The 230,686-nt window shown below is 68.4% G+C and carries 206 protein-coding genes and 2 tRNA genes (1 of these 208 cut by a window edge); 76 read left to right on the forward strand and 132 right to left on the reverse strand.

Annotated features, from left to right (window positions below; genetic code table 11):
* Positions 1 to 80: 80 nt before the first annotated feature.
* The 3 genes from AMS67_RS09395 to AMS67_RS09405 form a co-directional block, all read right to left on the reverse strand.
* A complete protein-coding gene (locus tag AMS67_RS09395) occupies positions 81 to 560 on the reverse strand; it encodes a hypothetical protein (RefSeq protein WP_156316604.1) in 480 nt (159 codons plus the stop codon).
* A gap of 66 nt (positions 561 to 626) precedes the next feature.
* Positions 627 to 1,958 (reverse strand): FHA domain-containing protein, encoded by a 1,332-nt coding sequence (locus tag AMS67_RS09400; RefSeq protein WP_162230843.1) that lies wholly within the window; start codon positions 1,956 to 1,958, stop codon positions 627 to 629.
* Positions 1,959 to 2,041: 83 nt separating this feature from the next.
* The gene (locus AMS67_RS09405) at positions 2,042 to 3,373 is read right to left on the reverse strand and encodes a hypothetical protein (protein ID WP_053387157.1); all 1,332 of its coding nucleotides are present in this window, start codon (positions 3,371 to 3,373) and stop codon (positions 2,042 to 2,044) included.
* 118 nt (positions 3,374 to 3,491) lie between these two features.
* Between AMS67_RS09405 and eccD the strand changes: the two genes are divergently transcribed.
* From eccD to AMS67_RS09420, 3 genes are read left to right on the forward strand one after another with little or no spacing between them, the layout of a single operon-like run.
* Entirely contained in the window at positions 3,492 to 4,829 is a 1,338-nt protein-coding gene (eccD, locus tag AMS67_RS09410; RefSeq protein ID WP_053387158.1) for a type VII secretion integral membrane protein EccD, read from the forward strand.
* A 3-nt stretch (positions 4,830 to 4,832) separates the two neighbouring features.
* Entirely contained in the window at positions 4,833 to 6,182 is a 1,350-nt protein-coding gene (gene eccB, locus AMS67_RS09415; RefSeq protein WP_053387159.1) for a type VII secretion protein EccB, read from the forward strand.
* Positions 6,179 to 7,453 (forward strand): S8 family serine peptidase, encoded by a 1,275-nt coding sequence (locus AMS67_RS09420; RefSeq protein WP_053387160.1) that lies wholly within the window; start codon positions 6,179 to 6,181, stop codon positions 7,451 to 7,453. The genes eccB and AMS67_RS09420 overlap by 4 nt, the downstream gene beginning before the upstream one ends.
* 119 nt (positions 7,454 to 7,572) lie before the next feature.
* Here the strand turns inward: AMS67_RS09420 and AMS67_RS09425 are convergent, their stop codons facing one another.
* The 9 genes from AMS67_RS09425 to rplK all read right to left on the reverse strand — a co-directional run bounded on the left by AMS67_RS09425 (position 7,573) and on the right by rplK (position 22,849).
* The gene (locus tag AMS67_RS09425; RefSeq protein WP_053387161.1) at positions 7,573 to 8,430 is read right to left on the reverse strand and encodes a hypothetical protein; all 858 of its coding nucleotides are present in this window, start codon (positions 8,428 to 8,430) and stop codon (positions 7,573 to 7,575) included.
* Positions 8,427 to 9,248 (reverse strand): PP2C family protein-serine/threonine phosphatase, encoded by an 822-nt coding sequence (locus tag AMS67_RS09430; protein ID WP_241488036.1) that lies wholly within the window; start codon positions 9,246 to 9,248, stop codon positions 8,427 to 8,429. The genes AMS67_RS09425 and AMS67_RS09430 overlap by 4 nt, the downstream gene beginning before the upstream one ends.
* Complete coding sequence (locus AMS67_RS09435; protein WP_075201308.1) at positions 9,245 to 11,755, reverse strand: transglutaminase domain-containing protein; 2,511 nt, start codon at positions 11,753 to 11,755, stop codon at positions 9,245 to 9,247. The genes AMS67_RS09430 and AMS67_RS09435 overlap by 4 nt, the downstream gene beginning before the upstream one ends.
* A complete protein-coding gene (locus AMS67_RS09440) occupies positions 11,752 to 13,119 on the reverse strand; it encodes a DUF58 domain-containing protein (RefSeq protein ID WP_053387162.1) in 1,368 nt (455 codons plus the stop codon). Before AMS67_RS09440 ends, AMS67_RS09435 begins: the two co-directional genes overlap by 4 nt.
* A complete protein-coding gene (locus AMS67_RS09445; protein ID WP_053387163.1) occupies positions 13,116 to 14,108 on the reverse strand; it encodes an AAA family ATPase in 993 nt (330 codons plus the stop codon). The genes AMS67_RS09440 and AMS67_RS09445 overlap by 4 nt, the downstream gene beginning before the upstream one ends.
* A gap of 47 nt (positions 14,109 to 14,155) precedes the next feature.
* The gene (locus AMS67_RS09450) at positions 14,156 to 20,293 is read right to left on the reverse strand and encodes an Ig-like domain-containing protein (RefSeq protein WP_053387164.1); all 6,138 of its coding nucleotides are present in this window, start codon (positions 20,291 to 20,293) and stop codon (positions 14,156 to 14,158) included.
* Positions 20,290 to 21,426, reverse strand: a complete 1,137-nt coding sequence (locus AMS67_RS09455) for a serine/threonine-protein kinase (protein WP_053352668.1) — start codon at positions 21,424 to 21,426, stop codon at positions 20,290 to 20,292. Before AMS67_RS09455 ends, AMS67_RS09450 begins: the two co-directional genes overlap by 4 nt.
* Before the next feature lie 293 nt (positions 21,427 to 21,719).
* Positions 21,720 to 22,409, reverse strand: a complete 690-nt coding sequence (gene rplA / locus AMS67_RS09460; RefSeq protein WP_053352669.1) for a 50S ribosomal protein L1 — start codon at positions 22,407 to 22,409, stop codon at positions 21,720 to 21,722.
* A gap of 11 nt (positions 22,410 to 22,420) precedes the next feature.
* Entirely contained in the window at positions 22,421 to 22,849 is a 429-nt protein-coding gene (gene rplK / locus AMS67_RS09465) for a 50S ribosomal protein L11 (RefSeq protein WP_053352670.1), read from the reverse strand.
* Positions 22,850 to 23,502: 653 nt separating this feature from the next.
* Between rplK and AMS67_RS17340 the strand changes: the two genes are divergently transcribed.
* A complete protein-coding gene (locus AMS67_RS17340; RefSeq protein ID WP_241488057.1) occupies positions 23,503 to 24,231 on the forward strand; it encodes a DUF559 domain-containing protein in 729 nt (242 codons plus the stop codon).
* Positions 24,232 to 24,625: 394 nt separating this feature from the next.
* On the opposite strand, the gene nusG is transcribed toward AMS67_RS17340, so the two are convergent.
* From nusG to AMS67_RS09485, 3 genes are all read right to left on the reverse strand, one after another.
* The gene (gene nusG / locus AMS67_RS09475; protein ID WP_053387166.1) at positions 24,626 to 25,432 is read right to left on the reverse strand and encodes a transcription termination/antitermination protein NusG; all 807 of its coding nucleotides are present in this window, start codon (positions 25,430 to 25,432) and stop codon (positions 24,626 to 24,628) included.
* A 41-nt stretch (positions 25,433 to 25,473) separates the two neighbouring features.
* Entirely contained in the window at positions 25,474 to 25,746 is a 273-nt protein-coding gene (secE, locus tag AMS67_RS09480; RefSeq protein ID WP_053352673.1) for a preprotein translocase subunit SecE, read from the reverse strand.
* A gap of 52 nt (positions 25,747 to 25,798) precedes the next feature.
* Positions 25,799 to 25,874: transfer RNA gene (locus AMS67_RS09485), tRNA-Trp, on the reverse strand.
* Between the two features lie 226 nt (positions 25,875 to 26,100).
* On the opposite strand from AMS67_RS09485, the gene AMS67_RS09490 reads away from it, so the two are divergent.
* Entirely contained in the window at positions 26,101 to 26,874 is a 774-nt protein-coding gene (locus tag AMS67_RS09490; RefSeq protein ID WP_053387167.1) for an L-threonylcarbamoyladenylate synthase, read from the forward strand.
* A gap of 70 nt (positions 26,875 to 26,944) precedes the next feature.
* A complete protein-coding gene (locus AMS67_RS09495) occupies positions 26,945 to 28,150 on the forward strand; it encodes a pyridoxal phosphate-dependent aminotransferase (RefSeq protein WP_053387168.1) in 1,206 nt (401 codons plus the stop codon).
* 140 nt (positions 28,151 to 28,290) lie between these two features.
* Here the strand turns inward: AMS67_RS09495 and AMS67_RS09500 are convergent, their stop codons facing one another.
* Positions 28,291 to 29,115 (reverse strand): lytic transglycosylase domain-containing protein, encoded by an 825-nt coding sequence (locus AMS67_RS09500; RefSeq protein ID WP_241488037.1) that lies wholly within the window; start codon positions 29,113 to 29,115, stop codon positions 28,291 to 28,293.
* 124 nt (positions 29,116 to 29,239) lie between these two features.
* On the opposite strand from AMS67_RS09500, the gene AMS67_RS09505 reads away from it, so the two are divergent.
* The 3 genes from AMS67_RS09505 (at position 29,240) to AMS67_RS09515 (ending at position 31,703) form a co-directional block, all read left to right on the forward strand.
* Complete coding sequence (locus tag AMS67_RS09505) at positions 29,240 to 30,427, forward strand: CE1758 family FMN-dependent luciferase-like monooxygenase (protein ID WP_053387169.1); 1,188 nt, start codon at positions 29,240 to 29,242, stop codon at positions 30,425 to 30,427.
* Positions 30,428 to 30,497: 70 nt separating this feature from the next.
* Positions 30,498 to 30,953, forward strand: coding sequence for a MarR family winged helix-turn-helix transcriptional regulator (locus AMS67_RS09510; RefSeq protein ID WP_053387170.1), 456 nt, complete (start codon positions 30,498 to 30,500; stop codon positions 30,951 to 30,953).
* Between the two features lie 48 nt (positions 30,954 to 31,001).
* On the forward strand, positions 31,002 to 31,703 hold the full coding sequence (locus AMS67_RS09515; RefSeq protein WP_053387171.1) for a CE1759 family FMN reductase: 702 nt from the start codon (positions 31,002 to 31,004) through the stop codon (positions 31,701 to 31,703).
* Positions 31,704 to 31,756: 53 nt separating this feature from the next.
* Here the strand turns inward: AMS67_RS09515 and AMS67_RS09520 are convergent, their stop codons facing one another.
* From AMS67_RS09520 to AMS67_RS09555, 8 genes are all read right to left on the reverse strand, one after another.
* Positions 31,757 to 32,875 (reverse strand): magnesium and cobalt transport protein CorA, encoded by a 1,119-nt coding sequence (locus tag AMS67_RS09520; protein WP_082305473.1) that lies wholly within the window; start codon positions 32,873 to 32,875, stop codon positions 31,757 to 31,759.
* Between the two features lie 83 nt (positions 32,876 to 32,958).
* Complete coding sequence (locus AMS67_RS09525; protein WP_053387438.1) at positions 32,959 to 33,732, reverse strand: dienelactone hydrolase family protein; 774 nt, start codon at positions 33,730 to 33,732, stop codon at positions 32,959 to 32,961.
* Positions 33,733 to 33,857: 125 nt separating this feature from the next.
* Positions 33,858 to 35,327: an ATP-binding cassette domain-containing protein gene (locus tag AMS67_RS09530; RefSeq protein ID WP_156316605.1), complete on the reverse strand. Its 1,470-nt coding sequence runs from the start codon at positions 35,325 to 35,327 to the stop codon at positions 33,858 to 33,860.
* Between the two features lie 46 nt (positions 35,328 to 35,373).
* The gene (locus AMS67_RS09535) at positions 35,374 to 36,324 is read right to left on the reverse strand and encodes an energy-coupling factor transporter transmembrane component T family protein (protein WP_241488039.1); all 951 of its coding nucleotides are present in this window, start codon (positions 36,322 to 36,324) and stop codon (positions 35,374 to 35,376) included.
* Positions 36,325 to 36,332: 8 nt separating this feature from the next.
* A complete protein-coding gene (locus tag AMS67_RS09540; RefSeq protein ID WP_053387173.1) occupies positions 36,333 to 37,211 on the reverse strand; it encodes a hypothetical protein in 879 nt (292 codons plus the stop codon).
* Positions 37,195 to 38,358 carry a nucleoside hydrolase gene (locus tag AMS67_RS09545; protein WP_053387174.1) on the reverse strand — a complete coding sequence of 388 codons (1,164 nt, stop codon included), beginning with the start codon at positions 38,356 to 38,358 and terminating at the stop codon, positions 37,195 to 37,197. The genes AMS67_RS09540 and AMS67_RS09545 overlap by 17 nt, the downstream gene beginning before the upstream one ends.
* Before the next feature lie 170 nt (positions 38,359 to 38,528).
* Complete coding sequence (locus AMS67_RS09550) at positions 38,529 to 39,881, reverse strand: MFS transporter (protein WP_082305424.1); 1,353 nt, start codon at positions 39,879 to 39,881, stop codon at positions 38,529 to 38,531.
* 33 nt (positions 39,882 to 39,914) lie between these two features.
* Positions 39,915 to 40,376: a MarR family winged helix-turn-helix transcriptional regulator gene (locus AMS67_RS09555; RefSeq protein ID WP_053387175.1), complete on the reverse strand. Its 462-nt coding sequence runs from the start codon at positions 40,374 to 40,376 to the stop codon at positions 39,915 to 39,917.
* A gap of 161 nt (positions 40,377 to 40,537) precedes the next feature.
* Between AMS67_RS09555 and AMS67_RS09560 the strand changes: the two genes are divergently transcribed.
* Positions 40,538 to 41,206 carry a dihydrofolate reductase family protein gene (locus AMS67_RS09560; RefSeq protein ID WP_053387176.1) on the forward strand — a complete coding sequence of 223 codons (669 nt, stop codon included), beginning with the start codon at positions 40,538 to 40,540 and terminating at the stop codon, positions 41,204 to 41,206.
* Between the two features lie 80 nt (positions 41,207 to 41,286).
* Here AMS67_RS09560 and AMS67_RS09565 read toward each other — a convergent pair whose 3' ends face one another.
* The gene (locus tag AMS67_RS09565; RefSeq protein ID WP_053352686.1) at positions 41,287 to 42,675 is read right to left on the reverse strand and encodes an aspartate aminotransferase family protein; all 1,389 of its coding nucleotides are present in this window, start codon (positions 42,673 to 42,675) and stop codon (positions 41,287 to 41,289) included.
* Positions 42,676 to 42,687: 12 nt separating this feature from the next.
* A complete protein-coding gene (locus AMS67_RS09570; RefSeq protein ID WP_053387177.1) occupies positions 42,688 to 44,172 on the reverse strand; it encodes a CoA-acylating methylmalonate-semialdehyde dehydrogenase in 1,485 nt (494 codons plus the stop codon).
* 160 nt (positions 44,173 to 44,332) lie between these two features.
* Here AMS67_RS09570 and AMS67_RS09575 point away from each other — a divergent pair, with 160 nt between their 5' ends.
* Positions 44,333 to 46,021: a PucR family transcriptional regulator gene (locus AMS67_RS09575; RefSeq protein WP_053387441.1), complete on the forward strand. Its 1,689-nt coding sequence runs from the start codon at positions 44,333 to 44,335 to the stop codon at positions 46,019 to 46,021.
* 120 nt (positions 46,022 to 46,141) lie between these two features.
* On the opposite strand, the gene AMS67_RS09580 is transcribed toward AMS67_RS09575, so the two are convergent.
* The gene (locus tag AMS67_RS09580) at positions 46,142 to 46,789 is read right to left on the reverse strand and encodes a Maf family protein (protein WP_053387178.1); all 648 of its coding nucleotides are present in this window, start codon (positions 46,787 to 46,789) and stop codon (positions 46,142 to 46,144) included.
* Between the two features lie 153 nt (positions 46,790 to 46,942).
* Here AMS67_RS09580 and AMS67_RS09585 point away from each other — a divergent pair, with 153 nt between their 5' ends.
* From AMS67_RS09585 to AMS67_RS09610, 6 genes are all read left to right on the forward strand, one after another.
* Positions 46,943 to 47,215, forward strand: coding sequence for a GlsB/YeaQ/YmgE family stress response membrane protein (locus AMS67_RS09585; RefSeq protein ID WP_053387179.1), 273 nt, complete (start codon positions 46,943 to 46,945; stop codon positions 47,213 to 47,215).
* Between the two features lie 52 nt (positions 47,216 to 47,267).
* Positions 47,268 to 48,617 carry a class I SAM-dependent RNA methyltransferase gene (locus AMS67_RS09590; RefSeq protein ID WP_053387180.1) on the forward strand — a complete coding sequence of 450 codons (1,350 nt, stop codon included), beginning with the start codon at positions 47,268 to 47,270 and terminating at the stop codon, positions 48,615 to 48,617.
* Between the two features lie 20 nt (positions 48,618 to 48,637).
* Positions 48,638 to 49,594, forward strand: coding sequence for a LysR family transcriptional regulator (locus AMS67_RS09595; protein ID WP_053352171.1), 957 nt, complete (start codon positions 48,638 to 48,640; stop codon positions 49,592 to 49,594).
* 95 nt (positions 49,595 to 49,689) lie between these two features.
* Positions 49,690 to 51,132 (forward strand): MFS transporter, encoded by a 1,443-nt coding sequence (locus AMS67_RS09600; protein WP_082305425.1) that lies wholly within the window; start codon positions 49,690 to 49,692, stop codon positions 51,130 to 51,132.
* Positions 51,129 to 52,415 (forward strand): M20 family metallo-hydrolase, encoded by a 1,287-nt coding sequence (locus AMS67_RS09605; RefSeq protein WP_053387181.1) that lies wholly within the window; start codon positions 51,129 to 51,131, stop codon positions 52,413 to 52,415. The genes AMS67_RS09600 and AMS67_RS09605 overlap by 4 nt, the downstream gene beginning before the upstream one ends.
* A gap of 10 nt (positions 52,416 to 52,425) precedes the next feature.
* Positions 52,426 to 53,979 (forward strand): amidase, encoded by a 1,554-nt coding sequence (locus AMS67_RS09610; RefSeq protein WP_082305426.1) that lies wholly within the window; start codon positions 52,426 to 52,428, stop codon positions 53,977 to 53,979.
* Here the strand turns inward: AMS67_RS09610 and AMS67_RS09615 are convergent.
* From AMS67_RS09615 to AMS67_RS09625, 3 genes are all read right to left on the reverse strand, one after another.
* A complete protein-coding gene (locus AMS67_RS09615) occupies positions 53,937 to 54,320 on the reverse strand; it encodes a cupredoxin domain-containing protein (RefSeq protein ID WP_082305475.1) in 384 nt (127 codons plus the stop codon). The genes AMS67_RS09610 and AMS67_RS09615 overlap by 43 nt on opposite strands.
* A 13-nt stretch (positions 54,321 to 54,333) precedes the next feature.
* Positions 54,334 to 55,767, reverse strand: coding sequence for an NAD(P)H-quinone dehydrogenase (locus AMS67_RS09620; RefSeq protein ID WP_053352167.1), 1,434 nt, complete (start codon positions 55,765 to 55,767; stop codon positions 54,334 to 54,336).
* 367 nt (positions 55,768 to 56,134) lie between these two features.
* Positions 56,135 to 56,620 (reverse strand): SIP domain-containing protein, encoded by a 486-nt coding sequence (locus tag AMS67_RS09625; protein WP_053387183.1) that lies wholly within the window; start codon positions 56,618 to 56,620, stop codon positions 56,135 to 56,137.
* 314 nt (positions 56,621 to 56,934) lie between these two features.
* Here AMS67_RS09625 and AMS67_RS09630 point away from each other — a divergent pair, with 314 nt between their 5' ends.
* The 4 genes from AMS67_RS09630 (at position 56,935) to AMS67_RS09645 (ending at position 63,658) form a co-directional block, all read left to right on the forward strand.
* Positions 56,935 to 59,655, forward strand: coding sequence for an aminotransferase class I/II-fold pyridoxal phosphate-dependent enzyme (locus AMS67_RS09630; protein WP_075201334.1), 2,721 nt, complete (start codon positions 56,935 to 56,937; stop codon positions 59,653 to 59,655).
* A 31-nt stretch (positions 59,656 to 59,686) separates the two neighbouring features.
* Positions 59,687 to 60,511 carry a purine-nucleoside phosphorylase gene (locus AMS67_RS09635; protein ID WP_053387445.1) on the forward strand — a complete coding sequence of 275 codons (825 nt, stop codon included), beginning with the start codon at positions 59,687 to 59,689 and terminating at the stop codon, positions 60,509 to 60,511.
* Between the two features lie 56 nt (positions 60,512 to 60,567).
* Entirely contained in the window at positions 60,568 to 61,875 is a 1,308-nt protein-coding gene (locus AMS67_RS09640; protein ID WP_053387184.1) for a flavin monoamine oxidase family protein, read from the forward strand.
* Positions 61,876 to 62,095: 220 nt separating this feature from the next.
* Positions 62,096 to 63,658, forward strand: coding sequence for a S8/S53 family peptidase (locus tag AMS67_RS09645; protein ID WP_241488040.1), 1,563 nt, complete (start codon positions 62,096 to 62,098; stop codon positions 63,656 to 63,658).
* A gap of 103 nt (positions 63,659 to 63,761) precedes the next feature.
* Here the strand turns inward: AMS67_RS09645 and AMS67_RS09650 are convergent, their stop codons facing one another.
* The 9 genes from AMS67_RS09650 to AMS67_RS09690 all read right to left on the reverse strand — a co-directional run bounded on the left by AMS67_RS09650 (position 63,762) and on the right by AMS67_RS09690 (position 73,016).
* Positions 63,762 to 65,390 carry an amidohydrolase gene (locus tag AMS67_RS09650; RefSeq protein WP_053387186.1) on the reverse strand — a complete coding sequence of 543 codons (1,629 nt, stop codon included), beginning with the start codon at positions 65,388 to 65,390 and terminating at the stop codon, positions 63,762 to 63,764.
* An 89-nt stretch (positions 65,391 to 65,479) separates the two neighbouring features.
* Complete coding sequence (locus AMS67_RS09655; protein WP_075201310.1) at positions 65,480 to 66,703, reverse strand: NAD(P)/FAD-dependent oxidoreductase; 1,224 nt, start codon at positions 66,701 to 66,703, stop codon at positions 65,480 to 65,482.
* Between the two features lie 4 nt (positions 66,704 to 66,707).
* Complete coding sequence (locus AMS67_RS09660; RefSeq protein WP_053387187.1) at positions 66,708 to 67,070, reverse strand: cupin domain-containing protein; 363 nt, start codon at positions 67,068 to 67,070, stop codon at positions 66,708 to 66,710.
* A 37-nt stretch (positions 67,071 to 67,107) separates the two neighbouring features.
* Positions 67,108 to 68,478, reverse strand: coding sequence for an NAD(P)/FAD-dependent oxidoreductase (locus AMS67_RS09665; RefSeq protein WP_053387188.1), 1,371 nt, complete (start codon positions 68,476 to 68,478; stop codon positions 67,108 to 67,110).
* Between the two features lie 78 nt (positions 68,479 to 68,556).
* Entirely contained in the window at positions 68,557 to 69,579 is a 1,023-nt protein-coding gene (locus AMS67_RS09670; RefSeq protein ID WP_156316606.1) for an ABC transporter ATP-binding protein, read from the reverse strand.
* Positions 69,563 to 70,369 (reverse strand): ABC transporter permease, encoded by an 807-nt coding sequence (locus AMS67_RS09675; protein WP_082305428.1) that lies wholly within the window; start codon positions 70,367 to 70,369, stop codon positions 69,563 to 69,565. The genes AMS67_RS09670 and AMS67_RS09675 overlap by 17 nt, the downstream gene beginning before the upstream one ends.
* Positions 70,369 to 71,250, reverse strand: a complete 882-nt coding sequence (locus AMS67_RS09680) for an ABC transporter permease (RefSeq protein WP_053387189.1) — start codon at positions 71,248 to 71,250, stop codon at positions 70,369 to 70,371. Before AMS67_RS09680 ends, AMS67_RS09675 begins: the two co-directional genes overlap by 1 nt.
* Before the next feature lie 11 nt (positions 71,251 to 71,261).
* Positions 71,262 to 72,380, reverse strand: coding sequence for an ABC transporter substrate-binding protein (locus AMS67_RS09685; RefSeq protein WP_053387190.1), 1,119 nt, complete (start codon positions 72,378 to 72,380; stop codon positions 71,262 to 71,264).
* Between the two features lie 57 nt (positions 72,381 to 72,437).
* Entirely contained in the window at positions 72,438 to 73,016 is a 579-nt protein-coding gene (locus AMS67_RS09690) for a helix-turn-helix domain-containing protein (protein WP_053387448.1), read from the reverse strand.
* A 265-nt stretch (positions 73,017 to 73,281) separates the two neighbouring features.
* On the opposite strand from AMS67_RS09690, the gene AMS67_RS09695 reads away from it, so the two are divergent.
* The 8 genes from AMS67_RS09695 to AMS67_RS09730 all read left to right on the forward strand — a co-directional run bounded on the left by AMS67_RS09695 (position 73,282) and on the right by AMS67_RS09730 (position 82,576).
* On the forward strand, positions 73,282 to 74,685 hold the full coding sequence (locus tag AMS67_RS09695) for an MFS transporter (RefSeq protein ID WP_053387191.1): 1,404 nt from the start codon (positions 73,282 to 73,284) through the stop codon (positions 74,683 to 74,685).
* Positions 74,686 to 74,846: 161 nt separating this feature from the next.
* Positions 74,847 to 76,076, forward strand: coding sequence for a flavin monoamine oxidase family protein (locus tag AMS67_RS09700; RefSeq protein ID WP_053387192.1), 1,230 nt, complete (start codon positions 74,847 to 74,849; stop codon positions 76,074 to 76,076).
* A gap of 353 nt (positions 76,077 to 76,429) precedes the next feature.
* Entirely contained in the window at positions 76,430 to 77,800 is a 1,371-nt protein-coding gene (locus AMS67_RS09705) for an NAD(P)H-dependent oxidoreductase (protein ID WP_053387193.1), read from the forward strand.
* A 78-nt stretch (positions 77,801 to 77,878) separates the two neighbouring features.
* A complete protein-coding gene (locus AMS67_RS09710) occupies positions 77,879 to 78,622 on the forward strand; it encodes a FadR/GntR family transcriptional regulator (protein WP_204374525.1) in 744 nt (247 codons plus the stop codon).
* Positions 78,623 to 78,685: 63 nt separating this feature from the next.
* Positions 78,686 to 80,020, forward strand: coding sequence for an MFS transporter (locus tag AMS67_RS09715; RefSeq protein WP_053387194.1), 1,335 nt, complete (start codon positions 78,686 to 78,688; stop codon positions 80,018 to 80,020).
* 57 nt (positions 80,021 to 80,077) lie between these two features.
* Positions 80,078 to 81,397 carry a four-carbon acid sugar kinase family protein gene (locus AMS67_RS09720; RefSeq protein ID WP_206541759.1) on the forward strand — a complete coding sequence of 440 codons (1,320 nt, stop codon included), beginning with the start codon at positions 80,078 to 80,080 and terminating at the stop codon, positions 81,395 to 81,397.
* On the forward strand, positions 81,394 to 82,266 hold the full coding sequence (locus AMS67_RS09725; protein ID WP_053387195.1) for a class II fructose-bisphosphate aldolase: 873 nt from the start codon (positions 81,394 to 81,396) through the stop codon (positions 82,264 to 82,266). The genes AMS67_RS09720 and AMS67_RS09725 overlap by 4 nt, the downstream gene beginning before the upstream one ends.
* Before the next feature lies 1 nt (position 82,267).
* Positions 82,268 to 82,576, forward strand: a complete 309-nt coding sequence (locus AMS67_RS09730) for a putative quinol monooxygenase (protein ID WP_053387196.1) — start codon at positions 82,268 to 82,270, stop codon at positions 82,574 to 82,576.
* A 12-nt stretch (positions 82,577 to 82,588) separates the two neighbouring features.
* On the opposite strand, the gene AMS67_RS18425 is transcribed toward AMS67_RS09730, so the two are convergent.
* Positions 82,589 to 82,708, reverse strand: a complete 120-nt coding sequence (locus AMS67_RS18425; protein ID WP_503100489.1) for a DUF8730 family Cys-rich protein — start codon at positions 82,706 to 82,708, stop codon at positions 82,589 to 82,591.
* Between the two features lie 112 nt (positions 82,709 to 82,820).
* On the opposite strand from AMS67_RS18425, the gene AMS67_RS09735 reads away from it, so the two are divergent.
* Positions 82,821 to 84,677 carry a phospho-sugar mutase gene (locus tag AMS67_RS09735; RefSeq protein WP_082305429.1) on the forward strand — a complete coding sequence of 619 codons (1,857 nt, stop codon included), beginning with the start codon at positions 82,821 to 82,823 and terminating at the stop codon, positions 84,675 to 84,677.
* A complete protein-coding gene (locus AMS67_RS09740) occupies positions 84,674 to 85,654 on the forward strand; it encodes an ADP-dependent NAD(P)H-hydrate dehydratase (RefSeq protein WP_053387197.1) in 981 nt (326 codons plus the stop codon). The genes AMS67_RS09735 and AMS67_RS09740 overlap by 4 nt, the downstream gene beginning before the upstream one ends.
* Before the next feature lie 32 nt (positions 85,655 to 85,686).
* On the opposite strand, the gene AMS67_RS09745 is transcribed toward AMS67_RS09740, so the two are convergent.
* On the reverse strand, positions 85,687 to 87,006 hold the full coding sequence (locus tag AMS67_RS09745) for a thymidine phosphorylase (protein WP_053387198.1): 1,320 nt from the start codon (positions 87,004 to 87,006) through the stop codon (positions 85,687 to 85,689).
* Between the two features lie 336 nt (positions 87,007 to 87,342).
* Between AMS67_RS09745 and AMS67_RS09750 the strand changes: the two genes are divergently transcribed.
* Complete coding sequence (locus tag AMS67_RS09750; RefSeq protein ID WP_053387199.1) at positions 87,343 to 89,667, forward strand: sigma-70 family RNA polymerase sigma factor; 2,325 nt, start codon at positions 87,343 to 87,345, stop codon at positions 89,665 to 89,667.
* 21 nt (positions 89,668 to 89,688) lie between these two features.
* Here the strand turns inward: AMS67_RS09750 and AMS67_RS09755 are convergent, their stop codons facing one another.
* The 6 genes from AMS67_RS09755 to kdgD form a co-directional block, all read right to left on the reverse strand.
* Positions 89,689 to 90,681 (reverse strand): YihY/virulence factor BrkB family protein, encoded by a 993-nt coding sequence (locus AMS67_RS09755; protein WP_053387200.1) that lies wholly within the window; start codon positions 90,679 to 90,681, stop codon positions 89,689 to 89,691.
* Between the two features lie 37 nt (positions 90,682 to 90,718).
* Positions 90,719 to 91,492 (reverse strand): succinate dehydrogenase iron-sulfur subunit, encoded by a 774-nt coding sequence (locus tag AMS67_RS09760; protein WP_053352147.1) that lies wholly within the window; start codon positions 91,490 to 91,492, stop codon positions 90,719 to 90,721.
* Positions 91,493 to 91,495: 3 nt separating this feature from the next.
* Positions 91,496 to 93,328, reverse strand: a complete 1,833-nt coding sequence (gene sdhA / locus AMS67_RS09765; protein ID WP_053387201.1) for a succinate dehydrogenase flavoprotein subunit — start codon at positions 93,326 to 93,328, stop codon at positions 91,496 to 91,498.
* 43 nt (positions 93,329 to 93,371) lie between these two features.
* Positions 93,372 to 93,815: a succinate dehydrogenase hydrophobic membrane anchor subunit gene (locus AMS67_RS09770; protein ID WP_053352145.1), complete on the reverse strand. Its 444-nt coding sequence runs from the start codon at positions 93,813 to 93,815 to the stop codon at positions 93,372 to 93,374.
* Positions 93,816 to 93,832: 17 nt separating this feature from the next.
* Positions 93,833 to 94,249 carry a succinate dehydrogenase, cytochrome b556 subunit gene (gene sdhC / locus AMS67_RS09775; RefSeq protein ID WP_075201311.1) on the reverse strand — a complete coding sequence of 139 codons (417 nt, stop codon included), beginning with the start codon at positions 94,247 to 94,249 and terminating at the stop codon, positions 93,833 to 93,835.
* 274 nt (positions 94,250 to 94,523) lie between these two features.
* Positions 94,524 to 95,453 carry a 5-dehydro-4-deoxyglucarate dehydratase gene (gene kdgD, locus AMS67_RS09780; RefSeq protein ID WP_053387202.1) on the reverse strand — a complete coding sequence of 310 codons (930 nt, stop codon included), beginning with the start codon at positions 95,451 to 95,453 and terminating at the stop codon, positions 94,524 to 94,526.
* Between the two features lie 189 nt (positions 95,454 to 95,642).
* Between kdgD and AMS67_RS09785 the strand changes: the two genes are divergently transcribed.
* Positions 95,643 to 96,536, forward strand: coding sequence for a LysR family transcriptional regulator (locus AMS67_RS09785; protein WP_053387203.1), 894 nt, complete (start codon positions 95,643 to 95,645; stop codon positions 96,534 to 96,536).
* A gap of 34 nt (positions 96,537 to 96,570) precedes the next feature.
* Here AMS67_RS09785 and AMS67_RS09790 read toward each other — a convergent pair whose 3' ends face one another.
* The 4 genes from AMS67_RS09790 to AMS67_RS09805 form a co-directional block, all read right to left on the reverse strand.
* Entirely contained in the window at positions 96,571 to 98,223 is a 1,653-nt protein-coding gene (locus tag AMS67_RS09790; protein WP_053387204.1) for a M24 family metallopeptidase, read from the reverse strand.
* Positions 98,224 to 98,297: 74 nt separating this feature from the next.
* Complete coding sequence (locus AMS67_RS09795; RefSeq protein WP_206541760.1) at positions 98,298 to 99,080, reverse strand: ABC transporter ATP-binding protein; 783 nt, start codon at positions 99,078 to 99,080, stop codon at positions 98,298 to 98,300.
* Between the two features lie 26 nt (positions 99,081 to 99,106).
* A complete protein-coding gene (locus AMS67_RS09800; protein WP_053387205.1) occupies positions 99,107 to 100,156 on the reverse strand; it encodes an ABC transporter substrate-binding protein in 1,050 nt (349 codons plus the stop codon).
* Positions 100,157 to 100,211: 55 nt separating this feature from the next.
* On the reverse strand, positions 100,212 to 101,081 hold the full coding sequence (locus AMS67_RS09805; protein WP_206541761.1) for an ABC transporter permease: 870 nt from the start codon (positions 101,079 to 101,081) through the stop codon (positions 100,212 to 100,214).
* Between the two features lie 331 nt (positions 101,082 to 101,412).
* On the opposite strand from AMS67_RS09805, the gene AMS67_RS09810 reads away from it, so the two are divergent.
* Both AMS67_RS09810 and AMS67_RS09815 read left to right on the forward strand, forming a co-directional pair.
* Positions 101,413 to 103,452 (forward strand): aldehyde dehydrogenase family protein, encoded by a 2,040-nt coding sequence (locus tag AMS67_RS09810; protein ID WP_162230844.1) that lies wholly within the window; start codon positions 101,413 to 101,415, stop codon positions 103,450 to 103,452.
* 5 nt (positions 103,453 to 103,457) lie between these two features.
* Complete coding sequence (locus AMS67_RS09815; RefSeq protein ID WP_053387206.1) at positions 103,458 to 104,588, forward strand: mannose-1-phosphate guanylyltransferase; 1,131 nt, start codon at positions 103,458 to 103,460, stop codon at positions 104,586 to 104,588.
* 61 nt (positions 104,589 to 104,649) lie between these two features.
* Here the strand turns inward: AMS67_RS09815 and AMS67_RS09820 are convergent, their stop codons facing one another.
* The 7 genes from AMS67_RS09820 to AMS67_RS09850 all read right to left on the reverse strand — a co-directional run bounded on the left by AMS67_RS09820 (position 104,650) and on the right by AMS67_RS09850 (position 109,272).
* Positions 104,650 to 104,937, reverse strand: coding sequence for a WXG100 family type VII secretion target (locus AMS67_RS09820; RefSeq protein ID WP_053387207.1), 288 nt, complete (start codon positions 104,935 to 104,937; stop codon positions 104,650 to 104,652).
* Positions 104,938 to 104,949: 12 nt separating this feature from the next.
* Positions 104,950 to 105,354: a hypothetical protein gene (locus AMS67_RS09825; RefSeq protein WP_053387208.1), complete on the reverse strand. Its 405-nt coding sequence runs from the start codon at positions 105,352 to 105,354 to the stop codon at positions 104,950 to 104,952.
* A 3-nt stretch (positions 105,355 to 105,357) separates the two neighbouring features.
* The gene (locus AMS67_RS09830) at positions 105,358 to 105,993 is read right to left on the reverse strand and encodes a hypothetical protein (protein ID WP_053387209.1); all 636 of its coding nucleotides are present in this window, start codon (positions 105,991 to 105,993) and stop codon (positions 105,358 to 105,360) included.
* A gap of 6 nt (positions 105,994 to 105,999) precedes the next feature.
* Positions 106,000 to 107,298 carry a hypothetical protein gene (locus AMS67_RS09835; protein WP_053387210.1) on the reverse strand — a complete coding sequence of 433 codons (1,299 nt, stop codon included), beginning with the start codon at positions 107,296 to 107,298 and terminating at the stop codon, positions 106,000 to 106,002.
* Positions 107,288 to 107,602: a hypothetical protein gene (locus AMS67_RS09840; RefSeq protein ID WP_053387211.1), complete on the reverse strand. Its 315-nt coding sequence runs from the start codon at positions 107,600 to 107,602 to the stop codon at positions 107,288 to 107,290. Before AMS67_RS09840 ends, AMS67_RS09835 begins: the two co-directional genes overlap by 11 nt.
* A gap of 86 nt (positions 107,603 to 107,688) precedes the next feature.
* Positions 107,689 to 108,429 (reverse strand): PDC sensor domain-containing protein, encoded by a 741-nt coding sequence (locus AMS67_RS09845; protein ID WP_053387212.1) that lies wholly within the window; start codon positions 108,427 to 108,429, stop codon positions 107,689 to 107,691.
* A 36-nt stretch (positions 108,430 to 108,465) separates the two neighbouring features.
* A complete protein-coding gene (locus AMS67_RS09850) occupies positions 108,466 to 109,272 on the reverse strand; it encodes a FadR/GntR family transcriptional regulator (RefSeq protein WP_053387213.1) in 807 nt (268 codons plus the stop codon).
* Between the two features lie 439 nt (positions 109,273 to 109,711).
* Between AMS67_RS09850 and AMS67_RS09855 the strand changes: the two genes are divergently transcribed.
* The 4 genes from AMS67_RS09855 to AMS67_RS09870 all read left to right on the forward strand — a co-directional run bounded on the left by AMS67_RS09855 (position 109,712) and on the right by AMS67_RS09870 (position 113,836).
* Entirely contained in the window at positions 109,712 to 110,830 is a 1,119-nt protein-coding gene (locus AMS67_RS09855; RefSeq protein ID WP_082305432.1) for an ABC transporter ATP-binding protein, read from the forward strand.
* 33 nt (positions 110,831 to 110,863) lie between these two features.
* A complete protein-coding gene (locus AMS67_RS09860; protein WP_053387214.1) occupies positions 110,864 to 112,042 on the forward strand; it encodes an extracellular solute-binding protein in 1,179 nt (392 codons plus the stop codon).
* Between the two features lie 84 nt (positions 112,043 to 112,126).
* Positions 112,127 to 113,011: an ABC transporter permease gene (locus AMS67_RS09865; RefSeq protein ID WP_053387455.1), complete on the forward strand. Its 885-nt coding sequence runs from the start codon at positions 112,127 to 112,129 to the stop codon at positions 113,009 to 113,011.
* 15 nt (positions 113,012 to 113,026) lie between these two features.
* Positions 113,027 to 113,836, forward strand: a complete 810-nt coding sequence (locus tag AMS67_RS09870) for an ABC transporter permease (RefSeq protein WP_053387215.1) — start codon at positions 113,027 to 113,029, stop codon at positions 113,834 to 113,836.
* A gap of 51 nt (positions 113,837 to 113,887) precedes the next feature.
* Here the strand turns inward: AMS67_RS09870 and AMS67_RS09875 are convergent, their stop codons facing one another.
* The 7 genes from AMS67_RS09875 to AMS67_RS09905 all read right to left on the reverse strand — a co-directional run bounded on the left by AMS67_RS09875 (position 113,888) and on the right by AMS67_RS09905 (position 121,266).
* The gene (locus AMS67_RS09875) at positions 113,888 to 115,126 is read right to left on the reverse strand and encodes an iron-containing alcohol dehydrogenase family protein (RefSeq protein ID WP_241488041.1); all 1,239 of its coding nucleotides are present in this window, start codon (positions 115,124 to 115,126) and stop codon (positions 113,888 to 113,890) included.
* On the reverse strand, positions 115,123 to 116,616 hold the full coding sequence (locus tag AMS67_RS09880) for an aldehyde dehydrogenase family protein (protein WP_053387216.1): 1,494 nt from the start codon (positions 116,614 to 116,616) through the stop codon (positions 115,123 to 115,125). The genes AMS67_RS09875 and AMS67_RS09880 overlap by 4 nt, the downstream gene beginning before the upstream one ends.
* 26 nt (positions 116,617 to 116,642) lie before the next feature.
* A complete protein-coding gene (locus tag AMS67_RS09885) occupies positions 116,643 to 117,749 on the reverse strand; it encodes a mandelate racemase/muconate lactonizing enzyme family protein (protein WP_053387217.1) in 1,107 nt (368 codons plus the stop codon).
* Positions 117,750 to 117,758: 9 nt separating this feature from the next.
* Positions 117,759 to 118,700, reverse strand: coding sequence for a glycine betaine ABC transporter substrate-binding protein (locus tag AMS67_RS09890; RefSeq protein WP_053387218.1), 942 nt, complete (start codon positions 118,698 to 118,700; stop codon positions 117,759 to 117,761).
* A gap of 94 nt (positions 118,701 to 118,794) precedes the next feature.
* Complete coding sequence (locus tag AMS67_RS09895) at positions 118,795 to 119,571, reverse strand: ABC transporter permease (RefSeq protein WP_053387219.1); 777 nt, start codon at positions 119,569 to 119,571, stop codon at positions 118,795 to 118,797.
* Positions 119,568 to 120,608, reverse strand: a complete 1,041-nt coding sequence (locus AMS67_RS09900) for an ABC transporter ATP-binding protein (protein ID WP_241488042.1) — start codon at positions 120,606 to 120,608, stop codon at positions 119,568 to 119,570. Before AMS67_RS09900 ends, AMS67_RS09895 begins: the two co-directional genes overlap by 4 nt.
* Positions 120,601 to 121,266, reverse strand: coding sequence for an ABC transporter permease (locus AMS67_RS09905; RefSeq protein WP_239683950.1), 666 nt, complete (start codon positions 121,264 to 121,266; stop codon positions 120,601 to 120,603). Before AMS67_RS09905 ends, AMS67_RS09900 begins: the two co-directional genes overlap by 8 nt.
* 140 nt (positions 121,267 to 121,406) lie before the next feature.
* On the opposite strand from AMS67_RS09905, the gene AMS67_RS09910 reads away from it, so the two are divergent.
* Positions 121,407 to 122,297, forward strand: a complete 891-nt coding sequence (locus tag AMS67_RS09910; protein ID WP_053387220.1) for an IclR family transcriptional regulator — start codon at positions 121,407 to 121,409, stop codon at positions 122,295 to 122,297.
* Between the two features lie 319 nt (positions 122,298 to 122,616).
* Here AMS67_RS09910 and resB read toward each other — a convergent pair whose 3' ends face one another.
* The 6 genes from resB to AMS67_RS09940 form a co-directional block, all read right to left on the reverse strand.
* Positions 122,617 to 124,281: a cytochrome c biogenesis protein ResB gene (resB, locus tag AMS67_RS09915; protein WP_053387221.1), complete on the reverse strand. Its 1,665-nt coding sequence runs from the start codon at positions 124,279 to 124,281 to the stop codon at positions 122,617 to 122,619.
* The gene (locus tag AMS67_RS09920) at positions 124,265 to 125,002 is read right to left on the reverse strand and encodes a cytochrome c biogenesis CcdA family protein (RefSeq protein ID WP_370726591.1); all 738 of its coding nucleotides are present in this window, start codon (positions 125,000 to 125,002) and stop codon (positions 124,265 to 124,267) included. Before AMS67_RS09920 ends, resB begins: the two co-directional genes overlap by 17 nt.
* A gap of 9 nt (positions 125,003 to 125,011) precedes the next feature.
* Positions 125,012 to 125,659 (reverse strand): TlpA family protein disulfide reductase, encoded by a 648-nt coding sequence (locus AMS67_RS09925; protein WP_053352122.1) that lies wholly within the window; start codon positions 125,657 to 125,659, stop codon positions 125,012 to 125,014.
* Positions 125,656 to 126,300, reverse strand: a complete 645-nt coding sequence (locus AMS67_RS09930) for a histidine phosphatase family protein (RefSeq protein WP_053352121.1) — start codon at positions 126,298 to 126,300, stop codon at positions 125,656 to 125,658. The genes AMS67_RS09925 and AMS67_RS09930 overlap by 4 nt, the downstream gene beginning before the upstream one ends.
* A gap of 80 nt (positions 126,301 to 126,380) precedes the next feature.
* Positions 126,381 to 127,727, reverse strand: coding sequence for an LLM class flavin-dependent oxidoreductase (locus AMS67_RS09935; protein WP_053387223.1), 1,347 nt, complete (start codon positions 127,725 to 127,727; stop codon positions 126,381 to 126,383).
* Positions 127,728 to 127,729: 2 nt separating this feature from the next.
* Complete coding sequence (locus AMS67_RS09940) at positions 127,730 to 128,806, reverse strand: LLM class flavin-dependent oxidoreductase (protein WP_053387224.1); 1,077 nt, start codon at positions 128,804 to 128,806, stop codon at positions 127,730 to 127,732.
* A gap of 190 nt (positions 128,807 to 128,996) precedes the next feature.
* On the opposite strand from AMS67_RS09940, the gene aspS reads away from it, so the two are divergent.
* Positions 128,997 to 130,340 carry an aspartate--tRNA(Asn) ligase gene (gene aspS, locus AMS67_RS09945; RefSeq protein ID WP_075201312.1) on the forward strand — a complete coding sequence of 448 codons (1,344 nt, stop codon included), beginning with the start codon at positions 128,997 to 128,999 and terminating at the stop codon, positions 130,338 to 130,340.
* A gap of 57 nt (positions 130,341 to 130,397) precedes the next feature.
* Here aspS and AMS67_RS09950 read toward each other — a convergent pair whose 3' ends face one another.
* The 7 genes from AMS67_RS09950 to AMS67_RS09980 form a co-directional block, all read right to left on the reverse strand.
* A complete protein-coding gene (locus AMS67_RS09950; RefSeq protein WP_053387226.1) occupies positions 130,398 to 130,946 on the reverse strand; it encodes a hypothetical protein in 549 nt (182 codons plus the stop codon).
* Entirely contained in the window at positions 130,943 to 132,211 is a 1,269-nt protein-coding gene (locus tag AMS67_RS17345; protein WP_075201313.1) for a signal peptidase I, read from the reverse strand. The genes AMS67_RS09950 and AMS67_RS17345 overlap by 4 nt, the downstream gene beginning before the upstream one ends.
* A 54-nt stretch (positions 132,212 to 132,265) precedes the next feature.
* Entirely contained in the window at positions 132,266 to 132,919 is a 654-nt protein-coding gene (locus AMS67_RS09960) for a SipW-dependent-type signal peptide-containing protein (RefSeq protein WP_053387227.1), read from the reverse strand.
* A gap of 6 nt (positions 132,920 to 132,925) precedes the next feature.
* A complete protein-coding gene (locus AMS67_RS09965) occupies positions 132,926 to 133,507 on the reverse strand; it encodes a SipW-dependent-type signal peptide-containing protein (protein WP_075201314.1) in 582 nt (193 codons plus the stop codon).
* A gap of 176 nt (positions 133,508 to 133,683) precedes the next feature.
* The gene (locus tag AMS67_RS09970; protein WP_053387228.1) at positions 133,684 to 134,682 is read right to left on the reverse strand and encodes an NADP-dependent oxidoreductase; all 999 of its coding nucleotides are present in this window, start codon (positions 134,680 to 134,682) and stop codon (positions 133,684 to 133,686) included.
* 51 nt (positions 134,683 to 134,733) lie between these two features.
* Positions 134,734 to 135,480 (reverse strand): class I SAM-dependent methyltransferase, encoded by a 747-nt coding sequence (locus tag AMS67_RS09975; RefSeq protein WP_241488044.1) that lies wholly within the window; start codon positions 135,478 to 135,480, stop codon positions 134,734 to 134,736.
* Positions 135,477 to 136,487: an NAD(P)/FAD-dependent oxidoreductase gene (locus tag AMS67_RS09980; protein ID WP_053387460.1), complete on the reverse strand. Its 1,011-nt coding sequence runs from the start codon at positions 136,485 to 136,487 to the stop codon at positions 135,477 to 135,479. The genes AMS67_RS09975 and AMS67_RS09980 overlap by 4 nt, the downstream gene beginning before the upstream one ends.
* A 66-nt stretch (positions 136,488 to 136,553) precedes the next feature.
* Here AMS67_RS09980 and AMS67_RS09985 point away from each other — a divergent pair, with 66 nt between their 5' ends.
* Positions 136,554 to 137,102, forward strand: coding sequence for a helix-turn-helix domain-containing protein (locus AMS67_RS09985; protein WP_053352112.1), 549 nt, complete (start codon positions 136,554 to 136,556; stop codon positions 137,100 to 137,102).
* A gap of 6 nt (positions 137,103 to 137,108) precedes the next feature.
* Here the strand turns inward: AMS67_RS09985 and AMS67_RS09990 are convergent, their stop codons facing one another.
* Entirely contained in the window at positions 137,109 to 138,104 is a 996-nt protein-coding gene (locus AMS67_RS09990) for a helix-turn-helix transcriptional regulator (protein WP_053387229.1), read from the reverse strand.
* Between the two features lie 99 nt (positions 138,105 to 138,203).
* Between AMS67_RS09990 and AMS67_RS09995 the strand changes: the two genes are divergently transcribed.
* A complete protein-coding gene (locus tag AMS67_RS09995) occupies positions 138,204 to 138,665 on the forward strand; it encodes a VOC family protein (protein ID WP_053387230.1) in 462 nt (153 codons plus the stop codon).
* A gap of 205 nt (positions 138,666 to 138,870) precedes the next feature.
* On the opposite strand, the gene AMS67_RS10000 is transcribed toward AMS67_RS09995, so the two are convergent.
* The gene (locus AMS67_RS10000; protein ID WP_053387231.1) at positions 138,871 to 139,392 is read right to left on the reverse strand and encodes a VOC family protein; all 522 of its coding nucleotides are present in this window, start codon (positions 139,390 to 139,392) and stop codon (positions 138,871 to 138,873) included.
* Between the two features lie 71 nt (positions 139,393 to 139,463).
* On the opposite strand from AMS67_RS10000, the gene AMS67_RS10005 reads away from it, so the two are divergent.
* Positions 139,464 to 140,273 carry a helix-turn-helix transcriptional regulator gene (locus AMS67_RS10005; RefSeq protein WP_075201315.1) on the forward strand — a complete coding sequence of 270 codons (810 nt, stop codon included), beginning with the start codon at positions 139,464 to 139,466 and terminating at the stop codon, positions 140,271 to 140,273.
* Positions 140,274 to 140,471: 198 nt separating this feature from the next.
* Here AMS67_RS10005 and AMS67_RS18140 read toward each other — a convergent pair whose 3' ends face one another.
* From AMS67_RS18140 to AMS67_RS10030, 5 genes are read right to left on the reverse strand one after another with little or no spacing between them, the layout of a single operon-like run.
* Complete coding sequence (locus AMS67_RS18140) at positions 140,472 to 141,782, reverse strand: alkylhydroperoxidase domain protein (RefSeq protein WP_053387233.1); 1,311 nt, start codon at positions 141,780 to 141,782, stop codon at positions 140,472 to 140,474.
* Between the two features lie 17 nt (positions 141,783 to 141,799).
* Entirely contained in the window at positions 141,800 to 143,512 is a 1,713-nt protein-coding gene (locus AMS67_RS10015) for a dipeptide ABC transporter ATP-binding protein (protein ID WP_053387234.1), read from the reverse strand.
* Positions 143,509 to 144,369 carry an ABC transporter permease gene (locus AMS67_RS10020; protein ID WP_053387235.1) on the reverse strand — a complete coding sequence of 287 codons (861 nt, stop codon included), beginning with the start codon at positions 144,367 to 144,369 and terminating at the stop codon, positions 143,509 to 143,511. Before AMS67_RS10020 ends, AMS67_RS10015 begins: the two co-directional genes overlap by 4 nt.
* On the reverse strand, positions 144,366 to 145,328 hold the full coding sequence (locus AMS67_RS10025) for an ABC transporter permease (protein WP_053352104.1): 963 nt from the start codon (positions 145,326 to 145,328) through the stop codon (positions 144,366 to 144,368). Before AMS67_RS10025 ends, AMS67_RS10020 begins: the two co-directional genes overlap by 4 nt.
* Positions 145,325 to 146,968, reverse strand: coding sequence for a TIGR04028 family ABC transporter substrate-binding protein (locus AMS67_RS10030; RefSeq protein WP_053387236.1), 1,644 nt, complete (start codon positions 146,966 to 146,968; stop codon positions 145,325 to 145,327). Before AMS67_RS10030 ends, AMS67_RS10025 begins: the two co-directional genes overlap by 4 nt.
* Before the next feature lie 112 nt (positions 146,969 to 147,080).
* Between AMS67_RS10030 and AMS67_RS10035 the strand changes: the two genes are divergently transcribed.
* Genes AMS67_RS10035 through AMS67_RS10045 form a run of 3 tightly spaced genes read left to right on the forward strand, consistent with a single transcriptional unit; the run spans position 147,081 to position 151,055 of the window.
* On the forward strand, positions 147,081 to 149,237 hold the full coding sequence (locus AMS67_RS10035; RefSeq protein ID WP_053387461.1) for an FAD/NAD(P)-binding protein: 2,157 nt from the start codon (positions 147,081 to 147,083) through the stop codon (positions 149,235 to 149,237).
* Complete coding sequence (locus tag AMS67_RS10040) at positions 149,230 to 149,925, forward strand: SDR family oxidoreductase (RefSeq protein ID WP_053387237.1); 696 nt, start codon at positions 149,230 to 149,232, stop codon at positions 149,923 to 149,925. Before AMS67_RS10035 ends, AMS67_RS10040 begins: the two co-directional genes overlap by 8 nt.
* Positions 149,922 to 151,055 carry an FAD-dependent oxidoreductase gene (locus tag AMS67_RS10045; protein ID WP_241488045.1) on the forward strand — a complete coding sequence of 378 codons (1,134 nt, stop codon included), beginning with the start codon at positions 149,922 to 149,924 and terminating at the stop codon, positions 151,053 to 151,055. Before AMS67_RS10040 ends, AMS67_RS10045 begins: the two co-directional genes overlap by 4 nt.
* A 26-nt stretch (positions 151,056 to 151,081) precedes the next feature.
* On the opposite strand, the gene AMS67_RS10050 is transcribed toward AMS67_RS10045, so the two are convergent.
* The 4 genes from AMS67_RS10050 to AMS67_RS10060 all read right to left on the reverse strand — a co-directional run bounded on the left by AMS67_RS10050 (position 151,082) and on the right by AMS67_RS10060 (position 152,500).
* The gene (locus tag AMS67_RS10050) at positions 151,082 to 151,384 is read right to left on the reverse strand and encodes a Dabb family protein (protein ID WP_053387238.1); all 303 of its coding nucleotides are present in this window, start codon (positions 151,382 to 151,384) and stop codon (positions 151,082 to 151,084) included.
* Positions 151,385 to 151,437: 53 nt separating this feature from the next.
* Positions 151,438 to 151,731, reverse strand: coding sequence for a glutaredoxin family protein (locus AMS67_RS10055; RefSeq protein WP_053387239.1), 294 nt, complete (start codon positions 151,729 to 151,731; stop codon positions 151,438 to 151,440).
* 100 nt (positions 151,732 to 151,831) lie between these two features.
* Positions 151,832 to 151,930 carry a 30S ribosomal protein bS22 gene (locus AMS67_RS16885; RefSeq protein ID WP_005504750.1) on the reverse strand — a complete coding sequence of 33 codons (99 nt, stop codon included), beginning with the start codon at positions 151,928 to 151,930 and terminating at the stop codon, positions 151,832 to 151,834.
* A 105-nt stretch (positions 151,931 to 152,035) separates the two neighbouring features.
* Positions 152,036 to 152,500 (reverse strand): ArsR/SmtB family transcription factor, encoded by a 465-nt coding sequence (locus AMS67_RS10060; protein WP_053387240.1) that lies wholly within the window; start codon positions 152,498 to 152,500, stop codon positions 152,036 to 152,038.
* Between the two features lie 247 nt (positions 152,501 to 152,747).
* Here AMS67_RS10060 and AMS67_RS10065 point away from each other — a divergent pair, with 247 nt between their 5' ends.
* Together AMS67_RS10065 and AMS67_RS10070 are read left to right on the forward strand one after the other, a co-directional pair.
* Positions 152,748 to 154,121 (forward strand): TrkH family potassium uptake protein, encoded by a 1,374-nt coding sequence (locus AMS67_RS10065; protein ID WP_053387463.1) that lies wholly within the window; start codon positions 152,748 to 152,750, stop codon positions 154,119 to 154,121.
* On the forward strand, positions 154,114 to 154,779 hold the full coding sequence (locus AMS67_RS10070) for a potassium channel family protein (protein ID WP_053352098.1): 666 nt from the start codon (positions 154,114 to 154,116) through the stop codon (positions 154,777 to 154,779). The genes AMS67_RS10065 and AMS67_RS10070 overlap by 8 nt, the downstream gene beginning before the upstream one ends.
* A gap of 49 nt (positions 154,780 to 154,828) precedes the next feature.
* Here AMS67_RS10070 and proC read toward each other — a convergent pair whose 3' ends face one another.
* A complete protein-coding gene (gene proC, locus AMS67_RS10075) occupies positions 154,829 to 155,692 on the reverse strand; it encodes a pyrroline-5-carboxylate reductase (protein WP_053387241.1) in 864 nt (287 codons plus the stop codon).
* 138 nt (positions 155,693 to 155,830) lie between these two features.
* Here proC and AMS67_RS10080 point away from each other — a divergent pair, with 138 nt between their 5' ends.
* The 5 genes from AMS67_RS10080 (at position 155,831) to AMS67_RS10100 (ending at position 161,018) form a co-directional block, all read left to right on the forward strand.
* A complete protein-coding gene (locus AMS67_RS10080; protein ID WP_053352096.1) occupies positions 155,831 to 156,793 on the forward strand; it encodes a cation diffusion facilitator family transporter in 963 nt (320 codons plus the stop codon).
* 199 nt (positions 156,794 to 156,992) lie between these two features.
* Positions 156,993 to 158,129 carry an ABC transporter substrate-binding protein gene (locus AMS67_RS10085; protein ID WP_193787077.1) on the forward strand — a complete coding sequence of 379 codons (1,137 nt, stop codon included), beginning with the start codon at positions 156,993 to 156,995 and terminating at the stop codon, positions 158,127 to 158,129.
* A 107-nt stretch (positions 158,130 to 158,236) separates the two neighbouring features.
* Positions 158,237 to 159,082, forward strand: coding sequence for an ABC transporter permease (locus AMS67_RS10090; RefSeq protein ID WP_053387242.1), 846 nt, complete (start codon positions 158,237 to 158,239; stop codon positions 159,080 to 159,082).
* Positions 159,079 to 159,918, forward strand: a complete 840-nt coding sequence (locus tag AMS67_RS10095) for an ABC transporter permease (protein WP_053387243.1) — start codon at positions 159,079 to 159,081, stop codon at positions 159,916 to 159,918. The genes AMS67_RS10090 and AMS67_RS10095 overlap by 4 nt, the downstream gene beginning before the upstream one ends.
* 2 nt (positions 159,919 to 159,920) lie before the next feature.
* Positions 159,921 to 161,018 carry an ABC transporter ATP-binding protein gene (locus AMS67_RS10100; RefSeq protein ID WP_053387244.1) on the forward strand — a complete coding sequence of 366 codons (1,098 nt, stop codon included), beginning with the start codon at positions 159,921 to 159,923 and terminating at the stop codon, positions 161,016 to 161,018.
* Between the two features lie 210 nt (positions 161,019 to 161,228).
* On the opposite strand, the gene AMS67_RS10105 is transcribed toward AMS67_RS10100, so the two are convergent.
* Positions 161,229 to 161,663: a nucleoside deaminase gene (locus tag AMS67_RS10105; protein ID WP_053387465.1), complete on the reverse strand. Its 435-nt coding sequence runs from the start codon at positions 161,661 to 161,663 to the stop codon at positions 161,229 to 161,231.
* 56 nt (positions 161,664 to 161,719) lie between these two features.
* Here AMS67_RS10105 and upp point away from each other — a divergent pair, with 56 nt between their 5' ends.
* The 3 genes from upp (at position 161,720) to AMS67_RS17135 (ending at position 164,359) form a co-directional block, all read left to right on the forward strand.
* A complete protein-coding gene (gene upp / locus AMS67_RS10110; protein WP_053352093.1) occupies positions 161,720 to 162,358 on the forward strand; it encodes a uracil phosphoribosyltransferase in 639 nt (212 codons plus the stop codon).
* 444 nt (positions 162,359 to 162,802) lie between these two features.
* Complete coding sequence (locus tag AMS67_RS10115) at positions 162,803 to 163,498, forward strand: winged helix-turn-helix domain-containing protein (RefSeq protein ID WP_053387245.1); 696 nt, start codon at positions 162,803 to 162,805, stop codon at positions 163,496 to 163,498.
* Between the two features lie 174 nt (positions 163,499 to 163,672).
* Entirely contained in the window at positions 163,673 to 164,359 is a 687-nt protein-coding gene (locus AMS67_RS17135) for a DUF4870 domain-containing protein (protein WP_053387246.1), read from the forward strand.
* A gap of 85 nt (positions 164,360 to 164,444) precedes the next feature.
* On the opposite strand, the gene AMS67_RS10125 is transcribed toward AMS67_RS17135, so the two are convergent.
* From AMS67_RS10125 to AMS67_RS10140, 4 genes are all read right to left on the reverse strand, one after another.
* Entirely contained in the window at positions 164,445 to 165,029 is a 585-nt protein-coding gene (locus AMS67_RS10125; RefSeq protein ID WP_053387247.1) for a 1,2-dihydroxy-3-keto-5-methylthiopentene dioxygenase, read from the reverse strand.
* A 65-nt stretch (positions 165,030 to 165,094) separates the two neighbouring features.
* The gene (mtnB, locus tag AMS67_RS10130) at positions 165,095 to 165,748 is read right to left on the reverse strand and encodes a methylthioribulose 1-phosphate dehydratase (protein WP_053387248.1); all 654 of its coding nucleotides are present in this window, start codon (positions 165,746 to 165,748) and stop codon (positions 165,095 to 165,097) included.
* Positions 165,745 to 166,455: an acireductone synthase gene (gene mtnC / locus AMS67_RS10135; protein ID WP_053387466.1), complete on the reverse strand. Its 711-nt coding sequence runs from the start codon at positions 166,453 to 166,455 to the stop codon at positions 165,745 to 165,747. Before mtnC ends, mtnB begins: the two co-directional genes overlap by 4 nt.
* Positions 166,456 to 166,579: 124 nt before the next feature.
* Entirely contained in the window at positions 166,580 to 166,921 is a 342-nt protein-coding gene (locus tag AMS67_RS10140; RefSeq protein ID WP_053387249.1) for a TIGR02611 family protein, read from the reverse strand.
* Positions 166,922 to 166,990: 69 nt separating this feature from the next.
* On the opposite strand from AMS67_RS10140, the gene AMS67_RS10145 reads away from it, so the two are divergent.
* Together AMS67_RS10145 and AMS67_RS10150 are read left to right on the forward strand one after the other, a co-directional pair.
* Positions 166,991 to 168,262, forward strand: coding sequence for an aminotransferase class I/II-fold pyridoxal phosphate-dependent enzyme (locus tag AMS67_RS10145; RefSeq protein WP_082305437.1), 1,272 nt, complete (start codon positions 166,991 to 166,993; stop codon positions 168,260 to 168,262).
* Between the two features lie 224 nt (positions 168,263 to 168,486).
* A complete protein-coding gene (locus AMS67_RS10150) occupies positions 168,487 to 169,926 on the forward strand; it encodes an APC family permease (protein WP_053387250.1) in 1,440 nt (479 codons plus the stop codon).
* Positions 169,927 to 169,952: 26 nt separating this feature from the next.
* On the opposite strand, the gene AMS67_RS10155 is transcribed toward AMS67_RS10150, so the two are convergent.
* Positions 169,953 to 170,579, reverse strand: coding sequence for a TetR/AcrR family transcriptional regulator (locus tag AMS67_RS10155; RefSeq protein WP_053387251.1), 627 nt, complete (start codon positions 170,577 to 170,579; stop codon positions 169,953 to 169,955).
* Between the two features lie 125 nt (positions 170,580 to 170,704).
* On the opposite strand from AMS67_RS10155, the gene hisD reads away from it, so the two are divergent.
* Positions 170,705 to 172,015 (forward strand): histidinol dehydrogenase, encoded by a 1,311-nt coding sequence (gene hisD, locus AMS67_RS10160; protein WP_156316609.1) that lies wholly within the window; start codon positions 170,705 to 170,707, stop codon positions 172,013 to 172,015.
* Positions 172,016 to 172,036: 21 nt separating this feature from the next.
* On the opposite strand, the gene aceB is transcribed toward hisD, so the two are convergent.
* Positions 172,037 to 173,659 (reverse strand): malate synthase A, encoded by a 1,623-nt coding sequence (gene aceB, locus AMS67_RS10165; protein ID WP_053387253.1) that lies wholly within the window; start codon positions 173,657 to 173,659, stop codon positions 172,037 to 172,039.
* 325 nt (positions 173,660 to 173,984) lie between these two features.
* On the opposite strand from aceB, the gene AMS67_RS10170 reads away from it, so the two are divergent.
* Positions 173,985 to 175,580: an isocitrate lyase gene (locus AMS67_RS10170; protein ID WP_053387254.1), complete on the forward strand. Its 1,596-nt coding sequence runs from the start codon at positions 173,985 to 173,987 to the stop codon at positions 175,578 to 175,580.
* A gap of 343 nt (positions 175,581 to 175,923) precedes the next feature.
* Here AMS67_RS10170 and AMS67_RS10175 read toward each other — a convergent pair.
* The 8 genes from AMS67_RS10175 to AMS67_RS10210 all read right to left on the reverse strand — a co-directional run bounded on the left by AMS67_RS10175 (position 175,924) and on the right by AMS67_RS10210 (position 184,982).
* Positions 175,924 to 176,014 (reverse strand) — tRNA-Ser (locus tag AMS67_RS10175).
* A 58-nt stretch (positions 176,015 to 176,072) separates the two neighbouring features.
* Positions 176,073 to 177,026 (reverse strand): cysteine synthase A, encoded by a 954-nt coding sequence (gene cysK / locus AMS67_RS10180; RefSeq protein WP_053387255.1) that lies wholly within the window; start codon positions 177,024 to 177,026, stop codon positions 176,073 to 176,075.
* 50 nt (positions 177,027 to 177,076) lie between these two features.
* Positions 177,077 to 178,597 carry an NtaA/DmoA family FMN-dependent monooxygenase gene (locus tag AMS67_RS10185; RefSeq protein ID WP_053387256.1) on the reverse strand — a complete coding sequence of 507 codons (1,521 nt, stop codon included), beginning with the start codon at positions 178,595 to 178,597 and terminating at the stop codon, positions 177,077 to 177,079.
* Between the two features lie 64 nt (positions 178,598 to 178,661).
* Positions 178,662 to 180,341 carry a dipeptide ABC transporter ATP-binding protein gene (locus tag AMS67_RS10190; RefSeq protein ID WP_053387257.1) on the reverse strand — a complete coding sequence of 560 codons (1,680 nt, stop codon included), beginning with the start codon at positions 180,339 to 180,341 and terminating at the stop codon, positions 178,662 to 178,664.
* On the reverse strand, positions 180,331 to 181,299 hold the full coding sequence (locus tag AMS67_RS10195) for an ABC transporter permease (protein WP_053387258.1): 969 nt from the start codon (positions 181,297 to 181,299) through the stop codon (positions 180,331 to 180,333). The genes AMS67_RS10190 and AMS67_RS10195 overlap by 11 nt, the downstream gene beginning before the upstream one ends.
* Positions 181,296 to 182,309, reverse strand: coding sequence for an ABC transporter permease (locus AMS67_RS10200; RefSeq protein WP_053387259.1), 1,014 nt, complete (start codon positions 182,307 to 182,309; stop codon positions 181,296 to 181,298). The genes AMS67_RS10195 and AMS67_RS10200 overlap by 4 nt, the downstream gene beginning before the upstream one ends.
* An 18-nt stretch (positions 182,310 to 182,327) precedes the next feature.
* The gene (locus AMS67_RS10205; RefSeq protein ID WP_053387260.1) at positions 182,328 to 183,965 is read right to left on the reverse strand and encodes an ABC transporter substrate-binding protein; all 1,638 of its coding nucleotides are present in this window, start codon (positions 183,963 to 183,965) and stop codon (positions 182,328 to 182,330) included.
* Between the two features lie 12 nt (positions 183,966 to 183,977).
* Positions 183,978 to 184,982, reverse strand: coding sequence for an aldo/keto reductase (locus AMS67_RS10210; protein WP_206541762.1), 1,005 nt, complete (start codon positions 184,980 to 184,982; stop codon positions 183,978 to 183,980).
* 218 nt (positions 184,983 to 185,200) lie between these two features.
* Between AMS67_RS10210 and AMS67_RS10215 the strand changes: the two genes are divergently transcribed.
* The 5 genes from AMS67_RS10215 (at position 185,201) to AMS67_RS10235 (ending at position 188,970) form a co-directional block, all read left to right on the forward strand.
* The gene (locus AMS67_RS10215; RefSeq protein ID WP_241488046.1) at positions 185,201 to 186,220 is read left to right on the forward strand and encodes an aldo/keto reductase; all 1,020 of its coding nucleotides are present in this window, start codon (positions 185,201 to 185,203) and stop codon (positions 186,218 to 186,220) included.
* Positions 186,221 to 186,246: 26 nt separating this feature from the next.
* Positions 186,247 to 187,071: a sulfurtransferase gene (locus AMS67_RS10220; RefSeq protein ID WP_053387263.1), complete on the forward strand. Its 825-nt coding sequence runs from the start codon at positions 186,247 to 186,249 to the stop codon at positions 187,069 to 187,071.
* Positions 187,072 to 187,117: 46 nt separating this feature from the next.
* Positions 187,118 to 187,474 (forward strand): transposase, encoded by a 357-nt coding sequence (locus tag AMS67_RS10225; RefSeq protein ID WP_053387264.1) that lies wholly within the window; start codon positions 187,118 to 187,120, stop codon positions 187,472 to 187,474.
* Between the two features lie 129 nt (positions 187,475 to 187,603).
* A complete protein-coding gene (locus tag AMS67_RS10230) occupies positions 187,604 to 188,050 on the forward strand; it encodes an OsmC family protein (protein ID WP_053387265.1) in 447 nt (148 codons plus the stop codon).
* Between the two features lie 44 nt (positions 188,051 to 188,094).
* Complete coding sequence (locus AMS67_RS10235) at positions 188,095 to 188,970, forward strand: sulfurtransferase (protein ID WP_162230845.1); 876 nt, start codon at positions 188,095 to 188,097, stop codon at positions 188,968 to 188,970.
* A 62-nt stretch (positions 188,971 to 189,032) separates the two neighbouring features.
* On the opposite strand, the gene AMS67_RS10240 is transcribed toward AMS67_RS10235, so the two are convergent.
* Positions 189,033 to 189,836 (reverse strand): DUF1684 domain-containing protein, encoded by an 804-nt coding sequence (locus tag AMS67_RS10240; protein WP_053387267.1) that lies wholly within the window; start codon positions 189,834 to 189,836, stop codon positions 189,033 to 189,035.
* Positions 189,836 to 191,287, reverse strand: a complete 1,452-nt coding sequence (locus tag AMS67_RS10245; RefSeq protein ID WP_082305441.1) for an FAD-binding oxidoreductase — start codon at positions 191,285 to 191,287, stop codon at positions 189,836 to 189,838. Before AMS67_RS10245 ends, AMS67_RS10240 begins: the two co-directional genes overlap by 1 nt.
* Before the next feature lie 169 nt (positions 191,288 to 191,456).
* Here AMS67_RS10245 and AMS67_RS10250 point away from each other — a divergent pair, with 169 nt between their 5' ends.
* The gene (locus tag AMS67_RS10250; protein WP_053387268.1) at positions 191,457 to 192,362 is read left to right on the forward strand and encodes a sulfurtransferase; all 906 of its coding nucleotides are present in this window, start codon (positions 191,457 to 191,459) and stop codon (positions 192,360 to 192,362) included.
* A gap of 184 nt (positions 192,363 to 192,546) precedes the next feature.
* Here the strand turns inward: AMS67_RS10250 and AMS67_RS10255 are convergent, their stop codons facing one another.
* The 11 genes from AMS67_RS10255 to serS all read right to left on the reverse strand — a co-directional run bounded on the left by AMS67_RS10255 (position 192,547) and on the right by serS (position 205,118).
* Positions 192,547 to 193,830 (reverse strand): acyl-CoA dehydrogenase family protein, encoded by a 1,284-nt coding sequence (locus tag AMS67_RS10255; RefSeq protein ID WP_082305442.1) that lies wholly within the window; start codon positions 193,828 to 193,830, stop codon positions 192,547 to 192,549.
* Complete coding sequence (locus tag AMS67_RS10260) at positions 193,827 to 195,035, reverse strand: LLM class flavin-dependent oxidoreductase (protein WP_053387270.1); 1,209 nt, start codon at positions 195,033 to 195,035, stop codon at positions 193,827 to 193,829. Before AMS67_RS10260 ends, AMS67_RS10255 begins: the two co-directional genes overlap by 4 nt.
* Entirely contained in the window at positions 195,032 to 196,117 is a 1,086-nt protein-coding gene (locus AMS67_RS10265; RefSeq protein ID WP_053387271.1) for a ketopantoate reductase family protein, read from the reverse strand. The genes AMS67_RS10260 and AMS67_RS10265 overlap by 4 nt, the downstream gene beginning before the upstream one ends.
* The gene (locus AMS67_RS10270; RefSeq protein ID WP_053387272.1) at positions 196,114 to 196,851 is read right to left on the reverse strand and encodes a class II aldolase/adducin family protein; all 738 of its coding nucleotides are present in this window, start codon (positions 196,849 to 196,851) and stop codon (positions 196,114 to 196,116) included. Before AMS67_RS10270 ends, AMS67_RS10265 begins: the two co-directional genes overlap by 4 nt.
* Complete coding sequence (locus AMS67_RS10275) at positions 196,848 to 198,182, reverse strand: NtaA/DmoA family FMN-dependent monooxygenase (RefSeq protein WP_053387273.1); 1,335 nt, start codon at positions 198,180 to 198,182, stop codon at positions 196,848 to 196,850. The genes AMS67_RS10270 and AMS67_RS10275 overlap by 4 nt, the downstream gene beginning before the upstream one ends.
* Positions 198,183 to 198,213: 31 nt before the next feature.
* Positions 198,214 to 199,116: an ABC transporter ATP-binding protein gene (locus AMS67_RS10280; protein ID WP_075201316.1), complete on the reverse strand. Its 903-nt coding sequence runs from the start codon at positions 199,114 to 199,116 to the stop codon at positions 198,214 to 198,216.
* Positions 199,113 to 200,243, reverse strand: coding sequence for a FecCD family ABC transporter permease (locus AMS67_RS10285; protein WP_053387274.1), 1,131 nt, complete (start codon positions 200,241 to 200,243; stop codon positions 199,113 to 199,115). Before AMS67_RS10285 ends, AMS67_RS10280 begins: the two co-directional genes overlap by 4 nt.
* Before the next feature lie 30 nt (positions 200,244 to 200,273).
* Complete coding sequence (locus AMS67_RS10290) at positions 200,274 to 201,422, reverse strand: ABC transporter substrate-binding protein (protein WP_075201341.1); 1,149 nt, start codon at positions 201,420 to 201,422, stop codon at positions 200,274 to 200,276.
* Between the two features lie 607 nt (positions 201,423 to 202,029).
* Complete coding sequence (locus tag AMS67_RS10295; protein ID WP_053387276.1) at positions 202,030 to 202,914, reverse strand: LysR family transcriptional regulator; 885 nt, start codon at positions 202,912 to 202,914, stop codon at positions 202,030 to 202,032.
* A 46-nt stretch (positions 202,915 to 202,960) separates the two neighbouring features.
* Complete coding sequence (locus tag AMS67_RS10300; RefSeq protein ID WP_053387277.1) at positions 202,961 to 203,842, reverse strand: HAD family hydrolase; 882 nt, start codon at positions 203,840 to 203,842, stop codon at positions 202,961 to 202,963.
* A 4-nt stretch (positions 203,843 to 203,846) separates the two neighbouring features.
* Positions 203,847 to 205,118 (reverse strand): serine--tRNA ligase, encoded by a 1,272-nt coding sequence (serS, locus tag AMS67_RS10305; protein ID WP_053387278.1) that lies wholly within the window; start codon positions 205,116 to 205,118, stop codon positions 203,847 to 203,849.
* Positions 205,119 to 205,176: 58 nt separating this feature from the next.
* On the opposite strand from serS, the gene AMS67_RS10310 reads away from it, so the two are divergent.
* A complete protein-coding gene (locus tag AMS67_RS10310; protein WP_053387279.1) occupies positions 205,177 to 206,175 on the forward strand; it encodes a diacylglycerol/lipid kinase family protein in 999 nt (332 codons plus the stop codon).
* Between the two features lie 32 nt (positions 206,176 to 206,207).
* Here the strand turns inward: AMS67_RS10310 and pheA are convergent, their stop codons facing one another.
* The 7 genes from pheA to AMS67_RS10345 are packed head-to-tail and all read right to left on the reverse strand — an operon-like array spanning position 206,208 to position 213,557.
* Complete coding sequence (pheA, locus tag AMS67_RS10315; RefSeq protein ID WP_053387280.1) at positions 206,208 to 207,167, reverse strand: prephenate dehydratase; 960 nt, start codon at positions 207,165 to 207,167, stop codon at positions 206,208 to 206,210.
* A gap of 44 nt (positions 207,168 to 207,211) precedes the next feature.
* Entirely contained in the window at positions 207,212 to 208,867 is a 1,656-nt protein-coding gene (gene pgm, locus AMS67_RS10320) for a phosphoglucomutase (alpha-D-glucose-1,6-bisphosphate-dependent) (RefSeq protein WP_053387281.1), read from the reverse strand.
* 53 nt (positions 208,868 to 208,920) lie between these two features.
* Positions 208,921 to 209,304, reverse strand: coding sequence for a RidA family protein (locus tag AMS67_RS10325; RefSeq protein ID WP_053387282.1), 384 nt, complete (start codon positions 209,302 to 209,304; stop codon positions 208,921 to 208,923).
* Positions 209,301 to 210,305: a membrane dipeptidase gene (locus AMS67_RS10330; protein WP_053387283.1), complete on the reverse strand. Its 1,005-nt coding sequence runs from the start codon at positions 210,303 to 210,305 to the stop codon at positions 209,301 to 209,303. Before AMS67_RS10330 ends, AMS67_RS10325 begins: the two co-directional genes overlap by 4 nt.
* Positions 210,302 to 211,030, reverse strand: a complete 729-nt coding sequence (locus AMS67_RS10335; protein WP_053387284.1) for a hypothetical protein — start codon at positions 211,028 to 211,030, stop codon at positions 210,302 to 210,304. Before AMS67_RS10335 ends, AMS67_RS10330 begins: the two co-directional genes overlap by 4 nt.
* Complete coding sequence (locus AMS67_RS10340) at positions 211,027 to 212,772, reverse strand: hypothetical protein (RefSeq protein WP_053387285.1); 1,746 nt, start codon at positions 212,770 to 212,772, stop codon at positions 211,027 to 211,029. The genes AMS67_RS10335 and AMS67_RS10340 overlap by 4 nt, the downstream gene beginning before the upstream one ends.
* Before the next feature lie 26 nt (positions 212,773 to 212,798).
* Positions 212,799 to 213,557, reverse strand: a complete 759-nt coding sequence (locus AMS67_RS10345) for an IclR family transcriptional regulator (RefSeq protein ID WP_162230846.1) — start codon at positions 213,555 to 213,557, stop codon at positions 212,799 to 212,801.
* 339 nt (positions 213,558 to 213,896) lie between these two features.
* On the opposite strand from AMS67_RS10345, the gene AMS67_RS10350 reads away from it, so the two are divergent.
* The 7 genes from AMS67_RS10350 (at position 213,897) to AMS67_RS10380 (ending at position 222,822) form a co-directional block, all read left to right on the forward strand.
* Positions 213,897 to 215,471 carry an ABC transporter substrate-binding protein gene (locus AMS67_RS10350; protein ID WP_053387287.1) on the forward strand — a complete coding sequence of 525 codons (1,575 nt, stop codon included), beginning with the start codon at positions 213,897 to 213,899 and terminating at the stop codon, positions 215,469 to 215,471.
* 17 nt (positions 215,472 to 215,488) lie between these two features.
* Entirely contained in the window at positions 215,489 to 216,574 is a 1,086-nt protein-coding gene (locus AMS67_RS10355) for an ABC transporter permease (protein WP_241488047.1), read from the forward strand.
* The gene (locus AMS67_RS10360) at positions 216,571 to 217,449 is read left to right on the forward strand and encodes an ABC transporter permease (RefSeq protein WP_053387288.1); all 879 of its coding nucleotides are present in this window, start codon (positions 216,571 to 216,573) and stop codon (positions 217,447 to 217,449) included. The genes AMS67_RS10355 and AMS67_RS10360 overlap by 4 nt, the downstream gene beginning before the upstream one ends.
* Entirely contained in the window at positions 217,446 to 218,252 is an 807-nt protein-coding gene (locus tag AMS67_RS10365; protein WP_053387289.1) for an ABC transporter ATP-binding protein, read from the forward strand. Before AMS67_RS10360 ends, AMS67_RS10365 begins: the two co-directional genes overlap by 4 nt.
* The gene (locus tag AMS67_RS10370) at positions 218,249 to 219,058 is read left to right on the forward strand and encodes an ABC transporter ATP-binding protein (RefSeq protein ID WP_053387290.1); all 810 of its coding nucleotides are present in this window, start codon (positions 218,249 to 218,251) and stop codon (positions 219,056 to 219,058) included. Before AMS67_RS10365 ends, AMS67_RS10370 begins: the two co-directional genes overlap by 4 nt.
* A gap of 116 nt (positions 219,059 to 219,174) precedes the next feature.
* Entirely contained in the window at positions 219,175 to 219,963 is a 789-nt protein-coding gene (locus AMS67_RS10375) for an HAD-IIA family hydrolase (RefSeq protein WP_053352656.1), read from the forward strand.
* A gap of 354 nt (positions 219,964 to 220,317) precedes the next feature.
* Positions 220,318 to 222,822 (forward strand): VaFE repeat-containing surface-anchored protein, encoded by a 2,505-nt coding sequence (locus AMS67_RS10380; RefSeq protein WP_162230847.1) that lies wholly within the window; start codon positions 220,318 to 220,320, stop codon positions 222,820 to 222,822.
* Between the two features lie 213 nt (positions 222,823 to 223,035).
* On the opposite strand, the gene AMS67_RS10385 is transcribed toward AMS67_RS10380, so the two are convergent.
* From AMS67_RS10385 to AMS67_RS10415, 7 genes are all read right to left on the reverse strand, one after another.
* Positions 223,036 to 223,800, reverse strand: a complete 765-nt coding sequence (locus AMS67_RS10385) for a FadR/GntR family transcriptional regulator (protein WP_053387292.1) — start codon at positions 223,798 to 223,800, stop codon at positions 223,036 to 223,038.
* A gap of 31 nt (positions 223,801 to 223,831) precedes the next feature.
* Positions 223,832 to 225,292, reverse strand: a complete 1,461-nt coding sequence (locus AMS67_RS10390; protein ID WP_053387293.1) for an APC family permease — start codon at positions 225,290 to 225,292, stop codon at positions 223,832 to 223,834.
* Positions 225,293 to 225,437: 145 nt separating this feature from the next.
* Positions 225,438 to 226,262, reverse strand: coding sequence for a carbon-nitrogen hydrolase family protein (locus AMS67_RS10395; RefSeq protein WP_053387294.1), 825 nt, complete (start codon positions 226,260 to 226,262; stop codon positions 225,438 to 225,440).
* Between the two features lie 270 nt (positions 226,263 to 226,532).
* On the reverse strand, positions 226,533 to 226,781 hold the full coding sequence (locus tag AMS67_RS10400; RefSeq protein WP_053387295.1) for a hypothetical protein: 249 nt from the start codon (positions 226,779 to 226,781) through the stop codon (positions 226,533 to 226,535).
* Positions 226,782 to 226,827: 46 nt separating this feature from the next.
* On the reverse strand, positions 226,828 to 227,604 hold the full coding sequence (locus AMS67_RS10405; protein WP_053387296.1) for a sulfite exporter TauE/SafE family protein: 777 nt from the start codon (positions 227,602 to 227,604) through the stop codon (positions 226,828 to 226,830).
* Positions 227,605 to 227,714: 110 nt separating this feature from the next.
* The gene (locus tag AMS67_RS10410; protein WP_082305444.1) at positions 227,715 to 229,313 is read right to left on the reverse strand and encodes a gamma-glutamyltransferase family protein; all 1,599 of its coding nucleotides are present in this window, start codon (positions 229,311 to 229,313) and stop codon (positions 227,715 to 227,717) included.
* Complete coding sequence (locus AMS67_RS10415; RefSeq protein ID WP_053387297.1) at positions 229,310 to 230,035, reverse strand: FadR/GntR family transcriptional regulator; 726 nt, start codon at positions 230,033 to 230,035, stop codon at positions 229,310 to 229,312. The genes AMS67_RS10410 and AMS67_RS10415 overlap by 4 nt, the downstream gene beginning before the upstream one ends.
* Before the next feature lie 237 nt (positions 230,036 to 230,272).
* On the opposite strand from AMS67_RS10415, the gene AMS67_RS10420 reads away from it, so the two are divergent.
* On the forward strand, positions 230,273 to 230,686 hold the start of the coding sequence (locus AMS67_RS10420; RefSeq protein WP_053387298.1) for an ABC transporter substrate-binding protein. Its footprint extends 489 nt past the window's final position; only the first 414 of its 903 coding nucleotides appear in the window; it begins with the start codon at positions 230,273 to 230,275; its stop codon lies beyond the right edge, outside the window.

A 230,686-nucleotide genomic window follows, 5' to 3' on the forward strand; every position in this document is an offset into this window, starting at 1 on the left:
GGCAAATAGTTACACCAACCAGTTTTTCAGGTGAACAACGATGAGACATTCGCAGTGTGCCTCATTCAATATCGTCCGCTTCACTCACTCTCACCAGGCTTTATGTGTTCGCGAAAGAGGTCTTGCAGGTTCGCTGAGCAGTCAACGTAGCGCTGATCGCCCTGTCGTTTGAGCACGATCTGGTCATTGATCTTGATCTGGCAGATGATCTGCTGCGGCCCAATATTGCTCTGCGCGATGCTCGCTTCAAATTGGATTTCACTATTCTGACCAGTGAATTCAAAGTCGAAGGTATCCGTCGCGTTGACCTGAGCCATTGAAGCCTTCACGTCACCTTGTTCGAAGGGCTCGGTAAAGTTCACCGAGAACGCGCCTTCCGCTCTCGCGGTGAGCTCGACCTTCAATTTCTCGGGTCCATCGACCGCTGCATTGCGAATACTCCAGACGCCCAGACTCACCGCCGCAACCGAGAGCACGACGACGATCAGGGCACCCATCACGACAGATCGCGTCCGGGGCCTGCGCCGCGCGCTCTTCGCCGCCGAGGAGGAGTGAGTCATGCATTACCACCGTTCTGAGCGCACTGATCGAGCCTGCTCGCGATCTATTTCCGAGCCCTCGAGTGGTTACAACTCCCCCGTGATCGTCGCCACGGTGAAGCTTCGCTCCCCGATGCGCACGCTCGCACCGTCGTCGAGTCGCGTGCGCGCACCAGGGGCCAGCGGGCTTGATGCCCCGGTGTCGTCGATCATCTGCGATCCGTTCGTCGAACCGAGATCGGTGACCCACACGCTGTCGCCGCGATACTCGAGTCGCAGATGGGTCTTCGAGACGGAACCGGCAGGGTCGTCGACGGCCACGAGCTGATCTTCCGCCGACGCTGCGTCGGGTCGACGCCCCAGGTTCGCCTCGGCGGGGATGCGCAGCTGGGCACGCTGCCCGGTGTCGAACGTGAGCAGCAGCAGCGCTCCGATCTCGCGTGGCGGAGGCGCGGCGGCGATCGGAGCATCGACCGTGACGACGCCCGGAGGCAGTGCGGGTGCCGGAGCCTGCGCTGCCGAGGCGGCGACTGGCGCGGCGGCCACGCGCGGCGCCGTCGTGGGCTGGTGCACGACCTGCGGCGCTCCGCCAACTCCCCGAACAGCTCCTGCAGGCGCGACCGATGCACTCGCGATGAGTGGCGGTGCGGGCGTGGTCGTCAGCGCACCCGGTACCGGCGCGCCCGCACCCGTGTTCGTGGGCACTGCTTCGACCGGCGTCTGCTGCGCCCACGCGGCCGCACTGTTCGACCAGGCCTGGCGCTCGGCGGGTGTGGGCACCTTCACGACGAGCGTGCGACCGGCGCGATCCGCCCAGCTGCGCCCCATGCGCGCGGGATCAGCAGCACTGGTGGCGACCACACCCCATCCCCCGATGAGCGCGATCAGACTTCCCGCGCCCTGCACGACTCCGCGCACGAAGCCGCGACCGACGCCTGGGGAGAATGGCGCATCGTCACGCGCGGTGCGCTGACGCAGGAGCAGGTTGCCGACGGTCGCACCGGTACGCGCTTCGATAATGAGCAGGATCACTGCGAGTTCGATGACGACGATCACGCCGATGAGCACGCTGCGCGTCGCGATCCCGACGCCTGCCGCGACGGCCAGGCACACGAAGGCATCGATCGAGTAGGCCGCCAGACGCGCACCCACTCCAGAGGGCCGTGCCCAGGCTCGCGAGCGCGCGAGGGCAACGGCGAGGCGAGCATCTGCGGCGGTGCGAGCCGGTGGGCGCGTCGGCTTCGGTGGCCGCACCGGTCCACCCGAGGGCTGCGGTCGCTGTCCCGCACGCTGACCTGCCGGAGCAGCAGCTCCCTGGGGTACCGGGGCTCCCGGTCGCATGCGCACCGCCGGAGCGGTGCCGAGCGGCGGCTGCGTCGATTGGGGAGCCGATTGAGCCTGGTGCGGTTGCTGCGGCACGCCTCGTGCGTACTGCGGTGCGACTGGGGCGGGGGGTGATCCGGCACCGCGTGCTCGGCGCGCACGCCCGCGTGCGTCTGCGCTCATGCGGCAAGCACCCCCTGCAGTAGATTCAGCGTTCCGGCCGCGAGCACTCCTGCGGGCAGCACGAGGGCGACGGCGATGCTGTCCACGATATCGCCCGTGCGCGACCATCCGAGTGACCGGTCCCCGCGGGCCAGTGGCAGGATCGCGGCGGCCGCGACCAACCCCGCCAGCAGTGCGCCGCCGGCGATCAGCAGGCTGACCGAGAGTGTGAGGTGCGGTGCACTGAGCAGTACGAGCATGACGAGTCCGGCGATCACCGCGACCCGAGGCGGCGTGCGCAGGCTTCGCGCCGCCGTGCGCCGCGAAGTGAGCAGCAGCCCCAGCACCGCCCAGGCGACGAACGCCGAGCCGGCGATGATCTGCACGAGATCACCGCTCGTCAGTGGCACGATGGCGGCAGGAATACCGAGGGCGGCAACCACCGAGAGCATGAGCACGGTGGCGTCGAGCCGCGCCTCGGCGAGCGCCACGACTCCGGTGACGCGATCCCGATCGACACTCTCGATGAACTCGGGCACGCGCCCCCGCACCGTCCATCGCAGCGACATGAATCGGCCGTAGTCGATGTGGTGGCCGGGGTCGACACCGACGAGCAGACTCGGCGCGGCACGCACTCCGACCGTTGCCAGTGCGGCGCACATGATCAACAGTTGCGCCGGCGACCAGCCCAGCGCCGGGCTCACCAGCGCGAGCACCGCGACCGTCGCACTGATCACGACGAGCGGGGTCGCAGCAGCCTGCAAGCGAGGCGACACCGCCATGAACCCCAGCAGCGACGCCAGCACCGAGATCGCCGCCGCGGCCACAGCAATCGCCAGGCCCGGTGACGCCCCGACCGCCGGCAGCACGGCTGATGCGGCGGCGGCGCCGCCGAGCCCGACGGCCGCAGCGACGAGGCTTCCCCGTGCGCGGCGCCGGCTTGCCGCAGCGACAGCGGTCACCACCGCGGCGAGCGCGAGCACAGCGACGGTCACCCAGCGCCACTCGGGCACGACGGCTGCCAGCACCGCGGCCGTCGCACCGAATCCGAGGAGCGCCCAGGGCGCCGCGCTCGCGCGTCGGAGCGCATCCGCTTCGGCGCGGTCAGACGTCGACACGTGCAACGGGCCTGCCACGGCGTACAGCCCGCCTTCGCGCAGCTCAGCAGCGGACGTCGCCGCATCGACGGCTGCGCCGTCGGGTCCGAGCACGCGATCTGTCGCAGAGAGATGCACCCCCACTGCGGCGAGCGCGCCGGCGAGTGCCTCGTTCTGAGGCACGACAAGGTCGTGCCGGTTCCCCGCCGCTTCGAGCGCGATCCGGCGCAGACGCGGCGCAGGCTGACTCACGCCACACAGTGTAGCGTCGCGCTCGCACCCGGGGCGGGGGCGGACGCGGCGCCGCGATCCGCACTAGGATGCTGCTGGTACCTGGGGAACATCCGTTGATCGCACGGGGAGGCAGTGCGTGAGTGCAGAAACGACCGACGCGAGCGTCGTCGTACGCGTGTCGGTGGTGCACGGCGAGCGTCGTGTCGACCTGGTCATTCCGGGGCGCCTACCGCTGCTCGAAGTGCTTCCGGGCATCGCGCGCGGCCTCGGTGTGCTCGATGCCACGCTGCTGCACGGCGGCTACCGGTTGACGCGCGCCGATGGCGCCGAGCTCGACCCGACGCGCGGGGCCGTGGCCCAGGGCATCGACCAGGGCGAGATTCTGACGCTGTCGCGCGGCCAGCTCATCGCCGTCCCCCGCCGCTACGACGATGTAGTCGAGGCCGTCATCGATGCGACGTCCGCGCACCACACCGCGTGGCGCCCGGAAGATGCCGCGCGCACCGCCACCGCCGTGAGCCTCACGCTCATCGCACTGAGCGCGATCCTGCTCGCACTGCAGCCGGCATCGTCGTACCTTCCCGCCGTCATCGCCGGCGTCGGCACACTGGTGCTGCTCGCCCTGACGGCGACGCTCTGCCGCATCGCCCAGCACGAGGCAGGTCTCGGATTCGGCCTCGCAGCCGCAACGTTCGGCGGGCTCACGGGCTACCTCATTGCGCATCAGCACCCCCTCTGGGGCTTCGCCCTCGCTGCCGCGGGGCTCGGGTTGATCGTGGCCGGCGGCGCAGCCCTGCTCGTCGCCACCCGACCGGCTGAGCTTCTGCTGCTCCCGGTCGCGCTCGGCACGGCGATCGCACTGCCGGCCGCGGTGGTCGGCATCACCGGAGTCGACCCCGCAGGGCCCTACGCGGTCATGATCGCGTGTGCGGGCCTGCTCGCCGGCGCGCTCCCCTGGCTCACGCTCAGCAGCACCCGCATCCGGGTCATCTCGCCGATGACCGAGGCCGAGATGTTCGATCCGCCTCCACCCGTCGACCCCGAGCGCGTCGCCGCACGCATTGATTCCGGCCACCGGCTGCTGGTTGCCCTGCGCATAGCCTTCGCTCTCGCCGTGCTCGTGGCGACGCCCGTGGTCGCCGCCACGAGCTGGATCGGCACGGCGCTCGCGCTGATCTGCGGCGCCGTGCTCATGTTCCAGTCGCGGCAATCAGCCCGACGCGCCTCGGTGATCGTTCTACTCGCGAGCGGCACCGCAATTCTCGCGGTCGCCGGGCTCGTGGCGATCCTGACGCATCGCGACCATGCGCCGCTGCTGCTCGCCGTACTGCTCATCGCCACCGGCCTCGTTTCGGGTCTGACCCTGCTCAGCGCCCGCGCGCGCATGCGTGTGGCGACACTCGGAGACACGATCGAGGTCATTCTGCTGGCGCTGCTGCTGCCGCTCGGGGCCATCACCGCGGGGCTCGCGTAGGCCGTGGCGAGCAAGAAGGATCTGCTCGAGGCGCAGAATTTCAGCAAGGCGCGATTGCTCTCCGCGTTCGTCGGCGGCGCCCCCGGAGGCAAAGAGCTGGAACCCGCGAAGCCGTTGCGCGCGGTATTCGCGGGCATCGCCCTCACCGCAATGGTGGTGCTCGCCGGAGTGTTCATCGGGCTGATCCAACCCAAGCTGCCGGGCGGGTGGGAGAACAACCGCCTCATCGTCGCGAGCGATACCGGCGCCCGCTACATCAGCGTCGACGGCACGCTGCACCCGGTGATCAACACGGTGAGCGCCCGCATGGCCATCCCTGCCGGAGAGTTCAAGGTCGTGACGGTCAAGCAGGGCGCACTCGAAGGGATTCCGATCGGCGGAACCCTCGGCATCCTCGGCGCACCAGACACGCTGCCCGAGGCGGAGCACCTCGACGGCAGCGGATGGGCCGCCTGCGCGACCCCTGATTCGACTCGGGTGCAGCTCGGCGGGGATCGGCCCGATGCCGCCCCCACCGACTCGGGCGTCGTCGTCACGAGCGAGGGCGGCACGTACGTCATCACGGGCGGCACGAGCTACGCCGTCGCCGAGAGCGATCGCACCGCCGTGCTCCGCGCGATCGGCCTCGACGGTGCTGCGCCCGCAGAGGTCGGGAGCGAATGGCTCGCGCTGTTCACCCAGGGCGCTGATCTGCGACCGATCGGCGCGGTCGATGGCGGCACCGTTCGCGGGGTCGATCTGCCTGCCGGGTCCGTCATTCGACCGACCGGCGGCGGAGACGACGAGCGATACCTGCTCACGGGTGACGGATCCCTCGCGCGACTCAGCGACCTGGCATATCGCCTCTATCTGCTCGGCGGCGGGTCTGGCGCCCTCGGCGACGAGGTCGAAGTTAGCCCCGCGCAGATCGCTGCACTCGCGACCGCAGACCCGGCGGGCCCCGCTGATTGGCCGCAGCGTCCGCTCACATCCGCTGCATCGGCGGCTGGGCCGTGCGCAACACTCACGGGTGCTCCGAGCGACCAGCAGACGGTGCTTGCGGCTCCGGGGAGTGCGGTGACGTCGGCGACCGACGAGACCACAGAATCCGACGCAGCCGGCAGCGGCACCGTGCGCGTGAGTGTCGCCGCCGACGGCGGGGCGTTGGTGCGTGGAGGATCAGCCGGCCCCCTCACCCTCATCGACGCAAGCGGCACCGCCTACGCCGTGCCCGGCGATGTGGCGACGGGCGTCACCCGACTCGGCTACGCCGACACCGATGTCGCCGTCGTGCCGGCCACGTGGATCCAGCTGCTCACTGCCGGCCCCGCGCTCACCGCAGAAGCGGCATCTGCGAGCCCCGAGGCCTCATGACGCGGCGGTTCGGGCGCACGGCATCACTCGTGCTCGCGGCGACCTGCGCAGCTGGTGCCTTGTCGGCACTGCCCATGTCCGTTGCGGCACCCGCGGCATTCGCGGAGACCTCGCAGGCCGCCGAGGGCGATGGGTGCCCCGTCGGGGTGCTCAATCGGATCGCTGGCCCTCCCCCGGCGTTCACCGAGATCGGGTGGTCTCCCAGCACGCTCATCGACGCACCAACGGGTGCCGGTGTCACCGTCGCAGTCATCGATTCGGGCATCGACGTGACCAGACCCCAACTCGCCGATGCGTTCGCCTCCGGCAGCGCCTCGCTCATCGCTGATGGCGAGCGCTCCGACGGGCTCGGTGATCCGCAGGGCCACGGCACCGCGCTCGCCGGCATCATCGCCGCCCGCCCGTCCGACGCCTCCGGGGTCGTTGGCATCGCGCCCGGGGCGAAGCTGATCTCGCTGCGCGTGTTCCGCGATGACGATCAGGCCAGTCAAGATCAGGGGTTCGACGCCACTCCTGAGCGCGTCGCCCAGGCCATCCGCACGGCCACCGACCTCGGTGCCCAAATCATCTCGGTGTCGCTCAGCGACGATGTCGACGAATCCGCGGTGCGCGAAGCGACGACATATGCGTCGGATCGCGGGTCGCTCGTCGTCGGCAGCGCCGGAAACCGAGGCACCACGCAGAACACCGAAGATTCACCGCGCTACCCGGGGGCATACCCGGAAGCAATCGCGGTGACGGCGGTGAACGCGGCCGGGTTGCCGACGAGCGACTCTATTCACGGCGATCACGTCGACGTCGCGGCGCCCGGCCAGAACGTGCTCACGCTCGCGACCGGCGGCGGCGATTGCATCTACGGCGAAGCACCGCAGTCTAGCTACTCGACCGCCTACGTCGCGGGCGCAGCCGCACTGCTCGCCGAGCGATACCCCGATGAGGGGCCCGCGGGGTGGAAGTACCGACTCGAAGCGACCGCTGCCCGGTCGAACCCGGATGCGCGAGACGACCAGGTCGGGTGGGGCGTGATTCGCCCTGCTGCCGCGCTCGACCTGCGTCCCAGCGCGACCACGCGCGGACCGGTGAGCCCATTTGCCGACACGAGCGATGCCGCGTTCTCGTCGTCGCCCACGCGCGTCACCACGCATCCGGCGGAGGCGGGCAACGAGGCGTTCGTCACAGCGATTGCCGTGGTCGCCGCCGGGCTCGTCGCGCTGTTCGGGCTCGGTGCGCTGCTGCGGCGACGTAGGCAATCAGAGTCTGCGGGCGACTGAATCTCGGGCAGGCTCGCTGCGGTCCAGCCGGCTGATCGATCAACCGGTCGCTGATGCAGCCGGCCGCTCACTTAGCCGGTCGTCGACCTGCTCGGCAGCCAACTCAGCCGGCCCCCGACTCAGCCGAACGCGAGCATCGCGACGATCCACAAGCCGCCGACTGCGACGACGAGGCTCGCGCCGAAGCCGATCACGGTTCCCGTACCGAAGCGGCGGTTCGCCCGTTCGGTGGATCGCAGGCCCTGGCGTTCGGCTTCCGGGGGTGCAGCGCGCGACTCCGGCGGCGCACCGATGCGCGCGTCGGTCGCGGACGTCGCGACGTTGCGCCTGCCGGCGCGGCTCGAGGTGATGACGGGGAGCGCCGGCGACACACCACGGCGAGGCAACGCATGCGACGGTGCTTCGGTCGGGGCATCGGGGATGCGGTACTTCGCGTCGAGCGGAGACTTGAACATGCGCGCGGCGATTTCGGGCGGCAATTCGGCCGGCGCCGGGTCGGCGACAGGCGGTGCCGGGTTGAACGATGCGCCACGCGGCCGTTCAGGAAGCACCGCGGCAGTGGGGTCGAGTGGCGGCGCAGCCGTGGGGGTCTGCTGATCACGTTGCGCGGCGCGGCGCGGCGTCACGACCGTCTCATCGATCGGCGCCGGCGCTGCGGGCGCTGCTGCTGGCGCTGCCGGCGATTCGACCCGGCGAGGCGTGACGACGGTGTGATCGAACGGCGCCGGCGCCTCTGGGGTGTTGGGGCGAGGCGTCACCACGGTGCGATCGAGCGGGGTGGAGGTCTCACTCGGCTTCGGGGTCACCACCGTCTCGTCGAGCGGCGCAGATGGGCGGCGCGGGCCGGCTGGTCGTCGGGGCGTCACCACCGTAGCCTCCGTGTCATCGGTGCTCGGCACGATCACGGTGCGGTCTGGTTCTTCGGGTGACGGCGTTGGCTCGGAGTCGGGCGCAGACGCGTCGCGATCCCCCGTCATCGAGCTCGCCTCGGCACGGTCGCGGTGAGCGTGAGGTCATCGTCGGCGGTGGCGCTCTCGGTGCCCGTCGAGCCGACGTGCCAGGCCGAGCCACCCGCGACCACATCGACGACGATCACGGTGATGTTGTCGCGCCCGCCCGCAGCGTTGGCGCGGCGCACGAGCTCTTCGGCAACCGTCTCAGCTGGCCCGCCCATGGTGAGGGCGGCGCGCAATTGCTGATCGTCGACCTCCGTGGTGAGGCCGTCGGAGCAGATGAGCAGGCGTGCGCCGTCTTCGACCGGAAGCAGCCAGCTGTCGGCGGTCGTGTCGGCCGAGCCGAGCGCGCGCGTGATGACGTTGCGGCCGGGAAGCGTTGCCGGATCGTGTGCACCGCCCGCGATCATCTCGTCGCGCAGCGAGTGATCGATGGTCACCTGGTGCAGCTCGGCTCCGCGGTGCAGGTAGACACGGGAGTCGCCGATGTTGAGCACCAGCCAGCAGATACGGCCCTCGTGTTCGACGAGCACGGCGCCCGTGAAGGTGCAGCCGGCCCCGCGCGCGCGATCCGCCGCCACCCGGGCTACGGCTTCGCGGGCGGCTTCGAGCGCCGCACCGACCTCGCGCACCGTGGACGGGTCGCCGGCGTGGATGTGTTCGGCGAAGGCTTCGATCGCAGACCGGCTGGCCTCGTCACCGGCTTCGTGTCCACCCATGCCGTCGGCAACGATGAAGCTCGGAAACTCGGCGAGCGCCGCGTCTTCGTTGATCGATCGCAGCATGCCGACGTCGGTGCGCACCGCCGCTGAGACTTCGGGTCGGGTGTCGGTGTGCATCATCGTCCTCCTGCGGCGAAGCGTCGAGGAAGACGCAGTCGCTGTCGTATGCGTGTCTTGGGCAGCAGTGAACGCAGCGAATAGCGCGCGCTGAGTCTGCGCCAGAATCCGAGGCTCGCGCGGCGCGCGGCCAGTTCGTCGTCTACGAGCGCCCAGAGCTGATCGGCGTCGAGGTCGCTGATGCCTTCGCGGGCGTACACCGCACGATCAACCGTCCACGAGATCCATTGGGCCGATGGCACCTGCAGCACTTCGAGGGTGTCGCGGCGCCCCAGGTTGGCGGGGGCCGTACGCCCGGTATCTGCGTACCCGTCGATCAGTTCGTCCCAGGCGCCGAGTGCCCGCTCTTCGGCCGTGCCCGCGCGCCGGCGTCGCTGCGCGCGGATGCGCTTGGCGACCGGCAGGAACAGCACCGGCAGGGCGAGCAGCACGAGCGCGAGTATCGAGAGGCCGATCGCTTTCAAGATCGGCCACAGCGCTGCGAACGAATCGCGCTCGGGCGTCTCGGAGGGATCGCCCGAGTCTCCGCTCGTGCCCGTCGGTGGGTCGGCCTGGCTGGCGTCTCGTTCCTCGGGCACGGTCGGGAATTCGGGCAGCTGCTCACCGCGTTCGAGCGTGCTCGGCGGCACCTGCAGCTGCGGGCTCGCGTCGATGGGCGCCCAATCGCCGGTGTCGCCGCGCACCTCGACCCAGGCGGCGAGGTTTTCGCCGGTGCAGGTCTCGCTGCAGGCCGGAACGCCGGGAACGCCCGCCTGCTCGTCCCCGAGTCGCACCCCGAGCACCACGCGCGAGTCGAATCCCATCGCGCGGGCGATGAGCGCAGCCGCGGCCGCGAACTGCTCGTCGTCGCCGATGCCCGATACGAGTGCTCGGTCGTCGGCTCCGCTGCCCGCCGCACGCTCTTGTTCGTTGAGCTGGGTGAAAAGCGCCTCGATGCGCGCGACGGAGTGACCGCCGGCGCTGGCGATGAACTTCGTGCCGTACTCGTCTGCAGCGCGCTCGAGCCAAGCGCGTTCGCCCTCACCGTCGGTGAGCGAGTGACTCAGGTACCCCCGGTCACGCAGGCGCTGGATCGCCTCGAGCAGCCCCGCACTCGTCGATGGCAGATCCTGCGTGTTCAGCCAGAGCGCCAGCTGCGGCATCGTGTCGAGGTCGACGAGCGGCGAATCCTGCGCGGGGTCGGCGTTGAGCTCCGCGTCTGAGACACGACTCATGGGCGCGGAATACGCATCGCCCGAACGCACGCCTCGACCGCTCGGCACCGCGATCGCCGCCCAGCTCGAGCGGTTCACATAGAAGGCATCTCCGAGGGCTGCGGCCCGAGAGCCGTCGAACGTCGGCGGTGCCGCGAGCGGCGGGGCGATCGGCAGCCAGATACCGGTGTACCCGTCGGCGATCTCGATGGTGACGTCGACGGGATCCTGCACCGCTTCACCGCTCGGAAAGCGCGTGAAACGCCCGTCGGCACCGTCTGCGACGAAGAAGTCGACACCGTCATAGCCGTCGAGCACGGCCATGCGGAGACGGTGCGGGGCCTCACCGTCGGATTGCACGGAGAACATCGCCTGGTCGAAGGCATCGTCGCGCTTCGCTGCCCGATATCCGGCGAGGGGGCTCGTCTGCTCGCGCACGACGAGCTGCGGGTCGACACGATCACGGGGCACTTGCCGGTCACTTGAGACGAGCGGTGCCGCGGCAGCGCCGATTCCGAGCGCAACCACCGCGGTGAGCACCGCGCTCAGACCGCGCACTGCGGCGTTGCGGCGCACGCCCGCGGCCCCTTCGGCTGCCTGTGCCCGACGGCCGAGGCGCAGCGCGGCTCGGCGGCCGATGCCTGACGACCAGGCCACCCACGATGCGCCTGCGACGCAGACGATTCCCCAGAGCGCGAGTTCACGAGGCGCCGCGATGCTGAGTGGGCCGATGGCGATCGGGGCGCTGACGGCGGATGCTCCGAAGATCACGCCGAACGCGACGGGGAGGAGCGCCGGCACCGCCGCCCAGGGTGCGAGTCTGCCTCCGCGAAGCGCGAGTGCGGCGATGAGCGCCGTTGCGAGCATGGCGACCAGCAGCCAGGGCACCATGATGGCCTGATAGGTGCCGACCGGGAGCGTGAGCGTGAGCAGCTGCTTCCACCCGAGCGAGACGGTCGCGAGCCCGTCGACGAGTCCGTCGACAAGACCCAACGGGCCGTTTCCGAGCGCGCTCGGCACACCGAGCGGCACGACCGCGATGATGAAGACGATCACGAGCAGTGCGACGGTTGCGACGCCCCAGCGCATGCGTTGACCGAGCCACACGATGCCGAGCGCGAGCGCCCAGGCGACACCGGCGACCAGCCACACCCAGGGCGTGCGATAGATCGGCATCGCCGAGAACGCGCCCGCGGAGACCGCGATCGCGCTGAGCAATGCTGCTCCGACGAGCAGAGACGGGTTGACTCGATTGCGTTGCCGTCGCGCGCGGCGACGAGCGGCGGAGCGTTCGGCTTCCGACTGCGGAACACTCATACGAGGCCCCCGCGCACCATCAGCTGCGGCAGGTCGCCGATCGCACCGACGGTGAACATCGTGCACGAATCGACGAGGCGGGCGGCCGGGTCGGCGAGCACCTCGGCGCGCACCACGATGACCCGCACGTCTTCGGTGAACGCGGCGGCGGCCCGGCGCAGCCGGGCCGGATCCGGCACCGACCCGGTGACTACGGCCACGATCGACAGGGGGCGCCGCGACTCGGCGAGGTTGCGGGTGAGGCGCTCGATCGGCAGCGCGTCTTCAGCTGCTTCGAGTTCTGCCCAGGCGTCGAGCAACTGCGCGGGAGTCTCTGCGGGCAGCTCCTCGAGACCATCGATGCTCGGCCGCACGCGACCCGGAGCCCACTGCGAAGCAATGAATCGTTCACGGCCCTCGCGCACGGCTTGCAGCCCGAGCGAGGCCGCAATGCTCACGCCAAGTTCGAACTCGTCATCGCTCGCGTACTCCGAACGCACGGCGTCGAAGAGGATCGCGGCGCGCGCCGTCTGCGATTCCTCGTACTGACGCACCATGAGCGTGCCGGTCTTCGCCGTCGATTTCCAGTGGACGTGACGCATCGCATCGCCGCGCACGTATTCGCGCACCGCGTGGAACGACAGATCGGAGTCGGTGAGGCGTCGACTCGCAGCGCCTTCGAGATCGCGCACCAGGCCCGCGGACCCGGGAGGCAGCATTGCCGTCACCGGGTGTACGTGCACCAGGTGTCGGTCGCGCCAGGTGATTTCGCGGCGCACCAGACCGAGCGGGTCGCGGCGCGCGAGCGTGAGCGGGCCGACTTCGATGACACCTCGGGAGACGGCTGGAATGCCGACCGGCACGACCGCGGTGCCTCGGGGTCCGATGAACGGGATCGGGATCTCGCGGAGTGCTTCGCCCACCGGAAGTTCGGCGGTCGCCGGGAGTGCGGGGCGCGCACTTGAGTTCTCGACCTCGACGTGCAGAGCGACTTCGCCGCCCGCCATCACTCGGAGCCGGTCGACGGCGATGCGAATGAGGTAGGTGCGCGATCCGATGAGGAACGGCAGGCCGATGAGCAGCAGCACCGCGAATCCGATGGCGACGAACCAGGCTTCGACCCATCCGAGTGTGGCGCCGAGGATTGCCGATACGACGGCGACTGCGATGACGAAGTAGCCGGTCGGCGTGATGGTTTCACGAACGCGGCGCCACTGACGACGCAGGCGACGTCGGTTGCGGCGCCACCAGCGTCGCGCAGCACGACGACGGCGCGTGCTGACACGCCCCGTGCCCTGTACAGTTTCGCCGAACCGCGTGGTGGTGCTGCCACGCGTTCCCGTCCCAGTATTCGATACCGGGGCGCGCGAGGTATCGAGACTCACGCGGTGCCGTTCTCCTGCGGTGCCGAGATGTCGAGCAGGATCTGGCCGAGGATCTGGGCCGCGGTGACTCCATCGAACTCGGCCTCGGGCTCGAGCACGAGACGGTGGGTGAGCACGGGCATCGCGAGGTCGCGAATGTCGTCGGGAGTGACATAGTGTCGGCCGTTCGCGGCGGCCCATGCCGATGCGAGGCGCACGAGCGCGAGGGCTCCGCGCACGCTGGCGCCGAGCCGCACTTCGCTTGCGCGACGAGTGGCTTCGACGAGGCGCACTGCGTAGTCGGCGACCAGGGGGCTGACGTGCACGCGACTGATCAGCTCTTGCGCCTGCGTCACCATGCCGGTGCTGACGACGGGCGACAGTGGCGCGTGCGCCGAGCGGTCGCCCTGCAAGATGCGCGTCATCGCGGCCTGGTCGGGGTAGCCGATGGAGGTCTTCACCATGAAGCGGTCGAGCTGGGCTTCGGGGAGCCGGTAGGTGCCGGCCTGCTCGACGGGGTTCTGCGTCGCAATCACCATGAACGGGCTGCCGACCTCGTGCGAGGTGCCGTCGACCGTCACGCGCCCCTCCTCCATGACTTCGAGGAGCGCCGACTGGGTCTTCGGGCTGGCGCGGTTGATCTCGTCGGCGAGCACGACGTTCGCGAAGATCGGGCCCGGGTGGAATTCGAACGCGCCGACGCGCTGATCGAACACGGTGATGCCGGTGATGTCGCCCGGCAGCAGGTCGGGGGTGAACTGCACGCGCGATGACGACCCCTGAATGACCTGGCCGAGCGCGCGCGCGAGTGCCGTCTTGCCGGTGCCGGGCACGTCTTCGAGCAGCACGTGACCACCGGCGAGAGCGCACGCGATCACCAGTTCGACGACGCGACGCTTGCCGTGGATCGCCTGTTCCACGGCGTCGGCCGTCGTGGAGAAAAGCTGAGCCACCCACTGCGCCTGATCGGGGCTGATGGCGTGCGGTGCGGTCTGCGGCTGGGAGGTCATGCGGCTCCTTGTGCGGTGGTGGTCATCGTCGGTGTGCTGCGTGCGGGCTACGGGGTTCCGGTACCCGGATCGGTGCCGCCCGTTCCGGGGTCAGGGTTAGATGCTGCCGGTGTGTAGCACAGTGTCAATGTGACCGGCTGCAGCGCAGCAAACTTGCCCTTCCACGTGACGGTCACTGGGATCGTCGTCGGAGCAGCTGTTGGGGCAGGCGCTCCCTCTACAATGCCCGAAACCGAGCCCTGCGCCGATCCAGAGATGTTGAGGAGCGCGAGCTTCGCTTCCAGATTTCCTGGCGGGTTGGCTGCAATCCAACATGCGCCTTCGGCAGAGATAGTTACAGGCGCAGGAGCAGTGACGGCATTCGAATCCCGCCAAGGCGAGCAAGTGCTCTCATTGCTGACATCAACACATTGGCGGGCTGAAACTGGAAGAGTTGCATCAGGGGCGAGAGCGCTTCCCAGTGCGTTCGCATCCACGACTGTGCCATTTACATTCCACTGACCGGTCATTTCAGGCGCCGATGCAATGCTTGCCTCTTGAAGGGAGTAGGCAAATCCATCCGCCGTCGCTTCCGCTTGCGTCTTAATCGTGTAGGACGATTCCGGCGCAGGCAGAGATCCGCCGATCACCTGCGGGTTCGTAGTGAGCTCCTGACGGCCAAATTCATTGCTCAAGCAAACCCGGGCCGTGTAGATACGGTACTTCTTGAGACCGTTAAAGGTCGAGCTCTCCACGTTACATCCGCCGGGGGTCCCGTACGGGCTACTAATGGAGTATCGCTTCGTTACCCCGTCTTGCGTGCCCTCGTAACTGACGGAAGCCGAGTTGTCGCTCAGGCTCGTAAGCGTCGCGCTACTGAGGGTGGGGGCGCCGATCACGTTCCCATCGGCCTGGGCAGAGGCTCCGGTATTGCTGCCACCACCGATTTCTGGGACTTCGAACTTCGTCACCGGAGTGACGATGAACGAGATCTGACCGACGGGGAGATTGTCGTAGTCTTTCTCGAGACTTGATCCGTCGATCGTCTCCTGCTGATCCCGATATGACACCGTGAACTGCTTGGTGTCTGCCGACCCAGCGACACGCAAACTGACACCGCCCAGACTCGGGTTGGTATTGTCCGGCGCCTTCTTCGACTCCACCGTCACCGTCGGCGCCGTCGGCGCGGCATACGCCCAGGCGGTCACGGCGGTCGACGATGCCGAAGTACCCACGGCGTTGACCGCTTGCGCGGTGAACTGGTGTTTTTCGCCATTGGCGAGGCCGCTGGCAACGCACTGGAAGGTCGAGGTACCGACCGCGGCACAGCTCGATGAGCCACCGCCCGACAGTGTCACGCCCGACACATCGGGGTGCGCGGCGCGACCGCCGAGCGTCACCGTGAAGCTCGCGCTGTCGGCGGTGTACCCGGTCTGCTGAATGTTCGGCGTACTCGGAATGCCCTGCGCATCGAACTCGATGGTTCCGGCTCCCGTGCGCCCCTGAGCATCGATCACGGTGAAGCCGACCCGGCAGGTGCCGCCGACCTCGGGTCCTCCCGGCCAGCTCACTGACACCCCGCTGTCACCGACGCGCGTGAACGATCCGTAAGAGCAGCCGGCGCCACTGACGTCGAGAAGTTTCAGACCGCCGCCACTCTTTCCGGCGAACGGGTCGTGCTCCCCTGCGACGCCGACGAGCTGCGTCTGGCACTGGCTTCCGACCGTGCACTGCAGTGCGACGGTCGCTCCCTGTGGCAGGTCGCGTGGCGCTTGCCCGACTCGCAGCGTCAGCGGAGCACGTGAATCGCCGGCACCCGTGATGGAGACAGAGACCGACTCCTGGCTTCCGGGCACTGCGTCAGCACGCGCTGCAACGCTCAGCGCAGCGCCGTCTTTCGTAACTTCGAAGAGCGACGTCGCACCCGACACGTCGAACGAAAGCTTCGACAGATCGCCTTCACGACCGCCCTGCCACGTCACCATGTCGGCGAGCTCAACCTCGGAGGTCGTGCCCGGATCGATTGTGCGCGTCAGCGCAGCAGCCTGCGCAGATGGCTGCTTGGGAACGATGACGACGCTCACGGGCAGCGTGGTCCACGCCTTCTGCCCGACCAGCCGCGCCTGCATCAGGCACGTGTCGTTCCACGGGGCTTCCTTGCCCGCGGTGTAGCGCAGCGTCTCACCAGATACAGCTTCGCAGACAGCCTGTGCGCGGCCTGTGGTGAACGATTCTCGGCGCAGCTCGACGCTGTCCCCGGAACCCACATCGACGAGATCGGTGACCGCGATCTCCTCCTGCGCATCTTCATCCACCGTGATGGGCGGCGCGTTGGGCTTTAGTGTCAGGCGCAGCTCGTCAAGGGGTGGCACGATGAGTAGCCCATACGACGTCACCTGTTCACCGGAGATGTCTGTGCCCGTGAGTTTGAACACCACTGTGTCACCACTCGGCTGGTACGCGCCCGTGATCTTGGAGCCAGACACCCGGTAGTCATCGCCCGATCCCGACCACAACGAGAGCTTGAGCGACGAAACGTCACCGGTCGTCCAGCGCACCTTGTCTGTGACGACATCGACACCATCACCGGCGAGCTCGGCGCGATCGCGCACGTTCAGCACCGTATCGGTCACGGTCGGCGCCTGGGCGCCGACGCGCTCCGACGTCTGCACGACGATGAGCCCGTCAGCCGTGCTCTTCGTCGCCGCCGAACGAATGGTATACCGGTACGACACGGTGCCGAGATCCTCACCCGGCTTCACCGTAATGCGCCCCTGCTTCAACTTCGACACATCGAGTCTGGCCGCGAGCTTCTTGGCTTCGCTGCTGTTCGCTCCCCCGACGACGTTCGGCACGATCGATTCGATCGAGAGCGCCCCGCCGGCAGGGTCAATGTCGTTGTCGAGCGGCTGCACAGTGGCGGGTTCGCTCTTCGGTGTGAGTCGCACATAATCGGTCGATGCGATGATCGCACTGGATTCGGACGCCGGCACAACGATGACGTTCAGTGTTCCGGTGCCGGTGCCGCCTGCGGGATCGCGAACCGTGTACTCGAGCTGCACCGTGCCGGCAGCGGCAGCGGCCGTCGCCGACACTTGGAAGCCGTTGCCCGCGGCATTGATCGTCGCCGAGATACCGGCATCGGGGTTGCCCTCAACGCTGACGAGCCGCACCCGGTCGCCGTCTGGGTCGACTCCGGAGAGCGGCACACGCACCTGTGCAGAGACACCGGGGCTGACACGGGCGGTCACTGCGGTCGGCTGGGGATCGCGGTTGGCCCCCTCGGGCAGCACGGTGACGATGACCGAACCCACGTCGCCGGCGGCGGGGTCACTGGCGCCAAACGCGGTGTAGCTCAATCGGTACGTGCCCGCTTGCTGTGGCGCCAGGTACCGCAAGACATTGCCCGAGGCGAAAGCGAGCTCGCCCTTCGTACCCGAACCCACGATGTCGGGGTCGAGCATGAGACGTTCGCCGGGTGCCGCGACGTCATTGTCGAGCACACGGATGTCGACGACCGAACCGGCCCGCACGGTGGCGGTATCGGCGACGGCGATCGCCCCGGTCGACCCGGTCTCAGGTACCTGGAAGACGGTGAGCTTGCCGGTCGCGCGCGCCTCGCCTTCCGCGACGGTGACGTCGGCAGACCCGATGCGCCCGGCGGCACCGTCGGCAGTGCTGCCCGCGACCCGCACCTGGGCATGGTCGATGACGTCCGCCTGCAGCTCCCCGTCGGCGACCTGCGCGTCAGCGACCGACAGCGATCGCGAGGCTGCTCCGGGAATCGCGTCGAGAATCTCCACCGTCGTGTCCGTCAGCGGCCGCACGAACGCTCGCAGTGCAGGCAGCGCGAGCGGTGGGCCCGCGGGTGTCGCAGTTACGCGCAACTGACCCGTGACTTCTCCTCCAGTGACCGTGTCGCGCACGGTGACCGTCGCCGTGGCGGTGCCCGGCTGGTCGGCCTCGACCTCCACCGCCCCGCTCGCCGTTTTCGGCGTCACGCGTACGGTTCCGCTCGGTTCGGTGGCATCGAGCAGCGCATACGATCCGGAGCCCCCGGCAACCCGCTCGAGCGGGTACACCGTCGCCGTACGCCCGGCTTGCACCGTCGTCGCGGTCGCGGTGAACTCGGGAGTTGCGCCAGGGTCGACGACGAGCGTCAGTTCGCGCTCGGCCGTTTCGCCGCGGCCGTCGCGTACCGAGACGCGTAGCGCAATGTCTGATGTCCCGGAGTTCGGGTCCGTGTGGCGCACCGCGAGGCGCCCGTCGGCAGTGACGATGGCGCGCACCGGGTCTTCTGAGCGTGCCGGCTCGACCCCGGCAAGGGTCATGACATCGCCCTCAGGATCGACCCAGCCCTCAAGAATCGGGTACACGAGCGTGCCGCCGGGGGCGATCGACGGCACTCGCCACTCGCGCTGGCAGCCCTCGACCGGGCACCAGGCCGGCGCCGTATTGATCTCATCGCCGACCACGGTCAGCGTCACGGTAGCCGGCTCAGAGACGAGCGCACCGTCGGTGATGCGATAGGTAAAGGTCGCCGATCCGGTCGCGCCCGACGCCGGCTGCACCGTCAGCGACTGGCCGTCAGGCATGAGCTGCAGCGTGCCGAATGATTCGGGGATGCCACTGTCGCTCAACGACTCCGGCACGATCGTCAACACATCGCGTTTGTTCGCGTCGTAGTCGTTGAGCATCACGGGCAGCGGAGCGGCTTCGCCCGCCCGCACACCAAACGCGTCGTCGATCGCCGTCGGCGCTACCTGCTCCGTCACGTCTTCGACGACGACGGTGCCGCGATCTTCTTTCGGCGGGTCCGAGATCGTCCACTGCGACAGCGGAATCAAGTCGCCGCTCGGCAGCGTCCACAGCATGCCCGTGCGCATCTCATTGAGCACGCCTCGAGTGCCATTCGAACGGATCACCGGCAGCAGATCGCCCGATTCGCGCGCCGCGTCATCGATCGCGAGCGGCTTCTCACCCTCGGCCGACGTCCACATGGCGCCGGAGTTCTGACCCAGCCAGGCCGCATATGCGACATTGCCGATATACGCGGGCTGCGCGGGGGTTCCTGTCGTCTCGACCTCGCGCTGCACCGTGCCATCGGCATCGACCGTGAGCAGACCGCTGGTGTCAGCAATGAGCACCCGACGTCCGTCGCGTGTTCCGTCACCACCGCTCGCCTGGAGTGTGGCTGAACCGTCGAGTTCGAGCGATGCCGTCGTGCCGTCCTCACGCCACAGATCACCGTTCTCGGCGTCGAGCAACACCCAGTCGCCTGCGACGAGTGCGAGCTGCGGGGTCGCGGCGTCGCCGGCCGCTGCCGGAGTCTCGGCTGCTCCACCCACGAACTCGTGTCGCGCCGCGTCATACTCGCGAACGGCGTCTTCCGCGCTCGAGAAGATCGCCAGGCGACCGGCGGTGGTCAGCGCGATTGCCGCTGCACGGTATCCCGATCCGCCATCGTTCTCGCCGGATCCGCCGCCCGCTGCAGCGCCGTCCGTCGATCCGTTCTCAGCGCCTTCCGCGTCGGCCGCATCACCCGCGAGCGGGTCGACGCGCTGCAGCGAGCCCAGGCGCGATTCGAGATCGGCAATCGCCGCATCGTCGTCGCCGCCGGCGGTCAACTGCGTCGCCGCTGCATCGGCGGCGAGTTCACCGGCATACACCGCGCCCGATTCGGTGCGCACGGCAACGAATCGGCCGGCGCTCACGACATCGCGGGTGCCATCGGGCAGGCGCACCGCCGCTGCGGCATCGTCATCGGTCGCCGTTGCGTCATCGCTCTGAGCGTCAGCGCTGTCGGTCTGCGCTACCGTGTCAGCGGCGGCAGGATCGGAGGCCTCGCCGTCACCGGCCGCGGCCTCAGATCGGTCGCCGAGATCGATCGGATCAGCTGCATCGAGCGGCCACGCCCGACCGTTGCCGTTCGACAGCACTGCCGCGCGATCACCCGCCTGCAGCACGCCGCTCGGGTCGGAGACCTTGCGCACGAGGTCAAGCTCACCGGTGTCGGTGTTGACTCGCGCGTATTGCCCGGCCTCGCGGGCGACCCAGACCCCGGGCTCTTGACGCAGAGTCTCGCGTGCGTCGTATCCGTTCGCAATCACCGCGACCGTGGCGATCAGCGCGCACGACACTGCACCGGCGATCCACCACTGCAGCCGTCGAATGCCGGTGCGCTCCGACCCGGTGTTCGCGCTCACCCGCCGGCTCCGCTGAAGGCCCAGATAAGGCTCGCCGCACCGGCAATCACCGCGAGGGTGATCGCTGCGCCGATGAGTCCGGCACGCCACGGCGACGCCGGCCGATCAAGGATGAGCCCGTCGGTGTCGGTGCCCCGGCGCTGCGCCAGCATCTCAGCGCGAGCCTCGGCGCGGGTCACTCGCCCGACGGTGCTGACTACCGGACCTCGGGTGCCGGCGGGAACCGACTCGGCACGCGGCAGCCAGGCCTCGGCGACGATCTCAAGCGGAGTGACGTCGAACCCGTACGCGCGCTGCAACCCTTGCAGCGCCTCGCCGAACTGCGCCATCGACTGGTAGCGCTCATGAGGCTGCTTCCGCAGAGCCGTCGAGACGACCTCGTCAAAGTGCTCGTACCCCTGCGCACCCGGGATCGCCTGATAGATCGCCTTCGAGATTCGCTCCGTCAGCTTCGCGCGCGAGTTCTGCGCGCGATCGGCGAGCTCGAACGGCGACCGTCCTGCCGCGAACGAGTACAGCGTCGCCCCCAGCGACCAGACTTCGGTCGCGACGCTCCCCGTGCTCTGCAGCCCGACCACCTCGGGAGCCGACCAGGGAATCGACATCGCCATCTCGCCGTCGAGCTCGCGTCGCCCGAGCACTTGAGCGATACCGAAATCAGAGAGCGCCGGCTTGCCCAATGTCGTGAGCAGCACATTCGACGGCTTGATATCGCGATGCAGCACCCCCGCGCGGTGCGCCGTCTCGAGTGCGCCGGCAATACGCACACCGGCGTCGAGCACGTCTTGCAGCCGCGCAGGCTGACCCTTCGTCAGCGCGCCCATCGATGCCGGGCAGAATTCCATCGCCAGATACGGATGCCCCTCAAGCGAGATACTCGCCTGGTAAATCGAGACGACCGACGGGTGACTGCTGAGGCGAGCCATCACATCGGCTTCGCTCTCGAAGACCTCCCGCAGCTCCTCAACCGCTGCCGGCCCCTTCGCCGCACCGTTGAGCACCTTCACCGCGACCAGACGCCGCGGCATATCTTGTTCGTACAGAAACACCTGAGCGAAACCACCCGAACCGAGCGGTCGCACATAACTGAAGCCCGGGATCGCCGGCGCGCCAACGGGAGCACGGTTAGGCATCGTTCCCCCTTGCAGACTTCGGCATCATGCGCATCACCGTTTCGCTCGACGTGCCCCAGCGCACAGGCACGCCGAAGGTTGCGAATCGAGAAGGGTGTGTCACGTGATTATCCTAATCGAGGCATGGCATCGGGGCGGACGTTATCCACAGGGCCTTGCGCGAAGTGCAACGATCAGTGCGCAAGTTGCGGCATCGACGCACGCCGGGACGTGCAGGCTCGATGATCCCGCACCCATATACGCAACAACCCCCGACCGCAGGTGCGATCGGGGGTTGTTGTTGTTCGAGCTGTTTACAGACCCGAGACGTCGAGCGGGATGCCCGGGCCGAAGGTCGTCGAAACGGCGCCCTTCTGCACGTACTTGCCCTTTGCCGACGACGGCTTCAGACGCGAGATCTCGTCGAGCACCGAGTTGATGTTGTCGGTGAGCTGATCAGCCGAGAACGAGGCCTTGCCAACGATGAAGTGCACGTTGGCGTGCTTGTCGACGCGGAACTCGATCTTGCCGCCCTTGATCTCAGAAACAGCCTTGGCTGCATCCGGGGTCACGGTGCCGGTCTTGGGGTTCGGCATCAGACCGCGGGGGCCGAGCACCTTACCCAGACGACCGACCTTGCCCATGAGCTCGGGGGTCGAAACAGCCGAATCGAAATCGGTGTAGCCAGCGGCCACCTTCTCGATCAGCTCGTCGCCACCGACCTCGTCGGCACCGGCTGCGATGGCGGCCTCAGCGGCAGCACCCGTCGCGAACACGATGACGCGAGCGGTCTTACCGGTGCCGTGAGGCAGGCTCACGGTGCCGCGGACCATCTGGTCAGCCTTGCGGGGATCCACACCGAGCTTGACAGCGACCTCAACGGTTGCGTCGGTCTTGGTGGAACCGGTCTCCTTCGCCAGGGCGACTGCCTCGGCGGGAGTGTAGAACTTGTCTGCCTGAATCTTCTCGGCAGCGGCGCGGTACGCCTTCGACTTCTGTGCCATATCCGTTGCCCTTACTCGACCGTGATGCCCATGGAGCGAGCGGTGCCCGCGATGATCTTCGCTGCAGCGTCGATGTCGTTCGCATTGAGATCAGCCTGCTTCTGCTCGGCGATCTGGCGAACCTGCTCAGCGGTGACCTTGGCGACCTTGACGGTGTGCGGAGTGCCGGAGCCCTTCTGCACGCCAGCCGCCTTCTTCAGCAGCTCAGCTGCCGGCGGGGTCTTGAGCACGAACGTGAACGAGCGATCCTCGTACACCGTGATCTCAACCGGAATGATGTTGCCACGCTGGGATTCCGTCGCAGCGTTGTACGCCTTGCAGAATTCCATGATGTTGACGCCGTGCTGACCCAGCGCAGGACCCACGGGGGGTGCGGGGTTGGCGGCGCCGGCTGCGATCTGAAGCTTGATCAGACCGGTAACCTTCTTGGCCTTTGCCATGATTGTTTCCTTTCCGTCGAACTCGCGCTGATGCGCGTGCTCTCCCGCGATTCCGGCCGATCCGGATGCGGTACTTGTCTCCCCCCGCACACGCCAGAGGCGTTCGCGGACGCAAACCATGTAAGTCTACCCCGGAATCGCGCACTGCGCGACCACTCGTGGTGTGCGGGGCTCGCGGCCCTCACCGCGCCTGCCGCTGCGGCGTCGCGCCGCCCCTGCTCCAGGTCACTCCCCTTCCTCGGGCCCGTCCCATCCCACCCCATCCCATCCCACCCCATCCCGGCGGCGCCTCCTCTCGCCCCCAACCGCGGAGATTTGGGAATTCGCGGACCTTTACGTCTAATTTGGCCCGCGATATCTCAGATCTCCGCAGTGTGGGGTGAAACAGGTCGGCGCATCGACGCGAACTCGCGACGCAAAGCCGAGCCAGACGCGCCCATTCTCCACAGCGCATGAATGAAGCGTGGTGACGCCTCAGTTATCCACATTCGCAGGAGTTCGGCGCCCAGCCCGCTCATGCCGCCACCAAGCTTCCTGTCGTGAGCATCAGTAGCGTTATTCATCGACTCGGAGGCGTCGCCCGAACCTCTCGCTTAGAGCACCTCGGAATTTCGCAGTACCGCGTTCGACTTGCAGCCCGCAGCGGCGACATCGTGCGCTTGGGACGCGGCTGGGTCGCGCTGCCCGATGCAGACGCCGACCTCGCTTTTGCGGCCGAACACGGGGTGGTCCTCAGCTGCATCACCGAGGCCAAGCGGTTGGGATTGTGGGTGCTGAATCACGGTCAGCTCCATGTCTCCGCACGCACTCCGGGGCACCATGCCGATCACAGCGCAGCCGTGGTCCACTGGCGACGTCCCATCGTTCCCCGACACCCAGATCAACTGACCGACCACCTCATGAACACGCTGGACTGCGTAGCGGCATGCCAACCGGTTGGTCCTGCGCTTGCGGTGTGGGATTCGGCACTGCAGCAGCGTAAGACCGACTACCCAGCTCTCGCCGAAATCCCCTGGCGAGGGCGCGCGAAGACGCTGCTGACACTGTGCACCCCGTTCTCAGATTCGGGCATCGAGACGCTGTTGCGCGACGGCCTGCGATGGCTCCGTGTGCCGATACGCAGCCAAATCACGCTTCACGGACACCGCATCGACTTCTTGATCGGTGACCGTCTCATTATTCAGGTCGACGGAGCGAGTCACACCGGCGCGCAGCGCACTGAAGACATTAGGTTCGATGCGTTCATGGCCGCGCGGGGATACACCACTATTCGCATTTCATACGAGCAGATCGTCTACCGCTTTCACGAAGTGCAGGGATTGATTCTCGAAGTCATTGCGCGCGGACGCCATCTGGCGCCGTCCCGAACACGCGCGTCGTGAAGTACCCGCGTGACGCACCATCCGAACCGTGAACCATCCGCGTCGTGAACCGCATGCATTGCGTTGGCCGACGCGGCCAAGGTCAGCAAGAAATGCCAGGCGCGCTCCCCTGCGTCACCCCAAACCGCGGAGATTTACGTGATCGCGGCCCAAAACCGCCGAATCCCTCCGCGATCTCGTAAATCTCCGCAAATAGGACGAAGCAGGGGGTCGGGCGACCCGCACGTTTCTCGCGCGCGGACACGGGCCTCGCTCGGCACCACCACGGCCACGCCCCCGGCGGTAACGCGTCAACTCTGCACAGCGCCCCTCCGCAAAGCAAACCGCCACAAAGCACCCCAGAAACGACGAACGCCCCGCTCCGAAGAGCAGGGCGTTCGTGCGAAAGAAAACCTCAGACCATCTTGGTGACCTGGTCGAAGCTGAGCTCGACCGGGGTCTCGCGCTCGAAGAGCGACACGAGCACCGTGAGCTTGCCGGCTGCGGGGTTGATCTCGCTGATCGTGCCCGGCAGACCCTCGAACGAGCCCGACTTGATCGTGATCGTCTCGCCGACCTCGAAGTCGATCTCGACGTTGCCCTGAGCCGCGGCATTTGCGGCGGCCTTGCCCTTGGCGGTTTCCGCAGGCTCGAGCTCGACCGTGCTCTTGAGCATCTCGAACGCCTCGTTGATGCGCAGCGGAACCGGATTGTGCGCGTTGCCCACGAAGCCGGTCACGCCGGGCGTGTGACGCACGACAGACCAGGTGGTCTCATTGAGGTGCATGCGAACGAGCACGTAACCGGGGATGCGCACACGCGTCACCATCTTGCGCTGGCCGTTCTTGACCTCCATGACCTCTTCCATGGGGACCTGGATCTCGAAGATGTCGTCGACCGCACCCATCGTCTCGCGACGGTTCCAGAGGTTCGACTTCACCTTGCGCTCGTAGCCGGCGTAGGTGTGGATGACGAACCACTTGCCGGGACGGCGGCGCAGGTCTTTCTTGAAGGCCTTGTAGGGATCTTCGGAGGATTCGCCGTCGACACCGTCTTCCGACTCCTCATCGACGATCGCCGATGCAGCGGCTTCAGCCTCTTCGGCGTTGTCGATATCGAGCGCATCCTCAACCGCGGCGTCGGCGACGGGGTCGGTCGACTGCACCAGTGCGTCGAGTGCCGCGTCGAGGTCTGCCTCGGGGTTGTTGTTCTCGCTCGTCATGCTGCTTTCCTTGTTCTACGGACGGTTCGGCGTACGGCTAATCAGCCGAGCGTCGTTCCGAATATGAAGACCGTGACGAACCCGAAGACCTGGTCGAGCGCCCACACCAGCGCCATCATCACGATCACGAAGACGATCACGACGATGGTGAAGTTGACGAGCTCCTTGCGGGTCGGGGTGACGACCTTCTTCAGCTCGGCGATGACCTGCTGGATGAAGAGAGCGATTCGGCTGAACCAATTGCGCTTCGCGGCGCGATCAGCCTTGGCGCGCTCGACGAGGCCGCCGCTCTCCTCGACTTCTGTGCTGCTCATCGCATTCGTCCTTTCCATTGCCACCGTCCGGCGCTCTCGCGCCGGACGGATGTGGCAGGGCAGACAGGACTCGAACCTGCAACCTGCGGTTTTGGAGACCGCTGCGCTACCAATTGCGCCACTGCCCTATGGGAGAAACTTCCGACCTCACCCGCACCTCGCAGGCACAGGAAATTTTGGCAGAAGTCAACTACCACGGATCACTCTACGCGATCCCTCCTCCAGTGTCGAACCGGGCACCCCCTCCCCGGGCGCGTCGCGGACACCGATGCGTATCATCGGATGAAGATAAGGTGATCCACCATTAGATTGATTCCCGGCGCAACAGCGCCCCAGCAGAAGGAGAACGCAGCAGTGACGCGAGTGCAATGGAATGGTGATGTGCAGCCCGAAGCCATCGACCTGCTGGGCGCGGGAGGCAACATCGTCGTCTGCCCGACCAAGGTCGGCTACATCATCCTCACCTCTGATCGAGCGAGTCTCGATCGCAAGTTCGCCGTCAAGCAGCGCGCGCTGAACAAGCCCGGCGTCGTGCTGTGCGGCTCGATGGATCAGTTGCGCGCACTCGCCGAGATCACCCCCGAGATCGAGGAGTTCTATCAGCGGCACTGGGACCAGGACATCTTGATGGGCTGCATTCTGCCCTGGCGCGAGGAGGGCCGCGCGATCCTTCCCGATGACGGCACCGCAGACCGCGTGATGGACGGCCGAGGAACGAGCTGCTTCGTCATTCGCTTCGGGATTCCCGGCGAGCGGATCGTCGCGGCTCGGTGGGCCGACGGCAATGGACTCACGTTCGCGAGTTCGGCGAATCCCTCGGGCAAGGGCAACCGCGGGGTGGTCGCCGGAATCGGCGACGCCATTGCCACCGAGGCCGACCTCATCATTGAGGCCGACGACTACGTGCGCTCGATTCAGCCCGACGCCACGCTTGAAACGCGGTACGAACAGGGCGTCATGGTCTCCTTCGTCGATGCCGAGGGTGCACTGGTTCCCGAGCAGCACGGCGAGCGCTCGGTGACACCGGCACCCGTCATGATTCGAAAGGGCCTCGACATCGACCGCATCATGATGAATCTCTCCGACGTCTTCCCCAGCTGGGACTACCGCCACGGCGAGTACTACTGACCCCTGACCCTCCACCGATCGCCCCGCCACGCATGCCCCCAATGTCGGCACCCCCGAGTAGGATCGAACCGTGAGCCACATCTCCCGTTTGTCGAAGAAGATTTCCGCCATCGCCGAGTCCGCGACGCTCAAGGTCGACGCCAAGGCGAAGGCCCTCCAGGCCGAGGGTCGCCCTGTGATCAGCTACGCCGCAGGCGAGCCTGATTTCGCAACGCCCGACCACATCGTGGCTGCCGCCCGCGCAGCACTCGATGACCCGAAGAACTTCCGCTACACCGCGGCCGCCGGCCTGCCCGAGCTGAAGCAGGCGATCGCCGAGAAGACGGCGCGCGACTCGGGCTGGGCCATCGAGCCGTCGCAGGTGGTCGTCACTAACGGCGGCAAGCAGGCGGTCTACCAGGCGTTCCAGGCGCTGCTCGATCCGGGCGACGAGGTGCTGCTGCCCGCGCCGTACTGGACCACGTACCCCGAGGCGATTCAGCTCGCCGACGGCGTGCCCGTCGAGGTATTCGCGGGCGCCGAGCAGCACTACAAGGTCACCGTCGAGCAGCTCGAGGCCGCACGCACCGAGCGCACCAAGGTGCTGCTCTTCGTGTCGCCGTCGAACCCGACCGGCGCGGTCTACTCCCCCGAAGAGACCCGGGCGATCGGCGAATGGGCCGACGCGAACGGCCTGTGGATCATCGCGGATGAGATCTACCAGAACCTCACCTACGACGGCGTGCGCGCGGTCTCGATCGTCGAGGCCGTGCCGGCGCTGCAAGACCGCACGATCCTGGTCAACGGCGTGGCGAAGACCTACGCCATGACGGGGTGGCGTCTGGGCTGGCTCATCGCCCCCGCCGACATCGTCAAGGGCGCCTCGAACCTGCAGTCGCACCTGACCTCGAACGTCAACAACATCGCGCAGCGCGCGGCCATCGCGGCGCTCACCGGCCCGCAGCAGCCGATCGAAGACATGCGCCTCGCGTTCGATCGCCGCCGCAAGCTGATCGTCGCGGAGCTCAACGCGGTGCCCGGCTTCAACTGCCCGACGCCCGAGGGCGCCTTCTACGCCTACGTCGACGTCACCGCCGCGCTCGGCAAGACCTATCGCGGAGTCACCCCGACGACGTCGCTCGAGCTCGCAGACCTCATCTTGTCTGAGGCCGAGGTCGCAGCGGTACCCGGCGAAGCCTTCGGCCCCAGCGGCTACCTGCGCTTCAGCTACGCGCTCGGAGACGACGCGATCCTCGAGGGCGTGCGCCGCATCCAGTCGCTGCTGAGCGAGGCGTAAGCACACGCACTCGCCGCGCCAACACTTGAGGGCGGTGCCGGATCACCTGATCTGGCACCGCCCTCAAGCGTTGGGGTCGAGACCGGGTCGAGACCCGGTCGACACCGGGTGAACGCCGGCCCGCGCCGGGCCGCGCTCCCTCAGCCAGACCCGAGCTGTGCGTAGAACTCCGCAGCGTCCGCCACATCGTTGTTGTACGAGGCGCTCGGGTTGTAGCCGTCAAGAGCGGCGATCCAGTTCTCACCGACCGTGAGGTCGAGACCGGGGTCGCACAGCAGTGTTGCGGCCGACAGCGCCGCGTCGTCGATCTGATCGATGTCGATGCGGCCGTCGCCGTTGCCATCGCGACCGAACATCGCCCAGGTGCTCGGAATGAACTGCATGGGCCCTACCGCGCGATCCCACTCGGGGTCGCCGTCGATCGCACCGCCGTCGGTGTCGGGGGTCGCCAAGAATTTGGTGCCGTCGAGGGGCACCCCGATGATGCGCGGCGTGGTGGTGCCGTCGGCGAGCATGCGCGAGCCGTTGATGCGGCCGTGGTCTGACTCGACCGTGCCGATGCCGGCGAGCATGTTCCAGCCGAGTCGACACCCGGGCTGCTCCTGCACGAGCGTCAGCTCGGCCATCGCGTAGGCACTGAGGGCGCGTTCGGGCACCCCGCTCGCGGCAGACATGCGGGTCACCCAGGCAGGGTCGGCAACCGGGAGGCCAGTCGCCGGTGCTGACGGTGCGGCGGAGTCTCCCGCACCGGAAGACTCCTCGGACTGCGACGCGTCGCGGTTTCCGCCGGCATCGGGCGCGGTCGCAGGCATATCGGCGCCGGCGAACGCCCCCGTTGCGAACAGGATCGCCGCAGCACCGACGGCGAGCACCCCGGCGAGCGAGGCACCGCCCACGGCGTACCAGAGGGTGCGACGGCCGGGCGATCCGGCGCGATCGCGCGCACTTCGAGGGAATTCAGACATTGATTTCAGGGTATCGGGAATGAAACCGCGTGACCCGTGTTACATTTACATGCAAGCGCATACAAATGACGCACACGAGGTTCCGTCACCCGCACGGCACCCGACGATACACAGGAGTCACATCATGGAATTCGGGATCTTCTCGGTCAGCGACGTCACCCGCGACCCGGTATCCGGCGAGACGCCGAGCGAGGCCGAGCGCATTCAGGGCCTCGCGCAAATCGCGGTGCACGCCGAAGAGGTCGGCTTCGACGTCTTCGCCGTCGGCGAGCACCACAACGCCCCCTTCTTCTCCTCGAGCCCGACCACCTTCCTCGCCTACATCGCGGCGATGACGAAGACGCTGAAGCTCTCGACGAGTACCACGCTCATCACCACGAACGACCCGGTGCGCATCGCCGAAGAGTACGCGATGCTGCAGCACCTCGCCGGCGGGCGCATGGACCTCATGCTCGGCCGCGGCAACACGGCGCCCGTGTACCCCTGGTTCGGCAAAGACATCCGCTCGGCGCTGCCGCTCGCACTCGACAGCTACAACCTGCTGCACCGCCTGTGGCGCGAAGACGTCGTCGACTACGACGGTAACTTCCGCACCCCGCTGCAGGGGTTCACGAGCACGCCGCGACCCCTCGACGACGTGCCCCCGTTCGTGTGGCACGGCTCGATCCGCACCCCCGAGATCGCCGAGCAGGCCGCCTTCTACGGCGACGGCTTCTTCGCGAACCACCTCTTCGCACCCTCAGAGCACTTCCTGCGTCTCGTGCGCTTCTACCGCGAGCGCTTCGAGCACTACGGCCACGGCACGCAGAAGCAGGCGATCGTCGGCCTCGGCGGCCAGGCATTCATGGCAAAGAACTCGCAAGATGCGGTCGCGCAGTTCCGCCCCTACTTCAACGAGGCGCCGGTGTACGGTCACGGCCCGCGCATGGAAGATTTCACGAGCCAGACCCCGCTGACCGTCGGCAGCCCGCAGGAGGTCATCGACAAGACCCTCGGCTTCCGCGAGGTGTTCGGCGACTACCAGCGCCAGATGTTCCTCATCGACCACGCCGGCCTGCCGACGAAGACCGTGCTCGAGCAGCTCGATCTCTTCGGGTCAGAGGTGCTGCCCGTGCTGCGCGCCGAGATGGCGAAGGATCGCGATCCCGAGGTGCCCGAATCACCGTCGCACGCAAGCCTCGTCACCGCCAAATACGGCGACCAGGCGCCGCGTCAGCCGCGGCCGAACGCCAATCGGGGCGACAATGTAACCGGAGGATCGCCCTACCAGGACTCCCCGGCCAAGCAGGGCGCGGCATTCGGCATCAGCTGATCCGCCGCCCGCGGCACCCCGCCGCACCGACTGGGCGAACCGCATGACCACGCACGAAGGAGCACTCGAGATGGAACAGCCAGCTCGCATCGACGTACGCCTCGCCAACGAGGCGTGGGAATCCGTGATGTCTGCGCACTCGGCACTCATGCAGGTCTTCGCCGCCGAGCAGATGTGGTCGGAAGTGAGCATGCGCGAATACGACGTGCTGTACACGCTGGCCAAGCGGCGCGAGCCGATGCGCATGTGCGACGTGCAGAGCGGGGTGCTGCTCAGCCAGCCCGCCCTGTCGCGCATGGTGGATCGGCTCGCGACCCGGGGCTTCATCGCCCGCGAGCCCGATCCGCAAGACGGCCGCGCCGTGCTGCTCGGCCTCACCGAGGCAGGAGCGACCCTGCAGCAGCAGGTCGGTCGGGCCCACGCGAAGAGCGTCGCCCGCCAGCTCGGCGCCGCACTCACTCCAGATGAGATGCAGGATCTGCGTCGCCTCGCCGGCAAACTCACCGGTCACGGTGACGCGGCCTGATCCGCCCTCCCCCGTAATCTTCACTGCAACACGCTCGAGGAGCACCCCATGACCACCCCCTTCGACGGCACCGTCACCGAGCCGGCCGCCACGCAGCCCCGCACCCTCGCCGTCGTGAGCGCCGGCACCAGCGACCCGTCGACCACGACGATGCTCGCCAACCGCGTCGCCGACAAGGCCGCCGAGATCGCGGCGCAGCGCGGCATCGAGCTGCGCATTCGCTTCGTCGACCTGCGCGCACTCGCCGAAGACGTGACGACCGCCCTCGTGACGCAGCACGTCTCCCCCGCACTGCAGGCGGCAAGCGACATTATGCGCGACGCCGACGCGATCGTCGCCTCCACACCGGTCTACAAGGCGGGGGCGAGCGGACTCTTCACCGCGTTCTTCCAAGTGCTCGACAACGACCTGCTCATCGGCACCCCCGTGGTGCTCGGCGCGACCGCCGGGAGTGCGCGCCACGCACTCGTCGTCGATGATCAGCTGCGCGGCCTGTTCTCGTATCTGCGCACCATCACCGTGCCGACCGGGCTCTTCGCGGCGCCCGACGACTGGAACAGTCGGGAGTTCGGCTCACGCATCGAGCGCGCCGCCGCTGAGCTCGTGGCGCTGGTCGCCGGCGGGTTCCGCGAGTCGGTGCGCGGTGAGTCGTGGGGCGCCTACCAGCACTCGTACGGCAGCGCGGGCGGCACGGAGCTCGGCATCGACCTCGACAGCGACCTCATGCGCTTGGCGACTGGCGGGCGCTGACGACCAACGCATCGCGTTGGGCGTCCGCGCCCGGTGCCGCCACAGCGGCAGCTCTACATCCACTTCTTCCAGCGGAACACCCCGTAGAGCAGCGCCGCGAACCCCACCATGCCGCCGACGGCGAGCGGGTATCCGAATGCCCAGTGCAGTTCGGGCATCTGATCGAAGTTCATGCCGTAGACCGCGGCGATGAGGGTCGGGGCGAACAGGATCGCCGCCCACCCCGAGATCTTCTTCATGTCGTCGTTCTGCCGTTGGGCGACCAGGGTCGAGTTGACGGTGAGGATCTGTGAGAGTGCGTCTCGCAGCTCAGTGGCCTCGGAGCTGACGCGCGTGAGGTGATCCGACACGTCTTGCAGATACGACTGGAGCTCTTCAGGAATCGCGTACTGGTCGGCGCCGCGACGCAGACGCTGGGTGAGGCGCGTGAGCGCTGCGGAGGCGTGCAGCACGTCGATCACTTCTTGGCTCAGGTGGTAGATGCGCTCGGCCGCGGCGGCGTCCCCGCTGAACACCTGGCGTTCGATTTGCTCCTGGTCGATCTGCAATCCGTCGAGCACCGGGAAGTACTGGTCGACGACCTCGTCGAGCAGCCGATATGCCATGGCTTCGGCTCCGAGTCGCAGCAGTTGGCGATCCGCATCGAGGTACTCGCGGGTGATAAGGGGAGATCCTGCGGAGATGTCGAGGGGATTCGGGATCGGCGAGCCGTCAATCGATCGCCCGTCTTGGCAGATGATCACGAGGGCATCGTGGCGCACCAGCAGGTGGAATTCAGAGAATTCGACGTCCTCCCGCTCGTCGATGTAGTGCGCTGCTTTCAGCACGATGAACAGCACGTCGCCGTAGCGCTCGACCTTGGGGCGCTGGCCGGCGTGCAGCAGGTCTTCGACGAGCACCGGGTGCAGCTGCCAGAGCGACGCGATCTCGGCGATCGCGTCAGCGTCGGGGTGGGTGAGGATCGCCCGAGCGATCGACCCGCTCGGTGCCTGCTGCAGCGCGTGTGCAAACGTCTCGCTGACCGTGACTGGGCCCACGTCTCCGTCGGCGACCGAGTGCACGAGAATCTGGGGCGCGCCGGCCTCGGGTTCGGACGGTCGCCCCGATGCGATGCGTGCCCGCGTCGCGGCGTGCGCGCCCTTCGCGAGACGTGACGCTCCGCGCTCCTGCATCGACATGGGCGACCTCCGATCGCGCACGCACGTGCGCACCGCACCACCCTAGCTGCAGGTCGCCAGCCTCCGGTGCGTCGCGCTCACTCGCGCAACCGTGACTCGTGCGACTCAGCGCTCACGTGCCGCACGAAGAATCGCATCGCATCGTCGCCCGCATGCGCCGGCACCCCCGTGTGCCCGCCCATGTTGGCAGCGAGCGTTTTCTCCGTCGATCCGAACGCGTCGAAGAGTTCGAGTGCCATGCCGCGATCGTTGCCCGCGTCGTCCCACTGCAGCAGCACGTGGAGCGGGATCGTCACCCCGCGCGCCTCTTCCATCGTGTGCCGGGGCACGTAGCTGCCGGCAAACAGGCCCGCAGCGGTGATGCGCGGGTCGATGGCAGCGAGTCGCACCCCGACCGCGATGACGCCACCCGAAAAGCCCACACGATCGCCGATCTCCGGCAGCTCAAGCACCGTGTCGAGCGTGCGCTGCCACTCGGGAACTGCCTGATCGACGAGCGGCAGAATCAGCCGGTCGATCACGTCGGCGCTCGGCGCACTCCCCGCAGCGAGTACTGCGCGCAGGTCGTTGCGCGCCTGGTCAGCATCGGGGAGAGGCGTGCGTTCTCCGGCACCCGGCAGTTCGATCGCCGCCGAAGCGAAGCCGTGCTCGGCGGCCGCTCGCGCACGAGCCGCGAGGCGCGGGTACATGCGGCGAATGCCGAGTCCGCCCGGCTGCCCCATGAGAATGAGCGGTGCTGGAGCAGCAGGCGTCGCGGTCGTCGGTGTCCAGAGCAGTCCGGAGAACTCGCCGAGCGTGAACGCGCGCTCGGTAACGCTCGCGTCGATGGTGTGCGTGGCAGTGAAGTGCATGATCCCGCCTTTCGGGAGGGCCATCGTATCAGCGGGGCGGCCGGGGCGGGGTGGTGCGGCCTAGGTCGGAGATTCGGCTTCGGTGAGTGACTTTCGGCCCAGCACTCTGACCGAAGCCGAATCTCTCACCGAATCGGCAACTGCTGAACCCTGGTCGCCACTTGCGTCGCCCACCGCAGGTCGTGCGTCGTCAGTACGACCGCACCGCCTGCTGCGGTGACGTCGGTGATGATGCGTTCGAGTCGGCGCATCCCTGCGAGGTCGCGCCCGAGCGTCGGCTCATCGAGCAGCAGCACACCCGGTTCGAGCAGCAGCGCGGAGGCGATGACGAGGTCTTTGCGCTGATCGGGCGTGAGATCGTACGGGTGTTCTGCCGCCTGTGACGCAAGACCCACACGTTCAAGCAGCGCGGCGGATCGTTCGGCACGCTCAGCACGCAGACCGGCGCGATCACGTCGGCGGTGTCGCGGCAACGGCGCCGCGCGCTCGAGTTCCGCACTCACCGTCGCCGCTGAGAGCTGCGCCCCCGGATCCTGCCCCACCCAACCCACGAATCCAGCGCGCTGTGATGCAGGCGCATCCCCGAGTTCGTGCACCGTGCCGGCGACCGACGTACCGTCGACCGAAGTGCCGATACCGCCAGCGACGGCACACTCCACGCTCAGCAGCCCGGTCACGCGCGCGAATCGCTCCAGCAGCCCGGCAACCGCACGCAGCAGCGTCGATTTGCCCGCGCCGTTCGCCCCGACGACCGCCAGCACGTGACCGGCAGCGACGTCGAGGTCGACCCCGTCGAGCACCTGGGTCCCGTCGCGCTCGACCGTGAGATCGTGCACCCGCAGCGCGGTGCGCACCGAGGCGGGTTCCGAGACGATTACCTCGGCAGGTTTCGACATGCGTTCCGGTGCAGGATCATCCGCCCCCAGCGCGTTCCACACCCCGTGCGAGGTCAACATCGCACTGTCGACCTCAGCGGGCGCGGCGCCGCTCACGAGACGCCCCGCGCGCAGAAAGTCGACGCGATCCGCCGCCGCTGCGAGCTCGTCGTATTGGTGCCCCGCGAGCAGCACGGCGCCGCCGCGCGCGCAGAAGCGGGCGAGCGCCTGCCGCAACAGCAGCCGCGCGCTCGGGTCGAGCGACAGTGCGGGCTGGTCGAGTACGAGCACCGCGGGGTCGAGTGTCATCAAACTCGCGAGCGCGACGAGCTGGCGCTCTCCCCCCGACAGCGCATCGAGGCGGCGGCCGGAAAGCCGCGCCATGCCGAAGGCCTCGAGCGCGGCGCCGACGTCAACCGGGCGCGTGCTGCCTGACAGTCGCACGGGAAGGCGTACCTCGTCGTCGACGAAGCTGGTCATGCCAGTGAGCTGGGCCTCGGGGTCATCGCCCAGCATGGCGGCGGATCCGCTCAGCGCGACGGTGCCGCTCGCCGCACCGCGGTCGGCCAGCAGCCCGGCGGCCAGCCGGGAGAGCGTCGACGTACCGGCGCCCTGCGGGCCGAGCACGGCGAGCATCTCGCCGGGGTGCAGCACCAGGTCGATGTCGCTGAGAGCGGGTGCGGGCTCGTCGGTGTAGTGGAACCCTGCGTGACCGAGCACGAGCGCAGGCTCACCCGCACGCGCGGAAAGGCGGGGCGCAGTCGGGTCACCCACGGAGCACCCCCAGGAGTTCGGATGCGGCCGGGAGGTGCACGACGCCGGTCACCGAGAGCACGACGAGCACGACGCTCATCGCGGGCGCGATCCACCGAATCGCGCGCTGCGTCTTCCCGTCCGAGTGATCTTGCAGCGCGGCGGGCCGCTGCACACGGCCGAATCCGCGTTGCTCGAGCGTGTCGTGGCGCTGGTCGAGCTGCACGAGCGCCGCGGTGACGAGGCCGGCGAGGATTCCGGGGAGCAGGCGCAGGCGGGTGCGCAGGCGAGTCGTGTTCCACCCGCGGGCGGCGCGGGCTTCGAGCGCGTGCGACACCTGTGCGCGGAGCAGCGGGACGAGGCTGAGGGCCGTGGCGCATACGTAGGCGATACCGAGCGGTGCGCGCAGCGCGATCATGCCGTCGAAGGTGCGCGCCGAATCGGAGCCGAACGCGAAGAGTGCGCAGACGGCGATCATGGCGGCGACGCGCAGCCACAGCTGCAGCGCGACCGAGAGCCCCTCGACGGTGAGTGCAGCGGCACCCCACCGCCACAGCACCTCGAGGTCGTCGCCGGGGTAGAACAGCCCTTGAATCACCCCGACCATGATGAGCATCGGTACCGCGAGCGCGGCGAAGGTGAGGAGCCAACGCACGAAACGGATGCGCGGGGATACCGCCGCGGTCGCGATCGACCCGAGGAGCACCGCCGCCGGAACGAGCGGTGACGGAACGCCCATGATGATGAGCAGGGCGCTGGCGAGCAGCACCAGTTCGGTCGCGGGGTGGAGGAGCGAGGCGCGGCGCGGGGGCACTGGGTGCTGAGCACCGGGGTGCGGGATCACCGAGCGCGTCGATTCCGCGCCGCCGGGGTGGGGGGTCGCCCGGTACCCCGCACCTGCGTCAGCCTCCGCCGTTGCGGGCGTTGACGCGGGTGCGGGGTGCGAAGCCGGGCGACCGTGCACGCGAGTACTCAGACTGTGGCGGGCGATTCAGCCGCTGCCGGTGCGGGCGATACGGCCGCGGGGCGCCGCGTCAGCGAGCGCATCGCGAGCGGGTATCGACGCACGATGCGCTTCGGCAGCGTGCGCAGCACCAGGAAGGCGAGCAGGAAGATGATCGCCTTGTCGACGGTGTCAGAGGTGAGGCTCTGCACGGTGGTGGCATTGAGCATCTCGAGACCCGCGGCCTGGAGTGTCGCAACGATGCTGCCGGTGCCGACGCCGAGCCCGCCTCCGAAGAGGAACGCGGCGACCGGCGCACCGAGTGCACCGCTGGGCACACCGACGATCGCGCCCGCGATGACGGCCGACCAGATCGCTCGGAACGCGCCGAGGCGTGCGGCCCAGCCGGCGGCTGCCCCGACGAAGGCGGCCCCCGCGGTGAAAGCGATGACGGTGGGGTTGATGGCGACGCCCCAGATCACGTTGCTGAGCACCCCGGTGAGCGCACCGGCCGCGGGGCCGGCGAGCACGCCGACCAGCACGGAGCCGAAGGAGTCGAGGTAGAGCGGAATGGGCGTCAGCGTGCCGACGATCTGCCCGATCGTGATGTTCAGGGCGATGGCGATCGGCATGAGCGCGAAGATGCTGCGCGGAATGAGCGGCAGCGTACCGGCAGCGATGAGCACTGCGCCGGCGAGGTATCCGAGCATCACCCAGAGAGTGGTGTTGCCCAGATCTTGCCCGAGTGTGGGCGGTTGGGTGAAGAGCACCGTGAGGTAGGTCGCGATGATGACGAGCGACCCCGCTGCGGTGAGCAGGTACGCCCACTTCGGGGCGTGATGGCGAGCTTCTCCGGGACTCGTCGTGCTGACGAGCCCCTGCCCAGACACGCTATCGCGTGCGTTCATGATGTGGTCCTTTCATCAGGGTTTCCGTGAGGTGGTCGAGAAAGCGTGCGGCGTCGACGCGACGGATGATCTCGGCGTTCGCCGGTCGGTTCCATCGGCCCAGCCAGTCGGCGACGGTTTCGCCGCGCGTAAGTGTGCCCGTGAGTTCGACGTCGACGGGCGCGAACGCGCTCTCGGCCCAGGGAAGTCTGCCAGGCTCGGCCGTTTCGCGCGACTCTGGCGGCGCGGCGCGCTGCTCTCGCGCCCAGGTGACGGCAACGGCGACGACGAACGGATCGTGAATGTGCGCGAGGTAGCCGTGCCCATCGGCCTCGTGGAACTCGAAGTAGAAGCGCAGCGCTTCGCCGAGCTGGTGCAGGGTCGCGTGCCATTCGAGGCCGGCCCCGGCATCTGCGCCTTCCAATATTCGCTGCAGTCGGTCGGGGGTCATTTCGACCATCTCGGTCGCCTCGATCGGCCCGATCACGGGCGCGAATGGAGCCTCACCGACGACGTGGGCATCGCCGAACGCCCGGAACACGCGCGCGGCGGCCTCGGGGTCGAAAGTCACGTTCCACTCGGTGGTGGGCCGGGTGTTGCCCCGATAGTTGAAGGCGCCGCCCATCACGAAGAGTCGCTTGAGCAGGCGGGGCAGATCAGGCTCGATCTCGAGCGCCAACGCCAGGTTGGTGCTCGGGCCGATCACCACACCGACGAGCTCACCCGGGTGCGCACGCGCGGCGGCAACCCAAGCCTCAGCCGCGGACGATTCGCGCACGCCGGCGCGCGGCTCCGGCAGCTCCGCGTACCCGGCACCCGTATCGCCGTGAGTGACTTCGGCATACTCGGGATCCACCGACGATGCCGCTCCGGTCGCGCCATCTGTCGGAGCTCCACCGCCCGTGCCGGCTTCGGCGGCCAGGGCGTCGAGCACGTGCACCCCACCGAGCGGCAGCTCGACACCGCGATGCACCGGCAGATCACTGCGGCCTGCGAGTTCGAGCCAGCCCAGGGTGTTCTCGACGACCTGCGCGGTGGACACGTTGCCGCCACTCGCCGCAAGCCCGATCAGCTCGACATCGGGCTGGCAGAGCAGGTACGCGATCGCGATCGCATCGTCGATGCCGGGGTCGCAGTCGAGGAAGAGCGGGATGGAGTTCTTGGCCATGCCTCTATTGTGACGGACGCCACCGACACTGGCGCGGCCCGGCAGACGGTGCCAGCCACCCGCTCCCCTACCGGCACCCGGCACTCAGCACCCGATCTGCACTCAGAGGATCGAAAACCCCTGAACGGAGTCTGCTGACTGCAGATCGGGTGCTGAACGCAGACGGCCGCCTACGCGTCGCCGACCGAGATGTCGCCCGCCTCTTCAACGGCGCTCTCGTGCGGCTGACCGATGTGGGCCAGGTGACGCCCGGCGACCGCCAGCACCACCATGGAGACGATGATCGACGCGGCACCGACCCAGTACGGCATGCCTGCGCCGAGCGCCTCCGAGATCGGCCCCGCAACAGCGGGAGCGATCGCGCCGCCCATGAAGCGCACACCCGAGTAGGTAGACGAGGCGACGTTGCGCGGCAGATCCGTCGCCTCCATGACCGCCTCGGTCAGCGCGGTGTTCATGACGCCGAGCAGCAGGCCGCTGATGATCACGACGGTGACAAGCCCGGTGAGCGAGTCGACGAAGAAACCGAGCAGCGCCAGGCAGATGGTGAGCGCGGTGAGCATCGAGAAGAGCACGGGGCGCAGGCCGAGCCGGCGAGTCAGCACCGGGGCGACGAGCACCGAGGTAATGGCGAGCGCGAGCCCCCAACCGAAGAACACGAGGCCGAGTTCGTGCGCACCGAACTCGAGGCCGACAGCCTTCGCAGCGGCTTCCATCGGGTACGGGCTGTAGGCGAGCAGCACGAAGAACCCGAAGTTGTAGAAGAGCGCCACGATCGAGAGGGAGCGGAGGGCCGGGTTGCGGAGGGCGCGGAACCCGGCGAGGATCGACACCTTCTCGACCGCCGGAGCAGCGCCTGCGGCACCGGCATCGCCGACGTCCGTGCGCTTCGGCTGCCGCAGCAGCACCACGATCGCGATGAGCGCGATCGCCATCAGCGCCGCCGTGCCGAAGAACGGCCCGCGCCACGACAGGGTGCCGAGCACGCCACCGACCAGTGGCCCGACGGCGAGCCCGATACCGAGCGCGGCCTCGTACAGCACGATCGCCTGACGCGCGCCGCCCGATGCGGCGCCGACGATGGCGGCGAGGGCGGTCGAGATGAAGAGCGCGTTGCCGAGCCCCCACCCGGCGCGGAACCCGATGATCGCGTCGACAGTGCCCGATGCCCCGGCGAGCGCGGCGAAGACGACGACGAGCACGAGGCCGGCGAGCAGCGTGCGCTTCACGCCGATGCGGCTCGACACCCAACTGGTGAAGAACATTGCGGCGCCGGTGATGAAAAGGTAGCTGGTGAAGAGCAGCATGGTCTGGCTGGGGCTCGCGCCGAGCTCATGACTGATGGCGGGCAGGATCGGGTCGACGAGGCCAATGCCCATGAACGAGACCGCGCACGCGAACGCAATGGCCCAGACGGCGGTCGGTTGGCGCAGAATCGATGGCTTGGCCTGCGCGGGTTCGGTGCGGGGGCGAGTGGTAGTGGACGTGAGAAGCTCCTGAAGTGTGGTGCGCGTGCGGCGCAAATCTCTGGTGTGCGGTGCGGGATCGCGGTGGCGTCACCCGGAGGGGTCGTCGATGCGATCTCCGAGTTGATCCATCAGCTCCGCTGCGCGAGCGAGTGTGGCGCGGTCGAAGTCGGAGAGCGCGTCGAGATGCGGGCGCACGCGGTCGGCGGCTGCGGCGCGGTAGGCGTCGAGCGCGACTCGGCCGGCCGGGGTAATCGACACGAGCGTCGCTCGGCCGTCTGCGGGATCGGGCGCGCGGTCGATCCACCCCTCCCCCTCGAGCCGCTGCACGAGGCCCGTCATCGCGGGCTGGCCCACCCGCTGCTGATGAGCGAGTGCACTGATGCGCAGGCCGCTCGACGATTCGAGCTCGCTGAGCACGCGCCACGCGACGAGCGAGTATCCACCGCCCGCCACGCGACCGGCGATGCGCGCGAAGCGACCGGTAATGCGCGTGAGATCGAGCGCCAGCGCATCGGCATCCGATCGATCTACGTTTTGTTCATTTCTCACAGTGGTTCACCCTACCACCAAATGCATCGCACTGCGAACTATATTGATGTACGCACGCAATACGCCATTGACACCACCCGCCTCGGCGAGGAGGATGCTGCGCAGCGGGCGACCGCCTGCGGGGAACGCGCGGCGGCGCCGCGCACGGCGAAGGAGCCAGCATGCACGCGAACGATCCCTCATCACCCAACACGAGGCCCGCCGGGCGCATCGTCATCGACCTGTTCACCACGCTCGACGGCGTCGCGCAGGCGCCGGGCGGCCCCGATGAAGACCCGAGCGGCGGGTTCCGCTTCGGCGGCTGGCAGGCACCCATCGAAGACGACATGGTCGGCACCGAGGTGCTCGGCTACGTCGACCGCATGGACGCACTGCTGCTCGGCCAACGCACCTACGACATCTTTGCGTCGTACTGGCCGGTGCACGCCGACAACCCTGTCGGGCGCACGTTCAATGCGGTGCCGAAGTACCTGGCCTCGCGCAATCCCGAGGTGTCGGCGCCCTGGAACGAGACCACCCGGGTGGGCGACGATCTCGCCGCCGAACTCGCCGACCTGCGTGCGCGGCACCGCGAGATCCACGTCGTCGGCAGCATCGACTTCGTGCAGGCGCTCATCGCCGAGCGCCTCTTCGACGAGCTGTGCCTGTGGGTCTACCCGATCGTGCTCGGCGAGGGCCGCACGGTCTTTCCGAGCGGCTCGGTGCCCACCAATCTGCACCTCATCGAGCCCCCGAAGAGCGGCAGCGCCGGCGCGGTGCAACTGCGGTACGCGCTGGCGCCGGGGTCGCCGGAGACCGGGGTGATGGAGGATCCTGCCGACCCGGCGTGAGCACCGACGTACCCCACCCAATACACGACAGCGCCCGCCGACCTCGAGGGGCCGACGGGCGCTGAACGTGCACCGCGTGATTACTTGCCGACGTACCCGTCGGCGACGTTGAGCGCCTCGTCGATGATGTCGAGACCCTTCACCAGATCCTCTTCCGAGATGATCAGCGGCGGAGCAACCTGCAGGCGGTTGCCCGCGGCGAACGGCCACAGGCCGGCCTGCTTGCAGGCGGCGACCACGGCGTTGAACGGCGCAGCCGCCTCGCCCGCAGCGTTGAACGGGATCAGGGGTTCGCGGGTGTCGCGATCCTTCACCAGCTCGATCGCCCAGAAGAGACCCGTGCCGCGCACCTCGCCGACCGACGGGTGCTTCTCGGCGATCTCGCGCAGACGCGGGCCGACGACACGCTCGCCCAGATCGCGCACGCGCTCGAGGATGCCCTCTTCTTCGAAGATGTCGAAGGTAGCAACACCGGCGGCGGCACCGAGCGGGTGCCCGCTGTAGGTGAGCCCACCGGGGAACGGCTTCTGATCGAAGGTCTGGTGCACGGCCTCGGAGATCACGACGCCGCCGAGAGGCACGTACCCCGAGTTTACGCCCTTCGCGAAGGTCACGAGGTCGGGCGCGACATCGAACGCCTGGAACGCGAACCAGTGTCCGGTGCGACCGAAGCCGGCCATGACCTCGTCCGCGATCATCAGGATGCCGAACTCGTCGCACAGCGCGCGCACGCCGGCGAGGTAGCCGGGCGTCGGAATCAGGATGCCGTTGGTGCCGGTGACGCTCTCGAGGATGATCGCGGCGATAGTGTTCGGGCCCTCGAGCTCAATGGTCGAACGCAGGTGCGCGAGCGCACGCTCGGTCTCTTGCTCGGGGGTCTCCGAATAGAAGACCGAACGGTAGGGGTACGGGCCGTGGAAGTGCACGACGCCCGCATCGAGCGTGCCATTCGCCCAGCGACGGGGTTCGCCGGTCAGGGTAATCGCCGTCGACGTGGAGCCGTGGTACGAGCGGTACCGGGCGAGCACCTTCTGACGGCCGGTGTGGTGACGCGCCATGCGCACCGCGTACTCGACCGCGTCGGCGCCGCCGTTGGTGAAGAACACCGAGCGTGCGCCCTCAAAGGAGTGCTCGACGATGCGCTTGGCGAGCTCGCCGCGCACGTCGTTCGCCATCGCCGGCTGGATCGTGGCGAGACGCCCGGCCTGATCCTGAATCGCCTTGACGAGACCCGGGTGCTGGTGACCCAGGTTCAGGTTGACGAGCTGCGCCGAGAAGTCGAGGTACTCGGTGCCGTCGTAATCCCAGAAGCGCACACCCTCGCCCTTGGCGATGGGCAGCGGGTTGATGGCCCCCTGCGCCGACCACGAGTGGAAGACGTACTGGCGGTCATTGGCACGTACCTCGCGCTGCGCGTCGGTGTCGCCGAAGCTCTGCTCGGCGCCGTGCAGATCGATGAAGTCTGACATGTGCGTCGCTCCTTAGTGGTTGCTCGGGAAGCCGAGGTCGATCTTCGACTGGTCGGCGTTCGGCCAGCGCGTGGTGACGACCTTCGAGCGGGTGTAGAAGTTGATCGACTCGGGGCCGTAGATGTGCGAGTCGCCGAAGAGCGAATCCTTCCAGCCGCCGAACGAGAATGCGCCCACCGGCACGGGGATCGGCACGTTGATGCCGACCATGCCGGCCTCGACCTCGAACTCGAACTGGCGCGCTGCGCCGCCATCGCGGGTGAAGATCGCGGTGCCGTTGCCGAACTGGTGCGAGTTGATGAGCTCGACGCCCTCTTCGTAGGTGTTGACGCGCACGATCGCGAGCACCGGCCCAAAGATCTCCTCGAGGTAGACCTTGCTGTCGGTCTTGACGTGGTCGATCAGCGAGACGCCCGTGAAGAAGCCGTTGCCCTCGAACTTCGCCTCGCGACCGTCGACGACGACCGTCGCACCCTCGGCCTCGGCGCCGGCGACGTAGCCTTCGACGCGCTCCTTGGCCTCGCGGGTGATGAGCGGGCCCATCTCGGAGGCCGGATCGGTGCCGTCACCGATGGTGAGGCCCGCGATGCGGCTGGTGAGCTCGGGAATCAGGCGATCCGCGACATCGCCCACGGCGACGACGACCGAGACGGCCATGCAGCGCTCGCCGGCCGAGCCGTACGCGGCCGAGATGGCGGCGTCGGCGGTGACGTTGATGTCAGCGTCGGGCAGCACCAGCATGTGGTTCTTCGCGCCACCGAGCGCCTGGACGCGCTTGCCGTTGGCGGCTGCGCGCTGGTAGATCGAGCGGGCGATCGGGGTCGAGCCGACGAACGAGACGGCCTTGACGTCGGGGCTGTCGAGCAGCGTGTCGACGGCGACCTTGTCGCCGTGCACGACGTTGAGCACGCCGTCGGGCAGGCCGGCCTCACGGAAGAGGTCGGCGATGAACACCGATGCGGAGGGGTCGCGCTCAGAGGGCTTCAGCACGACGGTGTTGCCGCAGGCGATCGCGCTCGCGATCATCCACAGCGGCACCATGACCGGGAAGTTGAACGGGGTGATGGCGGCGACGACGCCGACCGGCTGCTTGATCGAGTGCACGTCGACGCCGGTCGAGACCTGCTCGTCGCGCTCACCCTTCAGCAGGTGCAGCAGACCCGACGCGAACTCGACGTTCTCGAGACCGCGAGCGATCTCGCCTGCGGCGTCAGACAGCACCTTGCCGTGCTCGCTCGTGACGATGGCGGCGAGTTCGGGGGTGCGCTGCTTCAGCAGCTGGCGCAGGTTGAAGAACACGTCGGCACGCTTGGTGAGGCTCGTCTTCCGCCACTTCGGCAGCGCCGCCTTCGCCGCGGCGATCGCCTGCTCGACGGTCTCGACCGACGCGATGCTCAGCTCGTGCTGGGCCTCGCCGGTCGCCGGGTTGTACACCGGCTGCGTGCGCTCTGCGGCGTCGATCTTCTCGCCGCCGATGACGTGGGGAATGCGTGCCATCCGTCGTCCTCTTTCCTGTGAATCGGCATATCACCCGTCATTTCGGGCAATATGTTCGGGATCGACCGATCCCGCTGTGTCCCAGTTTTGCAGGGCAGATGCAACCAGGCGACCCCCAAACCATCCACGATTCACTCAACTGCCATACACTGTGTTCGATATGCATGAGACACCCGATTCGCAGCCGGCCGACGCGCCGGCGGTCACCGTCGCCGAAGCCCTCGCGCTCGCCGAAGTTCAGGCGGGCGCACCCGAGCTCGTCGCCGGCGCCGCCGGGCTCGAGCGACCGATTCGCTGGGCTCACGTCGTCGCGGGCGCCGGGGCCTTCGCGCTGCTCGAAGGCGGCGAGCTGCTGCTGTCAACCGGAGCCGGTTGGCCGGCGGATCACCCGGGGCTCGAAGCCCTCGCCGCACAGGTCGTCGCCGCAGACCCCGCCGCCGTCGTGCTCGAATTCGGGGCGCACATCCACGCGGCTCCCGCCGAACTCATCGCGGTGTGCGAGGCGCACGCGATCCCGCTCATCGTGCTGCACCGTGAGGTGCGATTCGTGCAGATCACGCAGCGCGTGCACCAGCGTGTGCTCGCCGCACAGACGGAGGCGCTCGCCGCCCGCGCAGAAGTCCACACCATGCTCACCGAGCTCGGCCTGAACCGCAGCCCCGTCGACTACGTGGTGGAGCGGCTCGCCGAAAGCCTCGACGCCCCCGTCGTGCTCGAAGACTCGGCCGGTCGCGTGGTGGCGTGGGCCGGTGGCGATCTCGTGCCCCAGATCGCGCTCGCACCCTGGGCTGCGGCGAGCGCACCCGTGCAGCTGCCCGCCGACACCGAGTCGGTGTCGGTCGAGGCGCAGGGGAAACGCTGGGGCCGACTGTCGGCGCTCGCCGGCCCCCCGCACCCCGCAGGTCGGCGCACGGTGCTCGAGCTCGGTGCGTTCGCGCTGGCGCTGGGCAAACTCGCCGACCCCGACGGCGAGCAGTGGCTGCAGCTGAGTTCGCGACGCCTGTTCGACGCCCTCCTCACGGGCCGATACCGCAGCGAGGCCGAGCTCGGTACGCAGCTGGCGGCCGCCGGGTTGCCCATTCGCGAGCGGATCACCCTGGGTGCCACGCTGCGCGGCACCGGTGACTTCGGCGGTCACGCCACGCTCGAGCGCGCCCTGCTCGAGACCGCACTCCGTCGCGCGGTCGCGCCCGAGGGCCGGGTGATCCTCGTCCCCGACCCGGCCGAGCAACTCGGCGTCGAAACCGAGCCGGGCCGCACCCCGCTGCTCGCACTCCTGTCGTTCCCGCTCGGCGACGCGCGAGTTACCGAATCCGTCGAGGGCGCGGCAGCCCCACCCCTCGCCGCACGGCTCGCCCGCGAACTCGAGATGCTCGTGCCGACGCCGACCCCCGGCACCTGGCGCGCCCACCTCGGGCTCGGCGCACCGGGGCGCAGCCTCCGATCGCTCATCACCTCGCTCGAACGCGTGCGCGCCTCGGGCCGGTTGGCCCCCACCGCCGCGACCGGGCGGGTCACCGTGCAGCAGGCCGAACGGCAGGCCCTCGCGTATCTCGTGCGCGGGCTCTCGGCCAGCCCGGAAGTGCAGGAATTCGCGAGCGACGCCCTCGGCCCGCTCATCGCCCACGACGCCGCCTCCGGCCCGGGGCACAGCGGCGACCTGCTCGACGTGCTGCGCGCCTACCTCGAGCACCCGACCAACCGCTCGCTCGCCGCGCAGCGCGCGCGACTCTCACGCTCGGTGTTCTACCAGCGCTTGGCACTCATTGAGGAGTTGCTCGGTGTCGACCTCGCAGACGGCACCACCATCGCGACACTCACCGTCGCGCTGCTCGCCCGCTCCGAGTAGCGGTGACGAGCGCGTCCTCGATAGGAGATTCGGCTTCGGTGGTGCGTTATGCGCCGATCCGGCCCACCGACGCCGAATCTCTCACCGAAGCCGCGGGCTGACCGACCCCAGCGCGAGGGGTCACCGGTTCCAGAGGCTCGGGTACTGGTGGCCGAGCTCGATGACGAGTCGGCGCAGCGCCGGAAGCGACAGGCCGATGACACAGCTGGGCGATCCCTCGATGCGTTCGATAAACGCCCCGGCGAGGCCGTCGATGGCGAATCCGCCGGCGAGCTCGAGCGGCTCGCCCGTCGCGACATAGGCCGCGAGTTCGGCGTCAGTGAGATCGACGGAGAGCGTCACCTGCGCGGTGTCGACCGAGCCTGCGGCGCCGCGAACCTCACCGCCGGTGCAGTCGATCAGCCAGTGGCCCGAGTGCAGCACCCCGGTGCGCCCGCGGTGCTGCTGCGAACGTTCGAGCGCGACCTCGGGCAGGTGCGGCTTGCCGAGAATCTCGCCATCGAGCAAGAACATCGAATCGCCGCCGAGCACGAGCCCATCGATCTCGCCGGTGCCCTGCGGCCCGAATCGCCGCACGACGTCCTCGGCTTTCAGCCGCCCCAGGTACTCCGTGAGTTCGGGAGCGGTCAGCTCGCGACCGAGTTCGGCCTCGCGCGCGACGACTTCCGCTTCTTCATCGACCTCGGGTGAGAAGCACACCGGCTCGATGCCCGCCCCCCTGAGCACGGAAAGACGGGCGGGTGACGTCGAGGCTAGGACGAGGCGCATGCCTGCGAGTCTAGGGCGTGCACAGCGGGCGCAGCCGCGCGGTACACCCTGCTGATCACGCACGACAACCCCCTGTTCCACGTGGAACGAGAAGGAATACCGTCGTGACATGGGGCTGCAACGTGCTGCCCCGTGAACGGAAGGAGTTCTCTCATGGGTTTCCTCGGATTTTTGCTGCTGGGCCTGATCGCCGGTGCAATCGCGAAGGCCATCCTGCCGGGACGCCAGGGCGGCGGATGGATCGCCACCCTCATTCTGGGTGTGATCGGCGCGCTCGTGGGCGGCTGGTTGGGCGGGCTCATCTTCAACGCTGACCTCGGCGCATTCTTCTCGATCCAGACGTGGCTGCTGGCCATTGGCGGATCGGTCGTCGTGCTGTTGATCTGGGGCGTCATCACCGGGCGCAACAAGAGCGCGAACGCGTAACGACGCAACGCACCCGCACGGGGTCGACCTCGGGCAATGGGAGAATAAGGGCATGACTGAATCCACCAGCTCTGCCCCGCTCACTCCCGGCGCCGAGGTCGACCTCGTCGTTTCCGGCATCGCCCACGGCGGTGTCGGCGTCGCGCGGCACGAGGGGCGCGTGGTGTTCGTCGCCGACGCGATCCCGGGCGAGCGCGTGCGCGCCCTCGTCACCGATGCCCGCAAGAAGTCGTTCGCCCGCGCGACTGCCATCGAGGTACTCGAGGCGTCGCCCGATCGCCAGACCCACATCTGGGCCGAAGCCGACATCTCTCGCGCTCCCGAAGAGCGCGCCGGCGGCGCCGAGTTCGGGCACATCTCCCTCGATCGCCAGCGTGCGCTCAAAGCCGAGGTGCTGGCCGACGCGATGCGTCGCTTCGGCGGCGTCGAGTTCGCCACCGAAGAGGGCGAAGACCTCGCGAGCGCCCTGGCCGAGATCGTCGAGCCGGCCCCAGAGTTCATCACGGACGACGCTGACGACTCCGACGCTGCAGACACCGGCCTGGGCTACCGCACGCGCGTGCGCCTGCACGTCGACCCCGAGACCGGTGCGGTCGGGCCCTATGCCGCTCGCAGCCGCCGTGTCATTCCCGTCGAATCGTTGCCGCTCGCGACGCACGAGGTGAATCAGATCGCGCCGCTCACCGACCTCATGCAGGGCGTCGAGACGATCGACCTCATCGCACCGTCGGGCGCCGAACCGCGCATGCTGCTGACGCTTGCGGGCGAGAAGCAGCGCGCCGGTGCGGGCGACACGATTCGCGAGTTCGTGGAGGATCGCGAGTTCCAAGTGCGGGCCGGCGGCTTCTGGCAGGTGCACCGCGCGGCTCCCGCTGTGCTGTTCACCGCTGTGCGCGACGCCGTGGCAGACCTGATCGACGAGGGCCGCTTCGATCCTGCCGCCGGCAATCTCGACCTCTACGGGGGTGCGGGCCTGCTTGCGGCCGCCGTCGCCGAGGCCGCAGGCCCCGGCGTAAAGATCGCCACCGTCGAGGCCGAGGCCGCCGCGACCGAGGACGCTGCGGAGAACCTCGCGGAACTCGTCGGCGCGCTGGCCCACACGGCCCGCGTCGACCGACACCTCGCCGAGCTGCTGAAGGCGTCGGCGCCGGTGCGCGACCGTCTGCGCCGCGGCACCGTCGTGCTCGATCCGCCCCGTTCGGGCGCCGGCAACGGCGTCACCGCGCAGCTCGTCGAGCTCGCGCCGGCGAACGTGGTCTACGTGGCCTGCGACCCCGTCGCTCTCGCCCGCGACACGAAGTCGCTGCGCGACGCCGGGTACGAGCTGACCGGGCTGCGCGCATTCGACATCTTCCCGCACACCCACCACTTCGAGTCGCTCGCGGTGTTCCAGCGCGCCTGACCCGCTGCGATCATGGACACATGACGACGGCGTTCACTCTGGTCCAGCTCACCTACTTCAACGCGGTCGCCCGCCTGGAGAACATGACCGCGGCCGCGGCCGAGCTGAATGTGACCCAGTCGACCCTCTCGAGCGCCATCGCGCAGCTCGAGAGGGAACTCGCCGTCGAGCTGTTCACGCGCGATCGCGGCAAGGGACTGCAGTTGACGTCGGCCGGTCGCGCGCTGCTCGCCCGCGGGCCGGCGCTGCTCGAGGAGGCCGAGCTGCTCACCGCGTCCGTGCGATCCGCCAATGCAGCGCTCTCCGGCGACCTGACGGTCGGCATCTACGCGCCGCTCGCCCCCTTCCGGGCCCCTGAGATTCTCGACCGCTTCGAACTCGCCTACCCCGACGTGAATCTCACCTTCTTCGAGGGCGATCAGGGCAGCCTGCAAGACGCACTCCACGACGGTCGCTGCGAGGTCGCGCTGATGTACGACCTCGGCGTCGACCACCGCTTCGCACGCACCGTCATCGACCGGGTGCCGCCCCACATCATCGTGCCCGAGGCGCGGGCGCAGGCACTCGCCGGGCGCAGCGTGGTCAGTCTGCGCGAGTTCGCCGACGAGCCCCTGATTCTGCTGAATCTGCCGCACACCGGCGACTACTACCTGCGCCTCTTTCAACAGTTGGGCATCGAACCCCGCATTCGTCACGTGTCGCTCGGATACGAGACCGTGCGATCGTATGTGGCGCGCGGTCACGGCTACTCCATTCTCAACCAGTGGCTCGACCAGAGTTTGACCTACTCGGGCAAGCGGGTCGTGCCGCTGCGCCTCTCCGATGAGTTTCCGCCGACCGAGGTCTCGCTGGTGCAGCGGCGCGATATCTCGCCGACGCGCAAGGCTCGCGCCTTCATCGAGACCTGCCGCGAGATCTACGCGAACGCCGCAGGGTCATCGAGTGATTCGATTACCCGCAACGAACATTCTCATTAGACGCCGCGCCCCGGTCACTCAGAGGATAGGGAGACCCGGCCACCGCCGCTGCAGCGATTCGATCCGACCCGGCCGGGACCATCCTGGAGGACGCAATGACGCCGAATTCCGAAGACCGCCCGACGCTGACCACTGAGCACGCACCCGATGCTCCGACCGATCCCCACGACGCTCGACCCGCCACTGATCCCGTCAATCTGCCGACGGGGCCGCTCACCATCGCCGAGCGCAAGCATCTCGACCGCAAACGACTGAAAGTGCTGCTCGCCGGAGGCGTCGGGCAGTTCATCGAGTTCTACGATTTCAGCCTGTACGGGCTCTCCGCGTTGACACTCGCCACACTCTTCTTCCCCTCCGATAACCCCGCGATCGGTCTCCTGTCGACCTTCGCCGCGTTCGGCGTCGCGTTCTTCATTCGTCCGCTCGGCGGGCTCTTCTTCGGCGCGCTGGGCGATCGCTACGGCCGGCGCCCGGTGCTGTACGTCACACTGCTGACGATCGGCGTCGCGACCGCGGGCATCGGCCTGCTGCCCACCTACGCCCAGATCGGCATCGCCGCGCCGATCCTGCTCGTGATCTGCCGTCTGCTGCAGGGATTCTCCGCCGGTGGCGAGTCGGTCGGCGCCCCGGCCTTCGTGTTCGAGCACGCGCCCAAGCATCGCCGCGGACTCTGGTTGAACATCACCCTCGCCGCCACGGCACTGCCCTCCGTCGTGGGCGGTGCGCTCATCCTCACGCTGTCGCAGAGCATGCCCGCCGATGCGTTCGAAGGATGGGGCTGGCGCGTGCCGTTCCTGCTCGCCCTGCCGCTCGCGGTCTTCGGGCTCTGGATCCGCTCGCACACCGAAGAGTCCGAGGCCTTCAAAGAGGTGCAGGCCGAGCAAGAAGTCACCGGCGAGCAGCGGACCCCGATTCGCGACGCGTTCCGCGAGAACTGGCTGAAGATGCTGCAGGTGATCATGGTAATGGGGCTCACCGCCATGGGCTTCTACTTCTTGTCGGGGTACTTCGTGGCCTACGTGCAGACCGCCGGCGACCTGTCGCGCGAGAGTTCGCTGCTCGCCAATGGTGCAGCGATGCTGCTGTACGCGCTCCTGCTGCCCGTCGGCGGCATGATCGGGGATCGGGTCGGGCGCAAACCGATGCTCATCGCCGGCGCGGCTGCCATCGCGATCATCGCGGTTCCGGCATTCATGCTCGTCACGTCGGGGTCGCTGCCGCTCGCCATTCTGGGGCAGTTCATCTTCGTCGGCGCGGTGTGCATCTACGGCGGCGGCTGCTACACCTTCTTCGTCGAGATCTTCACGACGCGCACCCGCTTCACCTCGGCGGCCGTCAGCTACAACGTCGGCTACGCGATCTTCGGCGGCACCGCGCCATTCATCGGCACCTGGCTCGTCCAGTCCACCGGATTCTCGGCCAGCCCGGGCGTCTACATGGCCGTCGCCGCGGCAGCAGTCTTCTTGGTGCTCGTCTGCACGCGCATCCCCGAAACCCACCCGCTCAAGCGAACCACCTCGATGGGAGTCACCCGATGACCGATCACGCATTCCTCGCAGATTTCCACGCCGTCGCCGCAATCGGCGCGACCGACGCCGGCGGTGTCGATCGGCAGGCCGCGACGGCTGAGGATCGCGAGACACGCGAGTGGTTCCGCACCTTCGCCGTGGCGCGCGGATGGGAGGTGCGCGTCGACGGTATCGGCAACCAGTTCGCACTGATCGAGTTCACGCCGGGCGCACCATTCGTGCTGCTTGGCTCGCATCTCGATTCACAGCCGCTCGGCGGCCGGTTCGACGGCGCCTACGGGGTGATCGCCGGCCTGCACGCCGCGGCTCGCGTCGCCGAACAGATCGCATCGGATTCAGCGGCTCCACGCTTCAATCTCGCCGTCGTCAACTGGTTCAACGAGGAGGGCGGCCGGTTCGCCCCCTCCATCATGGGGAGTTCGGTCTTCGCCGGCATCAAGGACGAGGCGGAGATGCTCGACGTGCGCGATCTGGCGGGCATCAGTGTGCGCGAGGCGCTCACGAGTATCGGCTATCTCGGCGATGACGAACGCCCAGAGATCGCGTCGTACGCCGAGATCCACATCGAGCAGGGTCGGCTGCTCGAGCGCGACGCGCTGCCCATCGGTGCGGTCGACCGCAGCTGGTACACCCAAAAGCTCGATATCGAGGTGATCGGAGAGCAGTCGCACACCGGCGCCACGGCGATGGCGGATCGGCACGACGCCCTGCTCGGTGCCGCGCAGATCATCACCAAGGTGCACGAGGTCACCGGCCTGTTCGAGCCCGAAACACTCGTGTCGTCGGTCGGTCAGCTGACGCTCGAACCGAACTCGCCGATCGTGGTCGCACGACGCGTGCGACTCGTCGCCGACCTGCGTGCGGACGACCGCGACGTCGTCCTCGCCGCCCGCGATCAGCTGCTCCGCGACATCGCCGCCGTCGAATCCGCGTTCGGCCTGACCGTGCACGCACGCGACTTCGATGTCCGAGACAACCAGCATTACCCCGAGGCAGGCATCGCGCTCGCCGAGGAGTGCGCGGCCGAGCTCGGTCTCGGCGCCCGTCGCATCCGTACGATGGCCGGGCACGATTCCGTGGCGATGAACCGCATCGTGCCCACGGTGATGCTCTTCATCCCCTCCGTCGACGGCGTCAGCCACTGCGAGCGAGAATTCACCACCGATGCCGACATGGTCGCGGGTGTACGCATGCTCAGCGAGGTCGCGCGACGCCTCGTACACGGCGCTCTGAACGATGCGCCGCACGATGCGCCATCGCTCGCCGAGGCCACCGCGTCGGCCCGAGTCTGAACGGAGAGCCATGACCACCACGACCTCCGCTTCATTCCCCGCGGCGCCGCTGAGCGCTGCGGACTCCCGCGATGATGCGACCGTCGCGCTCGCGCACCTCGACGCGCACACTGCGCGCGCCCGTTTTGTGAGCGGAGACCTCGCGCCGAGCGAATTGCTGCGGGCGACGCTCGACCAGATCGCGGCGCGCAACCCCGAGGTGAACGCATTCACCGAGCTCCTGGAGCCCGAAGCCCGTGCGCAGGCGCACGCTGCCGACGAGGCCTACGCGCGCTGGCGCCCGGGCGACGCACCGTTGCCGCCGCTGCTCGGCATCCCCGTCGCGACGAAAGAGAAGCACGGCATCGCGGGACGCTTGCTCGAACAGGGGCTCGTCGCCTGCCGCGGGCAGCGCGCGAGTGCGCATCACCCGGTGGTCGCCCGCATCTTCGCGGCCGGTGGAGTGATTCACGGGCGAACGACTTCGCCGGAGTTCTCGTGCGCGACGACCACCCACTCGCCCATGTGGGGGGTTACCCGCAATCCGTGGAACCTCGCCGCGACACCCGGCGGATCGTCGGGAGGTGCAGGAGCTGCTCTGGCGGCGGGAATGGCGACGCTCGCGACGGCTTCGGATATCGCAGGAAGCACGCGTATTCCGGCCGGGTTCACCGGCACGGTGGGGTACAAAGCACCGTACGGACGGATACCCGGCCTGCCTCCGCTCGCCGCCGACACCTATCGCGGCGATGGCCCCATGGGCCGCACGGTCGCCGATACCGCGCTGCTCAGCCAGGTGATGAGCGGACGGCACCCGATCGATCATGCGTCCTGGGGACCGCAGGGCGGGGACGATCTCATCACAGCGCTTCGTGGCGCCGATGGCGTGCGCGGCATGCGCATCGGCTTGTCGCTCACGCTCGGCGACTACCCGGTCGCGGAGTCAATTCGCGACCGCACCGTGCGCGTGGCCGAGGCACTCGCCTCAGCCGGAGCCGAGATCGTCGAGGTGCGGCTTCCGTGGACCACCGAACGCCTGCGTCGCGTCGCGTTCACCCACTTCGGGCATCTTCTCGGGCCGGCCATGGCGGCGATCACCCGTGGCACGGAATCGGAGCTTGCCGCCTACACGCGACAGTTCATCGCCGACGCGGCGCGAGCTGTCAACGGCGTCTCGCTCCCCGAGTCGCTCGCGCTCGATGCCGGGGTGCAGGCCGAGCTCGCAGAGGCGATGTCTCGCGTGGACGTGCTCGTGACGCCGACGCAGGCGGTCGAGATGCTCGATGCGGATGGCGATTACCTCGACGGCATCGATGTCGCCGAGGCCACGGGAGTTGCACGACATCTCGAGCACTACTGGGAGGCCCACCTCACCAGCCCGTTCAACATCGCGAATCGAGTGCCGGTACTCGCGGTACCGAGCGGCGTCTCGCCGAGCGGCGTGCCCACCGGCGTGCAGATCGTCGGCCACCCGTTCGCAGAGGCGTCCGTCTTCACCGTTGGCTCCGCGATCGAGGAGTTGCTGCCGGCGCTCGAGTTTCCCTACGGAGCGACCACTCGCACGACGCCGCGCATCTCGGGGTGAATCGAGCAGAGATACGAGAACTCCCCCGCATCGTCGAAGACGTGCGTGTACGTGCCCTCCTGCTGCAGCTCCGTGACGAAGCTGCGGTCATCGGCGACCACGTCGTGCTCCCCCGGGCCAACGAACTGCCAGCGCACGGCTTGGCCAGGCGCGATCTCGACCTCCGCCGGTTCGTAGCGGTTGTCGCTCACGGTGACGGTCACGACGGCTTTGACGTTCTCGTCCGAGGGCACGGGCTCGGGCTTGCTCGGGGCGCACGCGCTGAGCACAGCGACGACGGCGATCCCGAACACTCCCGCGGCGGCCCGCAGCACACGACGACGCGACAGCTCTTGCATCATGCCGAACCCCGGATCAGTGCGTGTGCAGCGCGCGCGCCGCATCGGTGATCGCACCGGTCATCGACGGGTAGACGGCGAATGCCGAGGCGACCTGGTCGACGGTGAGACGATGCTCGACGGCGAGTGCGAGCGGGAAGATCAGCTCGCTCGCCCGGTGCGCCACGATGACGCCGCCGACCACAGTGCCCGACGCCTTCCAGGCGAAGAGCTTCACGAAACCGTCGGTGAAGCCGATCATCTTGGCGCGCGGGTTCACGCTCAACGGGATCGTGTGCGAAATCGCCTTTGCGACGCCCTCGTTCTCGGCAAGCGTCTGCTCGTTCCAGCCCACGGTTGCGATCTCGGGGTAGGTGAACACGTTCGCGGCGACATTGCGCAGGTCGATCGGGCGCACGAAGTCGCCGAGCGCGTGCATGATGGCGGTGCGACCCTGCATCGAGGCGACCGAGGCGAGGGGGAAGAAGTCGGTGCAATCGCCGGCGGCATAGATCGACGGCACGTTGGTGCGCGCGACCTTGTTCACACGGATGTGACCGCTTTCGGTCAGGGCCACACCGGCTTTCTCGAGCCCCAATCCCGCGGTGTTCGGGATCGACCCGACCGCCATGAGGCAGTGCGTGGCTTCGATGGTGCGACCGTCTTCGAGCTCTACGAGCACGCCGTTCTCGGTGCGGGTCACCGACGTGGCGCGCGACTTCGACATGACGTGCATGCCGAGACGAGTGAACTCGCGCTCGATGACGCCCGCCGCGTCGCGATCCTCACCCGGCAGCACCTGTTCGCGGCTCGAGACCAGGGTGACCTCGGAGCCCAGTGTGCGGTAGGCGTTTGCAAACTCTGCGCCGGTCACCCCCGACCCGACGACGACGAGGTGCTCGGGAACAGACGGCAGATCGTAGAGCTGCTTCCAGGTGAGAATGCGCTCACCGTCGGGCTTCGCGGAATCGAGTTCACGCGGGCTCGAACCCACCGAGACGACGATGGTGTCGGCCTCGATACGGTCGAAGTCCGTGCCGCCCGCGGCGGTCGAGATGAGCACGGCGTTGTGCCCGTCAAGCCGCCCCTCGCCCTGCACGACGCGCACGCCGGCGTCTTCGAGCGAACGCAGCATGTCGACCGACTGCGCGCCGGCCATGGCGATGAGGCGCTTGTTGACCGCGGCCAGGTTCACCGCGATCTCGGGGCGCACGGGCTTGCCGTCACCGCCGGGCACGAACGCCTGCACGCCGAGCTTGCCGGAGTCGCGCACGCTCTGCGCGGCGCTCGCGGTGGCGATGAGACTCTTCGACGGCACGACGTCGGTGAGCACCGCGGCACCACCGACTCCCGCCCGCTCGATGAGCGTGACTTCAGCGCCGAGCTGAGCACCGGCGAGAGCCGCCTCATACCCCCCGGGGCCGCCGCCGACTACCGCGATCCGATGCTTGCGTTCACTCGCCTTCGCCATACGGCAATTCTATGGGTCCGGGCGGTGCCGGGCGCAGCAACACTTCTGCGCGCCAACCGCGCTTCACCCGCACCTCACCCCGCCGGTCGCACCTTCCGCCCGCGCCCTCTGCCCGCGCCTCTCCACTCCGCACTCTGCGATCGGGGTAACTTTCGACCAGTGCTGCGGGCCGGAGTGGGGTCAACACTGGTCCGAAGTTACCCCGATCGCAGAGAGCGGAGCGATGCACAGAGCGGCGCGGAGCGGAGCGATGCACAGATCGGCGCGGTGCGGAGCGACACAGAGAGCGGCAGCAGAGCGCGGTGAAACGGAGCGGAGAGACTCAGCGGCCGAACGAACGGCGAGTGCGGAGCGAAGCCTCGAGCGCCTACTCGCCGCGCTCGCAGCGGCGGCCGCACTCGCGGTCGCAGTACCCGGGCCAGCGCTTTTCCAGGCGGCGGTCGAGGCTCATCCAGTAGGTCTGCATCACCGAACTCGTGCGGGCGCCCATCCAGAGCTGAATGTTGCGCACGGCTTCGCCGTCGGCCCAGAGCCACTCGTCGAACCAGGCGTCAACGGCTCCGGCGAGCGCTTCGCCGCGTCGGCGACCGAGACCGGGCCTCGGGCTCTGCTCGCGCTGTTCGCGGCACAGCCACGTCACGCCCACGTGCGGCGGCGTCGGCAGCGTCTCGATCTGAATCTCCGAGAACACCTCGATGAACACGCGCCCGTAGGCGGTGTCGGGCAGCTCGCGCAGCCATTCACCGAGTTGCGTCAGGTCAGAGGCGTCGCCGGCGGCGAGCACGCAGTCGATCCCGTCGGGATCGATGACCGAGACGGACTCGGAGAAATCGGATGGTTCGGAGAAGTTCACGTGTTCATCTTAGGGCAACCTAACTTTGGTCGGAAGATCTCACAGCAAATTCGTCGCGAGCGGGCAAACGACGCCAGAAACGTCTCGCATACCGAATCGCGTACGCCGTCATGTACCGTGTCACGCATCACTCGTCGCATAAGATTTTCCCTCACGGGGTCCAGACGCTGACAGCAGCGCTGCGCCCGAGCGACCGAACGATGAAGTGGGAAGGGCTGCTGCACATGACGAAGATCGACTCCACCGCCAAGCCGACGTTCGACGGAGGGGCGACCGTGGCATCGATCGGAATGCACAGCGGCTCGAACGTGCAGATGCACGTGCCGCACACGCAGGGCAAACTCGAGCGCGACCCGGGCATGCCCGCGTCGTCATGGCGCATGCGTAGCGATGCGTGGGAGTACCTGAAGTTCGCGGTGAAGCGCCTCGCGACCGATTCCGACACCGCCGAGACCCTCGCGGCCGACGGCGAAGTGCAGCGCAATCTCCGCGCCCTCGAAACGATCGAACTGTACTGGGCCGGCTTCGGGCAGCGCTACGTGCAGGCGATCGGCGAACTGCTCGAGGCCGGCGACTACCGCACCGCGCTCGACCGCATCGGTCGCGTCGTGAATCGCCTGCGCCACGACACGGTGCCCGACGAGGGCCGCGACGAGTTCTTGGACGAGCAAGAGCGCCAAGAGCTGTCGGTCGACGCCGACCCGCGCCCTCGCTTCGAGGTGCTCGTGATCGATGAGACCACGGCGCAGGATCGCGACGCGCTTCGTGCCGAGGGCCTCAAATTGCGCGGGCCCGCCGACGACTTCATCTACGACTACGTCGTGGTGCCCTCCGCCGACGACGCCGTCGCCGCGGTGCTCACGAACCCGAACATCCTCGCAGTGGTCGTGCGCCCCGGCTTCAGCGAGCGCACCCGTCAGAAGCTCAGCCGCGACCTGCACGACTCGATTCGCCTCGCCCGCGCCGAGGTCGTGCCGGGCTCGGCGCCCGCGCGCAGCTCGCTCGCGTCGGTGCAGCGCGTACTCGGCATCGCCGACACGCTCGCGGCGATCCGGCCCGAACTCGACCTCTATCTGGTCGCGGGCGCGCACATCGAAGATCTCGCGGGTGCGCTCACCCGCCGGTTCCGCCGCGTATTCCGCCGCGAAGATCAGCTCGAGCTGCATCTCACGCTGCTGCGCCGCATCTCACACCTCTACGATACCCCCTTCTTCTCCGCGATTCAGGATCACGCCCGCCGCCCGGTCGGGGTGTTCCACGCGCTTCCCGTCGCTCGCGGCGGCTCGGTGGTGGCGTCGAAGTGGATTCGCGACCTCGCCGACTTCTACGGCCTGAATCTGCTGCTCGCCGAGACGAGTGCGACCTCGGGCGGCCTCGACTCACTGCTCGCGCCGGTGCGCACGCTCAAGAAGGCGCAGGAGCTCGCCGCTCGTGCATACGGCGCGAAGCATACGTTCTTCGTCACGAACGGCACGTCGACCGCGAACAAGATCGTGCACCAGGCACTCACGGCCCCTGACGACGTCGTGCTCGTGGATCGCAACTGCCACAAGTCGCATCACCACGCGGTGATGCTCACGGGTGCCCGCCCGGCATACCTCGAGGCGTACCCGCTGAACGATTTCGCGTTCTACGGGGCCGTGCCGATCGATCGCATCAAGCAGCTGCTGCTCGATTACCGTGCTGCGGGCCGCCTCGACGAGGTGCGCATGATCACCCTCACGAACTGCACCTTCGACGGCATCGTGTACGACCCTGAGCGCGTGATGGCCGAGTGCCTCGCGATCAAACCCGACCTCGTGTTCCTCTGGGACGAGGCCTGGTTCGCATTCGGCGCGTTCCACCCCGTCACTCGCCGTCGCACGGCGATGGCCGCGGCGAAGCGCCTCGAGCAGCACCTGCAGACCACCGCGCACGCCGCCGCGTACCGTGCGCAGCAGGAGCGCCTGTTCCAGATCGACGGCACGCCGGCGCCCGACGCGGTGTGGCTCGAGGAGCGGCTGATCCCGGCCCCGACATCGCGCATTCGCGTGTACGCGACCCAGTCGACGCACAAGACGCTGACGGCGCTGCGCCAGGGTTCCATGATTCACGTATACGACCAGGATTGGGTGCGCGACGCGGAGGAACCGTTCCACGAGGCGTACATGACGCACACGTCGACGTCGCCGAATTACCAGATTCTGTCGTCGCTCGATATCGGCCGCCGCCAGGTCGAGCTCGAGGGCTTCGAGCTCGTGCAGCGCCAGCTCGATCTCGCGACCAGCCTGTCGCAGGCGATCGCCCGGCACCCGCTCCTGCGCCGCACCTTCCGCGTGCTCACCGCGCACGATCTCGTGCCGGCGGCGAACCGCGAGTCGGGCCGGCCGATGCCGCTGCGCGACGGACTCGCTTCGATGTGGCAGGCGTGGGCGACCGACGAGTTCGTCGTCGATCCGTCACGCATCACCATCGAGATCAGCCGCACCGGCGTCGACGGCGACACGTTCAAGCACGAGTACCTCATGGACCGCTACGGCATCCAGGTCAACAAGACGAGCCGAAACACGGTGCTGTTCATGACGAACATCGGCACCTCGCGCAGCGCGATCGCGTACCTCATCGAGGTGCTCGTGAAGCTCGCGGAGCGGTTCGAGGAGGATCAGGCCCAGCACGACCCCGAAGACCACCCGGTCGTCGAGACCCCGATGCCGCCGCTGCCCGACTTCAGCGAGTTCGCCGCCGAGTACACGAATGCGGATGCGCTGCCCGACGGCGATGTGCGCACCGCGTTCTTCCTCGGCCAGAAGCGCGGCGCGGTCGAGCACGTGCTGCCCGCCGAGCTGCGCGCCCGAGTCGATCGAGCCGCGGCCGAGGGCGGCGACGCCCCGATCTCGGCCGGGTTCGTGACGCCGTACCCGCCCGGATTCCCGGTGCTCGTGCCGGGGCAGGTCATCACCGGCGAGGTGCTCGACTTCATGGCAGTACTCGATACGCGCGAGATCCACGGATACGACGCACGCCGCGGCTACCGCATCCTCCGCCCGGAGGCGTGACCGACGCCCCGAGCCGCCTAAGCTGGTGCGCATGAGCACCGCACCAGCTGAGGCCGCCGCAGCCTCCGAACCCGTCGCCCTCGCCACCGAGGCGGCCGCCGCCATCGCTCGCCTCACCGGCGTCGAGCGCCACGACATCGCGCTGACGCTCGGCAGCGGCTGGGGCAAAGCCGCCGACGTGATCGGCGAGACGGTCGCGGTGGTGCCCGCGGCCGAGGTGCCCGGGTTCCATGTCTCAGGCGTGCCCGGCCACTCGGGCACGCTGCGCTCCATTCGCCTCGCCAGCGGCAAGCACGCCCTCGTCATCGGGGCGCGCACCCACTACTACGAGGGTCGCGGCGTGCGCTCGGTCGTGCACGGAGTTCGCACTGCGGCGGCTGCAGGAGCGCAGATCATGATCCTCACGAACGGTGCCGGCGGCGTCGACCCGGCGTTCAAGGCCGGTGAGCCCGTGCTCATCAGCGATCACCTGAACCTCACCGCCGTGTCACCCATCGAGGGCGCCAACTTCATCGACCTCACCGATCTGTACGCCTCGCGGCTGCGCGACATTGCGCGCTCTGTCGAGCCGTCGCTGCAGCAGGGCGTCTACGTGCAACTGCCCGGGCCGCACTACGAGACCCCCGCCGAGATTCACTACCTGCGCACCATCGGCGGCCAGATCGTGGGCATGTCGACCGCGCTCGAGGCGATCGCCGCACGCGAGGCGGGCATGGAGGTGCTGGGCCTGTCGCTCATCACGAACCCGGCCGCAGGCATGGGGGATCCCCTGAGCCACGCAGAGGTGCTCGCCGAGGGCAAGGCGGCCGAGCCGCGCCTCGCCGATCTGCTCTCGCGCGTCGTCGCGCAGCTGTAGGCCGCGCGGCTAGGCTCGGTGCAGCGCGTCTCGCGCGGGCACTCGAGGAGGAGCGCATGGAATCGGTCGACGTCGTCATCATCGGAGCGGGCTTTGCCGGTCTCGTGGCTGCGCGCGAGCTCGGGCGGGCCGGGCATTCGGTGCTCGTGCTGGAAGCGCGCGATCGCGTCGGCGGACGCACCTGGACCGACCACCGTTTCGGGTACGAGCTCGAGCTCGGCGGCACGTGGGTGCACTGGGTGCAGCCGCACACCTGGGCCGAGCTCACTCGGTACGGGCGCGACATCGAGCGCAGCCCACGAGCCGACGAAGCCTACTGGCAGGGTGCCGATGGCAGGCCGCGTCAGGGCACGCTCGAGGAGTTCATGGCACTCATCGACGACGGCCAGCAGCGCATCATCGACGACGTGCGCGAAGCGATCCCTCGTGGGGTCGCGCCCACGGTCGGGTCGATCGGCGACCTCGACGGGTTGAGTGTGCAGGATCGCATCGACGCACTGGGGCTCGACCCCGAGGCGCGGGCGGCGAACGAGTCGGTCTGGGTCGGTCACGTCAACGCTCCACTCGACACGGTCGGCCTCTCGAGCGCTCTGCGCTGGGTCGCGGCGACCGGGGGCCACTGGCAGCTCATGCACGAGGCTTCGGCCACCTATCGGGTCGTCGGCGGCATGAGCGCGTTCACCGCGGAGATCGCGCACGACGTCCCCGGCGAGATCCGGCTCGGCGCGACGGTCGTTTCGGTGGCCCAGGCCGACGGAGCCGCGACGGTGGAGCTCGCCGACGGCTCGCTGATCCGGAGCCGTCGTGTCATCAGCACGCTCCCCGCGAATGCTATCTCGACCATCGCGTTCACGCCCTCGCTGCCCAACGTCTGGCAGCGCCTCGGCGAGGAGCGCGTCGCGTCGCGCGGCACAAAGGCGTGGATTCGCGCGCGGGGCCATCTGCCGCGCTTCTTCGCTTACGCGAGTCAGCACGATCCGCTTTCGGTGCTCAAGGTCGAGTATTACGGAAGCGACGACGATGGTGAGTTCACTCTGCTCGTCGCATTCGGCCCCGACCACGAGCGCATCGACCTCGAAGACCTTATGGCGGTGCAGGCCGCGGTCGACATCTTCCGCCCCGGTATCACTGTGACCGGCGTCACGGCCCACGACTGGATGACCGACTCGCTCTCGCAGAACACTTGGATGACCCACCGCCCCGGGCAGCTCACCCGCGACCTGGCCGACCTGCAGGAGCCGCAGGGGGCGCTCCACTTCGCGACCACCGACAACGCGAACCTCTGGGGCGGGTTCATCGATGGCGCAATCGAAAGCGGGCTGCGCGAGGCGCGGCGAGTGCAGCGGGAGCTCACCGGCGGCTGACCGCGGGGGCTCTTACAGCAGGCATCGAACTCGGCCAGACCGGTGAGTTCAGAATCTTCCACGGACGCGATACGTCGATCGAAGCTCGTGCCGCATGGCGAGAGATGGGCGCAACGGATGCAACGACAGCCGAGATCGTGAACCAAACCTTGAAGACGTGCGGAACGGTGTCTCCGGCGGACACAATAGAACCGGATGAAATTTCGGAATCGGGGACGAAGTGCAAGAAATTCTCATTATGGGGCGCAAATTCGCAATTGCAGGGGTAGCGATCGTATCTGCGGTGTTGGCTGTCGCGGCAACACCGGTCGCCGGTGCACAGGCTGCGCCGGCAACGAGTGATCAACGTTCGGCTGGGTTGTGGCAGGTTGACAAGCTCGGTTTTGATGCTCTGCAGGCTTCGGGCTGGACGGGTGAGGGTGTGAAGATCGCGGTGATCGACACATTTGTGAACCCGGATGTGCCTGAGCTGCAAGGTGCGAATGTCCAGGTGCGAGGTTCGACGTGTGCGGATCCTGCGACGGGGAAGCCGCTCGATGTGGTCTCCGACGATCCGGCGTTGTCGGCACACGGCACGAATGTGGTGTCGATGCTGGTGGGCAATGGGACTGCGGGTGATGGAGGAGCGGGCGCTCGGGGAATCGCGCCGAAGGCTGAGGTGTGGTTTTACGGAGTGGGTGATCTTGATGCGACGGACGCTGATCAGTGCAAGTTGCAGGATCCGACGCTGGAGCCGGGTGGTATCGATCTTGCGCATGACGTGAGTTGGGGTGGGTCGACCGTGAGTAACAATCCGGACGGTGCGGGCGATGCGACGGCATTGGCTGCGCGTGCGGCAATTCGTGATGGAGCCGATGTGGTGTCGGTGTCCGTGCTCAGCGGTGGTGGCGGGACTGACTGGGCACAAGTAATTTTTGAGTCGCTGATCGCGCAGGTGCCCATCGTGGTCGGCGTCTTGAATCCCGATGATCAGTTCGCATTGGTGGGCGGACCTTTCGCGACCAATGGTGCGTTTCCGGTGAATGCCATCGCGCACGATGGCGCGCTGCTCAGTGATGCGTCGGGGGCGACCTCGTTCGGTGGGGACAATATTGCGGTCGCTGCCCCCGGCGTTGAGGTGTTGGGTGTGGGGGATGCGTCCGGGTGGGGGCCGGCGCTGATCTCCGGCACGTCGTATGCGACGCCACTGACTGCGGGTGCTGCGGCATTGGGATTTCAGAAGTATCCGGATGCCTCGCGGTTCCAGGTGATGCAGGCCATGTTGCGGACGACCGGCTCGGGTGGAGTGCATGACATCGAGTGGGGCACGGACGAGTTGGGGGCGGGATACCTCAACGTTGCGGAGATGCTGGCTGCGGATCCGAGCGAGTTTCCTGATGAGAATCCGCAGTGGTTGACCGACGTGTCCGACCCGAGGTGCGTGTTCCGGGACGGCAAGGTCGGCACCATCACCGATCAGGGCGTTTGGGAATGTTCGTGGTCGGCAGGGCCGTTCCCTCCGGAGTATGACGCGTATCGTGCGGTTGTGGTTGATGGTGAGCCCATCGTGGTGAACGATCGGCGTGAGCAGACGCCGTATTCAAAGGCATCCGAGAGTGCGGCGGCGAAGGGCCAGCAAGGTGCTGATGGGAGCGGCGCTGTGTCTGCGATGCCGGTGTGGGCCGTGGCGCTGATCGTGTCTGGGATCGTGGCGTTGCTTGGCGTGTTGGCAGTGGTGATGGTGTTGGTGCAGCGGTCACGCAAGCGCACAGTGAACCACACAGGTCGCTTTACAGATCGATGACGGCGATCGGGCGGGATACGCCGCGCACCGTGCACGAGCGCATCTCGACCCGAACAACCCCCGAATCATCAGCAGGTGGACTCGAGGCCATCCACACGTCCTCTCACTCGGCCGCGTGCACCACGCGACCGTCGACGACGGTGAGCACGATCGGCAGCTCGGGCAGCGCGTCGACATCGGCCGCGACCGGGTCGGCGGCCCAGACCGTGAGGTCGCCCACAGCGCCCGGCTCGAGTGTGCCTCGATCGGCGTGGCCGCGAGCGCGCGCCGGCCACAGCGTGTAGGCGAGCAGCGCTTCCTCACCGGTCAGCCGCTGCGACGGCTCGAAGACGTTCGCCGACGGATCGCCCGGCGTGTGCCGCCCGCGCGCCCACGCCATACCGAGTCGCGGGTCGTACTGCGCCACCGGCCAGTCAGAGCCGAGCGCAAGGGTGACGCCGGCGTCGAGCACGTCGCGCACGCGGTACCCGGTGTCGTGGCGGTCCGCGCCGAGACGCGTGGCCCAGCCGTCGCTGTTGTCGGGCGCACGCCACTGCATGTGGAGCGGCTGCATCGAGGCGGTCACGCCGCTCCCCCGCAGCTGCTCCACGTCGGCGTCCGAGAGCACCTCGAGGTGCTCGATCGTGTGGAACGGCAGCCCGGGCCGCTCGGGCAGCGTCGCGTACACGTCGAGCACGCGGCTCACCGCGTAGTCGCCGACGGCGTGCGTCGCGATGAGCATGCCCGCGTCGTGGTACGCCCGCACCACCTCGCCGTAGCGCTCCCACGACGGCCAGAACGGCACGCGACCATCCCCGCACGCGTCGGGCACGTGCAACCAGGCGGTACCCGTGTCGATCACGCCATCGCTGAAGAGCTTGATGGCGCCGGTCGCCCACAGGCGGCCGGCGCGATCCTTCGCCCCGATCACGCGCTGCACGTCGGCGTCGGTGTCGCCCACTGCGTGCCAGTGGTGCACGGTGAGGCGGTGATCGAGTTCCCCCCGCTCCTCCAGCTCGGCGAGCAGATCGACCGTGCGATCCTTGCCGTCCATAATGGCGCCGCCCGTCAGTCCGACTGCCGCGAGCCGCCGGAACATGTCGCGCAGGGCGTCGCGCTCGTCGTCGTGGTCGGGCTGCGGCACCGCGTCGAACACGAGGTTGTACGCGGTGGGTTCGCGCAGTTCGCCGGTGGGGGTGCCGTCGGCGTCGACCACGACCTCGCTCGCGTCGTCGAATGCGCGGGCACCCGTCACGCCGGCTGCGGCGAGCGCGGGTGCCGTCGCAAGCGCCGTGTGCAGGTCGTAACAGATGAGCACGACGGGGCGGCCGGGGGCGGCGTCGGCGAGGAGGTCGCCGCGCAGACCGGTGTGCTCGAACGCCTCGTACTCGAGGTTCCAGCCGCGCAGCCAGGCCCCCTCAGGCAGGCGCGCGTGCTCGGCGGCGATGGCGTCGCGCAGCGCGTCGACGGTCTCGAGCCCGCCGAGGTCGATGCCGGCCGTGACCGAGGCGGCCCAGTGCGGGTGCGTGTGGGAGTCGAAGAGTCCGGGGGTGATGGTCGCTCCGGCGACATCGCGCACCTCGACGCCCAGCGACTCGGCGATCTCGACGATCTCGGCGTCACTGCCGAGCGCTTCGATGCGACCGGCGCGAATCAGCAGGGCGGTGGCAGGGCCGTCGACGGCTCCGTCGAGTGCGGTCTGAGTGCGCAGGTGCGCGCCGATGAGGGCGAGGTCGCCTCCGTGGTGGTCCATGGTGCTCCGTTTCTGCGGGGTCGTGCTCCGCCCGGCCCGGCGTCGGGCGATGAGCGGGGTCGGAATTCGATGGTCGCGAGGGGCGTGCGTCAGTGCCGCCCGATCGCACTGTATCCGGAACGCGCTGGGGATGCCCCGTCGAAGCGCCGTGGATTCCAGTGCCGATCGAACTCGGTGTCAGTGGCGGCTCCGGCGACGAGCGCGGCGAGGTGCTCCCCCATGAAGGCGGCGTACTTCGCGCCCTCCCCCGAATCGCCGCAGGCGAGCACGACGCTGGGGTGCGTGCGGCCGACCACGAAGTCTCCGTCGCCCGAGTCGGTCCAGGTGCACACCTGCGTACCGAGCACGCGGGGCACGAGGGCGGTGAGGTCTCGCGCGACGCGAGCGCGGATCGCCTCCGTGCGCTCAGGGTCGGCGGTGCGATCGAGGTCGTCGCCGAGTGACCCGTCGCGCAGTGCTCGGAGCGGGCGGTCGAGTCCGATCTTGTAGCCACGGGCACCGTTCGGCATCGCGTAGACACCGGCAGAATACGCACCCGCTGCGTCGGGGGCCGCGGGCATGCAATCGACGAGGCTCGGCAGGTCGGGGGCTGGGTGCGACGTCCCGGCGGGTGTCGTCGCGAGTTCGGGATCGCCGACGTACACCACCTGCTCGATGTAGGGCGTGAGCGGCAGCGTGAGCTCGAGCCCGGGCAGCAGTTCGGCGGTTCCCGGCCCCGCGGCGAGCAGCACCTGGTCGGCTGACCGCTCGGTACCGTCCGCGAAGCGCACGCGCGCCGACGTCTCCCCCGGCACGACAGCGGTCACGCGGGTGTCGGCCAGGTACTCGCCGCCCGCGGCGATGAAGGCGTCGAGCGCGCCCGCGAGGAGCCCGTCGAGGTGCACGACCCCGGCTTCGGCGACCCAGAGGGCGTCGCGACCGTCGGGTCGCAGCCCGGGGAACACCTCCGCGACCCGGTCGGCCGCGATGCGCTCGACCGGCTGCCCGATCGCGGCAAGCGACGCCCCCACATCCGCGAGGGAGGCGTCATCGCGCCAGAGAAGCCCAGTGCGACGAAACACCGGTGCCCCCAGCCGATCGCCGAGCCGTTCCATCGCGTCGCGCGCCGCGACCAGCGACCGGGCGCGCCACGGTTGCGTGTCCGCGAGCCGCCACAAACGAGTGCTGCCACCGGTGGAGGCCGACGGGTTGCCCGGCCCGAAGCGTTCGATCAGCGTGACGCGCCAGCCGCGATCCTGCAGCCCGAGCGCGGCGGGGAGGCCCCAAGCGCCCCCGCCGACGACGATCGCCGATCCCGAACCGACTGCAGTCACGATGTCAGTCGTCGATCGTCGTGAAGTGCTTGCGCAGCGGCTCATGGACGCGCCAAACTCCGGCCCAACCAGAGGGCATGACCATGACGTCGCCGGGGCCGAACTCCTCGGGTTCGGATCCGGCAACCTCGACGGTCACGCGCCCGGAGAGGATCGTGCACACCTCGGAGTAGCCGAGACGCTCGGCGGTGAAATCACCGGCCGTGCACTCCCACAGCCCGGTGCTGATGCGTCCCTCGGTCCAGACGTCGAGAAACGCCTCGGTCTGACCCGCGGTGATCGCCGTGGGTTTCGGCGCGTGCTCGCCGAGGGCGATGGTGCCGGTGTCGTGGGCGGCGAGAGTGCGAACGGTGCTGGCAGTGCTCATGTGCGGGGTCTCCTGCGATTCGAAGTGCGGGGTGGGATCAGTGTCGGCCGGTGACGACGTCGGCGATGTGGGCGATGGGCGAGGTCTGCTCACGACCGCCGAGCTCGGCACGATCGGCCATGCCGTACGCCGCGTACAGCCCCTTCGTCGCCAACCAGCGCAGCGGCTCCGGCTCCCACTTGCGGACGCGGTGATTCACCCAGGGCAGGCCCGCGATCTCGGTGTCGTTGCCGAGAATGAGGTCGGTGATCGTGCGGCCGGCGAGGTTCGTCGACGTGACGCCGGTGCCAACGTAGCCGCCGCCCCACGCAATCCCGGTCTCGCGGTCGAGACCGACCGTCGCCGCCCAGTCGCGCGGTACCCCGAGCACGCCCGACCACACGTGGTCGATCGCGGCACCCCGAGTGGCCGGGAAGAAGCGGTGCAAGATCTCGCTCAACGTCTCGACGGTCACCGCCGGCGTCTGCCCGTCCGTGTCCGTCTTCGACCCGAACTGATACGGCACCCCGCGCCCACCGATCGCGATACGGTCGTCGGCGGTGCGCTGCGCGTACATGTAGACGTGCGCGAAATCGCCCAGCACCTCGCCCTCGCTCCAGTGCAGCTCGTCCCACACCTCGCGAGACAGCGGCTCCGTCGCAATCAGCGAAGAGTTCATCGGCAACCAGAGCCGATGCAGGCCCTTCAGGTTCGCGGTGAAGCCCTCCGTCGCGCGCACGATGTACTCGGCCGACACCGTGCCGTGGGTCGTGCGCAGGCGGTGCGGCTCGATCTCGACCACGCGCGTGCGCTCATAGATCTCGACCCCGAGTCGCTCAGCAGCCTCCGCGAGCCCAGCGGCGAGCTTCGCCGGCTGAATGCGGGCCGCGTGCGGATGCCACACGGCCGCGCGCGTCTCTGCGACATTGATCTTCGCCCGCGCCTCGGTTGCCTCCAGCACCTGCACATCGGTGTACTTCCACGACTGCTCCGACGCGGCAGACGCACGCAAGCGCGCCTCCTGAGCCGGCGTATACGCCACCCCGAACTCGCCGCCGCGCTTGATGTCGGCGTCGATCCCCTCAGTCTCGGCCACACGAATCACTTCATCGACGGTCGCGTTCATCGCACGCTGGAAACGCTCGGCGGCATCGCGACCGTGCGTCTTCTCGTACTGGCCGCGCCCACCCGTGATCGAGTTCGTGAGCCAACCACCGTTGCGCCCCGAAGCCCCGTACCCGACATGACGCTGCTCGACCACCACCACCCGCAGGTCGGGGCGCGCCTGTTTCAGGTAATACGCCGTCCAAAGGCCGGTGTAGCCCGCGCCGACAATCGCGACGTCAGCCGTGAGATCTCCCGGGAGCTCCGGGCGGGGCGTCGGCTGACCGATCTGCTGCCACCAGTGCGAAACATTGCCGTTGATCATGGGTATTCGGTCCTTCGGTATCAGTGCTGCGAAATCGCGGGGCCCGTTCGAGAACCGCGCGGAGTGGATGGAGGCGCGCTACTGCGCTGCGGGGAAGACCGAGGCCGCTGCGGGATCCCAGCTCAGCCAGGCCGTCTCGTTCTCGCCGTGCAGCCAATCGAGGCCGCGCGCGCCGCGCACGACACCGGTCGACTCATCGGGCAGCACGATCTCGTACTTCCACCCCGACCCGAGGTAGATGGCCTGCCGCACCGTCACCCGCACCGCGGGCCGCCCGGCACCGATCGCCTCCGCCGACGCGTGAAGCTCGCCGTGCTCGGGGCGCACCACCGTGATCGTCTGACCGTCGTCGCTCGTGATCTTCGTCGACTCGCCGATGAACCCGGCGACGAACAGCGACGCTGGCCGCTCGTACAGGTCTTTCGACGTGCCGACCTGCTCGATGCGGCCCTCGTTGAAGACGGCGATGCGATCCGACAGCGTCAACGCCTCCTCTTGATCGTGCGTCACGAAGATGAACGTGCGGCCCACCTCGCGATGCACGCGCCGCAGCTCGAGCTGCAACCGCTCGCGCAGCTGCTTGTCGAGCGCGCCGAGCGGCTCGTCGAGCAGCAGTACCTTCGGCTCGAAGACGAGCGCGCGGGCCAGCGCGACGCGCTGCTGCTGCCCGCCCGAGAGCTCCTTCGGGCTGCGATCCTCGTAGCCCTCGAGCCCGGCCGTCGCGAGCGACTCGCGCGCCCGCTGCAACGCCTCCGCCTTCGGCACCTTGCGCTGCTTCAGCGGGAACAGCACGTTGTCGAGCACCGAGAGGTGCGGAAAGAGGGCGTAGTGCTGGAAGACGATGCCGAGACCGCGCTTGTGCACGGGCACGTCATCCATACGGGCGCCGTCGATCTCGACGTAGCCACTGGTGAGATCGGTGAACCCCGCGATGAGGTTCAGCGTCGTCGTCTTGCCCGACCCTGACGGGCCGAGGAACGTCATGAACTCGCCCGCCTGCACCTCGAGCGACACGTCGTCGAGGGCGATGGACTTCGGGTAGTGCTTCGAGACGCCCATGAGCGAGATCTCGGCACCGCGCTGGTTATGCTCGACGGCCACGGGATTTCCTTCCGGTCAGCACCAGCGCGCCGATGACGAGCACGGTGGTGAACACGAGAATGACGGTCGCTGCTGCCGCGAGCGTCGGGTCGGTATCGCGAGTGACACTCGCGTACATGAGAACAGGGAGGGTGTTGAGGTACGGGCTCTTGATGAAGAGGGAGAGCACGACCTCGTCGAACGACGTTACGAAGGCGAAAAGTGCTCCCGAGACGATTCCGGGCACGATGTTCGGCAGCGTAACGGTGAGAAACGTCTTGAGCTGCCCGGCGCCCAGGCTGAGCGATGCCAATTCGAGGCGGTCGTCGAACCCGGCGAACCCGGCCGTGATCGCGATCACGGTGAACGGGAGTGCGAGCACGGTGTGCGCCAGCACGAACCCGACGACCGTGCCGACGAGCCCGAGCTTCAGAAACACCGCGTAGATGCCGATCGCCACCACGATGCCCGGCACCACCATCGGGGCGAGGAGCCCGATGCGCAGCGTCGTCGACAGGCGCTTGTTCACGAGCGCCCGCAGGCCGAGCGCCGCGAGCAGACCGAGCACCGTTGCGAGGAGAGCGACGAGCAAGCCGACGAGCAGCGAGTTCGACAGCGCGGAGGTCCAGGCACGATTCGAGAAGAACGACTCGTACCACTGCAGCGACCAGGAGTCGGGCGGAAAGACGAACGACGCCTTACCGGTGAAGCTCAGCGGGATCACCACGAGCGTCGGGGCGATGAGCCAGAGCGCGATGAGCGCGCTGAAGATCCACAGGATGACCCGCGTCGCGGGGTGCAGTTTGATCATCAGAACGCCTCCACCGCGAGACCGCGGCGCCGCGCCGATCTCAATATCAATCCCACGAGCCCGAGCAGGAGGAACGTCGCCACGAGCAGGATCACGCCGAGCGCCCCGCCTCGACCCCACTGCAGCAGGCTGCTCACCTGCGCGTAGATCGCCTGCGCGAGCATGCTGTCAGACGGCGAGCCGAGCAGCGCCGGGGTCACGTAGAACCCGAGTGACTGGATGAAGACCATGAGCGAGCCCGCGGCGATGCCCGGGATCGACAGCGGCACGAAGATGCGGAAGAACGCGACCGAGGGCTTGGCACCGAGCGAGCGCGCCGCGGTCACGAGGCGCCCGTCGATGCCGTTCATCACCGCGTAGAGCGGCAGCACCATGAACGGCATGAGCACCTGACTGAGCCCGATGAGCACGCCCGTATTGCTGCGGATCAATTGGAAGGGACCGAGGCCGAGCATCTCGAAGAACGAGTTCACGACGCCCGAATCCTGCAGCAGCACGATCCAGGCGAACGTGCGAATCATCAGCGACGTCCAGAACGGAATGAGAGAGATGACCACCAGCACCATGCGCGCCTTCGGGCCGACGACCGTCATCAGGAATGCGTAGGGGTAGGCGAGCAGCAAGCAGATCAGGGTCGCGAGGAACGCGTTGCCGAACGTGCGGCCGAGGATCTCGAGGTTCTGGGGATTCTGCAGCGCCCAGGTGTAGTTGCCGAACCCGAGTTCGGGTTCGCTCACGCTGCGCCACATGCTCTCGAACACGGGATAGGCGAAGACTCCGACGAGGAGCGCGTACGCGGGCAGCAGCAGAAGCAGCGCCCGGTAGGGTGCGCGCCGCGAAGTGTTCGCGGCGCGCACCACGGGGAGGTTCGTGGTGGTCACGGGTTACCAGCTCATCCCTGCAGCCAGGTCATCCAGCGCTCGAGCTCGGAGTCGTAGTTCTCAGCCCACCACTTCGCGTCGGTTGCGACCATCTGCTCGGCGATCGCGGGCTCGGTCGTCAGGAACTCTTTGCCGAGCGCGTCGAGGTTCGGCTGCGCATCGGTGTTGACGGGCGAGTACGAGGTCAGCTCAGTCAGCTTCTCCTGCTGCTCCTTGCCGAGGTAGTAGTTCAGGAACGCCATCGATGCCTGCGGGTTCGCGGCACCCTTGGGCACACCCAGCGCCTCGGTGATCTGCAGCGCCTGGTTCCAGATCGGCTTGTAGTTCGCGCCGTTCGCCACAGCGGCGTAGCCGCGACCCGACCAGACGAGCGCCATGTCGGCCTCACCCGACTCGATCATCTGCTGCGACTCTGCGCCCGTCTTCCAGTAGATCAGGCTGTCACGGATCTTATCGAGCCCCTGGTATGCGCGATCCATGTCAAGCGGGTACAGGTCATCGGGAGCGACCCCGTCGGCCAGCAGCGCGCCCTCGTAGACGCCCGGCCCGATGTCTTCGAACCCCGCGATCGCCCGCTTGCCCGGGAACTTCTCGGTGTCGTAAAAGTCTGCCCAGCCGGTCGGAGCCGTCGGGTACTTGTCTGCGTTGTACAAGATGACGTAGCCGTACTGCATCGCCGGCACGTAGCAGTCGCCCACCAGACCCTCCGGCACCTTCGACACGTCGACGATGCTCGTGTCGATGTCCTGCAGCAGGCCGTCTTCGCCGCACTGCTTCTGCGCCCAGATGATGTCGGTGTCGACGACGTCCCAGGTCACGGCGTTGTTGTCGACCTGCGCCTTGACCTTCGCGTACTCCGTCGGGCCGTCCTCAAGTACGTTCGCGCCGGAAGCCTTCGCGAACGGCGTGCCCGCGGCTTCCATCTGGCCTTCCTGGAACACGCCGCCCCACGACACGAACGTGAGGTTGAGGCCGTCGAGCGCGCCCTCCTTGACCACGCCGGCCTCCGCCGGGCCGTCTCCGAGGTCGATATCGGCGGCCGGGCCGCCGGCGGAACAGCCGACGAGCAGCGCTCCCGCTCCGAGCAGCGCGACGCCGGTCGTGAACTTCCGAATGATTCCTGTCTTCATGATGTGGCCTCTCCATTGATGGTCATGTCGGTGCAGCAGGGGTGGTGCGGTCGTGCGTCAGTCGCCGTGGGCGTCCTCGACGGGGGTCGGCGGGCTGTTGATCCAGATCACCTTCGCCGGGGTCTCCGAGACGTTGGCGACGCGGTGCGGCACCGAACTCAGAAACTCGATCGAGTCGTCTTCGCGCAGGGTGTACCGTTCATCTCCGAGTTCGAGCTCCACTTCGCCCGACGTCACGAGCAGGAACTCCTGCGATTGGCCGTGGGTGTAGGGGTCGGCGCCCGTGGAGCTCCCGGGTTCAAAGCGGCCGGCGTAGATTTCGAGGTTGCGCAGCGGCGGCAGCGAAACCACGAACTTGTCGGCGCCCTCGAGCGGATAGGTCGGGCGATCCGCCGCGCGCAGCACCCCGCGGGTGTGCACGAGCTTGTCGTCGAGCAGCTGGGCGGGCGAGACGCCGAGCGCCACCGCGATCTTGCGCAGGGAGGCGACGCTCGCGTTCGTGCGGGCGTTCTCGAGCTGGCTCAAGAAACTGGAGCTCACTCCGGCGGCTGCGGCGAGCGCACGGAGGCTCATGCCTCGAACCTCTCGAAGCGCGGCAACTCGCTTGCCGAGTTCGAGCGCGTGATCTGACGTCATGGGTTCCTCCTCGAACCGCTGCACCGCATCGTCGCGGATACTGAACATAATGTTCAGTGACTTTCGCATCACTGTACAGTCGCGACTCCACTCCTGCAAGCACGTGATGCAAACGTGATGCGATCGCACCCTCAGATGTGAATTCGACGTGAATCGCGCGTATCATGGCGTGGTCTGCCACAAGCACACACGCCCGACGTCGCGCACTGAGCCTGATCCGGGACTGAGCTGCACGCACTTACGCAATCGCTCTGAAAGCCATACCGTGTCAGCCACCACTTCTTCCGCCCCGACGCAGCCGCGCAATACGCCGGCGCGCGTCATCCTCGCGAGCCTCGTCGGCACGACGATCGAGTTCTACGACTTCTACGTCTACGCGACCGCCGCCGTACTCGTGTTTCCGCACCTCTTCTTCCCGACCGGCAACGAGACGACGGCACTGCTCGCCTCGTTCGCGACCTTCGGCGCCGCCATGCTCGCGCGCCCCGTCGGCGCCATCTTCTTCGGGCACCTCGGCGACCGACTCGGCCGCAAGACGACTTTGGTCGCCTCGCTCATCACCATGGGCATCGCAACCTTCGCCATCGGCATCCTCCCCACCCACGCGCAGGTCGGGGCCTGGGCCGCAGCCCTGCTGCTGATCATGCGTCTCGCACAGGGGTTCGCCCTGGGCGGCGAGTGGTCGGGTGCCGCCCTCGTGGCGACCGAGAACGCCCCTGAGGGCAAGCGTGCCTGGTACGGCACCTTCCCGCAGCTCGGTGCCCCCATCGGCTTCATCATCGCGAACATGCTGTTCTTCGTGATCAATCACCTGCTCGCCGACCCGGCGAACCCCGGTCAGCCCTCGGCCGCGTTCCTCGAGTGGGGCTGGCGGATCCCGTTCCTGTTCTCTGCGGTCATGGTGATCGTGGGCCTCTGGGTACGCCTGAAGCTCGTCGAGTCGAAGGCGTTCGAGCAGGCGAAGCAGACCGGCGAGGTCAAGCGCATGCCGATCGCCACCGCCTTCCGCTTCCATTGGAAGGGCCTGATCCTCGGCACCTTTGCGATGCTCGCGACCTACGTGCTGTTCTACCTCATGACGTCGTTCACCCTGACCTTCGGCACCCGTCCAGGTGCCGAAGCCGCCCAGAAAGCGGCCGAGGCAGCCGGGACGCCCTTTGACGCTGCGAGCTACGTGCCGGGTCTCGGCTACACCTACAACGAGTTCATCCTGATGCTCGTCTTCGGCGTGATCTTCTTCGGCATCTTCACGCTGGTCTCCGGCCCCTTCGCCGATCGCTTCGGTCGACGCAAGACGCTGCTCGTGGTCACCGCCGCGATCGTGGTGTTCGGGTTCACGTTCGTCCCGCTGCTCGGCGGCGGCAGCACCCCGCTCGTCATGTTCTTCCTGGCACTCGGCTTCACCCTCATGGGGCTCACGTTCGGGCCGATGGGTGCGTTCCTGCCCGAGATGTTCCCGACCAACGTGCGCTACACCGGCTCGGCCGTCGCCTACAACGTGTCGTCGATTCTCGGCGCCGCCCTCGCGCCCATCGTGGCCGTGTGGCTGTGGGGGCTCGCAGACGGAAGCCCGCTGCTCGTCGGCATCTACCTCTCGGCGGCAGCGCTGGTGACGTTCGTGTCGCTGCTGCTCACCCGCGAGACCAAGGGCGTCGATATCGAGGCCTGACCTCACCGCACCCCTGCGCGCGAGAACGCCCGCGGAGTCGCCGATCCGGTGGCCCCGCGGGCGTTCGTCATTGCGGATGCGGAACGCCGACTGTACAGTGAGCCGCACATCACTGAACAGAGCGTTCAGCGAAATGCGCCACGATTCAAGGAGGAATCGACATGCACGTCGTTGTCATCGGAGCCGGCCTGGCTGGCCTCACCACGGCCTGGGAACTCGAGAAGTCGGGGCACCGATGCACGGTGCTCGAAGCACGCGACCGGGTCGGAGGCCGCACCTGGTCCGAGCGACTCGGCAACGGGGAGATCACCGAACGCGGCGGCGAGTACATCTTTCCGACCGAGTTTCCCATCAGGCGTTTGGCCGCAGAAGTCGGGGTTCCGATCCTCACGCACAACGTGCGCTACGGCCGACGCACCGTCAACGGCCGCATCATCGACTTCACGGAGCTCGGCGACACCACCGCGCGCGTCACCGCCACCCTGCAGCGCATGCTCGCCGATGGAGAGGAGCGGGTATCACTGGAGCGCGCGTTCGCAGAGGCCCTCGGGGGCGAGTATCGACTCGATCCGGTCTATCGCCGAATGACGACTTCCGCCGCAGCCGATCCATCGCGCGTGAGCGCCGAAGCCGTGCTGCTGCACGAGTCGTCGACGGTCGACGGCTACATCGAGGATGGGGGCCGCTTGGTCGGCGGCAACCAATCGCTGGCGATCGAGCTTGCGCGTCGACTCGGAGACCGCGTGCGCCGCGAGCATCCCATCACGGGTGTGGAGCAGTCGGCGTCGGGCGTGCAGGTGCATCTCGCCGACGGGTCCCGCATCGATGGCGACGCCGCGGTCATCGCCGTTCCGCTCCCCGTACTTCGCACGCTCGATCTCGGCTTTGCGCTCCCCACCGACCAGCAGACAGCGCTCGACCATCGATTCATGGGCGTGGCCGCGAAACTCGGCGTGCCGTTGTCGCGCGTCGATGACGACGTCGCGCTCCAGAACCCCGATCACACGTGGTGGTCCTGGCGATCCCTCTCGCAAGACGGAGAGCACCGCATCAACGCGCTCTCGTCGTTCGCGGGTGGCCCGTTCGCGCTCGACGCACTCGACGTCGAGCACGGGCCGCAGGGGTGGACCGCGGCACTCCGCACCATGCGCCCCGAGCTCGAGATCGACGGAGAAGTGCTCTTGACCACCTGGGCCGATGACCCGTGGACGCAGGGCTCTTACACCGCGCCCGGCCTGGACTGGAGCGAATCCGATGCACGTGTCTTCGAACGAGCCGCCGGCCGCGTCGCCATCGCCGGCGAGCACACCGGCCTCGCGCAATCGCTCTCGGGCGCGGTCGCGTCGGGGTATCGCGCCGCCACAGCATTGAGCGGCGTTCTGGCCGAATAGTTCGACACAGACTCTCCGGGCCCGGAGCACCCAGTCAGGTGCCCCGGGCCCGTTTTCGTGTGCGCACAGGCCCCCCTGCGCGCAACTTCGGCAGCCCCACCACACCCCGGCGACCACATATGTTCGCACATTGGCAGGATCCGTTCGCCTCACACGTCCCCGGACAATATTTGCGAGAGATCCGCGTCTTTCTGCCGGAAACGTGTTCGCAATACTCCCGACACCTTGCTGATGGTCAGACCATCACCTAGCATCAGTGATCAATGGTTTGACCATTGACCAACGAACGATCGAGACGACTTCCCCGCCTCATCGAACAGCATTTCGCTTCGGCGACGGTAAGGAGTCCGACGATGAATCTCTTCAGCCTCATGCAGCAGCGCACCGCTGCATCCGGACCCGTTCGGGTCGGCGTCATCGGTGCCGGCAAGTTCGCTTCCATGTTCCTCACGCAGGCCGTGGGCTCCCCCACGATCCACGTGGTCGGCGTCGCCGACATCAACGTCCCCAAGGCGAAGGCAGCGCTCGATCGCACCGGCTGGCCCGCTGAGCGCTACGCCGCAGCGTCGCTCGACGAGGCCGTGCGCACCGGCGGCACCGCCGTCATCGACGATTCGACGGCGCTCATCACCCACCCCGCCGTCGAGGTCATCCTCGAGATCACCGGCAACCCGCTCGTCGGCACCTACCACGCCGTCACCGCGATCGACCACGGCAAGCACGTCGTCATGGTCAACGTGGAGGCCGACTGCATGGTGGGGCCGATCCTGCAGCGCCGCGCACAGGAGAAGGGCGTCATCTACTCGATGGCGTACGGCGACCAGCCCGCGCTGATCTGCGAGCTCGTCGACTGGTGCCGCATGGTGGGCTTCGACGTCGTTGCCGCCGGCAAGGGCACCAAGTACCTCCCCGAGTACAACTACTCGACCCCCGACACGGTGTGGGACTACTACGGCTTCACCGACGAGCAGCTCGCGTCGGGCGACTACAACCCGAAGATGTTCAACTCGTTCCTCGACGGCACGAAGTCGGCGATCGAGATGGCCGCTGTCGCCAACGGCACCGGCCTGCTGCCGCAGGAAGAGGGCCTCCTCTTCCCCGCCGCCAGCAAGGATGATCTGCCCACGGTCTTCCGCGAGCAGGCGCTCGGAGGCTCGCTGAGCCGCCGCGGCACCGTCGAAATCGCATCGAGCATGTACCGCGACGGCACCGAGGTGCCCGACAACCTGCGTTGGGGCGTCTACGTCACCTTCGAAGCGGTCACTGATTACGCCGTGCAGTGCTTCGCCGAGTACGGCGTGCACACCGATGCCACCGGCCGCTACGGCTCGCTCTACCGCCCGTACCACATGATCGGGCTGGAGCTCGGCGTCTCGATCGCCGCTGCGGTGACCCGCGGCGAGGCCACCGGTGCACCGACCGGCTTCCGCGGCGACGTGGTCACGACGGCGAAGAAGGATCTGCGCGCTGGCGAGACGCTCGACGGCGAGGGCGGCTACACCGTCTTCGGCAAGCTCGCTCCCGCGTCGAAGTCGCTGGAGCACCACGCGCTGCCCCTCGGCCTCGCGCACGGCGCGAAGCTCATCCGTGACGTTCCGAAGGACGCGATCGTGTCGTGGAACGACGTCGAGCTCGACGAGTCGCAGTTCGCGGTGAAGATCCGTCGTCAGCTCGAAACGGAGTTCCGCGCCGAGCACGCCGCACTGAACACCGCTGCGAACTAGTCGCAATCCGAGCGTTGACTACGATGGATTCGCGAACGGTTGCCACTTTCGGCAACCAGAAATCGAAGGAGTCCCTGCGTGGCCGACGCGAACGATGGATGGGAACCAGTTCAGCGCATCCGCACCTACGAACAGGTCATGGGCCAGATCGAGGAGCGAATCCTCGACGGGCGCCTGAAGGCAGGAGACCGGCTCCCCAGCGAGCGGGAGCTGGCCTCCTCCCTGGGGGTCTCTCGACCGTCGCTGCGGGAGTCGCTCCGAGTGCTCGAGGCGCTCGGGGTCGTCGACATCCGCCGTGGTGGAGCCGACGGGGGTGCGGTGCTCGAGGGTTCACCGGGCGGTGGCCTGGTGAACCTCCTCAAGCTGGAGATCGCGCTCGCGCACTTCAGCTGGCAAGAGATTCTCGAGACCCGCATGACTCTCGAGTCATGGAGTGTGGAGGAGGCCGCCTATCGCGCCGAAGACGCTGACCTCGACGAGCTCGCCGCGATCCTCGACCAGATGGACAGCAGCGACATCGACTCGGCCGAATTCAACCGGCTCGATGCCCTGTTCCATTTGAGAATCGCCCAGTCCGCGGGCAATCGTCTCACCGCCCACTTCATGGGCTCGCTGAGATCGGCCATCCACCTCCAGATGGTCGAGGTCTACGCGCAGCTCGAAGATTGGCGGCACACCGCCAAGACGGTCCGGTCGGAGCACCGGGCCATCCTCCAAGCCATCACCGATCGTGACGCGAACGGCGCAAAACAGCTCGTTCGCCGCCACATCGCAGATTTCTACAATTTCAACCTTCGTGACGAGGGCGCCTCCCTGACGTGAGTCCAGTGGTCGGCGCCTGTACTGCACAGGAGCCGACCGGCTCACTATCAAAGGAGATACCGAATGACCGCCACCACGACCACCGCGCCAGCGCGCGATCGCGCACGCGACGGTTCGCCCGACAAGATGCGCACCGCGATCGGCAGTGCCGTCGGCACCACGATCGAGAACTACGACTTCCTGGCCTACGGCACCGCCGCCGCGCTCTACTTCAACGACGCCTTCTTCCACTCAGAAGATCCGGTCATGGGTGTGCTGCTGGCCTTCGGTACGTTCGGGATCGGCTTCGCCATGCGCCCCCTCGGCGGTCTCATCGGCGGCTACCTCGGCGACCGGATCGGCCGCAAGCCGGTGCTCGTCGGCGCGCTCCTGCTCATGGGCATCTCAACGGTGCTCATCGGTGTGCTGCCGACCTACGCGCAGGTGGGCCTCCTCGCTCCGATCCTCCTCACCCTCATCCGCGTCATCCAGGGCATCGCATTCGGTGCCGAATGGGGCGGCGCGATCCTGATGACGTTCGAGCACGCTCCGTGGAAGAAGCGCGGCAAGTACACCGCCATTCCTCAGGCCGGTGTGCCGCTCGGTCTGCTGCTCGCGAACCTCGTCTTCCTGTGGTCGTCGACGCTCGACAGCGAGCTCGCCTGGCGTCTGCCCTTCCTGCTCTCGGCCGTGCTCATCATCGCCGGCCTCATCATCCGCGCCAAGGTCTCCGAATCCCCCGAGTTCGAAGAGGTCAAGGCCGCCGGCGAGACGGTGAAGAACCCGATCGTCGAGGTCTTCCGCAAGGACTGGCGCACCGTGCTGCGCGTCATCGCGCTGCGCCTCGCCGAGTCGGGCGGCTTCTACGTCATCGTGACCTACATGCTCTCGTACCTGACGAGCGGCGATCAGCCCATCACCGAGCGCGCGACCGCCCTCACCGGCCTCATCATCGCCGCCGCACTCGGCCTCGGCACGACGATTCTCTTCGGTGCGCTCTCCGACCGCGTCGGTCGCCGTCCGGTCTACATCTTCGGGACGCTCGCGCTGATCGCCTTCGCGTTCCCGATGTTCCTGCTCGTGAACACCGGCATTCCCTACCTGATCGTCTTCGTCTACGTCTTCGGCATGGCGATCGTGCACGATTCGCTCGCCGGCACCCAGGGCGCCTGGTTCTCGGAGCTCTTCAACGCGAACACCCGCACCTCGGGCGCATCGATCGGCTACCAGTTCTCGGCAGCTATCTCGGGCTTCATCCCGATGATCGCCGCGGCCATCGCCATTCCCCTCGGGTGGGGCGGCGTCGCCCTCGTCTACGCCGGCTGCGGTGTGCTCGGCCTCATCGGTGCGCTCGTCACCAAGGAGACCTGGGGCAAGCGCGAACGCGCTGAAGTCGACGCCATCATCGCGGGCAAGTAGCCCGATCCCCCTGGTGCGGAGCGGGCAGGCTCCGCACCAGGACCCTCAGGCGCGGGAATGCACCCGGCCGCTTCCGCCTCGGGCATCCCCGAGGCGGTGTTCCGCACCCCAGCAGCGAAGAAGGACCCCATGAAGACCATCGTGCTCGACGACGACCCGACCGGCACGCAGTCGGTGACCGACGCGACCGTTCTGCTGCAGAGCGACGCCGACGCGATCTTCGACGTGCTGTCGAGCGAAGACGCGGTGTACGTGCAGACCAACAGTCGCGCGCTGCCCGAGCACGAGGCGGTCGCATTCGTCGAGCGCGTGCGCGCAGATGGACTCGCCGCGGCTGAGCGACTCGGCGTCGAGGTGCGATTCGTGCTGCGCGGCGACTCGACGCTGCGGGGTCACGTGTTTGCGGAGACCGAGGTGCTGCTCGACGATCGCTCGGTCATGCTCTTCGTCCCGTCGTTCCCCGATGGCGGGCGCACGACGCTCGACGGCGTGCACTACGTGCGCATCGACGGCATCGATGTTCCCGCTCATGAGAGCGAGTACGCGGCAGACCCCGTGTTCCCGTTCTCGACCGGTGTGCTCGCCGACTACGTCGCCGAAAAATCATCGCGCCCCGCGGTGGGAGCCACGCTGTCCGACGTCCGAGAGGGCCGCTTCGCCGACATCCTCGCTTCGGCCGCCCCCGGCTCGGTCATCGTTCCCGATGCCGTCACCAATGACGACATCCACCGCATCGCCCTGGCCGCCGACGCCGCCGCCCGCGCGGGAGCCCGCATCGTGGTGCGCTCGGCGTCACCCCTCGCCGCCGAACTGGCCGGCGTGGTGAGCGCCGGGCTGCTCCAGACGCCGGTCGAGCGCGAACCGGGCAACGTGCTGCTCGTCTGCGGATCGCACACCGATGGTGCGAGTGCGCAGATCGCCGGGGTGATCGAGCGCTTCGGCGATCCCGCAATCGTGTCGACCGAACGGGCGCTCGATGACGCCGCCGCGGCCGGTCACGCAGCCGCCACCGCAGCCGAGTCGGCGCTCGCCACTCGCCCGCTCGCGTTCGTCATGACCGAGCGCAAGCGCTCCGCGGCGCACGGCACGCTCGATCACGGTGAGCGCGTCATGGCGGCGCTGACGACCGCCGTCGGCGACCTGCAGCCGCACGTCACCACGGTGATCTCGAAGGGCGGCATCACCTCAGCTGAGGTGGCGACGAGCGGGCTGGGGGCCCGGCGCGCACGCGTGCTCGGCCAGGTGCTCCCCGGAGTCTCCGTGTGGCAGATGACCGGCCGCGACGGGCGCAGCCTGCGATATGTCGTCGTGCCGGGCAATGTCGGCGGCCCCGACGCGCTGCTCGACGTGCTCGACGCGGTCGGCCTCCACGCGTGAGGGCTCGTCTCGACGACCTCGCGCGGGCAGCGATCGCCGATCACGGAGCGCTCGGTGCCTACTCCTGCTACGACCTCGCCACCGCAGATGCGATCATCGGCGGTGCCGAGCGCGCGGGCCTTCCCGTCGTGCTGCTCGTGCCTCCCGTCGTCGCCGGGCGAGAGCGGGGCGCGGCGCTGATCTCCGCGTTGCGCGGCATGGCCGATGCGGCGTCGGTCGCGGTCTGCGTGCAGTTGGATCACGCGACCGACGGCGATCTGATCGTGCGGTCCGTCGCGGCGGGAGCCGACGCGGTGCTCGTCGACGGCTCCGCCCTGAGTACTGCCGAAAATGCCGCCTTCGTCGCTGAGATGCGGTCACGACTACCGCACCATACGGTGATCGAGGCCGAGCTCGGCGCGCTCGCCGGTGATGAAGATCGTGCGGTCGCGCTCGACGCCGATGCGTCGGCGTTCACCGACCCTGCTGAAGCAGGGCGGTTCGTGGCGCAGTCGGGAGCCCAGTTGCTCGCGGTGTCGATCGGAAACGTGCACGGCTCGTATCGCGGTGCACCGCGCATCGAGCACGATCGTCTTGCACGCATTCAGCAGGCCACGGAGGTGCCGCTGGTGCTGCACGGCGCATCGGGCATCTCGACGGCCGACCTGCGCGCCGCGGCGGCTCGAGGCGTGGGAAAGGTCAATATCAACACCGAGCTGCGCGGGCGCCTGCTCGACGCCGTGTCAGCCGCACTCGCCCCCGCGCGCCTCGCCGGTGACGATGTCGCCACCCTCACCGCCGCCGCAGCCGAAGCCGTCTCCGCATTCGTCGCGGAGTCGCTGACGGCGCTGCGCACACCACACCTCAGCACCCCATCAGGAGCCCACTGAAATGACCGTCATCGTCACTGCCGTCTTCCACCCCGCCCCCGGCCGCAAGTCTGATCTCGTCGCTGCGATGCAGCGCGGTATCGCCGCGGTGCACGATGAGCCGGGGTGCGAACTCTATGCGATTCACGATGCCGAAGACGGCACCGTGACCATGCTCGAGAAGTGGTCGAGTGCCGCGGAGCTCGATGCGCACGCGACCGGCGCAGCGATCGGCGTGCTCAACGCCGATATCGAGGGGCTGCTCGAGCGCCCCGTCGTGGTCACGCGCATGACCGCGCTGCCGAGCGGCGGAGCCGCCGGAACGCTCTGACGCGGTGAGGCGCTAGCGCTCGCAGGTGCAGCGCTGGTCGGCGGAGAACCCGGCGAGTGCCTCTTCGATGTGCAGGCCGCAGCCCTGCCACGTCACCTTGCTGCACGTCGAGCAACGGATCGGTGAGCACATGGGCGGTTCCTTTCGTCGGGCACGGCGCCGCGCGGCGCCGTGATTCCATTTTCGCACGCGGAGCAGAGTGGTAGCTTGAACTCGGTATGCACCGGGTGAAGGGAGACGCCGCATGAGGCAGTCGGGGGCAGGATCGCGGCGCCGCGAGGCACGTGATGCCGAGGGCGCGACGCGCTCGTCGAGCGAGACGAACGCCGCACTCGAGGCGCTGATCGCCGAGGCGACGACCTGGGCGCAGCACGATATCGATGCGGGCACGCGGGCCGAGGCGCGCGGTCTCGTGGAGCGCGCCTCCGCCGGTTCGCCCGAGGCCGCCGCCGAGCTCGAAGCCGCGTTCGGCGGTCGGCTCACATTCGGCACCGCCGGGCTCCGCGGGCGACTCGGCGCCGGCCCCAAGCGCATGAACCGTGTCGTCGTTTCGCAGACGAGCGCGGGGTTTGCCGCGTATCTCCGCGATGCGGCGGCTCGACGCGGCTCGGCCGACGCGCCCTCCGTGGTGATCGGGTACGACGGACGTGTGGGCTCCGCGATCTTCGCGCGCGATGCCGCAGAGATCATGAGCGGTGCGGGCCTGCAGGTGTATCTGCTGCCCGAGGCCGGCCCGACGCCGCTCACCGCGTTCGCGGTGCGGCACCTCGATGTCTCGGCGGGCATCATGATCACCGCGAGCCACAATCCGCCGCGCGACAACGGCTACAAGGTCTACCTCGGTGATGACGACGCGGGATCGCAGATCGTGCCCCCCACCGACGCCGCTATCGCTGCGCACATCGATCGCATCGCGCAGACCCCCGTCGGTGAGCTGCCGCGATCACTCGGATACTCGACGCTGGGGTCGGGCGTCGCCGACGCCTACGTCTCGGAGATCGCCGCTGCGGTGCTCGCCGGGTTGCCTCAGCGCCCCGATGCTCCGGGGGTCGCCCTGGGTGCTGACACCGATTTGCGCGTCGTCTACACGGCGATGCACGGCGTCGGCGCCGCCGTCGCTCAGCGGGTCTTCACCGCGACCGGCCTCCCCCGCGTCATCCCGGTGGTCGAGCAGTTGCACCCCGACGGCGCATTTCCGACGGTCGACTTCCCGAACCCCGAAGAGCCAGGCGCGCTCGATCTGGCAACGCGCACGGCACGTGCAGCGCAGGCCGACCTGATCGTCGCGCACGACCCCGACGCCGACCGTCTGGCGATCGCCGCACCACACTCCGATGATCCGTCGGGCTACCGCATGCTGACGGGCAACGAGCTCGGGCTGCTGCTCGGGTGGCGCGCGGCCGAACGCGCCACGACCGCTGCCGCGCAGCTCGGAACGACGGCGCAGGGCGCGCTCGCGTGCACGATCGTGTCGTCGCCTGCACTGCGCGCGGTCGCCCAGGCGTACGGGCTCGACTACGCCGAGACGCTGTCCGGGTTCAAATGGGTCTCACGCGTACCGGGGCTGATCTTCGGATTCGAAGAGGCCCTCGGCTACCTCACCCACCCGCGCACGGTGCGCGACAAAGACGGGATCTCGGCGAGTGCTGACGCAATCGCCATGGCGCGCGAGCTCGCCGCCGCGGGTCGCACGATCTGGGATCTGCTCGACGACGCCAGCGAGCGCTTCGGTCACTTCGCCAGCGGGCAGGTCACGCTCCGGCTGCCGTCGATGCCGGCGGCCTCCGCACTCACCGCGCGCATCCGGCAGCACCCGCCGACGGCCTTCGGCGGCGTCGCCGTGACGGCGGCGCACGACCTCCTGACCCCCGGCGCGGCCGAGGTTCCCGCCGACGTGCTCCGCTACGATCTCGCCGACGGCTCGCGCGTCATGATCAGGCCAAGCGGCACGGAGCCGAAGCTCAAGGTGTATCTCGACACGTTCAACGAGACGGGGAGCGCACGCGAGCGCCGCGGCGCCGCCGAACGCTCACTCGCATCGCTCGAGGTCGCGGTTCGCGAGCTGCTCGAGCAGTTGCAGTCGGAGCCGGCCGGGTCATGATCGACCGCTGGGCCGATGCCGACGCGGCAGCACTGCTGCGTTCGCCTGGCCCAAGCGACGACAAGTACCGCCGCGGTGTGCTCGGGATGCGCACGGGTGGCGCGCAGTACCCGGGTGCAGCGGTGCTCGGAGTCTCTGCCGCCTGGCGTGCCGGGGCGGGCATGGTGCGCTACGCGCCTCCCATCGATGAGGCATCCGCTCCCTGGGGTCTGCCATCGCCCGCGGCCGCCGTGCTCGCTGCACAACCCGAGACCGTGTTCGGTGCACCGACCGACCGATCCTGCGACGCGTGGGTCATCGGATCGGGCACCGACGCACATACCCGGTCGGCCGCGGAAGACGAAGAACTGCGTTCCCTGCTCGGTGGGGATGCGCCGCTCGTCGTCGACGCCGGCGCGCTCGACCTCGTGCCCGGGGTCGAGCCCGGCGTTAAACCAGGTCTCGTGTCAGATCGCATGCCTCAGACGCGCGGCGCTCGCGCTGCGGCGATCCTGACCCCGCACGGAGGCGAATTCGAGCGACTCTGGCGCGCGAGCGACGTGGGAGCACTCCCCAATGCGTGGGACGCTCGCGGGCTCGACCTCGCGCTGCGCAGCGAGCTTGCCGCGCGGCTCGCTTCCGCGCTCCGGGCGACCGTGCTGCTCAAGGGATCGGTGACGATCTGCGCGACTCCGGGCGGCTGGGTGCGCCGCATCGGCCCCGCCACCCCGTGGCTCGCCACGGCGGGTACCGGAGATGTGCTCGCGGGCACGCTCGGGGCCCTGGTCGCGGGTCACGCATCGGCGGTGCGTGCGAACCCCGAGCTCTTGGGGCCGGTGGGGGCCACCGCCGCGCTGCTCCACGATCGCGCCGCGCGTATCGCCGCGACTGATCGAGGCGAATCGGGCGTCGGTGCGGGTCGCCCCATCACCGCTTCCGACGTCGCAGCGGCTCTCCCCGACGCGTGGACGGAACTCGCACACCCCCAGAGCCGCTGACGGCCCGCGCCGCACGCCCTCCGGAGGGGGCGTCAGTCGTCGATGGCGATGCGGCCAGCGATGAGCGGGCGCACCGGCGGCGCCGAGGCACCGAGTTCGACCGCGGCACCGAGCGATTCGAGCCCGCGCGCCAGGCGCCCGGCATTGTCGCAGGCGGCAATGAACAGCGGGTCGCCGGCACTCACTCGGTCGCCGGGGCGCACGAGTACCTCGACGCCGGCCGCGTGGTCGACCGGATCGCCGGGACGTGCGCGCCCGGCGCCGAGGCGCCACGCACCGACCCCGACCGCACGCGCGTCGACGCGCTGCACCACCCCGTCGGCCTCTGCACGAACCACGTGCTGCTCCTGCGCTGCGGGCAAGGGCGCATCGGGGTCGCCGCCTTGGCCGGCGATGAGTGCGCGCCACGCATCCATTGCACGACCATCAGCGAGGGCCGGCGCCGGGTCGACATCGGGCATCCCCGCGAGGTCGAGCATTTCGCGAGCCAGCGCCAGCGTGAGCTCGACCACATCAGCCGGGCCACCGCCCGCGAGCACCTCGACCGACTCGCGTACCTCGTTCGCGTTGCCGACGGCACGGCCGAGCGGAGTATCCATATCGGTGAGCAGCGCCACGGTGCGCAACCCGGAGTCTTCGCCGAGCCGCACCATGGTCGTCGCCAATTCCCGTGCGTCAGCCACGTCCGGAAGAAACGCACCCGAACCGAACTTCACGTCGAGCACCAGCCCGCCGGCCCCTTCGGCGATCTTCTTGCTCATGATCGACGAGGCGATGAGCGGCACCGCCGCGACCGTGCCCGTGACGTCGCGGAGTGCGTACATCTTGCGATCCGCCGGCGCCAGCCCCGAGCCCGCGGCGCAGATCACGCCTCCGACGTCCGTGAGCATTCGCAGCATCTCGTCGTTCGAGAGTGCCGCCTGCCAGCCGGCAATCGATTCGAGCTTGTCGAGGGTGCCGCCCGTGTGCCCCAGCCCGCGACCCGAGAGCTGCGGCACCGCCACCCCGAGCGACGCAAGCAGAGGCACCAGCGGCAGCGTGATCTTGTCGCCGACACCGCCGGTCGAATGCTTGTCGATCGCCGGTCGGCCGAGACCCGTGAAGTCCATGCGCTCACCGCTCGCGATCATGGCGGCCGTCAGCGAACGGATCTCGTCGCGCTCCATCCCCTGAATCACGATGGCCATCAGCAGTGCACTCATCTGCTCGGGCGCAACGGCTCCGCGCGTGAACGCATCGACCGCCCATTCGATCTCATCGGTCGCGAGTGCCCGACCGAACCGCTTCGCGGTAATCAGGTCGACGACGTCATGCGGCTCAACCGCGCGCTGAGCAGAGGCGAGTTCAGTCATGTTTCCAGCGTAATCGCGGGGCCCGGCGACTCGCCCGAGGTCGTTGCGACGCGATGCCCCGCAACGACCCACACTCCCCCGAGCAATCGAGCCCGGTTCCCGCTCTGGGGTATGGGGGGGGGGACAGGCAGGAACCGGGCTCGGAAGTAACACGTGGAAGGGCACGAAACGTGACGCGCGCATACAAAACTTTTTTGGAGGATTCTGCAGTGACATGTGGAACGCACAGAAAGAGCGCATACTAGTGAGAGGGGGTTCGCCGCGCATGGGGCGCGGCGATATGGAGTCGTGCGTCGAACGCGCGCTTCGATAGGGGATGAACAGCGAAGGACCCCGATGCCCCGATCAGCGCACACTGGTCGCTCCGATGCGGAGCTGCTCGACGCGACACGCGCCGGCGATACCTCGGCGTTCTCCGTGCTCTGGGAACGGCACAGCCGCGCCGGGCTCGTCGCAGCCAGGCACTTGGGCAACCCCTCGAATGCGGACGACGTCGTTTCAGAGGCGTACCTCCGCATCATGGAGCTCACGCTTGACGGACGCGGCCCCCGCGGTTCTTTCCGCCCGTATCTCTACCGCACCATCCAGTCGATCGCCGTCGATCACTGGCGGCGCCCCGAAGACGCCGCAGAGAACCTCGATGTCATTCCTGATCTCACGGAAGCCGGCCCGTGGGAAGACGGCGCGTTTGACCGCAACGCCGCCGCACGCGCATTCGCATCGCTCTCGGAACGCTGGCAGTCGGTGCTCTGGTACACCGAGGTCGAAGGGTTGCCGCCGCGCGAAGCGGCGAAACTGATCGGCATCTCGCCCAACGGCGTCTCCGCGCTCGCCAAGCGGGCGCGCGAGGCGCTCCAGTCGGCCTGGGTCGACGAGCACATCAATCGCGAACTCGCCGAGGCGGCCTGTCAATCGACGCTGTCGCACCTGCAGCGCTACCAGCGCGGCAAGCTCACTGCCGCGCTGAGCCGCGAGGTCGAAGCGCACCTCGACACCTGCGATGCCTGCGCGGGGGCGGCGGCGGAACTCAGCGGCCTCAACCGTCAGCTCGCGCTCGTGCTGGCCGGGGCCGTGCTCGGCGGCGGCTCCGTCGTCACGTTCTTGGGCGGTGTCGGATCAACCGCTCCCGCGAGCGCCACCGCGCTGGTCGATGGTGCCAGCGGAGTCGCTCCGATCGACCCGGGCTCAGGCAGCGCTGTGGGTTCGGGGTCAGGGAGCACTGCGGGATCAAGTTCGGGTGCGGCCGCGGGATCAGGTTCCGCGGCTGCCGGAAGCGGTGCTGCTGCCGCGGCCGCCGGAGCCGCGGGCGGGGTGCTCGGCGGAGTTTCAGGGATGGTGCTCGCCGCAGCCGTCGCGGGTGCGCTCGTGATCGGCGGCGGGGCAATCTGGATCACGAATGCCGTGCAGAGTGGATCGGTGTCGACCGAGGTCGCCGCGTCTGCAGCCGAGCCTGCGGCTCCCTCGGATACGGCGCCGAACAGCAACGACTCGTCGAAGCCCACGCGCGACTCCGCCACCTCGAAACCGGTCAAGACAGCCCAGGATCAACCTGCGACGCCCGCTCCGGTGCAGCCCGTAGAGGAGCGCCAGCAGTCCTTCCCGATGCGCAATTCAGACGATTCGGAAAGCGCGGGCAACTCCGGAAGCGGGAGCAGCTCCGGAAGCGCGAGCGCGAACAGCAACGACGCATCGGTCACCGCGAATGCCTCAGCCGCGGCTTCTGCCGCAGCATCGGCATCGGGCGATGCACACGGCAACGCTGATGGGTCTGGCTCGGGCGCGGGTGCAACGAGCGCGAGCGGGAGTGATGCCCGCAGCACGGGAAACGCGAATGGAAGCGGTGCATCCGCGAGTTCCACGGCGAACGCCTCCGCTGCATCTCGCTCAACGGCAGACACACGCGCAGACGCTGACGCCCGGGCCGACGCTGGGGCTGAAGGCACCGCAGAGGCCCAGGCGAGCGCCACGGCCGCAGCGACCTCGACCGCACAGACCAACGCTGCGGCTGACACCAGCGCTGACACCAGCGCAGACGCGAACGGCACGGGTACTTCCGGAAGTGATGGGGCAAGCGCCGACACAGCAGCCGACAGTTCGGGTGACGCCGCAAGTGACGGCGCCGCAGTCGATGGTGACGCCGACACTGGTGCCGGCATCGACGCCGAAGCGGGCTCCGTCGCGGATACCGACTCGGGGGCCTCGGGAGATTCCGAAGCCGGCAGTGACGGCGACGTCGACCCCGGCCCTGAGGCCGGGGTGTCAGCTGACTCCTCCGTGGATGCGCAAGGCACCTCGGGCGCCTCAGGCGGATCGAACCCGGGCGAAGAGGTCGTGACACCGGTGGTGCACAGCTGGTCCCTGTGCGGCACGGCGAACACCGTCTACATCTCTGGGTACTCTGCGCAGTCAGGCACGGTCACGGCGTTCCAGCAGATTTTTCTCGGCTTGATCGTCACGTATGATCACCCGGCCACGGTAACCGCGAACTCGACGTGGACGGTCTCAGCCCCGCTCTCACCACTCTACGTGCCCGTGAATCGTGCGACGCTCAAGTTGTTCGTGCAGCTCTCACGTGATGGCGCGGAGTCGTCAGAACTGGTGCCGATCGATCTCGCGCAGAACGAGGTCGAAACCGCCCCGTACTGCCCGGTCGTGAACTAAGCCGAACGAGGCGGCGAGCCATCACACGTCAGCGGAGTGGGCTGGGAACCCCTCCGGCGGCAGGCCGAGCTCGTGGTCGAGCCCGGTCGCGATCCACGACGACGTGAGCAGCAGGGTGCGGCAGATCAGATTGAACCAGATGAGCAGACCAACGAAGACCGCGAACGTGGCGAGCAGCGGATTGCTGGTTGTGCCCCCGATCGCGACGCCGCCCACGATTTTGAGTGCCAGCAGTACCAGTGCGCCGAGCGCGCAGCCAGCGATCAGGCGCCATCGCGGCACCCGCACCTCGGCCAGGTAGCGGTGCATCGCGAGCAGCAGAATCACATCGAACACGTAGACCGCACCGAAACGTGCGAGCGTACCGAGGGTGCCGAGCAACCAGTTGTCAGCGCCGGCCCCGATCCAGGTGAAGAACTGATCGGCAAGATTCGAACTCAGCACGGCGAGTGCTGCAGAGACGAGGATCGCCAGGAAGAAGATGATCGCCAGTACAAAGTCGCGCAGCTTGAGCAGCACCGGGTTGCGGTACTGCCGCACCTCGAGCCCGAAGATGATGCGAATGGAGCGACGCGTTCCCGTGAACCAGTTCAGCGCTACCCAGAGCAGCACCGCGCCGGCGATCGCGCTCGCCCAATCGAGCGTGCGCGCGCTCATGAGCTCGGTGATCGGTACGACGCCGACACCGTCTTCGCCGACGAGACCTGGAATGAACAGGTTGATCTGCTCGATGACCGAGTCGAGCAGCTCTGGTCGACTGCGCAGCGTGATGCCGAAGACGCCGAAGCCGAGCCACAGCGCGGCGAACACTGCGAACAGCGCCTGGTAGCTCATGCCGCCGGACAGCACGACGCCGCCGACATCGGAGAAGTGCAGATAGGTGCGCACGGGCCGCAATCGCTGCACCCAGCCCCAGCGTGCACTCCACTGTCGACGCCCGCGCCCAACGGCTGCGGAAACGCGAGACGCCCCGCTCCCCTCCGTGACGTCGGAGGAGTTGCGTGGCGTCGTCATGCAGCCACTGTATCCGAGGCGCAGGCCTCGGCGCGGGTTACGCGACCTTGCCGGTGCGGATCGCGGCCTTGACCTCGGCAATAGCCTTGGTGACCTGGATGCCGCGGGGGCACGCGTCGGTGCAGTTGAAGGTGGTGCGGCAGCGCCACACGCCCTCGGTGTCGTTGAGGATGTCGAGACGCACCTCGGCGTTCTCGTCACGCGAATCGAAGATGAAGCGGTGAGCGTTGACAATGGCGGCCGGGCCGAAGTACTGGCCATCGGTCCAGAACACCGGGCAGCTCGTCGTGCACGCGGCGCACAGGATGCACTTCGTGGTGTCGTCGAAGCGCTCGCGATCTTCGATCGTCTGGATGCGCTCCTTGCCGCCAGCGGGTGCAGTGCCCGAGACGAGGAACGGCTGCACCTCGCGGTACGCCGCGAAGAAGGGCTCCATGTCGACGATGAGGTCCTTCTCAAGGGGCAGACCCTTGATCGCTTCAACGTAGATCGGCTTCGAGATATCGAGATCCTTGATCAGCGTCTTGCAGGCGAGGCGGTTGCGGCCGTTGATGCGCATCGCATCCGAGCCGCAGATGCCGTGCGCGCAGGAGCGGCGGAATGCAAGCGAGCCGTCTTGATCCCACTTGATGCGGTGCAGCGCATCAAGGATACGGTCGGTCGGGTACATCTCGACGTCGAAGTCCTCCCAGTACGCCTCACGCCCCGACTCGGGGTTGTAGCGGCGTACCAGCAGGGTGACGGTGAACGGCTTCGGCGCTTCGGGAGCGTCGGTTGTCGCGGCCTCGGCGGGTGCGGTAGCAGTGCTCATGACCTAGTACTTCCTCTCCAGCGGCGGGTACCTCAACTCGCCCTGCTCATTCTTCGTCACCACGACGGGCTTCCAATCCAGACGGATATGGTCTTCCGCATCGGCCGAGTGAGGATCACCCGACAGGTACGCCATCGTGTGCTGCATGTACTTCTCGTCGTCGCGCTTGGGATAATCATCGCGCATGTGGCCGCCGCGGCTCTCCTTGCGGTTGCGCGCCGTGTAGGTGAGCACCTCCGCGAGATCGAGCAGGAAGCCGAGTTCGATGGCCTCGAGCAGGTCGGTGTTGTACCGCTTGCCGCGATCCTGCACCCCGACGTTGAGGTAGCGCACGCGCAGGTTGTGAATCACGCCGAGCACCTCGGTGAGCGATTCCTCGGTGCGGAACACCTGAGCGCCGCGATCCATGGCCTCCTGCAGTTCGCGACGCAGGTCGGCGACGCGCTCCGTGCCGGTACCGTTGCGGAAGCCCTCGACCATGTCGCGCACCATCTTGGCGGGGTCTTCGGGCAGCGGTACGAACTCGGCCGTGAGGGCGTAGTCGGCCGCATTGTTGCCCGAGCGCTTGCCGAAGACATTGATGTCGAGCAGCGAGTTCGTGCCGAGACGGTTCGAACCGTGCACGGAGACGCAGGCGCACTCGCCGGCGGCGTAGAGGCCGGGCACCACGGTGGTGTTGTCCGCGAGCACCTCGGCGTTATTGTTCGTCGGGATGCCACCCATGGCATAGTGCGCCGTGGGGAACACCGGTACGGGCTCGGTCACCGGGTCGACGCCCAAGTACGTGCGCGCGAACTCGGTGATATCGGGGAGCTTGGTCTCGAGCACCTCGGCGCCCAGGTGGGTGCAGTCGAGGTAGACGTAGTCCTTGTGCGGGCCGGCGCCGCGGCCGTCGAGCACCTCCTGCACCATGGAGCGCGCGACGATGTCGCGGGGGGCGAGGTCCTTGATGGTCGGGGCATACCGCTCCATGAAGCGCTCGCCCGAGGCGTTTCGCAGGATCGCGCCTTCGCCTCGCGCACCCTCGGTCAGCAGAATGCCCAGGCCTGCGAGGCCCGTCGGGTGGAACTGGTAGAACTCCATGTCTTCGAGGGGCAGGCCCTGACGCCACACGATGCCGACGCCGTCACCGGTGAGGGTGTGCGCGTTGGAGGTGGTCTTGAAGATCTTGCCGAAGCCGCCGGTCGCGAAGACGATCGACTTCGCCTGGAAGACGTGCAGGTCGCCGGTCGAGAGCTCGTAGGCGACGACGCCGGAGGGCTTGCGCACCCCGTCGACCTCGGTCATGACGAGGTCGAGTACGTAGTACTCGTTGAAGAAGTTAACGCCGAGCTTCACGCAGTTCTGGAACAGCGTCTGCAGAATCATATGACCGGTGCGGTCAGCCGCGTAGCAGGCGCGGCGCACAGCCGCCTTGCCGTGATCGCGGGTGTGCCCGCCGAAGCGGCGCTGGTCGATCTTGCCCTCGGGCGTGCGGTTGAACGGCAGGCCCATGTTCTCGAGGTCGATGACCGCGTCGATGGCTTCCTTCGCGAGGATCTCGGCCGCGTCTTGGTCGACGAGGTAGTCGCCGCCCTTGACTGTGTCGAAGGTGTGCCACTCCCAGTTGTCTTCCTCGACGTTCGCGAGCGCTGCGGCCATGCCGCCCTGCGCCGCACCCGTGTGAGAGCGCGTGGGGTAGAGCTTCGTGATGACCGCGGTCTTGGCCTTGGGGCCCGCCTCGATCGCGGCGCGCATGCCGGCGCCGCCTGCGCCGACGATGACGACGTCGAACTGGTGATAGGTGACGCCGTCCTTGACGGTGATGTCCTCGCCCTGGTGGGTGTTGGTGGTCACGTGTGTCCTATTCTTCGATGCGAAATCCGGTGCTGCGCGGGGCCTACGGCACCGGGCAGAACGATGCGACGAGTGCCGGGTCGGCGCCCGGGGGGCACGGATCGAGCGTGTAGATCACGATGGTGCCGAGCAGGATCAGCAGCGCTGCGGAAAGAAAGAGCGAGACCTTGAAAGCCTTGGCGAGACCGGGGCGAACGACGTAATCGTTCACGATGGTGCGCATGCCGTTGGCGCCGTGGATCAGCGCGAGCCAGAGCAGCAGCGTGTCCCAGACCTTCCAGAACGGCTGCGAGAGCTTGCCGCCTACGAAGCCGAAGTCGATGGCGTGCACGCCGTCACCAATCATGAGGTTCGAGAACAGGTGTCCGAAGACCAGCACGACCAGCAGCACGCCCGAGACGCGCATGTAGATCCAGCCCCACTTTTCCCAGTTGGTGCGTTTTTTGGCCGGCGCCTGCGAGCGCGGGGCGTCAATCGTCAATGACATAGCGTTTCTCCTCGCCCTCAGTGCCCGAATACGTTCATCAGGTGGCGCGGCAGGAAGCCGGCCATCGTGACCGCCCAGAGCGCCATGACGACCCAGAACATGGTGCGCTGATACTTCGCGCCCTTGCTCCAGTAGTCGACCAGGATGATGCGGATGCCGTTGAACGCGTGGAAGACGATGGCGGCGACGAGCACCGCTTCGCCCAAGCCCATCACCGGGGTCTTGTAGGTGCTCATGACCGCGTTGTAGGCCTCGGGGCTGACCCGCACGAGTGCGGTATCGAGCACGTGCACGAGCAGGAAGAAGAAGATGGAGACACCCGTGATGCGATGCAGCACCCAGGACCACATTCCCTCGTTCCCGCGGTAGAGGGTACCGCCGGGGCGGACCTTCTTTTTGGCCGCGGGTGCGGCTGCTGCCGTTTGGGCTGACACGGGCTTCCTCCTTCGTCCGGCTGCGCCGAGAGGCGTCCCGGCGGCTGACATCGCCATCTCGCCACGCGCGGGCTTCCCCGTCACAGAGCATGGCTGAGAATCCACTGCGCACCCATTATGACACCATTCGGGAACGCCTCCGGCACCCTCCGGATGCCTGCCGTGGCCTTACTTTCATCTGATGATTCGGCCTGCGTGACGCGCACGTGGCCGCCGCGGAAACAGCTCGGGGTTGAACACCTCCCGGCGTTCAACCCCGAACCGCTCTCAGCGCTTAGACCAGCGCGGGCACGACCGCTCGCTCGACGACCCGCACGAGGTCGGCTCGATCCTGCGCCGTCAGCTCCTGCAGCGGCGGCCGCACAGGGCCGCCGGTGCGGCCGACTGCGTCGAGCCCGGCCTTCACGATCGACACCGCGTACCCGGGCACGCGATTGCGCACCTCGAGGTACGGCTGCACGAACTCGCGCAGCGCAGTGAACACTGTCGCGTGATCGCGGCGGCGCACGGCGTTGTAGAAGTCGATCGCGAACTCGGGAACGAAGTTGAACATCGCCGACGAGTACGTGGTGACGCCGAGCTCGAGGTACGGCAGGGCGAAGGTCTCTGCGGTCGGCAGCCCGCCGACGTAGGTCAGGCGATCCCCCAGCGTCGAGTAGATCTGCGTCATCTGCTCGATCGAACCCACGCCGTCTTTGAACCCGATGAAGTTGGGCAGTCGGTCGGCGAGGCGCACGAGCGTCTCGGCCGAGTACTGGGCGTTCGCGCGGTGGTAGACGATGACCCCGAGCTTCGTGGCGCGGCAGACGCCCTCAACGTAGGCGGCCAGCCCGTCTTGGCCCGCCTCGGTGAGGTACGGGGGGAAGAGCAGGATGCCGTCGCCGCCGGCCGCCTCCACGGCCTGAGCGTGCGCGATGGCCGTGGAGAGCGAGCCGCCGGCCGGCCCGAGTACGGCGGTGCGTCCGCCGACCTGGTGCACCGCGGCGGCCACGACCTGCGCGACCTCTTCGACGGTGAGCGAGAAGAACTCACCCGTGCCGCCGGCGGCGAACAGACCGGCGACGGGGTAGGCGCTCAGCCACTCGACGTGCTCGCGGTACTGCGACTCGTCGAAGCGCAACTGTGCGTCGAAGTGGGTGACGGGGAATGAGAGCAGCCCGGAGCCGATCTGGCTCGCGAGTTCGGCGGGTTCCAAGTGGGGCACGGCGGTCAACCTCCTGTGGGTGTGGGTCACGCACCGCGAGCGGTGGCGATCGGGCTTCAGGTATCCGATGCCTTCACGCTAAGTTCCGCCATGCATACCTGTCCAACATCCCTTCTAGATCATTTCATGCACAGAAGGTATCGTTATGGGGGTGCCGGATCACCCGGCCGCAGCGCAACGGAGGGCCGCATGTCGTACACCCTGGATCAGGTTCGAGCACTCGTCGCCGTGGCGGAGGAGCTGCACTTCGGTCGAGCCGCCGAGCGGCTGCAGATGACGCAGCCACCGCTCAGCCGGCAGATTCAGCGACTCGAGGCGACGGTCGGCGTGCAATTGCTGCGCCGCAGCAACCGCCGCGTGGAGCTCACCGACGCCGGGCGCGCATTTCTCGACGAGGCCAGGCGCATCCTCGCCATCGCCGATGGCGCCCCGCAAATCGCCCGCACGGTCGCCGCCGGCCTCTCGGGCATCGTGCGCATCGGCTTCACGGCGTCGAGCGCGTTCACCCTGCTCGGCCCGATGCTCGCCCGCATCTCGCAGGTGCTGCCCGATGTGACGATCGAGCTGCAGGAGATGGTGACGAAGCATCAACTCGAGGCGCTCACGAAGAGCGAGATCGACGTCGCGATCGGACGCCCCCCGTTCGACCCGGCCCGGTTCGATTCGAAGCGCATCCACCGCGAACGCCTGCTCGTCGCTCTGCCCGAGGGGCACCTGCTCGCCCGCCGCACCAGCCCGATCGGGGTCGAAGATCTCGTCAACGAAGACATCATCATGCACTCGCCGATCGAGGCGAGATACTTCTACGACATCGCGACGCGCATGATGCCGATCTCGCGATGGAAGCACCGCTTCACCGTGAGCCAGGTGTCGACGATGGTCGCGCTCGTCTCGGCAGGCACGGGTGTCGCGCTCGTGCCCGAATCGGCCGAGACCCTCGGCATCCGTGGAGTGACCTACGCCCCGCTCGTCACCGTCGAACCGCGTCCGGTCGAACTCCACGCGGTCTGGCGCGAAGACGATACGCGACCGCTGACGCGCCGCATCGTGCACGAACTGCGCGCGGCGGCCGCCGACGCCTAGTGGGCCGGCGACCGCCGCGCGGGTCAACGGGGGCTCAGTGCTCCCGGAGCGTCAGGTTGTAGGTGCGGTCGGCGCCGATGTACCAGAGATCCTCGGTACCGATCGCGTGCCGGTCGTAGCGCCATGGAATCTCGGCGGCGCCGTACGAGCCTGCACGAAGCACGAAGCGGTAGCCGGGGCGCAGCTCGTTCGCGAACGACTCCTGCTTGCCCATGAGGTGCCCCACATTGCGCTTGCTGTATTCGACTTCGAAGTCGACCTCGTCGCCGAGCAGCCCGATCTCTCGCATATGCGGCAGCACCGTCACGAGATGTTCGAGCGCCTTCGCGTGCACGTCCTCGCAGACGACACCGGGGCGCAGCTGCGGAATGATCGCCTCGCGCACCGCGGTCGTGAGGATGCCGTACGCCTCGCGCCCCTCGGGGGTGCGCAGCACGGATCGCGCCATGTCGGAGGTCGCGACGACCACGCCGTCGATGACCACGCGTACCCCGGCATCGAGCTGGATGCACGTGGTGCTGGCATCGAGCGGGAAGTCGGTCGGCGGGCCCGGAAACAGCATGCGCTGCGATGAGTGCAGGTTCGTGAAGTAGGGCTCCACCGTGAACGGAATCTCCGATTCGCTGACGAACCGCTCCAGGAACTCGAGGTATCGCGCGTACATGATGTTCTCGGTGAACGCCTCTCCCGCGTCGAGCTGCGCGTGCGCCCAGTCAACGGTCTGTTCGATCGCGGTCGTCGAGGCGCGCGCCGCGATGAGCTGGAACGGCAGATCTTCGTGGTCGCGCTCGTCGCGCCACGAGCCGAGTGCCCGCGATGCCGAGACGAGCACCGCACCCGCGTCGGTGAGGCGGAGGCCGAGCTGACTCTGCTCCCACTGCTCCTCGAAGGCGATGCGCGGGCCGGCGGCGAGCGCCGTGATCGCTTCGGCCGCCGAACCGTACTGGCCGGCCTCGGTACCGACAATCCCGGGCACGGCGTGCTCGGAGACGACGTACAGCGATCCGCCCGCCCAGAGCGCGGCGGCACCCGGCTGCCAGACGGTGCCCGTCACCTCGCTGAAGTTCGGTGCCGATGAGAGCAGGATCGCGTCGACCCCGAGCGCCTCGGCGACCTCGGGCAGAGCCGAGAACCGGGTGTCGGCGTCGGCGCGCAGCTCGCGCTCCAAGCCGGCGAGGTGGTCGACCTCACCGATCAATCGCTCGGCGACGGGCACGCCGGCAGCGCGCCAGCCGGCGAACTGCTGGAGCACAGCGGCCTGCTCGACTTCGACGACGACGACCGGGCGCTGCTCGGGCAGTTCGACGCGCACGTCGACCTCGCCCGTGAGCTTGAGGTAGTGCGTGTAGGGCGCCCGGGGGTCGAGGTCGACCGGGCGGTCTCCCACCAGCTCTTTGACGAGCGCCGGCAGATTCGCGGCTGCCGGGTAGTCGGCGACGGGGCGCGGATCGATCGTGACCCACGGCTCGTAGAAGCGGATCTTCGCGGGGTCCACGCCGCCGCCCGTCACGATGTTGCCCTGCTCTTGCTGGCGAGCCAGCATCACTTCAGTGCCGCCGTCCTCGAAGATGAGCGGGGTCACGAACGGGAACGAATCGAGACGGATCGCCGAGAACAGCAGGCGTTCGTTGGGCACGAAACCATAGCGCTCGGTGACGGCCTGGGGGTCGCAGATGATCTTCGCCATAGTGGTGGTCTTCTTCCTCTTCTCTTCGGCGCGCGGTGCCGGTGCGAATGCGCGTGCGGTTGTCGGTGCGGTGCTCAACTGATGCCTGCCTCGACGCCGAGCAGCCCCTCGACCTGCGCGACGAGCTCGGCGAACTCGTCGGCGTACCGGGTGTCCTTCGACCGGGGTCGGGCCAGGTTGACATTGATGTCCGCGATGATGCGCCCGGGGCGGTCGCCGACGACGAGCACGCGATCCGCCAACCACACGGCCTCCGGGATGCTGTGCGTCACGAACAGCACACTGCGCTTCGTCTCTTGCCAGATGCGCTGCAGCTCGAAGTTCATCGAGTCGCGAGTCATCGCGTCGAGCGCACCGAAGGGTTCATCCATGAGCAGGATCTCGGGGTGCGAGACGAGGGCGCGGCAGATGGAGACGCGCTGCTGCATGCCCCCGCTCAATTCGTACGAGTAGTTCTTCGCCTTGTCGCCGAGGCCGACCATCTCGAGCAGCTCTTGCGCGTGGGCCTTCGCCTCCTTCGTCGAGCGCTTGCGGAACTCCATGGGCAGCAGCACGTTGGCGAGATTGTTGCGCCACGGCAGCAGCGTGGGGCTCTGGAACACCATCGCGATGTCGCGCAGGGCCTCCTTCACACCGCGACCGCGCACGAGCACCTCGCCCTCGGTGTTCTCGAGCAGGCCCGAGATGATCTTCAGCAGCGTGGTCTTGCCGCCGCCCGACTGCCCCACGATGGAGACGAATTCGCCCGGGGCGATATCGAACTCGCAACCGCGCAGCACCGTGTTCGTCGCCCCGTCGCGGGCGGTGTAGGTCATTCCCACGTCGCGGACGCTGATGACCGGTTCACTGGTCGTCATGATGACGGTCCTTTCTGCCGCGCCGCTTACGCGGACGGCTGCTCGATCGTGTCGTCGGGCCCGAGAGGCTCGAGGAATTCGTTGGTGTAGATGTCGGCCGGCGAGATCTCGTCGGGGTGCTCGAGGCCGAGGTACTCGGCGGCGAGGTCGATCTGCTTCTGCACGCCGGCGTCGCTCATGGTGCCGAAGCCGGCCTCGGTGTTCTCGTCGTCCCACATCAGATCGCACTGGCCCTGCACGGCGTCGTCGATGGCGTCGGCGTCGAAGCCGGGCACCTGCTCGTCGAAGATCTTCGCTGTCTCGTCCTGGTTCTGGCAAGCCCACGCGAAGCCGCGCTGCATGGCGGTGCTGAAGCGTTTGACGAGGTCTGGATTCTGCTCAATGGTCTGGTCGGAGGCGATGACGCCGTTGCCGTAGTAGAGCAGACCGAGGTCGGCCCAGTTCAGAATGACGGGATCGTACCCCTCGGCGATGAGCGTCGGGCCATCCGAGACCGAGAGCGCCAGGTTCGCGTCCCACTGCTTGGCGATGAGCCCGGGAATCTTCGCTTCGCCGGCCGCCGAGACGATGCTCACGTCGCCCTCCTGCCACCCGAGCTTGTCGAGCACCGCGGGCCACATCGCGACCATGGCCCCGTTGCCCTCGGTCGCGACGGTCTTGCCCTTGAGGTCGTCCCAATCCTTGATGCCGGAGTCGGGCAGCGCGAGGGCGGCGTAGGCCGACTTGCCCTGCACCAGGTTGATCTGGCGAATCGAGGCGCCCTGGGCGCGGTTGAGAATCGACACGTTGTAGTCGGCCCATCCGAAGTCGACGCGCCCCGTATCGACCGATGCCACGGTGTTGGCCGATCCCGAACCCGGCATGATTTCGACGTCGATGCCCTGGTCCTTGAAGAACCCGGCTTCGACCGCAGCGTAGAAGGGGGCGTGCTTCGGCAAGACTGCGACGTCGAGCATGAAGTTGACCTGGTCGGTGCCGCCGTCTGCGGAGGCCCCCGATCCGGATCCCGAGCATCCGGTGGCGAGGAGCGCGGTCGCGGCGATCATTGCCGCAACCACTGTTTTCTGTGCGCGCATGTGCGTGCTTCCTTTCTGGCAGGGAGGTACTGCAGTTCGTGGGGGATCGCGTGGACTATTTGACGTGGTTGCGCCAGGGCAGTAGCCGCTGCGCGATCACCGTGATGAGGTAGAAGAGCAGGAGCGAGATCGCCGCGAGCACCATGAACGCCGCGAACATCGTGGCGAGGTCGCTCTGGGCGTTCGCACGCAGGATCACTTGGCCGAGGCCGTCGGTGCCCGCGATGAACTCGCCGACCACCGCGCCGCCGACGGCGAGCGAGATCGAGATCTTCGCGCCCGAGAAGATCGAGGGCAGCGCGTACCAGAACTCGATCTTGCGCATCCGCATCCAGGTGCTCGCGTTGTTGATGCGCGCCAGTTCTTTGAGCTCGTTCGGCACGGCCGAGAGTCCGTCGAACGTGTTGATGACAAGCGGGAAGAACGCGATCGCCATTGCGACGAACGCCTTCGATTCGAAACCGAACCCGAACCACACGATGAAGAGCGGCGCGAGCGCGACCTTCGGAATCGTGTCGACGGCGATCAGCGCGGGGTACAGGAAGTGCCGCACCGCAGGAATGTAGAAGAGCGTCGCGCCGCACAGCACCCCGAGGCCCGTGCCGAGCGCGAAGCCGGCGAGGGCCTCCGTGATGGTCACCCAGGCGTGGTGGGCGAAGTAGTCGGGCTGCGTGAACAGCTTCTCGAACGCTGCGATCGGCCCGACGAGCAGGAAGGCCGGGATCTGAAAGACGCGGACGATGATTTCCCAGACCGCGAGGATGCCGAGCATGCCGACGACCGCTTTGATGGCTTTGTCGACGCCGCTCGGCAGCACGCGGCGTTTGCGAGCCGGTGCGATGGCAATGGACTCGGTGAGGCTCGTCGGAGCGGCGATGCTCTGAGGATCCCTGACCGCGGTGGGGTGCGAGGTATCGATGTTCATGACCTTCCCAAGTTCGAAGTGTGGCGACGTGCACGAGTGCAGGTCTGGTGGGTCGCGCATCCACTCTCGACGAGTCCTCGACGATGAGGCGGACGAAGCATGGTCCTCAGTATTGAAGCCGGTGAAGATACCTGTCTAACACCCTTTCGGCATTCATTGAGTCCCTCACGGTATGACCCAGTCGCTCGTTGCGTCGCCAGGCTTGCGATACCCAGGGGGCATTATTCGAGACCGAATCAATACTGGACGCAGGAGGAACGACTCGCTTCACTGGCTGCATCGGGCATCCCGCGCGGGCGCCCGTGCTTCCGCCGAAGAAAGGACTCCCACGATGGCAGCATCCTCCGCACTCGACCGACTTGCCGAACTCGGCCTCGAGCTGCCCGCCCCTTCGCAGGGCCAGTACTCGTATACGCCGTTCGTCGCCGCTCACGGCGTCGGGCACGTCTCCGGCCAGATTCCGAAGCGCGACGGCGCCGTCGCCTACACCGGCGCCGTGCACGACAACGACGGCGTGCCGCGCGCCCAAGATGCAGCGCAGCTGGCAGCCCTGGGAGCGCTGGCACAGATCGAGCACGCTGTCGGTCTCGACCGTGTCGCGCAGCTGCTCAAACTCACCGTCTACGTCGCCAGCGGGCCCGAGTTCGACGATCAGCCCGCCGTCGCCGAGGGCGCTTCTCGATTGCTGCGCGACGTCCTCGGCGAATCGGGCGCGCATGCGCGCACCGCTTTCGGCGTCCCCCGACTCCCGAAGAACGCCACCGTCGAACTCGACCTCGTCGTCGGGCTGCACGACGAGACGGGCGCATCTCGCGGGCCCGGCACCGCACCGGCGGCAGCGTCTGCCGACGAGTCCGGCTCGCCCGACGCAGATCTCGAGTCGGTACTGGCCGCGGCCGACGCGGCCGCCCCCGAGCTCGCCGCGCTGCCCCCGCGCCGTCGCGCCGAACTGCTGGTCGCCCTCGCCGACGCGCTCGAATCGGAGCGCGAATCACTCGTCGCGATCGCCGAGCGCGAGACCGGCCTCACGAGCGCGCGGCTCACCGGCGAAGTCACCCGTACCGCCGTGCAACTGCGGCTGTTCGCCGAGGCTGTCGTGTCGGGTGCGCACCTCGACGCCCGCATCGATGAAGCCGACGCCAACTTCGCCCTCGGAGCTCGACCCGACCTGCGTCGCACACACATTCCGGTCGGCCCCGTGCTGAACTTCTCGGCGTCGAACTTCCCCTTCGCGTTCTCGGTGCTCGGCGGCGACTCCGCCTCGATCCTCGCAGCGGGCTGCCCCCTGATCGTCAAGGCGCACTCCGGTCACCCCGAGCTCTCCGATGCGACCGCCGCACTCGCGCAGCGCGTCATCGCCGCCGCCGAGCTCCCCGGTGGCACCCTCCAAGTGATACACGGTCAGGAGACCGGCGTGGCAGCACTGCGCGATCTACGGGTGCGCGCCGCATCATTCACCGGCTCGACGCACGGCGGGCGCATCCTGGCCGACATCGCGGCCGCACGCCCGGCACCGATCCCGTTCTACGGCGAACTCGGCAGCATCAACCCGGTATTCATCACCGATGCGGCGATCACGGAGCGCGGCAGCGCCCTCGCGGGTGACTATCTCGCAAGCGTCGGCGGATCAGCCGGCCAGCTCTGCACGAAGCCCGGTCTGGTGTTCGTGCCTGAGGGGTCCGGCTTCGCCGAGGCTGTCCGGGCCGCGGCCGGCACGGCGTCGGTCTCCGAGCACCGACTGCTCGGGCCCCGCATCGCCGCAGCATACGCGGCCGGGATCGACGCGGTGCGCGCCCTGGCGGGTGTGGAGGAACTCACGGCGGGCGCGATCCGGATCGATACCGACGGCCAGGGATGGGTCACCCCGACCATCGTGCGTGTCCCCCTCGACACGCTCCGCGCGCACCGCGAGTTGCTCGCGGAAGAGCTGTTCGGTCCATTCTCGGTGGTGATCGAGGTGCCTACCGGCGCAGCGCTCGCGCCGCTCGTCAGCGAGTTCGTCGAGGGCAGCCTCACCGGCACCGTGCACCTCGGCGAGGCCGAGGGATCCGCCACCGCTCCCCCGGCCGCCCTGCAGCAGCTCGTCACCGAACTGGCGGAGCACGCCGGTCGCGTGCTCTTCAACGGCTGGCCGACCGGCGTCGCCGTCACTCCCGCGCAGCAGCACGGCGGCCCGTGGCCCGCGACCACGAATGATGCCAGCACCTCGGTGGGCACCGCAGCGCTCGGCCGTTTTCTGCGCCCGGTCGCCTACCAGAACGCCCCCGCAGCGTTCCTCCCGGAGGCGCTGCGCGATGCGAACCCTCTGGGGGTGCCGCAGTCGCGGAGCGTCGCCGGTCAGTCCCTTTCATGGGGGCGCACAGTAGGCTGAATGCCATGACCGAGCAGACTTCGACCACGCCCGCCATCGAGCGGTTCACCTGCGTCATTCCGGCGGGCGGGGTCGGGTCGCGCTTGTGGCCGCTGTCGCGCGCGAACGCCCCGAAATTCCTCCTTGATCTCACGGGGTCGGGAGACTCTCTGTTGCGCGCGACCTGGGATCGACTCTCACCGCTCGTTCCGGCCGAGCGCACCATGGTCGTGACCGGCATTTCGCACCGCGACTCGGTCGCCGAACAGCTCCCCGAGCTGCTCCCCGAGAACCTCGTCACTGAGAGCGAACCGAAGGATTCGTCGGCGGCCATCGGTCTCGCCGCCGCCATCCTCGAGTTGCGCGACCCCGACGCGATCCTCGGCTCGTTCGCCGCTGACCATGTCATTCGCGGCGACGTCCTCTTCCAGCGCGCCGTCACGACGGCCGTACAGGCCGCCGACCTCGGGTACATCGCCACCATCGGTATCCACCCGTCGCACCCCGCCACTGGCTTCGGCTACATCGCCGCGGGCGCAGCACGACGCGATATTGCGCCGTTCGACGTCTACGACGTGACCTCGTTCGTCGAGAAGCCCGACGCAGAGCAGGCCGAAGCGTACATCGCCGACGGCGGGTACCTCTGGAACGCGGGCATGTTCATCGCGCGCGCCACCGTGCTCCTGGAACAGATGGCGCTGCACCAGCCCGCACTCGTCGAGGCGCTGCGCGAGATCGCCGCGGCCTGGGACACGGAGCGCGGTGCCGAGGTGCGCGAGCGCCTCTGGCCGACGCTTCCGAAGATCGCGGTCGACTACACCGTCGCCGAGCCCGCCGCCGCGGCCGGCAAAATGGTCTGCGTCGCCGCCCACTTCGACTGGGACGACGTCGGCGATTTCGCCTCGGTCGCGAATCTGCTCACCCGCGGACGCGGCAGTGACCTCGCCGTGCTCGGCGATGGCGCGCAGGTGCTCTCTGATGCGTCGAGCGGCATCGTCGTCTCCGAGAGCGATCGCCTCGTCGCGCTCGTCGGCGTCGAAGACATCGTGGTGGTCGACACCGCAGACGTGCTGCTCGTCACCACGAAGAACCGCGCACAAGACGTGAAGAACTTGGTCAGCCGCATGAAGGTGACCGGAGGCGGGCACCTGCTGTAACCGGGTCGACTCTGCTCTCGCCTCTGCTCTCGCAGGATCGCCTCGCGCGAGCTGCGACGCGTCAGGCCGAGATCGCGTCAGCCGCGTCGGCGTCGAGCTGCGCGTAGTGCTCGGCGATGTCGCGCACTGCCGCACCCGATCGTCGCAGCTCATCCGCTCGCTCGAGCATTCGGCGCTGCGTCTCAGCGTACTGCGCGAGAAATGCAGCTTGCGCGGCCCCGCTCCACTGACCGGCAAGCGCCTGCACGCGGTCGCGCAAGGCCTCCTGCTGCTGCACAATCACCTCAGAGGCCGCCACCCAGTCATCACCGAGCGCGGTGAGCTCGTCGGGATGCACTTCCAGTTCCATCGTCCGCTCCCCCTACCGGTACGAAATACCGTCGCCCGAGGCCTCGCCCCAGCGATCAGCCGTGGCGCTGATCTGGGTCGAAATCTCTGCGTCGCTGCCGAAGAGGTCTGCACTCTGGTTCGCGAGCGCCTGCATTGCCCGCTGCTGCGCCTGCCCAATCGTGCGCAGCGTCACCGCGGCGAGTTCGGCGAGCGGCAACTGCTCGGCCCGGGCGCCGAAGCTCAGCGCACTGACGCGACCGCCGGCATCGGCCTGCACCCGCACTTCGCCGGCCCCCGAGACGGCCTCAGCCGTCGTGTCGCGCGCGCTGTCGCGCAGCTGCTCGGCGTGACGCAAGTTCGTCGCCGCCTCCTCGCGCAATGCGGCGACGCGTGCGGCAACCGCGTCGAACGGGTCATTCGATTCTCGAGTGTCCATCGTCTAGTCCCCCTCAGTGGTTGCTTCGTCAGACGTCGCACTGCCGGGCGTCGCCGCAGCGCCGTCGATCGCGCGCGTGATGCCCGAGGATACCTCGGGGACGTCACCAGGCCACGCACCGAGTCGTTCCAGATTGCGCGCTCCCGCATCGGACTGGGAGTTCGACGAGAGCGTGATCGATGCGCGGCTCGTGCCTCCGTCGAAGGCACGAGACGTGTCGAGCCACCCCGAAGCCACTGCGGCTGAGCCGAGATCGAACGAGTTCGCCGTGTCAGTGGTCACCGACAGGTAGAGGCGCGATGTCGGCTGGTACCCGTCGCGCACCGACCAGGCTGTGCGCGCCAGCAGGTCGACGAATGCGTCTGGATCGGCGACGACGAAGTCATCTGCGACCGTCACGGCGAGTTCCGCCGATGTGCTGTTCTTCGCGTTCGGCGCCTGCGAGATCGAGAGCCGGTCGACCGAGACCCCGGAAACGCGCTCGAGCTGCTCGATCGCTTCGGCCGTCGTCTGCCCGCCGGAATCCGGAAAGCTCGGAATGGTCTCGCGAGCAACCGGCGCGCACGCAGTAGCTGCCAGGGCCGCACTGAGCGCGAGGCCACCGACGACCAGCGTTCCCCAACGTTGTCTCCGCACCATGCGTTCCTACTCCCCGTATCGCAGATTGTCTCGGATGCGCGAGGCCATATCGCTCCAGAGCGACGCGTCGACGAAGCCGGCGTAGGCCGGGTTGGTCTCGTCGAGCAAGCCCAGGGCGTCATACCGGTCGAGCACCGTCTGATCGTAGCCACTGGTGACCTGCAGCCTGGCGTGCCCGTTTTCGTCGCGCGTGATGCGGAACGCGACCTCGCCGGGCTCCTCCGGGTGGCCTTCCATAGCCCGAATGACGAAGCCGTCTTCGGTGACCTGGGTCACGAGGATGTTGCCCTGCGTCACACCCGGGATATCGACTCCGAGCAGCGAGGCATCGATGACCTGGTCTTCCTCGAGCCCGCTCAGGTTCAGCTGCGAATTGTCTCCGACCCGAGACGGCACGAACAGGTGCCCGAAGTTCTCGCTGAAGCGCGCCATCAATTCTTCGGTCGTGAGGTCGGTCGGGCCCAGGTCGTACTCGTGCGTGTACCCGCGATCGTATTCGCCCTCGAACTCGAGGTCGGAGCCGGGGTAGGGGTTCCCGCTCACGTTGTAGATGTCGCCGAGGCCTCCGCCTCGCTGACCCGGCGCCACATCCACTGGAGCGTCTCCGGGCGGCACGTACTGGAATAGTACGGCGAGCAGCGCCTCGATCTGCGCGTGCGCCGGCACCATGGCGCGCATCAGATCGAGCAGCAGGCGCAGCAGGTCTCGGAAGCACTGCAGCACACGATCAATCTGTTCGCGGCAGCGGGCAACGAGATCGTCGACCGCGCGGGTGAACTCGAAGATCGCTTCGGCTTTCTTCTCGATCTCCCAAGGCCAGGAGAACACGAAGTCGCCGAGACTCTGGCCGAACTGCCCGGCGAGGTCGAGCGCGTCCATCACGAGCGCACGCAGCCCCTCGCAGATGCGCAGCGCCACCTGCAGCGCCTGGGCGCCAACTTTGCCCCAGTCGGCCACCGAATGAGCAGCGGCGGCGGCATCCCGCAGCGCAGCGGCAATCGCGTCGATGAACAGTCCCTGCTGCCCCTGTTCGAGGGCCGCCGCCGTGCGCGTGAGCCCGTCAGATGCCTCTTGCAGATGACCGGTACCCGTCTCCCACTCAATCGACACGCGGTAGATCTCGCCCGGCTGCGCGAGCACGAGATCGAGCAGCCCGGTCAGCGGGGCGATGAACGGTGTCAGGAAGGCCGGGACCGAGGGTACGGCAGCAGTGGCAGACGCGCTCCCCACGCTCACTCCCTGCGCCCACGACTGACTGGCGATCTGGGCGGCGATCGCGTCTGCCGGCGCGGTATTAATCGGCATCTTCGAGTCCGATCGATTCGAGGAAGGGAGCGATCGAAGTCTCGTAGGCCTCGAATCGGTCGTGTGTCGCCCCGATGTGACCGCCGTAGCCGTCGATCAGCTCCGCGATCGACTTCGCCTGGGTTTGCAGCGCTGCGCCCAGCGTGCCAAAGGTGGCCGTCAGCCCGAGCCCGATGGTCCCGAGACCGGCGCCCAGGCTGATCGGAAACTTCTCGGCCCCTTCGCGAGCCGTCTCCGCTGCCGTCGCACAGGCCGTTCGGCCTTTCGTCAACTCGTCAGTGCCCAGCTTGATGACATCTGCCACGATTCCCCCGATACGTGCGCTCGTTCCCTGGAAACTACATTACCGGGGAACGGCCCCCATTCATCGGGCCGTGCGCCGTCGTCAGGTCACGCGGCGACGAGCGAGAACGGGTACCGCCGCGACGAGACGATCTGCGGCCCTACACCCGTGTGCACAAGGCCGGCGAGGCCGCTTTCGGGGTCGGCGCCGGCGTAGCGATCGCCCGTTTCGAAATCGGGGTTGTTCGAGAGCACGACGCGGCCGTTCGCGTTGACCAGGGTCGTTCCCGATCGGCCCGCGAGTACGGGCATCAGCGCGTCTTCGAGCGAGGAAACGAGTACGTCGGCGCACACGACGCCCCAGAAGTCACCGTCGACGAGTACCGGAACGGCTGAGGTGATGGTGATCTCGTTCGAGCAGAGGTAGTCGACGAAGGGGCCGGCGACGTGTCGGTCGCCCGTGGCCTCCGGAACCCGGTACCACTCAAGACGCATCAGATCGATCGCGGCCTGCCCGGGGCCAAAAGTCGATGAGGCGAGCAGACTGCGATCACGCCCCTGCCACCAGGCCAGCGGATTCCCCTCGGCGACCAGATCGCCGCTGGCACAGAATCCTGCGCCGTACAGCGGCCGGTCCACCGTATCCAGCACCTCGTGCGCACCGTCCTCGACGAGTACCGCGAGTTGCGCCCCCGTGAGATGCGCGTCGTCTTCCCGTCGACGCCGGAGCGCCGAGACGAGCCGGGGCAGCCAGGTATCGAGAGGTGCGAACACGCCATCGAAGAAGTCGTCGACGCACTGCAGCGCTGATTGGAGTGGCGCTTCGGCAGTGTCAGGCGCGGCAGTCACGGCTCTCTCTTCCTCTTCTTTGAGGTCGCGAGAAAGTCAGACGCCCCCACGACGCGATTCCAGTGTGCCACGAACCCCGCCATCTTGTGGAGCGGCGATGAGTTCGTTGCGAAACTGTACCAGCCAGCGGGCCGAGGTGCGCACGGTCTCGCGAACGGCGGATCGCGCGGCGTCGGCATCGCCCAGCCGGGTCGAGCGGATCTGCGCCGCCAGAGCTTCGTGCGTCTGCAGGCGAGCCGCATGGTCAATGTCTTGCAGGGCGAGCAGCGGGGTGAATTCCGTCTGCACGCGCACGTGCTCATTCGTCAGGCGGACGGATTGGCTGAGCGCCGCGAGTTCAAGCTGCACCTCGGTGACGCGCCGGCGCCAGGTCACCGCGTCGAGGTCGCGCGCGCGTTCGAGCACGAGCCCGACGACGTCGAGTTCGTCGGGAGTCGCGCGCTGGCAGGCGTACTCGGCGCACGCGCACGCGATCGCCTCGTAGAGCACGGCGAGGTCGGCGAGGGCGACACGGGGCATCGCCATCAGCGAGCGCGCGTTCACTTCTTCGACGGCGCCGTGGCTGGGGCGCACGAAGCTGCCGCCATTGCGCCCGCGGCGGGTCTCGATGAGTTCGCGGTGGCGGAGGCCGCTCAACGCCTCGCGCACGGTGACGACGGCCACTCCGAGCAATGCCGAAAGCTCGGTCTCGCTCGGAAGTCGCTCACCCTCGGTGAATGCGCCGACCGAAATGGCCTGCACGATGCGCGATTCGACGAGCTCGATGCGCCCCTCGTCTCCGATGGGGGCGAGCGCCGCAGTGCGCAATCGGCTCGGAGGCGCGGAGGGAATCAGACTGACCACCGTATCTCCTCCGATTCTCGCGGGCCCATCGAGTTTCCCATGCCCTGCGGTGAGTTTTCCCTGCGCCACTCCGTGCCGCCCTGCTCGGCCGGTTTAGCCCACTCGATCCCTGCACCCCACTCGTTGTCCGGCACCCCACTCGACGCGTGCACCCCATTCGGCGGAGATTCACCATTTCGCGGACCATTTCGGCTGAATCGGTCCGCGATTCCGTGAATCTCCGCGGCAGGGGGTGGTGAGGTAGTTGGCCCACCGGGGGCCCACTGGCTTGGCGCATCCTCGACCCGGCACCAGCCCCACGCTCACCCGGTGCACGTGCGCGGGGCGCCGCGCCGTGACCGAACCGTGATCGAGCCGAACTCACACGGAAACAAATCCTATAAAAACATATGTTATTGTTTCTGGCATCGGTTCGACAACGACGTTGAGGAGCACTCGCATGACCCGAGACACCCCGGGCACGGCCCCCGGCACGACCCCCGGCACGGCCGCGAGCGACATCGCGGTGTCCGTGCGCGGCGTACGCAAGCAGTTCGGCGATCTCGTCGCCGTGAACGACCTCGACATCGAGATCCGCGCCGGCGAGTTCTTCTCCATGCTCGGCCCGTCGGGTTCGGGCAAGACGACGGTGCTGCGCATGATCGCGGGTTTCGAAGCCCCGACCGCTGGGCGCATTCTGCTGAGCGGCACCGATGTGACCGACGCCGCACCGTTCGACCGAGAGGTGAACACCGTCTTTCAGGATTACGCGCTCTTCCCGCACCTCACGATCGCCGAGAACGTCGCGTACGGACTCCGGGTGCGAGGAGTTTCGGGCCAGGAGCGCCGACGCCTGGTCGGCGAAGCCCTCGAACAGGTGCAACTCGCGCACGTCGCCGACCGCTCGCCGGCCCAGCTCTCGGGTGGTCAGCGGCAGCGCATCGCGCTGGCTCGGGCACTCATCTTGCGCCCGCAGGTGCTGCTGCTCGACGAGCCGCTCGGTGCGCTCGACAAGCAGCTGCGCGAGCAGATGCAGTTCGAGCTCAAGCAGATTCAACGCGACGCCGGCATCACCTTCGTCTTCGTGACCCACGATCAAGAGGAGGCGCTGACGCTGTCGGATCGCGTGGCCGTGTTCAACAACGGCAAGATCGAGCAGGTCGGCAGCCCCCGCGAGGTCTACGAGTTTCCGCAGACGGAGTTCGTGGCGACGTTCCTCGGCATCACGAATCTGCTCACGGGATCTACCGCCGAGCGCATTCTCGGCGTCAGCACGCCGCACAGCGTGCGCCCCGAGCGGGTGCGTCTCGTCGACCCGACCACCCCGCTCGAACCCGATCAGATCGCGATCGCCGGCTCGGTACTCGAAACCGTCTACGCCGGCGCGCACACGCGATACCTCGTCGAGACCGAGAGCGGCACGCGCTTCATCTCGGAGCAGCAGAACACGCACACCCCGCGCACTGACCCCAGCGTGCGCCGCGGCGACGCCGTGAGTGTGCGCTTCGCCCGCGACCACGCCGTCGAGGTGCCGGGCGCTGCGGCCCCCACCCCGGTCGCCGAACCCATCCCAGCCTGAACCACCCGATCCACCGTCTACGAAGGAGTAACGATGCACACCAAACTGCTCGCCCCCGCGGCCCTCATCGCCGCGGTCGGCCTCGCCCTGTCGGGCTGCGCTAGCACCGGAGGCGGAGACGCCGAAGCCGGAGGGCTCTCGATCGATGTTCCGGAGGTGCCGATGATCGACACCCTCGGCGATACCGAATCCGAACTCAACATCGTCGCCTGGTCGGGGTTCGTCGAGCCCGCATGGACCGACCAGTTCACCGCCGACACCGGCTGCACGGTCAACCGCAAGGTCGCCGCGACCAGTGACGAGATGGTGCAGCTGATGCGCACCGGCGAGTACGACCTCGTCTCGGCGTCGGGCGACGCGAGCCTGCGACTCATCGTCGACGGCAACGTGCAGCCGCTCAACACCGAGCTGATCCCGAACTTCGGCGACGACATCGTCGAGGGCATGAAGGGGCAGCTGTACGACACGCTGAACGGCAACGTCTACGGCATTCCGATCGGCCGAGGCGCGAACATTCTCGAGTACAACTCCGAGGTCGTCACGCAGGAGCCCACGAGCTGGGACGTGGTGTGGGAGGCCGACAGCCCCTACGCCGGCGAGATCGCCGCGTACGACAGCCCGATCTACATCGCCGACGCCGCGATCTACCTCATGGCGACCCAGCCCGACCTCGGCATCGAGAACCCCTACGCACTCGACGACGAGCAGTTGGCCGCCGCGACCGAACTGCTGAAGCAGCAGAACGGCATGGTGTCGGAGTACTGGTCGCCCGCGACCAACGTGACCTCGTTCACCGGCGGCAATTCGGTGGTCGGCACCTCGTGGGAGGTGCTGCGCAAGGCGACGCAGGAGGACAAGTTCAAGAGCGTGCTGCCTGAAGAGGGCTCGACCGGATGGTCGGATGCGTGGATGCTCGCGACCGATTCCGAGAGCCCGAACTGCGCGTACGCGTGGATGGATTACACGAGCAGCCCCGAGGTCAACGGGCAGATCGCGATGAACTTCGGCATGGCCCCGGCCAACGCCGCATTCTGTGAGACCAGCGATGAGGCGCGCGAGCACTGCGAGTACTACAACGCGACCGACGAGGACTACTTCAAGAAAGTGTGGTTCTGGACCACCCCCATCGATCAGTGCCTCGACGGCCGCACCGACGTGCAGTGCACGAATTACCAGGACTGGACCAACGCCTGGGCCACGGTGAAGGGCTAACCCGCCCGCCCGCGGGTGGTCGGGGCGTACGCCGGCCCGACCACCCGCTTCTTCCCGATCCACCACCGTCAGCGAGGACCCATCGTGTCGCACACGCCCACTCTTGAGCGCCGCTCCAAGCCCGTCTCCACCGCTCTGCACCGCCACCCGCGCGGCCGGCTCGCCGCGCTGCTCACGCTGCCGATGGCCTGGCTCATCGGCGTCTACATCCTGTCGCTGGCACTGCTGTTGCTCACCGCGTTCTGGACCACCGACCCCTTCACCTCGCGCGTGAAGCCGGGCTTCACCCTCGACAACTTTCAGCAGCTGATCACCGTGCCGGCGTATCTCGCCACGGCGCTTCGCACCCTCGGCATCGCCCTCGCGGTGACGGTGATCTGCGCGGCGGTGGCGATCCCGCTCGCCGTCTTCATGGCGAAGGTCGCCGGCCCCCGCCTCCGCGCCGTGCTCGCGGTGCTCGTCACGCTGCCGCTGTGGGCCGGGTACCTGGTCAAAATCATCGCGATGCGCCTCGTCTGGACCGACGAGGGCTTCTTCAATTGGGCGCTGTCGCCGTTCGGCATCGAGGGGCCCGGGTTCGGGGTGCTCACGGTCGTGCTGACCCTGGTCTATCTCTGGTTCCCGTACATGGCGATCCCGGTGTACGCAGCGGTGTCGCAAATTCCCGCGAACCTGTTCGACGCCTCGTCCGACCTCGGCGCGAGCGGCGCCCGCACGATCCGCACGGTCGTCGCCCCGTTGCTGCTGCCCGCACTCGTCGCCGGCTCCATCTTCACCTTCTCGCTGAGCCTCGGCGACTACATCGCCGCCATGTACGTCGGCGGTTCGACGCAGATGATCGGCAGCATCATCGCGCAGAACATCAACCTGAACCCGCCGCTCGCCGCCGCGTTCTCCTTCGTGCCGATCGTGCTCGTCGTGATCTACCTCGGCCTCGTGCGCCGCACCGGCGCGATCAACAATCTCTGACCCGGGAGCCCCGCCATGCTTCGACTCAATCGTTCGACCCGCGTCGCGCTCACCGTCATCACGGTCATCGCGCTGGGGTTCATGTACATCCCGTTGTTCGTGATCGTCATGAACTCGTTCAACTCCGGCCGCGTTTCGGGCTGGCCCATTCCTGGGTTCTCGCTCGAGTGGTGGGGCAAGGCGCTCACCAACCCGGCGGTGCACGCCGCCCTGCTCAACTCGGTGATCGTCGCCACGGTTGCCACCGCATTCGCCCTGCTGCTCGGTACCCTCGCCGCCTTCGCGTTGCAGCGGTTCCGATTCTTCGGACAGCAGACGGTGAACCTGCTCATCGTGCTGCCGATCACGCTTCCCGGCATCGTCACCGGTGTCGCCCTTTCGAACACGTACTTCCAGGTGCTCAAGCCGATGGGCATCAATGTCGGCTACTGGGGCATGATCATCGCGCACGCCACGTTCTGCGTGGTCATGGTGTTCAACAACGTGATCGCGCGTCTGCGTCGCATGCACCCGAACCTTGAGGAGGCGTCGATGGATCTCGGTGCCGGCATCGGCCAGACGTTCCGACTCGTCACGTTTCCGCAGTTCCGCAGTGCATTCATTGCCGGCGGTCTACTCGCCTTCGCCCTGTCGTTCGACGAGATCGTCGTCACCATCTTCACGGCACCGCCCGGCGTCGAGACGCTGCCGCTCTGGATCATGAACCAGATGGCACGCCCCAACGAGGTCAACCAGGTGAACGTGGTCGCGACGGTGATGATTCTGCTGTCGCTCATCCCCGTCTACTTCTCGCAGAAGATGTCGGCCGTCGGCGACGCGAAGTAGCGGCGGGTCCGGGCCCGGTCGCGGTGACGACTCGGGCCCGGGCCGAACTCCTCAGCTGTGCAATGCGGCGCGCAGGATCGCCACCACGTCATCCGCGGTCGGCTGCACGGGCGCATTCACCGTGACCGCGTCCGCGAGCGTGTCGGCCGCGAGCGAGGGCAGGTCGCCCTCGGTCACCCCGAACTGTGCGAGCGGGGCCCGCAGCCCGATCTCGCGGGCAAAGCCGACAATGCGATCAATGGCGGCGGCCGCGTTCGCCGCGGTGTCGACGTCGGTACGCCCGACGCCGAGCGCAAACGCGACGCGGGCGAGCCGCTCGGTGCGTGCGGGCAGCGTGAAGGCGAGCACGCCCTCGATCACGAGCGCGAGTGCGAGGCCGTGCGGAATGTTGAAGCGCCCGCCCAGGGGGTGCGCGATGCCGTGCACCAGGCCGAGGCCGGTGTGCGAGAACCCGACGCCGGCGACGTGGCTCGCGAGCAGCAGCTCGGAGCGCGCTTCGAGGTCGGAGCCGTCGTTCACAGCACGGGGCAGGTACGTCGACACCGTCGAGATGACCTGCAGCGCGATGCCGTCGGAGTAGGGGTTCGCCCGCACCGAGAGATACGACTCGAGCGCGTGCGTCAAGGCATCGAACCCGGTCGCTGCCGTCGCGCCCGCGGGGAGCCCGATCGTGAGTTCGGGGTCGAGCACGGCGGCCCGGGCCAGCGCGCTCTCGTGCCCGACGTAGAACTTGCGGTGAGCATCGACATCGGTAATCACGCCGAACGCGTTCACCTCGGCACCGGTGCCGGCGGTAGTCGGCACCGCGACGATCGGCAGGGCGGATGCCGCGAACGGCGTCGCATAGTCGAGTGCGATGCCGCGCTCCGGGTTCACCGCGCCGAGCGCGATGCCCTTCGCTGCGTCGAGTGAAGAACCCCCACCCACGGACACGATCGCCTGCGCCCCGATTGCGGTGGCGAGATCGCTGCCCGCGTCGAGATTGAGCGTGGTCGGGTTGGGCGTGACTTCGCCGTAGACCTCGACGGCGACGCCCGCGGCATCGAGCGACGCCCGCACCCGCGCGACGATGTCGGATGCGGCGAGAAACGGATCGGTCACGATCAGCGCCGACCGGGCGCCGAGCCCGGCGACGATCGCACCAATCTCGACGACTCGCCCGCGCCCGAAGTAGGCGATGGGCTTCGGGTCGAGGGTGAGTTCGGTCTCGGCGAGGGGCCGGGGCAGTGGCGCCAATCGGCTGGCATCGGTGATCACGGGCGTCGTAGGCGCCGAATTCGAGGTGGTCACAGGTCTCCTCCGAGGTCGATCCAGGTGGTCTTGAGGGCGGTGTAGCTGTCGAGCGCGTGGAGTGATCGGTCGCGGCCCGATCCCGAACCGCCGAAGCCCCCGAACGGCGTGATCACGTCGGCGACGTCGAAGGTGTTCACCCAGACGGTGCCGGCGCGCAAGCCGCGCGCGATGCGATGCGCCGTGGTGAGATCGCGGGTCCAGACGCTGGCCGCGAGCCCGTACTCCGAGTCGTTGGCGACCCGCAGCGCTTCGGCGGCGTCGGCGACGCGGATGACGGTGAGGGCCGGCCCGAAAATCTCTTCGCGGGCGACTCGACTGGCGTTGTCGACTCCGGTGAAGACGGTGGGGCTGACGTAGTAGCCGCCATCGAGCCCGTCGAGACGCAGGCGATCGCCGCCCCACACCTCGGCTCCTTCACCGCGCGCCACATCGACGTACTCGAGCACGCGCTGCAACTGCGTCTCGCTCGCGATCGTGCCGATCTGCGTCGATTCGAGCAGCGGGTCACCCTGCACGAGCTCCGACCCGATGCGCTGCACCGCCGCGACGAGCGCGTCGGCCACCCCGTCTTGAACGATGAGCCGGCTGCCGCCGTGACAGGTCTGCCCGGCGTTGTAGAAGATGCCCCAGGCCACCGCGCTCGCACAGGCCTCGAGGTCGGCCACGTCGTCGAGCACGATCTGGGGCGACTTGCCCCCGAGCTCGAGCGACACCTGCTTGCCGTTCGACTCCCCCGAGTAGCGCATGAATTCCAGGCCCACCCGGGGTGACCCGGTGAACGCGATCTTGTCGACGCGCGGGTGGCGGCCGAGCGCTTGGCCGGCCACCGCGCCCAGGCCCGGAACCACGTTCAGCACGCCGGCCGGCACCCCCGCCTCGTGCGCCAACTCCGCGAGCTTCAGCGCCGAGAGGCTCGTGAGCTCCGCCGGTTTCAGCACCACCGAGTTGCCTGCGGCGAGCGCGGGCGCGAGCTTCCACGACGAGATGATGAGCGGGTAGTTCCACGGCACGACGGCACCGACCACGCCGAGCGCCTCGCGAGTGACGAGCGCGAGCGCCTGCTCGGGCGCCGGGGCGATCTCATCCGAGACCTTGTCGAGCGCCTCGGCGTACCAGCGGAACACTCGCGCGGCGTTCGGCACATCGACCCGCAGCGAGTCGCCGATCGGGTGCCCAGAGTCGAGCGATTCGAGCAGCGCGAGCTCGTCCAGGTGCTCGAGCATCAGGTCGGAGAGCCTGACGAGCACGCGCTGCCGCTCACGACGATCGGCTCGCGACCACACTCCGGAAGCGAACGCGCGCGCGGCCGCCTGCACGGCGTCGTCGACATCGGCCGCGCTCGCGCTGCTCACCTCGGCGATCGTCGATCCGTCGCGCGGGGCGACGGTGGCGAAGACGGCGTCGCCCTCAGCGGCGCGAAACTCGCCGTTGATAAACAGGCGAGTCTCGGGTCGCACGGCGGCGGCGGCCGCGATCCAATCGGTCATTGCAGTGGGCTCCTTGGTCAGGTGGGTCAGGCGATGGTGAAGCGGGCGACGGCGTCGTGGTCGATCTTCGCGCCGAGCCCCGGGGTCTGCGGCACGAGCAGGTCGCCCGAACGGTCGATCATGAGCGGTTCCATGAAGAAGTCTCGCCGCTCGGGGGTCCATCCGGGCGGATCGAACGGGAACTCGAGATACGGGCCGGCATCGACACCGGCGGCGACGTGCAGGTTCGCGAGCAGACCGAGCCCGTTCGACCAGGTGTGCGGGGTGAAGAACCGGTGCCGCAGGTTCGCCGATTCGGCGACCTGACGCGCCCGGTACATGCCCACGGCGAGCGCGACATCGGGCTGGTAGATGTCGTACGCGTCGGCCTCGATCAGCGCGACCATCTCGGGCATGCTGCGCACCATCTCGCCACCACTGACCTGAATGCCGGTTTCGGCGCGCACGCGGCGCGCCCCGGTCACATCGACCTGCGGCAACGGCTCTTCGAGCCACAGTACCCCGAGCTCATGCAGTTCCGCAGCGAGACGCTGCACCTTCGCGAGCGGCAGCGCCGCGTCGATGTCACCCGACATGCGCCACATCTGGTTGAGGTCGACCATGAGGTCGAAGTCGTCGCCGACAGCCTCGCGGGCTGCCCATACCGAGGCGACGCCCTCGGCCAGGCGATCCCGCGCAATGCGAATCTTCATGGCGCGGAAGCCCAACTCGCGTGCGGCCAGCGCCGATTCGGCACGCGCCTCGGGGGCCTTCAGCTCACCGCTCGAGGCGTACGCCGGGAGGCGATCCCGCGCACCGCCGAACAGCACGCTGACCGGAAGGCCGGCAACCTGGCCGATGATGTCCCAGAGCGCCGCCTCCAGCGGCCAGTACCGCCCGCCATGGAAGTTGATCGTCTCGATGCGGCGCACCTGGTTGAGAATCTGCAGCGGATCGGTGCCGATGAACAGGTGCTCGAAGGCTTCGAAGCCGTCCATGGTGTCGCCCGACCCGTACCCGACGAGTCCGTCATCGGTGCGCACGGTCACGAGCGTGGCGGTGAACTCGGTGCGGGGATCCGGATCCCACGCCGCGTTGAAGGGCGGGTCCAGGGGCTGGACCATCCGGGTGAGGGTGATGGAGGTGATTTTCATCGATGCGCCTTAGATGAGTCCCTGGTCGGTGAGGAAGTCGATCGCGACGTCCTGCGGGTCTTCACCGTCGACGTCGACCTGCGCGTTGAGCTTCTGCATCTCTTCGGTGGTGAGCAGCGGCGTCAGCTCGCCCACGATGTCAGCGATCTCGGGGTACTCGTCGAGCGTCGACTGCTTCAGCGTGAACGCGCCCTGGTAGGCCGGGAAGAACTGCAGATCGTCTTCCATCACCACAAGGTCGAGCCCCGGAATGCGCCCGTCGGTCTGGAACACCTCGCCGAAGTTGCAGTCGTCGCCCTTCGCCGTCGCCGAGTAGATCACGCCGGTGTCGAGCAGCGCGACATTCGAGTCAGGCACGTCGAAGCCATACGCGGCCTTGAGCCCCGGCCATCCGTCATCGCGCGTCGAGAACTCGCTCTCCACGCAGAACGTCTGCTCGGAGACGGGCAGCTTGGCGACGTCGCTCAGCGTCTTGACCCCGAGCTCCTTCGCCTTGTCCGCGCGAATCGCGAAAGCGTACGTGTTGTTGAGCGCTGCCGGGTCGAGCCAGGCGATGCCCTTCGCCGCATCGGCCTTCTTCGTGGCCTCGAACTGCGCCTCGGCGCCCTTCACCGGCTCGGTGTTGCCGTTGTAGGTGATCCACGACGTGCCCGAGTACTCCCAGTACCCGAGGAACTCGTCGTTCTCGAGCGCCTGGCGCACGTTGGCCGACCCGACGAGCTTCGTGTTGGCCTCGACGTCGGCGCCGTGCGCGTTAAGCAACTCGGTGGTGAGGTGGGCGAGAATGAACTGCTCGGCGAAGTCTTTCGCGCCGATCTCGCCGGTCAGGCCCTCCAGTTCAGTGCCCTGGGAGCCGGCACCGCCGCCTCCCCCGCTCGAGCAGCCGGTGAGCGCGAGCACTCCGGCCGCGGTGAGGGCGAGTGCTGAGAGCAGTGCGCGTGAGGTCTTCATCTGTTTTCTCCTTCGAAAGCGATTGCGTGCGGGGTGCGACGGTGGGTGCCGTCGCAGGTGGGTGGAAGCGAGTGGGGGGCGATCCCGGGCGGAATCAGACGCCCTTAGGGGTGAAGAGGTCTTCGGCGATGCCGGCGACCCAGTCGATGAGCAGCGCGATGCAGGCGACGAGCACCGCACCCACCGCGAGCACGGGGTAGCGCTGCAGCTTCAGGCCGTTGACGACCATGTCGCCGAGCCCGCCCGCGTTGATGAACGTCGCGATCGTCGCAACGCCGACGCAGAAGACGAGCGCGGTGCGCAGGCCCGAGAGAATCACGGGCACCGCGAGCGGCAGCTCGACGCGCCAGAGCACTTGGAAGCTGGTCATGCCCATACCGCGCGCCGACTCGCGCACACTGGCGTCGACCTGCTGAATGCCGATCATCGTGTTGCGCAGTGCCGGCAGGAAGGCGTAGATCACGAGGGCGACGAGCGCCGTGGTGTAGCCGGTCTGCCAGACGATGGCGAGCAGGATCACCACGCCGACCGCGGGCACGGCCTGCCCGATGTTCGCGAGGCCGAGCACGATCGAACGAAACGCCTTCGACGGCGATTTCGCAAGCAGCACTCCGAGCGGAATCGCGAGGAGCGCGACGAGTGCCGAGGCGACCACCGTCAGGCTGAGGTGCTCGCCGACCCGCAGCATGATGTAGTTCCAGTTGAGCGTGCGCTGCTCGATCGAGTCGAGGTCGAGCGATGACACCCAGAGCAGCAGGAGACCAAGGATGACGACGACGACGAGCGGCGTCGTGAACCGTCGCAGCGAGATTCGTCGGCGCACCGGCTTGGGTGCGATGCCGATCACCTGCGTCGCGGATGCCACGCTCATGACGACGCTCCCGCAGCGCGCCCGACACCGCCGGGCAGCTCGCCGCCGAGCGCGAGCGAAATGCGCTCGACGGTCAACGACCCCGCGATGCCACCGCGCTCGTCGACCACGTTGACCGCGTCGCGGCCCGAGAGCACCAGTGCATCGATCGCGTCGCGCAGGTTGCCGGCGATCGGCACCTCCAGGGCTCCCGCCACCGCGGGGGCGAACCCGGTCTCGTGAATCGGAATCAGGGCGAGACGCTTGAGCGCCGCCCCCTGGCCGATGAACGAACCCACGTATTCGTTCGCGGGCTGCGCGAGGATGCGGGCCGGGGTGTCGAACTGCTGAATCTGGGATCGTTCGGAGAGCACGGCGATGCGGTCGCCCAGCTTGATCGCCTCGTCGAAGTCGTGCGTGACGAAGATGATCGTCTTGCCGATCGACTCCTGCAGGCGCAGGAACTCGGCCTGCAAGCGCTCGCGGGTAATCGGGTCGGTGGCGCCGAACGGCTCATCCATGAGCATCACCGGCGGATCTGCGGCCAGGGCACGCGCGACGCCCACGCGCTGCTGCTGCCCGCCCGAGAGCTGCTTCGGGTATCGGCCCGCGAAGATCGACGGGTCGAGCTGCACGGTGTCGAGCAATTCGTCGACCCGATTCGCGATGCGCTTCTTGTCCCAGCCCAAGAGCTTCGGCACCACCGCGATGTTTTCGGCGATCGTCATGTGCGGAAACAGGCCGATCTGCTGGATCACGTAGCCGATGTGACGCCGCAGCTCATTCGGGTCGAGCGACAGCACGTCACGCCCATCGATGCTGATCGACCCCGACGTGGGCTCGATGATGCGGTTGATCATCTTCATCGTGGTGGTCTTGCCGCAGCCCGAGGGGCCGACGAAGACGATGAGTTCGCCCGGATCGATGCGCATCGAGAACTGGTCGACGGCCGCGACCTCCTGGCCGGGGTACTTCTTGACGACGTTGTCGAGTACGATCTCGACGCCCGAGGCGTTCGAGGCGATCTGCGTGATGCCGGTGGCGGTCGATTCAGGCACGGAGCCCCCTTGAAGTTGTGTACTTGGTGACGATGACGAAGATGCCGTCGACGATGAGTGCGAGCGCGGCGACACCGACGGTGCCGGTGAGCGCGAAGTTGAGTGCGTTCTTCGAACCGAGGCTTGAAAGCCCCTGGAAGATGAGCTGACCGAGGCCGGGCCCGGCCACGTAGGCGGCGATCGCGGCGATGCCGATGGTGAGTTGGGCGGCGACGCGCACCCCGGTCAAGATGATGGGCCAGGCGAGGGGCAGCTGCACGCTGATCAAGATCTTCATGGGTGACATGCCCATGCCCTTCGCCGACTCCATGATCGCCGGGGGCACTTCACGCAGCCCGACCGCCGTGTTGCGCACGATCGGCAGGAGCGAGTAGAAGACCAGCGAGAACACGGTCGGCGTCCACCCGAGCCCGAAGACCGGGGTGAGCAGTGCGAGGAGCGCCAGAGACGGAATCGTGATCGCGACGCCCGCGGCGGCGATGACCAGCGCACGCGGCATCGGGCGGTTCCACACGGCGACCCCGAGGAGCACCCCGAGCACGGTGGCGATCAGCAGGGACATCCCGACCACGGCGAGATGCTCTCCCACGAGTTCGAGCACATCGTCCCACCGTCGACTCCAGAATGTGAGCAGCCCGTCGAAAGTGAATGCGTCCACGTACGCCACTCCTCTCTCTCATCGTTGAGTTGGTTTCGAGCACGTTACGGCGGTACCTGGACTGTAATCGTGTTGATGTCGTTTCGACAAGTTGGGTTGTGCATATGGCAACTTCTAAGAAATCGTTCTAGTCTGTCGCCATGACCGAGTCATCCCTACCGCGCCGCAACGCCTCAGGCCTGCGCCGCGATCTCGACCTCCTGGAAGCGCTCACGAGCAGCGAGGCCCGCAACGGCCTCGGGGTCACTCGCCTTGCCGAACTCACCGGCCGAGACAAGGGTCAGGTCTCACGCACCCTCGCCACGCTCGATGAGGCTGGGTTCGTCGACCGAGATGCCGAGACCCTCGTCTATACGCTCGGGTCACGCATCTTCTCCCTCGCCGCGCAGACGGCCGAGGCTCGACTCGTCAAGACAAGCGCCCCGTACCTGCGCCGGGTCGTCGCCGCCACCCACGAGACCACCCACCTCTGTGCCCTGCGCGGAGGCAGCGTACTCACCCTCGCCAGCGAGATCAGCGAGCACGCCTTCCGGGGTCTCGGATGGGAGGGCGTGCGCACGGCGGCCTGGCGCACCTCATCGGGGCGCGCCCTCATGAGCGATTGGAGCGACGAGGAGCTGGGACGTTGGTACCACGCCCACATCGCCGACGAGGTCGAGCGAACCCGAAACCTCGCGAACGCAGACGACTTTGGAGCCGAGCAGGCCGACCCGGCGGCACAGGTGCCCCTCATGCAGGCGCCCGCACCCCCGCCCGAAAAATTGCGGGTGACCGACCTTCGCAGCTTTCTGACCGAGATTCATCGCGTGCAGCAGCAGGGCTTCGCCACCGTCGACGAGGAGTTCGAAGCCGGAGTGGTCGGCGTGTCGGCCCCCGTGACCGACTTTCGCGGCAAGGTGGTCGCCGCGATCAACATCAGCGCACCGAAGAGCCGCCTCGGCACCAACTTGCAGCGGGCCGGCGCCTACTCGGCGCACGTCGCCGCAGAACTGTCGCGCGCGCTCGGGGCGGGTGATCCGGCCGCGCAGTAGTTGGCGCCGCATCACCCGTCACGCTCTGTGCTCAGTTGCCCCGCTGCCCCATTGCCCCATCACCCCATCACCCCATCACCCCATCACCCCAGATTGCGGAGATTCAGGGAATTGCTGACCGATTCAGCCGAATCGGTCAGCAATCTGGTGAATCTCCGCTGATCGGGGTGGGCGCGTACGGCAGAGTGGCGCGCGGAGTGAGCGCGCGGCAGAGTGGCGCGCGCGGGGTGAGCGCGAACTGGGGTGAGCGGGCGCGCTGGCGCGGGCCCCAGCGGCAGAGCGGCTTCGCGGGGTAATCGGCGCCGGATCACCCGGCCCGTTACAAGCGGTCGCGGTGCCGGTCTCGCAGGTCTTCGACCGCGCGCTCGAGTGCCGGGTCGTCGCCGCGGGCGAGCGCGGCGTACTGCAGCACCACGCCGTCGTCGCTCTGCACGGCCTTCACCCACATGCGTCGGCGCGGCACGAAGAGCGACCACACGAGACCGCCGAGCGCGAGGAGCGCGAAGACGAGCACATACGTCTGCGCCGGGTTGCGCATGACGTCGAAGGAGGCGTAGCGCGGCACGTCGTCGAGCGTGATCGTGCCCATGCCGTTGGGCAGATCGGTCGTCTCGCCCGGGGTGAGCTCGATCGAATCCTTGTCGACGGCACGGCCGGTCAACTGCTGCATGTCGGTCGTGTCGAGCGAATATACCGATCGCGGAATGCCGCCGTCGATGCCCAGGTCGCCCTCGAAGACGTCGAGCGTGAGCACGGGGTTTTCAAGGTCGGGATAGTTCGACGTGTACGCGCCCGTGTCGAGGTCGGCCTTCGTCGGGTAGAAGAACCCGCGCAGACCGATCTGCACGTTCTTGCCGTCGTCTTGCAGCCCGAACGGCACCTTCACGACGCCGAGCGAGAGCATCGTCATATTGTTCTGGGGAATGAACGGCATCGCCTCGCTGTAGACGACCGTGCCCTCGGCATTCTTGATCGTGATGCGCGGGGCGTACCCGTTGGCGATCAGGTAGATCGGCGATCCGTGCACGCGCAGCGGGTGGTTCACGCGGATCGTCTCGGGCGACTCGTCACCGGTCTCGGGATCGATGAGCTGCAGGTTCGCGGTGTAATCGCGCACCTGCCCGATGGCGTGCGTGTTGCCGTCGTCGGGAGTGACGTAGGTCACGTCGAGCGAATCCAGCGTGAGGCCGAACGGGTCGAGGCTCGAGGAGTCGAACCCGCGGCCGGTGTTCACGGTGTCGTAGTCGATGAGCTGGTTCACCATCGTCTCGCCCTCGACGAGCACTTTCTGCCCGTTGAAGGTGAAGACCCCACCGACGCCGACGGCGATCAGCACGCCGAGCAGCGAGATGTGGAAGATCAGGTTGCCCGTCTCGCGCAGGTAGCCGCGCTCGGCCGACACCGAGACGGTCTCGACGCCGCGGCGCGAGGTGCGCTGAATCTCGGCGCGGTACCGCGCCTTCCGCAGCACGCGCGAGGCCTCCTCGATCGCACGCTCGGCGAAGGCGGCGCGATCTTCGGCGCTCGCTTCGGGGTTCGAGACCCGCACCTCGGAGAACCCGGCCATGCGCTGCAACCGGGCCGGCGTCTTGGGCGGGGTGCCCCGCCACGCCTTCCAGTGGTGGAAGATGCGGGGCAGCACGCAGCCGATGAGCGAGATGAAGAGCAGCAGATAGATGGCCGAGAACCAGACCGACCCGTAGACGTCGAACGCCTGAATCGGGAAGGCATCGAGGACCGGGAAGAGCTTCGGGTGATCGGACTGATACTGGATCACGCCGTTGGGGTCGGCGCTGCGCTGAGGCAGCAGTGAACCCGGAATGGCGGCGACGGCCAGCATGAGCAGCAGCACGAGTGCCACGCGCATGCTGGTGAGCTGCCGCCAGAACCAGCGCGCCCAGCCCTTCATGCCCAGTTCGGGCGACTCGATGCGGCCGGCCCCGCCGGCTCCGGTGCCGTCGTCGTAATCAGATGGGCGTGACATAGCCGCCAATCACCGCCTGCAGTGCGTACATCATTTGGCTCCAGAGGCCGGTCACCATGAGGAGACCGATCAGGATCAGCAGCCCGCCGCCGATCAGGTTCACGGCACGGATATGCCGTTTGAAGAATGTCATCGTCTGCGTCAGCCAGGTGAAGCCGAATGCCGCAAGGATGAAGGGCAGGCCCAGGCCGATGCAGTACGCGATCGCGAGCACGACGGATCGGCTCACCGATGCCTGCTGCAGGCTCAGGCCCATGATCACCGCGAGCGTGGGCCCCATGCAGGGGGTCCATCCGATTGCGAAGACCGCGCCGAGCAGGGGCGCTCCGGCGAGACCGAACTTCGGTTTCACGCGCATCTTGCGCGTGGTCTGCATCTTCGTGAACAGACCGATGAACACGAGCCCCATGACGATGATGACCGCGCCCATCACGCGCGTGATGACCGGCTCCCACTGAGTGATGAACACCCCGACGGTGCCGGCAGCCGCCAGGATCGCGACGAAGACCGCCGTGAAGCCGAGCACGAACAGTACGGAGCCGAGCAGCACGCGGCCGCGCGGTGACTTCTCGCCCGGTGCCGAGCCGGCCGTCGAGCCGACGTATGCGAGGTACCCGGGTACGAGCGGCAGCACGCACGGCGAGAGGAACGAGAGCAGCCCGGCCGCGATCGCGATGAGCGAAGCGACGAGCAGCTGCCCGTCGGCGACGATTCCCTGCAGATCCACCGGCTACTGCTCGGTACTACCGGAATCGGCGGCAGCCGCGTCGTCGCCCGATTCGGCGAGGGTCTCGTCGATCAGGGTGCGCAGCTGGGATTCGCCGGCGATCTGCCCGAGTACGCGGTGCGCGACACGCCCCTCGCGATCTAGCACCAGCGTGGTCGGCACGGCGTTCAGCGGGACCTGGCCCGCGAAGGCGCGCTGCACGGAACGGCCGCCCGCATTGTCCATGATCGAGGGGTACTCGATGCCGAATTCGAGCGAGAACTGCTGAGCCTGGGCCACCTGATCGCGCGTGTTCACTCCAACGAACTTCACGCCCTGCGACGAGAACTCGTCGTAGTTGGTGACGAGATCGGGAGCCTCGACGCGGCAGGGCGCGCACCCGGCGTACCAGAAGTTCACGACGGTGACCTCTCCGAGCGTGTCCGCGGAGCCGTAGGTGGCGCCGCTCTCGTCGACCCCCGAGTATTCCACGGCCTCAGCGCGCTCAGACACGGGAATGCTGAGCGTCGAACCGTCGCCCTCGATGTAGCCCTTGCCGCTGCCCTCGCGGTACTGGGATGCGAGGTCGCTGCCCTCAGTGCTGCACCCGACGAGGGTGAACGCGACGGCGGCGGTCAGTGCGAGTGCGGTTGCGGTGCGTCGCAGGCTCATACGGCTCCTACATCTACGGCGTCGTCGAGCAGGCCGGCGGCGGGGGTGCGGTACTCCACTTCGAACCAGCGCTCGCCGCGCCGTTCGAAGGTGGTGATGCTCGACAGGTCGCACCGTCGCGACGCGGGATTGTGGAAGAGCGGCTTGCCCGCGATATCGAGGTGGGCCATCCAGATCGGCGACTGGTGCGACACCATCACGATGTCGCCGTCGCGGGTCGAATCCCATGCCGCATCCATCGCTTCGCGCACGCGCGCGGCGACCTGGCGGTAGGGCTCGCCCCAGCTCGGGCGGAACGGGTTCCAGAACCGGTGCCAATAGCGCGGCTGCTTGAACGCAGCGTCGGGGCCCGAGTTCACGAGGCCCTCGAACGCGTTGGTGGGCTCGATGATGCGGTCTTCGGTCGCGATCTCGAGGCTGAGCGCGCTCGCGATGGGGCGCGCCGACTGCTGTGCTCGTTCGAGCGGCGAGGCGTACAGCTTCGACACCTTGCGGTCGCTGCCGGCGAGTTCGAGCGCGGCCGCTTCGGCCATCTGGTGCCCGCGTTCAGACAGGCGGAAGCCCGGAATGCGTCCGTAGAGCACCCGGTCGGGGTTATGGACCTCGCCATGGCGCACCAAATGCAGCAGTTTGTCGCTCACGGGTCCATTCTACGTTCGCCGTATCTGGGAGTTCGGGGCGGCGGATCACCGGGCGCTCGGGCACCCCGAACTCCGACGAGTCAGGGCAGTTCGGGATCGAGTCCGAGGTGCTCGCGCAACGAGGCGCCCGCGTATTCGCTCGGGTAGACGCCGCGGCTCTGCAGTTCGGGCACGAGTCGGTTCACGATGTCGTCGAGACCGGTCGGGCTGAGGTAGGGCGTGATGTTGAAGCCCGCCACGACGCGTCGCTCGGCGTAGCGCTGCAGGTGGTCGGCGACGGTCTGCGCACTGCCGACGAATCCCGTGAGGTCGTTGCCGCGCGCGGCGTGCTCGATCACGAAGTCGCGGATGCTGAGGCCCCGGTCGGCTGACTCTGCGCGCCACTCGTCGGCCAATTGCTTGGCCTTCGCGTTCTGGAAAGCGCTGCCGCGGGTCACGCTGGAGGTCTGCTGCACGGGATCGATATCGGGCAGGGGGCCGTCGGGGTCGTAGGCGCTGAGGTCGGTGCCCCAGAACTGTTCGAGGTACGCGAGCGCCGTCTGTTCGGTGACCTGGGCTCGCCGAATCTCGTGCAGCTTCTCGTGCGCCTCCGCATCGCTGTCGCCGATCACGATCGTGACGCCGGGGAAGGGCAGCACCGAGCCCGAGCGACGCCCGCGAGCGACCGCGCGACGATCGATGTCTGCGCCGAACTCGACCGCTCGCTCGTACTGCGTCGCGCCGGTGAAGACGAGGTCGGCGTGCTTCGCGGCGAAATCACGGCCCTCCGAGGAGTCGCCCGCCTGAATGAGCACCGGTCGCCCGCCGGGCACGAGCGGCAGAGCTCGTTCCACGTCGAGGTCGAAGAACTCGTTGCGCACCTGAAGCGGCAGGCCCCCCTCGGTCTCTGCCGCGCGCCAGATCGCTTTCACCGCCGTGACGAACGCGTCGGCGTTGCGATAGCGGTCGGCATCGGCGACGAACCCGCCGCGCCTGAAGTTCTCGCCCGTCCAGGCGTTGTGGGTCGTCACGATGTTCCACGCGGCGCGACCCCCGCTGAGGTGACTCAGGCTCGCGAGTCGATAGGCGAGGTCGGCGGGGTCGTTGAAGGTGGTGCTCTGCGTGGCGGCGAGGCCGATGCGCGAGGTCACCGCGGCGAGCGCGGCGAGCTGCGTCTGCGCGTCGGGGCGGCCGACGACGTCGAGATCGTGCAGGTGACCGAGGTGCTCGCGCAGGCGCAGCCCCTCCCCCAGGAAGAACGCGGCGAACACCCCGCGCTCGGCGGTCTGCACGACGCGGCGGAACGATTCGAACGCGACGTGATCCCCCGATTCGGGCCAGTGCCAGATCGTCGAGAAGTTCACACCCTGGAAGAAGACGCCGAACTGAATCTGCCCGGGTGTCGCGGCTTCGTGGGGTGCCGCGGCGGTGTCGTGTGTGATGGTCATGCTCAGTGGTTCCCCTCGTTCGCGAAGGCGTTCAGTGCCGCGGGGAGGCCGAAGACCTCGCGGGCGGTGGCGTGGAGCGGGAGCTGCGGCACGCCGACCCCGGCCGCGATCAGCGCGGGCACGACCCGGTGCTGCACCTCATCGAGCTCGTCGTTGAAGACCGCCGGAACGAGCCGCACGCCGTCGACGTGCGCGGCGAGCGCAACGAGGCGCTGTACGAGTTCGTCGGCCGTGCCGACGAAACGCTCGGTGGGGCCTGCCGCCCACGGGAGTGCGGTGTCGAGTCGGGCGAGGCGATCCCGCGCCGATTCACCCCGGGTGTCGAGCACGATCTCGAGGTCGACGATCACCCGCGCGGCGCCGTGAGCCCGGGCGGTCGCGGCGTCGGCGGCCACCGAGTCGCCGCCGGGAATGAGGATCGCATCAGCATCGACCCCGGTGGAGGATGCGAGCGGTGCGAGTACCGGGAGCTGCCCCTGCGGGGGTCGCGGCGTGATCGCGGGGCCCTTCACCGAGAATGAGCGGCCCGTGAAGTCGGCGTAGTGCAGCTTGTCGCGGTCGATGTAGCGTCCGGTCGGAAAGTCTGTGATGACCGCATCGGCTTCCCAGGTGTCCCAGATGACGCGCACCGCGGCGACCACGTCGACGAGCTCGGCCGCGAGTTCGTCTTCGGCGAGCGCGTCACGGCCGAATTGCCGCGCAGCACGCTGCGAGTTCTCGCCCGAGACCAGCCAGCCGCCGCGGCCGCCCGCCGCGTAATCGAGGCTCGCGAGCTGGGTCGCGGTGTGAAACGGCTCGACGTAGGTGACCGGGATTTCCGGGATCAGCGCGATCCGCGACGAGCGCGGCCCGGTGAAGGCGGCGAGCTGCACGGGGTCGAGTCGGGCAGCGGCTCCGGTCGGCGGCAGGTGCGCGCCGGCGAGCGTGGCGAAGGCGAGGCCCGCCGTTTCGGCGCGGCCGATCGCGTCGGGCACCCGCGTGGCGTCGTCCCGCGCTGCGACGGCGGGACTTCGGTCTCCGGCTGCCGGGTGAGACCCCCGACCGTCGATATGGATGCCGACGATGAACGGTTGCCCCACTGCGGTCCTCCTGCGCTCGATGCTCGGTGCGCGCGGTCGCGCGTCACATGCCCCATCACATTACTGATCTTTATGGGTGGCATTCACGAATGTTGCGCACCTTGACGCGAGCGAGGATCACCAAGCGCCTCCGGGCGAACGCGAAACCGCGGGTGCAGGTGCGCGAGGGCGCGACGGCTAGACTGTCGGGGTGACTGAGCGTGTATTGATCAAGGATCTGGCCGCCCGCGAAGACGGCACCGTCCGCGTTTCGGGGTGGGTCGAGAAGGTGCGCGACCAGCGGTACGTGCAGTTCGTCGTGCTTCGCGACGAGACCGGCGCCGTGCAGCTGGTGAATGGCGGCGTGCTGCGCGAGCCCGACCCCGAGAATCCGCGCTCCGACATTCTGGTGCCGCGCACCACCACCATCTCCGAGCTGACGCAGGGCACCTTCGTCACGGTCGTGGGTCAGCTCGAGCACAACGAGCGCGTGAAGCTCGGCGGCGTCGAGATCCAGATCGATGAGATCGAGGTCGTCGCCGCGTCGCTCCCCGACAACCCCGTCGCCGGCGATTCGGGCATCGACGTGCGCCTCGACTGGCGCTTCCTCGACCTGCGCCGCCCCGAGCAGAACCTCGTGTTCCGCGTGCAGACCGCGTTCTTGCACGCGCTGCGCCAGGTCTGGGTCGACCGCGGCTTCATCGAGATCCAGACCCCGAAGCTCATGGCCAGCGCCTCTGAGTCGCGCGCCGAACTCTTCGAGGTCGAGTACTTCGAGGGCAAGGCGTTCCTCGCCCAGAGCCCGCAGTTCTTCAAGCAGATGGCTCAGGCGGCCGGCTTCGGCGGCATCTTCGAGGTCGGCCCGGCGTTCCGCGCCGACCCCTCGTTCACCTCGCGTCACGCGACCGAGTTCACCTCGGTCGACACCGAGCTGAGCTGGATCGATTCGCACGAAGACGTCATGGAGCTCCACGAGGAGCTCATCGTCGCCGGTCTGACCGCGGTCAAGGAGAAGCACGGCGAAGAGATCCAGAAGCTCTTCGGCATCGAGGTCGAGGTGCCGTCGCGCCCGTTCCCGCGCATCCCGCTGGCCGAGGCCAAAGAGATCGTCAAGGCCGAGGGCTACGAGGTGCCGCGCGCCGACGCCGACATGGACCCGGAGGGCGAGCGCCGCATCGCCGCGCACGTGCAGAAGAAGTACGGTCACGACTTCGTCTTCCTCACCGACTACGACGCGTCGATTCGCCCGTTCTACCACATGCGCAACGCCGAGAACCCGCAGCTCACGCAGAGCTACGACCTCATCTACCGCGGCACCGAGATCTCGACGGGCGCTCAGCGCGAGCACCGCATCGACGTGCTCGAGGCGCAGGCCGTCGAAAAGGGCATGGACCCGGCAGAGCTCGGCTTCTACCTCGACTTCTTCCGCTACGGTGTGCCGCCCCACGGTGGCTTCGGCATGGGTCTCAACCGCGTGCTGATGCTGCTGCTCAAGCAGCAGTCGATCCGCGAGGTCACGTACCTGTTCCGCGGCCCGAACCGTCTGCTGCCGTAATCGCGCAGCACCGGTGCACGGCGCCCCTCCGCTTCGGCGGGCGGGCGCCGTTCGCGTTTACGGGCTCGGGGCGGTGCCCATGGTGCAGGTGGGGTTGATGCCAGCAAGCCCCATCGAGGCGTTCGCGGTGAGCCAACTCGACGTCCAGCCGCCCGGCCCTTTGAAGCGGATCCCGAAGATGATGCTGCCGCCGAGTAGTCCGCTGAGCAGCCCCGAGCTGACGACGGTCGTGTAGGCGGAGGTCGTGCCCGACGTCGCTACGTTGCCCAAGAGCGCCCCCACCACCGGGATGAGCACGCCCCCCGAGACGTAGCCGTACTCGACGTTCGTGAGGTCGTACCCAGTGACGCCCGCGGGCGTGCGCCACGAGATCGTGATCTTCGGGTCGAGCCCGAGGGCACCCGGCACCAGCACGCAGTTGGCCGTGCTCACGGGCGCGGGGACGGTCAGCGCGGTGAACGTCCCCGATGCGACCTCGGGGTCGCTCCAGGTCGCCTCGGTCGCTTGCGGTTTCGGGGCGAGTACGAGCGCCCCGAGGGCGAGCGCAACGACCCCCGCGGCGATGCGGGTGCGCATCGACCGGTGCCGGATCCCCTCGCCGCTCACGAGCCATCCGCCGATCGGCGTCGGCGCATGAACGCCGCAACTCCCGCGACCCCGAGCCCGGCGGCGACCCCGCCGACGCCGAGCAACCACATCGGCGACGCTTCCGCACCGGTGACCGGAATGGTGCCGATGGGGCCGGGCGACGTGGAGACGACGTCGCTTCCGCCTGACGCCCGCATCGTCAGCGCGACGGCACCGCGAGCGGCTCTCGGAATCGACGCCGTCACGAGGTACCACTGCTCTTCGGCGCTCTCGAGTTCGGCGACGGGTACCGCGGGCGATGCGACCTCGACCCGACCATCGCCACCGACCGGGGTTTCGACCCCGGAGCAGGCGTCGCCGTTCCACCGCACGCTGCAGCCGCGCACGTTCAGCTCCAGCCCGAGCTCCTGAGACCCCGCAGATTCGAGCGACACCTGCACCGCGCCGGGGTCGAGCGAATCGACCCGCACACCGATCTGCCACAGCACCGGAACCCCGGGTCGCATCGAGGCCATTTCATCGGCATCACCGATGGAGGTCAGGGTGATGTGCGCGCCGCGCGTCACGACCGGTGCGGGTGAGGGGTCGGCGGCCGACTCGGCATGCGCCGGCACCGTCGGCGCGAATGCGAGGGCGCCAGCGACCAGCACCGCACCGATGACGGGGGCTGCCGCTGCGCTCACGCGATCCGGCACCCGCGACGGGGATGGTTCGGTGTCCGCGACGAGCGGCTCGGGCTCGCCGTGACGCGGCGCTCCGCCACGATCACCACGACTGCGGTTCGCACGCTTCGACTCGCGGGGCCAGAATGCCCAGGTCACCAGCACCGACGCGCCCACCGTCAGCCCGCCGAGTACCCACGGGTTCGCGAACCAGACGACGACGTGCGCCAGATACGGCACCGAGGCGATCACTCGTCGCACCTCGGTCACGGTGTACGGCGACGGATCCTCCGCCTCGTTCGCGTCACCCTTCATGGTGATCGTGCGCCCGTCACCGGCCCCTTCGACCGAAGTGACACGGTGCGTCACCGGCAGCATGCCGGGACGATCGACCGTGAGAACGTCGCCGACCTCGATCTCGCTCGCGGGAATTTCGCGCACGACGGCCAGCGAACCGGCCGGAATCGTCGGCGACATCGACCCGGTCTTGAACATGATCAGCGTCACGTGGAAGAAGGTCGCGAGGAGCACCAGCACGATGCAGACGAGCCCCGCGAACGCCGCGATGTTCAGCAGCATGCTGCCGATCACTCCCCCTGCGGTGCGCTTCGTGCCGGTCATCTCCCCCTCCTTCACCTGCTCGTCCCCTGTACTGCCCCGGCCACTCCGTTGCAACTACGAGGTCGACGTGGCGGTGATCGTCCACGCGAGCGTTGCGTTGAGCCCCTGTGCGGCGTTGGCGGTGCCCGCGGGCAGCGTGACCGCGATGCAATATGCAGCGGCATTCGCTCCACCCGCCGACAGCGCCTGAGTCGTGGCCGTCGGCGGTGCGGTGGTCAGCGCACTCCCGGCCGCGACGAGGTTGCCGGTGCCGAACGTCGTGGCGTTGCAGGCCGTACCCGCCGCCGCATCAATCGTGCTCACCCCGTAGCGCAGGTACGTGCCGAGCCCGCTGCCCGTCACCGTCGGCGCGGCCATGAGTGCCGTGCCGCCCACGTTTGTCGCGGTCGTCGTCTTCACCGTGTACTTGGCGTACGTTGTGACGCCGGGCGACATGCCGGTCGGCGTGGCCACGAACGTCAGTGCGGCTGCGGTTGCTCCTGTTGCATGCTCGGAGAAGTTTGTGCCATCAGTGGACCCGATGATGCCGAACGTACTCGCGGTGAACGTGGCCTGTGCGTACTCGCTGTCTGTCCAGGCGGCGAGGGTCAGCGTGCTGCCCACCCCGAGCACGAGCGCTCCGGCGAGGAGCGCCCGTACCCGAGTGAACCAGTTCGCGGATGCCCTCCGCCGACCCCGAACTCGCGTTCGCTGGTTTCGGCGGAACACGATGACCTACAAGACAGCGCCGGAGGTGGCGTTGAACGTCCAGGTGAACGATCCGGTCGCGGCGGGCGCCAACGTCGGGCCCGCGGTGACCTGGAAGCACAGGTAGGTCGGCGTCGTCACCGCGGCGAGCGAGAACGATGCGCCGTTCGAGTTCGTGCCCGCGGCGTAGGTGGTCGCGTTGCACGTCGCGCTCGTCGTGTAGACGTACGAGGCCGTCGTGCCCACGATTGCGCTCGAATTGTCTTGCACCACCGCGACCGTTGCCGCGTTCGTCGAGCCCGTCTTCAGCTGCACCGCGAACGGCGCGTAGACGACGCTGCCCGGAGCGAGCTTGTCGGCGCCGACCTGGAAACTCAGCGTCGCCGGGGTACCCGACGTCGGGTGATCCGCCCAGGTCGTACCGTTCGTCGATCCTTCGATACCGAACTGGCCACTGGCGAAGATGCCGCGGGCCCATTCATTGTCGGTCCAAGCCGCCAGCGTGATCGCCGCCCCGACTCCGAGTACCAGACCGCCCGCGAGAATGGCACGAACTTTCGTCCAACCTCTGCGCGGCTTTGTCGACGCTTCCACGTGTTCAACAGACATCTGCACTACCCCCTTGTATGCGCGCCGCCATCCTTCCTATGTCGGCACTATGTTCAGAGCGTACTGCGAAGGCATGAAATAGAAAAGGGCTTGCCAAAATTCGGAGAATCGTCTGAAATGACGCTCCGCACTTCGGCAAGCCCGATCGGTGCGACGGCGCAGGGTGCGCCGTCCGGTTACTCCCTGAGAGCGTCGGTGACGAGCACGAGCTTGCCCGTGGTGCGGTCGGTCTCGCCGGCCGCGTGCGCCCGCGCCGCTTCCACGAGCGGGTAGGTCTCAGCGATCGTCGCGCGCAGCGCCCCCGATCGCACGAGTTCCGCGATGCGTTCGAGATCGTGGTGCGACGAGTCGACGAGCATCCGCGTCGCGCGAACCCCGAGTCGCTCGGCCTCGGTGAAGAATGCACCGGAGCCCGCCGGCAGCGTCGACACGACGATGCCCCCGGGGCGCAGCACCCGCAGCGAACGCAATGACGTGTCGCCCCCGATGGTGTCGAGCACCGCATCGACGTCTGAAGCCACCTCATCGAACTCCTGGGTGCGATAGTCGATCACCTCATCCGCACCGAGACTCCGCAAGAACTCGTGCTTGGCCGCACTCGCCGTGCCGATGACGTGCGCGCCGGCAGCCTTCGCGATCTGCACTGCGACATGACCGACCCCACCTGCGGCGGCGTGCACGAGCACACGCTGCCCCGCTTCGAGGTGCGCGTAGTCGTGCAGCGCCTGCCAGGCGGTCAGTGAGACGAGCGGCAACGCCCCAGCCTGCACGTGGTCGATCTCGACAGGCTTGTGCGCGAGCACCCGCGCGGGCACCGCGATCACCTCCGCGTGCGTGCCATGCCCGAACGGGTACGACACCATGCCGAACACTTCGTCGCCGACGGCGAAGCGCGCGACGCCGATCCCGGTCGCGATCACCACGCCCGACACGTCCCAGCCGAGCACGAAGGGCGGGTCGCCCAGAAAGCCGCCAGTGCGGCGATGCTTCCAGTCGGTCGGATTCACACCGGCCGCGTGCACGCGCACCAGCACCTCGTTCGGACGGGCCACCGGCACTGCGACCCGCTCCGGGGTGAGCACGTCGGGATCACCGAGCGCCGCCTGCGTGATCGCGATCATGGTGGGGTGCTCAGCTGTGGCTGCGTGTCGGGACTGCGTCGATTCAGAGGCCATGCCTCAACGATCGCGCAGACCCGGCCGCGAGGCAACGGGGGCGCGGTCGGTTCACCGACGGCGTACCGAGACGACCGAATCCAGAAAGTTCGACGGAGTGCCATCGGGCGCGCGACCTTCGCGCTCGCGCACCTCCGCGACCTCGATCTCCCAGTCGCTCAGATCGAGCGACAGCGCCGCGAGATCCTGTTCGGGGGTCGGGAAGTCGCCGCCGTGCCCCGGTGCCCAGTCGGGGGCCGCGGCGTGCGCGATGATCACCACCCGGCCACCGGGAACCACGCTGCGCGCCGCCGCCCGCAAGATGCGCTCGCGCGGCAGCTCCACCGGCGACTGGAAGAAGCTCGCAGTCACCAGGTCGTACCCCTCGCGATCGCGCGCGTCATCGAGACCATCGATGCGTGCGGGATCATCAGCCCACTCCCCGAGGTCCGCGGCGATGAATCGCGCAGCATCGAGGCCACGCTCGCGCGCAGCGGCCCGAGCTCGCGCCACCGCGTGCTCCGAGAGGTCGATGCCGGTCGCGTTCCATCCGTGCTCGGCGAGCCACAGCACGTCACCGCCCTCGCCACATCCGAGGTCGAGCGATCGACCCGCGCTCCAATCGGCGGCCAACTCACCCAGGGCGTGATTCACGTGCCCCGACCAGATACGATCGTCGCCGCCGTAGCGCTGCTGCCAGAACTCGACGGGGTCGGTCGGGGCGTCGATGTCGGCGCCAGGTACCCCGTGCGCTCCCGCACCCGGCGCATGATGCCGGTGGCCGTGCTGGTGATCCGGCGCGGACTGCTGCGGCGTCACTGCGCGATCTCCGCTGCGGCGAGCGCGAAATCTTCGTCGACCAGAATCGCGTTGACAGCGGCGCCGGCCATCACTCCGGCTGCCATCGACGCCGGTACCGTGGCCATCGGGTTCGTCACGTTGCCGGCCGCCCAGATGCGCGGGTGGCTGGTGCGCTGCATCATGTCGACCTCCAAGAAAGACCCGACGATCGTGTCGGTGCGTGCGAGGTCGAGGTGCGCGACGAGGCCGTCGTGGGGGCGCAAGGTGCCCGCAGTAAACGCTGCGTCGAGCGGGTACTCGCGGCCGTCGGCGGTGCGCACCGCCGTGAGCTGCGGGCCGTCGCCGATCGCCTCGACGACCGGCTCAGCGACGAGCTGCACGCCGCGACTGCGCAGCGCGCGCTCCGTCTCGGCGTCGAGCACGCTCGCACCCGATTCGTCGACGAGCCCGGCGGTGAAGACGGTGACGTCGTCGCTCCACTGGCGGATCAGCTTGGCCTGGTGCAGGCCCATCGGCGAGGTGGTGATGACCGCCAGGCGCTGCCCGCGCACCTCCCAACCGTGGCAGTACGGGCAGTGCAGCACCGACGTGCCCCAGCGCTCGGCGAGACCCGGGATCGCGGGCAGCTCGTCGGTGACGCCGGTCGCGAGCACGATGCCGCGGGCGCGCACCGTCTCGCCGCCGTCGAGCTCGAGTTCGAGCAGGGCGCCGGGGGTGGCGGGGTCTGCGGCCGCTGCTGCGGCGCTTCCGGCTCCCGGGGCGTCGATGTTGCGCACCGCATGCACCGTGGCCTCGCGGAACTCTACGCCGTAGGCCTCGGCCTCGGCTCGGCCGCGGGCGACGAGCTCGCGCGGCGGCGTGCCGTCGAGCCCGAGCACGTTGTGCATCTGGTGGGCGAAGCGGTTGCGGGGTTGAGCGGCGTCGATCACCAGGGTGCGTCGCAGGGAGCGGCCGAGGGCCTGGGCTGAGCTGAGGCCGGCGGCGCTGCCGCCGATGACGATGGCGTCGTAGAGTTCGTGGGTCATGCTGACAGTGTGCGGGGCGATGTGCGATACTTGCAATCTCGTTTGCGGAAATGGCAAGGTATGAGCATGGATGAACTGGAACGCCTCGGCCCGCGACTGCGCTCCGCGCGGCAGGATCGCGGCTGGACGCTCGACGAGCTCGCCGATCGCGCGGGCATGTCGGCGAGCACCCTGTCGCGCCTCGAATCGGGCAAACGGCAGGCCAGCCTCGAGCTGCTTCTGCCGCTGACCCGGCAACTCGGCATCCGCGTCGACGACCTGCTCGACGCGCCCACCCGAGACCCGCGCGTGCACCGTGCCGCGCTGCGCCGGGAGGGCCTCACGATCGCTCCACTCACTCGCGAGGCCTCCGACGTGCGCGCGTTCAAGATCACGTACCACCCCGATGCGCCCGAGCGGGAGCTGCAGGTGCATGAGGGGCACGATTGGCTCTTCGTGCTCTCAGGCAAACTGCGCCTCACCCTCGACGACCGCGAGCACGTGCTCGGTCGGGGCGAGGCCGCCGAGTTCGACACGTCGGTGCCGCATCGCCTGCGCGCCGACGGCGGCAAGCCCTGTGAAGTCATCAGCATTTTCAACGCGGCCGGCGAGCGCCTGCACCTGCACGGCGCGTAGGGGCGGCTACCGCTCTGGCGCAGCCGCCGCCGCGAAGCGCTGAGCGAGGGCCGCGCAAGCCTCGGCGAGCTGCGGTGGGCCGACCACACGCATGGGCGCGTCGAACCGGCCGAATGCGGCGGCGAGCGAGCCCCACGACCACGAGCCGAGTTCGAGCCGGCATGATCCCGCATCGATTTCCGTGACCACCCCGTCGCCGACGAACGGCAGCACGTCGCGCGCCGCCCGTTCGAGCACGACAGCGCCGCGGCATGGCCAGGTCCCCGAGGCCGAACCGTGGAATCGCGCGGCGAGAAACTCGGCGACGCTGGCAGCCGGAAGCTGACGCGGGTGAAACTCGGGGCCCGTATGCGCACTCGGCGAGACGCGGTCGACGCGGAAGATACGCCAGTCATCGCGCGCGAGGTCCCAGGCGACGAGGTACCAGCGGCCGTCTGAGGTTGCGAGGTGATGGGGTTCGACCCGGCGGGGTTCAGGATCGGCCGCTGCGTGTTCCCCGGAATCGCCGCCCGCACGGCGCTCGGCGTAGGCGAAGCGCAACACGACCCGATCGTGGATCGCGCGCGCGATCGCCGTGAGCGCGTCAGCTGAGACATCGCCCGCGGGCGCCGCCCCGGTTCGCACGATCGCGGTCACGTCGAAGGCATCCAGGCGATGCCTGAGCTTCGACGGCATCACCTGGCGAATTGTGCCGAGCGCACGCAACGCCGCCTCCTCGAGCCCCGTGCCGAGCGCCGGGCTCGACTGCAGAGCGACCGCGACCGCGACGGTTTGGTCCTCGTCGAAGAGCAGGGGCGGCAGCTCGCTTCCCGCGTCCAGACGGTAGCCGCCGTCGCGGCCCGCGGTCGCTTGGATGCGATACCCCATCTCGCGCAAGCGATCGATGTCGCGCCGGATCGTGCGCGGGTCGACCTCAAGCCGCGCCGCCAGCGCCGGCCCCGGCCAGTCGCGGCGGGCCTGCAACAGCGAGAGCAGCTCGAGGAGTCGGGTGGTCGACGTCATGCGATCCAGAATAAATTCTTTTGCGGACAGAACCTGACCTAGTGGGTTGCGATCCTGGATCTCTCGCGGCAGATCGCCCGATGAATCAAAGGAGCAGAGATGACCATCCAGACCACCACCCACCTGAACTTCACCGGCGATGCACGCGCGGCGCTCGAGCACTACCACAGCGTGTTCGGTGGGCACATCGAGCTCAAGACCTACGCCGATTTCGGCATGCCCGCGGAGGCACCCGGCTCCGACCGCGTGGTGTTCGGGCTCGTGGCAAGCGCCGACGGATTCCGCATCATGGGGTACGACGTGCCGGGTTCCGGAGACGGCACGGGTGCGATCGCGGGCGGCGGATCGACCCGCCGCGAATCCGGCACCACGTGGACCGATCAGGCGGTCTTCGTCTCCCTCACCGCAGCATCGCTCGACGAACTGCACGGCTACTGGGACGGCCTGTCGGCGGGCGCGCAGATCGTCGAGCCGTTTGCGGCGTCGGCGTGGAGCGCCGGGTTCGGCATGCTCACGGATCGCTTCGGCGTCACCTGGAGCCTCAGCGTGCTGGCGGCGTAGACCTGCGGCGCTGCGGCGCTGCATCAGCCCTGCGGCGCTGCCCGTAGCCCCGCGCCGCAGCTCACCCTGCGAATCGGGGTCATTATGTGTCGTGTTCAGGCGCGAAATCAGCGTTTCGACAGCAATTTTTGACCCCGATTCGCCGAGGGGCGCGGAACCGGGGCGCAGGCCCGGGGCGCGGGGCCGTCCGAGGGCGGCCGCGGCTTCAGCCTGCGAAGGATTCAGCCCACTTGCGCACGCGGGCGGCGCTCTCCTCTTCTGAGAGATCTTCGATGCGCGTGAGCACCGACCAGCGCACCCCGAACGGATCGCGGATGCTCGCGAAGCGGTCGCCCGACACGAAGTCGGTCGCGGGTTCGCGCACAGTTGCTCCGACCGCAACGGCCCGCGCGACCGTGTCGTCGACGTCGGGCACGTAGATGCCCATCGAGTAGCAATCGTCTTCGCCCTCGGGGCCGGCGACCAGGTGGTAGTCGGGCATCGGCTCACCGAGCTGCAGGTGGCCGTTGCCGAAGTCGAGTTCGGCGTGCGCGACGACACCGCCGAACTCGGTAACGTCGACCACGCGCGCGCCGAAGATGTCACGGTAGAACTCGATGGCGCCGGCGGCGTTCGGGATGGCCAGGAACGGCGTCAGGCTGGTCGAGCCGTGCGGGCGGCCGTTCGTGGTGTGGGTGCCGGTCGCCGCGCGCAAGGGGGTCGGGTTCGAGGAAGATTCAGCATTCATGGCTTCATCGTAAGATCAAACTCGTGGCGCCGTCTTGCAGATTTGCGCCAGGTTGGGTGAGCGGGGAGCGCATGGATCAGGATCGACGCGGCGTACTGTTCCCCGCACGTTTGCCCGAGTTTCATCGGCTGGCCGCTGCCCCCGAGGTCGCGCACGCGGTGCGGTGGATCTGGATCCCCGAGTGGCAGCTCCCCGAGGGCGCGGCATCGCGGCAAGAGGTGCTGCCGTTTCCGGCGTGCAACCTCGTGGTCGAGGGCGACGGCATCGAACTCGTCGGGCCGTCGACCCGCCGATCGGAGCGCGTACTCACGGGCAGCGGCTGGGCGGTTGGCGCGCTGCTGCTGCCCGCCGCGGCACTCGCGTTGACCTCGGGCGCACCCGCCGAACTCCGCGATGCGGCGCAACCGCTCGCCGACGTCGAGTTGCACCGCGCGATCGACGCGGCGATGACCGACACGCATACGTCGGGCGATGCGCGGCGCGCGCAGGCGGCTCGGCAGCTGTCGGGGTGGATCGCAGAGCGCGTGCCGAAACCTCACCCCGACAGCGATGCGGCGCTCGCAAACGCGCTCGGGGCTCTGCTCGAACTCCCCGAGATCACCCGAGTCGACCAGCTCGCCGAGCGTCTGCACGCGTCGACGCGCACACTGCAGCGCCTTGCCGACCGCGCATTCGGCATCTCGCTCCACGCGATGATTCGACGCCGGCGGCTGCAAGAGGCTGCGGCGACGCTGCGGGATCGCCCCGACCTCAGCATCGCCGCGCTCTCAGCACAGCTCGGCTACACCGACCAGGCCCACTTCTCGACCGACTTCAAGTCGGTGCTGGGGGTCACCCCGACGGCGTTCCGCGCATCGGCGGCGTCTCCCCCGCTGACGTAGCCGACCCCGCCGACCGAGCCAACCTCACCCGCCGAAGCGACCCCACCCAACCTTCCCGGATCGGGGTAACTTTGGGCCGGTGTGTGGGCCGTTTTCACGGCGCGCACTGGTCGAAAGTTACCCCGATCCGACAAGGAGGGAGGGGTGGGGCAGCGGCATACGCGCAGCGGCGGCAGGCGCGTAGCCGACCCCGCCCGCCTAGACCGTGGGCTCGCCGATCGACAGCATGAGGCGGTTCGCCCAGTTGAAGAACGCGCCGGCCTGAATCGCGTCGAGCAGTTCGAGCTCGTCGAGCCCCGCGGTGCGCAGCGCGGCAAGCTCGGCCGCACCGAAGCGCGGCGGGGTCGCCGTGAGCGCCACCGTCGCGTCCACGATGGCGTCGATGCGCGGGTTGACGCGCGCGCTCACGCCCTCGTCGAGAAGGCGCTGCACCTCGGCGCGATCCGCCCCCTGCTCGGTCGCGAAGCGCGAGTGCACCGACGCGCAGAATACGCAGCCGTTGTAGCGCGACGCGGCTGCGGCGGCGAGCTCGCGCTCCGCACGCGGCAGGCCGGCGTCGGTGTTGTAAAAGATGTCGAGGTCGGTGAGCGTGCGTTCGCGCAGTGCGTCGGGGTCGCGCGCCAGCAGGCGGAAGTACGGCATGTGCACGCGGTCGCGCTGCACGAGCGCCTCGTAGTGGTGCTCGGTGAATTCGGCGACGGGCAGCGGCTCGATCCAGGGCTTCCAGCCGAGCGAATCCTGAGTGAAGCGCGGCGGCTCGTCGACCTTCGGGGCGGCGGGCAGGGTCTCGGACGCGGGGATGGGAGCGGCAGAAGCCGACGCACCGGCGCGTGCTCGAGCGGCGGCCGCGACATCGGCAGCGAGCTCGGCGAGCGACGCACCGGCTGCCGCCGCACCCCCGAGGCTCTCGCGCAGTTCGCGCAGGCCGTGCGCGACGCGCAGCTGGAACGCGAGGAACGAGACGAGCTGCGACAGGGTCACGATGCCGGTGGAGCTCCACCCGGCGTCGAGCAGGCGACCCAGGCGCTCGCGGTCGGCGTCGCGCGGGTGCAGCACGAGCATGTGCGCGTGCTCGAGCGCGGCCGACAGGCGGTCGCCGAGCGCGTAGGCGGCTTCCACCGACGCGACCGTGTACTCGGGCCCGGCAACGCTCTCGGGTGCGTTCTCGGCACGGAACGCGCCGTACGGCCCCTGGCCGGCGGCCCGCTCGGCCTCGGCGACGATCAACGGCTCGAGGCCCGCACCGCCACCCGTCTCGCGCAGCAGCGCACCGTAGAACTCGACCGCCTCGGCTTCCTCGTGCAGGCGTGCGACGAAGAGTGCCACCGCGGCGCGCTCGGGCAGCGACACCTGCGACGCGTCGGTCGGCACCAAGATCGCTTCGAAACTGCCCTGGGCGTGATCGCGCGATTCGGGGCGACGACTGCGCGCCTGATCGAGCAGATCGCCGGGGGCGATGCCGGTGAGGGCCGCGATGAGGTCGGAGGTTCCGGTCGCGTGGCGGGTCATGGGTGGTGCTCCTTCGGTCAGATCTCCCAGTGCCCGGACGACAGCGATGCGCCGGGAATCGCCTCGAGCAGGCGCTGGGTGTAGGGGTGCTGGGCGTTCGTGAACACGTCTTCGGTGCGGCCGTGCTCGACCTGCTGGCCGCGCTGCAGCACGGTCACCGTGTCTGAGATCTGGCGCACCACGGCGAGGTCGTGCGAGATGAAGACGTAGGTGAGCCCGAGATCGTGCTGCAAGCGTGCGAGCAGGCGCAGGATCTGGGCCTGCACGGTCACGTCGAGCGCCGAGACCGCCTCGTCGAGCACGACCAGCTCGGGCTCGACGATCAACGCGCGGGCGATGGCGACGCGCTGCCGCTGCCCGCCTGAGAGTTCTCGGGGTCGGCGAGCGGCGAATTCGGACGGCAACGAGACGACCTCGAGCGCGTTCGCAACGCGTTCCGCACGGTCGGCTCGGGTGCCGATGCGGAAGTTCTTCAGGGGCTCGGCGAGGGTCTGCCCGATGCTCAGTCGAGGATCGAGGGAGCCGTACGGGTTCTGGTAGACCATCTGCGTGGTGCGCCGGAACCCGCGCAGCGCCGACCCCCGCAGCTGCGTCACCTCGGCATCTCCGACGCGTACACTGCCCGAGGTGGGCACCGAGAAGCCGGCGATCGCGCGGCCCGTCGTCGTCTTGCCCGACCCCGACTCGCCCACGAGCGCGTGCGTGGTGCCGCGCGCCACCGTGAACGAGAGGTCGTCGACGGCGACGAACGCGTCGTCGCCGCGACCGAACTCCTGACGCAGCGACGTGACGGTGACGAGCGGGCCGGCGACTCCCGTCGATCCGGCGCCCTCGCTCGCGTTCGGCTCGGCACCGGCAGCGGCAGCGGCAGCTCCGGCATCGAGCGGCACGACGACCCGCTCGCGCTCCACGAACGTGCCGAATGACGGTGCGTCGGCCATGAGCTGCTTCGTGTACTCCGAAGACGGCTGGGCGAGCACCTGGGCGGCAGGACCCGACTCCTGCACCTCGCCCCCGCGCATCACCACCACGCTGTCGGCGCGATCCGCCGCCACCGCCAGGTCGTGCGTGATGAACAGCACGCCCGTGCCGGTCTCTTCGCGCAACCGATCGATCAGGTCGAGCACGGTGCGCTGCACGGTCACGTCGAGCGCGGAGGTCGGCTCGTCGGCGATGATCAGCTCGGGGTCGTTCGCGAGGGCCGCGGCGATGAGCACGCGCTGGCGCATACCGCCCGAGAACTCGTGCGGGTACTGCTTCGCGCGGCGAATCGGGTCGTCGATGCCGACCTGCTCGAGCAGGGCGTGCACGCGATCCTGCACCTCGGCCCGGCTCGGTCGACCGTGGATGCGCAGCGACTCGCTGATGCTCTTGCCGATGGGCTGCACCGGGTTCAACGAGTTGCCGGGGTCTTGGGGAATCAGCCCGATGCACCGACCGCGCAGGTCGCGCCACCGGCGTTCGGGCAGGCCGACCAGCTCGGTCGTGCCGAGGCGGCGCTCGTTCAGCGTAACGCTTCCGGCCGTGATGCTGCCGTTCGACGCGAGCAGGCCGATGACCGACTGGGCGACGGTGGTCTTGCCCGATCCCGACTCGCCCACGACGGCCGTGACCTCGCCCGCGCGCACGTCGAAGCTGACGCCGCGCACGGCCTCGACGGAGCCCTGCTTGGTGCGGTATTGCACCGCGAGGTCGCGGATGCTGAGGAGCGGCGCAGTCTCGGCGCTCATGCGTTGCCTCCCTCGCTGATGGCGCGGCTGAGTCGGTTGCTCGCGATGACGACGAGCACGACGACGAGACCGGGCAGCGTCGTAAGCCACCAGGAGGTGGCGATGTAGTTGCGCCCTTCAGAGATGAGCAGGCCCCACTCGGGGGTGGGCGGCGGTGCGCCGTAGCCGAGGAAGCCGAGGGTCGAGATCTGCAGAATCGCGGAGCCGAGCTGCAGCGCCGCGAGCGCGATCACGGCCGTGACCGAGTTCGGCAGGATGTGGCGCCACAGCACTCCGAAGAACGTGCCGCCCGAGCCGTACGCCGCCTCGACGAACTCGCTCGCGCGCACGCTCACGACCTGCGAGCGCGACAATCGTGCGAACACCGCAACCGACGTGACACCGACGGCGATCGCCGCGTTCGCCGTGCCGAACCCGAGCAAGATCACGACGCTGAGCGAGAGCAGCAGGGTCGGGATCGCCAGCAGCACATCGACGAATCGCATCAGGGCCTCATCGACCCAGCCGCCCACCGCGCCGGCAGAGACGCCGATCAGCGACCCGAAGACGAGGCCGACGAGCACCGCGATGAGGGCTGCCGTGATCGACTGCGATGCGCCGTAGACGACGCGCGCGTAGAGGTCGCGGCCCGTCGCGTCGGTGCCGAACCAGTGCTCGGCGCTCGGCGCCTGCAGCGACAGACCGACGCTTTCGTTCGGGCTCACCGAGGTGAACAGGCCGGGCGCGACCGCCCAGGCGAGCGCGATGAGCAGCACGATCGCCGGCACGAGCACGCCGGGGCGCAGCAGCGATTTCCAGGCGAACGGGCGCTTGCCGCCCGGCACCGCACGAGCGGCCGAGACGTCGATGGCGGTCATGCCGTCACTCCTGCCGACTTGCGGGCCGTACGCTGCCGCAGCCGCGCATCGAGCACGGGGTACAGCAGGTCGACCACGAGGTTGATGGTGACGTAGACGACGGTCGCGATCACCACGACGGCGAGCAGCACCGGGGTATCGCGATTCGCGACGGCCTGCGCGGTGAGCGCGCCGATGCCGACGCGACCGAACACCGCCTCGGTCACGATGGCGCCGCCGACGAGCTCGCCGAACAGCAGGCCCGCCATAGTGAGGGCGGGCAGCAGCGCGTTCGGGGCGACGTTGCGCCACAGCAGCCACGAGGTGCTCGCACCCCGTGCGCGCACCACCTGCACGAAGGGCTGCTCGCTCACCTCGTCGATGCTGCGCAGCAGCACCTGAGCGAGGGGCGCCGCGATCGGGAACGCCAGGGTGATTGCGGGCAGGATCAGCGACTGCAGTTCGGTCGCACCGATCGTGGGCACGAGGCCGAGCTGAAACGAGAAGATCTGGATGAGCACGATGCCGATCCAGAACACCGGCAGCGAGACGAAGAGCGGCGGCAGGTTGCGGAAGATGCGGCGCAGCCAGGTGCCCGCGCCGTAGCTCGCGGTGAACGCGATGACGACGGCGAGGAAGACGGCGAGCACCAGCGCGACGACCGCGAGGGTCAGCGTCGAAGGCAGTGCCTCGGCGAGCAGCGTCGAGACGGCTGCGCCGCTCTGCACCGAGTACCCGAGATCGCCGCGCAGGAACGCGCCGACGGAGTCGAAGAACCGCACGAAGAACGGTCGATCGACCCCGTAGCTGGCGCGGATCTCGGCGAGCTGCTCAGGTGAGAGCCCCAGGTCGGGGTTGCCGAACCGCGCCATGACCGCGTCGCCCGGAAGCGCCGCGAGCAGAATGTACGCGGCGGTGTACGCGAGCGCGAGGACCAGGATCGCCTGGCCCACGCGCCGCAGCAGCGCCGCTCCCGTCACTTCGTGAGCTGCACGTCGTAGAACGAGGGCCGACCGATGGACTCGGTGCTGAAGCCCTGCACGGACGAGAGCAGGCCGAAGACCTGGGGCTCCTCGAAGAGGGGCAGCACGTACGCCTGCTCGGCCAGACGCTGCTGCGCCTTCGCGGAGGCGGCGGCGCGCTCATCGGAGGTCGGCACCGAGGCGATCTCGGCCAGATCGGCGTCGAGCTCGGGGTCGGCGATGGTGCCGGTCGCGGTGTCGAGGTTGAGCAGCGCGTTGCGGTTCGTCGAGAACAGCTGCGACTTCAAAACGTCGTAGTCGGCGCGGCCGACCATGGAGTGGTACACCTGGATCTCATCGGCGCTGAGGCGCGCCTCATCTTGCGCAGCCTGGTCGCCCGGGAAGAGCTTGACCTCGACGCCGAGCTTCGCGAGCTGCTCCTGAATGAGGGTGACAACGTCCTTCGAGCGCGGCTGCGGCAGCGCCTCGTTGAAGGTGATCGAGAGTCGCTCGCCGTCCTTCTCGCGGATCCCGTCCGATCCCGGCTTCCAGCCGGCCTCGTCGAGCAGCTTCTCGGCCTGCTCCGGATCGTAGTCGTAGAACTTCGACGTGTCGGTGTAGCCCAGCGCCGACTTCGCAAGGATGCCGGTGGCCAGCGGGTAGTTCTCGGTGAAGAGCGTGTCGACGATCGCCTGACGGTCGATGCCCGCGATGATCGCCTGGCGCACCTTGATGTCGTTCAGCGGTGCGTGCGAGAAGCGGAAGCTCAAGCTGTTGTTCACACCGTTCGTCGCGGCGTGCACGAGCTGCAGGTTGTCTCCGGCGAACTGCGCCTCGTCGGGCGCCGGAATCTGGCGCGCGACCTGGGCCTGGCCCGAGGTCACGGTGCCGACGCGCACGCTCGACTCGGCGGCGACGATGAAGTTCACGCCGTCGAGGTGCGCGCGGCCCTGGTGCTCGCGGGATTCGGGGGCCCAGTCGTAGTCATCGCGGACCGTGAGGTCGGTCTCCTTGCCGATCTGCTCGTCGGAGATGACGAACGGGCCGCTGCCGATGATGTCGGTCGCGTTGCCGGGGCCGAACTCCTCGTTCGTGCGATCGAGCGTGGCGTTGGCGAGCAGGCCCGAGTTGATCGTGGAGGTCGCCTGCGCGAAACCGGGTGACGGCGCCGAGAAGACGAACTTCACGGTGTGGTCGTCGACGACCTCGCCGTGGTCGTAGTTGTTGATCGCCTCAGAGATCGAGAGCGCCCGGTCGGTGTCGCCCTTGCCGTAGAGATCGAAGTTCTTGACCACGTTCTCGGCGTCGAGCGAGGTGCCGTCCGAGTAGGTCACGTCGTCGCGGAGCGTGAAGGTGTACTCCGTCGCATCGGCGTTGACCTCGGGCAGCGCGGTCGCGATCCACGGCTCGAGCTCGAGGGTCTCGGGGTTCTGCCAAAGCAGGCGATCCGTCACCTGATTGATGATGCCGCCGTTCGGGTAGAAGCCCGCGGCCGGCGGGTACAGGGTGTTCCAGGTCTGCGGCTCGAGGTAGCTCAGCGTGCCACCCTCTTGCGCCTCGCCCGATCCGCTCCCGGAGCCACCGCTCGCGGAGCATCCGGTCAGCGCAATCGCGGCAACAGCGAGGCCGGCGATCCAGGCGATCCGACGCTTGTTCATGAGGCTCCTTTGAGATCCTGGCCGGCCGAGGGTCGGCGGCCATCACGAATGACAATGCCACTTATCTTATGATTCTTATAACTAGAGACGAAGCCGAGTGTCACAGAACTTCATGAATCACCTTCCCCAGCAGTCCTCCTCCCCAACGCTCACCAGTGCGCCGAGCTCCATCGTCATCATCGGCGCAGGCCCGCGCGGAGCCTCACTACTCGAACGCCTCGGCGCGCACCTGAGCGACCCGCTATCGCCCCTGCATCAGCGCCGCCTCGAGATTCACGTCGTCGACGACACCCCGCGCGGCGCCGGGCGCATCTGGCGCACCGATCAGACCCGCGAACTCTGCATGAACACCCTCGCCGATGCCGTCACCCTGTTCACCGAACCCGGCAGCACGGTGCGCGGTGCCGTGCGCCCCGGGCCAACGCTCTACGAATGGTGCGTGCTCGCGCTGACGGGCGCCGACGCTGCCGAAGCGCCCGGCGATCCTGCCACCCGCATCTCGGCCGTGCCCGATGCGCACCGCGCCGTCGTGCGCAGGTACCCGCACCGCCCGGGTCTCGCCGAGGAGTACCGCGACGAACTGCTCGCCATGCGCCCCGAATCGCACCCGAGCCGAGCCCTCTACGGCGAGTACCTGACCTGGTGCTTCGACCGCGCCGTTGCCGAGCTCCCTGACGGTGTGACGGTCGTGCAGCACCGGGCCCGCGCAATCGGCATCGCGAACGTCGAAGAGGGTTCAGGGCGGGATCTCGGCACGGACACGGTCTCCGGCGATGCGGTGCGGCTCGACACCGGTGAGCAACTGCCCGCCGACGCCATCGTGCTCGCCACCGGGTGGATGCCGCGCGCAGAGACGTCGGGCGAGCGCGAACTCAGCGCCGTTCTCGCCGCTCGCCCCGAACTCACGTGGGTGCGCCCCGGGAGCCCGGTCGAGCAAGACCTCAGCGCGATCGGCGCGCGCGAGCACGTGATCATGCGCGGGCTCGGCATGGGGTTCTTCGACACCATGGCACTGCTCACGATCGGTCGCGGCGGCAGATTCGAAGCGGCGCCGGATCAGCCCGGCGGCCTGCGCTACCGCTTCTCGGGACGAGAGCCCGTCATGCACGTCACCTCGGGTCGCGGCGTGCCGTTCCGCGCGAAGACGCTGTACGGGTCGCTACCGCCGCGCGCCGAGCAGCGCTTCCTCACCGGCGTCGACTGGTCGGCACTCCCCCGACCGATCGACTTCGACCGGCAGCTCTGGCCGCGCATCGTCGCCGACGCGTACTTCGACCACGCCCGCACGCTGCGTCGTGTGCGCCCTGCAGCGGTCATCGTCGACGAGCGCGAACTCGAGACGCTCATCGCGCACGCCATCGCCCCGCACCTCGGCAATGCCGACGACCCGCACCCGCTCGATACTGTGGAGGCAAGCGTCGCCGACGCGATGGCCCGCGTCATCCCCGACCCGAGCGACCGCTTCGATCTCGCGGGCGAAATGCATCCGGTGCGCCGGCCCTTCGCTGATCGCGAGTCGTACAACGACTGGATCGCCGAGCGCGTCGTACGAGATCTCGCCGAAGCCGAACTCGGGCACGACAGCGCGATGAAGGCGGGGTTGTGGTCGGTGAGCTCCGCGCGCGGCGTCGCGAATCGACTCGGAGCGCTCGGCGGTTTCGACGCGGAGTCGCGGGCGTCGGGGTTCGCCATGCTGCAGGCCGTCGGCGGCATGGCGGGTTCGGGCCCGCCCGCGTTCCGCAATCGACAGCTGCTCGCGCTCATGCGCGTCGGGCTCGTGCAGATGACCGGCCCCCGCGCGAACCTCTCCGTCACCGATGCGGGGTTCGCCTCGGAGTCGCCGATGGTGACCCCGTCACGCGTGACCGCCCCGCACCTCGTCGACGCCTGGATGCACTTCCACGATCTCTCGGAGACCGCAGACCCGCTCGCGCGGAGCCTGCTCGACGCCGGCCGCGCGCGGGCCTTCGAGATCAGCGCTCGTGACGGCAGCCCACGGTGCACCGGGGCATTCGATCTCGACCCGGCAACCGGGCGGCTGCGCGGCGCCGACGGCGCGCTCGATTCACGGGTGCACATCGCCGGCATTCCGGTCGACGAGGCGCTGCACGACACCATCATCAGCCCGATGCCGGGCACCGACCCGCAGATGCTGCGTGAGACGGATCGTGTCGCCGCGAGCCTGATCGCCGTCGCGGCATCGGTACGCTCGAAGCACCACGCCTCCGGCATCGCCGACCGCCCTCTCGAAGGAGCCCACCATGACTGAATCGCTGCCCATCGCCATCGTCACCGGAGCATCGAGCGGCATGGGCCGCGAAATCGCTCGCGATCTCGCCCGCACCCACCGGGTCATCGCCGTGGGCCGCAATGCCGAGCGGCTCGACGCCGTTGCGGCCGAGACCGGCGCGACCGCGTGGCAACTCGACGTCACCGACGGCGACGCGTTCGCCGCGCGCATCGCCGAGCTCGATCGCCTCGACGTGCTGGTACACGCCGCGGCCATCGGCGAGCATCTCTCCGTCGCCGATGCCGACGCCGACGCTTGGGGGCGACACTTCGACATCAACGTGACCGGCCCTGCTGTGATCACGCGCGCCGCGCTGCCGCTGCTCCGCGCGGCAGCCGGCACCGTCGTGTTCATCGGTTCGGGTGCGAGCACTCGCGCAGTACCCGGCAGCGCGGTGTACACCGCGACGAAGCACGCCCTGCGCGGCGTGGCCGACGTGCTGCGCATCGATGAAGAGCCGCACCGCGTGCGCGTCGTCACCGTGGCCCCCGGCCAGACCGACACCGAGATGCTGCGCGGGCAGGTCGCCGCCGACAAATACACCCCCGAGCGCTACATTCGCCCCGAATCGGTCGCCCAGACCGTGCGCTTCGTCGTCGACGCCCCCGCCGACGTGCAGCTCACCGATATCGCCGTGCGCCCGCGCCAAGAGATCGCGCGCCTGTGAGCGCTCCGCTGCACATCGAGCACCTCGTCATCGGCGGTGGGGCCATGGGCCTCGCCACGACCTGGCATCTCGCCGCACGCGGCCACCAGGTGCGCCTCCTCGAACGCTTCGAGCCGCACCACACTCGCGGTGCGTCGCACGGTTCGACCCGCAACCTGAACAACGCCTACGACGAAGCCGCCTACCTCGACCTCTTCGACGAAGCCGTCACACTGTGGCGCCGGCTCGAAGCCGAGTCGGGGCAGCAGTTACTCGGGCTGCACGGGCTCGTCACTCACGGCGACGACCACGTCGTAGCGTCCGCGCACGACGCCCTCGTCGCGCGGGGCGCCGCGGTGTCGCTGCTGAGCGCGAGCGACGCCGCCGAACGCTGGTCGGGCATGCGCTTCGCCGGCAATGTGCTGCACAGTCGCGAGGCGGGCATCGTGCACGCCGCCCGCGCGCTCGCGGCGCTCGAAGACGGGGCGATCCGGAACGGTGCGATCGTCGAGCGCGGCGAACGCGTACTCGACATCGCACCGTTCGCCGACGGCTCGGGTGCGCGCGTGCGCACCGAGGGGCCCGACGGCGTGCGCGAACTGACCGCCGACCGGGTCACCGTGACCGCCGGAGCCTGGGCGCACACGCTGCTCGACGGCGTCATCGAACTGCCGCAGCTCACCGTCACCGAAGAGCACCCGGCGCACTTCGCCGCCCGTTCGGCAGCACTCGTGTGGCCGTCGTTCAACCACATGCTGCCCGAATCGCTGCTCGCGGAGTACCCGGCCCCCGTCTACGGCATGCCGAGCCCGGGCGAGGGCGTCAAAGTCGGGTTCCACGCGGTCGGCGACATCGTCGACCCCGACGCGCGACGGTTCCGCGCGAGCGATGCGCAACGCGACACCCTGCGCCGGTACGTCGCCGAGTGGTTCCCGGGGCTCGACCCCGAGACGCCCGCCGAGATCAGCTGCACCTATACGTCAACCGCGTCGAGCCGCTTCGTGCTCGATACCGTGGGGCCGATCACGGTCGGCGCCGGGTTCTCGGGCCACGGATTCAAGTTCGTGCCCGCCATCGGCAGGGTACTCGCCGATGCGGCGTCGGGCCGGCAGGCGCCCCCGGAGTTCTTCCGGCTGAGCGCCCACCGCTGAGGCGGTAAGCGCCGAAAGACTGGCGCCTAGACCGTGAAGTCGGTCGCCGCGCGAGCGACGGTCATGCCCTTCACGAGGTCGATCACCGGCAGGTGCTCGGGGTGCGTCGCGTAGACCGCGAGCCCCTCGGCGTCATCGAACTCGGAAACAAGCGTCAGATCGAAGTTCGTACCGTCGTGCAGCTCATTGCGATGCACCGTGAGCGAACGCACGGTCGGAATGAGATCGCGGAGTGCTTCGATGGCCGGGATCGCCTGAGCGGCCTGAGCATCGCGCTCTTCGCGGGTCTCTCCCGACAACTTCCAGCTGACGATGTGGCGCAGGGACATGAGTACTCCTTGTGAGTGTGGTGGTCGGGGCGAAGATGGGGTGCGAAACCTGGCTACGGACGGCGCAGAGCGCGCAGGGGGTTGCGCGCGGACTTCTCGATGGCCGCGGTGAGACGACCCGGATCAACCCGCAACGTCGCATGTCGACGCCCCTCGATCTGTACGACCGGGATGTGCTCAGAGTGCTTGCGCGCGAGCGCCGCGTCTTGCAAGATGTCGAGCTCCTCGAGCTGGGTCTCGACGCCCGCATCGGCGAGATTTCGTCGCACGTCGTCGATCACCTGACGCGCGTCGTCACAGAGGTGACAGCCGGGCTTGCCGATGAGGGTGAGACGCACTGCAGACATGGTGCGTTCAGTTTACGACCGCCGAGCCCGCACATACGACAAACGCCGAGCCCATCGGGCCCGGCGCGTGTCAGCAATCACCGCCTTGCGGCGGCGTCACTTACTTCTTGTTGCGGCGCTGGTGACGCGTCTTCCGAAGCAATTTACGGTGCTTCTTCTTCGACATGCGCTTGCGACGCTTCTTGATAACTGAACCCACGATTAACCTCACAACGTCTCTCGGGCCGCTGGGAGTCGGGGCCCATAAAACATAGATCTTAGCCGTTCAAGCCGTTCGATGCGAACCGAGCGGTCAAACGACGTCTCAGCCGCGCAATTTGAAGCGCGCGACGAGCTCTTTCACCCGGTGCTCGGCACGAGCCGCAGCGCGACCGATGCGCTCGGCAGCGGCCGTCGCCTCTTCGGGGAGCACTTCGCCGAATTCATCCGCCTCGTCGGGCCCGGCCACGCGCTCACCGTCTTCGGAGAGGTACTCGACCGTGACCTCGGTATCGAATCCGGCCGAGAGAAACGGGATCACGAAGTCTTCGACCATCTCGAGCGGCTCGGGGTCCAACGAGTAGAACCGGTGCTGGCCCTCTTCGCGCACCGTGACCAGCTCTGCCTCGCGCAGCACCTTGAGATGCTTCGATACGGTCGGCTGGCTGATCTCCAATTGCCCGACGATCTCGGACACGCTCATCTCGGCGTCCTGCGTGTGCTTCTCGAGCAGTGCCTGCAGAATGTCGCGCCGCGTCGCATCGGCGATGACTCCGAAAATATCTGGCATAGGCACAAGAGTAGCCGGAGCGGGCGGCTCTGTCCCGGTATCACGCGTCGTCTTGCCTCGCACGGTGCGCACGCAGCCCTGCACGGTGCACGCGAAGCCTCGCCCGCGTGTGTAGCATGGGCGCAGTGAGTCGCGACCCTGGCAGGCCTCGACGCCCCATCAACGCCAGAAAGCAGGAGTCGTGAGGACACGCGCTGTGAGCGGTCGTTTCGCCGATCTGCTCTCGCCGAAGTCGTGGATCGGCGGCATGATCCACTCGTCACCCGCACGCTTCGCGCTGCTGGTGTTCACCGGTCTGATCCTCCTCTGGACTGCGCTCCTCTCGCTCCCGATCGCGAGCCGCTCGCACGAGGTGACCCCGCTCGCCGACGCCCTGTTCACCGCGGTGTCGGCGATCTGCGTCACGGGGCTCTCCACCGTCGACATGGCGACGCACTGGTCGCTCTTCGGCGATCTGCTCATTCTCGGCGGTCTGCAGATCGGCGGCATCGGCGTGCTCACGCTCGCCAGCATCCTGGGTCTGACGGTGACGCGACGACTCGGCCTTCGCACGCGCCTGCTCGCGGCGGGCGACACGAACCCGATGCGCATGGCCAAGGGCGCATCAGAGAGTCAGGCGGTCGGTCTCGGCGAGATCGGCGGGCTGCTCGGCGCCGTCGCGACGAGCCTCGTCGTCATCGAGGTCGCACTGACGGCGTTCATCACGCCGCGCCTCATGATGGAGGGCTACAGCTTCTGGCACGCCCTCTGGAACGGCTTCTACCTCGCGGCATCCGCTTTCACGAACACCGGCTTCGTGCCACTGCCGGGCGGTCTGGCCCCGTTCGAAACCGACACCTACCTGCTTTCCGTGCTCGCCGTCGGCGTCTTTCTCGGCAGCATCGGGTTCCCGGTGATCTTCGCGCTCTACCGTTACGTGGTCGGTGGCGGCTGGCGCGCGCACAAGCGGCTCGGGCTCCACGCGAAGCTCACGCTCACGACGACGCTGCTGTTCGTCATTTTCGGGTGGATCGCCATCGCCGGCCTCGAATTCAACAACACCCGCACGCTCGGGTCGCAGGGGCTCGGCGACACGCTCTTCAGTTCGGCGTACATGTCGGTGATGACCCGTTCGGGCGGTCTCGGCATCATGGACCCGACCGAGATGCACGGCTCGACGCTGCTCGTCATGGACATGCTGATGTTCGTCGGCGGCGGCTCGGCCTCGACCGCGGGCGGCATCAAGGTGACGACGATCGCCGTGCTCTTCCTCGCCGCCTACGCCGAGGCTCGCGGGTACCACGACATGCAGGCGTTCGGCCGTCGCATTCCGAATGAGGTGCTGCGCGTCGCGGTGTCGATCCTGATCTGGGGCGCGACCATCGTGCTCGCCGCGTCCGTCGCCATCATGCAGATGACCGGCGAGCCGCTCGACATCGTGCTGTTCGAGGTGATCTCCGCGTTTGGCACGTGCGGTCTCACGACCGGCCTGTCGGCGTCGATTGACGACCCCGGCAAGTACATTCTCGCCGCCACGATGTGGGCGGGTCGCGTCGGCACGGTTACGCTTGCCGCAGCGGTCGCGGCAACCAGCCGCTCCCGCATGTTCCGCCTCCCCGAAGAAAGGCCGATCGTTGGTTGATATTCGCAGTGATGCGCCGGTGATCGTGATCGGTCTCGGTCGGTTCGGCGCCGCGACGGCGGGCCAGCTCGATCGTCAGGATCGCGAAGTGCTCGTGGTCGACACCGATTCGGGGCTCGTGCAGAAGTGGGCGGATCGCGTGACGCACGCGGTGCAGGCCGACGCCCGCTCGATGGAGGCGTTGAAGCAGATCGGTGCCGACGAGTTTCAGATCGCGGTCGTCGCGACGGGCGCCTCGATCGAGTCGAGCGTGCTCATCGCCGCGAACCTCGTGGATCTCGGGGTGCCTCAGATCTGGGCGAAAGCCATCTCCCTTTCGCACGGCAAGATCTTGGAGCGCATCGGCGTGCACCACGTGATCTACCCCGAGCGCGAGGCGGGCGAGCGCGTCGCCCACCTGCTGAGCGGCAGCATGCTCGACTTCATTCAGTTCGACGACAATTACGTCATCGCGAAGATGTACCCGCCGCGATCGATTCGCAATCGCACGCTCACCGAGAGTGGGGTGCGCACGCGCTACCGCGTGACGGTGGTCGGAGTGAAAACTCCGGGTCAGCCGTTCACGCACGCGACGCAAGACACCGTCGTGTCGACGCACGACCTCATCATCGTCAGCGGCACCGCCGCCGACGTGGAGCGCTTCGCCGCGATCGGGTAGGCGCTGCGGGCACGCTTCGGCCGACGTTCACGCCGGCCGAAGCCCCGCGCTACTCCCCGCGCTCGAGCTCTTCCGAGCGACGCACGTTCGCGGCGAGCGCGCGATCGAAGAGGTCGGCGAGGCCGCCCTGCTGCAGTACCAGGATGGCCTGCTCGGTGGTGCCCTTGGGGCTCGTCACGTTGCGTCGCAGGGTTTCGGGCAGCTCACCACTCGTCGCCCAGAGCTGCGCGGAGCCGACGATGGTCTGCTGCACGAGCAGGCGCGCCTGCGCCTCGTCGAAGCCCGCGCGCTGCGCTGCCGCCGTCATCTCTTCGGCGTAGAGGTAGAGATAGGCCGGCCCTGACCCCGAGACCGCGGCGACGGCGTTGATCTGGTCTTCGCGCACGATGAGCGCTTCGCCCACCGTGGCAAACAACCGCTGCACGAGTGCGATCTGCGCGTCGGTCGCCGCCGCGCCGCCGGCGATACCGGTCGCACCGAGGCCGATGGTCGATGGCGTGTTGGGCATGGCGCGCACCACCGCGGTGCCCGCGGGCAGCACGGCTTCGATCGCGGCGCACGGCACGCCGGCTGCCACGCTCACGATGATCGCGTCGGGTTCGAGGTCTGCGGCGATCTCGCGCGCGACGTCGACGAGCGCCCAGGGCTTCACCCCGAGCACGACGACTTGTGCGCCGCGCACTGCGGCACGATTCGCCTCGGGGTCGGTCTCTGATGCCACTGCGGTGACGTCGCTCGCTGCTGCGTAGGCGTCGGCGCTCCGCTGCGAGTGCGTCGTCACGACGATGGGCCGCTCGATGTCGACCTCGGGCGCGCGCAGCCCGGCGAGGATCGCGCCGCCCATCGAACCGACGCCGATCATGGCGGTGCGCGGCAAACGGGCGTCGGTGCGGGGATTCGTCGATTCGCTCATGATCCCAGTGTATGGAGCACCGCCGACAGAATCGGGGGCGCGGTCTTGTCCGTTTTCATACCGCTGCGACTTCGGGTGGGGTCATAGACTTGGCGCATCGCGCGGACACTCGACGTTCGCGATGGGGAGGCATCTGGAATGAGCGCGTCAGGCGGCAGCAAGGCGATCATCGCGGCACTACTCGCGAATCTCGGCATCGCCGTGACGAAGTTCATCGCCTGGGCGTTCTCCGGTTCGTCGTCGATGTTGGCCGAGGGCGTGCACTCGCTCGCCGACTCGGGCAATCAGGTGCTACTGCTCGTCGGTGGCAAGCGCGCGCAGAAGCGGGCCGACAAAGAGCACCCGTTCGGGTACGGTCGCGTGCGCTACGTCTACGCGTTCGTCGTCGCGATCGTGCTCTTCTCCATCGGTGGCGTCTTCTCGGTGTACGAGGGCGTTTCGAAGGTGCAGCACCCGCACGCCCTCGAGGTGTGGTGGCTGCCGCTGCTCGTGCTGGCCGTCGCCATCGTGCTCGAGGGGTTCTCGTTGCGCACCGCGATCCGAGAGAGCCGGCCGCACAAGGGCAAGTCGAGCTGGCTGCAGTTCATTCGCCGCTCCAAGGCTCCCGAGTTGCCCGTCGTGCTGCTTGAAGACTTCGCGGCGATCACTGGCCTCGTGATCGCGTTCATCGGCGTCGGACTCACGGTACTCACCGGCAACGGTCTCTTCGACGGTATCGCGACCATCGCGATCGGCGTGCTGCTGGTCGCCGTGGCGATCATCCTGGGCATCGAGGTGAAGAGCCTGCTCGTCGGCGAGGGCGCCTCTGATGAAGACGTCGAGAAGATCGAGGCCGCACTGCTGAAGTCGCAAGACATCGGTCGCATCATCCACATGAAGACCCTGTACCTCGGCCCCGACGAGTTCATGATCGGCGCGAAGGTCGACATCGCCCCCACGAAGACCATGAACGAGGTCTCGGTGATCATCAACCTCGCCGAGCGCCGTGTGCGCGAGGCCGTGCCGGCGGCGCGCGTCATCTACATCGAACCCGACGTGTACCTCGACCCGAACGCGGATACGCCGTCGACGAGCTCCATCGTGATGCTCTCGAGCGACTGACGCCCGATGATCCGGCGCCGCACCGCGCGGTGAACGACTCACCGTCCGCGCGCCACACACCGTTCACTCCGAGGCTATCGATCAGTTCCTTCCCCGACACCGCGCCCTCCTAGCGTTGGGTCACGGATCGGCTGCCGCTGCAGGCATGCCGCATGCGCCCCTCTGGGCGATCCGTCTCCCTGTATCGGAAGGAACTCCCGTGACCTCACGCGCTTTCGTGCGCTCCGCCGCCGTGATCACCGCGCTGCTCATGGCCGGCTCGCTCGCCGCATGCTCGACCGCGAGCAACGCTGAAGGCGACGCAGGCTCGTCGACCGACGCCGCCACCGCGACCAGCGCCGCAGACTTCGGCGGCCTCGATGCACTGATCGCCGCTGCTCAGGAAGAGGGCGAACTCAACGTCGTCGCACTCCCCGAGACGTGGGCGAACTACGGCAAGATCATCAGCGGCTTCGAAGACAAGTACGGCATCACCGTCAACTCGGCTTCGCCCGATGCGTCGAGCGCCGAAGAGATCCAGGCCGCTGACAACCTCAAAGGCCAGGACACCGCTCCCGACGTCTTCGATCTCGGTGCGGCCGTCGCACTCACCAACACCGACAAGTTCGCGCCGTACCAGGTCGAGAACTGGGACGACATTCCCGAGGGCAACAAGGAGGCCACCGGCCTCTGGGTGAACAACTACTCGGGCGTCATGTCGGTCGGCTACGACTCCGACAAGCTGCCGGAGCCCAAGGAGCTGAAGGATCTGCTCGGCGCCGACTACAAGGGCGCGGTCGTGCTCAACGGCGACCCGACGCAGGCGGGCGCGGCATTCGCTGCCGTCGGCTCGATCTCCGCACTCAACGGCGGCGGCGTCGACGACTTCGGCCCCGGTGTTGATTTCATCACCGAGCTGCGTCAGGCGGGCAACCTGCTGACCGTCGACCCGACCCCCGCGACGATCGCCTCGGGCGAGACCCCGCTGGTCTTCGACTGGTCGTTCAACAACATCGCGGCTGCGGCCGACAAGCCGAGCTGGAAGACCACCGTGCTCGACGGACCGGCCTACGTCTCCTTCTACAACGAGGCGATCAACGCCGACGCGCCGAACCCGGCCGCCGCTCGCCTGTGGCAGGAGTGGATCTTCTCCGACGAGGTGCAGGCACTGTTCCTCGAGGCGAACGCCGTGCCCGTGCGTGTCGACGCGCTGAAGGAGGCCGGTTCGGCCGACGAGAAGCTCATCGAGGCCGCCACCTTCGGCACGTCGAGCGAAGACTGGATCACGCCTGACATGGATCAGACCGACGCCGCGAACACGCTCCTCTCCGAGCGCTGGGCTGCAGCGATCAAGTAAGTCCACTCGTGCGGTGGGGGCTCAGTCAGCCCCCACCGCACAGTTGTGTCCGCCGCACCGTTCTGCGCCCCGCACGCCACACTCCCCCACCCCTGCTCGGAGCTTCAGTGAAACGCTTCCTCTCCACCCTCGGGCTCGCCCCGTTCACCGTCTACATCTTCTTCTTCCTCGCCGTTCCGACCGTGCTCGCCATCGGCAGCGGATTCTCGAACGAGAACGGCTTCACGCTCGCCAATCTCGGCGTGCTGACGACTCCCGCGACGCTCGGCGCATTCGGCGCAAGCATCTGGGTGAGTGTCATCACGGCGCTCGTCGGCGCCGTGATCGGCGCGATTCTCTGCTGGGCGCTCGCGGCGCTGCCCGAAAGCGGCCCGCTGCGTCGCGTCATCGACGCGGCCAGCTCGGTGCTCGCCCAGTTCGGCGGTGTCATGCTCGCGTTCGCGTTCGTTGCAACGATCGGCATCCAGGGCCTCATCACCGTGATGCTGCGCGAGCGGCTCGGCGTCGATATGTATGCCGACGGCGTGTGGCTCTACGAGCTGCCGGGCCTGATCCTGCCCTACGTCTACTTCCAGGTTCCCCTCATGGTCATCACCTTCCTCCCCGCGATCATCGCACTGAAGCCCGGCTGGGCCGAGGCGGTCGCGACGCTTGGCGGCACGAGCTTCAGCTACTGGACGCGCGTCGGCTTGCCGGTGCTCGCCCCCGCGTTTCTCGGCTCGCTGCTGCTGCTCTTCGCGAACGCGTTCTCGTCGTACGCGACCGCGGCAGCGCTCATCAGTCAGGGGTCGCAGATCGTGCCGCTGCAGATTCGCGCCGCACTGATCGGTGAGACCGGTGGATCCAACTCCGCGTCGGCCGGCGTGCTCGCGCTCGGCATGATCATCGTCATGACCCTCGTGATGCTGGCCTACGGCCGACTCATGGCGCGTGCGGGGCGGTGGCAGCGATGAGCGCACGCGTTCCCGGGCGCCCGTCGCGCCCCGTCGCCTACACCGTGATCACGGTGATCGGGCTCATCTTCATGATCCCGCTCATCGCGATGCTCGAGTTCACGCTGCGCCAGACCGCGGGCGGCTACGGTGCGGAGCACTGGCTCGCACTGTTCGATCCCGAGAACGCGCGCGCCTACCGCCCGCTGTTCCAGGGTCTCGGCAACTCCTTCTTGCTGGCCGCGCTCACGCTCGCGATCGTGCTCGTCGTGTTCTTCCCGACGATCGTGCTCGTGCACCTGCGATTTCCGAAGCTCGAGCGCGCCCTCGACCTGCTGACCGTGCTGCCGATCGCGATCCCCGCCATCGTGCTCGTGGTGGGCTTCGCACCGATCTACCGCGGCATCGGCACCGTGTTCGGTTCAGGCGTGTGGTCGCTCTGCCTCGCCTACGGCGTGCTGGTGCTGCCGTTCGCGTACCGGTCGATCAACTCCGATCTGCAGGGCATGGATGCGCGCACGCGCACCGAGGCCGCGCGTTCGCTCGGCGCGGGGTGGATCACCGTACTGGTGCGCATCATCACCCCCGGGGTGCGTCGCGGCCTGCTCGCCGCTTCACTGCTGACGATCGCGATCGTGCTCGGCGAGTTCACCGTGTCGTCGCTGCTCAACCGTGTGACCCTCCAGACCGCGCTGCTGCAGATCTCGAAGTCCGACCCGTTCGTCGCGGTGGCGGTATCGTTGCTCTCACTGGTCGGCGCATTCCTCGTACTTCTGCTCGTGAGCAGCACCGGTGGCGCCCCGCGTCGCCGACGCCCGCGACGCAGCTCCCGCTCGAACCCCTCCCAGGAGTCTTGAACATGACCGAAACGCTGACCCAGACCCGTACGGGCGCCGCGGTGCGCCTCGAGCAGGTCACCAAGGCCTACGGCTCGACCACCGTGCTGCACGGCATTGATCTCGCGCTCGAACCCGGCGAACTCATCTGCTTGCTCGGCCCGTCGGGCTGCGGCAAGACCACGGCGCTGCGCTGCATCGCCGGCCTCGAAGAGGTCACTTCGGGGCACGTGCGCATCGGCGACGACGATGTGACGCACGTGCCGGTGAACCGCCGCGACATCGGCATGGTGTTCCAGCAGTACTCGCTCTTTCCCCATCTCACCGTCGCCCGCAACGTGGAGTTCGGGCTGGGCATGCGCAAGGTGCCGAAGGCCGAGCGCGTCACCCGCATCGGCGAGATGCTCGAGATCGTCGGCCTCGCGCACCTCGCCGAGCGCTTTCCGCACGAGCTCTCGGGCGGGCAGCAGCAGCGCGTCGCCTTGGCGCGCGCGCTCGTTACCCGCCCGCGGGCGCTGCTGCTCGACGAGCCGCTCTCGGCCCTCGACGCGAAGGTGCGCGTGCGCCTGCGCGAGCAGATCCGCGCGATCCAGACGGAACTCGGCATCACCACCGTCTTCGTGACCCACGACCAGGAGGAGGCGCTCGCGATCTCCGACCGGGTCGCAGTCATGGAGGGCGGCCGGATCGCTCAACTCGGCACCCCCGAAGACCTGTACCAGCGGCCCGCGTCGCCCTTCGTCGCCGACTTCGTCGGACTGTCGAACCAGCTCGAGGCGGTGTTTGAGGGCGATCGCGTGAACCTGCGCGGCGCGTGGCTGCCGGTGATCAGCTCCGCAGATCACGGCACGACCGGCGTGACGGGCGCCCGGGTCACGGCGTATGTGCGCCCCGAGCACGTGCGTCTTGCGGGTGCCGCGGCAGGCTCAGGATCAACCGACGAGCTCGCGGCCACCGTGGTCTCGAGCGGATTCCTCGGGCCGATCCGCCGCACCGTCGTACAGTTCGCGGATGGTACGGAGCTCGCCTCGCAGCACCCCGCCGACGCGCAGTTCCGCGCCGGCGACCGCGTCGAGGTGGCGTTCGCCCCGGAGCCGGTCACGGTGGCACCCCGCCCGTAACGGCGGCGCTGTGCTGCGCTGCGCTACCGCCCCGCCCACCTCACTGCCCGCCCGCCTCTGCGGATCGGGGTAACTTCGGGTGGGTGTGAACGCCGAAATCGGCCGCCGCACCCACCCGAAGTTACCCCGATCCGCAGGGACGTGGCGGCGGCAGCGGCAGCGGAGCGGCGGCGGCAGCGGCGGCGGAGCGGCAGCGGAGCGGCGGCGCGGCTAGCGGCGCTCTGCGAAGAACGCGCGCAGCAGGGCCGTCGCCTCGTCGGCGCGCACCCCGGCGACGACCTCGGGCACCGCGTGCGGCAGGCGGCCGTCGCGCAGCAGGTCGTAGACGCTGCCGACGGCGCCGGCTTTTTCATCCCAGGCCCCAAAGATGACGCGCGGCAGTCGGGCGGCGAGAATCGCGCCCGCGCACATCACGCACGGCTCCAGCGTCACGACCAGCGTGCAGCCGGCGAGCACGCGATCATCGAGCGCTTCGGCGGCCTGTCGGATCGCCAGCACTTCGGCGTGCCCCGTCGGGTCGGGCACGTGCACTCGCGTGTTGCGGCCGACGCCCACCACCTCGCCGGCAGCGTTCAGCACCACGGCTCCGACCGGAATCTCACCGGCTCGCGCCGCGTCAACGGCGGCCTCGAGCGCGACGCCCATGGCGGCGTGCTCGGCCTGCGATGGAGGGATCAGCGTCACGCCAATAGAATAGGTCCATGCGAGTCTTCGTTGCGGATCATCCCCTTATTACCCACAAGCTCACGGTGCTCCGCGACGCGAAAACCCCGCAGCCGACGTTCCGTCTGCTGATCGAAGAGCTGATGACGCTGCTCGCCTACGAGGCCACGCGCGAGGTGCGCGTCGAGCCGCACGAGATCGAGACTCCGGTCGCCCCGACCACGGGTGTGCGCCTGAGCGAACCGCTGCCGCTGATCGTGCCGATCTTGCGCGCCGGTCTCGGCATGCTCGAGGGCATGGTGAAGCTCGTTCCCACCGCCGAGGTCGGCTTCCTCGGCATGGCGCGCGACGAAGAGACGCTGCAGCCGACCACCTATGCCGAACGCCTGCCCGATTCGCTCGCCGGTCGTCAGTGCTTCGTGCTCGATCCGATGCTCGCAACGGGTGGGTCGCTCGCGGCGGCGATCAAGTTCTTGTTCGACCGCGGGGCCGACGACGTGACCGCGATCTGCGTACTCGGCACTCCCGAGGGCGTCGAAGCGATTCGCGAGGCCGCCGGCGACCGCCAGGTCACCCTGGTGCTTGGGGCACTCGATCAGGGGCTCGACGAGAACGCCTACATCGTGCCGGGCCTCGGTGACGCCGGCGACCGTCTCTACGGCACCGTCGGCCACTGACCGTCGGCCGCTGGCCCTCGGGCTGGGGCGCCCTCATGAGGGGGCGGTCCATCGGCTCAGGGGTGCCGCGCAACGGCGCGCCGCACCCCCCACAGATTTTCTCCCCACTCCGCTTGACACCCGAAGCAATAGTTTGCTTAACTTGCGGTTATGCATGAGACCAATCGTCCCCAGTCCGCCTTCGAGGTGAACATTGGGCAGACCGGCATGATGATGGCCGGTCAGGGTGTCATGCGCTGTCGAATGTGCATGTGAACGTTTCCCGAATCTGATTCTGCGTCCACGTCGGTGATCTGAACGAGATCACCACTCTGCGGAACATCCGGTTTCTCGTATCTGATCGAGACCGGTTCCGCTCCCCTCGCACTCCCGGCCGACACCGGCCATCCGGGTCCGCGCACTGCTGCGCCGCACCCGAACGACAGCCTCGTTAGGAACATCATCATGAACGCCTCCACCCAGACCCTTCGCGCCGCCCGCCCCGACCTCGCTGCAGATCTCGCGCCGGCTCCGACCGCCGAGCGCCGCGTGCCCGACGGCACCGAGGTGCGCGGCTTCGCGCTGTACGTCGGCCTCGCCGATGACAAGATCGCCGACGGCGACCCGAAGCTCGGCGCCATCGTGACCCGCATCAAACAGCTCGTCGCAGAATTGGCCCCGGCTGCCGAGACCTACGCCGCCGTGGCGCTTGCCCCCGAGCACACCGGTGGTCGCGACGTCGACGTGGTGCGTCTGGCGCTCGGCGATCCCGCCGCCCACGCTCGTCAGAAGCAGCACGAAGCCGACGAGCAGGATCGCGCGGCGAGCGGCGTGATCCTCGATCTCTCACGCAAGCGGGTGCTGCTCGACAACGTGACCGCCGCACTCACGTTCCGCGAATTCGAACTGCTGCAGTACCTCGTGCTGCGCGAGGGCCGCACCATCAGCCGTGAAGAGCTGATCACCGCGCTCTGGAGCGAGGGCAGCGACGAGGAGGCGCCGAGCGAGCGCACCATCGACGTGCACATTCGCCGCCTGCGCGTGAAGCTTGCGCAGTACCAAGACATCGTGCGCACCGTGCGCGGCACGGGCTACCGTTTCGACCGCCACGCTGACGTGTCGATCTTGCACACCTCGGCCCCGAGCCCCGACGCCTTCTGAGCCTTCCGCTCGGTCGCGCTCCGCGCTCCGACCCGCCCGACATCACCTGAAGCGGCCCGCCCCCTCCGAGAGGCGGGCCGCTTCATTTCCCGTCACGCACGCGCAAGCATCTACCGCTCGCCCGCGCGCTGCAGTAGCCTCATAAGCGAAAATGACCGGTCGAAGGAGAACACCATGACGACGTTGCCACCAGAAGGTCAGCACGGACAGGGGACTGGCGGCGAGCCGACGAGCGATCCCTCAACCGCGGCGCCCGCCGCACCGACGGCGCCGCCCACTGCACCTCAGCCGCCGCAGGCTCCCCCGGCGCAGCAGCACCAGGCGCCCGCAGCACCCCCCGTACCGCCGCAGCAGCCCGCGCAGCCGCAGTTCCAGGCTCCGCAGGCCCCGCCCGTTCCGCCGCAGCAGCCGCAGCAGCCGGGTCAGCCCCAGTACGCGGCGCCCCAGTACGGCGCGCCGCAGGCCGGCCAGACGCCGCCCCCGGGCGGCTACGCGCAGCCCGGCTACGCACAGCCGGTCGCCGACCCGACGAGCAACGTCACGCTGAACTACTGGCTGTCGGTGTTCTTCAGCTGGATTCCGGCGCTCATCTTCTACTTCATCGACAAAGACAAGGGCGATCAGCGCTTGTACCTGTACCAGCGCGAGAACCTGAACTTCTCGCTGCTGCGCGTCGGCGTCGGCATTGCGACCTGGATCTTGAGCATGATCCCGTACATCGGTTGGCTGCTGGCGATCGTGCTGTGGCTCGGCTCGGTCGTGCTGTTCGTGTTCCACATCATCGCCGCAGTCAAGGCGAGCGACGGGTTCCGTCGTGGCGAGCAGCCCGGCTTCATCTTCAACATTCCGCTGGTCAAGTAGTTTCGACCGGCACGAGCAACGCCCCCGGCCCGCTGACGCGGATCGGGGGCGTTGCTCGTTTCAGGGACGCGACGTGGGCGACGCCCTATGCGGCCAGCTCGGCGCGGCGCGCGTGCAGCTGATCGAAGGTCGCGAACGTGCTCGCGATGGGGCTGCCGGTGAAGTGGCCGACCCAGCCGTCATCGTCGTGGAAGAAACGGATCGAGGTGAACTCGGGCGCGGTACCCATGTCGAACCAGTGCGTGGTGTTCGCCGGCACCGACACGAGATCACCGGGCTCGCAGTAGAGCGCGTGCACCTTGCCGTCGACGTGCAGGTAGAAGACGCCGGCGCCCTTGGCGAAGAAGCGGTCTTCGTCGTCGTCATGACGGTGCTCTGAGAGGAACTTCTCGCGCGACGGCCCCTTGACCTCGTCGTAGTTGGCCTGCGCCGGGCTCAAGCCGACGATGTCGACGAGCGTGTAGCCCTCGCTCTGCTTCACGGCTTCGACCTCATCGGTGTAGAGCGCGAGAATCTCTTCGAGCGTGGCATCGTCGGCGAAGTCTTTCACCTCCCAGTGCGAGAAGCGGGCGCCGAGGCCGGTCAGCACGGCGCCGATTTCGGCGTCGTCGATGGTCTCGATAATGGGGGTCGTCGGGTCGGTCTCGTTCCAGACGGTGAGGAGTGTCATCAGGTCCTACTCTCAGGTTCGGTGCGCAAACGGGGTGGTTCTGGGGTCTGGGGCGTGCTGCCGGCTCAGCGCACCGCGACGCGGTAGCGCAGGAGCCATTCGGCGATCTCGAGATGGTGCCGAGCCTGCTGCGCGGTCGCGCCCCAGGCGTACATGCCGTGCCCGGCGACGACGAGCACCGGCACCTCGGGCACGCCGTCGGCGGCGCCCGCGTACACGGCGTCGAAGCGCTCGGCCTCGACCGCCATGTCTTGGTGGTTCTGGATCACCGGAATGGTGACGGTCACGTCGTGGGCGGGGTGGCCGATCCCTTTCAGCATTTCGAGATCGCGAATCTCGATGCCGTCGGGCCAGTACTCGCCGGCGAGCACGGCATCGAGGGCGTGCACGTGGAAGATCGCGTTCGCGCCGGTGCGGGCGGCGATGTGGGCGTGCAGGCCGGATTCGGCCGAGGGGCGTCGGGGATCGTCGGCGTCGGCAGACCGCCCGTCGCCGTCGACGAGTACGACGTCGGCGTCGGTGAGCTCCGATTTGTCGAGACCCGATGCCGTCACCGCGAGACGCAGCGGATCGCGGGCGAGCACGAGCGAGAGGTTGCCCGCGGTTCCCCGCATCCACCCGAGGTCGGCGAACCTCGCGGCTTCGTGCGCCAGGGTCGCGCCGGCTTCGCGCACCTGCACGGTGGTGATTGCGGGTGCGAGCGCGGTAACAATGCTCATCGGGTGACCTCGATCTCGGTGAAGGCGGAGACGGATGGCGCGGCGAAATCGCTGCCGGCCCAGGGCTCGCCCGCCCGGTCGAGCGCGATGACCTGCCACCCGGCGGCGAGCGCCGCGCTCACCTCGTCGGGGTGATCGGTGAGAAACAGTGCGCGCTCGGGGGCGACGTCGAGCGCCTCGGCGATGCGGTGATACGACGCGACGTCTTTCTTCGGGCCGGCGTTCACCGTGTCGAACCACCCGGAGACCAGGCCCGAGAGGTCGCCGCCCGGCGCGTGGCGGAACCAGGGCTGCTGCGAGGCGGCCGACCCTGACGAGTAGACGGCCAGACGCACACCACCGTCGACCCACGCGCGCAACTGCGGCGATACGTCGTCGAAGAAGTGCGACGTGATCTCACCGGCGGCGAAGCCCTCGGCCCAGATGATGCCCTGGATGGTTTTGAGCGGCGTCGACTTCACGTCGGAGGCCATGAGGCCGCGCAGCGCCTCGGCGACGGTCGCATCGTCGGCATCCGTGTCGAGGCCGATCTCGGCGATCGCCTGCGCCCGAGCCTCGCGCACGGTCGCGTCGTCGCGCCCGAGCACCTCGTCGAGGCGGGGGCGTGCGTAGTCGTAGAGGTCGCCGAGAATGAAGCCTGCGGCACTCGTGGTGCCTTCGAGGTCGACCACCACCACATCGGCGGTCAGAGTGAACGGCGTCGTCATGCGGCCTCCGAGTGCGGGAACAAGTCGCACGATCATACCGCGCGAGAGTGGCCTTCCCGTGCTGTGCGACGCAAGATGACACGGGCCTCCGGCTCCCGCCCGTTCGCGGCGAGCATCTCGGGGCTCAGGTGCCGTACGCCCGCCGGGCGGCGCGCCATGACCGCCAGCGTTCGGCGCCTCGCGCGACCGTCGCCCGGGCCCACCCGAGCAGGCGTCGCGCCCAATGGAATTCGCTGCCGAGGATCGCGAGGCCGAAGAACACGATCAGCCAGCCGGGGCCGGGCAGCGGCACCAGAATCAGCCCGATGAGCACCACGAGCGCACCGACCACGGTCGCGGTGACGCGGTATGCGGCGTCGAGCCAGGGACGGGTGCGGATTGCGGCGCGCAGCCGCGCGGCTCCGGCCGCAAGCCGTCGCCGGCGACGCCTGCCGAGTTCGCGGCGAGGAGTGGTCGGTGCAGACATGCGGCGAGTGTATGTCGCTTCGCTGGCAGCCCGCCGCGAGGCCGGTGTGCACCCGCCTAGACTGGCCGCATGACTGAGCGATGGCGATCCGTGGCGACCGCAGCAGGCCTGGCCGCCGCCGATGGGTCCACCCGCCCGACGATCTTTGCCGAGATGACCGCGCTCGCGACGGCGACCGGTTCGGCGAACCTCGGCCAGGGGTTTCCCGACGCCGACGGCCCCGAATGGATACGCCGAGTCGCTGCGGAGGCGATCCTGAACGGTGCGAATCAGTACCCGCCCGGCCGCGGCATTCCCGCGCTGCGCGAAGCCATCGCCGCGCATCAGGAGCGGCACTATGGCGTGGCGGTCGACCCCGCCACCGAGGTGCTCGTGACGGCGGGGGCGACCGAGGCACTCGCCGCAGCGCTGCTCGCATTCGCCGGCCCCGGTGACGAGGTCGTCACGCTCGAGCCCTACTACGACGCCTACGCGGCTGCCGTCGCATTGGCCGGCGCGACGCACGTGACCGTGCCGCTGCTTCCGGTCGACGGCGGGTTTCGCGTCGATCTCGACGCCTTCGATGCGGCGGTCGGCGCGCGCACGCGCGTGATCCTGATCAACACTCCGCACAACCCGACCGGCACCGTGCTCACCGGCGACGAACTCGCCCGCATCGCCGCCGCCGCGCAACGCACCGACGCGGTCGTGCTCACCGACGAGGTCTACGAGCACCTCACGTTCGACGGGCAGCAGCACCGCTCGCTGGCTGCGCTGCCCGGCATGGCCGAGCGCACCGTCACCATCTCGTCGTCGGGCAAGACGTTCTCGCTGACCGGGTGGAAGATCGGGTGGGCCGTGGGGCCCGCGACGCTGATCGAGGCGATCACCGCGGTGAAGCAGTTTCTCACGTACACCGGGGGCGCGCCGTTTCAACCCGCGATCGCGCGGGCGCTGGCCGAGGGCGACGCCGACATCGCCGAATTGCGCGGTGCGCTGGCGGATCGCAAGGACTTCTTGGTCGCCGGCCTGCGCGGGGCGGGGTTCGATGTCGTGGTGCCCGGCGGCACCTACTTCGTCTGCGCCGATGCGACGCCGTTTCTCAGCGATGAGGTGCCTGACGGCGCCGCCTTCGCCCGTGCCCTTCCGCACGCGGCCGGGGTGGCGTGCGTGCCGATCGCCGCATTCTGCCGCGACGGCTCCCCCACCGCGCGCGAACTGGCTCCCTGGGTGCGCTTCACGTTCGTGAAGGATGCGGAGACCCTGCATACCGCTGTGTCGCGTCTCGCCGGGCTGACCGCCGAGCGCATCGCGGAGGCCGCGCGCGCACGGCGCCTGAGCGCCGGTTTCGTCAGGGCCTGACCGAGGCGCGCTCTTCGGCGGCTGACCGAGGCGCACACTCGCGTCGTGGTATCGTCTGGGATACCGGAAACCACTTAACGGATGTTCAGGAATTCGTGGCGCGGTGAATCGTACATTGAGACGGAACAGAAATTCTCTGCTGTGTCGCACGACGAAACCGGCATCGCTGACGGCCCGCGTCGTGATGCGCACAGCACAGAACACCCGCCAATGAAGGAGGAGCTGTGCAAACCACGCTCGAACGACGACTCGGAGTCACCGGAATCGTCTTCATGGTGATCGCCGCCGCGGCGCCGATCACCGTCGTCGCCGCGAATTTCCCGATCATCATCTCGATCTCGGGCTCGATCGGCGCACCAACGATGATTCTCGCGGCGACCGCCATCCTGCTGCTCTTCTCCGTGGGGTACGCCTGGATGACGCCGCGCGTGCCCGACGCCGGCGCGTTCTACTCCTACGTGCACCGCGGCCTCGGGCGCCGAGCGGGCCTCGGCACCGCAGCGATCGCCGTGCTGTCGTACGTGCTGCTCACCGTGTCGATGACCTGCTACCTCGGCGTGCAGGCCGGCAACCTGATCGAGCTCTGGCTCGGCGTCGCTCCCCCATGGTGGGCGATCTCGGCCGTGATGCTGCTCATCGTCGGCCTGCTCGGCTACCGCGACATCGAGCTGTCGGCGAAGGTGCTCGGCGTCGTGCTCGTACTCGAGGTCATCGCCGTACTCGCGATCGACCTTGGCGTGCTGTTCTCGGGGGCCGAGCTCTCGACGTCGCCGTTGAACCCCGTGGAAGCGTTGCAGGGCGCCCCGGGTCTCGGCCTGCTGTTCGCGTTCCTCGGCTTCTTCGGGTTCGAGGCCACGGCCGTGTTCCGCAACGAGGCGAAGGATCCGGATCGCACCGTGCCCCGAGCCACCTACGTCGCGGTGATCTCGATCGGCGCGCTCTACTTCATCTCGTCCTGGCTCGTCATCGTCGGCATCGGACCCGATGACGCCGTGGCCGCCTCGACCGAGGCGCCCGACCGCGTCGTCATCGGCCTCGCCGCGAACGTCATTGCGCCGATCGTCGGCGACATCGTGCAGGTGCTCGTCGTGACCAGCATGTTCGCCTGCATGCTGTCGTTCCACAACATCGTGACCCGCTACCTGTTCACGCTGGGCCAGCGCGGCGTGCTCCCGGCATCGCTCGCGGTCGTGCACACGCGGCACCGCGCCCCGTCGGCCGCGTCGCTCTGGGTGAGCATCGTCACCTCAGTCGTCGTGCTGGTGTCGGCGCTCGCGCAGCTCGATCCGGTGCTCGAAATCTACACCTGGTACTCGGGTGCCGGTGCGCTCGGTGTCATTTGGATGATGACGCTGACGAGTGTCGCGGTGCTCGCCTTCCTGCGGCGCGAGCGCGGGCGCGCACCGGCGTCGCCCTGGGTCGCCATCGCGGCCGCGCTCGGCGGCCTCGGGCTCGTCGGGGTGCTGGCGATCTCGATCAGCAACTTCCCCGTGCTCGTCGGCAGCAACGTCTCGGCGTTCGTCTGGGGTGCGATCCTGCTCGTCGCCTTCATCATCGGGCTCTTCCTGCCGCACCGCGCCGGCACCCTCACGACCCCCGTCGAGGTGCTTCGCGACGGGGCGCACGAGGCGGCGCGCGACACCGCTCGCGACACCACGGTGTAGGTCTGAGCGATGCCTTCGAGCCAGGCTCAGTCGGCGAGCTCGAGCTGTGCGCAGCCGAGCTCGAGGGCTGCGACGCGCAGCAAGTTGCGCAGCGGCCACGACTCATCGATCGCCGAGTTGCGGCCGATGATGTGCAGCGCGAGACCGTCTTCGAGCGCGAGCAGCGATGCCGCCACCCGCTCGGCGTCGGCGTCGGCGGCGAAGACCCCCGCACGCTGGCCCGCCGAAATGATGCGCGCGTACAGCGCGTGCTCCGAGATCCAGAGGTTGCTCATGATCTCCGCGTGCGCCGCATCGCGTCGGGCCAAGCCGTGGAGTTCGAAAAGGGGTGCGATCAGTTCAGGATCGACCCCGGGCGGCAGGCCCGCTCGCGCGCAGGCACGGAGCTGTTCGATCGAGTCTTCCGCTTCGCGCACGAGGGCGGCGCGATGCCCGAAGTAGTCGTCGACCAGATCGCGATGCACGTGGAGCACCAGGTCCGCCTGATCGGGGTAGTAATAGGAGACCAACGGCGCCGAGACACCCGCGGTCGCTGCCAGACGGCGCACCCGAATGCCCTCCACGCCGTGCTCGGCGATCACGAGCCGGGCCGCAGCCAGCAGCTTCGCCTTGCCCAGACCCGGGCGTCCGGGCCCACCTTCGGGTGTCGCCACGCGCACTCCTTTTCGCACCATTCGCACCATTCGCACCTACTCAATCACACCGCCGCGCCGCGCGTACGGCACGACTCGCGTCGCACGCTTCGCGGCGACGCGCTCCTCCGATGAAAGGACCCCTGATGGCACACCTCCGCATCACCGATCTGCGCGGTACCGACAGCGCGCACCGCTACGCCATTCCTCGTGCCGCGACGAGCTTCGCGAGCGCCACCGATGCCGCGGCCCAGATCATCGCCGATGTGCGCGCCCGCGGTATCGACGCCGTGCGCGAGATCACCGCGCGCTTCGACCGCGTCGAGATCGATCGCTTCCGCGTGCCCCAGGCAGCAATCGATCGCGCGTGGACCGAGGCCTCCGACGAGGTGCGCGGCGCGATCTCGCTGGCGATCGAGCGCGTCACCGCCGGGCACCGCGCCCAGCTGCCCACGTCGGTCACGACCGAACTCGCGACGGGCGCCCTGGTGCACCAGCGCTACCTGCCCGTGCGCCGCGTCGGCCTCTACGCCCCCGGTGGGCTCGCCGCCTACGCATCGAGCGTCATCATGAACGTGATTCCCGCACAGGTCGCGGGAGTGACGTCGATCGCCGTCGTATCACCGCCGAATGCCGAGACGGGTCTGCCCGCCGACGCCGTGCTCGCGGCCTGCGCGGCACTGGGCGTCACCGAGGTCTACGGCATGGGCGGGGCGCAGGCGATCGCTGCGCTCGCCTACGGCCTTCCCGATGCCGGTGACGGCACCCCACTCGAAGCCGTCGACGTGATCACCGGCCCGGGCAATGTCTTCGTCGCCGCGGCGAAGAACCTCGTGCGCGCCGACGTGGGCATCGACGCCGTCGCGGGGCCGACCGAGATCATGATCGTCGCCGATGCGCACGCCAACCCGCGATTCGTCGCCGCAGACCTGCTAAGCCAGGCCGAACACGACCCCAACGCGGCCAGCGTACTCGTCACCGACTCGGAGAAGCTCGCGAATGCCGTGCAGACCGAGCTCGCCCAGATGCTCCCCCGCACCGCGCACGCCGAGCGCGCCGGAATCGCGCTCGAGGCTCCGCAGTCGGGCATCGTGCTCGTCGACACCATCGACGACGCGGTCGTCATCGCGAATCGCTACGGCGCCGAACACCTCGAGATTCACACCGAGCGCGCCGCCGACGTGGCCGCAACGGTCACGAATGCCGGCGCGGTCTTCGTCGGCGAATGGTCGCCCGTCTCCCTCGGCGACTACTGCGCCGGGTCGAACCACGTGCTGCCGACCTCGGGCACCTCGCGTTTCACCTCGGGGCTCAGCGCGCTGACCTTCCTGCGCCCGGTGCAGTTCATCGAGTACACGCGCGATGCTCTGGCCGAGGTTTCGACGCGCGCCGTGCACTTCGCGGAGACTGAGGGGCTCCCCGCCCACGGCGAGGCCGTGAGCGCGCGCTTCGCCTGAGGGCGGGCGCGCGCTCCCGACTTACGCGTCGACGAGGTAACGGCTGTACGCCGGAACGGTGAGGAAGGTCGGAAAGTCGTCACCGAGTGCGACATCGGCGAACAGCGTCGCCGCATCGGCGAACCGATCGCCATCGGTGCGCGGGAACCCCGCAACCGCCTCATCCACGAGTTCGGCGACCCACTCGCGCGTGATGCGGGTGCCCTCGGCGGTCTGCTGATCCTGGTGGATCCACTGCCAGATCTGCGACCGGCTGATCTCGGCCGTCGCCGCGTCTTCCATCAGATTGTCGATCGCGACGGCTCCGAGTCCGCGCAACCAGGCCTCGATGTAGCGCAGACCGATCGACACGTTCTCACGCACGCCGGCGTCGGTGATCTCACGGCCGATGTGCACGTCGAGCAGCTGCGCCGCCGTCACTGAGACATCGTCGCGCTGGCGATCCACCTGGTTGGGGCGATCACCGAGCACGGCGTCGAACTCCGCCCGGGCCACCGGAATGAGATCGGGATGCGCGACCCAGGTGCCGTCGAAGCCGTCACCCGCCTCGCGTCGCTTGTCGGCCTGCACCTTCTCTTCGGCGCGCGCGGTGACCTCGGGGTCGCGACGGTTCGGAATGAACGCGCTCATGCCGCCGATCGCGTGCGCGCCGCGCTTGTGGCAGGTCTGCACCAGCAGCTCGGTGTACGCACGCATGAACGGCACCGTCATGGTGACCTCGCTGCGATCCGGGAGCACGAAGCGAGCGCCGCGGCCACGGTAGTTCTTGATGATCGAGAAGATGTAATCCCAGCGGCCCGCGTTCAGACCGGCGATGTGATCCCGCATCACGTACAGAATCTCGTCCATCTCGAACGCCGCAGGGAGCGTCTCGATCAGCACCGTCGCGCGGATCGTGCCGTGGGGCAGGCCGAGGGCCTCCTCCGTGTAGGTGAACACGTCGTCCCAGAGCTTCGCCTCCTCGCTCGACTCGAGCTTCGCGATGTAGAAGTAGGGGCCGCGGCCGCGCGCGACGAGCTCCTGCGCGTTGTGGAACGCGTACAGACCGAAGTCGACGAGGCTGCCGGATGCCGCGCCGGCGCGACCGTACGCGTCGGTGAAGCGCAGGTGCTTCTCGACCAAATGCCAGCCGCGCGGGCGCATCACGATGGTCGGCGTGCGCTCTGCGGTAACCCGGTACTCCTTGCCCTCGGGGCTCGTGTACGCGAGCTGCTCGCGAATCGCGTCGAAGAGCGAGAGCTGACCGCCGATGACATTGTGCCAGGTCGGGCTCGTCGCATCCTCCTGATCGGCGAGCCAGACGCGCGCCCCCGAGTTCATGGCATTGATGGTCATCTTCGGATCGGTCGGGCCCGTGATCTCGACTCGGCGGTCTTCCAGGCCCGGGCCGGCTCCGGCCACGCGCCACGACGCGTCTTCGCGAATCGCGCGGGTGTCGGCGCGGAACTTCGGGTCGCGACCGTTGCCGATCTCGTACCGGCGGCGCTGCCGATCTGCGAGACGCTCGTGACGGATGCTGGCGAAGCGTGCGTGGAGCTGCGTGACGAACTCCAGCGCTTCGGGGGTGAGGATCTCTTCGCTGCGGGCGAAGGGGCGGCCCAGCACCTCGATGCGGGCGTCAATGGCGAGTGCGGTTTGGCTCACGATGCTTCATCTCCTGCTTCGGTGCGGTGGGGATCCACCGGCGAATGTGTGGCTACATCACTCATCGTGCGCCTCGCTCGAACGACCGCGCCGAGAAAGTCTCCCGGAAGTTGCCGTGTACTTCTCGCGAAGAGAAGAGCCGGGGTTGTTCACGCTGCTTTCGCCCCGCTCGCGGTTCTCGCCGCACTCGAGCCCCGTGAGGGTGCGATCCTTCTGAATCGCAGAAATAGTGCGTGATTTTCAGCACGATTCGCGCTCACTGGCTGCTCCACGGCAGTGATGGTGGAACTACATCACGCATTTCACAGGCAAAGAAGGTTGTACCGTGACTCATTTCCAAGACACCGTCGCTGCGATCGAAGCACTCAAGGGCCAGACCGGCGGCACCTGGGACGCCATCAATCCCGAGCACGTCGCCCGCATGCGCGCGCAGAACATCTTCACCACCGGGCTGCAGATCGCGCAGTACACGGCCGACATCATGCGTCGCGACATGGCCGAGTACGACGCCGATGCGAACGTCTACACCCAGTCGCTCGGCGTATGGCACGGCTTCATCGGCCAGCAGAAGCTGATCTCGATCAAGAAGCACCTGCAGAGCACCAACAAGCGCTACCTCTACCTTTCGGGGTGGATGGTCGCCGCACTGCGCTCCGAGTTCGGCCCCCTGCCCGACCAGTCGATGCACGAGAAGACGGCCGTGCCGGCGCTCATCGAAGAGCTCTACACCTTCCTGCGCCAGGCCGATGCCCGCGAGCTCGACCTGCTCTTCACGCAGCTCGATGACGCGCGCCGGGCCGGCGACGACACCGCCACCGACTTCATCCAGTCGCAGATCGACAACTTCGAAACGCACGTCGTGCCGATCATCGCCGACATCGACGCCGGATTCGGCAATCCCGAGGCGACCTACCTGCTCGCGAAGAAAATGATCGAGGCAGGCGCCTGCGCGATCCAAATCGAAAATCAGGTCTCCGACGAGAAGCAGTGCGGCCACCAAGACGGCAAGGTCACCGTGCCGCACGAGGACTTCATCGCGAAGATCAACGCGGTGCGCTACGCGTTCCTCGAGCTCGGCATCGACAACGGCATCATCGTCGCCCGCACCGACTCGCTCGGCGCCGGACTCACTCAGAAGCTCGCCGTCTCGCACGAGCCCGGCGACCTCGGCGACCAGTACAACTCCTTCCTCGACACCGAAGACGTCGACGATATTCAGCTCAGCACAGGCGACGTCGTCATCGAACGCGACGGCAAGCTCGTGCGCCCGAAGCGCCTGGCGAGCAACCTCTACCAGTTCCGTGCCGGCACCGGTGAGGATCGCGTGGTGCTCGACTGCATCACCTCGCTGCAGCACGGCGCCGACCTGCTGTGGATCGAGACCGAAAAGCCGCACGTCGAGCAGATCGCCAGCATGGTCGATCGCATTCGCGAGGCCGTGCCCAATGCGAAGCTCGTCTACAACAACAGCCCGTCGTTCAACTGGACGCTCAGCTTCCGCAAGCAGGCCTACGAGGCGCTCGTCGCGGCGGGCGAAGACGTATCGGACTACAACTTCGACAACCTGATGAGCGCCGAATACGACGGCACCGAACTCGGCCGCCTCGCCGACGAGAAGATTCGCACCTTCCAGCGCGACGGCTCGCAGCGGGCCGGCATCTTCCACCACCTCATCACGCTGCCGACGTACCACACCGCGGCGCTGTCGACCGATAACCTCGCGAAGGGCTACTTCGGCGACGAGGGCATGCTCACCTACGTGCGCGACGTGCAGCGCGAAGAGATTCGTCAGGGGATCGCCACCGTCAAGCACCAGAACATGGCTGGCAGCGACATCGGCGACAACCACAAGGAGTACTTCGCCGGCGACGCCGCACTCAAGGCCGGCGGCGCCGAGAACACGATGAACCAGTTCAGCTGATCGCTGCTGCTGGCTGGCCGCGGCGCTCCGGCGCCCCAGTCAGCCAGCCAGCGCCCGAGCGGAATCGGTGTCAAAAAGTGCTGTTGAGATGCCCGGTTCGGGGCAACAGGCAGCATTTTTTGACACCGATTCGCCGCGGCTCAGTGGCATCGCCGCGGCTCAGCGGCGTCGCGGCAGCAAAGCGGGCATGTTTGACGAATCGGTGTCACTTTTCGCGGTAACGAGCGACGATTTGCCGCAGATAGTGACACCAATTCCGCGGGGGCGGGGTTCTTCGAGCCGCCGGGCTGCGAGCCGCAGAAACACTGAAGGGCCCGTCGCAATGCGACGGGCCCTTCAGTTGTGGCGGAGGGTAGGGGATTTGAACCCCTGACTGGGGGTTACCCAGTGCTTGTTTTCAAGACAAGTTCCTTCGGCCGCTCGGACAACCCTCCGCGAACGAGCTTAGCAGCGCAGCCGCGGTGGTTCGGCCCAGGCGGGCAAACCCCGCGCTCAGCCCCGTGCGTGGTCGAAGAGTTCAGACGAGAGGTACCGCTCCCCCGTGTCGGGCAGCACGGCGACGATCGTCTTGCCTGCGTATTCGGGGCGCGCCGAGAGCTCGCGGGCTGCGGCGAGCGCCGCACCTGACGAGACGCCGACGAGCAGCCCCTCGGTCGCGAGTGCCTCACGCGCGGTGCGGATGGCCTCGTCGCTCGCGACGCTGATGATCTCGTCGGCGATCTCGATGTCGAGCACGGGCGGGAAGCCGTTGCCGCCGATGATGCCCTGGATCTTGTGGGGTGTGAATTCGCCACCGGAGAGCACGGGAGCTTCGGCGGGCTGCACGGCGATCACGCGAATCTCGGGGTTCTGCGCTTTGAGGTAGCGCCCGGCCCCGGTGAGCGTGCCCCCGGTGCCAACGGTCGCGACGAAGACGTCGACGGTGCCGGCGGTGTCGGCCCAGATCTCGGGCCCCGTGGTGCGCTCGTGCACCGCGGGGTTCGCGTCGTTGCCGCCCTGCCCTGACAGAAACGCGCCGGGGGTGCGTTCAAGAATGCGCCCGGCCTCCTGATTCGCACCGGCCATCGCTTCGGGTCCGGGCGTGAGCACGAGTTCGGCTCCGAGCGCACGCAGCAGCGTGCGGCGCTCGTTCGAGACATCGTCGGGCATCACAATGATGACGCGGTACCCCTTGACGGCGCCGATCCAGGCGAGGGCGATACCGGTGTTGCCGCTCGTCGCCTCGATGATGGTGCCGCCGGGCTGCAGGCGCCCATCCGCCTCGGCCGCCTGCACGATGGAGAGGGCCGTGCGATCCTTCACGCTCGATGCGGGGTTGGCCGACTCGAGTTTGCCTAACACCTCGGCGCCCCCGGGCGGCACGACCCGGTTGATGCGGACGAGGGGCGTGCCGCCGACCAGATCGGCCACGCTGTCGGCGATTCGCCGATCCTGATGCTCACTCATGCTCTCAACCTACGGTCTTCCGGGCCGTGCGCGGCGAAATCGCCGAAACGTTACTGCGCATCGGAGGGCTCGGGTGCGAGTTCGGAAGCGTGCTCGAGTGCGTCGAGCGCGGCCCGCTCCTCGTCGATGCCGCCGGGGCCGTAGTAGCTCTGCGGCTTCGACAGGCCGAGGTGGCCGCGGAACGTGCTGGTCTCGTATTCGGTGCGGTGCAAACCGCGCTGTTGCAGGATCGGCACGACCTCGTCCACGAAGCGGTCGAGCTGCGTCCACAGGTATGGCGACTGGATGTTGAAGCCGTCGGCGGCTCCCCCGTCGAACCACTCCTCGAGGAAGTCGGCGACCTGTGCGGCCGTGCCGTTGATGATTGGGAACCCGTCGATGATCGCGGAGTACAGCAGGTCGCGTGCGTGCACGGGCTGGGCGCCGCCCGGGGTGCGGTCGGTGCGCTGCACGATCTGGGCGAGCAGTCGCTGACCCTCCGCGTTGAAGGTCTCGGCGAGCGACGCGGCGATCTCGCCGTCGAGCCCGAGGCTGGTGAGGTCGGCCCCGATGCGCGCGGAGACGATCCCGAGGTTGCGGGTGCCGTACTTGAGCGGCCCGCCGGCGCGCGGGTTCGCCGCGACCTCCTGCCAGTGGGCGGCGTCGTGCCCGCCGGTGACGGGGTCGGCGTCAAGCGGCAGGGATGCGTTGAGCCGGTCGTAGATCGCGATTGCGGCCTCGCGGGTGTCGGCCACGATGGGCGTCACGCCCGGCAGGAACAGCACTTCGTCTGGGTTGCGACCGTGAGCGGCCGCCCGCGCCCGCACATCGGCGTTGAAGGCGGCCGAGTCGGCGATCGACTTCGGTCCGGTGAAGTTCACGTCGCACCACTTCGAGGTGAGCTGGCGCGAGAGTTCGCTGGCGCCGGCGTAGAGCAGCGGCGGGTGCCCCTGCGGCGGGCGCAGCAGCGGCAGGGTGCCGTCGACGCTGAAGTGCTTGCCCTTCCAGCCGAGGCGGTGGAACTTGCTGTTGTCGATGAATGTGCCCGCCTCCTTGTCTTGGATGTAGGCGCCCTCTTCGACGCTGTCCCACAGCCGCTTCACGATCTCGATGAACTCGTCGGCGCGCTCGTAGCGGGTCTCGCCGCCAAGGTCGGGCAGGCTGAAGTTGCGGGCGGCGACGTCGTTTGCGCCGAGCACGACGTTCCACGCGAGGCGTCCGCCGCTCAGGTGATCCAGCGACGCCGTCATGCGGGCGAGGATGTAGGGGTCGTAGTACGTGGGGTGTGCGGTGACGACGATGCCGATGTCGGTGGTGCCGAGCGCGAGCTGCGATCCGAGCGTGAAGGGCTCGAGGCGGCCCGTGTTGTGGGTGGTGATCCACTGCTCCTGCACGAGGTCGCCGGGCAGGGTGTCGCCGAGGAAGAAGAAGTCGAACTTGCCGCGCTCGACGGTCTGGGCGGCGCGCAGCGCGTAGGCGTAGTCGAAGGCACCGTCTTGCGGGGCTTCGGGCTGACGCCAGCCGCCCCAGTGGGTGCCGTTGACCCAGTACATGTAGCCGAGGTGAATGTGTCGAGCCGGGGTGTCGCTCATCGGTCGCCTTTCCGGGCCGGGGCCCGCGGGGGTCGTGTGGGGTGTGGTCATGGGAGCGCGGTGGTTACGCGGGCTGGTGGTGCGGGATCGCCGCGATGAGCTCGCGGACGTAGTCGGTGCGGGGATCCCGGAGCACGTCGCGTGCGGTGCCGCTCTCGACGACCGCACCGTGCTGCAGTACGAGGATGTCGTCGGAGATCTCGCTGATGACGCCGAGGTCGTGCGAGATGACGAGGTAGGTGAGGTCGAGTTCGCGCTGCAGCGAGCCGAGCAGGTCGAGGATCTGCCGCTGCACGGTGACGTCGAGCGCCGACACGGGTTCGTCGCAGATAAGCACTTCGGGCCTGACAGCGAGGGCGCGGGCGATGGCGACGCGCTGACGCTGCCCGCCCGAGAGCTCGGCGGTGTAACGGGCAGCGGCGCTCGCTGGAAGCCCGGTGAGGTCGAGGAGTTCGGCAACGCGTGCGCGACGCTCCGCTCGCCCGCCGAGGCCGAATCCAGTCAACGGTTCTTCGAGGATCGTCTCGACCGTGTGCCGGGGGTTCAGTGCGGCGAAGGGGTTCTGGTAGATGATCTGCAGCTTGCGGTAGAGCTCGCGCCGCCCGCGCTTGCCCCGTGCGTCGTGGTTGACGGGTGCACCGTCGATGCGCACCTCGCCGGCGTCGGGCTTCGTGAGCCCCGCGAGGGTGCGCATCAGCGTGGTCTTGCCCGATCCCGACTCCCCCACGATGCCGAGCGTGCGGCCGCGAGCGACGCTCAGCGCGACATCATCGAGGGCGAGCACCGGCTCGCCAGTGCGGTTCGGGAACCTCTTGCGGAGCCCGCTCCCGCGCACGACGGGCACGGTATCGGCGGTCGGATCGGCGCCGATCGACGATCCCCGATCCGATGCCCTCGCTGCCGCCCGCGCCTCCGCGACCTCCGCGGCCGACCGACCGAGGTGCGAGGAGTCGATGAGCTGGCGCGTGTACGCCTCGGCGGGCGCCGACACGATCTGCGCCGACGGCCCGGTCTCGACGAGCCGCCCGTGCTGCAGCACGACGATGCGCTGCGAACGCTCGGCCGCGACCCCGAGGTCGTGGGTGACGAGCAGAATGCTGAGGCCGTCGCGCGTGAGGTCTTCGAGCAGGTCGAGAATGCGTTTCTGCACGGTGACATCGAGCGCGGTGGTCGGTTCGTCGGCGATGATGAGCTCGGGCTCCGCCGCAATGGCCGCGGCGATGAGCACGCGCTGGCACATGCCGCCCGACAGCTCATGCGGGTAGCTGTCGTACACCTGCTCGACGCGGCGCAACCCGACGCGTTCGAACAGTTCGAGCACGCGGCGCTTGCGCGCGGCCGCATCGAGCCGGGTGTGCACGCGCAAGGGCTCCCCCGCCTGCTTGCCGACGGTGAGCAGCGGATTGAGTCCGAGCAGCGCATCCTGCGGAACGTAGCCGATGGTGCTGCCTCGCAGTCGCTCGTACTGCTTCGCGGGGAGCCCGACGAGTTCGCGCCCGTCGAGCGCGACGGAGCCCCGCGTGATGCGGGCGTTCGACGCGAGTGTGCCGGTGACGGCGCGGGCGAGCGTGCTCTTGCCCGATCCCGACTCGCCCACGAGCGCGAGCACCTCACCTCGCCGCAGTGAGAAGCTCACGTCGTCGAGCACCGGCACGGGCGCGCGACCGCGCACCCGGTACTCGAGCGAGAGCCCGGAGAACTCGAGAATATTCGCGGAATCGTCCGCGCGAGGCTTATCCGACAACGCTGGTCCTCCCCTGGTTCATGGAGCGTCCGATGCGGTACACCGCGAGCACGGATGCGACGATGACGAAGCCGGGCAGCGTGCTCAGCCACCACTGCACGGTGAGGAATGATCGGCCGCCGGCGACGAGCGCTCCCCACTCGGGGGTGGGCGGCGGAGCACCGAAGCCGAGGAAGCTGAGGGCCGCAACCCCGAGGATCGCGGTGCCGATCTCGAGCGTTGCCGCGGCGAGTACTGACCCGGAGGCGTTCGGCACGATGTGGCGGAACAGCCGGTAGACCGCGCCGTGCCCCGCGAAGGCGGCCGCCTCCACGTAGGGCAGGCCGCGCACGCGCAGCACCTCGGAGCGCATCAGGCGCGCGAACGTCGCGACGCTCGTGATTCCGATCGCGATGGCGATGTTGATGGTGCCGCGGCCGAGCGCGGTGACGATGGCGAGCGCGATGATGAGGCTCGGCACGGCGAGCATGACGTCGATCACGCGCATCAGCACGGTGTCGACCGCCCCGCGCAGGGCGCCGCCGATGAGGCCGATGAGCGAGCCGAAGACGAGGCCGATGAGCACCGCCACCACGGCCGCCTGCAGCGACTCCACCGTGCCGTACACGGTGCGGGCGAACTGGTCGCGGCCGTAATCGTCGGTGCCGAAGAGGTGATCGGAGCTCGGCGGCAAGAAGCGGGAGTACGCATCCTGCGCCAGCGGGTCGAAGCTCGTGAAGAGCTGGGGCGCGAATGCTGCGAGCAGCACGAGCGCGATCCAGAGCCACGACACCGTGAGTGTCGGTTGCCCGAAAACCGCGGTCACGAGGCGGCGGGCACGCGACGGGGTGTTGCCCGCGCGTGCGCTGCCGTGATTGCCGGGCCCGGAAGCGGGGCGAGGTGCGCCACCCGGTGATGCAGGCACGGGATCGGCCCCGACTTCCACAGCGCGGCGTGCGGGGGCGGCGAGATCGGTCATCGCTCCTCCAATGCAATGCGCTTGTCGATGAGTGGGTAGAGCGCGTCGACGACGAAGTTGACGACGACGAAGATCGCGGCGCTGACGGTGACGCACACGAGCACCACCGGGGTGTCGCGCCCGTCGACCGCGTCGACGATCACGCGCCCGACTCCGAGACGCGAGAAGACCGTCTCGGTGAGCACTGTGCCGCCGAACATGAGCCCGACCGTGGTGCCGAACGAGGTAACCACCGGCAGCAGCGAGTTGCGCAGCGCGTGCCGCAGCACCACCGCGCGACGGCTGAGCCCCCAGTTGCGCACCGTTTCGATGTACGGCGAGGTGAGCGATCCGCGCAGATTCGCGGTGAGCAGCTGCGCGATCGCGCCGGCCCCCGGTATCGCGAGACCGAGCGAGGCGACGAGGAGCCCGAGGAAGCTGTCGTTGCCGGTCGACGAGATCACGCCCAGCTTGAACGCGAAGAGCTGCAACAGCAACAGCCCGATCCAGAACGGCGGCACGGCCACCGCGATCGCCGGCAGCGACAACAGCGTCTCGCGCGCCCACTTCCAATCGACGAGCTCGATGAGCACGGCGAGACCCACGCCGATGATGACGGCGAGAATCAGGCCCGTCACGGCCAGCTCCAGCGTGTGCCCAAACGACTCGAAGTAGAGCTCGGTCGCTGGCCTGCGCTGGTAGATGCTGTCGCCGAAGTCCCCGCGCAGTGCACCCCAGAGCGCATCGAAGTACTGCACGAGCACGGGACGGTCGAGGCCGAGAATGCGGCGCTGCTCGGCGAGGAGCGCTTGGATGTCCTCGCCCTCCGCGCCGAACGTCAGGCCTCCGGCCGCGTCACCCGGAAGGATGTAGAGCAGGAAGAAGCTGGCGGTGAACGCACCCCAGAGCACGATCACGCCGTACAGGAGCCGCTTGCCGAGGTAGCGCGCGAATGCGGCGCCGCCCGAGCGGGGAGCGGCCCGGAGGCCGGAGCGACGAGCGCCCGGCCTCCAGGTGGTCAGAGTTGCCATAGTGCTTCTCGGGATTCCTTACTTCGCCGGCGTGAGCCAGGCGTCGAAGAGCAGCTGGTCGAGACCGTTGTGCTTGATATCGTGCAGGCGAGGCGACGCGACCCAGATGTCAGTGTCGACCGACAGGTTCAGCACGTACGCGTCCTCATCGATGATCTGCGCGGCCTCATCGACCACCTTCTGGCGCTCGTCGTGATCGAGGATCGTGTTCTGCTGCTGCAGCAGCGCATCGAGCTCCTGGCCGCGGGCATCGTCCGCTGCAATGAAGGATCGGTTGGAGCCCGTCTTCACGCCGTAGTTGGCGCGAAGCACATCGGCGTCGGGCGAGGAGTGGTACCAGTAGGCGATGTCGTACTCGCCCGAGAGCAGCTTCTCGTTCGCCTCTGCGGCGAGCGGCACGTCGATGACCAACTCGACGCCGATCTTCTTCCACTGATCCTGCACGGCGCTCGCCGCAGCGCGGTCGCTCGGGAAGCGGAGCGAGAGTCGCTCGCCGTCCTTGTTCACGCGGATGCCGTCGGCGCCGACCGTGTCCCAGCCGGCTTCTTCGAGCAGCTTGATCGACTGGTCGGGGTCGTAGGTGAGGTACTCGCTCTGATCGGCGAAGTACGGGTTGGCCGGGCTCAACGGACCCTCTGCGGGCACGTCGTAGCCGTTCGAGGTGAACTGCACGAGCGCCTCGCGGTCGATGCCGTGCTGCAGCGCCTGGCGCACCTTCACGTCCTTCAAGAACTTGGAGGACGTGTTGACCGGCCATTCCTCACCCGTCGCCGGGTTCAGCACGTCGGAGGTCACCGTCAGGCCCGCGGCCTCGAGCTCGGGCACGTAGGTTCCGTCGACCCAGTAGATGAACTGGATCTCATCCGACTTGATCGCCCCGTTGCGCACGGAGTCCTCCGGGATGATCTTGTAGACGACCTCGTCGAGGTACGCGCGCCCCTCGTGTTCGAAGTACGCCGGCGCCCAGTCGTAGTCGTCGCGCGCCTTGAGCACGATCTCCTGGTTCTCGGTGTACGACTCGAGCGTGAAGGGGCCGCTGCCGTCGATTGACTTCTGACGCTCCTCGACCGGCAGGGCCGCGGTGGTGGCCGAGACGATACCGGCGTGGGCTCGCGACAGGCTCGGCAGGAACGCGGCGTTCGGCTCGGCGAACTCGACCACGACCTCGTTTTCGGCGGGTACCGTGATCGAGGAGATGCCCTGCACGATGGTCTTCGCGCTTGAGTGGATGCCTTCGCGCTGCAGGCTCTCGAAGTTCGCCTTCACGACGTCGCCGGTGAGCTTCGTGCCGTCGTTGAACGTCACGTCGTCGCGCAGCGTGAAGCCGTACGTGCGGGCGTCATCGCTGACCGTCCACTCCGTGGCGAGCCAGGGCTCGATCTCGTTCGTCTCCGGATTGCGGAAGACGAGCGAGTCGGAGAGCTCGCGGGCGACGTGGCGCCACACCTGGTTCACGACGGCGGCGTCGACGCCCTGCGGGTCGGCTTCGAGACCGATCGTCAGCGTGCCGCCGAAGCGATCTTCGGGGCTGACGGCTGCGGCCGCGTCCTCGGTGCTGCCGCTGCCGGTCGAGCACGCGGTGAGCGCGAGGGTGCCTGCGACGAGTACGGCGGCGGCAATGCGAATTCCGCGCCATCGAGTTCGGGGGGTGTGCATGGATGCGTCCTCTCAGGAGTTCGGGTAGAGCTCGTCGAGCTGAGCGAGCAGCTCGGTCGACGGCTCGGGGAGTTGTGCGGACGCCAGATTGACGTCGAGTTGTTCGGGCTTCGATACGCCGAGCAGCACGCTGGCGACGGCCTGCTGGCGCAGGATCCAGCGCAGCGCGAGCTGCGGCGTCGTGGCCCCCTCCGACTCGGCGAGCCGCGCGAAGGCGCGGGTGCGCTGCACGTAGTCATCGGTCAGGAAGTCGGTGCCGAGGAATTCGCTACGCCCAGCTCGGGCGTCCTCGGGAATCTCGCCGGTCAGGTACTTGTCGGTGAGCAGGCCCTGCGCGAGCGGCGAGTAGACCACGATGCCGAAGCCGTGCCGGTCGGCCAGCTCGAGCAAATGACCGGGCCGCTCGATGGTGCGGTCGAGGAGCGAGTACCGGGGCTGCACCAGGGCGGCGGGCGTGCCGAGGCCGCGCAGCAGATCCGCAATCGTGTGAAGCGCTTCGGGCGGATAATTCGAGAGACCCAGGTAGCGCGCTTTCCCTTGTCGCACGATGTCGGCGAGCGCCTGTGCGGTTTCTTCGAGGGGGGTCACGGGGTCGTGACGGTGAGAGTAGAAGACATCGACGTGATCGAGCCCGAGCCGGGTCAGACTGCGGTCGATCTCCGCAAACAGGTGTCGGCGTGACGATCCCGAACCGTACGGGTGCGGTGCGACCTGATTGCCGGCCTTGGTGCTGACCGTGATCTCATCGCGGTGGGCGCGCAGTTCGCGACCGAGCACGTCACCGAGCACGGTCTCGGCGTGGCCGTGCGGCGGCCCGTAGCGGTTCGCGTTGTCGAAGTGGGTGATGCCGCGATCGAAGGCGCCGGTGATGAGGCCGGCCTGCGTGCGCCGGTCGTGCTGCTCTCCGAAGCTGTGCCAGAGCCCGAGGGCGAACGTCGGCAGCAGCAATCCCGAGCGGCCCGCGCGGCGATAGGCCACTCCGCGGTACTCGAGTTCACCGATCGTCGATTCCGTCATCTGCATCCCTTCGGGCGTCGGAGCGGCTTCGTATCCGCTCGCAGCGCTTCTTCGAGCCCTGCGTAGAAAATTATGGCTGCCATAACGTACACAACTAGAACATGTGACGTTATATTTCGTGATGATCGACGTTATAAATGCTGAAAACTATCGACCTACGCTTATATCTATACGAGACAGACAGTAATAATTCAGTTCCCGTCACAAAGGAGACGTCCGTGCCTCTCGCCCCCTCTGCCCCAGTGCCCCGCGGTCATCGCACGGTCGGGAGTTCCGGCCTCGTCGTCTCCGAGCTGGGCATCGGCGCGAGCACGTTCGGCCGATCCGGCATGCGCGCCGTCGGCGCCGAGCAGGTGCAGACGATCGTGGATCGCGCGCTCGACCTCGGCATCACGTATTTCGACCTCGCGGAGGGCTACGGCGACGAAGTCGGGCTGAGTGAGCAGCTCTTCGGCGACGCGCTGGGAGCACGACGTGAGCAGGTCGTCATCGGTACGAAGTTCGGCCGATCGCTGCTGCAGACCCGTGGGCCCGCCTATGCACTGACCGGGTCACGCAAGTACATCCTCTCCTCAGTCGAGGAGTCGCTGCGACGCCTCGGCACCGACTACATCGATCTCTATCAGATCCACTTCCCCGACGCGCACACGCCGATCGACGAGACGCTCGCGGCGCTCGACGATCTGGTGCGCTCCGGCAAGGTGCGGTACATCGGCGCCTCAAACTTCGCCGCCTGGCAGATCGCCGACGCGCAGCACCTCGCATCGGCAGCCGGCACGACGCGATTCATCTCGACCACCGACGAATACAACCTGCTCTGGCGCAAACCGGAAGAAGAACTGATCCCCGCGCTGCAACGGTTCGGGCTCGGCTTCATTCCGTACTTCCCACTGCAGAACGGACTGCTCACCGGTAAGTACGCCGCCGACCGCGCCCCCGAAGGCGCCAAGATCACGAACCTGAAGCGCAACCTGCTGCGCGAAGCCCCCTGGGAGGCGCTCGCCGCCTTCGAACGCTTCGCGCGCGATCGCGGCATCACGCCAACGGCCGTCGCCCTCGGCTGGTTACTCGCGCAGCCCACCGTCGCCAGCGTCATCGCTGGCGTCACCGTGCCCGAACAGCTCGATGAGAATCTGACCGCGACGCGCTGGGTACCGACCATCGAGGAAGAGCGCGAACTGCGCGAACTGCTCCCCGGTACTCTCTCGGGCGGCCCCGGTCAGGTCGTGACCGAATGACCGCAGCAGCCCAGATCGGAGACCCCATGACCCGCACTCGCGCCGCGTCGAACCCCGTACGCACACTCGCAGCCCTGCTCCGGGAACCGGCACCCGGCCCAGCCCGCATCGTCGAGATCGCGGCGCCCCCAGGCCGCCCCGGGGCGCACCGCACCGCACCGATTTCTGGCGCGCTCCAGCTCGGCCTCGACGACTTCGCGGGTGCCGAGGGCCCGACCACGGGCCGTCAGCCCCTGCCCGAGCACGCGACGCTCGTCGCGACGCTCACGACTGCCGGCATCTCCCCGAGCACTGCCGTCATCATCATTCCGCGCGATGCATCGGCGCTCAGTACGGCAGCCCGCGGCTGGGTCACCCTGCGCTGGGCCGGAGTCGCCGAGGTCTCCGTGCTCCACCCAGACGAGGCGGCAGAGGTCGCGGCTCGCAGCGAGGAGCTCGCCGCCTGGGCGGCGGCCTCCGGCACCGACCTCGCACCTGCCGCATTCGCGCGCAACGATGCCGTCGTCGCGACCGCCGACGAGGTCGCGACGCGAGACGCCGAGGCGATCCTCATCGACGCCCGCTCTCCCGATGCGTTCGGGGGCGAGGGCTCGCACATCGCGGGGGCCGTGAATGTGTCGACGGCAGCACTGCTCGGCGCCGGAGGACTGACGAACGCCGACGCACTGCGTCAGACGTACCGCGAGGCATTCGACATCGACCCGCTCGCACAGCCCCTCATCGTGTCATGCGGAAGCGGCATTTCGGCGAGCGTGCAGGCCCTGGCCCTGGCGCAGGCCGGAGTCGAGGCGCCGGTCTACATCGGTTCGTGGTCCGAGTGGAGCAAGATTTCTGCACCGCATCCGCTATAACAGATATCGCAGGCGTAATAACACGCGTGTAACTTTTGGAGGGGTCATGGCATTCGAGCGCAAGTACAGCGACGAAGTGCGCACCGCTTCCGTCGAAGAAGCCTTGCGGCGCCGACGCGCCGAACCGGGCAATCGCGCGATCATCCGCGAAGTCGCCGAGGAGTACTCCGTCGGCTACCAATCCCTGCGCCAGTGGCTCGCTCGCTTCGACGACGGAAGCTATGACTTCGATGACGAGAGCGACCCGTCCGATGGGCGCGATCCCGAGCTGAGCCGCGACGAACTGCTCGCACAGATCGCCCAGCTCGAGCAGCGCATCGACGTACTCGAAGCCGACAATCGCAGCCTCACTCGAGTCGTGGCGATGTTCGCCGACCAGCTGCGCCCCACCACCACCGCGTAAGAGTTCTCAACACCCCGGCATCGAGCGCACTCCGCTTGCTAAGGTGTGCGGACGCCGGTGCCCCGCGGCGCCGGGCTGCGCTGCCGCAGACGCCCCGACCGGGGGCGCGCGATCCGACCAGGAGGCCCGATGGAAGAGCAGGTCATCGTTGCGAGCCGCCTGCACGGATCGTTCACCGACACCCGTGGCCGCTACGCCCTCGCCGGTGACGGCTTCGAAATCGTCTCCGACGGGTCACCGATCAGCGGCGGGCCGGGCGAGGCCGCGAGCGCGCTCGATCTGCTCGTCGCGTCACTCGTGTCGTGCGCGCTGAATGCGTTTCGACAAGATCTGCTGGGCGACGGCGAAGAGGATCGCCGCGTCGAGATCTTCGCCCGTGTCGAGCGCAGTATCGACGCTAAGCGGCTTGGCACGCTCGTTATGGAGTGCTTCATCGAGAGCACGAGCAACGCCTCGGTCGATCCGGATCGTCTGGTCGCCGAATACAAGCGTCGCTGCCGCATCTACAACGCTCTCAAAGTCGATTTGCCGGTCGAGTTCGTCATTCACGGCACGGACGACGAGCCCGACTGGTGATGCTTCGCCCGGCCGACCGTCTGCTCATCAGGGCGCAAGATGCGGTGTCTTGGCGAACAGAGCTCGTGTTCGTCGAGGCCGTCCCGTGGCGCACCGACGCCAACGACCCGGCGCTGATCGCGGAGACGATTCCTGGGGCGCTTCGGGTCAGCGTGCGCGAGATCTTCGCGGGGCCGCCGCACCCCGGATCCGGACACCTGCCATTGCCGGATGCTCAGCTCGTGCGCGAGCGCGCGGCGAACTGGCGTCGCGCGCGGCCCAACGCCACTCTCGTTGTGTTCTCGCGCGATGCGCGCGATCTCACCTCAGCGACGCGAGCGTGGTTCGTGCTCTCGTGGGCGGGCGTGGCTGGGGTACGCGTGCTGCTCGGCGGCCTCGACGCGTGGGAGCGTGCAGGCGGGGCGCTTGGCCTCGCGAACACGCGCGACGAGATCACGATGCCCCGAGCAGTCGGCGCGACCCCGCAGCCGTGCGCGCCGCAGCAACCCGATTGGCCGGTCCGCGTCATCGCTGCTGAGACGCTGCTCGAGCGCGCAGCCCACGGCTCCGCGCTCGACGCGCGCCCGGCAGCGCACTACGTCGGGTTCACCGACGACCCGCGTTCCGGCCACGTGCCGGGGGCGGTATCGGCCCCCGCGACCGAACTCCTCGATGCCCGCGGCGCTCTGCGTTCGCCGTCAGACCTGCGCCGCTGGCTGCTCGAACGCGGCGGCATCGGCGCGCAACCGGTCGCCGCGTACTGCCACGGCGGCGTCGCCAGTTCCTCACTCGTCTTCGCCGGGGCGCTGCTCGGACAGCAGATCGATCTCTATGTCGACTCCTGGAGTGCCTGGGCGGAGCGCACCGACCTCCCGGTCGCGCACGGCTTGGCCCGTGGGCAGCTCACGGGCGACGACTTCAGCTGCTTCGACCCGCTCTGAACGGACTCCGCAGTGGGGTGACGCGATCCTGCGATCTCGCTCGAACCCCACCACGGCGCGACTCAGCTCGCCGCGTACTCCTGGTACCGCTCCCCCGCGCGCACGGCGACGCTGAGCCGGTTGTCGGCGGGCGGAATCGGGCACAGGTACGCGGGCGTGAACGAGCACGGGGGCAGGTAGGCGCGGTTCCAGTCGACGGTCACGGTCTGCGCGACGTCGTGCCCCTCGGGCAGTGCGACGTCGATGAAGCGGAACTGCTTCGTTTCGGCGCCGTTCGTGGTGTCGGCGAACGAGGCCCATACACCGGTGTCGTTGCGGAACCCTGCGAGACTCACCTCCGTGCCTCCGACCGTCACGGTGACGCGGCCGGCGACCGAAAACTCGGTCTCGCCCCCGTCGGCCTGGTCCACGCGCAGTGATTCGGGTGCCGGATCGTATCGACCCTTGGCGACCCACTCCGGCGACCACGCGAACGCGTCGATACCGGTCAGCGTGGTGCGCGTCTCGGCTTCAGGGTCGAGTCGGCGCACGGCGAGCAGCCCGCCCCGTTGCAGCACGCGCACGAGCTGCGCACCGACCTCGGCGCTCTCACCGGGAGCGAGGGCGACCTCGACGGCCTCGTCGGCGAGCGCGCCGTCGAGGCCGATGCCGGTGACCGTCGCGCCGTCAGACGACCAGGCGCCGGGCAGCCCGGGCAGTTCGCGCGGCTCGGCGTCGAGCCACACGGTGGCGACGGCCGAGGCGGTGCCGTGCGGGGCGCGAGCGCCGGAGAGGCGCTCCTCGCGCCACTGCTGCCAGGCCTGGGGCGCGGCTGCAGCGGCTGCGTCCTTGGCATCGTTCGTTGCGGGGGTGTCGGTCAGACTCATCAGAATCCCTTTCCCGGGTTCAGGATCCCAGCGGGATCGAAGACGTGCTTGATGCCGGCGTGCAGGTGCACGGCGACCTCGCCGAGCTCTTGCACACTCCACGCCTGCTTCACGATACCGACTCCGTGCTCGCCCGAGACGGTGCCGCCGAACTCGATCGCGAGCGCGAAGATGGCGTCGGCCGCGGCCTGCGCCTCGGCTTCGAACCGCGCCTGCTGCGCGGGGTCGTCGTGCGCGGGTACGAGCACGATCGGGTGCAGGTTGCCGTCGCCGGCGTGCCCCATCGTGAAGATGCGGGTGCCGGTCTCGGCGGCGATCTCGCCGATGCGTTCGACCGCCTGCGCCAAGCGGCTGATCGGCACCGAGATGTCTTCGATGAGCACCCGGCCGAGGCGCTCGAGCGAGGGGAGGGCGAGTCGACGGGTGCGAATGAGCTGCTCGGCTTCGGCGTCATCGGAGGCGATAGAGAGCTCGCTCGCGAAGGGGGTGAGCAACTCGGTGATGCGATCCGCCTCGGCTGCTGCACCCCACCCATCGGTCTGCACGATCACGAAGGCGCTGCCGCGTTCGCTGAATGACGTGCCCTCGACGGCGTCGATCGCCTCGAGCGTGGCGCGATCCAGCAGCTCATAGAGGCTCGGGGTGACGTCGGAGCCGAGCACCGCGATCGACGCCTCTGCGGCCGCCTGAATCGACGGGAAGTAGGCCGCGATCGTCACCGTGTCGCGCGGAATGGGCTGCAGCGCCACCGTCGCCTCGGTGACCACGCCGAGCGTGCCCTCAGAACCGGTGAGCAGCGAGACGAGGTCGTACCCGACGACCCCCTTCGCGGTCACGCTGCCGGTGTGCAGGGTGCGGCCGTCGCCGGTGACGACGGTGAGGCTGCGCACCGCGTCACGGGTCACCCCGTACTTCACAGCGCGGAAGCCGCCCGCGTTCGTCGCGATGTTGCCGCCGATCGATGAGATCGCGGCACTCGCCGGGTCGGGGGCGTAGCGCAGGCCGAACTCGGCTGCGGCCGCGTTCAGCGCCACCGGCGAGACCCCGGGCTGCACGATCGCGAGCTGATCGACGGGGTCGATGCGCACAATGCGGTCGAGCGGTGAGACATCGAGCACGATCCACCCGCTGCCCGCGGCAGAACCGCCGGCGAGACCGCTGCCCGCGCCGCGCGTCGCCACCGGCACCCCGTATTCAGTCGCGAGCGCGAGCACCCGGGCGACCCCGCGGGCGGTGAACGCGCGAATCACGGCGAGCGGCGCCCCCGTGGCCTGCCACGACGAGCGGTCGGCGACGGGCGCGGTCGCGGTGGTGATGATGTCGAGGTCGCGGTCTCCCTGCTCGGTGCGCTCCGTCTGATGTGCGAAGTCCGCGAGGTCCGCGAGCAAGCGGGCGCCGGATCGCCCGGCGTCGCCGTGCGTCCCCGAGTGGGCAGGTGCTGCGTCGGTCATCTCGCTCCGGTTCTCTGCGCACGGCCGCGCCGCGCGAGTGGCGCACTGCGCACCGCTCAGGGTTTCCACCGTAGAAGTTTCTCGCCCGCGATGTCCAAGCATTTCCGTGAATGACGCGCCATACCCGATCCGAATGACAGACGAGCGGGCGCGCGGCTAGCATCCGAGCATGAGCACCGACACGAATTCCGCCCGCGACACGATCCTGATCACGGCCGAGGCGCTCGAAGCGCAACTGGCCGCCGAGCGCGACCTGCCTACTGAGGCGCCCCGCACGCGCCTGCTCGACGTGCGGTGGACGCTGCCGCGCCCCGACGGCCGCCCGGCCTTTGCCGAGGGGCATATTCCGGGCGCGGTCTACGTCGACCTCGACACCGATCTCGCGCAGCACCTGACGCCCCAAGACGGGCGCCACCCGCTGCCGGATGCCGCAGCCTTCCAAGCCTCGGCACGCGCCTGGGGCATTCGCGAGCAAGACGAGGTCGTCGCCTACGACGGCGGAGGCAACTACGCCTCGGCACGCGTGTGGTGGTTGCTGCGCGACGCCGGCTTCGATCGCGTGCGTCTGCTCGACGGCGCGCTCCCGGCGTGGACCGAGGCGGGCTTCGCGCTCGAAACGGGCGAAGCGACTGCGGTGCCGGGCGACGTCACGCTGACCTCGGGCCGCCTGCCCGCACTCGCGATCGACGAGGTCGCCGGGTTCGTGGCCGACGGCGGCGCCCTGCTCGATGCACGCGCACCCGAGCGCTACCGCGGCGACGAGGAGCCGATCGACCCCCGCGCCGGCCACATTCCCGGCGCGCTCAACGCACCGACGGGCGGCAACCTCGACGACGACGGCCGCTTCCGCTCCACCGAGGAGCTGCGCGGTCGCTTCGCAAAGCTCGGCGTCGACGGCTCGCACCCGATCGGTGCCTACTGCGGCTCGGGCGTCACCGCGACGCACAACCTCGTCGGGCTCGCGCTCGCGGGCCTCGACGGTGCGCTCTTCCCGGGATCCTGGTCGCAGTGGTCGAACCACGACGAGCTGCCCGTCGCGACGGGTTCGGCGCCCGGTTCGGCTTCGGCGGAATAACGCCCCCGCGCACGCAAAAGTGCGGGATCGCGATAGGCCATCGCGATCCCGCACTCGTGCCCCATTCCCGTTCCCACCTCCGCCGAGACCCTCTGATCTCGCCGAAACCCTCCCATCTGCACGCGCACTTCGGAGGCGCTCGGCGAGATCAGAGGGTCTCGGCGAGAACGGCCCCGCCCGCACCTCAGCGCAGCAGGCGCCGCCCCGCCGCGACCAGCGCCGCGTCTTCTTGGGGCGGGTGCACGCGTGCGCAGAGCACGTCGCGTAGCAGGCGCTCGAACGGATAGTGCCGTGACAGCCCGGGGTTGCCGATCGCTGCAACGGCGGCCTGCACTGCGGCGATCGCCGATCGCACGATCTGCACCTTCAGCACGGGCGCCTGCGCGGCGACCGACGCCTCCCCGCGCTCGATGCGCAAGGCGGCACCGTAGAGCAGGGTCTCGGCCTGCGCGATCTGCGCATCGATCTCACCCGTGACCGACTGGATGCGCTCAGTCGTCGCGATCGGCCGACCAAGCGCCGCCGGCACGCGCTCGTGCGCGAATCGGATGAATGCCGTGCGCGCCGCTCGGGCGACCCCGACGTAGAGCGCGCCGCCCTGCAGCCCGGCTCCGGCTTCGGCTGCCGCGGGGTCGCGGTACGAACCGTCGGGCTGCCGCGGAATCTCCACGAACGCGTCGGCCGGCACCACGACGTCGCGGTAGATCACGTTGTGGGTGTTCGTGGCGCGCAGCCCGAGGTGATCCCAGGTCGGCACCCACGTGATGCCGCGCGCGTCGGCGGGCACGATGAGGTGCCCCACGCGCGGCGTCTCGAGCGGCGCCGGATCACCCGGCCCCGACGACTCGGCGTTGCCCGCTGCCCCGCGTGCAACGCCACCCGACTCATCGGCGACCACCCACACCAGGTGCGTGTCGAGCGCGGTGCCCCCGGTCGCGTACGCCTTCTCCCCGTTCAGCACCCACCCGTCGGCGGTGCGCCGCGCCACCGTGGCGGGCAGCCCGCCGCGCGCCGGGGCTCCGAGCTCGGGCTCGGCGCGAATCGCGTTCGCGAGCGTGGGCCGCTCGGCGCTGCGACGCGCGAACGCCAGATAGGTCTCTTCGGGCCACGCACCGCTGCCGTCTTGCGAGCTGTGGGCGCTGAGCGCGTTCTGCGCGAGCAGCGCGACCGACGCATCGCCCTCACCGAGTGCGACGAGAATGCGCGCGACGTCGAGCGCGCCGAGCCCCGGGCCGCCGAATCGCTCGGGCACGGTCGCGGTGAGCAGACCGGCGCGATGCGCGATCTCGAGGCCGCGCTCAGGCACGGAGCCGTCGGCGTCGGCTGCGGGCGCGTGCTCCGCGATGTCGGCGGCGACCGCGGTGAGCGCGGCCTCGCTGAGATCGGGCCGCACGAACACGGGCGCATCAGCTGCAGTAGGTGCGGGTGCGGGAGCCGACCGCTCCACAACCCCGGTGCCGGCGCTCATCGGGCACCCGCCAGCGCGAAGTCGGGCGCGAGCGCTCCGAGGTGTTCGGCTTGCAGCGCGCCCCGCTCCCCCGTGGACTGCCGATGCGCGAGCTCGCCCCGCACGAGTGGCAGCACGTATCGCCCGTAGTCGATGACGTCGTTGAGGGTGTCGTACCCGCGAATCGACACGATCGACGCCCCGAGGTCGATGTAGTCGAGAATCGCCGCGGCGACGGTCTCGGGCGTACCGACCAGCGCAGTCGAGGCCCCGAAGCCGCCGGTCGCCGCGGCGGTCTTCGTCCACAGCGCTCGGTCGTAGACCTCGCCGGCCGCTGCGAAGTCGAGCGCGCGCTGCGATCCCACATTCTCGGGAGCGCCGCCTGCCGCGCGCTGACGGGCGATCGACGCCGCGTGCGTCTCGCCGATGCGCGCAGCGATGCGCTCGGCTTTCTCCCACGCCAACGCCTCGGTGGGCGCGATGATAGGCCGAAACGTCACCCAGAAGCGCGGCCGATCGGCACGGCCCGCAACCTCGGCGATGCCGATCACTCGGGCGATCTGGGCCGCGATCTCGTCGAGCGGTTCACCCCAGAAGCTGAAGATATCGGCGAGTTCGCCGCCGAGCTCGAACGCCGCATCCGATTGCCCGCCGATCGAGATCGGCAACGGCCCGCCGGAGTGCGTCGGGAACCCGGGGCCGAAATCGTCGAAGCGGTAGAAACGTCCTTCGTGACTGAACGGCTCGGTGTCGGTCCACGCGCGCCTGAGCAGCGTCAAGAACTCGCGTGTGCGGGCGTAGCGATCGATCTTGCTCAGGTAGTCGCCCTGCCGCGCCTGCTCGGCGTCGGCGCCGCCCGAGATGAGGTGGATCAGCGCCCGCCCTCCCGTGAGCTGGTCGAGCGTCGCGAGCTGCTGCGCGACGACGAGCGGAAACGCGGTGTTCGGGCGCACGGCGACGATCGTTCCGAGACGCTCGGTGAGTTGCCCGATGGCCGACGCGAGCGCGATCGAATCGGCGCCGTCGGAGCCGTAGGGCACGAGCGTGTAATCGAACCCGCCGGCTTCGATCGCGGCGGCGTAGCGTCGCACGAATTCGCGGTCGAGCCCGCGACCCGGCACCGGTGCGAGCTCCGTCGACTGTGTCGTATGGATCTGGCTGACGAACTGCACGCTCGGCGCCGCGGTGCTCGGGATCGCCGCACCTGAGGTCACGGCCGCGCTCATGCGGGCACCTCCGCGAGCTCGTGCGTCGGCGCTTCGACCGAAGTTCCGGGTGACGGAGAGCTTGCCGCCGCACTGCGCTGTCGCACCGCGTCAATTGGACGCACCCCGGGTTGCTCACCCGCCGCAGCCGCAGCCGCGAGCTCGCGCTGCACCGCAGTGTTCACGGGTGCGTTGATACCGAGTTGGCGGGCGAGCACCGCGATCTCGCCGTTCAAGAAATCGACCTCGCTGCCCGAGCCACGCGTGAAGCTCTGCCAGGTCGACAGCCCCTGAATGGGAGCATCGGCGGCGATCTCGACGCGTGCGAGATCGCGATCGTACGTGATCTCGGTCGCTGGGTCGGCGAGTGAGAACCCCGCGGCTTCGAGCACCGTGCGGGCCTCGGCAGAGAGCAGCGCCTGCAACTCCTGCCGCTCTGCCGGCGCGCCGGCCAGCACTTCGGCGGGGAACGTTACCGACACCGACAGCTTCCACGCGAGCCAGCGGCGCGGATCGTCTGTCTGCTGTACGAGCCATTCGGCGGCACGGAGATCCTGCACGATCGCCGGTACCCGCTCGGCGACCGCCGCATCGTGCGCCGCACTCGGATACGCACCGAGAATGATCTGCCCGAGTTTTGGGCCGTTACGCACGTCGATCGTGCCCGCACTGAGGTGGCTCGCGGCGATGAGCGCCACGCCGCCGATCACCTGGGCGAAATGGCGCGTGGCGACGCGCGGCGCATCGAGTCCGTTCTGCAGCGTGACGATCGGCAGCACCTCGGCTGCGGGCACCGTCGTGCCGGCGTCGTCGAGCACAACCGGACGCTGGGCCCAGGCGCGTATGGCGGCCTCGGCGTCTTGCGATTTCACCGCGAGCACGAGCACGTCATCGACACGCAGCTCGAGATCGGCGGGCGACCCGACCACCGGCGCCTCGACCACGTGATCGGTGCCCTGGTGACGCACGCGGAGCCCCCGATCGCGAATGGTGTCGAGCGTTGTGCCACGTGAAACAATCGTCGCGTCGCGCCCCGCCTGTCGCAGGCCGAGGGCGAGCGCCGCACCGACGCCTCCCGATCCGATGATGATGTACCGCGTCATCGCAGTGCCTCCCGTTCTGCTCCGGTGAATACCGGTTCGAAGTGTGCACGCCCGAGCTCGGGCGTCAGTGTCCAGGCCTCGACCACCTGATCGGGCAGGGTGCGCCGCCCCTCGATCCCTTCGAGGGCGAGGTTCGCGTCTGCCGAGCGCTCGGCGGCCCAGAGCAGGAACGCGGCCTCGGCCACGCTGCTGCCCCAGGTGACGAACCCGTGACCGGCCTGCACGATCACACGCTTGCCGGCCTGCGCCAGCTCGACGTTGGTGGGCGCGGGGGCCGCCCCGCCGGTGCCGCCGCCCTCACCCCACAGGCCGCTGCTCAGCCCCTGCAAGCCGATCAGCCCGGCCGAGTCCGTGTTGACGGCTTCGAGCGGGCGCCCGAGATTCGACCAGATGAATCCGCGCGGCGTGTGCAGGTGGAACACTGCCGCCGCCTCCGGGGCAGCGTCGTGGATCGCGATATTGCCTGCGAACCCGTACACCGCGTGGCTGGTCGCCGCCGACACGGGCGCGCCCTGGGCATTGACGAGCACGAAGTCGGCAGGAGTGACCGTGCTGATGCTGACGCCGAAAGGATTCACCCAGTAGTGGCCGGGTGCCTCAGGCGCGCGGGCGGTGACGTGACCGTTGAACCCGAACTCGTAGCCGAGCGCGCCGAAGTGGCGCAGTGCAGCGGCGAGCTCCCACCGCACGTCGCGATCTCGTGGTGCGGGCGGGGGTGGAAACGATGCGCTCATCGGGCGCCTCCTGAGGTCGGAATGGTGAGGCCGAGGTTCTCACGCAGCGTGGCGTGCGCGTACTCGGTCTGGAAGAGGCCACGGCGCTGCAGCTCGGGCACGAGGTGCTCGGTGATCGCCGACAGGCCGTGCGCGTAGTTGTTGTAGAACGGCAGAAAATTGAAGCCGTCGGCAGCGCCGCGCTCGAAGCGCTCCTGCAGCTGATCGGCGATGCGCTCGACCGAGCCGATCGGAAACCAGTGGCCGGCGGCGCTCGCGTGGTAGAGCACCAGGTCGCGCACGGTGCGCAGTTCGCCCCGCTGCAGCAGCCGCAACAGCACGCCGTAGCGCGAACGACGGCCCTCGACCGCGCTCTCGGGCGGCAGGGAATCGACCGGCACCGCGTCGTCGAGACCGAGATCCTCGAAACCCCGCCCGTCGAACTGCGACGCGAGCTGGCGACGCGCCTGCTCAAAATCGAGGTCGGCGTAGGCCTCGTGCCACAACCGCTTCGCCTCCTCATCGGTCGACCCGATCACCGGAGCGACCCCCGGAATGAGTTTGACCTCGGAGCGATTGCGCCCGGCGCGCTGCACCCGCTGCGCGAAGTCTCGTTCGAATGCCACCGACTCGGCGACATCGATCAGCCCGGTCGTGAACACGAGATCGGCGCGCGCCGCCCCGAGGTTCTTACCGAGATCTGACGAACCGGCCTGGGCGAGCACCGGCTTGCCCTGCGGACTGCGCCCGATGTCGAGTGGGCCCTGCACCGAGAAATGCTTCGATTTCCAATCGATCGTGCGCACCCGCTCGGGGTCGATGAGCAGGTTGCGCTCGCGATCTGCCACGACCGCATCACTGTCCCAGCTCTCCCACAGCGCGTCGACGACGCCCGCGAACTCCGCGGCGATCTCGTACCGGGTGTCGTGCGTCGCGTCGCCCTTGCCGAAGTTCGGGCCGCCGCCCGCCGAGGTCACGAGATTCCACCCGGCGCGGCCCGACGAAATGTGGTCGAGGGACGCAACCTGACGGGCGACGTTGAAGGGCTCGAAGAACGAGGTCGAGATCGACCCGATGAGCCCGACGCGCTCCGTCTGCAGCGCCAAGGCGCTGAGCAGCGTCGTCGGTTCGAGGCCAAGGTCGACCGACTGGGGCGACGAAGCGACCCCGTCGGCGAGAAACACGGTGTGCAGCTTCGCGGCCTCGGCCTGCTGCGCCTCGCTGACGTAGTGCTGAATGTCGCTGCGCGGGGTCTGATCGTGCGGGTAGCGTCGCCGCCAGTTTTGCGAAGGGTTGCCGAGCAGCACCCCGAGCACGAGTCCGTCGCGCTCAGCGGTGGTGGATGCGGTCATTGCGTTCTGCCTTTCGTGAGTCGGATCGGGGTCAGCGCGTGCCGTCGAGCTGCAGTTCGCGCACCCGCGGCTCGGGCTGAGGTGCAGGCAGCTCACTGGCGTCGTCGACGTCTGTATTGCCCGCGAGCGCCTCGTCGGCGGCGAGCGCGCGATCCGGCGCCCGAACTTCGGCGGCGATGGGATGAATCTCGACAAACCCGCGGTAGATCGACAACTCGACATCGATGCCGTACACCTCGCGGATGATCTCGGAGGAGTACACATCGATCGGAGCGCCGGCCGCGAGAATCTCGCCGCCCTGCAAGAAGACGACCTCGTCGCAGAAGCGCGCTGCCTGGTTCAGGTCGTGGATCGCGATGACCGCCGCGACCCCGCTCTCGCGGGCGATGCGCTGCGCGAGCGTCAACGTCTCCCACTGATAGCGGATGTCGAGCGCTGAGGTGGGCTCGTCGAGCAGCAGGATCGTCGGATCCTGAGCCAGCGCCCGCGCGATGAGCACGCGCTGCGCCTGCCCTCCCGACAGCTCGCCCACCGAACGATCGGCCAGCTCATCGAGGCCGAGGGCTGCGAGCGCGCGATCGACGTGCTCCCAATCCTCGTCGCGCGGTCGCGTGCCGAAGTAGGGGGTGCGACCGAGCAGCACCGACTCGCGCACGTCTTGCGCGAACGCCAAGTTGATGTTCTGCGGCACGTACGCCACGAGCTGTGCGAGGTCGCGCCGTGCGATCGTCGTGAGATCGGTGTCGCCCTGCCACGTCACGGTGCCGGCCTGCGGGCGGTTGATGCCCGCGATCGTCTTGATGAGCGTGGACTTGCCGGCGCCGTTCGAACCGAGCAGACCGACGAGGTGGCCAGGCTGCACATCGAACCCGACTCCCTGCAAGATGTCGTGCTTGCCATACGAGACGCGGAGCTGATCGACGGAGAGCGTCATGAGAGTGCCTTCTTTCGCGACAGGATGAGATAGATGAAGATCGGAGCACCGACGATCGCGTCGATGATGCCGACGGGCATGACCGCGGGGTTCACGATCTGACGACCGACGATGTCGGCGACGATGAGCAGCAGCGCGCCGATCACCGCGGCGAACGGCAGCAGGAAGCGGTGATTGCCGCCGATGAGCAGCCGAGCAATATGGGGACCCACGAGCCCGACGAAGCCGATGATGCCCATGAAGCTCACGGCGACCGCGGTCAGCACGGTCGCCACCGCGATGAGTTCGAAGCGCACGCGCGTCACCGGTACGCCGAGGCTCTTCGCCGCGTCGTCGCCGCCGAACGCGATCGCGTTGAGCGTGCCGCTGCGCAGTTGCACCCAGGGCAGCGCCACGAGCAGCAGCACCAGCAGCGTCACCACCTGATACCAGACCGAATTGTTCACCGACCCCCACGTCCAGCGCACGATCGCCGCGAGCACCTCGTCATCGGCGAAGTACTGGATCGCCGCCGTCAACGCCCCGAACAACTGGGTGAGCGCGATCCCGAGCAAAATCAGCGTCGTCGCCTCGAGCTTGCGACGTGACGCGAGCAGCAGCACGATCACCGTGTTCGCGATGCCCGCGACGAGCGCGCCGACCACCAACAGAATGCCGGAGGCCGTCGCGCCCGCCCCGAAGACGACGATCGCGAGCGAAGCGCCGAACGCCGCGGCCGGTGCGATGCCGAGGGTGAACGGACTGACGAGCGGGTTGCGCAGCAGTCCTTGGAACAGCACGCCCGCGACCGCCAGTGCGATGCCGCCCAGGATGGCGAGACCCACGCGCGGCAAGCGCAGCTCCCAGATGATCGTCTGCGCTTTCACCGAAGCCGCATCAGCCGGCACAGAGCCGGTCGCTTTGCTCCAGATCGCCCCGAAGAGGTCGCCGATGTCGGCGCCGGCGGTGCCCACGAGCACGCTGACCACCGAGGCGATCACGATCGCGGCGAGACCGACGACGATGGTGATGACGTGGGTGCGATACCGCGCCGCGTGACGCGATTTCTGAGGCGTCGCGGTCTGCCCGTTCTGCGGGGGCTCGCCAGCTGAGTTAGGCGAAAGCCGTTCCAAAATCGATGCGCTCATTCTCTTGCTCCGTATACAGAGTCCGCGGACTCAGCCCGCGTACTTGACGATGTAGTCGGCTGCGGGTCGGGGCTCGACGCCCTGCAGTTCGAGCCAGGTGCCGAAGTAGTCGTCGACGTCGACATCGGCGAACTCCTCGGGGTACAAGATCTTGGCGAGTGCGACCGACCCGATCTTCTTGCCGAGCGTGCTCCACAGGAAGTTGCTCGTCACGTAGATGTCGTCGTTCTGCACCGCGGTGATCTGATCCCAGCCGCCGCGCTTCGCGATCGCCGCAGCCGCGCTTTGCAGCTCCTGCGCATCGACCGGTTCGATCCCCGCGGTGAGCCCGCCGACCGTGTTCTGAATGATGACGTCGGGGTTCCGCTCGATGATCTCGACAGGATCGACCGGATAGTTGTGAATCTTGGCGCTCTGGTCATCGGTGATGTTGACGTCGCCGAAGATGTTCTCTCCGCCCGCGTCGACGATCTGGTCGTGGAACCCCGAGCCCGGCACCACGGTGCTGTACTCCGTCGAACCCTCGAAGTAGACCTTCTTGCGCTCGCCCTCGGGAATGCCCTCGGTGTGCGCCGCCAGCGTCTCATCGATGTCGTCGTAGAGCGCGGCGGCCTCGGCCGCCTGATCCTCCGTGCCGAGAATCTCGCCCAGCACCGGAATGAACTCGCGCAGCACCGTAGGATCCCACCCGGTCACCACGAACACGTCGATGCCGAACGGCTCGAGCTTCTCGACCGCGTCCTCCCACGGACCATTGCGCATCACGAACGCCACCTGCGCACCGCTGTCGACGACCGTCTCCCAGTTGGGTTCGTCGTACGCGCCGACGCTCTGCGCATCGGCGAAACTCGCCCAGTACTCCTGGTTGTTCGCATTGAGCGGGTTCGCGGGGTCGGTCGCGTCGCTGTGTGCGACGATCTTGTCGCCGCCGCCGACGAGACGCACCGCCTCGGCCTGGTACTGGAAGTCGGTGTAGACCGCCGTCACCGGCAGATCGATCTCGACCTCGCGGCCCAGCTCGTCGACGAACGTCTGCGTGCCGGTCGGTTCGGCGGCCGAGGCCGCGTCTTCGCCGGGGGCGGCAGACGCGGTGGAACAGCCGACCAAAGCGCCGGCGGCGATGCCGACTGCCGCGACCGCGGCGGCGGCCCGGGCAAGCCGTTGGATGGGTGATGACATGTCGGTGAATCCTTTCGCGCGGCGCCGGTTCGATCCGTGCGCCGTGAAGCTGAGTGAGTCCGCGCGTTCGGCGGGTGGACTCATTCGAGCAGCGCGGGCCACCGGGCGTCCAAGCACCAGGCGGAATGAGGAGTCATCACTGATCCGCATGGTTGGCGTCGGTGGGTGCCGGATCCGCGTGAACTCGCGGATCTCCGCGACTTCTGGCGTGTGCGGCGCGTGCGGTAGATGACGCGCGGGGGCCGACTCTTACGCGATGTGTCGCGCGGGGCGCGTCACACGGCGCAACGTCACGCTGGGACTGGGCGGCCCCAGCCGTGCTGTCGCCGGGCCCGGCTCACCGCTGCCCCTCACCCGCGCAGCGCCGATCCGCCCGCGTGCCCGTCCGCAGCCCCGTCCTGCCCGCCCAAAACCCGCCGAACCCCTCTGATCTCGCCGAGCGCCTCTCATCTGCGCGCACAGATGAGTAGCGTTCGGCGAGAAAGGAGGGGCTCGGCGGGGAAGAGCGCCGGGCGCACGGGAAGCGGGGCGGGGGCGAGGCGCGGGCGCGGGGGCCAGCGGGGCCGGGCTGGGCCGGGCGGGGAAGCAGCCGCTGGCCGCGCCGCGCCTACGCCGAGACGGCGCGCAAGCGGCGGTAGCGGTGCGCCGCGAAGAACTCGGTCAAGGCAGTGCGTGCCGTCTCTTCGAGCACGGCGTCGACCCCTCGGCGCGACGCGAGGTTCACGCCGATCTCGCCGAGTTCGGGCAGCGACGGGCGCACCTCGAGGCCGGCCGGTGCCGACTCGCCGGCGGCCGGGAGCACCGCGACACCGAGGCCGGCGCGGGCCGCCGCGATGACGCCTTCGAGGCTCACCGACTCGACGGCGATCTGCACCTGGTAGCCGGCCTGGTTCAGTTCGTGCAGTGCGCGCTGGCGCATGCCGCACGGTTCCACGTAGGCGACGAGCGGCAGGGGGCCATCGGCCGTCGGCGGCTCCCAGCCGGGAGCGGCGTACCACTGCAGCTGCAGCGATCCGATTTCGACGCCCACCGTCTCCGCGCCGAAGCCGAGAATAACCGCCAGATCGACTTCGCCTCGGCCCACGGCTTCGCTGATCTGCGTCGATCGATCGATCGTGAACTGCACCTGTTTGTCAGGGTATGCCCCGCTGATGGTGCGCAGCAGTTCGGGCAAGATCTGTTCAGCGGCGGTTTCGGTTGAACCGATCGTCACCTGCTGCCGGTGCCCCGTCTCGAGCCGAATGAGGGCCTCGTCGTGCGCCGCGAGAATGCGGCGCGCTTCGGCGAGCAGTGCCTCGCCGGCCGTCGTGAAGCGAATCTTGCGGCCATCGCGTTCGATCAGTGTTTGCCCGATGCGCTGTTCGAGCAGCCGCACATGCTGGCTGACCGCCGGCTGGCTCAGGTGCAGCACGGTCGCGGCGCGGCCGAAGCCTCCGTATTCCGAGATCGCCTGAAACGTCCGCAAGTGCGAAATCTCGAGAATGGAAGACATAAGCCCAGCTTATGCCAGGCCATCGTGACTTTTGCGGTACTGAGACTTACTTCGTCACACGCAGCACAGGAAAGCGCTCGCGCAGTGCGGTAAGCAGGCCGACCTCGTCGATCGTGCCCGTCACGCGACCGGCGACCGCTTGCACCTCGGGCACTGCCTGGCCCATCGCGACCGAGTCTCCACGTTTCGCGGCCCATCGCAGCATCTCGATGTCATTGCGCCCATCGCCCGCAGCGAAGACGCGTGTGCCATCGATGCCGAGGTGCGACGCCACGACCTCGAGCGCGCTCGCCTTCGTGACCCCGTCGGGCGCGATATCGAGCCACGACGTGCTGCCGACGGCGTACGAGACATGGGTGAGCCCCATCGTGCTCACGACATCGAGAAACTCTTCAAGACGGTGATCGGGTGACACGACGACCACGCGCGACGCCTGCACGCCGAGCAGTTCTTCGAACGGCACCCGGCGCTGCGTCGACGGCAGCGTGCCGGTCGGAATCTCTTCGGTGTAGAGGAACCCGCCATCGGCGAGCTCGACCGCGAATCGGGCGGTGACCAGCTGGGTGCGAATCTTGCGCAGCGCGTCACTCGGGTCGAACGCCTCGACGAACTCACGACGGTACGCACGCGGTGCGAGCGCGTCGCGGCGCAGCGTCACGGCCCCGTTTGCCGCGATGACCCACTCGGGGCGAATCTGCAGTCGCTCGACGATCGGCAGCGTCGCATCGACGGAGCGACCGGTCGCGATGACGACCTCGTGCCCCAACTCGTGAAGCGCGCGAATCGCCGCCGCGAGATCCTGGTCGATATGCCCGCCGGCGGCGTCATCGCCCGCGCCCTCGCCGAAACCGTGGTTGAGCACGGTCCCGTCGATGTCGAGCGCGATGAGGTGGCGTTCTGCGGCGGGAATGCGAGGGGCGTTGCTCATGCGGTTAGGCTCCTGCGATCGGTGTCAGCACTTCGAGGCCACCGAGGTAGGGGCGCAGCACCTCGGGCACGCGCACACTGCCATCGGCTTGCTGGTGCGTCTCGAGGATCGCCACGATCCACCGCGTCGTCGCGAGCGTGCCGTTCAGCGTCGCGACCGCCGCGGTTTTGCCGCTCTCGGTGCGATACCGCGTCGACAGGCGTCGCGCCTGATACGTCGTGCAGTTACTCGTCGAGGTGAGCTCGCGGTACGCATCTTGCGTCGGCACCCACGCCTCGATGTCGAACTTGCGCGCGGCACTCGACCCGAGGTCGCCGGCCGCGACGTCGATGACGCGGTAGTGCAGCCCGAGCGACTGCAGCATGTCTTCCTGCCACGCGACGAGACGATCGTGCTCGGCCTCGGCCTCGGCCGGGTCGGTGTAGACGAACATCTCGAGCTTGTTGAACTGGTGCACGCGCAGAATGCCGCGGGTGTCTTTGCCGTGCGACCCGGCCTCGCTGCGGTAGCAGGTCGACCAGCCGGCGTAGCGCAGCGGCCCGTCGTTCAGATCGACGATCTCGTCGGAGTGGTACCCCGCGAGCGCGACCTCGCTCGTGCCGGTGAGGAAGAGGTCTTGCGCCGGCAGGTGGTAGACCTCGTCGGCGTGCTCGCCGAGAAACCCGGTGCCCTGCATGATCTCGGGCTTCACAAGCGTCGGCGTGATCAGCGGCGTGAAGCCGTGGTCGAGCGCGCGGTTGAGCGCGTGGTTCATGAGCGCCAGCTCGAGGCGGGCGCCGACGCCGCGCAAGAAGTAGAAGCGGGCGCCCGACACCTTCGCGCCGCGCTCCATGTCGATGGCGCCGAGCAGTTCGCCGAGCTCCAGGTGATCGCGGGGCTCGAAGTCGAACGTCGGCTGCTCGCCCACCGTGCGCAGCGTGACGAAGTTCTCTTCGCCACCGGCGGGCACGCCATCGATGATGAGGTTCTGAATGCTCAGCGCGAGCGTCTCGAACTCTGCCTCGGCGGCTTTCGCCCGCGCGTCGGCGGCCTTCACGGCGGCGGCGAGCTGCTGCGCCTGCGCGATGAGCGCGGGCTTCTCCTCTTTCGAGGCGACCTTCACCTGCTTGCCGAACTCATTCTGCTCGGCGCGCAGCGACTCGAACTCGCCGAGCGCAGCACGACGACTCGCATCGGCGGCGAGCGCCTGATCTACCACCGCCTCGTCGTTTCCACGAGCGCGCTGCGAGCGCTTGACGGCTTCGGGATCGTTGCGGAGCAGTACTGGATCGATCACGCGCTCCAGCTTACCGGGGCGGAGCCTCGGAACGTCTGGCCGGCACTACGCTGGAGCCATGCCCGACACCCCCGCGCACTACCTGCCCAGTGCCGCCGTCGTGTATCAGCCCCTCAAGACCGACCTCGCTGCGCTGCGCGCGGCGGTCGGCCAGTACGAGCAGTCGGCCGGCTGGGGAGCAACGCGCTGGTACGAAACCGATGCCGACGATGCGGGCGTGCGCGCGACGCGGCAGGCCGTCGCTGACGGTGCGAACGTGGTGCTCGGCAGCGGTGGCGACGGCACCGTGCGGGCGGTGGCCGAGGCGCTCAGAGGCACGGGGATCCCGCTCGCGATCGTGCCCCAAGGCACGGGCAACCTGCTCGCCCGCAACCTCGGCGCGCCCCTCAACCGCATCGACGACGTGGTGCGCGCCGCGTTCACCGGCCGCAATCGCCCGATCGACCTCGGCATCGCGCGCATCGTGCGCGCCGATGAGACAGAAAGCGAACACGTCTTTCTGGTGCTCGCCGGCATGGGTCTCGACGCGCGCGCGATCTCGGCGACGAAGTCGACGCTCAAGAAGCGGGTCGGCTGGTTGGCCTACGTCGACGCCGGGGTGCGCACGATGATCACCGACCGGCCGCTGCAGATTCACTACTCCGTCGATCGGTCGGCGGTGAAGCCGCTGTCGGTCTACACGGTGATGATCGGCAATTGCGGGTTGATGCCCGGCGGCGTGCTGCTCATTCCCGACGCCGAGCTCGACGACGGCAAACTCGACGTCGTCGCCCTCCGGCCGCTCGGGCCGTTCTCGTGGCTGCGCATCTGGAACAAGATCGGGTGGGAGAACGGCGTGCTGCGACGATCCCGCGCCGGCCGCAAGATCATCGACCTCGTCAACGACACCCGCAGCGTCTCGTACCTGCGCGCCGAGCGGTACGCGCTCGCCGTGCCGAAACCCGAGCCGATTCAGCTCGACGGTGACGACTTCGGCTACGCCCTCACCGTGACCGGCGAGGTCGACCCGGGCGCGCTCGTGGTGCGCGTGCTGCCCGAGTGGCATGTGAGCGCCTAGGGCTTCAGCCGGCGCCGGATCACCCGGCCGATCTACGCTTCGCCGTCGGGGGTGCCTTCGATGACGCCGCGCAGCCAATCGCGGGCGTCGCGGAATCGATCGTTGTCGTGCAGGTCGCGCACCGTTGCGGTGACGCGGTCGGCGCGCGGGTACGACCCGAGGAAGGTCATCTTGGGGCTGAAGCGCTTCACGCCGAGCAGGGCGTCGGCGACGCGCTCGTCTTTGACGTGCCCCTCGGCGTCGATGACGAAGCGGTAGCGCCCCATGCGGTCGCCGATCGGGCGCGAGGCGAGCAGCGTGAGGTTCACGCCGCGCGCTGCGAACTGCTCGAGCAGGTCGAGCAGCGCGCCGGGGCGGTCTTCGGGGAGTTCGACGATGAGTGAGGTCTTGTCAGCGCCGGTGGGTTCGGCCACGGGCACGCTGCGGCTCACGAGCACGAAGCGGGTCATGGCGTCGGGGTTCTCGGCGATGCCCTCGGCGAGCACGTCGACGTCGTAGTGGTCTTCGATGCCCGGGGGTGCGATCGCCGCGTCGATGCCTTTTTCAGGGGCAAAGAGGTCTGCGGCGGCCTGCACGTTCGAGGTGGCGACGAGATGCCGGTGGGTCGGTCGCTCGTCGTCGAGCCAGGCACGGCACTGCGCGTAGGCGACCGGGTGGCCTGACACGACGTTGACGTCTGCGAGCGTGGTGCCGCGGCGTGCGACGAGCACGAAGCGCACGGGCACCAAGTATTCGCCGACGATGCGCAGGCCGGGAATGGTGGCCAGGGCGTCTTGCGCCACGGTCACTCCGCCGTCGATCGAGTTCTCGATCGCGATCATCGCCGCGTCGCTCGCACCGGTCACGACGTCGTTGAGCGCTTCGCCGAGGTTGTCGACGGGGTGCCAGTGCTGGCCGACGGCTTCGGGCACCTGTTTCAGCGCCGCCTCCGTAAAGGTTCCCGCCGGCCCCAGGTAGGAGTATCGACGGGATGCGGAGGATTCGTGCGACATGCACCTGAGCGTACCGGAGGAGCGCTCAGGTGCATGTCGCAGCGTCAGGAACCGAGCACTCGCGCGACGAGCGCCTGCGCCGCCGCCTGCACCTCTGCGAGGTGCTCGGGGCCGCGGAACGACTCGGCGTAGATCTTCATCACGTCTTCGGTGCCCGAGGGGCGAGCCGCGAACCAGGCGTGATCGGTCTGCACTTTGAGCCCGCCGATCGGCGCGTCGTTGCCGGGCGCGGTGGTGCGAATCGCGGTGATCGGATCACCCGCGAGTTCGGTGTCGGTGACGTCGTCGGGCGAGAGCACCCCGAGGCGCGCCTTCTGCTCGGGCGTCGCGGCGGCGTCGACCCGCGCGTACGCGGGTGCGCCGAAGCGCTCGGTGAGCTCGCGGTAGCGCTCGGACGGCGACTGGCCGGTGACGGCCTGAATCTCGGCCGCGAGCAGTGCGAGCAGAATGCCGTCTTTGTCGGTGCTCCAGGCGCTGCCGTCGAAGCACAGGAACGAAGCGCCGGCGCTCTCTTCGCCGCCGAACACCACGGAGCCGTCTGAGAGGCCGGGCACGAACCATTTGAACCCGACGGGCACCTCGGTGAGCGTGCGCCCGTGCGCGGCGACCACCCGATCGATGATGCCCGACGAGACGAGCGTCTTGCCGATGCCCGCCGACGGCGACCACTCGGGGCGGTGCGCGAGCAGGTAGTCGATGGCCACCGCGAGGTAGTGGTTCGGGTTCATGAGCCCGTCGGCGGTGACGATACCGTGACGGTCGGCGTCGGCGTCATTGCCCGTGATGATTTCGTACGGGCCGCGATGGGCGTCGACGGTCGACATCACGTGAGCCGACGACGGGTCCATGCGAATCTTGCCGTCCCAGTCGAGGTGCATGAACTCCCACTGCGGGTCGACGCCGGGGCCGAGCACGGTGAGGTCGATGCCGAGCCGATCGCGGATCGCCTCCCAGTAGGCGACGCTCGCGCCGCCGAGCGGATGCACGGCGAGCGCCACGTCGGATTCGCGGATCGCGTCGAGATCGATGGCTTCGCCGAGCGTATCGACGTACGCCGCGAGATAGTCGTAGCGTTCGACCCCGTCGACCTCGGCTTCGGTCGCCCGGGCGCTCGCCGTGCCGGCCTCGAGCAGCTCGTTCGCACGCGCGGCGATCCACCCCGTCGCATCGGTGTCGGCGGGCCCGCCGTGCGGCGGGTTGTACTTGAAGCCTCCGTCGCGGGGAGGGTTGTGGCTCGGGGTCACGACGATGCCATCGGCCCGGTCGGGGTCGTCAGCCGCGAGACCGCGGTTGTGCCGCAGAATCGCGTGGCTGAGGGCCGGCGTCGGCACGAACGCGGCCTCCCCGTCACCCGCACCGGTCTCGCCTGCTGCGGCGATCACGCGCACCCCGGCGGCGAGCAGCACCTCGATGGCGGTGTGCTCAGCAGGCGCTGACAGCGCGTGCGTATCGGCACCGATGAAGAGCGGCCCGGAGATGCCCTGGGCCGCACGGTACTCGGCGATCGCGGCGCTGATGGCGGCGATATGCGCTTCGTTGAACGAGCCCGTGAGCGAGGAGCCGCGGTGGCCCGACGTGCCGAAAGCCACGCGCTGCGACGCGATCGACGGGTCGGGCGTCACCGCACTATACGCAGTGAGCAACTCGTCGACGTCGATGAGGTCTTCAGTGCGCGCTGGGGATCCGGCTCGTTCGTGCATGGTTCCAGTCTGCCAGGCGCCCCCGACATTGCGGCCGAGGGCGCCCGGTCGAGTCAGCCCTGCGGCACGGCGGCGATCGCCGTCAGCTCGACGAGCATGGTCGGCCGCGCGAGTTCCGCCACCCCCACGGCGCAGCGCACCGGCACTGTATTGCCGAATCGACGCGCGTACACCTCGTTGAACGCCGCGCGATGCTCGGCGAGCCCGCGCAGGTAGATCGTGAGGTGGGCGATATCGGCAAGGGTGGCCCCCACCTCCGCGAGGTCGGCCTCGAGCGCATCGATCACCGCTTCAGACTGCGCCGTGATGCCGTCGACCAGCTCACCCGCAGCGTTCAGCGGAATCACGGTCGTGTAGGCGGTGCTGCCGATCACGGTGATACTCGACGACAGCGCGCCGCCCGACTCGGCGGGGATGCGTCGCACCCGCGCGCTCACGCTCGGCCGCCTTCGGGCTCGAACCCCGCGTCGTACATGCGTTTCCAGTTTCCGATGAACACCTGCTGCGCCTCCTCGGCGGTCAAGAGGCCGCGCTCGACGAGTCGATCGCGCACCTCTCCGAATTTGTGGAAGTCGAAGTTGTCGATCCAGGCCTCGGGCGGCGGTGCGATGTCGGCACGCGACGCGCCCTGCTGAGGCTTGCGGCTCCAACGACCGTTCCGCATCCAGGTGAGGTTGCCTGCGGGGGCGTTCGGGTCGAGATCGGATCCGTAGGCGACGTGGTCGACGCCGAGCAGTTCGACGTGACGCGCGATGAGCTCGGCTGACCCGTCGAGCGAGGCCGCATACGCGCCGGCGATGTTGTTGTAGGTGCACACCCCCAGCACGCCGCCGTTCGCCACCAGCGCGCGGAGCACCTCGTTCCCCTTGTTGCGGGCGTGGTCGTAGATCGATCGCGCGTTCGCGTGGTTGATCGCCACGGGGCGGTGCGATGCCTCGATCGCTTCGAGCGAGGTGCGCTCACCGACGTGCGAGAGGTCGACGATCATGCCGACGCGATTCATTTCGGCGACGACCTCGTGCCCGAACCGCGACAGCCCGGAGTCGACCGGTTCGTAGCACGACGAGCCGATCGCGTTTTGAATGTTGTACGTCAGCTGCACGATGCGCACGCCCAGGTGCCAGAAGTGCTCGATGAACCCAATGCGGTCGTTGAACAGCGATGAGTTCTGGGTGCCGAGCACGATCGCAACGCGTTCGGTGGCGATCGCCGCATCGATGTCGGCTCCCGCACGCGCGATGAGTGCGACGTCGCCGTGCTCTCGCACGAGATCGTTCCACCCGGTCAGCACGTCCATGGTCTCGAGCGCATCCTCCCAGAACGATGCGGTGATGGTGACGGCTCGCACGCCGCCGTCGCGCAACTGCTGCAGCGTCTGCCGGTCGTATCGCCCGCACTGCAGTCCGTCGATCACGGCCGATCGGTGCGCACCGGTCATGCCAGCACCGCCCGCTCGGTGCTCTGCGCTTCGCGTCGCAAGTGCAGATAGGTCTCTTCGCTCACTTCGCCGAGCAGGTTGCCGTCGTCGTCGTAGAGCTGCGATCCGGCGTGCCGGCGCGACAGCTCCGAATCGGGGGTGAGCGCGGCGTTCGACTCGTGGAAGAGCCGCCAGAACTGCTCAGCATCGAGCTCGTACCCGTCGAGCAGAATGCGCCGCATGCGTTCACCCGCGGCCCCTTCCGCCGGGTGCACCGGCAACAACGGCACCGCATGCGGGGTGAGGATCGCCCGATCCCCGGAATTCGCGTCAGCTCCCTGGGGCAGTTCGATCTCGAACGCGACGCCGCGCACGGCGGCGTAGTCGCCGAGGGCTGCGGCGATCCGGATGCCCGGTGTCGCAACGACCTCGACCCGCGTCTCACCGCGTGCGGCGGCGAGCGCGAGCTCGTCGACGAGCGCGGGGAGCAGCACGAGCGCCGCGGTGCCACGGCCGTCGAGCGCGACGCCGGCATCGGTGTGCGTGACCGCGAAACTCGTGCGTGCGTCGGCGTACGCACCGCTGAGCTGTTCCATCTCGGTGATCGCGTCGAAGCCCTCGGCTTCGGCTGCCATGATCGCGTCTCTCACGGCGTTCACGGCGAAGCCGGGCAGCGACTGCGCGTGCAGGTAGCGGCCCACCATGTGCCGCATTTCGCGGGCCGACGCTCGCATTCGGGTGGTCATCGTGCGGCTCCGATCGTCGCGGCGGGCATCTGGGGGTAGCGGGTCTCGAGTTCGAGGCCTTCATTCAGGTCGGCGGCCGTTGGGGCGCCAAGATAGATGAGGCCGAGCACGTTGCGATCGTCTCCTTCGTCGACGGTGCGCAGCAGCCCGTGCACGGCCGAGTTCATGAAACGCACGATGGAGACGGGAACGAAGCTCTCGTCGAGCATGTTCATGTGGGGTGAGTGGAAGCGGAAATCGCGCAGGGATTGCATGCGCTCGATCGCGGCGCGCAGGTCGGGGCGTTCGCGCAGCAGCTCCCCCACGTTTGTCGCGGAGCTGGTCGAGAGTGCCGCGTGCAGGGCTTGCACGGACGTCGGCAGGTCGAGCGCCCAGTTGTGGCCGCCCTCGACTTCGGTCGCCGCACCGCGACGCGGCTCCTCGGCATCTGCCGACTTGTACCAGACGAAGTGCCGGGCTCCGGCCCCGCTCATGTCGATGTCGAGCGCCCAACGGTAGTCGCGCTCGATGATCTCGGCGAGCTCGCTGGTCGGCATGACGGCATCGGCGACGAACTGCTCGGAGCGAATGCCGCCCTCGAGCGCCTGCTCGATGCGTTCGTAGGGCAGCAGCTCGAGCAGATTGGCCGCGACGAGCTCCCAGGCCTCATGGTCGATGCGGGTTTCGAGTCGCTCGAGCAGTGCTGCGCCGGTCGTCGCCCCCGCCGTCAGGAGCGCGTCGAGTTCGGCGATGGCCGTATCGAGCTGCACCGCGACCTCATGCGGGTCGTCGAAGCGGCTGTAGTGATACGGGTCGACGCGCGCGAAGTCGGCAGCGCGCCGCAGCAGTTCGCGATACTGCTCAGCAGCACCGAGTTCGCCAGCCGCGCTGTCGCTTCGCGCGGCATCGAGTGCGAGCGGCAGCTGCGCCGCCTCGGCGAGCAGCGTCTGGCGCTGCTCGAGCCAGGTGCCGATGAGCATGGGGTGGGTGTTCACGAAGAACAGCAGGCCGAGCGCGGAGCCGTTGCCGATGCCGATCATGCGGCGCACCTCGCGGTCGAGCACTGCCGCGTCGGGGTCGCGGTGACGCGCCATCTGCTCGACGAGGTCGGCCGCGAATTCGCGCATGATGTAGGCGGAGAGCAATTGCGCGTGCAGCGGCAGCCGCAGTGCGTGGTCGGATTCGAGGGTCAAGAACGAGCGCGTCAAGAACGTGCCGTTGCCGTCGAGGCCCGTGTTGCGCATGAGGTACCCGACCTCCCACAGCGCGCGCAGGTCGGGCTGGTTCCCCGCGGCGAGCGCCTCGACCGTGTGGTCGAAGGCGCGGAAGCTGCGATTGGAGCGGGCCCAGGTCAGGGTGCCGGGCACCGCGCGGCCCGCGTAGAGCTTGGGCAGCTCGGTCCGCGTCTGCGCGCGATCCTCAGCGGTCGTGGGCCCCTCGATCAGCGCTCCCATCATGTCCCAGTTCTGACCGGTGATGCGCCCGGTGCGGCCGTCGAGTGTCGGTTCGAAGCTGAACACGACGAAGTCGAAGACCTGGCCGGTTCCCGTCGTCACTCGGTAGAGCGCTTCGCCCTCCGCGCGATCGTCGATGTCGAAGTGCACGATCTCGAACGTCCACGCCTCCCGCTGCATCTTCTCGAGCAGACTGCGCCCTGCAGAGATGCGGCTTGCGGGCAGCGACTGCAACCGGCTCGGCTGCAGCAGCAGGTCGGGATCGAGAATCCGGCGCGGCACCGGAACGATCGGGGGCGTGGGGAACATCGGCACTCCTTTGTGGTGAGGGGGTATTACGCGAGAAGGATTCCCGCGCTCTGCTGTGTCAGATCTTCGATCGCGCGGGCCCCAGCTTCGAGAGTGGAGAGCACGTGGTCCGGCTTCGTGCGACCGTGCGGCCAGTGGGCCGACAGGGCGAACCGCACCCGACCGGGCGTGCGACCGACGGGAACCGCGACGATCTCGATGGGGTCGAACTCGTCGTCGACGAGCATCGCGTAGCCCGTGCTGCGCACCTCCGTGCGGTGGGCCGCCGAGGGAAGCTCCACGCCGGCTCGCTGCAGTCGGGTGAGGTCGTCGTCGCCGAGGTAGCTCGCGAGCACTGAGCCGAGCGCGCTCCCGGCGATCCCGAACCGCTGGCCGTGCTCGAGCGACACGTGCACATTGCGGGGCGGCAGGCCGCGACCCACGATGGTGACGGAGTCGCCGTCGAGGGTGCCGAGCGAGGTGCCCTCCCCCAGCTCCTCGGCGAGCCGTGTGAGCTCTTCGGCGATGCGCTGGTCGACGCTGGCGTGGCGCAGTGCGGCCTGTGCGACGCGCACGGGGGCGAACGTCAGCGTGTAGGCGCCCTGCGAGTCGGCGCGCAACCACCCAGCGGCGACCAGCGTCACCAGTTGGCGGTGCACCATCGATCGGGACCCGCCGACCCGTCGCGCAAGTTCGGAAACACCGAAGGGAGCGCTGGTCTTCGCGATCTCTTCGAGCAGGCGCAACATCTTGAGGTTCGAGGTCAGCGGCGCCGTGCCACTGCCCGCGGAAACACTCTCAGTCATGATTTCTCCAGTCATTTGTCACTCATTCCGTGACGAAATTGCGCATTGAATGACACGAAGTTAGCCATCTCTGCGCAATCCGTCAACTCGATCTTCTGCGCACCATCACCACACCGTCAGCGTGAAGCATCGGTAACGATGCGCAAATCGCACTTGACGGCGCGCGTGGCACCGGTAATATCGCTCTCACTGCTTCCCAAATGAGAAACAGTTGTCACGATATGGTTGACACTAGTTTGGACGACGAGGTCTGGCAAGCCCTCCACCCAAAACAGTGCACCAGCGACACCCGACACCGAAAGGAATCGCGTTATGGCATCGAGGCCAATGCGACACGCAGTGGGAGCCACGGCTCTGCTGCTCGCCGGCGTACTCACGGTCACGGGCTGCTCAAGCGGCGCGCAGCAGGCGGGAGGGGCTTCGACGGAGAAGTCCGGAACCCTGGTCATCGATCAGGCCTTCACGGCCCAGTCGATCGATCCGGCAACCATCTTCCAGGTGACCGACGCGATCACGGCGAGCGGGCTCTATCAGACGCTCTTCACCTACATCGACAACGTCGCCGAACCGCAGCCGCTGCTCGCCGAGTCGATCACCGCGAACGATGCGGCGACCGAATTCACGATCGCGTTGCGCACCGACGCCGTCTTCGCGAACGGCAATCCGGTCACTGCGGCCGACGTCGTGTTCTCGCTGAACCGACTGAAGCACCTGCAGGCGAGTCCTGCATATCGCATGGATGGCGTGACGGTCACCGAGATCGACGAGCACACCGTGCAGCTCACCACCGAGAATCCGGCGCCCTACATCGAGCACACGCTCACGGCGCCGCCGCTCGCCATCGTCGACGACGAGGCCGTGCGCGCCGCAGGCGGCACCGACGCCGAAGACGCCGCCGACACCGACACGGCGGGCCAGCTCTTCACCCAACCCGACAACGGCGTCGGCAGCGGCCCCTACACGCTCGAGAGCTACGACACGAACTCGCAGATCGTGCTGGTGCAGAACGAGAACTACTGGGGCGACGCCCCCGCCTACGATCGCATCGTGATCCGCAACGTCAACAATGCGCAGCAGCAGAAGGCGAACATCGAAGGCGGAGAGAGCCAGATCGCGCTCGACATTCCGGGCCGCATCGCGGAAGGCATGGAATCCGAGGCGCTCCACGTGCAGTCCTCGTCGTCTCCGGAGGTGCTCTACCTGGCGCTCTCGCAGAAGTCGGGGGCCGCGACGGCCGATCCCGACATCGTCGAGGCGATCAAGACCGGTATCGACTACGAAGCACTGCGCACGCTGGTCGGCGCCGGAGCGAAGGAAGCGACCGGCATCATCCCCTCGATGATGCTCGGCGCGCTCCCCGCGTCGGATGCACCGAAGTCGGATCCGGAAGCCGCGAAGCAGCTGCTCGCCGACGCGGGCAAGAGCGGCACGGAGATCAGTCTCGACTACGCGAACGACTACACGCGTCTCGCCGGAATCGACTACAACATCCTCGCCCAGGGCCTGCAGACCCAGCTGGAGGCGATCGGGCTGAAGGTCACCCTGAACCCCACACCGACCTCAACCTCGCTGCAGCGCTACGTCGACGGCGACACGGAGATGGCGCTCTGGTCGTGGCCGCCGGACACGGCGGACGCCTCCGACGAGCTCGTCTTCGCGCCCGGCGGCCTCATCGGCGAGCGCGTGCACTGGCCTGCGGATGCCGCCCCCGAGGTCGCCGCGCTCGCCGAGCAGGCACGCGTCGCGACCGGTGACGATCGCGAGGCGGCGTTCAGCGCCTGGAATGCCGCGATGAACGAGGAGGCGCCCTTCGCGTTCCTGCTCGAGCCGTCGTTCTTCCTGGTGGCTTCCTCCAGCGTCGAGCACGTCAGCCACGACCCGCTCGCCGCCATCAACCTCTCCCAGATCAAGTAGGAGTAACGGAACCCATCGTGACTCACACACTCTCCGAAACCGGGGCGGACGTGCAGACGCCCGCCCCGGCGCCGGGCGGCGGAGCGGGCTACTTCCGTTTCGTTCTCCGTCGTCTCGGCACATCGCTCATCACGCTCTTCGGCATCACCGTGGTCTCGTTCGGGCTCGGCGTGCTCGTGCCGCTGCGCCCCGAGACGGCCAATCTGAGCCAGCAGGCGCTTTCGAACCCCGAAGCGGTCGCCGCCTTCCGCGAGAAGTTCGGGCTCAACCTGCCGGTCTGGGAGCAGTATCTGCACTATCTCGGCGGCCTCTTCCGCGGCGATCTGGGCATCTCGCAGCAGACCGGCCAACCGATCTCGGCAGATCTCGCGAAGTATGCTCCGGCGACGCTCGAGCTCGTGCTCTGGGCGACCGTGCTCTCGGTGCTGATCGGCGTCACCCTCGGCATCATCGCCGCGTACGCGCGCAATCGCTGGCCCGACCACGTGGCCCGTGTCGTGTCGCTCATCGGCGTGAGCCTGCCCACGTACTGGCTCGCGCTGATCGGCTCGTCCATCCTCTTCCGCCAGCTCGGCTGGCTGCCCGGCAGCGGTCGCCTCGACGCGTCTTCCACCCCACCGACCCGTGTCACCGGGTTCATGACCATCGACACCCTGCTCGCGGGCGACCTCGGCGCCTGGGGGTCGGCCGTGGCCCACCTCATCCTCCCGGCGATGATTCTCGCGCTCTCCAACCTCGGCATGGTGCTGCGCTTCACCCGCAGCGCCGTACTCGACGGGTTGAACACCGACGCGGTGAAAGCGGCGCGCGTCAAAGGCCTGCCCGGTCGACGCGTGCTGATCCGGTACGCCGTGCGCAGCGCGTCGAGCCCCATCATCACGGTGACCGCACTGTCGTTCGGCTTCCTGCTCGCCGCGACGGTGTACGTCGAGCAGATCTTCTCGTGGGGCGGGCTCGGCCAGTACGCCTATCGCTCGGCGACCAACCTCGATGTGACCGCGATCACCGGCATCTCCGTCGTGATCGCCGTGATCTTCCTCGCCGTCAACTTCATCGCCGACCTGCTCGCGTCGGCCTTCGACCCAAGGATCCGACTCCAATGAGCCGCACCGATGTGATCTCGATGATCGCCACTCCCGAACGCCGTCGGCGCGTGCCCGCATGGATGCGCACGCCGTCGATGATCGCCGCGGCCGCCGTGCTGCTGATCTGGCTCGCCGTGATGCTCATTCCGGCGCTGACCCCCTACGATCCGCTCGCCACCTCGGGCCCAGCACTGGCGCCGCCCGATGCCGCGCACCTACTCGGCACCGACGCACTCGGGCGCGACAACCTGAGTCGCACCCTGGCCGCGGCCCGCACGTCGATTCCGAACGGCCTCATGATCGTCGCTGCGGCGGCGGTGCTGGGCACCGCAATCGGGCTCGTCGCCGGCTTCTTCGGGGGCTGGATCGACGAGATCCTCATGCGCATCGCCGACCTGGTCTTCGCCTTCCCCGGAATCATCCTCGCGATGGCCATCGCCGCGGCGCTCGGCCCGAGCGTGCAGAACGCCGTCATCGCCGCCGCGATCAGCTGGTGGCCGGCATATGCCCGCGCCGTGCGCTCGATCGTGCTGGCGCTGCGCGAGTCCGAGTTCGTGCTGTCGAACCGCCTCTCAGGGGTCGGGCCTTTCCGCTCGATCGTCGTCGATCTACTCCCCGCGGTCAGCGGCTCGGTGCTCGTGCTCGCGATGCTCGACATTGGTTCGGCGATCCTGTTTCTCGCGGGTCTCTCATTCCTCGGTCTCGGCGCCGTTCCCCCGGCGCCCGAATGGGGGTCGATGATCTCGGGAGCGGTGCAGTACTTCGATCAGTGGTGGCTGGCGCTCGCGCCGGGTCTCGCCATCGTCTCGGTGGTGCTCGCGTTCAACATCATCGGCGACGCCATTCGCGACCATCTTGAACCACGACTCAGCGAGAACGGAGCCGGCGCATGACGCTGTTGGAGGTCACCGAACTCACCATCGCCCGGGCCAGCGGTGCCGGATCACCGCTCGTCGACGGCGTCTCGTTCTCGGTGCGTGCGGGCGAGGTCGTCGGCGTGGTCGGCGAGAGCGGGTCGGGAAAGACGCTGACCGGGCTCAGTCTGCTCGGCCTGCTGCCCGACGGTCTGGTCGCGCGCGGTTCCATCCGCTTCGACGGGCGCGAACTGCTCACACAGTCGCCGCGAGAGTGGGAGCGCACCCGAGGCGCCGAGATCGCCATGGTGCTGCAGGATCCCTCGTCGAGTCTGCACCCCATGCTCAAGCTGGGCGAACAGCTCACCGACCACGTGCGCCAGCACCTCGGCATCAGCTCCGCAGCCGCCGAGGCGCGCGCGATCGAGTTGCTCGAGCGCGTGCATCTGCGCGAACCGAAGCGCCTGCTCGGCCAGTACGCGCATCAACTCTCCGGCGGCATGAAGCAGCGCGTCTCGATCGCGATCGCACTCGCGTGCGATCCGAAGCTGCTGATCGCCGACGAACCGACGACGGCGCTCGACGCCAACATCCGCACCGGCATCATCGCGCTGCTCGACGAACTGCGACGGGAGTCGGGCATGGGCATCATCTTCGTCACGCACGACCTGGCGATGCTGAGCACGATCGCGGATCGGCTGAACGTCTTCCGCACCGGCGAGATCGTCGAGTCCGGAGACGCGGATTGCGTCTTCCGCTCCCCGCAGCACCCCTACACGCGGGTGCTGCTCGATGCGGTGCCGCAGGTACCGTGGCCACTGCCACAGGAGGTCCAGTCGTGAACGAAACACAGCTCTCCGCCGCCCTCGTCGAGGTGCGCGACGCCGTCGTGAGCTATCGCATCAAGGGCAAGGGTCGGTTCATCGCGGTGCAGGGAGTCGATCTTGAGGTGCGCGCCGGCGAGATCATCGGCATCGTCGGTGAAAGCGGCTGCGGCAAGTCGTCACTCGCACGTGCGCTCGTCGGCATCAATCGGTTGAGCTCAGGGTCGATCCGATTTCTCGGCGCCGACGTGACCCCGCTCCCGATCCGCCGTCGGCCCGGGCACCTCGTGCCGCTGCAGATGGTGTTCCAAGATCCGTACGCCTCGCTCAATCCGCGCCGACGCATCGAGCGCCAGCTCGAAGAGGTGTGGCATGCGGCGGCGCGCGCACGCGGGGTCGCACGCACCGCTGCAGCGTGTCAGGGCGCGATCACCGAGGTGCTCGAACGCGTCGGAGTCGATCCGGCCCTGCGCACCCGATACCCGCACGCGCTCTCTGGCGGGCAGCGGCAACGCATCGCCATTGCGAAAGCGCTGCTCGCGGAGCCGCGGGTGATCGTCGCCGACGAACCGATCTCGGCGCTCGACGCGTCGTCGCAGAAGCACGTCGGCGCACTGCTGCGGCGACTCGTCGACGAGTTGCAGATCGGCATGGTGATCATCTCGCACGACCTCGCCGTCGTCGCCACGATCGCCGACCGCACCGCGGTGATGCGCGCCGGAGTGTTCGTGGAGCAGGGCCCGACGGAGCGGGTGTGGACGGCGCCCGAGCACCCCTACACACGCGAACTGCTCGGTGCGGTGCCGGCCCTCGTGGGTCGGTGATCCCGCACCACCTCTGATGGCGGCGGAACGCGAGCTCACCATCTCACGATGAGTTCGCGCTCCGCCGCCGCCCGGCCTGAAACCGCACGTTCACACGTGCGGACTACGCTGAGGTCATGACCCAGAACGAACCGCACCCCCGCCGCGCTGAGATCGAATGCTGGCTCACCGACATGGACGGCGTGCTGGTCCATGAGAATCGGGCGATCCCCGGTGCCGCCGAACTCATCACGCACTGGCAGCAGAACGAGATTCCGTATCTTGTGCTCACCAACAACTCGATCTTCACCGCGCGCGACCTCAGTGCGCGTCTGCATGCTTCGGGTATCGCGGTGCCCGAAGATCGCATCTGGACGAGCGCCCTCGCGACCGCGGCGTTCTTGAAGCAGCAGCAGCCCGGCGGCTCGGCGTTCGTCATCGGCGAGGCCGGCATTCTGACCGCGCTGCACGACGCGGGGTACGTGATGACCGAGTCGAACCCCGACTTCGTGGTCGTCGGCGAAACCCGCAACTACTCGTTCGAGGCCATCACGAAGGCGATCCGCCTCATCATCGGCGGCGCGCGCTTCATCTCGACGAACCCCGACGCCACCGGCCCGAGCCAGGAGGGGCCGCTGCCCGCGACAGGCGCCATCAACGCGCTCATCACGAAGGCGACGGGCAAGCACCCCTATGTGGTGGGCAAGCCGAACCCGATGATGTTCCGCTCGGCGCTCAACCAGATCGGCGCGCACTCGCACAACACCGGCATGATCGGCGATCGCATGGACACCGACGTGGTCGCCGGCATCGAGGCAGGTCTGCACACGGTGCTCGTCATGACGGGCATTTCGGATCGCGCCGAGATCGAGCGCTTCCCGTTCCGCCCCGACGAGGTCATCGGCTCGGTCGCCGACCTGCTGTAGGGCGCGCCGCCGCTCGGCCCGCCGCCGCCCCGCCGCCGCTCGGCCCGCCGCCGCTTCTTCGCGGATCGGGGTAACTTCGGACCAGTGTTTCGGCAGCAGAACCGCGCCGCACTGGTCCGAAGTTACCCCGATCCGGAAGGGCCGAGTGGCAGCGCAGCGGCACGGCAGCAGGCGCGGCCGTGAGCATAGACGGCGCTATGCAAAAATATGTCCCCCGCAGAGGGGTCACGCTCTCCCCACCGCACGGATTTCGGGTTACATTTTCTCTCGGGTGGGATCTCGACCGCGCCCACGCGCGCATCCGCGCGCGATTCGCACTGGCGCGGTCGCGAGGTCGATTTCGAGGAGGAACACGTGTCAGCTGCACAAGTACGACGGAGCGACAGGCGGGTGTGGCTCGCGCTGCTGGCCGTCGCCGCACTGGCGGTGACCCTGCTCAGCGGAGCAATCGCCGCCTCGACCCCCGCCCACGCCGATGCGCCGCCGACCCCGGTCGCCGCAGCCTTCGCCGCCGGGCTCTGCGAGAACACGACGGGCAACCCAGCGGTCGACGCCGACAACGGTCCGGTCGCGAACCTGCTCAGCGTCTTCGGCGGCCGCCTCGAGACCTACAACGCCGGCGGCGTCGTGCCGCTCTATAACAACAACGGCCGCAGCGGCTGGTCAAACGGCACCAGTCAGTACGCCGCGAACCCGATTTGCACCGTTCGCTACTCGGCAGCGGCCGAGGGCCCGGTCTCGTCGTGGACGTACTGCACCTACGATCGCGCCTCGGTCTGCGCCTGGACGAATGCAGACGGCTACCTTCAGCGCAACGACACGGTGCTTCCCGCGATGGAGTACGTCGACCCCGACACGCGCCTGACCGACGATCAGAAGAAGCTGCAGGCGTACATCATTCAGAACGACCTGCCCGTGGTCGCCGGCTCCAACGGCAACGGCGGCACGGTCGCAGCCGACACGGTCGCGAACAACGACAGCCCGGCGCAGCGCGTGCTGCGTCAGAACCTGGTGCACTGCATCGACAACCCGGGGCGCAGCGGGGCCGAGCAGTTCTGTGCCGACAATATGAGCGCGGCGACTCAGGCGCGCATCCTCGAGATCATCGGGTCGGCTCCCGAGGCGCAGCTCGCCGCCGAGAGCCCCACCTCAACCCTCACCCCGGGCGCCGACGGCACCGTCACGGTCACGACGACTCTCGCGGGCATCCCGCTCACCGTCGAGGTGACCGGCGGCACCCTCGAGAGTGTCGACGGCCCGGCAACGCTGAACGGCACCACACTCACGGTCGACAACGATGCGACGCTCCCGGCGACGCTGACGCTGCACGTCACGCGCGCCGACGCGGGCACGGTGTCGGTGGCGGTCAGCGGTGTGCCGCCCGTGATCGAGAACGTGGGCTATGCACAGACCAGCAGGTTCGCAGGCGACACGCTCTGCCAGATCTTCGCCACCTTCGAGCCCGAGCGCCAGCAGCCGCTCGTCGCCTCGGCTGAGGTGGTGTTCGCCGAGGCGGCGATCCCGAGCATCGGCACGTCATTGGTCGATGGTGCCGATCAGGATCAACTGCTCCCCTGGAACGGTGGCACCGTCATCGATACCATCACGTACGCAGGGCTCACCCCGGGCACCGAGTACACGGTGACGGGCGAGCTGTACAACCAGGCCGACAGCAGCCCGACGGGCATCACCGGCTCGACGACGTTCACCGCGGAGCAGGCGGAGGGCACGGTCGACGTGACCTTCACGATTCCGACCGGGTACTCGGGCACGAAGCTCGTCGCGTTCGAGTGGCTGTACCTCGGTACCGACACCGAGGGCGAGGCGATCGCCGAGCACACCGATATCGAAGACGCCGCGCAGACTGTCACGATCGGCGAGGTGCCGACCACGGCGACGCCGGCGATCGGCACGACGCTGCTCGACTCGGCCGACGGCGACCACGTGCTGCCGTGGAACGGCGGCACCGTCATCGACACGGTCACCTACGAGAACCTGACGCCCGGCACGGAGTACACCGTCACCGGTGAGCTGCACGACCAGGCGACGGGCGATGCAACCGGCATCACGGGTTCGGCCACGTTCACGCCCACCGAGGCGAGCGGTTCGGTCGAGGTCACGTTCGTCGTGCCGCAGGGCTACGCCGGCACGACGCTGGTCGCGTTCGAGTGGCTGTACGTGGGGTCGCCGGTCGACAATGAGGCCTCCGCAGAGCACACCGACATCGAAGATGCGGCGCAGACCGTCGCGGTCGAGAACGTGGTGACCGCGAACCCGACCATCGGCACCTCCCTGACCGATGACGCCGACGGCGACCGGGTGCTGCCCGCGACCGGTGGACGCGTCACCGACGTCGTCGCCTACCAGAACCTGACCCCGGGCGCCGAGTACACCATTACCGGTGAGCTCATGGACCAGGCCACGGGCGAGGGCACCGGCATCACCGGCTCGGTGACCTTCACCCCGACCGAGGCCAGCGGTTCGGTCGAGGTCGCCTTCACGGTTCCGTCGGGGCATGCCGGATCGCGTCTCGTCGCCTTCGAGTCGCTGTTCACGGGCACCGACACGTCGGTCGAACCGATCGCCGTGCACCACGACATCGACGACGCCGCGCAGACGGTCACGATCGAGCGCTCGACGACCACGACGCCGACCACGCCCACGACGCCGACCACCCCGACGGTGACGCCTAAGCCGGGCACGCCGGTCACGCCCGCCTCACACACCGGGCTCGCGCGCACCGGTGGCGAGACGCTGGCGCCGATCGCGCTCGCGGGCGGCGCAGCGCTGCTGCTCGGCGCCGCGCTGATCGCGGTGCGCCGTCGCCGCTCGCGCGTCGCTGAGTCAACGGAGAGGTAGTCGCCTCACCTGATCACGATCGGGGTAACTTCGGACCAGTGTTGCGGCGTTCTGCGCACGCGACACCCACCCGAAGTTGCCCCGATCGTGCGTTGGAGATGGACGCGGCGGGACGCGGGGGCAGACTCAGAGCGGCGGAGCGGCAGAGACGCTGAGCGGCAGCACAGCGGCACAGCGGCACAGCGGCACAGCACAGCGCAGCAGCGCGGCGGATCACCCGGCGTTCGTCAGCCCGACGTACATCGAGTGGTGCAGCTCTTGCACGTGCGCGGCCGTCAGCGCCGCCGCTGCACCCGCGTCGCCGGCCGCAAGCGCGGCAACGATGTCGTGGTGCTCCTGGTTGCTCGATCGCAGCAGGCCCATGCTGTAGGGCAGAAAGTAGGGGTCGAGCGCGGCGTTGACGCGCGCGACCTGCGCCTCGGCCCGAGGGGTGCGTGCTGCCTCCACCACGCGCCGGTGAAACGCCCGGTCGAGGTTTCTGAACTCGGCCCAGCTCTCGGTCTCGGCCATCCGTTCGGCGAGATGCGTGAGTTCGCGCAGATCGTCAGTGCTCCGGGCGGCTGCGGCGAGCGCGGCGAAGCCGGCCTCGAGCACCGCGCGCTCGTCGATCAGGGTGTGCACGTGCGAGTCGTCGTCGAGAAACGACTGCACGGGTGCGTCCATTCCGTGCTGCCCGGCGGCTTCGGGGCTCCCGACGTATGTGCCACCGTATCGCCCGGCGCGGCGCACCACGACGCCTTCGTCTTGCAGCACGGCGAGCCCGCGGTTCACGGAGGTGACGCTGACGCCGAACGACTCCGCCATTTCGTCGGCGGGCGGCAGCCGGTCGCCGGCCACGAGCAGCCCGAGCGTGATCGCGAGGGTGATGCGTGCACGCACCGTGTCGATCGCGCTCAGGCGAGAAATGGCGGCGACGCGCGGGGTGTCGAGGGGGTCTCGCTGATCCTCCCCGATCACGCGCGTCGCTGCACCGGTCATCTGTTCAGCTTAGCGAGCGGATCGCCCGGCCTCAGGGCCGCGATTCGGCCTCGAGCACGCGGTCGAGTTGAATGTCGACGGTGCGGCCACCGTCTTTGCGGTTGACGATCGCGCCGACGATGAGTGCGACCGGCGGCACGAGCGCGAGCCCGATGCTCACCGCGAGGCTGCCGCTCGTCACCATGGTGAAGTTCGAGAGCACGAGCCAGGCCGAAACGCCGAGCGCGACGACGGCGAAGATCGGCACGATGGTCGCCGTCCACACGTTCTTCCGCAGTCGCGGGTTGCGCAGGAAGAAGAACACCACGGCGATCGTCGTGAGCAGCATCATCATGACCATGCCGACTGTCGCGACGCCCGCCATGTATCCGAACACCTGTACCAAGGGGTCGAGGCCGATGACCACGAAGATCACGACGATCACGAGCGCGGTGATGCTCTGCACGATCGATGAGAAGGCGGGGCTGTGGTGCTTGGCGTGCACCATGCCGAGTCGCGCGGGCATCGAGCCGATCTTCGCGAGCGCGAACTGGTAGCGCGCGATGATGTTGTGGAAGCTCAAGACGCACGCGAAGAGGCTGGTGATGAGCAAGATCTGCATGGTGCTGCGCGTCAGCGATCCGGCGAATTCGCCCGCGGTGTCGAGCAGCATATTCTTCGACCCGAACAGCGTCTGCTGCGCGACCTCGGTCACGTTGCTCGCCCCTGATGCGACCACGAGCACCCAGACCGAGAGCGTGTAGAAGACGCCGATGATGGCGACAGCCAGGTAGGTGGCGCGCGGAATGGTGCGTGCAGGATCGCGAGCCTCGTCACGGTAGATCGCCGTCGACTCGAAGCCGATGAACCCGGTCAGCGCGAAGAGCACGGCGACGCCGAGCCCGGGGGTGAGAAAGACCTGCGGGTCGAACGATTCGGCGGAGCGGCCTTCGGGGCCGCCGTTGATGAGCACCGCGATGTTCACGATCATCATGACGAGCATTTCGAGCAGCAGTGCGACGCCGAGCACCTTCGATGAGAGGTCGATGTGCCGGTACCCGAGGAAACCGACGATGAGCAGGGCCGCGATCGCGAACACCGACCAGTGAATCTCGGGCCCGCCGTAGTGGCGCACGAGATCCATCACCGCCCACCCCATGTAGCCGTAGATGCCGACCTGAATCGCGGTGTAGGCGACGAGTGCGACGTACGCGGTGCCCATGCCGAGACGACTGCCGAGCCCGATGGTCACGTAGCTGAAGAAGGCGCCCGCCTCTTTCACGTACGGGGTCATCGCGACGAACCCGACGGCGAACAGCAGCAGCACGATCGACGCCAGCAAGAAGCCGACGGGTGCGCCCGCGCCGTTGCCCTGACCGATAGCGAGCGGGGCGTTGCCGCCGATAACGGTGAGCGGGGCCGCGGCCGCGATCACCATGAAGGCAATGCTGCCGGTGCCGAGACTGCCCGTGAGGCGCGAGCGCTCGGCGGGTCGAGGAGCGTCAGTGGTCATGAGAACTTCCTTGTTCGAATTCGGGGTCGGTCGACGCCGCTGCCGCGGTGCGCGGTGGCGGACTCGGGGTCGGGGTCGGGGTCGAGGTCGGAGCGGGGCCGGAGTCTGGGTCGGTGCCTGCCGGCTCGGCTCTGGCCGAGCGCGGTCAGGGGTGGGCGTCGTCGCGGAAGAGCCCGCTGCGCACCTCCGCGAGGTAGGGGTTCTGCGCGCGCGACTGCTCGCCGAGCGAGCGGTCGATAACGGCGGTGAGCAGTGCTTCGCCGCGGGCCGGAGCCTGCGCGACGTGCGCGCCGAGGGGGCTCGCGATCACGCTGCGACCGACGTAGTGCAGGTCGCCATCGGGGCCGTGCTGGTTCGCGTAGGCGACGTGCACGCCGTTCTCCCACGCCCGCACCCTGATGAGGTGCTCGTTGACGAAGCTGAACGGCTCCATCTGCGCGGTGGGCACGGCGACGAGATCGGCGCCGGCCCGCGCGGCCGCGCGCACGGTCTCCGGAAATTCCACGTCGAAGCAGATGAGCACCCCGATGCGATGCCCGCGGTAGTCGACCACCGTTGCCGGTTCGTCGCCGGCGACGAAGAGGTCGCGATCGAGATCGCCGAAGAGCTGAATCTTGTGGTGCTTCGCGAGCACCGCCCCGGTGTCATCGATGAACCATGCGGCGTTTGCGATGGGATCGCGGTCGGAGTCGTCGCCGAGCAACTCGGGCCCGCCCGCGACGATGGCGATGCCGACGCGCTCGGCGATCCCGCGCACCCGCTCGAGGGGGTGCTGAGCGCTGAGACGGCGCACGTCGTCGCCGATGTTGTACCCGGTGATGAACATCTCGGGGGTGATGAGCAACTCGGCGCCCGACTCTGCGGCTTCGGTGGCGGCGCGCTCGAGTGCGACGAGGTTCGCCGTCACGTCGGCGGGAATGCTCGCGGCCTGCCACGCGGCGATGCGCAGGGGGTGATCTTCATCGGTCATACGCACATTCAAGCACAATTATGCCCAAATGAAATAATTAAAAATGCGACGGCTGACCTGCGGGCCTCCACAGCTCCGCTTCGGCGCCCTTCGGCCCCGCCGCACGTTCGCTTTGGCTCCCTCTCGGCCCAGCCGCGCTTTCGCCTCGACGCCCCTCGGCTCAGCCGCGCTTCCGGATCGGGGTAGGTTTCGACCAGTGTTAAGCCGAATTCCGACGGCTGCACCCCACCAAAGTGGCCCCGATTGCGGCGGGGGTGGCAGCGACCGAGCTCACCCCTTCTCGGCGGGCTCCACTGCGGGCTCCTCGGCGGGCGGCAATGGAGGGCGCCGTGTCGCTCGGGCGATCAGCGCCGCGCCGCTCAATGCGCAGACCCAGGCCAGGCCCCACGCGACCAGGCTGAGCTCCTGATGATCTTCGATCCACGAGCGCATCGGATCGGCGCCTTTCAGTAGCATCCACAGCAGAAACAGGGCCACCAGCACGATCCCACTGCTGAGCAAGCCGATCCGTCGCATCATGCCTTCAGCTTAAAGATGATGCGCACACACTGAAACCGCCGCCGCGCTACTTCTTCGAGCGCAGCTTGCGCACGAGCATCTGCACCAGGATGAACACGAGGTACAGCGAGAACGCGACGTTGCCCCAGAAGGGGTCGATGCCGACGGCGAAGAAGTTGCCGACGGGCACGAACACGCACGCGGTGATGCCGACGATCGCGGCGGCGCGCAGGTCGACGTTCTGCCGGCGGAAGTTGCCGATGGTGCCCGAGATGGAGCCCGGGATCATCATGAGCAGCGACGTGCCCTTTGCCACGAGGTCGCTTGAGCTGAAGAAGAACATGAGCACGGGCACGACGACCACGCCGCCGCCGACCCCCAGCAGGCCCGAGAGAATGCCGGTGATGAAGCCGGTCACGATGAGCATGATCACGGTCAGCGTGGAGAGCTCGATCTCGTCGCCGCGCTGCGGCACCACGAACCACAGGCTCACGATTACGACCGCGAGGAAGCCCATGAAGCCCCACTGAATCGCCCCGACCGGCAGCTTCGCGAGCAGGTGGCTGCCGACCTGCGCGCCGACGACGATGCCGACCGCGAGGCAGGCGCCGGCAATCCAGTCGACGTGCCCCTGCAGCCCGTAGGTCGTCGCGCCGACGATTGCCGCGGGCAGGATCGCCGCCACCGACGTGCCCGCCGACAGCTTCTGGGGCATGCCCAGCCAGAGCGCCAGCGCCGGCACGATGATGGTGCCACCGCCGATGCCGAAGAGGCCGGAGAGGATGCCGCCGGCAATGCCGACCAGGAGGAGCGGGAAGAAGCCGGGGCGGGCGATCTGGGTCATGTGCTGCTTTCTCAATCACGCGGTGCTGCGGATGCCGCGAACATTACAGGTATACCGGACGACGACGGTGCGCGGGCAAGAACGCCGCACAACGCGGCACGGAGGCGAGGTCAGATCACGATCGCCGACCCGTCTGAGCGGGGGTCGCTCGCCGCGTCGACGGCGCCGTCTGGGCCGATGCGAATGAGGTTCGAGTGCCCGAGGTCTTCGGTGTTCGGGGGCACCACCTTGAGGGGAAAGCCTGCAGCCTCGACCGCCGCGTGCACCGCGGCGGGCACGTTCTCTTCGATCGTCGAGCGCACGATGCCGTCGATGCCGGGTTCGTCGATGATCCAGCGGGGAGCGTGCGTCGCTTCGTGCGGGGTGGCTCCCGCGAAGGATCGCAGCAGCAGTTGGGTGTGAATCTGCGGCTGCACCGACCCGCCCATCGTCGCCGGCACCCAGGCCAACTCGGTGCCGCGCAAGACGAGCACGGGCATGAGCGTGTGGCGGGGCCGCTTGCCCGGCTCGAAGGCGTTGGGGTGCGCGGGGTCGAGCGAGAACGACGTGCCGCGGTTCTGAAAGAGGATGCCCGTGGTGGGCTCGATGATCGCGGCGCCGAACCCGAAGTAGACGGAGTTAATGAGCGAGATGGCCCACCCGTCGGCGCTCACCGCGCTCAGCCCGACCGTGTCGCCCGTCGGCTTGCCCTCGCGCACGGGCGGGTGCGCCGGCGCCTCGGCCGCGATGAGCTCGGCACCCGTCGCCCCGCCGAAGCGCGGGTCGGCGAGCGAGGCGGCGCGCACGGCGCTGGCGTCGCGGAACGCGCGGGCGAGTGCACCGGCATCGGCGCCGAGCGGCTCGTCGATGCCCTCGGAGATCTCGCGCAGGGCGCGCAGCAGCATGAACCCCGAGCTGTTCGGCGGACCCGTAAGCACGCGGTGCCCGGCGAACTCGCCCTCAAGCGGCTCGCCCCACTCAGCCGAGTAGGCGGCGGCATCGGCGAGCGTGAGCGTCGAGCCGAGTGCCTGCAGGCCGGCGACCCACTGCTGAGCCAGCTCGCCCTCGTAAAATTCGGCGGATCCGCCCGCCGCCAGCCGCTTGAGCGTTTCGGCGAGCGCCGGCTGCACGAGCGGTGCGCCCTCGGTCAGCGGAATCCCGTTGTCGAAGAAGATGTCGCGGCACCCGGCGTCGAGCTCGAGCACCTCGCGATCTTCGACGATGCCGGCGGCCACCGAGCGGCCGGTCGGCACGCCTACTTCGGCGTACCGCGTCGCGGCCTCGAAGTGCTGCGCCCACTCGCGGGTCGCCCCGTACTCGTGCAGCGCGTTCCACCCGCAGACCCCGCCGGGCACGGTGACGGTGTCGATGCCGCGCAGCGGCAGCAGGTCGCCGTAGCGCTCGCGCAGCGTCTCGAGCGTCTGCGCGGCGGGCGACGGCCCGGTCGCGTTCAAGAAGCGCACCTCGCCGGCGGGGTTGCGCACAAGTGCGACGAGGTCGCCGCCGAGCGCGGTGTTGTTCGGGTACACGACGCACAGTGCCGCGACGGCCGCGAGGGCGGCATCGATCGCGTTGCCCCCGGCCCGCAGGGCTGCGGCCCCAGCCTCGGTCGCGAGATGGTGCGAGGTCGAGATGGCGCTGCGCGCCGGCAGCACCGCTGGCGCACCGTGCGGCACTGCAGACGGTGCCGCGTGCGGCGCAGCCGCTGATGCGGGTGGGGCGTCGGTCATGGGGTCGTCTCCTCGGGCGTCGTTGCGGCGTGGGCGATCTGGGTACTGATGTCGATGACGTGGGCGCGAGCTTCGGTCTCGGCGAGCTCGGCGTCGCCGGCTGCGATCGCCTCGAAGATGCGTCGGTGCGCGACGCTCGAGGCGTTGCGGCGGGCCTTGGTCTGGTAGCGACTCGCGCGGCTCGGGGCGATCTGCTGGGCGATCTGCTCATTGATGAGTTCGAGCAGCGGGTTGTGCGCGTACTGCGCGATGGCCTGGTGGAAGGCGCGGTCGAGCTCGGCGTAGCGCTCCTTCGTCACGTCGACCTCCATCGCCTCGACGAGCTCGCGCAACTGAGCGACATCGCGGGCTGTCGCGCGGGCGGCCGTGATGCCGGCGATGGGCGGCTCGACGATGGCGCGCAGCTCCATGATGTCGTGGAGGTCGGGCTTGAGCGCTGCCAACCGGCTCAGGGCACCGTCGCTGACGTCGGCGCGCTCCCCCGGGCTGAGCACGATGGTGCCGCGGCCGGGCCGCCGGTCGATGAGCCCGCGATTCTCGAGCTCGCGCAGGGCCTCTCGAATCGAGACGCGCGACACCCCGAAGTGCTCGGCGAGGTCGCGCTCGGCCGGCAGCCGCTCACCGGGCTCGAGCTTGCCGTCGAGAATCAGACGTTCGATGTCGACCGACAACCGGTCGGGCAGCGACAGCGTTGTCGCTCGGCCAATGTCGTTCCAGTCCATGTGCGCCTCCTTCAGTGCTCTCGTGATCGTAGTGGACGCCGCCGACGGTGCGGATTGTGTTGCAGTTACGTTTCCGATCGGCTTGCCCGTTGACTCGATGGCCAATACCGGGGTATCGTCCCATTCAGTTCATCCGTTGGTCCTACCAACTGCTGATCGAGCATACACCCGGCCCGCCGGGAATGCGCAAGACCTCCGCCCAGAGCCGGGCGGATCCCACTGAACGGAGAAATCATCGTGGCTTTCCCCACCGCACCGCGCACCGCTCCGGTGCTCGCACTCGCCGCAGCCGCAGGCCTCGCCCTGTCGCTGGCCGCGTGCACCGTCACCGCGAACGCCCCCGCAGACAACGCCGGTGGATCGGGCGACTCAGAGAGCAGCGGAGCACCGGTCGCAACCCTCGAACCGCCGACCATCATCAAGGCCGGCACCCTCACCATCTGCACCGGCGACAGCGCTCCCAACATTTTCTACGACGAGAACAACGAGCTGCAGGGCGTCGAGATCGACATTGCGAACGCGATGGCCGACAAGCTCGGCGTCTCGACGACGCTGGGCGAGTACGCGTTCGCCGGCCTCATCCCCGCCCTGCAGGCGAAGCAGTGCGACGTCATCATGGGGTCGCTCTACATCAAGCCCGAGCGCGAAGAG

The sequence above is a fragment of the Leucobacter japonicus genome, assembly GCF_001273855.1.
Classification (GTDB): Bacteria; Actinomycetota; Actinomycetes; order Actinomycetales; family Microbacteriaceae; genus Leucobacter; species Leucobacter japonicus.

Bases quoted from the DNA above. Each gene is read 5' to 3' on its own strand.
- AMS67_RS09700 (WP_053387192.1), top strand. From the start codon at position 74,847: ATGCACGTCGTTGTCATCGGAGCCGGCCTGGCTGGCCTCACCACGGCC.
- AMS67_RS09430 (WP_241488036.1), bottom strand. From the start codon at position 9,248: ATGATGCACACCGACACCCGACCCGAAGTCTCAGCGGCGGTGCGCACC.
- AMS67_RS10360 (WP_053387288.1), top strand. From the start codon at position 216,571: ATGAGCCGCACCGATGTGATCTCGATGATCGCCACTCCCGAACGCCGT.
- AMS67_RS09395 (WP_156316604.1), bottom strand. From the start codon at position 560: ATGACTCACTCCTCCTCGGCGGCGAAGAGCGCGCGGCGCAGGCCCCGG.
- AMS67_RS09585 (WP_053387179.1), top strand. From the start codon at position 46,943: ATGGGTTTCCTCGGATTTTTGCTGCTGGGCCTGATCGCCGGTGCAATC.
- AMS67_RS10335 (WP_053387284.1), bottom strand. From the start codon at position 211,030: ATGACCACCCGAATGCGAGCGTCGGCCCGCGAAATGCGGCACATGGTG.
- AMS67_RS09835 (WP_053387210.1), bottom strand. From the start codon at position 107,298: ATGCCGATTAATACCGCGCCGGCAGACGCGATCGCCGCCCAGATCGCC.
- upp (WP_053352093.1), top strand. From the start codon at position 161,720: ATGCGAGTCTTCGTTGCGGATCATCCCCTTATTACCCACAAGCTCACG.
- AMS67_RS09665 (WP_053387188.1), bottom strand. From the start codon at position 68,478: ATGATCAACGGCAATGTTTCGCACTGGTGGCAGCAGATCGGTCAGCCG.
- AMS67_RS09720 (WP_206541759.1), top strand. From the start codon at position 80,078: ATGCACCCGGCCGCTTCCGCCTCGGGCATCCCCGAGGCGGTGTTCCGC.
- AMS67_RS09630 (WP_075201334.1), top strand. From the start codon at position 56,935: ATGCACGTGCCGCACACGCAGGGCAAACTCGAGCGCGACCCGGGCATG.
- AMS67_RS09580 (WP_053387178.1), bottom strand. From the start codon at position 46,789: ATGCGCCTCGTCCTAGCCTCGACGTCACCCGCCCGTCTTTCCGTGCTC.
- AMS67_RS10260 (WP_053387270.1), bottom strand. From the start codon at position 195,035: ATGAGCGCGGCCGTGACCTCAGGTGCGGCGATCCCGAGCACCGCGGCG.
- AMS67_RS10005 (WP_075201315.1), top strand. From the start codon at position 139,464: ATGGATCAGGATCGACGCGGCGTACTGTTCCCCGCACGTTTGCCCGAG.
- AMS67_RS09445 (WP_053387163.1), bottom strand. From the start codon at position 14,108: ATGACCTCCCAGCCGCAGACCGCACCGCACGCCATCAGCCCCGATCAG.
- AMS67_RS09800 (WP_053387205.1), bottom strand. From the start codon at position 100,156: ATGCGCGCACAGAAAACAGTGGTTGCGGCAATGATCGCCGCGACCGCG.
- AMS67_RS09760 (WP_053352147.1), bottom strand. From the start codon at position 91,492: ATGAGCACTGCTACCGCACCCGCCGAGGCCGCGACAACCGACGCTCCC.
- AMS67_RS09910 (WP_053387220.1), top strand. From the start codon at position 121,407: ATGACCGAGTCATCCCTACCGCGCCGCAACGCCTCAGGCCTGCGCCGC.
- AMS67_RS10345 (WP_162230846.1), bottom strand. From the start codon at position 213,557: ATGACTGAGAGTGTTTCCGCGGGCAGTGGCACGGCGCCGCTGACCTCG.
- AMS67_RS17135 (WP_053387246.1), top strand. From the start codon at position 163,673: ATGACGACGTTGCCACCAGAAGGTCAGCACGGACAGGGGACTGGCGGC.
- AMS67_RS09455 (WP_053352668.1), bottom strand. From the start codon at position 21,426: ATGCCTAACCGTGCTCCCGTTGGCGCGCCGGCGATCCCGGGCTTCAGT.
- AMS67_RS10390 (WP_053387293.1), bottom strand. From the start codon at position 225,292: ATGACCACTGACGCTCCTCGACCCGCCGAGCGCTCGCGCCTCACGGGC.
- AMS67_RS17345 (WP_075201313.1), bottom strand. From the start codon at position 132,211: ATGACCGGCACGAAGCGCACCGCAGGGGGAGTGATCGGCAGCATGCTG.
- AMS67_RS09420 (WP_053387160.1), top strand. From the start codon at position 6,179: ATGACGCGGCGGTTCGGGCGCACGGCATCACTCGTGCTCGCGGCGACC.
- AMS67_RS09600 (WP_082305425.1), top strand. From the start codon at position 49,690: ATGACGCCGAATTCCGAAGACCGCCCGACGCTGACCACTGAGCACGCA.
- AMS67_RS09435 (WP_075201308.1), bottom strand. From the start codon at position 11,755: ATGAGTGTTCCGCAGTCGGAAGCCGAACGCTCCGCCGCTCGTCGCCGC.
- AMS67_RS09815 (WP_053387206.1), top strand. From the start codon at position 103,458: ATGACCGAGCAGACTTCGACCACGCCCGCCATCGAGCGGTTCACCTGC.
- AMS67_RS10410 (WP_082305444.1), bottom strand. From the start codon at position 229,313: ATGACCGACGCCCCACCCGCATCAGCGGCTGCGCCGCACGCGGCACCG.
- AMS67_RS09735 (WP_082305429.1), top strand. From the start codon at position 82,821: ATGAGGCAGTCGGGGGCAGGATCGCGGCGCCGCGAGGCACGTGATGCC.
- mtnC (WP_053387466.1), bottom strand. From the start codon at position 166,455: ATGACGACGCCGTTCACTCTGACCGCCGATGTGGTGGTGGTCGACCTC.
- AMS67_RS09745 (WP_053387198.1), bottom strand. From the start codon at position 87,006: ATGACTGAACTCGCCTCTGCTCAGCGCGCGGTTGAGCCGCATGACGTC.
- AMS67_RS10220 (WP_053387263.1), top strand. From the start codon at position 186,247: ATGACCCGCACTCGCGCCGCGTCGAACCCCGTACGCACACTCGCAGCC.
- mtnB (WP_053387248.1), bottom strand. From the start codon at position 165,748: ATGAGCATTGTTACCGCGCTCGCACCCGCAATCACCACCGTGCAGGTG.
- AMS67_RS18425 (WP_503100489.1), bottom strand. From the start codon at position 82,708: ATGTGCTCACCGATCCGTTGCTCGACGTGCAGCAAGGTGACGTGGCAG.
- AMS67_RS09620 (WP_053352167.1), bottom strand. From the start codon at position 55,767: ATGGCGAAGGCGAGTGAACGCAAGCATCGGATCGCGGTAGTCGGCGGC.
- AMS67_RS09820 (WP_053387207.1), bottom strand. From the start codon at position 104,937: ATGGAACTGGAAGTGCATCCCGACGAGCTCACCGCGCTCGGTGATGAC.
- AMS67_RS09870 (WP_053387215.1), top strand. From the start codon at position 113,027: ATGCTTCGACTCAATCGTTCGACCCGCGTCGCGCTCACCGTCATCACG.
- AMS67_RS10100 (WP_053387244.1), top strand. From the start codon at position 159,921: ATGACCGAAACGCTGACCCAGACCCGTACGGGCGCCGCGGTGCGCCTC.
- AMS67_RS10040 (WP_053387237.1), top strand. From the start codon at position 149,230: ATGACTGAATCGCTGCCCATCGCCATCGTCACCGGAGCATCGAGCGGC.
- AMS67_RS10115 (WP_053387245.1), top strand. From the start codon at position 162,803: ATGAACGCCTCCACCCAGACCCTTCGCGCCGCCCGCCCCGACCTCGCT.
- AMS67_RS09615 (WP_082305475.1), bottom strand. From the start codon at position 54,320: ATGATGCAAGAGCTGTCGCGTCGTCGTGTGCTGCGGGCCGCCGCGGGA.
- AMS67_RS09690 (WP_053387448.1), bottom strand. From the start codon at position 73,016: ATGACGTCAGATCACGCGCTCGAACTCGGCAAGCGAGTTGCCGCGCTT.
- AMS67_RS09855 (WP_082305432.1), top strand. From the start codon at position 109,712: ATGACCCGAGACACCCCGGGCACGGCCCCCGGCACGACCCCCGGCACG.
- resB (WP_053387221.1), bottom strand. From the start codon at position 124,281: ATGTCACGCCCATCTGATTACGACGACGGCACCGGAGCCGGCGGGGCC.
- hisD (WP_156316609.1), top strand. From the start codon at position 170,705: ATGGCACACCTCCGCATCACCGATCTGCGCGGTACCGACAGCGCGCAC.
- AMS67_RS09755 (WP_053387200.1), bottom strand. From the start codon at position 90,681: ATGACGACGCCACGCAACTCCTCCGACGTCACGGAGGGGAGCGGGGCG.
- AMS67_RS09500 (WP_241488037.1), bottom strand. From the start codon at position 29,115: ATGTCTGAATTCCCTCGAAGTGCGCGCGATCGCGCCGGATCGCCCGGC.
- AMS67_RS10195 (WP_053387258.1), bottom strand. From the start codon at position 181,299: ATGACCGATCTCGCCGCCCCCGCACGCCGCGCTGTGGAAGTCGGGGCC.
- AMS67_RS10385 (WP_053387292.1), bottom strand. From the start codon at position 223,800: ATGACCGGTGCAGCGACGCGCGTGATCGGGGAGGATCAGCGAGACCCC.
- AMS67_RS09510 (WP_053387170.1), top strand. From the start codon at position 30,498: ATGGAACAGCCAGCTCGCATCGACGTACGCCTCGCCAACGAGGCGTGG.
- AMS67_RS09650 (WP_053387186.1), bottom strand. From the start codon at position 65,390: ATGGACCACCACGGAGGCGACCTCGCCCTCATCGGCGCGCACCTGCGC.
- AMS67_RS10050 (WP_053387238.1), bottom strand. From the start codon at position 151,384: ATGTCCCTGCGCCACATCGTCAGCTGGAAGTTGTCGGGAGAGACCCGC.
- AMS67_RS10210 (WP_206541762.1), bottom strand. From the start codon at position 184,982: ATGACGGAATCGACGATCGGTGAACTCGAGTACCGCGGAGTGGCCTAT.
- AMS67_RS09990 (WP_053387229.1), bottom strand. From the start codon at position 138,104: ATGACGTCGACCACCCGACTCCTCGAGCTGCTCTCGCTGTTGCAGGCC.
- AMS67_RS10240 (WP_053387267.1), bottom strand. From the start codon at position 189,836: ATGAGTCTGACCGACACCCCCGCAACGAACGATGCCAAGGACGCAGCC.
- rplA (WP_053352669.1), bottom strand. From the start codon at position 22,409: ATGGCACAGAAGTCGAAGGCGTACCGCGCCGCTGCCGAGAAGATTCAG.
- AMS67_RS10020 (WP_053387235.1), bottom strand. From the start codon at position 144,369: ATGACCGCCATCGACGTCTCGGCCGCTCGTGCGGTGCCGGGCGGCAAG.
- AMS67_RS10340 (WP_053387285.1), bottom strand. From the start codon at position 212,772: ATGTTCCCCACGCCCCCGATCGTTCCGGTGCCGCGCCGGATTCTCGAT.
- AMS67_RS10265 (WP_053387271.1), bottom strand. From the start codon at position 196,117: ATGACGCGGTACATCATCATCGGATCGGGAGGCGTCGGTGCGGCGCTC.
- AMS67_RS09895 (WP_053387219.1), bottom strand. From the start codon at position 119,571: ATGAGCGTGGCATCCGCGACGCAGGTGATCGGCATCGCACCCAAGCCG.
- AMS67_RS09560 (WP_053387176.1), top strand. From the start codon at position 40,538: ATGCACGCGAACGATCCCTCATCACCCAACACGAGGCCCGCCGGGCGC.
- AMS67_RS09935 (WP_053387223.1), bottom strand. From the start codon at position 127,727: ATGACCATCACACACGACACCGCCGCGGCACCCCACGAAGCCGCGACA.
- AMS67_RS09515 (WP_053387171.1), top strand. From the start codon at position 31,002: ATGACCACCCCCTTCGACGGCACCGTCACCGAGCCGGCCGCCACGCAG.
- AMS67_RS10290 (WP_075201341.1), bottom strand. From the start codon at position 201,422: ATGTCATCACCCATCCAACGGCTTGCCCGGGCCGCCGCCGCGGTCGCG.
- AMS67_RS09805 (WP_206541761.1), bottom strand. From the start codon at position 101,081: ATGAACATCGATACCTCGCACCCCACCGCGGTCAGGGATCCTCAGAGC.
- AMS67_RS10245 (WP_082305441.1), bottom strand. From the start codon at position 191,287: ATGACCGACGCAGCACCTGCCCACTCGGGGACGCACGGCGACGCCGGG.
- AMS67_RS10270 (WP_053387272.1), bottom strand. From the start codon at position 196,851: ATGAGCGCATCGTTTCCACCCCCGCCCGCACCACGAGATCGCGACGTG.
- AMS67_RS09860 (WP_053387214.1), top strand. From the start codon at position 110,864: ATGCACACCAAACTGCTCGCCCCCGCGGCCCTCATCGCCGCGGTCGGC.
- AMS67_RS09980 (WP_053387460.1), bottom strand. From the start codon at position 136,487: ATGACCCACGAACTCTACGACGCCATCGTCATCGGCGGCAGCGCCGCC.
- AMS67_RS10285 (WP_053387274.1), bottom strand. From the start codon at position 200,243: ATGAGCGCATCGATTTTGGAACGGCTTTCGCCTAACTCAGCTGGCGAG.
- AMS67_RS10395 (WP_053387294.1), bottom strand. From the start codon at position 226,262: ATGACCGATGAAGATCACCCCCTGCGCATCGCCGCGTGGCAGGCCGCG.
- AMS67_RS10060 (WP_053387240.1), bottom strand. From the start codon at position 152,500: ATGCCAGATATTTTCGGAGTCATCGCCGATGCGACGCGGCGCGACATT.
- AMS67_RS09575 (WP_053387441.1), top strand. From the start codon at position 44,333: ATGCATGAGACACCCGATTCGCAGCCGGCCGACGCGCCGGCGGTCACC.
- AMS67_RS09525 (WP_053387438.1), bottom strand. From the start codon at position 33,732: ATGCACTTCACTGCCACGCACACCATCGACGCGAGCGTTACCGAGCGC.
- AMS67_RS10280 (WP_075201316.1), bottom strand. From the start codon at position 199,116: ATGACGCTCTCCGTCGATCAGCTCCGCGTCTCGTATGGCAAGCACGAC.
- AMS67_RS10105 (WP_053387465.1), bottom strand. From the start codon at position 161,663: ATGGGCGTCGCGCTCGAGGCCGCCGTTGACGCGGCGCGAGCCGGTGAG.
- AMS67_RS10230 (WP_053387265.1), top strand. From the start codon at position 187,604: ATGGAAGAGCAGGTCATCGTTGCGAGCCGCCTGCACGGATCGTTCACC.
- AMS67_RS10015 (WP_053387234.1), bottom strand. From the start codon at position 143,512: ATGAGCGCCGAGACTGCGCCGCTCCTCAGCATCCGCGACCTCGCGGTG.
- AMS67_RS10030 (WP_053387236.1), bottom strand. From the start codon at position 146,968: ATGAACAAGCGTCGGATCGCCTGGATCGCCGGCCTCGCTGTTGCCGCG.
- AMS67_RS10125 (WP_053387247.1), bottom strand. From the start codon at position 165,029: ATGACACTCCTCACCGTCTGGAACGAGACCGACCCGACGACCCCCATT.
- AMS67_RS09985 (WP_053352112.1), top strand. From the start codon at position 136,554: ATGGATGAACTGGAACGCCTCGGCCCGCGACTGCGCTCCGCGCGGCAG.
- AMS67_RS10000 (WP_053387231.1), bottom strand. From the start codon at position 139,392: ATGAATGCTGAATCTTCCTCGAACCCGACCCCCTTGCGCGCGGCGACC.
- secE (WP_053352673.1), bottom strand. From the start codon at position 25,746: ATGAGCAGCACAGAAGTCGAGGAGAGCGGCGGCCTCGTCGAGCGCGCC.
- AMS67_RS09425 (WP_053387161.1), bottom strand. From the start codon at position 8,430: ATGACGGGGGATCGCGACGCGTCTGCGCCCGACTCCGAGCCAACGCCG.
- AMS67_RS10080 (WP_053352096.1), top strand. From the start codon at position 155,831: ATGAGCGCGTCAGGCGGCAGCAAGGCGATCATCGCGGCACTACTCGCG.
- AMS67_RS10405 (WP_053387296.1), bottom strand. From the start codon at position 227,604: ATGACCCAGATCGCCCGCCCCGGCTTCTTCCCGCTCCTCCTGGTCGGC.
- AMS67_RS10400 (WP_053387295.1), bottom strand. From the start codon at position 226,781: ATGATGCGACGGATCGGCTTGCTCAGCAGTGGGATCGTGCTGGTGGCC.
- AMS67_RS09785 (WP_053387203.1), top strand. From the start codon at position 95,643: ATGTCGTACACCCTGGATCAGGTTCGAGCACTCGTCGCCGTGGCGGAG.
- AMS67_RS09565 (WP_053352686.1), bottom strand. From the start codon at position 42,675: ATGTCAGACTTCATCGATCTGCACGGCGCCGAGCAGAGCTTCGGCGAC.
- AMS67_RS09610 (WP_082305426.1), top strand. From the start codon at position 52,426: ATGACCACCACGACCTCCGCTTCATTCCCCGCGGCGCCGCTGAGCGCT.
- AMS67_RS10415 (WP_053387297.1), bottom strand. From the start codon at position 230,035: ATGGACTGGAACGACATTGGCCGAGCGACAACGCTGTCGCTGCCCGAC.
- AMS67_RS10250 (WP_053387268.1), top strand. From the start codon at position 191,457: ATGAGCACCGACACGAATTCCGCCCGCGACACGATCCTGATCACGGCC.
- AMS67_RS09740 (WP_053387197.1), top strand. From the start codon at position 84,674: ATGATCGACCGCTGGGCCGATGCCGACGCGGCAGCACTGCTGCGTTCG.
- AMS67_RS09970 (WP_053387228.1), bottom strand. From the start codon at position 134,682: ATGGCCTCTGAATCGACGCAGTCCCGACACGCAGCCACAGCTGAGCAC.
- pheA (WP_053387280.1), bottom strand. From the start codon at position 207,167: ATGTCGCACGAATCCTCCGCATCCCGTCGATACTCCTACCTGGGGCCG.
- AMS67_RS10200 (WP_053387259.1), bottom strand. From the start codon at position 182,309: ATGGCAACTCTGACCACCTGGAGGCCGGGCGCTCGTCGCTCCGGCCTC.
- AMS67_RS10365 (WP_053387289.1), top strand. From the start codon at position 217,446: ATGACGCTGTTGGAGGTCACCGAACTCACCATCGCCCGGGCCAGCGGT.
- AMS67_RS09640 (WP_053387184.1), top strand. From the start codon at position 60,568: ATGGAATCGGTCGACGTCGTCATCATCGGAGCGGGCTTTGCCGGTCTC.
- AMS67_RS09965 (WP_075201314.1), bottom strand. From the start codon at position 133,507: ATGTCTGTTGAACACGTGGAAGCGTCGACAAAGCCGCGCAGAGGTTGG.
- AMS67_RS10095 (WP_053387243.1), top strand. From the start codon at position 159,079: ATGAGCGCACGCGTTCCCGGGCGCCCGTCGCGCCCCGTCGCCTACACC.
- proC (WP_053387241.1), bottom strand. From the start codon at position 155,692: ATGAGCGAATCGACGAATCCCCGCACCGACGCCCGTTTGCCGCGCACC.
- nusG (WP_053387166.1), bottom strand. From the start codon at position 25,432: ATGACGAGCGAGAACAACAACCCCGAGGCAGACCTCGACGCGGCACTC.
- AMS67_RS18140 (WP_053387233.1), bottom strand. From the start codon at position 141,782: ATGACCCGCCACGCGACCGGAACCTCCGACCTCATCGCGGCCCTCACC.
- AMS67_RS10145 (WP_082305437.1), top strand. From the start codon at position 166,991: ATGACTGAGCGATGGCGATCCGTGGCGACCGCAGCAGGCCTGGCCGCC.
- AMS67_RS10330 (WP_053387283.1), bottom strand. From the start codon at position 210,305: ATGACCGGTGCGCACCGATCGGCCGTGATCGACGGACTGCAGTGCGGG.
- AMS67_RS09570 (WP_053387177.1), bottom strand. From the start codon at position 44,172: ATGGCACGCATTCCCCACGTCATCGGCGGCGAGAAGATCGACGCCGCA.
- AMS67_RS09715 (WP_053387194.1), top strand. From the start codon at position 78,686: ATGACCGCCACCACGACCACCGCGCCAGCGCGCGATCGCGCACGCGAC.
- AMS67_RS10035 (WP_053387461.1), top strand. From the start codon at position 147,081: ATGAATCACCTTCCCCAGCAGTCCTCCTCCCCAACGCTCACCAGTGCG.
- AMS67_RS09595 (WP_053352171.1), top strand. From the start codon at position 48,638: ATGACGACGGCGTTCACTCTGGTCCAGCTCACCTACTTCAACGCGGTC.
- AMS67_RS09880 (WP_053387216.1), bottom strand. From the start codon at position 116,616: ATGACCGATTGGATCGCGGCCGCCGCCGCCGTGCGACCCGAGACTCGC.
- AMS67_RS09605 (WP_053387181.1), top strand. From the start codon at position 51,129: ATGACCGATCACGCATTCCTCGCAGATTTCCACGCCGTCGCCGCAATC.
- AMS67_RS09810 (WP_162230844.1), top strand. From the start codon at position 101,413: ATGGCAGCATCCTCCGCACTCGACCGACTTGCCGAACTCGGCCTCGAG.
- AMS67_RS10255 (WP_082305442.1), bottom strand. From the start codon at position 193,830: ATGAGCGCCGGCACCGGGGTTGTGGAGCGGTCGGCTCCCGCACCCGCA.
- AMS67_RS09675 (WP_082305428.1), bottom strand. From the start codon at position 70,369: ATGATCAAACTGCACCCCGCGACGCGGGTCATCCTGTGGATCTTCAGC.
- AMS67_RS09730 (WP_053387196.1), top strand. From the start codon at position 82,268: ATGACCGTCATCGTCACTGCCGTCTTCCACCCCGCCCCCGGCCGCAAG.
- AMS67_RS09685 (WP_053387190.1), bottom strand. From the start codon at position 72,380: ATGAAGACAGGAATCATTCGGAAGTTCACGACCGGCGTCGCGCTGCTC.
- AMS67_RS09750 (WP_053387199.1), top strand. From the start codon at position 87,343: ATGCCCCGATCAGCGCACACTGGTCGCTCCGATGCGGAGCTGCTCGAC.
- pgm (WP_053387281.1), bottom strand. From the start codon at position 208,867: ATGCACGAACGAGCCGGATCCCCAGCGCGCACTGAAGACCTCATCGAC.
- AMS67_RS09790 (WP_053387204.1), bottom strand. From the start codon at position 98,223: ATGGCGAAGATCATCTGCGACCCCCAGGCCGTCACCGAGCGCTATGGT.
- AMS67_RS09925 (WP_053352122.1), bottom strand. From the start codon at position 125,659: ATGAGCCTGCGACGCACCGCAACCGCACTCGCACTGACCGCCGCCGTC.
- AMS67_RS10065 (WP_053387463.1), top strand. From the start codon at position 152,748: ATGATCCACTCGTCACCCGCACGCTTCGCGCTGCTGGTGTTCACCGGT.
- AMS67_RS10300 (WP_053387277.1), bottom strand. From the start codon at position 203,842: ATGAGCAACGCCCCTCGCATTCCCGCCGCAGAACGCCACCTCATCGCG.
- AMS67_RS09635 (WP_053387445.1), top strand. From the start codon at position 59,687: ATGAGCACCGCACCAGCTGAGGCCGCCGCAGCCTCCGAACCCGTCGCC.
- AMS67_RS09825 (WP_053387208.1), bottom strand. From the start codon at position 105,354: ATGGACACTCGAGAATCGAATGACCCGTTCGACGCGGTTGCCGCACGC.
- AMS67_RS09505 (WP_053387169.1), top strand. From the start codon at position 29,240: ATGGAATTCGGGATCTTCTCGGTCAGCGACGTCACCCGCGACCCGGTA.
- AMS67_RS10055 (WP_053387239.1), bottom strand. From the start codon at position 151,731: ATGTCTGCAGTGCGTCTCACCCTCATCGGCAAGCCCGGCTGTCACCTC.
- AMS67_RS10375 (WP_053352656.1), top strand. From the start codon at position 219,175: ATGACCCAGAACGAACCGCACCCCCGCCGCGCTGAGATCGAATGCTGG.
- AMS67_RS09995 (WP_053387230.1), top strand. From the start codon at position 138,204: ATGACCATCCAGACCACCACCCACCTGAACTTCACCGGCGATGCACGC.
- AMS67_RS09795 (WP_206541760.1), bottom strand. From the start codon at position 99,080: ATGACGACCAGTGAACCGGTCATCAGCGTCCGCGACGTGGGAATGACC.
- cysK (WP_053387255.1), bottom strand. From the start codon at position 177,026: ATGAGTGAGCATCAGGATCGGCGAATCGCCGACAGCGTGGCCGATCTG.
- AMS67_RS10140 (WP_053387249.1), bottom strand. From the start codon at position 166,921: ATGTCTGCACCGACCACTCCTCGCCGCGAACTCGGCAGGCGTCGCCGG.
- AMS67_RS09590 (WP_053387180.1), top strand. From the start codon at position 47,268: ATGACTGAATCCACCAGCTCTGCCCCGCTCACTCCCGGCGCCGAGGTC.
- AMS67_RS09885 (WP_053387217.1), bottom strand. From the start codon at position 117,749: ATGAAAATCACCTCCATCACCCTCACCCGGATGGTCCAGCCCCTGGAC.
- AMS67_RS09830 (WP_053387209.1), bottom strand. From the start codon at position 105,993: ATGGTGCGGAGACAACGTTGGGGAACGCTGGTCGTCGGTGGCCTCGCG.
- AMS67_RS09545 (WP_053387174.1), bottom strand. From the start codon at position 38,358: ATGGCCAAGAACTCCATCCCGCTCTTCCTCGACTGCGACCCCGGCATC.
- AMS67_RS10205 (WP_053387260.1), bottom strand. From the start codon at position 183,965: ATGCACACCCCCCGAACTCGATGGCGCGGAATTCGCATTGCCGCCGCC.
- AMS67_RS09520 (WP_082305473.1), bottom strand. From the start codon at position 32,875: ATGCAGGAGCGCGGAGCGTCACGTCTCGCGAAGGGCGCGCACGCCGCG.
- AMS67_RS09660 (WP_053387187.1), bottom strand. From the start codon at position 67,070: ATGAGCACTGCCAGCACCGTTCGCACTCTCGCCGCCCACGACACCGGC.
- AMS67_RS09705 (WP_053387193.1), top strand. From the start codon at position 76,430: ATGAATCTCTTCAGCCTCATGCAGCAGCGCACCGCTGCATCCGGACCC.
- AMS67_RS10295 (WP_053387276.1), bottom strand. From the start codon at position 202,914: ATGTCTTCCATTCTCGAGATTTCGCACTTGCGGACGTTTCAGGCGATC.
- AMS67_RS09770 (WP_053352145.1), bottom strand. From the start codon at position 93,815: ATGTCATTGACGATTGACGCCCCGCGCTCGCAGGCGCCGGCCAAAAAA.
- AMS67_RS10225 (WP_053387264.1), top strand. From the start codon at position 187,118: ATGGCATTCGAGCGCAAGTACAGCGACGAAGTGCGCACCGCTTCCGTC.
- AMS67_RS09540 (WP_053387173.1), bottom strand. From the start codon at position 37,211: ATGAACGCACGCGATAGCGTGTCTGGGCAGGGGCTCGTCAGCACGACG.
- AMS67_RS09890 (WP_053387218.1), bottom strand. From the start codon at position 118,700: ATGAAGACCTCACGCGCACTGCTCTCAGCACTCGCCCTCACCGCGGCC.
- AMS67_RS10310 (WP_053387279.1), top strand. From the start codon at position 205,177: ATGCCCGACACCCCCGCGCACTACCTGCCCAGTGCCGCCGTCGTGTAT.
- AMS67_RS10185 (WP_053387256.1), bottom strand. From the start codon at position 178,597: ATGAGCGACACCCCGGCTCGACACATTCACCTCGGCTACATGTACTGG.
- rplK (WP_053352670.1), bottom strand. From the start codon at position 22,849: ATGGCAAAGGCCAAGAAGGTTACCGGTCTGATCAAGCTTCAGATCGCA.
- AMS67_RS10275 (WP_053387273.1), bottom strand. From the start codon at position 198,182: ATGACCGCATCCACCACCGCTGAGCGCGACGGACTCGTGCTCGGGGTG.